We start from the raw sequence: 227816 nt of genomic DNA, 5'->3' as shown, positions 1-227816 counted from the left end.
CTTTTCGAGCGAAAACGAAACGCCCTTGACGGCTTGCACGACCTTGGACGGCTTGAGAAAGCCGCCGGGGACATGATAGTCGCGCTTAATATCGCGGATTTCCAGCATCGGGTTGGTCGCGTTGATGTCAGCGCTCATGCAGCACCTCCCATGTCGGCGGCTTTGAGAAAATCGGAGACCGTCGTCAGGCGATCACCAGTGGCGTTTTCCGGCAGGGCCGACAGCAGTGCCTTGGTGTAGGGGTTCTGAGGGTTTTCAAATAGCGAAAGCACGTCGGCCTCCTCCATCTTGCGACCCTTGTACTGGACGATGACGCGGTCCGCGGTCTCTGCCACCACAGCCATGTCGTGCGTGATCATGATCAATCCCATGCCCGTCTCGAGCTGAAGCTTCATCAAGAGATCGAGGATCTGCTTCTGGATCGTCACGTCGAGGGCCGTCGTCGGTTCGTCCGCGATCAGAAGCTTCGGATTGCAGGCGATCGCGATCGCGATCATGACGCGCTGGCACTGGCCGCCCGACATCTGGTGCGGGAAGTGGTTGAGGCGATCCTCTGGGTTGGGCAGGCCGACAAGCTTGAACAGTTCGATGGCGCGGGCACGCCGTTCCGCTTTGCCGAGCCCCATATGCAGCTGCAAGACTTCCTCGATCTGGAAGCCGACTGTGAAACAGGGATTGAGGCTGGCGACAGGCTCCTGGAAGATCATCGCCACGTCTTTGCCGATCAGCTTGCGCCGTTCCGCAGGCGACAGTTTCTGGATATCGAGACCCTCAAATTCCATCTTGTCGGCGGTGATGCGGGCAGTCCAAGGTAGGAGACCCATAACGGCCAGCATGGCGACGGACTTGCCGGAGCCACTTTCGCCAACAATGGCCAGAACCTCGCCCTTGTTGACGGCCATGGATACCCCGTCAACGGCCTTGAACCAGCCGTTGGATGTCTGGAATTCGACGGTCAGGTTCTGAATGTCGAGCAGTGCCATGTCAGGACCTCTTCAGCTTGGGATCGAGCGCGTCGCGCAGGCCGTCGCCCATCAGGTTGATGGCCAGCACCGTGATCAGGATGGCGAGACCCGGGAAAGTCACGACCCACCAGGCGCGCAGGATGAATTCACGGGCCTCCGCAAGCATCGTGCCCCATTCGGGTGCCGGCGGCTGTGCGCCCATGCCAAGAAAGCCAAGGGCGGCTGCGTCGAGAATTGCATTCGAGAAAGACAGTGTGGCCTGGACGATCAGCGGTGCCATGCAGTTCGGCAGGATGGTGCGGAACATCAGGCGGAGGGGCCCTGCCCCCGCAAGGCGAGCGGCGGTGACGTAGTCGCGCGTTTTTTCCGTCATGACGGCGGCACGCGTCAGGCGCACGAAGTGCGGCTGCAGCACGAGCGCAATGGCAATCATACCATTTGTCAGGCCCGGTCCGAGGATGGCCACCAGCACAAGAGCCAAGAGCAGCGACGGGAAGGCCAGGATGATGTCCATCAGACGCATAATGGCAGTATCAAGCCAACCGCCATAATAACCGGCGATGACGCCGATCGCGATGCCGGTGGTCAGCGACAGCGTGGTGACGAAGACGCCGATGAACAGCGAATACTGCGAGCCGTAGATCAAGCGCGAGAGGATGTCGCGGCCGACGGGATCGGTGCCGAGTGGATAGCTCCAGTTTCCGCCTTCCATCCATGCCGGCGGAAGCAGCACCACGTCGCGATACTGTTCGAACGGCGAATGCGGGGCGATGACGCCAGCGAAAACGGCAGTCAGGACGAGGGCGAGGAAGACGACGAGGCCGATGACAGCGCCGCGGTTTTCCGAGAAGTAGAACCAGAATTCAGCCAGCATCTGGCGACGCATCTGCGCGCTGCTGACGACTTGGTTTGGGGAAATCTCTGCCATGGGAATTTATCCTTCTAGTGGCGGATGCGCGGGTTGATCAGGCCGTACAGCAGATCAACGATCAGGTTGACGACCATGATGATGCCAGCGATCAGCAGCAATCCGCCTTGGATGACTGGGTAGTCACGGCGGAAGACACTATCGACCATCCACTTGCCGATGCCAGGCCATGAGAAGATTGTTTCTGTCAGGATGGCGCCAGCGAGAAGGACGCCGATCTGCAGGCCGATCGTGGTAATGACCGGGATCATGGCGTTACGGAGAGCATGGAGGCTGACGACGCGGAAGGGAGACAGGCCTTTTGCACGGGCTGTGCGAATATAGTCTTCCGACAAGACTTCAAGCATGGCCGAGCGGGTTTGTCTGGCGATGACAGCAAGCGGGATGGTCGCGAGCACGATGGTCGGCAGGATCAGGTGGCTGACGGCCGATGCGAAGGCACCCTTCTGGCCCGATAGCAGGCTATCGATCAGCATGAACCCAGTGACCGGGGGGAAGAAGAACATCAACGAAATGCGACCGGATACCGGCGTCCACTGCAGGATACCGGAAAACAGAATGACGAGCAGCAGCCCCCACCAGAAAATCGGCATTGAGTAGCCGACAAGAGCTATGCCCATCATGGTCTGGTCAAAGAAGGAGCCGCGCTTGATAGCCGCGATGATACCTGCGGGAACGCCGATCGCGACCGCAAGAAGGATCGCACAGATCGACAATTCGACGGTTGCTGGGAAAAGAGCAAAGAATTGGTCGATGATCGCACTCTTGGAGACGATCGAGGTGCCGAAGTCCCCGGTAAGGACACCGCCGAGATAGTCAAAATACTGGAATACGACAGGACGATCCAGACCCAACTGTGCGCTGATCAGCGCATGGCGCTCGGGTGACATCACGCGCTCGCCGGATAGCAGCGCGACTGGGTCGCCTGGCAGCAGGCGGATGAATGCGAAGGCGATTACCGAGACACCGAGGAAGGTCGGGATCAGGACGGCGAGCCGTCGCAACAGAAAGCCGAACATGTGTGTGACCTGTTGTTGTTATCTTGAAGGAGACCGGCATCGCGCCTTGATCATCCTTGGTTTCCACGAAGCGTCTGACGCTTCCGGTCGATGCCCGCCATTGGCAGACAGCATCAACAAAATTCGCCGCGGGCGCAATGGCCCGCGGCGAGATGCATGTTTGACCGATTACTCGGCGATGTCGACGTTCTCGAAGGTGAAGTCACCAAGCGGGCTCTGGACGAAGCCAGTAACTTCCTTGCGCATCGGCACGACGGACAGCGAGTGGTCGATGGTCGCCCAGGGTGCTTCCTTCTTGAAGACGGCCTGCGCCTGTTCGTAGAGCTTGGTACGTTCGGCCTGGTCGGAGGTGACCTTGGCCTTCTTTACGAGCGTGTCGAACTCTTCGTTGCACCACTGCGCACGGTTGTTTCCGCCAACGCCTTCGCAACCCAGGAGGGTGTCGAGGAAGTTGTCCGGGTCGCCATTATCACCGGTCCAGCCGAGCATGACGGCGCCGTCGCGATCCTTGGCCTTCGAACGGTCGAGGTACTCAGCCCATTCGTAAGAAACGATCTCAACCTTCACGCCGACCTTGGCGAAGTCGTCCTGCATGATTTCAGCGGCGCGACGTGCGTTCAGCATGTACGGACGCGAAACAGGCATGGCCCAGATCTTCATCGACAGATCCTTGACACCGGCTGCTTCGAGTTCCTTCTTGGCAGCGTCGAGGTCGTAGGCGTCGTCAACAGTGGCTTCACTGTAAGACCACATTGTCGGCGGGATCGGGTTCTTGGCAGGTGTTGCCATGCCCTGGAAGACGGCGTCAACGATCGCCTCCTTGTTGATCGCCTTGTTCAGCGCCTTGCGGACTTCAGGCTTGTCGAACGGAGCCTGCGTCGTGTTGTAAGCGAGATATGCAACGTTCAGACCTTCCTGTTCCATGACGGTCAGGGACGGGTCGCTCTTCATCGCTTCGACGTCGGCTGCGTTCGGGAAGGGCATCAGGTGGCATTCGCCAGCCTTGAGCTTCTGATAGCGAACAGCGGCGTCCGTGGTGATTGCGAAGACGAGGTCGTCGATCTTCGGCGCGCCACCCCAGTAGTCGGCGTTCTTCTTGTAGCGGATGGCTGCGTCCTGCTGATAGGCGACGAAGGAGAACGGACCCGTGCCAATTGGCATCTGGTTCAGCTGTTCCTTCTTGCCTTCGGCTTCGAGCTTGTCAGCGTATTCCTTCGATACGATCGAAGCGAACGGCATGGCGAGGTTCGCGATGAACGGTGCTTCCGGACGGTTGAGCGTGATCTTGACGGTCAGGTCATCAACCTTTTCCATCGACTTGATCAGTTCCGGGAAGCCCATGGAGGCTGCATATTCCCAGGAGCTGCCGGCGACATACTGGTTCCAGGGATGGTCAGCCTTGATCTGGCGCTCAAGCGAGAAGATCACGTCGTCGGCGTTGAGTTCGCGGCTCGGCGTGAAGAATTCGGTGGTGTGGAACTTGACGCCCGGGCGCAGCTTGAAAGTGTACTCGGTGCCATCAGCGTTGACTTCGTAGCTTTCGGCAAGGCCGGCTTCGGCTTCGGTCGTGCCGGGCTTGAATTCCATCAGGCGGCTATAGACGGGATGTGCGGAGGCATCGAAGGTCGTACCGGCGGTGTACATGCCCGGGTCGAAGCCCTCAGGCGAACCTTCCGAGCAATAAACGAAGGTCTTGGCGCTGGCGGCGCCGGAGAGGAACGTGGCCGCGAGCAGAGCTGCAGCGGCGAAGGCGAACTTGGTTTTCATCAGTAGTCTCCCAATGGCGACGGGTATGCCCCTCGCCGGTTCTTCTGGTCCCGCGGCGCGTGAACCGCGCCCGTGTTTTATGAACGTCGGCTTTGATCGACATCCTGGCAAACAGTCAGAACGAGATGGGTTGGTCGCAAATAAGCTACCATTCCAAGCCCGGTCGTCAGGTCGCTGATGCAGTGTCTTATCGGCTCTGAATGCGATGTAAAGAGAGAATCTGCCGTATTCTGCCTACAATTCGGTCCGGTTTTCGCCCCGATCAAGGATTTGTAGAGCATAATACTAGAGCCTGCGCCTTGTCACGTGAGTTTAACGTGATTTAGCGGAATGTGAGAATCGCCGGAAATGCCGGATTTTGGCGATGGCCTGGAGGCGGTTTGGACGGCGCTATTTGGCAAGTGCGAAACCAATCTGACGTAAACGAAAATTTTATCAGTCGGTCAAGAAATTTCGTATCAGAAGATGAGGAGGAGCCCGGCAGGGCTCCTCCTCCCCCTTCAGTCGGCGCGCTGGGTTTGGGGAGAGCGGCCGAAGAAGAGCGAGTAGGCGGCAGGCAGGACGAGGATGGTCAGGACCGTCGCGACCAGAATGCCACCCATCATGGCGTAGGCAAGCGGTCCCCAGAAGATACCGCGTGAGATCGGAATGAGTGCCAGGACGGCGGTCAGAGCCGTCAGTGTGATGGGTCTGAAACGACGCACCGCAGAGCCGATGATCGCCTCGCCGCGATCCATGCCAGCCGCGATATCCTGGTCGATCTGATCAATCAGGATAATTGAGTTGCGGATGATGATCCCAAGGAGTGCGATGACGCCGAGGATGGCGACGAAGCCAAAAGGTGCGCCTGAGATCAGCAAGGCAGCAGAGGCACCGATGATGCCCAGCGGACCGGTTGCCAGAACCAGCATTGCTTTGCCGAAGTGCTGCAGCTGGATCATCAGCAGGACGACGATGACAAGAAGCATGATCGGTGCCTTTGCGGCGATCGATTGTTGACTTTCAGCGCTGTCCTCTGCTCCGCCCTGGATTTCAACGGCGTAGCCAGGTGGTAGGTTGTCACGCAGCGGCTGAAGCTGGTCGAAGATCCGCATGGTGACATCATTCGATTGAACGCCATCCGGAAGCGTGGCTCGAACGGTAATTGTTGGCAATCTGTCGCGGCGCCATTCGATACCTTGTTCGAGGGCCGGGACGACCTTGGCGATCTGCGATAGGGGGATGAATGCGCCGAGATCGGTCGGGACATAAATCGAGTTGACAGCTGTCAACAGGCGCCGATTCTCTTCCGGCTCCCGCGCCACGATGGAGATTGTCTCTTCGCCTGCGCGGACATCGGCCAGTGGCGCCCCGCTCATTGTCGCCTGCAGCATCTGCCGAAGTCTTTGCGAGCTGACGCCCAGAGCGCGAGCTCGGTCCTGATCCACAACGAGCGTCATTGCTGCGACTGGTTCGAGCCAGTCATCATGCACGGCCTGAAGAACAGGGTCTGCATGGAAAGCGGCTTTAACTTCGTTCGCAATCTTTCTGACTTGATTTCGGTCCGGACCCGTAACGCGCATTTGGACGGCCCATCCGGTCGGCGGGCCTAGGAAAAGGCGATCCACCTTGCCTCGAACGGTCGGGAAATCGGAGGCCAGAATACCCCGCAACTTCACAATGAGGCGTTCGCGGGCAGCCTCGTCTTTGGCCATGACCAAGAGCTGGGCATAGTTTGGATTGCGCAGTTGCTGGTCCAGCGGCAGGAAGAAGCGGGGCGCCCCCTCCCCGATATAGGTTGCGACAAAGCGTTGGTCCTCGTCCTTCAGGATCGTGGCTTCGAGACGCTTCGCTTCAGCCTCGACTTCCTTGATTGACGTGCCCTCGGGCAGCCAGAGGTCGACCAACACTTCCGGCCGAGATGATTGCGGGAAAAAGTTCTGCGGAATGAACTGAAAGGACCAGAGGCTTGCCGCGAAAATGCCGAGTGTCGCCAGCACAACCAGGATCCGATGCTTGACGGCAAATCCAACGGTCGCCCGCAAGCGGCGATAAAACGGGGTGTCGAAAACGTCTTTGTGTTCGCCCACATGCGGGCGATGCTTGAGCAGCATGTAGCCGAGCCAGGGGGTGAAATAGACGGCCACGAACCATGACACGACCAGCGAAATGCCAACGACATAGAACAGTGAGCGGACGTATTCGCCAGCTGTGGATTCAGCGAAGCCGACCGGAATGAATCCCGCGGTGGTGATCAGCGTGCCGGTCAGCATCGGGAAGGCAGTCGAGGTGTAGGCGAAACTGGCCGCGTCGATCTTGCTTAGCCCCTCCTCCAATTTACGTTCCATGAGCTCAACCACGATCATTGCGTCGTCGACCAGAAGGCCTAGCGCAATGATCAAGGCGCCGAGCGAGATGCGCTGCAGATCCAGTCCAAGCTCGTACATAATGGCAAAGGTCGCAGCCAACACGAGGGGGATGGCAATTGCGATAACGAGACCAGAGCGCCAGCCGATCGAGAGAAACGACACCACCAGGACGATCAGAAGCGCTTCCCCAAGGGCCTTGGAGAACTCTCCCACCGCCTCGCGGACGACCTCTGGCTGATTGGAGATCTGAGACACCTCGACGCCGAGCGGCAATCCGGCTTCAAAGCGGCCCAGTGTTTCTTCCACGGCCTTACCGACATCCGTGACCTTGAAACCCTTCGCCATGACCACGCCTACCTGGACGGAGTCTTGACCGTTGAAGCGGAACTTCCGCTGATAGGGATCTTCCAACCCTTCGGTCACGGTAGCGATATCGCCAAGTCGCGTTACCTGTCCGCCGGCGCTCAAACGCAGCTCGCGGATGTCTTCAGCGGCACTCAGTCCGCCGTCAACGGCGATCCGGACGGAGCGGGACCCTGTGTCGATCGATCCCGTGGCGTCGATCGCATTCTGGCCGGCCAGTGCCTCTTGAAGATCGGCAAATGTCAGGCCGCGTTCCGCGAGGGTCTGTGATGAGACGTCGATGAAGATCTTCTGTGGTTGGTCGCCGAGAATGACGGCCTTCTCAACGCCCTCGGTCGCAAGTAGGACGTCGCGTGCCTGAATGGCGTATCCTTTGAGCTCCGGATAGGAGAACCCCTCTCCGGTCAGAGCGTAAAGGGTGATAAAAGTGTCGCCGAATTCATCGTTGAAGTACGGACCGAGTAAGCCTTCCGGCAGCTCGTTTTCAATGTCGCCGACCTTCTTGCGCACCTGGTAGAAAGCATCTGCCACGTCTTGAGCCGTGGTGTCGCCATTGACCTGGAGCGTGATGATGGCCGAGCCGGGACGGGTATAGGATTTCACCCAATCGAGATGAGGAGTTTCCTGCAGTTTCCGTTCGATCTTGTTGACGACCTGATCCTGCATATCGGTGAGTGAGGCACCAGGCCAGAAGGCCTGAACGACCATGACACGGAAGGTGAAGTCTGGATCTTCCTTCTGACCCATGCGCATCAGGCCGAACAAGCCCGTGAGGAGGATCAGGGCGAATAGAAACCGCGCTATGGAGGGATGCTGGATGGCCCAGCGGGACAGATTGAACGAACCCGGGGCTGCAGGTGAGGTGCTCATGGTGAAATATCCGAGGGGAGGGGCTGACCGTATCAGCGAAAAGATGAGGGCAGAGCGGGGGAGGTCAGCGCGTCGACGCCGTGAGTTCTCCGCTTGCCAGTTGGGACAGGGTATCGCCCTCAAGCGCGACCTTGAGATCCTCCCGCATGAATTGGGTACCAGCCACGATGACGATGTCCCCTGCGCTCACGCCTTGTGAGATCTGCACGCCCGCTTCCGAAAATGTTTCGAGAGTTACGCGACGGGAGTGAACCGTCTGGCCATCGCGCTCTACGGCCCAGACAATCGGGGCGTTCTCGGCATCGCGCGCAAGGGCAGAAAGGGGGAGTTCGAAAAGCTCTTTTTCGGCGCTCGCCTGAGCTACCACCCGCGCCGTCATTCCAAGCAGGATGTCAGGATTGTCAGAGACTGAAATACGGACAGAGAAGGTTCGGGATGCCGGATCGGCGCTGCCGGCGACCTCTCGAACCGTACCCTCAAGCTTCAGACCTTCCTTCGACCAAAGCCCGACATCGACCTTCTTGCCGACCGAAAAGGCGAGGATCTCGTTTTCAGGAACTGCGATGAGTACTTCTTTTTCGCCGTCGGCTGCCAGAGTTACGACCGGATTGCCCGCTGGGACCACCTGCCCTGCATCGGCATTGATTGCTGTGACGATGCCGGGACGGTCTGCCTTTAGCTCCCCGTATCCGACCTGGTTCTGTGCCTGCTCAAGGCTGGAACGGGCGCTGTCGCGATTGGCGACGGCCTGGTTGAAGGAAAGCTCTGCCTGCTCGAGCTGTGCCTTGGTGCTGACTTGCTGGCGGAAGAGTGCTTCTGCACGGGCCTTTGCGAAGGCTGCCGTTTCGACCTGCCGTTCGGCCGATGCAAGATTGGCTTCAGCGCTTTTGAGTTGAAGCACGTAGTCGGCCACATCAAGACGTGCCAGAACCTCACCTGCGACGACCCGGTCACCGATGTCGACCAGCCGTTCGGTAATCTTGCCGGCGACGCGGAAGCCAGTGGCAGCCTCGCTGCGAGCTTTGACGATGCCAGAGTAGCGGAGTTCGCGGGCCTTGGCGGCAGGTGCTACTTCAACCACCTTCACCGGCCGTGAAGGAGTTTCCGTGGGAGCCTCTGCTTGCTCCTCAGTGCATGCAGAGAGCGTGAGGACTGCCAGGAGAGGCAAAACAAGACGGGTAGATGAGAAGGAAAGGGACATCGGACAATACCTTGGGTGCGGAAAGGGGGGAGGTCAGACCTTGAGGGCCTTGATTGCAAAATCGGTCAGTTCTTCCGGCGTGACGCGGTTGGGTTTGCCGACGCATTGGGCGACCAGTTGCGGATGGTGCAGCGCGATCGTAGCGGCTCCAAAAGCACGTGCCGCTGCATCGGCATCCCCTTTGCGGAACTCGCCTTTCTCCATGCCATCGGCGATGATTGTCGCCACCACGTCCTGGATCTTGTCGATAAACTCATCGATGACATTCCATTCGCGTTCAATCGCAACCAGCACCATCTCGTGCACCCGCTGCTCGACCAGCATCATGTCGACGGTGAACTTGAAATGCGCGAGGGAGTAGTGACGCAGCCTCTCTTCGGCACTGGCTGGCATTTTGGCTGCATCCTCGGCAATCGTCAGGCTCTGTTGCAGCATTCGCGCGCAAAGCGCCTGATGGATTTCGGCCTTTGATGCGAAGAAACGATAGATGTTCGCAGGTGACATGCCGAGATCTTTGGCAATGTCTGCGACGGTGGTCTTGGCATAGCCATAGTGACGAAAAAGTGCCTCTGCCGCATCCAAGATGCGGTGATTGCTTTCCTGGCGCCCCGGTTCCAGCGCGTTATCTGCAATTGCTGACATGATAAATCCTGAATGCTGACGAAAATCGAATTTCGTCAGTCGTAAAACGAAAGGTGATATGAGTCAATCCTGATGTTCCGGGAACAAAATCCAAGCAAGAGCATCTTGCACCCGTGATGCCGTCCACAGCGGCGCGGTGCTGAAACCGGCAGTCCGGAAAAGGTGTATTATTGTGAAGCCGCAAATGACCGAGTTGAACCTCCAGACGACCCTCAACGACGTTGTCACTGCGGTGCGCAAGGCGAGCCCTGAGATCCTCGAAAAGGCGACTGTCGAGGCAGACGCAGCCGGAAAGCCCGCGCCGCGCAGGACGGATTTTGAAAAGTTTGGAATTGCCGTCTTCATGAAGGACGGCCAGATGGCCGCGGCTGGAAATGCGGGCGTCAGCTTTCCAATTCAATCAATTTCCAAGGTCTTTGCCGTGGAAGTAGCCCTTGAGGCTACCGGCGAGGCATTGTGGAAGAGGGTAGGGCGAGACCCGTCTGGCGACCCTTTCAATTCGATCATCGATCTGGAGCGCGCGAAAGGCATCCCCCGCAACCCTTTCATCAATGCCGGCGCGCTTGTGGTCTGCGATGTTTTGGCATCCCTCAAAGGCCAAAACAGTCCAAATCGGCATGTCATTGCGCTCTTTGAACGTATGCTCGACGGTCAACCGATTGAACTTGATGACGATGTCATGGCCAGCGACCGTACAGGGGGAGATCTCAATCGATCACTGATGTTCATGGCCCGACACTTCGACAACCTCACCAATCCAGTCGAGGATGTAATGGATACCTATGTTCACCAGTGTGCGATCAAACTAGATTGCCGTGGCCTCGCGAAAGCAGGTCGCTTTCTGATCCTTGATGATCCCAAGGATGATGACGAGGTGAAACTCAGTGCGGCCCGTAGGGCGCGGCGCATCCTGTCAATCATGATGCTCTGCGGGCAGTATGATGGATCAGGCGATTTCGCCTATCGTGTTGGACTTCCTGCAAAATCCGGAGTCGGTGGTGGTATTCTTGCCATCGCGCCGCTTCATGCATCTATTGCCGTCTGGTCCCCCGCGCTCGATCCGATGGGGAACAGTTGGCTTGGAGCTCTCGGTCTGGAAATTCTGACCTCGAAAACAGATTGGTCTGTCTTCGGTGCTAGCCGCTTGTGATCGACTGGATGGCTCTAAAGCCCCGATGCCTTGGTCAGGTTGATCCGGAAGCGGTCCCGACGCCGCTGATAGCGGCGGGTCATCTCGGCTGATGCATGCCCGAGGTGCTTTTGGACATAACGCTCTTCCACGTCTGCTGACGATGCGAGCCCGGCACGCAATGAGTGCCCTGAGAACTTAAGGGCGCGGTCTGTCTCGCTCAGGTCGCCGCCGATGCCTGCCGCCATGGCGGCACGCTTGACCAGCCGCGCGACTTCCTTGTCATTCAAGCGATCGGGGCCGACGGATTTTCCTTGCCCAGTGATGCGGCGAAACAGGGGCCCATGCGCAAGTTTAGCGAACTTGATCCATGTTTCGATGGCTGCAACCGGGCAACTTGCGTCGGCTGAACCCCGCCCAATCTCCACTTCCCGCCAGCCGGTCTTGCCGCGCAGGGTTACAACCAAGCCTTGGTCGAGGATTTCGATCCAGCCTCGACCCTCCTCGGTTTGATCGGGTTTCAGATCAAGCCCGACGATTTCCGATCGCCGAAGGGCGCCGGCATAACCTACAAGCAGCATGGCACGGTCGCGCATTCCCCGAAGCGTTCCTCGTTCGAGCGTATCGATCATCGCGAGAATGTCTGCGCCCATCACCGCTTCCTTCTGCGCAGGCGGGCGAGCATGGAGGTTACGGATACCCGCCATCACCGCGGTGATGTGGCGGTCCTTGCGATCAAGGACGAGGCCACGCTGCGCGTAATTCCAGGATAGTGAGGAAAGGCGGCGCTCGATTGTCGCGACCGAATTCGGCCTTGTGCCATGGTCGCCAGGGCCGGCGGCGGTGCCTGAGGCGCAGGCGGTGATATAAAGGCCGACGGTCTGCGGATTTGCAGGAACGACATCGATATTCGATCTCCGACACCAGGCAGCGAAATGTTTCCAGTCGGATGCATAGGCCTTGCGGGTGTTGGCGGAACTTGCTGCCTCGACATAGGCGCGCGCCCGTACGGTCAGGTGGGCCAGATGTGCAGGGTCCGCGGCACTTTCAACGGGGGAGGTGGGCGATGTCTGAGCCGGATCACTGGGAGCCACAATACCCGGCGGTGACGAGCTCACCTTGACGCAATCTTCACTGCTTTGATCGATGATTTGGGTCATTCAACCTATGAAGACCATAATGTCCGATAATGCAAGATTATCGGACATTATTGATCAACGACAGGGTGTGCAGTTATCGGGCCAAATGGGCGGCAAACTGCACGTTCCGTTTTTGAACTCAAATGACCGGAACGTGGTGCTCGCCCGTCGGCGGTACCGATGACCTCCTGGCCGACAGCCGGGGGAACATGAATCAACACGCAGGGATTTAGGAGTGACGGCCGCAATCTCTGTTTCCAGGCGGATGCTGGACTTACAGATAGGCGCCTTCCAAACCATGGCAGAGGTTATGCCTTGGCTGTTCGCGACGCTCGTTTTCCTCTCGGCCACTTGAATCTAAGCCAGAAGGATCGCTTTGGATGGTTTTAGCTCTTTCCGAGGGGAAGTTGCTGAAGATCACAACTCTTCCTTCAAAAGCAGTGATCTGGCGATTTCAGAGGCCTCTTCTATATGCGATCTGCAGGCGCGCTCTGCTGCTTCCGGGTCATTGTCTGTAATGGCATTAAAAATTTCTCTCATCCGGGCAGGCCCAGAAACTGTGCGATTTCGTGTCGAAAGCGTCATTACCCTCAGGCGGGAAATACGTCCGTTGAGACGGTTCACGATTTCCCAGGCGATGACGTGCCCACCGGCCTCAAACATGACTTTATAGAACTCAAGTGTCGCATCCAGAATTGCGGGCGGAGACTGGTTCTTTGACGTTTGATCGAGTTCATCGAGGGCTGTTGCCAGTTTGGCCTTGATTGCCGCATCGGCTCGCCTTGCACAATCTGCCGCCGCAGTGGCTTCGAGGGCCAATCGGATCTCATAGATTTGTCTGGCATCCTCCCAGCTAATCCGTGCGACCGTGGGCCCCTGCTTAGCAACGTTTTCGACCAGCCCCTCTGATTCCAGATGGCGGATGACTTCCCGGATCACGGAGCGCGAGACACCCATCTGCTCGCAGAGGTTACGCTCCACCAATCTTTGTCCCGGTTCAAAAAGGCCCGAGATAATGGCGCGCCGCAACCGGTCGAGGGCAATCTCCCTCAAGGTCACGGGCGGGGTTTCGATCCGCAGATCGGCAAGGTCATGGTCTTGTTTCAGCATCATTCTTCCATAGCTGCATTTTTTGTCACCAGCAAGGTCTTGACACGTTGTCTGATGGTATACCAACATGTGGCATACACATCAGAAGGAGGCGGCCTTGGTTCCGGTCATTCGCAAAACCCTGCTCCACGTTGAAACCACGCTCATCGAAGGTGGTAAGGCAGCACCGAAGCCGCTGAAGCTCATCGCAGCCATTGCCGTTGTGAAAAACCCTTGGGCTGGACGTGGTTTCGTCGAGGACCTTAAGCCAGAGATCCATGCCGCCGCCCCGGTGCTCGGTACGCTTCTCACCAAGATGATCCTTGACGTGGCGGGATCGGGCGAAGCTGTCGAAGGTTATGGCAAGGCTGCTGTCGTCGGTCTCGACGGTGAGATCGAGCATGCCTCGGCGCTCATTCATACGCTGCGCTTCGGCAACCATTATCGCCAAGCCGTCGGGGCCAAATCTTATCTCGCCTTTTGCAACACACGGGGCGGAGCGAACGCGCCGATCATGATCCCGCTGATGGACAAGAACGATGAGGGCCGACGCTCCCACTACCTGACGATCCAGTGTGCAATCCCGGATGCGCCTGCTGCAGACGAAATTGTCGTGGCTCTCGGTGCTTCAATCGGCGGCCGTCCGCATCATCGCATCGGCGATCGCTATCAGGACCTGAAGGAGCTGGGCAACGATGTCCATAATCCCGCAGCGGTCTGAGATGCCGTCGGGCACGACCTATGTCGCGGTCGGACGCGGCGAGCCGCTCGTCTTGATCCATGGTGTCGGCATGAAGCTGGAGGCGTGGTCGCCGCAGATCGAAGCTCTATCCGAAGGCTTCGAGGTGATCGCGGCTGACCTTCCGGGGCACGGGGAAAGTGCACCACTTACAGGCGGAACTGACCTAAGGGACTTTGTCAGTCGTTTCCTGCGTTTCCTCACCGAACTCGGTCGAGGCCCGGTCAGTGTGGCCGGACACTCCATGGGCGCACTTATTGCCGCTGGGCTCGCCGTCGAGGCACCGGAGCTCGTTCGACGTGTTGCGCTTCTCAACGGTGTCCATCGTCGGGATCCGGCTGCACGGGATGCGGTGCGGCAGCGCGCTGCAGAAATCGAGACCGGTCGCTTTGATCGAGAGGCACCGCTGCGGCGCTGGTTCGGTGAAGGGCATGAGCATGAGGGAGCGTATGCCTTGTCGCGCAGGCTGCTCGCCGAAGTCGACCAGCAGGGCTATGCGACCGCCTATGCGGCGTTTGCAAATGGAGACGCGGTCTATGCTGACAGGTGGTCGGAGGTCATCTGCCCGGCGCTCTTTCTGACAGGGGAGGGCGATCTCAATTCGACGCCGGACATGGCCCGCGCCATGGCAGCATCCACCCGGTTGGGACAAGCGGTGATCATCTCCGGTCATCGTCACATGGTCAATTTGACCGCGCCTGAAGAGGTCAACGCTGCGTTGGCCGACTGGATGAACCGGACAGGAGAGGAGGCCTGCCATGACGCATGACCCGCGCGCCTTGCGAAATGCCTTCGGTGCCTTTTTGACCGGTGTCACCGTGGTGACCACTCGCAATACTGCAGGCGAGCCGATCGGCTTTACTGCCAATTCCTTCACCAGCGTCTCGCTCGATCCGCCGCTTCTTCTCGTCTGCCTCGCCAAAACCTCGCGCAACTTTGATGCCATGACCGGTTCGGCCGGATTTGCCGTCAACATCCTGTCGGAGGCGCAGAAGGATGTTTCGAACACCTTCGCCCGACCCGTCGAGGATCGTTTCGCTGCGGTCTCTTGGCGTGACGGGCCACAGGGCTCACCGATCTTTGCCGACGTGTCCGCTTGGTTCGACTGTTCTACCCACCAGGTGGTCGAAGCAGGTGACCATGTCATCCTGATCGGACGGGTTGAAGCTTTCGAGGATACAGGCTTGGCCGGGCTCGGTTATGCACGGGGCGGCTATTTCTCGCCGGCGCTATCGGACAAGGCGTTGCTCGCCGGGCAGGACATGCCGCAGACACTGGGCGCGGTCGCCGAACGCAACGGCGAGGTGCTGTTGCAGGAAGCGCCGGACGGCACTCTTCGTCTTCCATCGATCGACATGGAGAATGGTGGAGAAGGCGTCGATGCCCTGTTCGGTCATCTGCGCGAGCTTTGCCGCCTCCCGGTCGCGCCGGGCCTGGTCTACTCCATCTACGAAGACACCCAGTCCCGTCGCCAGTACGTTATCTATCGGGCAACGCTCGGCGAAGGCCATGTCGAGGGCGCTAAGCTATACCCCGTCGGCGCCCTGCCGCTGGAACGCGTCGCCGACCGCGCCACGCGCGACGTGCTGACGCGCTATGTTCAGGAATCGAGCCTCGGCAATTTCGGGGTCTATGTCGGAAATCAGGAAAAGGGCCGGGTGCACGCCCAGGTCACCAGGGGATAGGCATGAAGTTCTCGCTCTTCGTCCATATGGAAAGGCTGGATGCCAGCCAGTCGCATGGCCAGCTCTATGAAGAATTCATCCAGCTTTGCGAGATCGCCGATCGCGGTGGCATGCACGCGATCTGGACCGGTGAGCACCACGCGATGGATTTCACCATCGCCCCGAACCCCTTTATCAACCTTGCGGACCTCGCCCGCCGTACGAAGAATGTGCGCCTCGGCACGGGAACGGTGATCGCGCCCTTCTGGCATCCGATCAAGCTGGCCGGCGAAGCGGCGATGACCGACATCATTTCCGACGGCCGTCTTGATATTGGGATTGCGCGCGGCGCCTATGGTTTCGAATATGAGCGCCTGCTCCCTGGCCTCGATGCCTGGGGTGCAGGCCAGCGCATGCGCGAACTGATCCCTGCGGTGAAGGGTCTCTGGGCCGGAGACTATGCCCATCAGGGCGAGTTCTGGCAGTTCCCGTCCACGACATCAGCGCCAAAGCCGGTGCAGCAGCCGCATCCGCCGATCTGGGTTGCGGCGCGCGATCCGAACAGCCACGAATTCGCCGTTGCCAGTGGCTGCAACGTTCAGGTGACGCCGCTCTGGAACGGCGATCCGGAAATCGAGGCGTTGATGGGGCGCTTCAACACGGCTTGCGAAAAGGCGCCCGATCAGCCGCGGCCGAAGATCATGCTGCTCTTGCACACCTATGTCGGCACGGATGCCACCGACGTCGATCAGGCGACCCGCGAGGTCAGCGTTTACTACAACTACTTCTCCGCCTGGTTCAAGAACGAGAAGCCGATCAGCCAGGGACTGATCGAACGCCTGACCGAAGAGGAAATGGCCGCCAATGCGATGCTGTCGCCGGAGGTCATGCGGAAGAACCTGCCGATCGGCACAGCCGACGAGGTAATTGCCCGGCTGAAAGCCTACGAGGCATTGGGCTACGACGAATACTCGATGTGGATCGACACCGGCATGTCGTTCGAGCGCAAGAAGGCCTCGCTCGAACGCTTCATCGCCGACGTCATGCCGGCTTTTGGCTGAGGGGGTCCGATGCAGCGCTTCCAGCAATATATCAACGGTGTCTTTGATGACGGCAGTGGCCGTTTCGAAAGCATCGATCCGGCGACGGCCAAGCCGTGGGCCGACATGCCTGAAGCCCGCGAAGCGGATGTCGACCGGGCTGTCGACGCTGCCGAGACTGCTTTGCTGGACGGCCCCTGGGCTACGATGACGGCGACGCAGCGCGGCAAGCTGCTTTACAAACTGGCTGATCTGGTGGCCGCCAACGCTCCGAAGCTCGCCGAACTTGAAACGCGCGACACTGGCAAGATCATTCGCGAGACTTCGGCCCAGATCGCCTATGTCGCAGATTACTACCGCTATTATGCCGGCCTCGCCGACAAGATAGAGGGCGCCTATCTTTCGATCGACAAGCCGGACATGGATGTCTGGCTCCGGCGCGAACCGGTCGGTGTCGTCGCCGCCATCGTGCCGTGGAACAGCCAGCTGTTTCTCTCGGCCGTCAAGCTCGGTCCGGCCCTTGCTACCGGCTGTACGCTGGTGGTCAAGGCCTCCGAAGATGGTCCCGCACCGCTTCTCGAATTTGCCCGTCTCGTGCATGAGGCCGGGTTCCCTGCTGGCGTCGTCAATATCCTGACGGGCTTCGGTCCCTCCTGCGGCTCTGCGCTGACCCGTCATCCGAAGGTTGCCCATATCGCCTTTACCGGCGGGCCCGGGACCGCAGCTGCGGTCGTGCGCAATTCGGCCGAAAACCTCGCCAGTACCTCGCTCGAACTTGGCGGCAAGTCGCCCTTTGTCGTCTTTGCCGATGCCGATCTTGAGAGTGCTGCCAACGCCCAGGTGGCCGGTATCTTCGCCGCGACCGGACAGTCCTGCGTCGCCGGCTCCCGTCTGATCGTCGAGGCCTCGGTCAAGGATCGTTTTCTCGAGATCCTGAAGGCAAAGGCCGAGGCCATTCGCATCGGTTCACCGCTCGACATGGGTACGGAAGTAGGACCGCTCTGCACCGAGCGCCAGCGGGTGCTGATCGAAAAGACGGTGCAGGCCTCGCTTGACGCCGGGGCGAGATTGGTGACCGGCGGACGCAGGCCAATGGAGGAGGGCTTCTTCTTTGCCCCGACCATTCTCGATTGCGACGGTGTGGTGTCCCCTTCGGTCGAAACGGAACTTTTCGGCCCCGTGCTCTCGGTTCTCTCTTTCGAGACCGAGGCAGATGCCGTCCGCCTTGCGAATGATACGCGCTATGGCCTTGCCGCCGGTGTCTTCACCCAAAACCTGACCCGTGCGCACCGGATGATCAAACGCATTCGCGCCGGCGTCGTCTGGGTCAATACCTACAGGGCCGTCTCCCCGATCGCACCCTTTGGCGGCTTCGGCCAGTCCGGCCACGGACGGGAAGGCGGACTTCAAGCCGCGCTCGACTATACGCGGACGAAGACGGTTTGGGTGCGGACCTCCGACGATCCGATCCCCGATCCTTTCGTGATGCGGTGAGCCCATGTATTACGAGATCCGGACCTACCGACTGAAGAACGGCGCGATCCCCGAATACCTGAAGGTCGTCGAGGAAGAGGGGATTGCGATCCAGAAGAGCCATCTTGGCCACCTCGTCGGTTACTTTTTTTCCGAAATCGGCCCGATCAACGAGATCGTTCATATCTGGGCCTTCGCCAGCCTGGACGAACGGCAGGAGCGGCGGGCCGCGCTGATGGCAGACCCGGCCTGGCGTGCCTTCCTGCCCAAGATCCGCGACCTGATCGAGGTTGCAGACAACAAGATCATGAAGCCGGCGGCCTTCTCGCCGCTCGGTACCAGCCTGCCTGCATGACACATAAAAAGTGAACAATAACGGAGAACGGGAACATGAAAAAACAACTGGCAGCCACAGTCTTTACCGCCCTGATCGGTCTTTCTGGTTCGGCACTCGCCGACGAGATGGTCTTCACCAGCTGGGGCGGAACCACCCAGGACGCCCAGAAGGCGAATTGGGCCGACAGCTTCACGACCAACACAAGCATTGCGGTCGTCCAGGACGGCCCGACGGACTATGGCAAGATCAAAGCCATGGTCGAAGCGGGCAGCGTGACCTGGGATGTGGTTGACGTCGAGGGTGACTATGCCGTTCAGGCCGGCAAGGCCGGCCTGCTCGAGCCACTCGATTTCTCCGTCATCGACAAGTCCAAGCTCGATCCGCGTTTCGTCACCGACTATTCCGTCGGCAGCTTCTACTATTCCTTCGTCATCGGCTGCAACAAGGACGCGGCCGGCACTTGCCCGAAGACCTGGGCCGATCTCTTCGACACGGCCAAGTTCCCCGGCAAGCGCGCCTTCTACAAGTGGTCGGCGCCCGGCGTGATCGAAGCCGCGCTGCTCGCTGACGGCGTTGCCGCCGACAAGCTTTATCCGCTTGATCTGGACCGTGCTTTCAAGAAGCTCGACAGCATCAAGGCTGACATCGTCTGGTGGGATGGTGGTGCAGCCTCCCAGCAGCTTCTGGCCTCCGGCGAAGCCCCCTTCGGCTCCTTCTGGAATGGTCGCCTGACGGCACTCGCCGCCACCGGCGTCACGGTCGAAACCTCCTGGGACCAGAACATCACCGCAGCGGATTCCCTGGTCGTGCCGAAGGGTACGAAGAACAAGGATGCAGCGATGAAGTTCATCGCCCATGCGACGGCCGACATGCAGCAATCGCTGTTCTCAATGGCGACCGGTTATGCCCCGACCAATGTCGACGCCAATCTCCTGATGGACGAAGCCGTTCGCAAGACGCTGCCCGACATGCAGGCCGAAAGCCAGGTTAATGCCGACATGACCTACTGGGCCGACAATCGCGACGAGATCGGCAAGCGCTGGTACGACTGGCAGGCCAAGTAAGCGAGAAAGCCGGCCGGTTTCGATCGGCCGGCCCAACAGAACCGAGGCAACAGCATGGCCATTCTCGCAACGACTGAAAGAGCGAACGGCAGCAGCCGGGGATCGGTGAGAAAGCGCGACAGCGGCTTTTCCAGTTCCGTTCCAGCTTTACTGTTGATCATCCTCTTCTTCGTCACACCCGTGCTTGGCCTTTTGCTGCGCAGCGTGACGGAGCCGGAACTCGGCCTGCAAAACTACGCCGAACTGATTGGCAGTGGCACCTATCTGCGCATCTTTGCCAATACCTTCCTGGTGGCAGGTACTGTGACCGCCTTGTCCGTGGTCATCGGCTATCCAGTGGCCTGGGCGCTGGCTGTCCTCCCGCGCCATTGGTCACAACTGGTCTTTGCCATCATCATCCTGTCGATGTGGACCAACCTGCTTGCCCGTACCTATGCCTGGATGGTGCTCCTGCAGCGCACCGGCGTAATCAACAAGACACTGATGGGGCTCGGCCTGATCGACACGCCGCTGGCGCTGGTTAACAATCTCGTCGGGGTCACGATCGGCATGACCTATATCATGCTGCCCTTTGTCATTCTGCCGCTGGTCGGGGTTCTCAGATCGATCGATCCGGCCATCCTGCGGGCTGGCGCCCTCTGCGGGGCTAACCGCCTGCAATGCTTTACCCATATCCTCCTCCCCCTGTCCCTCCCGGGCGTCGCAGCGGGTGCACTGATGGTTTTCGTCATGGCACTTGGCTATTACGTCACCCCTGCGCTGCTCGGCGGGACGGCGAACATGATGCTCGCCGAAATGATCGCGCAATTCGTCCAGTCGCTGGTCAACTGGGGCATGGGAGGCGCTGCCGCCTTCGTTCTCTTGGTCGTGACCCTCCTGCTTTACGCCGTGCAATTGCGCTTCTTCGGCGCAAATCGGATCGGTTGAGGAGGTCTCGCCATGTTGCTCGACTATGACAAGCTCGGCGCCTGGAAATGGTTGCTCATTGGGACGACAGTCCTCGTTTGCCTCTTCCTGCTCATGCCCATCGTCTTCATTGCAGCTCTGTCCTTCGGCTCCTCGCAGTGGCTGATCTTCCCGCCGCCATCCTGGACGACCCGCTGGTATGCGGAATTGTTTTCCGATCCGCGCTGGCTGACATCGGCGTTGACCAGCCTACAGATCGCCTCCGTCGTCACGGTGCTGTCCGTGGTGATCGGCTTTCTGGCAGCACTCAGCCTCAACCGTGGAAACTTCGTCGGCAAGGAATTGCTGCGTGCGCTGTTCCTGACGCCGATGATCCTGCCGGTGGTCGTGCTTGCCGTGGCACTCTACGCCTTCTTCCTTGAAATCGGTCTGGCCGGCACCACGATCGGCTTCATCATTGCGCATCTTCTGATCGCGCTGCCCTTCTCGGTCATCTCGATCGGCAGCGCGCTCGACGGCTTCGACAAGTCCATCGAGGATGCTGCCATCCTGTGTGGCGCAAGCCCATGGGAAGCCCGGCTCAGGGTAACCGTGCCGGCGATCAGCCACGGCCTGTTTGGGGCCGCTGTCTTCTCCTTCCTCGCCTCCTGGGACGAGGTGGTGCTGGCGATCTTCATGGCGAGCCCGACGCTGCAGACCCTGCCGGTCAAGATCTGGTCGACGCTGCGACAGGACTTGACCCCCGTTATTGCCGCCGCTTCAACCCTTCTCATTCTCTTCACCATCGTCTTGATGGTCATCGCGGCCCTGGTCCGCAAGGGACGAAAAACATGACGTCTTCCTTCATTGAGATCCGCGATATTCGCAAGGATTACGGCCCGATTACCGCAGTCAAGGACGTGACCCTCGATATCCGCAAGGGCGAGTTCATGACCTTTCTCGGGCCTTCGGGCTCGGGTAAATCGACCACGCTCTACATGTTGGCAGGTTTCGAAAATCCAACCTCCGGTGATATTCTGGTGGATGGCAAGAGTGTGCTCGATACGCCATCGCACAAGCGCAATATTGGCATGGTGTTCCAGCGCTACACGCTGTTTCCGCATTTGACCGTTGGCGAGAATGTCGCCTTTCCCTTGCGCATTCGTCGCCTGCCCAAAGCTGAAATCGAGACGAAGGTGAAGGAAGCCCTGCGCCTGGTGCGGCTCGAAGGCTTCGAGGATCGGAAGCCCGCCCTGATGTCGGGCGGCCAGCAGCAACGCGTCGCGCTTGCCCGCGCACTTGTCTACGATCCGCCCATTCTCTTGATGGACGAACCGCTCTCGGCCCTCGACAAGAAACTGCGCGAAGAAATCCAGCTCGAAATCCGCAGAATTCACCGCGAGACGGGTGTTACCATCCTCTATGTCACGCATGACCAGGAGGAAGCGCTACGCCTGTCCGATCGCATCGCGGTCTTCAGCCACGGCCGCATCGACCAGATCGGCTCGGGCAACATGCTCTATGCCGAGCCTTCGACCCGCTTCGTTGCAGGGTTTATCGGCGATTCCAACTTCATCGATGTCGATATCCTTGAAACACAGGGGACGTCGGCTCGGATCAAGACCAAGGGGGGCGTCGAGATTTCAGGTGTTCCGCTTCATGGGCAGGGTAATGGGGGCAAGGGGGCGCTTCTCCTGCGCCCCGAACGGCTGGAATTGCGCAAGACCGGAAGCGATGCGGGATTGCTGCGAGGCACTGTCCTGGACATGCACTTTCTGGGCAACACAACTGATGTGGTTGTGGATCTCGGAGAGGGCGAAACACTTTCGGTCAAGCTGCCATTCGGCCATCCGGCCCTGTCGGAAATCGGACCTGCTGTGATGGTGGATGTGACCTTCGATGCCGGGAGCACGCACCTCTTTCGCATGTAGTGTCTCTTTCGGACGAGTGATCGCAAAGACCGAAAAGGAGATCTGGCCGCGCAAAAGCTGCGCGGTTATCGGTTTGCGTGAATTTCAGTGAAAAGCCCATTGTCCTCTCTGTGGAGCGGGCATGTCGACGCAGAATGCCGGCGGGTCAGCGATCTCGTTCGCAGCAGAGAACTCTTAGTCGAAGCTCAACGATTAGCTTGTGCCTGGCCTCAGGGATGGCGGCACAAGAGGGCGATCTCCCCAACGAGACTTTCGGCGAGGCTGCGCATGACGATCAGTTCGAAAACCTCCGGCCCCGTCTGGGTAATATGAACGCCGATATGGCCAATCAGTGTAGTTGCAGGTCGCTCGAGAGCTACAGGGGCGGCATGAAGGTCGAGCCCGGTGGCCTGCGCCAGAACAGTCTGGACAGTTCGTCCTTCGAGCTCCAGCCGAACCCGGCCGTGGCTCTGGTCGACGATATCCACTCGCTCCCGGAGCGTTTCCGCAATCTCAGCGTGGTCCAGTCGGCCATCTGATACAAGCAACCACTGGCCGGGACTGAAGGGTCTCAGGTCTGCCGACATCCCCGCACCGAGCTGTTGCCTGATCCAGGCCTCATCAATGGAGCCGGGACGCGAGAGCAGCAGCAACAGCAACAGCGCGCCTTCTGTCTGCACGGCCAGTCGTGTGCCGTCTCCCAGCACGCGGATAGGTTCCGCCAGTGGCGAACGGCGTTCGATGTCCATGGACGTCAGATGATCCGGGGAAGTGTGCGTTTCAGACATGAAGCTTCTCGTTTTGCGGATCGACAAAAACAGGGCTCACCAGCCGCCCCATGGCAAACTCGTTGCGCAGACCGTTCCAGATCTGAACTTCCTCGCCGTAGCGGGAGGCGCCGCCCTTCACCAGCGCAAGACCGATGGTCGAGCCAACATGCGGTGAGTAGCAGCTCGACGAGACATAACCTTCATCATTCTCGAGTGTCGCATCGGCTTCTTTCTTGAGAATATGGGCCCCCGTTCGGAAACTGTCGGACGGCTCGATCGGCAATACGCCAACAAGCTGGAGGCGATCGGTATCGACCAATCCCTCGCGCTGAACCATGTGTTTGCCGATGAAATCCGGCTTGCCCATGGCGACCATTTTCGCCATGCCGAGATCCGCTGGGACGACCGTACCGTTGATCTCGTTGTGCGTGACGTAGCCTTTCTCTATCCGCAAGACCGACAGGGCCTCGACGCCGTAGGCGCAAATGCCATGAGGTTCGCCGGCCCGCATGATCGCATCGGCAACGCTCTCGCCGAAATCGGCGGGAACGGCGAGTTCATAGGCGAGTTCGCCTGAAAACGAGATGCGAAACAGCCGTCCCTTGAGACGTCCGCCGAAGAGCCGGACCTCTCTTGCTGCAAGGTAAGGGAAAGCGTCATTGGAAATGTCCTGATCAACGATCTGCTCCAGCACGGCACGCGCCTTCGGTCCGGCTATGGCCATCTGTGCCCATTGGTCGGTGACGGATGCCAGCCTGACGTCGAGTTCGGGCCAGAGTGCTTGAGAGCAGAATTCGAGATGGTTCATCACACCAGCTGCATAGGCAGTCGTCGTGGTCATGAAGTAGCGGTTCTCGCCCAGCCGGCTGGTGGTGCCGTCATCATAGATGAAGCCGTCTTCTCGGAGCATGAGGCCGTAGCGGGCCTTGCCGATCGGCAGCTTGAGAAAGCCGTTGCAATAGACCCGGTTGAGGAATTCGGCTGCATCCGCCCCGCAGATCTCGATCTTCCCCAAGGTCGAGACGTCGCAGAGGCCGACATTTTGTCTGATATTCAAGACTTCGCGATCGACGCTGTCCCGCCAGTGGGTTTCACCCGCCCTCGGGAACCAGCTCGATCGATACCAGAGCCCCGTTTCGACAAATGTTGCGCCCAGCCGTGCGGCCCAGTCATGCAGGGGCGACTTGCGGACGGGCTGGAAGTGTTTGCCGGTCGATGCCCCGGCTAGCGCCCCGAATGAGACAGGCGTGTAGAATGGCCGGAATGTCGTGGTGCCGACGTCGGTAGGCGATATGCGTCGCGCTTCGGCCAGCAGGCCGATTGCGTTGACGTTCGATAGCTTGCCCTGATCCGTCGCCATGCCATTGGTCGTGTAGCGCTTGGCGAGCTCCACATGTCCATAGCCCTCCCGAACAGCCAGCCCGAGATCCTTGACATGCACATCGTTCTGGAAGTCGACAAAGGCCTTCGCTTTGATACCAGGAATGGACCAGAGCGGTGGGGCTGGTGCGAGCACACTGTCTCCCTCGATCACTGGGATGTCACAGGCTTTCGCGGAAACGCCAAGCTCGGCAAGAGCCTGAACGGCTGTCTTGCTGGCCGATTCCATGGATGACCTGATGCCCGATACACCGGCGGCGGCACCCGCGATCTGCAGATCCGTCAATCCATCCGGCGCCAAGAAGGCGGCATGGTCATCCGACCAGCGCGGCTTGCCGCCCCGATGACAGGCCAGGTGGATCACAGGCGAGAAGCCGCCTGACATGGCGAGACTGTCTACCCCAATCCGTTCGGTTTGCCCTTCATGCCAGATCTCGATCGCTCTAACACGCTTGCGACCCAATACATTGGCGACGAAACCGCCCCTTACGAGCCGCGCGCTACCCTTGAAGTCAATCGCCGCGTCGCGGCGGCTGTCGACGACAACGGCAACCTCGACACCAGCTTTTTCCAAGTCGGCAGCAAGCGCATAGCCACTGTCGTTCGTTGTAAAGATTGCGGTCTTGCGACCGGGCGCCACAGCATGGCGGTTCAGATAGGTGCGCATGGCACCTGCCATCATCACGCCGGGAACGTCATTGCCGCCGAAGACCAGCGGGCGTTCTTCCGATCCGGTCGCCAGAATTGCCTTCCTGGCCGCAATCCGCCATAGACGCTCGACCGGGCGGTTGGCGTCCGGCGATGCAACATGTTTTTGCACGCGCTCCACGGCACCGAAGACCTGGCCGTCGTACCAGCCGAATGCCGTGGTCCGCGGCATCAGCCTGACATTATCCAGCGAGGCAAGTTCATCCAGGGCACTGGCAACGAAGATCGCTGCCGTCTTGCCTCCGATGCTTGCCGTCTCGCTCAAGAGGAACCCGCCGATTGCGGCATTCTCATCGATCAGGATGACGCGTGCTCCGGCACGCCCGGCCGTCAAGGCGGCCGCAATCCCGGCAGCACCACCGCCGACAATCAGCAGGTCACAATGCGCCCAGCATTTTTCATAGGCGTCGGGATCGGCTTCATAGGTCGCGCGGCCGAGCCCCGCCGCCTTGCGAATGACGGGTTCGTAAACCTTCTCCCAGAACTTGGCAGGCCACATAAAGGTCTTGTAATAGAAGCCCGCCGACAGAAAGGGCGAAAGAAGCCCGTTTACGGCACCCATATCGTAGTCGAGAGAAGGCCAGCGATTCTGACTGCTGGCCTCGAGCCCCTCGTAAAGCTCCTGCATCGTGGCGCGACTGTTGGGTTCGGTACGACCACCGCTGCCAATGGTCATCAGCGCATTGGGCTCGGCCGATCCTGCTGTCAGAATGCCGCGTGGGCGGTGGTATTTGAAACTGCGTCCCACGAGTTGGCGACCATTCGCCAGAAGTGCGGAGGCGAGCGTGTCGCCGGCAAAGCCGCTCATCGGGCGGCCGTCGAGGGTGAAGTTCAGCGGCGCGGTCCGATCGATCAGGCCGCCATTGCCAAGACGGTGGGACGTCATGCCATCACCGCCTTTGTCTCGGACGCATCCCTGCAGGACGCAACCTCGTGAGTGACCGTGTCGCGTGCCAAGACAAGCCAGCGTCGGCAGCCGGCGGTGTGATGCCAGTATTCCTCATAGGCGCCCCGCGGATTGTCGCGCAAATATACATAGTCGTGCCAGGCATCTGCTCCAGCCTCGGCATCAGGGCGCTGTAGAGCGGCCCCCTTCACAGTGAATTCTTCCTTGGGGCGAAGCCCGCAATGGGGGCAGGGGATTCGGCTGGCCATCGTCGTTGTGCTTTCGGAAAACTCAGTGAAGGTTCGGCTGGGCGCCCTGGCCCTTTTCGTCGATCAGATAACCGCGGCGGAAACGATCCAGGCGGAAAGCCCGTGCGGTCTCATGAGGCTCGCCCTTTGCAATGAGATGGGCAAAGCAATAGCCGGAAGCCGGCGTCGCCTTGAAGCCGCCATAGCACCACCCGGCATTCAGATAGAGATTGTCGAGATGGACGCGGTCTATGATGGGCGATCCATCCATCGACATGTCCATGATCCCGCCCCAGGATCGGAGCACGCGGATGCGGGAGAGGGCAGGGATCATGGCTTTGCCCGCTTCGGCGACGTGCTCGACGGTCGCCAAATTGCCGCGCTGTGCATAGGAGTTGTAGCCGTCGATGTCCCCGCCGAAGACAAGGCCGCCCTTGTCGGATTGGGAGACGTAGAAGTGGCCGGCCCCGAAGGTGACGACGCCGTCGATGAAGGGTTTGAGCCCCTCGGAGACGAAAGCCTGGAGAACGTGGCTCTCGATTGGCAGTTTGAGGCCCATCATTTCGGCGACCCGCGAGGAGTTGCCAGCGGCGGCGACTGCAAGCTTGCCGCAACCGATGAAGCCGCGTGTTGTTTCAACACCGATAGCCTTTCCGCCCTCGCGTCGAATACCGGTAACCTCGCAGTTCTGCAGTATATCGACGCCATGGCTATCGGCTCCGCGGGCGTACCCCCAGGCGACGGCATCATGGCGAACCGTTCCGCCGCGCCTTTGCAGGATGCCCCCCTGGATGGGGAAGCGGGCATTGTCATAGTCGAAGAAGGGCAGCATCGCGCGCACAGCCTCACGATCAAGAAGCTCCGCATCCACCCCATGGAGCCGCATAGCATTGCCGCGCCGCGTATAAGCGTCGCGCTGCGCGTCCGAATGGAACAGGTTAAGGACACCGCGTTGCGAGACCATGGCGTTGAAATTGAAGTCCTGCTCGAGGCCCTCCCAGAGCTTCATCGAGAACTCGTAGAAGGGGTTGTTGCCGGGCAAGAGATAGTTGGAGCGGATGATCGTGGTGTTCCTGCCCACATTGCCCGAACCGATATAGCCCTTCTCGACTACCGCGATGTTGCGGATTCCGAACGTCTTCGACAGGTAGTAAGCGGTTGCCAATCCATGACCGCCACCGCCGACAATGATCACGTCGTAATGCGGCTTGGGTTCCGGCTGGCGCCAGTGGGCGGCCCAATTGCGGTTGCCGAAAAGCCCATTGAGAAAAATCGAGAGTGCCGAATATCGCATCCACTGCTGCCCGGTTCGAAGAATGGTGCTCAGCCTAGGGGCGCTTCGGAAACTTAAATTGCAGGATAGAGCCATTTTGGAATAGTTTAGAGACATGACAGTCTCTCTCGCTTCTTCCCAGCGCTATGGCTTCGTCCTGGTTCCGAATTTTGCGTTGATGTCCTATGCCTCGGCGATGGAGCCGCTCAGGGCTGCAAACCTGATCGCCCAGACTGCGCTCTACGAAACCAAATCCCTGTCGATCGGCGGGCGACCGGTGCCATCTTCGTCGGGATTTGAGATCCCTTGCGATGACCTCGCCGGTGCAGGCGCACTTTGCCATACCGTCTTCGTGGTGGCTGGAGGCAATCCGGAGGACTGGAGTGAAACGGCGGCCCTCCAGCCGGTATTGCGGCGACTTGCCCGTCAGGGCGTGCGCATCGGCGGCATTTCGAGCGGATCCTTCATTCTGGCCGCTGCCGGCCTGCTCGATGGTCGCGATTTTACCATTCATTGGGAGCACGCTCCGGCCTTGCGCGAAGCCTTTCCTCATCTGTCTCCGCGCCAGGCCCGCTACGTAATTGATGGTGACCGGGTGACATGCGGTGGCGGCGTCGCACCGCTCGACCTGATGCATGCCGTGATCGGAAGTCGGATGGGCGCCGCCTTTGCCCGCCGTGTCAGCGACTGGTATCTGCATACGGCCGTTGCCGAACCGACGGCGCCACAGCGGGGGTCGTCGAGCGAACGCTACGGGACGCATCACCCCGCTCTGATCACGGTCCTTGAGAAGATGGAGACGACGATCGAGCATCCGCTTGATCGTCAAACAATGGCCCGGCTCGCGGCCGTGAGCCCCAGACATCTTGATCGCTTGTTTTCTGAGCATCTCGGGATCAGTTTTCACGCCAGCTATCGCAGGATCAGGCTCGACCATGCCAGGCGCCTGCTGGAGCAGAGTCCGCTCTCACTCTCTGAACTGGCCTTTGCCACAGGCTTTTCGAGCGCCTCGCATTTTTCCCGCGCCTTCAAAGAGCATTTTGGACTGACGCCAAAATCCGCTAGAGCAAACAAACGGACGTCTTGAGGGCGTGCCGAGGTCCAGAGGAAGAGATACGATGGCAAAGAGCGGGAAAGAACTGGCGAACCCTGCCAAGGCGGCACTTGCCCAGGATCCCCATGCCGTTCGTGAGCCGCGTGCCAACAATCTCGAAATGGCAATCGGCCATGAGGTGCGCACCTATCGCAAAAAGCTCGGCATCACGGTCGCCGACATGGCAGCCGCCACCGGCATGTCCGTCGGCATGCTGTCGAAGATCGAAAACGGCAACATTTCGCCTTCGCTGACAACCCTTCAGGCCTTGTCCAAGGCGCTTGGCGTGCCGATCACCGCCTTCTTCCGAGGCTTCGAGGAGCCGCGTAGCGCAAGTTTCGTCAAGGCCGGGGAAGGGGTGCATCTGGAGCGCCGGGGAACTCGTGCCGGTCACCACTACAGTCTGCTCGGTCATATCGAAAACAACACGTCAGGCGTCATCGTTGAACCCTATCTGATCACGCTGAACGCCTCGTCCGATGTCTTTCCGACGTTCCAGCACGAGGGCATGGAGTTCCTCTACATGCTGGAGGGTGAGGTGGTTTATCGCCACGGCGACAGCCTGTACCGCATGGAAGCCGGCGACAGCCTTTTCTTCGATGCCGATGCCCCGCACGGGCCGGAAGAGCTGGTCAAGCTACCGGCGCGTTACCTGTCCATCATCTCCTATCCACAGCAGCAATAGTTGCCTTAAAAGAAAAAAATATTCCTAAGGATTGATTTCGCTAACGGCCACTGCTAGGTCTGTCTCCAACGAAAAACTGGAGATCACGGCCATGTGCGGCATTGTGGGTTTGTTCCTGAAAGACAAGACGCTGGAGCCCCGGTTGGGGGATCTGCTGTCGGACATGTTGATCACCATGACCGATCGTGGACCGGATTCGGCTGGCATCGCGATCTATGGCGGTACAGCTGAAGGCAAGGCCAAGGTGACGATCCAGTCAGGTGATCCGGCCAGTGATTTCGCCGGTCTTGACGCTGATCTGGCAAAGGCTGGCCTTGACGCGACTGTCACAATCAAGAGCACGCATGCCGTGATCGAGATCGCAGCGTCCCGCCTGGGTGACATCAGGGCGATCCTCGCTGAAATCCGCCCTGACGTCCGCATCATGGGTTCGGGCGAAAGCGTCGAGATCTTCAAGGAAATTGGCCTGCCGAAGGATGTCGTCTCTCGCTTCGACGTGCGCTCGATGGGTGGCACGCATGGCATCGGCCACACGCGCATGGCAACCGAAAGTGCGGTTACCACGCTCGGTGCCCACCCCTTCTCAACAGGCGCGGACCAGTGCCTGGTTCACAATGGCTCGCTGTCCAACCACAACAATTTGCGCCGCGAACTCATCCGTGAAGGCATGAGCTTCGAAACCCAGAACGACTCGGAAGTCGCCGCCGCCTATCTCACGGCCGAGATGGCCAAGGGCAAGGATCTGGGTCAGGCGCTGACGGGTGCGCTCGACGATCTCGATGGTTTCTTCACCTTCGTCGTCGGCACCAAGTCGGGCTTCGGCGTTGTTCGCGATCCCATCGCCTGCAAGCCGGCGGTCATGGCCGAGACCGATCAGTATGTCGCCTTCGGCTCGGAATACCGTGCGCTGGTCAATCTGCCGGGCATCGAGACCGCCCGAGTCTGGGAGCCGGAACCGGCGACCGTTTACTTCTGGGATCACGACAAGGCCGCTTGAAGCCTCGCCTCACACGACACGAAAGTTTGCTCCATGCCTGTTTTCGATCTTTCTCAGACGCCGCTGCGTGACCTGAACAGCGCCCTTCACGCGCTCAGCGCCGGCGCCAACGATACTGCCTTCGAAGTCGTCAACCCGCGCGGCCATCACGCTGTGGCCGTGGGAATTGATGCCCCTGTTACCGTCGAGGTGAAAGGTTCCGTCGGCTATTACTGTGCTGGCATGAACGATGGCGGGACCGTTACGGTCCATGGTTCCGCCGGACCGGGCGTGGCCGAAAACATGATGTCCGGCACCGTGATCATCGAAGGCGACGCTTCGCAATATGCCGGCGCCACTGGTCGTGGCGGTCTCCTCGTCATCAAGGGTAACGCCGCCTCGCGTTGCGGCATCTCGATGAAGGGCATCGATATCGTCGTCAAAGGCTCGATTGGCCATATGTCGGCCTTCATGGGCCAGTCCGGTCACCTCGTTGTCTGTGGCGACGCCGGCGAAGCGCTCGGTGACAGTCTCTATGAGGCAAAGATCTTCGTGCGCGGCACGGTGAAGAGCCTCGGCGCCGACTGCATCGAGAAGGAGCTGCGACCCGAACACCTCGAAAAGCTCGCCGAGCTTTTGGCAAAGGCCGGCATCACGGACGTGAAGCCGGAAGAGTTCAAGCGCTACGGTTCGGCCCGCAAGCTATACAATTTCAATATCGACAACGCTGACGCGTACTGAGGCGAGGAACAGCCATGAGCTACCACAACCCTTTCACCCCGCCGCGCAAGTCCGCAACCTTCGACGATTACACGCTGGCCGAAATCCGCCGTGCGGCCGCCACCGGCATCTACGATATCAGAGGCGCCGGCACCAAGCGCAAGGTCCCGCATTTCGACGACCTGCTGTTCCTCGGCGCGTCGATCTCGCGTTATCCGCTCGAAGGCTATCGGGAAAAATGCGACACCTCGGTGGTGCTCGGCACGCGCTTTGCCAAGAAGCCGATTTACCTGAAGACCCCGATCACCATCGCCGGCATGTCCTTCGGCGCACTCTCGGGCAATGCCAAGGAAGCGCTCGGCCGTGGTGCCACGCTCGCCGGCACGTCGACCACGACAGGCGACGGCGGCATGACCGACGAGGAGCGTGGCCACAGCCAGACACTGGTCTATCAGTATCTGCCCTCCCGCTATGGCATGAACCCGAAAGACCTGCGCCGCGCCGACGCCATCGAAGTGGTTGTCGGCCAGGGCGCCAAGCCCGGCGGCGGCGGTATGCTGCTCGGCCAGAAGATCTCCGATCGCGTCGCCAACATGCGCAACCTGCCCAAGGGCATCGACCAGCGTTCCGCCTGCCGCCACCCCGACTGGACCGGCCCGGACGATCTGGAAATCAAGATCCTCGAACTGCGCGAGATCACCGACTGGGAAAAGCCGATCTATGTGAAGGTTGGCGGTGCCCGTCCCTACTACGATACAGCGCTTGCGGTGAAGGCTGGTGCAGACGTGGTGGTGCTCGACGGCATGCAGGGCGGGACGGCCGCCACCCAGGACGTCTTCATCGAGAATGTCGGCATGCCAACGCTCGCCTGCATCCGCCCCGCCGTCCAGGCGCTGCAGGATCTCGGCATGCATCGCAAGGTGCAACTGATCATCTCTGGCGGCATCCGCTCCGGTGCCGATGTGGCGAAGGCCCTGGCCCTTGGCGCCGATGCAGTGGCAATCGGCACGGCAGCACTCGTTGCCATCGGCGACAACGACCCGAAGTGGGAAGAGGAATACCAGAAGCTCGGCACCACGGCCGGTGCTTACGATGACTGGCACGAAGGCAAGGACCCGGCCGGCATCACCACACAGGATCCGGAGCTCGCCGCCCGTCTCGATCCGGTCGCCGCCGGTCGCCGGCTTGCCAACTATCTGAAGGTCATGACGCTGGAGGCCCAGACGATCGCGCGTGCCTGCGGCAAGAACAAGCTCACCAATCTCGAACCGGAAGATCTCTGCGCCTTGACGATGGAAGCCGCAGCCATGGCGCAAGTGCCGCTCGCCGGCACCAGCTGGTATCCCGGCAAGGGCGCTTTCTAAAACCTGAATGGCCGTATCCGACCTCCCACGGATGCGGCCATTTCCTTTCAACCATTGTGTCTCAATCCATAAAAAGCAGGGGAACGAGTTGACACAGGATCTTGCAAGCTTCGCCGCTGAGCGCGGCATTAAATATTTCATGATCAGCTATACCGACCTCTTTGGTGCCCAGCGCGCCAAGCTGGTTCCGGCAGAAGCGATTGCCGACATGCAGAAGGATGGCGCGGGATTTGCCGGTTTCGCCACCTGGCTCGACCTGACGCCGGCCCATCCCGACCTCTTTGCCGTGCCGGATGCCTCCTCGGTCATTCAGCTTCCCTGGAAGAAGGACGTTGCCTGGGTCGCAGCCGACTGCGTGATGGAAGACAATCCGGTCGAACAGGCGCCGCGCGTGGTGCTCAAGCGACTTGTAGCGGAAGCGGCCGAGCTAGGCCTGCGGGTGAAAACCGGCGTCGAACCGGAATTCTTCCTGATTTCCGCCGATGGCGAAAAGATCTCCGATGAATTCGATACGGCGGAAAAACCCTGCTACGACCAGCAGGCGCTGATGCGCCGCTACGACGTGATCGCCGAAATTTGCGACTACATGCTGGAACTCGGGTGGAAGCCCTACCAGAATGACCACGAGGACGCGAACGGCCAGTTCGAGATGAACTGGGAGTATGACGATGCCTTGAAGACGGCCGACAAGCACTCCTTCTTCAAGTTCATGGTCAAGTCCGTCGCCGAAAAGCACGGGCTGCGCGCCACCTTCATGCCGAAGCCCTTCAAGGGCCTGACCGGCAATGGCTGCCACGCGCATATTTCGGTCTGGGATACGGACGGCAAGGTCAATGCCTTTGCCGACAAGGCCATGCCCTTCGGTCTCTCGGCCAAGGGCAAGACCTTCCTCGGCGGCATCATGAAACATGCCTCGGCGCTCGCTGCTATCACCAATCCGACGGTCAATTCCTACAAGCGCATCAACGCGCCGCGCACGATTTCAGGCGCCACCTGGGCACCCAACACCGTCACCTGGACGGGCAACAACCGCACCCACATGGTCCGCGTGCCCGGTCCCGGCCGCTTCGAACTGCGCCTGCCGGACGGCGCGGTGAACCCGTACCTGTTGCAGGCGATCATCATTGCAGCCGGCTTGAGCGGCTTGAAGTGTGATGCCGATCCGGGTCCGCACCACGATATCGACATGTACCGCGACGGGCATCTGATCAAGGATGCGCCGAAGCTGCCGCTCAACCTGCTCGATGCGCTGCGCGCCTACGAGGAAGACAAGGGCCTGCAGGCAGCCCTCGGCACGGAATTTTCCGCTGCCTATCTCAAGCTGAAGCACGGCGAGTGGAATACCTATTGCTCGCAGTTTACCGCCTGGGAGCACCAGACGACGCTCGACGTCTGACATCGTTGAAAGATCCGCAGATGTCTCGGTTCCGATCCGAGGCATCTGCACCCTCTCGCCATCATTCCCGTTGCAGATCCGCGCCACACCGGCGAGGATGGCGGCGCAACACCGACCTATGCCCATACCGGAGCCTGAACCGATGAAACACGTCCTGACCGTATCCTGCAAGTCGACCCGCGGCATCGTCGCCGCGATCACGGGCCTGCTTGCAGAGAAGGGCTGTTACATCGTCGACTCCTCACAGTTCGACGATCTCGACACCGGCCTGTTTTTCATGCGGCTTAGCTTCATCATCCAGGATGGCGCGACGATCGATGAGATCGTGGCCGGGCTTGAGCCGGTGAAAAAGAGATTCGGCATGACCGCCGAATTCCATGACGGCGATGCCAAGATGAAGGTGCTGTTGATGGTCTCGCGCTTCGGCCATTGCCTGAACGACCTTCTCTACCGCTGGAAGATCGGCGCGCTTCCGATCGACATTGTCGGCGTTGTCTCCAACCACTTCGATTACCAGAAGGTCGTCGTCAACCACGACATCCCCTTCCACCACATCAAGGTGACCAAGGACAACAAGCCTCAGGCCGAGGCGCAACTCCTCGATCTGGTCGAACAGACCGGCACCGAGCTCATCGTTCTCGCCCGCTACATGCAGGTGCTCTCAGACAGTCTGTGCCGGAAAATGTCGGGCAAGATCATCAACATCCACCACTCGTTTCTGCCGAGCTTCAAGGGCGCGAACCCCTACAAGCAGGCCTATGAGCGCGGCGTGAAGCTGATCGGGGCGACGGCCCATTACGTCACCGCCGATCTCGACGAAGGCCCGATCATTGAGCAGGACACCGTGCGCGTGACCCATGCCCAGTCGCCGGAGGATTACGTCTCGATGGGGCGCGACGTGGAAGCCCAGGTTCTGGCCCGCGCCATCCACGCCCATATCCACCACCGCACCTTCATCAACGGCAACCGCACCATCGTCTTCCCGCCGAGCCCGGGCTCTTACGCCTCCGAGCGCATGGGGTGAGCACAAAGCGGGTTCGGTTTGCGTGACCAGTTTCGGGCGTTTCGCTCACTGGATTTTCGTCTGCGTTCCCATCGCCACTATTCCAATTCTCAGATTTCATCTGGCTGTCACGAGCCGGTGGCAAGGCGATCTCGAACGAACGAGAGTTGTGCCGTGCCCCGTCTGACCCTGAATACAATCACCAAACGCTTCGCCAACTTCCAGGCGCTGCACGATGTGAGCCTGTCTGTCCCGGATGGTGCATTCCTGGCGCTGCTTGGACCTTCAGGCTGTGGAAAGACAACACTGCTTCGAATGATTGCCGGGCTCGATGTGCCGGATCGCGGCGAGATCCGCTTCGATGATACTGTTGTTGCAGGGCCGTCCGCATTCATTCCGCCGGAACAGCGCGAGATCGGGATGGTGTTCCAGTCCTATGCGCTCTGGCCGACCATGACAGTCAGGGGAAATATCGAATTTGGTCTCAAGGTCGCTGGTCTCTCATCGCGTGAGCGTAACGCCAGGATCGAGGAGGTTCTCGAGGTTGTCGGTCTGAGGGGGTTCGGAAGTCGCCGACCGCATGAACTCTCGGGCGGCCAGCGTCAGCGGGTGGCGCTGGCGCGATCTCTTGCAATGCGGCCAAAGCTCATTCTGCTCGATGAACCGCTCGCCAATCTCGACGCACATCTCCGCGAGACCATGCTCGCCGAGTTTCGCCGCATCCACAGCCTGACGGGGGCGACCTTCGTCTTCGTCACCCACGACCAGGATGAGGCTATGGCTGTTGCGACCCATGTCGCGGTGATGGATCGTGGCAAGCTGGAACAGATGGGGACGCCTGAAGACCTCTATTTGAGACCTGCCACGCCGATGGTGGCACGGTTCATAGGCCGCGGCCGCACATTGCCGGTCAACGTCCTACGCTCGCAGGGCGATCGAGTGGTTGTGCAACTTGGCGGGCATGTGCTTGAACTGCCGGGACAGGCGCGGGTTGGTCACGGATGGCTCTGCATCCATGCGTCCGATCTTTCGCGCGTGGCTGAGGGCGGCCACCTGAAGACGGAGCTCGCAGGGCAAGTTTTCCAGAACGGCGCCTGGCTTAGTCACTGTGTACCGACCGAAATCGATGGCGATATAGTCAGTCTCCCGCTGAAGGATAGGATAGCGCCGGGCACGCCAATTGACCTTGTCGTCAACAGCGGATGGGTGATCGGACATGCTGATAAGGAATCTGCCTTGATGCCGGCAGGGGAGAATGTTGAGAGCGTTTGATCCCCGGATCATGCTGTCCCGTAGCGACGGGCATGTCTACACAAGACGGATGTAACGCCTCCTCACCAAAGAGCCGGTGAATGTCACGGGACGATCATCAAACTGTAGTCGAGCCGTCATCGGTGCGCGTTAGGCGGAAGGGGCTGGGCCGCCGTAATCCGGCGTCGCATTTGTTTTCTTTCGTCTGGTCTCGGCCGCCCTACAGCGTTCCTAGACTTTTCCAACGAGGTTTCCATGTCGTTCATCCGAAGGCTTGTCGCCACCACCGTTCTTGCCGGTCTTGCTTTTCATGCTCAGGCAGAGGACACGATCACTGTCTACACGTCGCAGCCGCAGGACCAGATGACGGATGTCATCAAGGCCTTTAACGTTGATCATCCGGAGATCAAGGTCGAGCTTTTCCGTTCCGGCACGACGGAAGTCATGGCCAAGCTGCAGGCTGAATATGCTGCCGGCAATAGCCCTGCCGATGTGATCCTGATCGCCGACACGGTCGCGATGACGCAGCTCAAGAATGATGACCGACTGCTCGCCTATACCGACGCGCCGGTCGAAGGCATCGATCCGAGCTTCTTCGATGCCGACAAGACTTTCTTCGGGACGAAGGTCATAACCACAGGCATAGTCTATAACACTGACCTGGTGAAGACCGCACCGACGAGCTGGAACGACCTCCTGGCTGCCGATACGGCGAAGAGCCTGATCATGCCGAGCCCGCTCTATTCGGGTGCCGCCGTTATCCACGTGGGCACGATGGCGCAGCAGCCTGAGTTCGGCTGGGCCTATTACGAGAAGCTGGCGGATGCCGGAGCCGTCGCCGGCCAGGGCAATGGGACAGTCATCGAGGCCGTTGCCCGCGGCGAAAAAGCCTACGGCATCATCATCGAATACATGGCGCTGAACGCCAAGAAGAAGGGCTCGCCTGTTGACTTCGTCTTTCCGGCCGAAGGCGTCAGCTCGATCACCCAGCCGGTTGCCGTGCTCAAGGGGTCGGACGCAGCCGAAGCGGCCAAGACTTTCGTGGCCTGGCAGCTTTCCAAGCCCGCCCAGGCACAGGCAGCAGCGCAAGGCTACTTCCCGATCCTGCCGAATGTTGCGCAGCCAGAAGGCTATCCGGCACTCGCCACACTGAAAATTCTCCCCGCCGACAGCGCAGCCATGCTGAAGGATGACACCGAAAACAAGGAAAAATTCGCCGAACTCTTCGGTGGCTGAACTCCATGCGCGTGCCAGCATTTTCGGGAGGCGAGCGGCTGCTCGTCTCCCTTCTCTTTCTTTATGTCGCCACGACCACGCTTTGGCCGCTTGCCCGGCTTTTCGCCAGTGCTTTGCAGTCCGGAGAGGATGGGGCCGCTCTCGGGTTAATGCTTTCGACACTCACCAGTCGATCGACGCTTCGGGCGCTGACCGGCACATTGCAGACGGCGGGACTGTCTGTGATTGTTTCGCTTGTGCTCGGTGTTGCCCTGGCATTCGCCATCAGCCTGTTGAGGCTTAAAAGCCGAACGGCACTTACGTTTCTGATCCTGATGCCGTTGATCGTGCCGTCGCAGACCATGGCGTTAGCATGGATCGAACTCTTCGGCGCCAACTCGCCCATCCTGAAACCGCTGGGCTTCGCTCCTCAGCCGGGCACGACCAATCCGCTCTATTCGATCGGTGGCATTGCGCTCGTCATGGGTATTGAACACATGCCGCTTGTCTTTATTGCAGTCCGGTCTGCCTTGCGGGCACTCCCTGCCGATCTGGTTGAAGCTGCTCGCATCCTCGGAGTTTCACCGCGTCGGATTGGAACAGGAATCGTCCTGCCGATCGTCATGCCTTCCGTTCTTGCGGGCGGCTTGATCGCGTTTACCGCGGCGATCGGAAACTTCGGCGTGCCGGCGCTTCTCGGCATACCAGGTCGCATCTCGGTGCTGACGACATTAATCTATCAGCGCCTGAACGGTTTCGGACCGGCTGCGGCTGGGCAGGTGGCGACACTTGCCCTTACCCTTGCGCTCATGGCTGCGCTTGCCATCTTTCTGCGCAATATCGTGATGACGCGCATCGCAGTGCCACTTCCCGCTGGTGCGCCGTTCATGTCTCAACGACAGGCCCCGCTTGTCGAGGTGCTGCTTTGGTGTATGGTGCTTTTCTTGTCGCTTCTTCCGCTCGCAGCTCTCATGATGACCGCGTTGCTGCCGGCAATTGGCGTTCCCATTCGTATTGACACAATCGGTCTCGAGCAGTTCCGCGCGGTACTCGAGAATGCAGCCGTCCGGCGCGCCTTTGGCAATTCGCTGATGTTGGCGGGTGTTACGGCTTTCACAAGCGTCGCGGTTGCTATCCCCTTTGCTTATCTTGCGGTCGGACGATCAAACACTCTTCTCAAGGTCCTGGACGTCGCCATTGAGGCGCCTTGGGTGATCCCCGGCACCGTCGTGTCGCTTGGCATGATCCTCGCTTTCCTGCAGCCGCTTCCGCTGGTCGGGGTGTCGATCTATGGCACGATGGCCATCCTTGTTGTCGCCTATCTTGCCCGTTTTTTGCCGCTGGTCTTGCGGCCTGTTGCTGCGGCTGCGCAATCTGCTGATCCCTCGTTGGACGAAGCCGGTCGGGTGGTCGGCGCCGGCCTTGCCCGACGTATCCTGTCGATTTTCCTGCCGGGTATCTTGCCAGCGGCGATGGCCGGCGTAATCCTTGTCTTGATGACCGCGCTGAATGAACTGACGCTTTCGGCCCTGCTCTGGTCCTCAGGCAATGAAACGATCGGCGTCATGGTATTCGCGCTGCAATATGAGGGCAACTCGACGGCGGCGGCGGCGCTTGCCGTCTTGTCGACTTTTCTTGTCTTCGTGTTGGCGGCGGCTGCAACGATCCTTGCCCGAGTCCTGCCCAGGGGCGCGCTTCCCTGGATGGACTGAGGCGTAGGCGATATTGCAGACGGCTTGAGGGGGCGCTTGCGAAAAATGCGTCCATGAACCGGCCCAGAGCGTCCACTGAGGTAAAGCCGAGCCGGTTCTTGACCCCTTGTAATGCCGGGAACGCGGCGCACAATCTCAATTCGGCCGTGATGGGGTCAGGCCTTTAGATGTAGCTGTGCAGATACTCCGTCAGGCAGAACATCGCCATGGCCTGTCCGTAGGGCATGGAGGTCCGCGGAATGGTCCGATAGTAGTCGAGATCGTCCGAGACGCCGGTGCCGAACGACACCTGCTGCAACTCACCCTTTGCGTCGATATTGGCCACGACCGCTTGGACGGCGCGTTCAGCCACGACCGCAAACTCCTCTGGCAGATAGCGTTTTCGTACAGCCTTCATCAGGCCATAAGCAAATCCCGCGGTCGCGGAAGCCTCCAGGTAGCTCTCGGGATCGTCGATCAGCGTGTGCCAGAGACCGCTGGCATCCTGGTATTTCCTCAGCGCTTCGGCCTGCGCGCGCAACACGGCAAGCAGATGACGCCGGATTGGATCCCCTTCCGGTAGATTGAGCATCTCGATGAATTCCGGGATCGCGATCGTCACCCAGCTATTGCCACGCGCCCAGAGTGCCCGGCCGAAGTTGTTCCGGCCGTTAAAGGTCCAGCCGTGGTACCAGAGACCAGACGAGGTGTCGGCCAGGAACCGGGTATGTGCCAGAAACTGGTACTTGGCCTCCTCGACGTAATCGGGACGATCGAGAAGCAGGCCGATCTTGGCAAGCGGCAGCACGCTCATCATCAGCGTATCGTCCCAAAGCTGCTGGTCGTTCACCAGATGATAGACGATGTGCTGCAATCCACCGTCCTCGGTCTTCGGCATCCCATGCATGACCCATTCGGCCCATGTATCGAGATAGGGGACCCAGGATTGGTCCGGCCGGCACTCGTGCAGACATGCAAGTGTGAGGAATGGTGCGACGGTATTGACGTTTTTCGTTGGCGTACCTTCTTCGAACCGGGCGGCGAACCATCGTGTTATGATGTCCAGTGCCTTGGGATCGTTGGACATCTGCCAGTACTTGAACAGGCCATAGAGGCCGATGCCATGGGTCCATTCCCACCCATTCCAGCCTTTTGTATCGATCTCGCGGCCATCGTCCAGACGCAGCAGGAAGGCGCCGGTCTCATCCTTGATGTTGATGAGGTTCTCGGTGAGGCGGCCAATCAGAGAGATGATCTCCGGTCGGGATGCGATATGGGTCTTCTGGCGAAGCAGGGGATGCATGGAATGTCCTCTTTGGGCGATCAGATGTTGGCGGGTCAGGCTGCGATATCTGCGAGCCCGGCCGGGAGTTGCTTTGCTGTAGCGGCGATCATCGCCCGGAACAGTTCGCTGGCTCGGTCCGAACCGATCGGAGCGACGAGGGGGTCCGCCAGGAAGAGGCCTTCAAGTGCGGCGGCGTCTTCCGAAATCACCGCGGCGAGAAGGGCGTTTTGACGGTCTGCATGGGGGCGTACCAAGGCCTCAACCGCTGCCGGTAGTCGTCCCGCCCGGATGGGGCGAAGGCCAAGGCCCGAGAAGAGAACATTGGTCTCGACGATTGTGCCCGGCGCCAGACCTTCCATCTGGCCTGCATTCGGCATGTTGGCATTGACCACCAGGACGTCTCCGCGGGTGAGGGCCCGGATCTGGGCTACGAGCGCTTCTTCGGATGGCGGGCGGGGTGTCGGCGCAGTATTGGCTGTCTGAACCCTTTCAGCGGCAGCTTGCCGCTCGATGCGGTCCCGGCGACGCCAGTCGACGGGGGTGAGCGCGAAACCCCAATCCGTGCAGCGATCAAGGTACCAGCTCTGCGGCACGAACTCCGCCAGGTGCCGGTCGCCGGCCGCAGCAGCAATGCCGTAGCGCGCCGCGAGGTCGAACTTTACCTGGTTATGGTCCTCATAGAGCCGGGCGAACTCGTTCGTCTGGTCAATCGGCTCGGGGCGCCAGCCCTTTGACCGGTGTTCGGCCGCGAACGCCAGATAGTCCGGCATCCAGTCCCGTCCACCAACAAAGGCGCGGTCAACAAATGTGAAGTGATTGATGCCAAGCACATTGGTCTGAACGTCGTGGAAGCCGAAGCGGTCGGTGCCTTCCGCGCGGTTGGCGAGCCAGGCGATAATTTTGCGCAGCTTCGTTACCTCATGGCATTCGCCCCAGGCCTTGATTGCGGGAAATGCCGCGTAAAGCGCACCGGTCAGGACTGACATGGGGTTTGTCAGGTTGCACACATAGGCCTTTGGGCAAAATTCACCGATGGCGCGACCGATTGCGAGCATGGCTGGAATGGCACGCATGGCCCGGAGATACCCGCCGGGGCCGACGGTATCTCCTACTGATTGGAGAATGCCCATGGAGGCCGGCAGATCGATGTCATGAGCCATGTCATCGAAGCTTCCAGGCAGGATGGACACCACGACGAAGTCGGCGCCGGTGAGGGCGTCGTCGATATTGGTCGGTGCCGAGTAACGGATCGAAAGGCCTGCTGCCTCTGACATGCGGTTGCCGATCGTGGCATTGCGCTGGGCGGCTTGGTTGTCGATGTCGAACAGCCGAACTTCACCGGCGATCGTGCGGTCATGGATGAGATCTGACATCAGGACCTGTGCCCAATTCAATGAGCCCCCGCCGATATAGGCAAGAACGATTTCGGTATCGGAACGGGATCGGTTAAGCATGGCGGTTCCTCCTGGACACAGGTGTTCGTTCGGCCAAGGTCGATGCGACTGACCGCAGAGTTAAATTGTTGTCGACTTCAGTTTCGACGCAGGGAGAGACCCGCCGCATCGAAAAGATGGCATTGGTTGGGGTCGAAACGCAGTTCGACATCCGCGCCGTGCCGGATCGCCAACTGGCCCGGCACCGATACGGTCAGGCTGGTTCCTGCCGTTGTTGTGACATAGAGAACCGTCGCGCCACCGAGTTGCTCGACAAGTTCGACTTTCGCAGCCGTGAGTGAGATTCCCTGGTCGCCGCCAACGGTGATGTGCTCGGGCCGAACGCCGAAGGTGACATGGGCGCCCGCGGTGAGCCCGGACCAGCCGGGATTAAGTTTCAGGCTCTGACCGCCGATCTCGATTGTGTCCTGTCCAATGACAGTGCCATCGACAAGGTTCATTTTCGGCGAGCCGATGAAGCCAGCAACAAACCGGTTGGCCGGATGATTGTACAGATCGAGCGGCGAGCCTGTCTGCATGATCTCGCCGGCCCTCAGCACGACGATCTTGTCAGCCATGGTCATGGCTTCCGTCTGGTCGTGGGTCACGTAGATCATCGTATTGCCGAGGCGCTCGTGCAGTTTGGTGATTTCGACGCGCATCTGGACGCGAAGTTCGGCATCGAGGTTCGAGAGTGGTTCGTCGAAGAGAAAGATCTTCGGATCGCGGACAATCGAGCGCCCGATTGCCACACGCTGGCGTTGGCCGCCGGACAGGGCCTTCGGCCGACGCTGCAGGAGGTGCGTGATCTGCAGAATTTCGGCCGCCTGCATGACGCGGCGCTCGATTTCCTCGCGCTTGTAACGGGCGGTTTCGAGGCCAAAGGCCAGGTTCTTGTAGACGGTCATGTGCGGATAAAGCGCATAGCTTTGGAAGACCATGGCGATGCCACGCTTGGAGGCTGCAACATCATTCATCCGCTGGCCGTCTATCAGCAGATCCCCATCCGATATGGTCTCTAGACCTGCGATCATCCGCAGCAGGGTCGACTTTCCGCAGCCGGACGGGCCGACGAAGACGGTGAATTCACCGGGCGCGATATCCAGATCGATCCCCCGAATGATCTCCAGCGCCCCGAAGCGTTTGACGACCTTCCGCAACTGAATAGGTGTAGTCATGGTTTTCCATCCGAATGTCTGTTGTCGGTCCAACTTTCAGGAGCCGTATATTCTCGTCTTCAGCGCTTCATGCCGGTGGTCGCGATCCCCTCGATGAGGAGGCGCTGGCAGCACAGGAAGATGAGGAAGATTGGTACCAGCGAGAGCAGGGACATCGCAAAGAGTTCGCTCCAGCTCGACGATCCGCTTGAGTCCACGAAGGAGCGCAGCGCGAGCTGGACCGTGTATTTGCTCATGTCGCTGATGTAGATGAGGGGGCCGAAGAAATCCTCCCACGTCCAGATGAAGGAGAATATCGAAGCGGTTGCGAGCACAGGCAGCGATAGAGGCAGAATGACCTTCCAGTAGATGCGCCAGGGGCTGCATCCGTCCATCATTGCCGCCTCGTCGAGCTCGCGCGGGATGCCGCGGAAGAACTGGACCATAAGGAAGATAAAGAAGGCATCCACGGCGAAATATTTGGGCACGATCAACGGCAGCCAGCTGTTGATCCATCCCAGTTCGCGAAAGAGCACATATTGCGGGATAAGCGTCACGTGATACGGCAGCATCAATGTTCCGAGCATCAACGCGAACCAGATGCGTTTTGCCGGGAACTCCAGTCGGGCGAAGGCATAGGCGGCCAGCGAGCAGGCGACGACATTGCCGACCGTGGCCAGAACCGACACGATCAGGGAATTGAGGAAGAACTGTCCAAAGCTGACGCTGAGGCCGAACCAGCCGTTCGAATAGGCTTGTAGCGTCACTTGCGATGGGATCAGCCCGCTGTCGGCGGCGAAAAGCTCTTCAGCTGGCCGGATGGAGCCCGACGCCATCCAAAGGATGGGGTAGAGCATCACGAAAGAGGCGACGATCAGGATCAGGTGGCTGAGGCCACCACGAAGCCGCGGAAACCTCGGCTCAGTGCCGGGCAGGGCGGGCGTCATATCACTCATCGTAGTGAACCCAGTATCTTGTTGAGGCGAAGGAGAGGGCCGTAACGCCCGCGATGATGACCACCAGTACCCAGGCGAGGGCCGAGGCATAGCCCATGCGGAAGTAGCCGAAGGCCTCCTGGTAGAGATAGAGTGTGTAGAAGAGCGTCGAATTGATCGGTCCGCCGGTGCCGCCCGAAATGATGAAGGCAGGCGTGAAGGCCTTGAAGGCATCGATCGTCTGGATCACGACATTGAAGAAGATGACGGGGGACAGGAGCGGCAGGGTAATCTTGACGAATTGCCGCCGCGCCGAAGCGCCGTCCAGGCTCGCAGCCTCATACATGTCCGTCGGAATCTGGCGCAGGCCCGCAAGGAAGATGATCATGGGCGATCCGAACTGCCAGACCGATAGGATGACAAGAGTGTAAAGCGAATAGTTCGGGTTCGATATCCAGCTCGGGCCTTCGATGCCAAAGGTGGAGAGGGCGCTGTTGACCAAGCCGTTTGCGGCGAACAACTGGCGCCACAGGACGGCGATCGCGACAGACGCGCCAAGAAGCGATGGCAGATAGAAGATCGCGCGGTAGAGGCTGAGGCCGCGGAGGCCACGGTTCAACAACATCGCCACGCCGAGCGCAAACGTGAGTTTGAGGGGAACTGACAAGGCGACGTAGAGAAAGGTCACCTTCATCGCTGCGGTGAACTTCGGGTCTGCGGTCGCCATTCGCACGTAGTTTTCGGTACCTACCCATTCCGGACTGCTGAGCAGGTCGAAGTTGGTGAAGGACAGGTAGAGCGACATTAACGCCGGACCTAAAGTGAGGCCGAAGAAGCCGACCAGCCAGGGCAGAAGAAACAGATATCCCGTTCCGCCGCCGTGGAACCACGACCGTCCGGTGGGTATGGATGAGCGCATAGCGCCCGGATCACGGGTGCTCTCTGACTGGCTGGTCGGCATGGGATCAGCCTCGCTTCAGATTTGCCGAGGTTTCGGAGACGAGTGTTTCGCCGGCTTGCTCGGGCGTCGATTGCTCGAAGGCAACTTCCTGGCTGATCCGGGTCAGAACATTGTAGTTCTCGCCCGAACCCTTCGGCGGCGGCGGCGGTAGCGGCCCGGAATAGGCTTCTATGTGGCTGATGAACGCAAGTGCTTTGCGACCCACGTCGTCAACCTTGCTGGCCAGCGCGTCGCGGATTTCCGGTGCCGCCGGCACGCCGCGTTCGATGCCGAGGATGAGGGCACCTTCGGGCTCGCGGGCGAGGAAATTCGCCAGGGCGACAGCGATGTTCGGGTTTTTGGCGCCCGCCGTGACCGACAGCATCTGGGATGGCTTCAGGTAGTGGCCCGGCTTGCCCCCATCCAAAGTGGGGCAGGCAATCAGATCGAGCGTGGATTTTGCCAGCTTTTGATATCCAGCGAACTGGTTTGAGAAGGCAAAATCGGTTGCCGCAGTGCCAGTTGTTAGTGGCGCAGTCTCGATCGTGTTCTTGTAGAGCGCCTGGACGTCAGGCGGGACGCACCCGCCCGATGCGCGAATTTCGGACCAAAGCTTGAACCAGTCCGTAGCATCGGTCACGTCATAACCCAGGTTCCCATCGGCTGTATACAGCGACTTGCCGCGCTGCAGCAGCCAAGCCTCGAACGTGTTTTCCTGGCCGCTGCTGTCAGCCGTGGCGTAGAAATTCTTGCGTTTGCCGGCCTTGGCAAATGCCGCGCATTTTTCGGCGAACTGTTGCCAGGTCGTGCCGGAGGTTGGCGCCTCTACGCCCGCCTCTGCCCATGCGGCCTTGTCGATCAGTGTCGCAAAGGAGTTTACGCCAAGATTGACGCCGAACAGCTTCCCGCCGACGGAGCACGAAGCAAGGTTGGCGGCGCCGAAGTCGGCGATCTTGAGTTCTTTGCCCATGAAGTCGTCGAGCGGCACGATAGCCCCCCGGCCTGCATACTCGAACAAATAGCGGTAATCCATCTGGATCAGGTCCGGCGCATTTCCGCCAGCCACTTGGGTTGCCAGACGGGTCCAGTAGTCGTCCCAGCCCATGAATTCGGTTTCAACGCTTGAGCCACCATTCTTCTGCTCGAAGAGGTCTACCGCTTCATTGGTTCTGCGCGCGCGCTCTTCCGAGCCCCACCAGACCATCCTGATGCCGCCGTCCTGGGCGAAAGCGGAAATTTTGCCAAGCAGGGGCGTGAGTGAAACGCCAAGGCCGGCGACAAGAAGGTGCCGTCGTTTCAAATGCATGTTGTTCATGAAATCCTCCTCCCAATAAGATGGTGCTGGCACCCGCCTCGCACCTAAAGTTGCATGGTTTCCCCGGGATGCCCCTGCAATCTCTGACTGAAACTCCTCACGATAGCATGCCTCCCAGCTCGCTTCGTCCCGCCTGGTCCTCTCCAGACTGACCACAGGCTAGCGCAGGGTTCCAATCAGCACCAATACAAAATTTCCCTTGTCATATAAGTGCAGCTTATTATGCTGTCCTCATGGACAAATTCCTGCTGCAGTTCATGGCGATTGTCGAGGCTGGCTCGTTTGTCCGGGCGGCGGAGACTTTACTGATCTCGCAACCTGCCCTCACATACAACATGAAGAAGCTTGAGGAGGGTCTTGGTGTCCGGCTTCTCGAGCGCTCCTCACGCGGAATCCGACTGACGGAGTATGGCGAGACGCTGTATCAAAGCGGCGAAATGATGCGCCGGACCTATTCCAATGCACTCGACCGGATCGATCGGCAACGCGCAGAACTCGATCATGGTATCAGCATTGGAACTGGCTACTCGGTGTGGATCCTGTTTCTTCGAGACATGATGTTCGAATATGCTGCGCGGCATCCGAAGGCCCCGATCAATGTCAATATAGGCAACGCTCTCCGCGGTATGGATCAGCTTCTGGCAGGCGATATTTCCATTCTCGTCTCGCACCGGATCGAAAACCTGTCACGCGAGGAGGAACTCGTCTTTCGACCGCTGGGACTGACCCAGGACGAGTATTTCGCTCGCGAAGGGCATGTGCTGCATGAATGCCCGCGAAGCCGTGCCGAAATTCTGTCGTGGCCGACCACAATTGCATTTCCGCCCGAAGCGCGTCCGCGCCGGTTGCTCCGCAGTGGCGCCAGCACCGCCGCCGATCTCCCGCCCGGCAGTGCCGGTCACCAGTTCACGTCGAGCTCACTTGGCGCATGCATCGATTTCGCCCGTGCCACGAATGCGGTTTTGATCCACAATAACATCCTGAAGGGTCATCTGCGCGAACAGGGCCTGCTGCCGATCAAGACCTTGCCGGGCGACGAACTCAGGCCATGGCCCATGGGAATCTATACGCTGCGCGAGTTGCGCCAGGATGCGACGATCGATCTTTTGCTGGAAGACATCGCTCGGCGATGGAGCGGTATTGGCGCTCAGCAATAAGGATCAGCCGCGTCGTTCTGTTGCCCGGCCATCGATGATCTATAGCCGTGGCATGTTTCGACAAAGGAGCTTTTTCTTCGATCCGGTCAGGACCGGTGTTCAGGTGTCTGTCAGCTTTCAACGTCAGTGCAGGATCAAACGATCCATGACGGAAGGATATGGTCTTGCTGAAGACACTGCTGGCTTTCAGGCCCCGCCTGCGGAGCGAATGGTTGAGCGTGGCTGTTGCGGCCTATCTTCTAATACTGCTCAACGGCACCTTCTGGCATAAGTCGCTTGCCTACCTCAACGGCGAGACATTTGCGCTTTTGACGCTGATGATTGGCTTGTTTGCCGGCTTTGTCGCGATCAGCGTGACCTTCTCGGCAAAGTTTGTCATCAAGCCCGTCTTGATCCTGTTCGTGATCTCCAGTGTCGCATCTGCCTGGTTCATGGATCACTTCGGGGTCGTCATCGACGGCGAAATGATTCGCAATGCCGTTGAAACGAACACCGCCGAGGCAGGGCATCTGATCACCGGTGCGTTCATCATCCATATTCTGCTTTATGGTGTTCTGCCGTCGGTATTCATCCTGTGGGTCAAGGTCGTCCACCGTCCGATCCTTGCCAAGGTTGGGGTCAATCTCCTCGTCATCTTGCCTTGCGTTCTGGTGTTGGCTGGCTCGGCCTATCTCAACAGCGGTACATATATCTTCAACATTCGCGAACATCGCGACTGGTTCCGCACGCTTAATCCCTTCTTTCCCATGGCGAGTGCGGCGGGTTTCGTAATCGGTCAGACGAAGGAACGAAACATCGTCGTGGAGTCCCTCGGTACGGATGCGAAAGTGGCGGATGAGCGGAAAGCCAGCGGCCGTAAGCCGCGTGTGACGATCTTGGTTGTCGGCGAAACCGCGCGTGCGCAGAACTTCCAGCTTGGTGGGTACAGGCGAGAGACCAATCCGCAGCTTGCGAAGCAAGACATTGTTTATTTCCAAGACACATCGAGCTGTGGCACGGCAACGGCGGTTTCGCTTCCTTGCATGTTTTCGGTCTATGGCCGCTCGGGCTATTCCCACGCCAAGGGGCTGGCCACCGAGAACCTGATGGATGTGCTCAAACATGCGGGCGTCAAGACGGAATGGTGGGACAACAACACGGGCGATAAGCACGTGGCTGACCGCACGCAGAAGACGGAATTCTTCAAGTCAGATGACGCGCGCTTCTGTTCCGGCGGGGAATGCCTTGATGACATTCTGCTCGATGGTCTCGGCGCCAGGTTGGACAAGGTCGACGGTGACACCGTCCTTGTGCTGCATCAGTTGGGCAACCACGGCCCCGCCTACTATCTGCGCTATCCCGAAGCCTACCGAAAATTCGTTCCCGACTGTCAAACCGTTGAGTTTGAGGCGTGTTCGCCGGAGACGATCACGAATGCCTATGACAATGCGATCCTGTATACTGACCACATCCTGTCTGAAGTGATAGAGACGCTGAAGGCACGTCAGGACCGTTTCGACGGTGCCATGATCTATATGTCGGACCACGGCGAATCCCTTGGAGAAAATGGTCTCTACCTGCACGGCGCTCCATACATGTTCGCGCCTGTGCAACAGACGAAAATCCCCTTCGTGGTTTGGACTGCACCTGGGCTCGATCGCTCTGTCGGCATCGACAAGGCTTGCCTTGGTGGGAATGTGAAAACACCACACTCGCATGACAACCTCTTCCATAGCGTCCTTGGACTGATGCAGGTGAGAACCCAAGTCTATGACCCCCGGCTGGACATCTTCGCCGGTTGCAAGACTGGAGCCACGTCATGAGCACGGACACGCGCGTCCGGTACCGTAAGCTAGATGGCTTTGCCCATCTTCGTGCGGCTGCCGGTTATTCGGCCGGCGGTCTGTCGCGCCTCTGGAAGGAGGCCGCTTTCCGCCACGAAATCCTCGCCGGGATCAGCCTTGCCGCGATCTATGGCTGGCTGCATGTGAAGCCCTCCATTGCGCTAGCCGCTGTTGTACTCTTCCTTCTTCTGATCGCTGCAGAGGCCCTGAACACGGCAATCGAGGAGATCATTGACCGGATCTCGCCGGAGATCTCCGAGACGGGGCGCCATGCCAAGGATCTCGGTTCGCTTGCCGTCTTTTGCATGATTGCGGCCAACGCTGTGCTACTCGGCTATGCCGTGGCGACCTTCCTTCTTGGGTAGGGCTTTATCCTGCGGTTTGCCGCGAACCGTCTTTCATGGCTAAACGTTCAAGAAATGAAAATGACGGGTGCACCGCATCTCTGGTGGTGGGGGGCAAGTAGATCCCTCGAACGTCGCGAAGCGCATGGAGAGACTGCCGGGAGATTGCGAGTAAGTCGAGGTCTGATCAAGATTCTTGCTGATGCGCATACCATTTGGTACAAGCTTTGACGTCGTCCGCCACAATCTGGGACGAACCGACGCTGCCAGCCAGGGCCCAGCGAGAAACGCTTAGGTTTGGTCTATCCCTGACTGCAGGTGGTTCGCTCAGTCGCTACTTTGCATGACGATGAACTGGAAGGTCTGCGGGTCGAAAAAGGCTTCGACCTTGTGACCTTCGGCATTGATAGCATCGGCTTCGTAGCAGCCGTCTTCGGCCTTGATTGACAGAACATCCCAACCTGCGGCTTCGAGCTTGGTCTCCAGCGCTTCGCGTGGTTGCCAGTCAGCCATCGGCACGGAACATTTTTCAGAAGCGAATGCGGTGCCGCCAAGACCGGCAAAGACGAAAAAGGATATGGTGATAGGGCGCATCTTGGCGTGTACCTTTCCATTTTGGATACGCCATAAAGGTGCCGCCAGAAGCTGACAGCCACCTGAAGCCAGACTGCACACCTTGCGGGTGGTTCAGCAGCCTGTCAGTTTCCAAGGCGACAGGTGTTGGTGGGTAGCTTCTCTAAGGTTTGGAAGATGCGCGTTTTATTGGTCGAGGATGACGATCTCCTGGGGGATGCCGTAAGAACACATGTTCACCGCCAGGGCCATGCAATCGACTGGTCTCTGTCTTGCGACGAGGCTGAGGCTAGCCTTGCTGCGGCAAATTATGATCTCGTCCTGCTCGACCTGCGGCTGCCTGATGGCAATGGCCTGGACATTCTAAAGGGCTTACGCGCACGCCGGGACGCCACACCTGTAATCATCATGACGGCGCATGACCAGGTTTCCGACAGGATTGCGGGGTTGAACGCTGGAGCCGACGACTATCTGGTCAAGCCGGTCGACCTCGGAGAATTGCAGGCTCGCATTCACGCTGTTGCGCGCCGCTATGGAACGCACAAATTACCCGCCTTCGTCGTGAGAGGCATATCCATATATCCGTCAGACCGTCGAATTACGGATCAGAATGGTGAGGACATTGCAATCTCTTCCCGGGAATGGGCCGTTCTCGACCGTCTGATTGCAAGAAAAAAGGCGATTGTCTCAAAGGCGCAGATCGAGGAGGCGCTTTACGAGTTTGGTGCCGAAGTGGAGAGCAACACGGTCGAGGTCTATGTGAGCCGGCTGCGTCGGAAACTGGGTAAGGAGACAATCGAGACGGTGCGCGGCGTCGGCTACAGGATGTCCGCCGATGCGTCGTAATCAATACAGCCTTTCCGGACATCTTGTCCTGTCGATCTCTGTCATGCTCGCTATCCTGTGGGCTGTCGGTGTCGGACTGGCAATCCATGTCATGCGCGGGGAATTTGACGAGGTTTTCGACAGTGGCCTGCAGGAAACGACCGAGCGGCTTGCCCCGCTTGTCGTTGACGATTTCTTCCGTCGAGACACAGTTGATGAACCCTATCGGATTGCTCAGTTGCGCAGCGATAGCACCGATGAGTACCTGACTTATCAGGTGAGGGATGCGAGCGGCCGGGTTCTGATGCATTCGCATAATGTCGATGCTGTCCCTTATCCGGCGCCGCTTGTGCCTGGCTTCTGGAGTGAGGGTGATCGCCGCTTTTTTACAGTCGCGACGATCAAGGACACCTTGTTTATCCAGGTTGCGGATTCGCTCGAGCACCGGCAGGAAGCAACGCTCGAAAGCGCGATTGCCCTGCTGTCCCCAATCCTGTTTCTCCTGCCGATCGCCATGCTCGCGACCGGCTGGATCGTCGTGCGTGCGACGAAGCCTATTGATAACCTTCGCGTGGCGATCAGTGCGCGAGACGGTGCAAATCTGGAGCCGATCGACATTGCCGGATTGCCGGCCGAAATTGCAACCATTCCGCTTTCGGTCAATACCCTGCTTGGGCGCTTGAAATTGGCGATGCAGGCCGAGCGCGATCTGGCTGCAAACAGTGCGCACGAGCTGAGAACACCTTTGGCAGGCGCACTTGCACAGACCGAACTTCTCGCCGGACAACTGGAGCGACCGTCCGACAAGGCGCGTGCCGATCGCGTGCTCGAAGCATTGCGCCGCCTGTCTCAGATGCTGGAAAAATTGTTGCAGCTATCGCGCGCTGAGGCTGGTATTGGGCTGGCCGACAGTGTCCTCGATCTCTCGGCCTTGTTCGATTTGCTCGTCGAGGAGTTTCGCCGGACAAACCCTTCAAGCCAAGTGGAGATCGTGCGAAAGGGAAGTCAGGCGCCGATCGTCAAGCGGCTCGATCCAGATGCTTTCGCCATCGCCTTCAACAATATTCTCGAAAATGCGCAGCGTTACGGCATGCCCGGGCACCCAATCACCATCATTCATGATCCCGCAGGCCGGATCACCGTCAGTAATGTTGTCGTCGATCCGCTCGAACCGGACGTAAACATTTATCGCCGCCGCTTCCGACGTGGCAATTCCCGCGCACCCGGTTCCGGTCTGGGGCTTGCAATCGTCGATACACTGATGAGCCAGATGGGCGGCGCTCTGGTGCTGGGGTCGCGAAACGCGGCCAATGGCGATGTGGTGTTTGAATGCACACTCGATTTGGACGCGTCCAATGCTGCCACTATGCAGGCAAGGTAGCCGTATCCAAAGAATGCTGGCTTTGTTGCGACACCATGTTGATTGTCCAAATACCTCAATTTTACGGGTTCACTTCAGAGATATCTTAACAAAGCTGTGCTGAATTGGCTCTCAAAGGAGAGTTTCTTCATGCGCTTTTTGTTCAGTCTGGTCTTCGGACTTATCATTGCAATGACCCAGCACAGTGGTGCCTTGGCTCAGCAGCAATGGGTGGCAGCCAACGCGACGAAGCAGGTGAACTATACGCTCGACAATGTCAGTTGGGTGCCCCTTACCAAGGGAATGTCTGTTCCGGACAAGGCCTGGATTTCAACAGGTCCGCGTGGTCGCGTGCAGCTGGTCCGCGGTACAGAGAGCATTTCCTTCCAACCCAATACAGTGGCAGCGATCGTCGACCGCAGCGGTCTCTTCACGCGCAAGACCGAAGTCGTCCAGCAGGTCGGCGAGATTACGCTGCAAATCGAGAAGCGGCAGAAGCCGCACACCACTGTTCAGACCCCTTTCCTCGCGGCCGTGGTCAAAGGAACAGGATTTACCGTCTCTGTTACCAAAACGAGTGCGAATGTCGCCGTCGATCATGGGCTTGTCCAAGTGACGAGTTTTGAAAGCGGTCAGCGTAGCGATGTCGGCGCTGGACAGGGTGCCCGGGTCGATGCTGGCGGAATGACGGTCGTTGGCGTCAAGAGTAAGCCGAGTATCACACGCGTAGCCAAATCGTCTGCCGTTGTCCCTGCGATCGGTGCACCGCCCAAGGCCAGTGCCTCACCCGCCAAAACGAATTCCAAATCATCTTCCGACAAGTCGAACAGTGGGAATGGTTCGTCGAACTCCAACTCGGGCGGCAATGGAAACAGCGGTGGCAATGGAAATGGCAATTCTGGTGGGAACGGGAATGGCAATTCCGGGGGTAACGGCAATGCTGGAGGAAACGGTAACTCCGGTGGAAACGGGAACGGGAACGCTGGGGGCAACGGGAATGGGAATGGGAACGGCAATGGTAACGGCAATGGCAACGACGGTGAAGATGAAGACGATGATGATTGATGCGCTCATCGCCCCGGCCGTAGTCCATAGTCCTAACTCGAAGGGCCAATAGGCCGAAGCTGAGCATGCAAAAATTCAGCCACGTTTTCCCTGGAGTGGGAAGATCCTCGGCTCACCGGATCGCCGTGATTGCTCTGATTATGGCGCTTCCTCTGGTCGTGCCGGGGCTCTCCCTCACCCGGCATGTTGACAACCAGTTGTCAGAGTTCCGTTTCGCGGCGGCGCCACGGTTGGCCACGGGCGGGTTCGTTTACGCGGCCATTGATCAGAAGAGCCTGCAAGCGGTCGGAACCTGGCCTTGGCCACGCGACGTGCATGCACAGCTTGTCGATCGTCTGATTGCGGCAGGTGCCCGCGACGTTTTTCTCGACATAGATTTTAGCACGCCCTCTTCTCCGTCAGGCGACGCTCGTCTCGCCCGCGCGCTCGAAGAGGCAGGCGGCGGCATCATCTTGCCGCTGTTTCGTCAAAACCTCGGTGCTGCTGCCTCCGACCCATTGATCGTGACGGCGCCAATACCCCAGCTTGCCGAACATGCCTGGCCGGCTTTGGTTGATGTCACGGTCGATGACGATGGACTCGTCCGATCCTTCCCAGTGACAGAGGCGGTCGCAGGCGTTCCGACGCAGTCTGCTGCGGCGGTTCTATCAGGCTTTTCCGATCCTGATGTTTCTCGCCTTGCCATCGACTATTCCATACGGCCTGAGACGGTTCCGGCCTATTCTGTGTCGGACATCCTCTCCGGGAAAGTTGCCGAGGCGGAGCTGAAGGATCGGGCAGTCGTCGTCGGTGCGCATGCCACCGAATTGAAGGATCTCTTCACTGTTCCAGTTTACGGCATTCTAAGCGGCCCGATGCTGCACGTACTGGCGGCAGAAACGCTGGCACAGGGACGAATTCTCAAAACTCTGCGTATTGAACCCATCGCGTTCCTTTTTGCGGCACTGGTGGTCACCTACTCTCTATTTCTACGCCATCGTTCACTGATGCTGCCCCTGGCATCCGCTTTCGCCCTCATTTCCACCACGGAAATGGTTGCCTTCCTGCTGTTCAAACAAATGGCATTGGTCATTCCGACAGCGACCTTGTGGGCCATTTTGGTTGCTGGCCTGATTATGCTGCTGACCGAACGCATGGGCCTGAGCAGCTGGATTGCCGAACTTGTAACAGCCGAAAACCGGGATATTCGGCGCATCTTGAAGCGCGTCATCAGCGATAGCGTCGATCCCGTGATTATCCTGGACGAGAACCTTAAACTTCTCGATGCCAGCGAAACCATGGTGACGATGCTCGCGCTTCCGGGGGGTGTCTCTCGTGGCACCTCGCTTGAGGCCTTCGCTCCGTCGGGCATGGTTGCGGCTGTCCGCGATCTGCAGGCGCGTCACAAGCAAGACGTGTCGCGCGTGCGCAGTGATTGCGTTGAGTTCAGCCAGCAGACAATGGAGGGATCGCGGCAACTCGAATTGGCCATAACCATCTCGTCTCTCGAAACCAGGCTTGGCGGCGAGACCTCTCCTGCCGGCTCTCATGTCGTGTGTCTCACCTTGCGTGATGTGACAGCGCGGCGGATCTACGAAATGCGCCTTAAGGAGATGGCGCGTGTCGATGAATTGACTGGTGCGCTTACGCGCCGAGGTCTCGTGGAAACGATCGAGGAGAGCCCTGGCGACTGGTACTATCTCGCGGTCGACTTGCATCGCTTCAGCCAACTCAACGCGACCCTCGGCCGAGAAAAGGGCGATATGGTGCTTAAGGCGGTGGCCGCCCGCATCCGCGAGCATGCGGTGCCAAACGGGGTGGTCGCTCGCATCGATGGTGATGTGCTTTGCTGCGCCCTTCCCGCAACCGCGGGTCCTGCCGGTCTGACGGAGCAGGCGGAACGATTGATGGCGCTTTTCAACTGGCCTTTCGAGGCTGGTGGGATCAAGGTCGAGCTTGATGCCAGGGCCGGCATATGCCTGGGCTCCTCCAGCCTTGGACCTGCATCGCGCTGGATCGAGGCGGCTGAAATGGCGCTGGACGATGCCAAGCGGGTGGTCGGTCGCGGCTGGCGTTCATATGATCCGGCGACGGCTCTCCGGCATGCCCGGTCACGAATGATCGAGGCCGAAATGAAGACTGCGCTCGAACAGGGCCAGTTCTTCCTCCTTTATCAGCCGCAGGTCGACCTCTCCTCTGGTCAGCTGACAGGAGTTGAGGCGCTGATGCGCTGGCAACATCCGGGCCTCGGCATGATCTCGCCGCTGGAATTCGTGAATATCGCCGAAGCCAATGGTTTCATCTGCGATCTGGGACGTTTTCTATTTGAGGAGGCATGCAAGGCGGCCATGGCCTGGCCATCGCATGTCAGTGTTGCCGTCAATGTATCGCCTGTCCAGTTCGCCAGAGGCACGGTTCTAGATGACGTCGTCCGGGCCTTGGAGACGAGTGGTCTTTCTCCGGAGCGGCTGCATCTCGAAATCACCGAGTCCACCATGCTGGATCGCTCCGAAGCGCTGCTTGCGACGCTTCATGCCTTGCGCAGCCTTGGCGTCAGTCTTGCGCTGGATGATTTTGGTACCGGCTATTCTTCGCTGAGTTATGTCTCTGGCCTGCCATTGGACAAGCTCAAGATCGATCAGGCCTTCGTGCGTAATCTTGTCAACGATCCTGCCATGCAGTCGATCGTCATTGCGGTGACGTCGCTTGCCCATGGGCTGGGTCTTAAGGTAGTGTGTGAGGGAATTGAGACCGTCGAGCAAAGCCGGATGCTTCTCGATTTCGGATGCGAGCAGGGGCAGGGTTATTTTTTCGGTCGCCCGGCAACCGCCCAACGCATTCTTGAAATGGCGACGGCCTCTGTCGCACGATCCTTTGGCAATCGGGTAAACGGCTGAAGCGCGGTCTTTGCCGGCAACCATTAGGGCGCCTTGAGATAGGCCAGTACCGACTCTGAAATCATCGCCTTGTGCCGTGCATAGACCATAGGCTCCGTCAGGTCCCTCTGGAAGATGGTGCCGAATGTGTAGCGGTTGGACACGCGAAAGAAACAGAAGGCACTGATCAGCATGTGCAGGTCGATGGCATCGGCCCGCCGCCGGAAGATGCCTGCGTCAATTCCTCTGTCGATGATGTTTTGAATGGTTCGGATGACGGATATGTTGAGGTCCGCAATCTCGCTGGACCGCTTCATGTGCATGGCGTGATGAATGTTCTCGATACTAACGAGGCGAACGAAGTCCGGGTTCTGTTCGTCGTGGTCAAAGGTCGTACTGATCAGTTGCCGAAGCGCTTCCTCCGGGGGCAGTTCGGCCAATTGAAGATCGGCTTCCAGCGAGCGGATTTTTCGATACGCCTTTTCCAGAACGGCGAGATAAAGGCCTTCCTTGCTGCCGTAGTAGTAATAGATCATCCGCTTCGACGTGCGGGTTTTCTCGGCGATCGAATCCACGCGGGCGCCGGATAGGCCGAACTCGGCAAATTCCCGCGTGGCGACCTCGAGGATGTCATCCTTCGTTCGCTCGGGATCATTCTTTCGCATGTCCCTTGTCGTCTTCGCCATGTCTTCCCCCATTCCCGCCAGCGCCAACTGGCTCGTGTCGTGCCTGTTCCAAGGCATGCAACAGCTCGTTCATAGTGTCCGCAAACGAAGGGATCAATCTACAACGCATTGACACTAACTAGTTAGTACATTATTCAAGCGGTCATGGAGAACCCGTCTGGGTGCAAAAATCTACGCACCCACCCATCAAGAAGCAAATACAGTGATGGTCGGAAGCAGAGATATGAAGCGAGCGGGGCTCATCGGTTTCGGGATACAGCGGTCTTTGACGCCAGCCATGCATATGCGTGAGGGTGCGGCTCAAGGGGTCGACTATCAATACGAGCTGATTGATCTGGCTGAGCGCAATCTATCGACCGATGCGCTGGAAGACCTTCTTGCAGAAGCCGAGGCGCGTGGCTTTTGTGGTCTGAATATCACCTATCCCTGCAAGCAGAAGGTTTTACCGCTGCTCCACGACATGTCCGTGGATGCGCAAAAACTCGGGGCGGTCAACACTGTCGTACTGCGGGATGGCAGGCGGGTCGGCCATAATACCGACTGGTGGGGTTTCGCCGAAGGTCTCCGGCGGCAGTTGCCCGAAGCTGACCTGTCCTCAGTGGTTCAGATCGGGGCTGGAGGTGCAGGTGCTGCAACTGCATTTGCCATCTTGCAGATGGGTGCAGTGGCCCTGACAATTTTCGACCTGGATGGCGCGCGCGCTCGCGAATTGGCAGGCATCATGGGGGGGCTTTTCCCGAATGCTGAAGTGAGAGGCGGCATGGATCTTGACGCGGCCATGGCCAAGGCAACGGGATTGGTCCACGCGACGCCGATGGGTATGGACAAACATCCCGGCCTGCCGCTGCCCGCTGAACTGCTCAATCCGCCGCTATGGGTGGCGGAGATCGTCTATTTTCCCCTTGATACGGCGCTTGTGAAGGCGGCCCGTGATCGGGGGTGTCGGGTGGCGAATGGCGGTGGCATGGCCGTGTTTCAGGCGGTTGGTGCATTCTCGCTATTTACCGGGCTTGAGCCCGATGTGGATCGCATGCTCAATCATTTTCAGCAGTTGACGGGGGGCAGCGATACCGCGCTTGCACGCATGGCCTGACCACCATCAGCATTGTGTGTCGCGCTTGAAAGATTTTTGGTCGATCGGCCATCCGGCCGATCAGGGAGAAGCAGGTTCCGAGCCCGAGGAGGGGCAGGGACAAGAGGAGGATGACATGAATTTTGCAATTTCACGCCGCAAGTTTCTCGCAGGCTCGGTCGCCATCGGCGCACTGGCAGGGACGTCCATGGCCGCTACTGCTCAGGAGGCGGTAACCCTGAAACTGTCCGCAGTGTTCTCCGAGCAGGACATCCGTGCGGGCATGGTCAAGATGTTCGCCGAAGAACTCAAGGATGGCTTCAAGGTGGAAGCGTTCTTTGGTGGCACTTTGTTCAAGCAGGGTACGGAACTCGTCGCGCTGCAGCGCGGCAACTTGCAGATGGGCAACATCGCGCCACAGGATATTGCAAAACAGATACCGGAATGGTCTGTTCTGACTTCGGCCTATCTGTTCCGCGATGCAGCCCATGTCCGCGCTTTCTTCGCCAGCGATATTGGCGCCGAGTTCAAGGCAATGGCGGAGGAAAAGGCCGGTGTCCACATTCTCGGGCCGACCTATTTCGGTGCTCGCCAGGTGGGCCTGAAGTCTGACAAGAAGATCACGACTCCGGCCGACCTTTCCGGCGTCAAGTTGCGCATGCCGGGTGGCGACGCTTGGCAGTTCCTTGGCGAAGCTCTGGGGGCAAACCCCGTGCCCATGGCCTATGCTGAAGTCTATACCGGCTTGCAGACCGGCGCGATCGACGGTCAGGACAATCCGCTCCCCAACGTCAAGAACATGAAGTTTTATGAAGTCATGTCGCAGATTGTCATGACGTCGCATCTGATCGGCTACGATCTGCTTACTATCTCTGCAGAGGTGTGGAAGGGGCTTTCTCCTGAACAGCAGGCGAAGGTTCAGGCAGCCGCCGACAAGGCAATGCAGTGGAGCGAAGAACAGCACCTGGCGCACGAGAAGACCCTGCTTGAGGAGTTCAAGGCGGCTGGCTTGCAGATTTATGAGCCTGATGTTGCAGCCTTCCGCAAATTTGCCCAGGAGAAGTATCTGGCGTCCGATCTTGCCAAGTCCTGGCCAGAAGGGATCCTGGACAAGGTCGCCGCCCTCTGAGGCTCATCCCGTTGTTGCATGCGAGCCGGCATCAGTCGGCTCGCATCACAATCTGAAAGTCGTCGTCAATGGACACTCGATTTGCCAATTGGGGTGGGTGGCTGAGGCACCGTGCGGAAAATCTGCTCGCGGCCATGCTTCTCGCCATGTTCGTGATCTTCCTGTTGCAGATCGCGTCACGATACGTCTTCAACCTGTCCATCGGCTGGACCCACGAGGTGAGTGTCGCGCTCTGGATCTGGATGGTGCTGTTCGGCTCCGCCTTTGTCGTCCGTGAAGTAGATGAGATCCGCTTTGATCTGTTCTGGGGAAGCGCAAGCGCTAACGGCCTGCGGGTCATGCAGATCATCGGCTCGCTCTCGCTAGCTGCACTGTTTCTTTGGTCGCTGCCCGCAGTCATCGACTATGTGACGTTCATGAAGGTCGAGAGCACGGCCTATTTGAAGATCCGGTTCGACGTCCTCTATTGCATCTATGTCGTCTTCGCGATTGCCATGATTATCCGGCATATCTGGCTCTGTGTGCTCGCATTTCGCGGTAAGGCACCTGAAGGCTTCGACCCGACGAAAGCGAGTTCAGGCGTATGAACCTTGCAAGCCCCTTCTCCATCTCGATCGTGGTCATCACGATCCTCGCCTTCCTCGGCCTGCCGATCGGCTTGTCGATGATCTGCGGTTCAATTCTCTATCTCGGTCTGTCCGGCGCCGATATGGGGATTGTTGCCGAACAGTTCCTAAACGGCATGTATTCCAACTACGTCATTCTGGCGGTGCCTCTGTTCATTCTGGCTGCCGAGTTAATGAACATTGGCTCGATGACCGAACGTCTTCTTTCCTTCTGCAACGTCCTTGTTGGCCGCTTTCGTGGCGGGCTCGCCCAGGTCAACGTGGTGCAGAGCATCATCTTTGCTGGCATGTCCGGCTCGGCCATTGCCGATGCCGCCGGAACGGGCAGCATGATGCAGAAGCTGATGACACAGGGTGGCCGCTACACGCCGAGCTTCGCCGCCGCTTTGACGGCCGTGACCGCAGTCATCGGTCCTATTATTCCTCCGTCGATTCCGATGGTAATCTATTCGCTCGTCTCTGATGCATCGATCGGCTACCTCTTTCTCGCTGGCATGGTGCCGGGCCTGATGATGGCTGCCGTGCAGATGGTGCAAGTAGCGATTACCGCCCGCCGGCAGAACTTCCCGGTCGAAGCGGCCGTACCCATGAAAGAGATCCCAGGTATTACCTGGCGGGCTGCGCCGGCACTGTTCATGCCGATCCTCCTGCTGGGATGCATATATTCCGGCATCACGACACCGACAGAAGCGGCCGCGCTGGCCGCGGCCTATGCGCTGTTCATCTCTGCCGTGATCTACCGGAGCATCAGCGTCGACGCGCTCTACCGGGCACTCCTGGTCAGTTCAAAGACCACCGCATCGATCGGCATGCTGATCGCCGGCGCGCTCGTCTTCAACTATGTTGTCACCATCGAGAATATCCCGGAAAGCATCAAGGTCCTGCTGACCAGCTGGGAAATGTCGCCAACGGTCTTCCTGATCTTCGTCAATGTGCTCCTGCTCCTCCTCGGATGCTTCCTTGAGGGCACGACCATTCTCCTGATCGTCGTACCGGTGCTGATCCCGACGGCCCAGGCGCTTGGCATTGATCTGGTCCATTTCGGGGTTGTTGTCGTGGTCAACATCATGCTCGGTCTGGTCACGCCGCCCTATGGATTGCTGCTGTTCATCGTTGCGAAGATTTCGGGCGCCCCGCTGCGCGATATCGTCCGCGATGCGGCGCCCTTCATCTTCTGGATGGTACTGTGCCTTGGCATCATCACCTTTATTCCGGCGACAGCGCTCTGGCTTCCCCGTCTGATGGGCTATCAGGGTTGAGGTGTGGATATGGCAGAGAACAAGCCGCTCTATATCCTCAATGGGCCCAATCTCAATCGGCTGGGTCGCCGCGAGCCTGAAATCTATGGGTACTACACGCTGTCGGATGTTGAAGGCTGGTGCCGGGAGGCGGCAGGCGATTGGCCGGTCGTCTTCCGGCAGACGAACAGCGAAGAGCGATTGATCGAAGATGTCCATGAGGCGATCGACGAGGCCGCGGGGATCCTGATCAATCCTGCCGCCTTCACCTTCACATCTCTGGCCCTTCTCGATGCGTTGAAGATGTTCACAGGGCCGATCATCGAATTCCACATCAGCAACGTCCATAGACGCGAGCCCCTCTATCACAAGTCACTGGTCTCGACCACGGCGACCGCCGTGATGGCGGGTCTCGGGGCGACGGGATACCCGCATGCCGTCAGAGCCTTGACGCTTTTGGTGGCGGAGGGCCGGCGCTGAAGCGATCCGGCTTTGGCGATTACGAAGGAGATCGACGATGAAAACCTCGATTGCGACCGTTTCGATCAGTGGTGAATTCGAGGAGAAGCTCTCGGCGATTGCCCGGGCCGGTTTCGATGCCATCGAGATTTTCGAGAATGATTTCTTGGCCTTCGACCGCTCACCGGCCGATGTCGGCAAGATGGTCCGCGATCATGGGCTGACCGTGTCACTCTTTCAGCCCTTCCGCGATTTTGAAGGCATGCCAGAGCCGTTCCGAAGCCGGAATTTTGATCGGGCCGAGCGCAAGTTTGACCTGATGGCTGAGCTTGGAACGGATCTGATGCTGATCTGCTCCAACACCTCCCCAGTCTCTTTAGGCGGCATTGACCGCGCTGCTGCCGATTTTGCTGAACTCGGCGAACGCGCGGCCAAGCGTGGTCTGCGCGTCGGGTATGAAGCTTTGGCTTGGGGGCGTCATATCCACGATCACAGGGATGCCTGGGAGATCGTGCGGCGAGCCGATCACAAGAATATCGGCTTGATCCTCGATAGCTTCCACACGCTGGCGCGCAAGATAGAGGTGAATTCGATCCGCTCCATTCCGGGGGACCGCATCTTCATCGTTCAGCTCGCCGATGCACCGCTGATCGAGATGGATCTGCTCTACTGGTCGCGACATTTCCGCAATATGCCGGGCGAGGGGGATCTGCCGGTCGCTGCCTTCATGCAGGCGGTGGCGGCGACAGGCTATGACGGCTTTCTCTCGCTTGAGATCTTTAACGACCAGTTCCGTGGTGGGTCCCCGGAGGCGATTTCCAAAGATGGTCGGCGCTCCCTTGTCTATCTGATGGATCAGGTGAAGAGGGCGGAGCCCGACATCCGTATGCCGGTTCCCGTCATGCCAGCACGGGCTGAAGTCTCCGGGATCGCCTTTATCGAGTTTGCCGTCGGCGAAAATGACGGACAGGACCTTGAAGCTCTATTTTCGATCCTCGGCTTCAGACCAGTCGGTCAGCATCGGTCAAAGGCTGTTACGTTGTTTCGTCAAGGGGATATCCAGCTGATCGTCAACAGGGAGGAGAAGGGTTTCGCCAATGCCTCCTATCTTGTCCACGGTGCCAATGCCTATGCTTTCGGCTTGACGGTCGATGACGCAAAGGCTGCTCATGAGCGTGCTTTGCAACTGGGAGCCGAGGATTTTTGCCAAGCTGTAGGTCCCGGAGAGATGCAGGTGCCAGCCATTCGTGGGGTGGGCGGCGGCATAGTCTACTTCCTCGACACAAAGAGCGAACTTGCGAAGATCTGGGATGCCGAATTTGTACCAATCGCGAACGAAAATTCGGTTTCTGATATTGGGCTGATCCGGATCGATCATCTGGCCCAGACCACACGCTACGAAGAAATGCTGACCTGGCTTCTCTTCTACACCTCCCAGCTAGCCACCCGCAAAACACCCATGGTCGATATCATCGATCCGGCCGGTGTCGTGCGAAGCCAGGTGGTGGAAACACCAGATGGCAGCCTGCGGATCACGTTGAATGGTGCGGAGAACCGCAACACACTTGCCGGCCGTTTCATCGCCGAGACCTTTGGCTCGGGTATCCAGCACATCGCCTTTGAAACGGGCGATATATTGAAAACCGCACAAGCCCTTGCAACCAAGGGCTTCAGGTCGCTGGTAATCTCCCCGAATTACTATGAAGACATCGAAGCACGATTTGGCCTTGAGCCCAGTCTGATCGAACGGATGAAGTCTCTGAACATCCTCTACGACAAGGATGAGACCGGTGAATATTTCCAGCTCTATTCGCCAACCTATGGGGAAGGCTTCTTCTTCGAGATTGTGCAGCGAAAGGGCTATTCCGGCTATGGCGCACCCAACGCAATTTTCCGCATTGCGGCCCTGCGGCGCTATCTGCGGCCCCAGGGGATGCCGAAATAGGCTGATTTAGTGCTCCATGAAAAGATCTTGAAACATATCTTTTCTAGACCAAGACACCGTGTCGGATCAGTGCCCTTGGCCGCATCATCTGAATGATGCGTATACGGGTCACAGATGGCCCTGATGTTCCCTAGGGGCATCTTTATGGGGTCGGAATCGGAAATTCTGGCTGCGGTTGGGCGCCGATTGAAGGCCGTGCGCGTGGCAGCGGTGCGCGCGACCACACTGCTGAAAGTCGCCTGTGTACTCGGTCTGCAGATGATGCTCATACCGCAGGCAGGTCCCCGCAGTCGACGCGCTTCTGCATCGGGATGCAGAAGATGAGCGCCCTGCCTTCAGTTCCAAGGGCGAGGAAGCCTAGAATGCCCCCAGTCCGTGCAGCGTCCCAAATTGATCCTGTCGCTCAATTTGCAGCGCAATAATATGCGGCTCGGCACGATCGTCAGGACGCCTTGCGATTTCAACGCGTTCAGCTTCGATGATGCCGATGTACGACAGGCGGGCTACCTGTTCTCAGCCTGTCATTTTAGGCTGCCATGGCCGGGTTGCGCAAGGATCCGGTACCGCTTGGCTGCGCACTGCCGGCTTCAGTGACGATCAGCGCAAGAAAGGTCGATTTCGGTTCTTGGCAGTGCCGAGCAATATAGGGCTGGCGAAACGAGCAAGAACAGAGAGACTTTCTGAATCGTCCAAGCGCACGGCCTTGACGGTTGCCCCACGCCAATTGCCAACGCGCCACAGTGTGATTAGAGGTCAGAATTATAAGTCTGTTTTCGATGCCGTGCGGATTTTTCTGTTCTCATATCGCCGAGGTTTTTCAAGATGACGAGTTATATAGCGGGCCTACCGGCCTTTCTTAGCTACTTTTCCATCGGCCTCTTTTGCTACGCAGCTTTTGCCGCGATCTACACGCGTTTGACGCCCCAGAGGGAAGCGCAGTTGATCCGTGAGGGCAATCTTGCCGCTATCGTGGCGTTTCTCGGTGCGCTGCTTGGCTTCAGTCTGCCGCTTGCTTCAGCGGCAGCGCATTCTGTGAGCCTGATCGACTTTGTTATCTGGGCTTTGATCGGTATCGCGATCCAGGTTCTTGCATTCTACATTGCCAACTTCACCATGCGAGACCTGCACAGAAAAATCACCGATGGGAACGTTGCAGCCGGCCTCTGGGGTGGCGGCATTGCTGTGGTGGTCGGCATCCTCAATGCCGCCTGTATGACATATTGAGAGTTTTCCCATGCGCAGACGTCTGATCGGGGATCACCCGTATCTTGCCTTGGGTACAATTGCCGCGACGGCATTTGTGCTGTCGACTTGCTCGGGTGATGAGGCGGTCGTCTTTTCCTCGGCTGACCAATGCCTGACCTCTGACATGGACCCCGAAGTGTGCCGCGCTGCGGCTGCGGATGCCATGCAAGCCCACCTTGCAGCAGGCCCGCGCTACCGGAACATGCCGGCCTGTGAAATGGACTATGGCCCTCGCAAATGCGCCGAGCATGCGGGAAGCACGGTTCCCAACAATCCCGACGGGAAAAGTGTGTTCATTCCGAAGTTGGCTGGGTTCGTCTTGTCCTCGGGGATCGATGATATCGAAGACTACCGCAGGTTCCGCAGCCGTCAGGAGGAAGAGGGCTCCTCCCACGGCGCGACAGCGATCTATGTCAATCGATGGGGTGAGATGGTCACGCCTGTTGTCGACAAGCGCGGCGGAGGACGATCGCTAACGGTGCCCGGTCCTTTGAGCGTCCAATCCTTCAACCCTCGAACGCATGCAACAGGCCGCGGCGGCTTTGGTGGTCGCCTTTTCTCCGGAGGATAGAATGCGGCGCATCTCCATCCCTCCGCGTCTGGACTGGCGCGAGAAAGCTGACGCTGTCGGATTTCATTTTCATGACATGTATGGTGAACCGTACTGGGTTGATGATGCCGCTTATTGTTTCGAACTTGAAGAAATAGAAAGGCAGATCGAGGATCCGAGTCAGGAATTGCATCAGATGTGCATGGACCTCGTCGGGGATATTGTCCGAAGCGAGGAAGCGCTCGATCGGCTCGCCATTCCCGCACCTTACCATGATGTCGTACGCGGTTCTTGGGAGCGGGGAGACCGGCACCTCTACGGACGCTTCGATCTCGCCTATGATGGAGCCGGGCCGGCAAAGCTGCTCGAATACAATGCCGACACCCCAACCTCAGTGTTTGAGACGGCCTATTTTCAGTTCAACTGGTTGACCGACCAGATCGCCCTCGGCCATCTCGCGGAGGATGCGGACCAGTACAATTCTCTACAGGAGCATCTGGTCGAGGCTTTCGGCCAGTTCTCGCGTGACAGGATTTTTCATTTTGCGGCGGTAACAGACAGTCCGGAGGACCAAGGCACCAGCGTCTATCTCATGGACTGCGCGATCCAGGCGGGCCACCGCGCACAGTTTCTCGACATTCGCGAAATTGGTATCGACCAGCAGGGGCGGTTCGTCGATCTCCAGAACCGCGTCATTGAGCGCTGCTTCAAGCTCTATCCTTGGGAATTCATGCTGCGCGAGACCTATGCGCCTTATCTCGGCGGCCAGGGGGCGGTCTTCGTCGAACCTGCCTGGAAGGCGGTCTTGTCCAACAAGGGCTTGTTGCCGATGCTGTGGCAGCGCCATCCGAACCATCCCAACCTGCTGCCGAGCTTTTTTGTTGATGATCCGCAAGCGCATGAGCTGAATGACTATGTCATCAAGCCACTTCTCTCTCGCGAAGGGGAAAATGTGCGCCTCTTTCGCGCCGGGCGTGAAGTGGCTTCGGCGTCGGGGAACTACGGTGCCGAGGGTCACGTTATCCAGGCGTATGCGCCGCTGTTCGAGAGCGATGCCGGTCACGCCGTGCTTGGCAGCTGGATCGTTGGGGATAAGGCCTGTGCGCTAGGCGTAAGGGAGGATCGATCGCGGATCACAGCCAACCTTTCTCGTTACGTTCCGCATGTCATCCTAGGGTGAAGACGCCTGCCGATGGCATTCCCCGTTGGACAAACCGTTACAAACACACTTACTTTGCCGACCAAACAGATTGGGACAACACATGGCCACCGGACTAATTGCACTTCTCGACGACGTTGCCGCCATTGCCAAGCTTGCTGCGACCTCCCTTGACGACGTGGCCGCGCAGACTGCGAAGGCGGGGACCAAGGCGGCTGGCGTGGTGATCGATGATGCGGCTGTAACGCCACGCTATGTGGTTGGGCTTTCTCCGGCACGCGAGCTGCCGATCATCGGAAAGATTGCGCTCGGCTCTCTGAAAAACAAGTTGATCTTCCTGCTGCCCGCCGGGCTTTTCCTCGGCTACTTCGCACCGTGGTCGATTACGCCGCTCCTGATGCTCGGCGGCCTCTATCTTTGCTATGAGGGTGCGGAAAAGATCTACGAAATCGTGATGCCGCATGACGCGCATGAGCATGAGGCGGCGGTTTCCGGTACGGTCGATCCCGTGGCTCTCGAAAACCAGAAGGTCTCCGGCGCGATCCGCACAGACTTCATTCTTTCGGCTGAGATCATGGCGCTGACGTTGGCCAATGTCTCCCAGTCCAACATCTATACCCAGGCGGCTGTGCTGGCGGCTGTCGGCATCCTGATCACTGTTGCCGTTTATGGCGTCGTTTCTCTGATCGTGAAGGCGGATGACGTGGGTCTCGCTCTTGCACGGACGTCACTTGGTGTACTGCGCCTGGTCGGGCGGGGACTGGTGGCCGGCGTCCCGATCTTCCTCAAGGTTCTCGCCATGGTTGGCACTGCAGCGATGTTGTGGGTTGGGGGAAGCATTCTCGTCCATGGCTTGGCCGAACTCGGCTTCCACGGCCCCGAGCACCTGATTGAAGATTTTGCGACCACTGTCAGTTCGCTACTCGGGTATCTTCCCGAAGTCCTGCATTGGTTCGCGACATCTGCCGCTCAGGCCTTGCTCGGGATTGTCATTGGTGGGTTCGTGATCGTGCTGCTGCAATTTGCAGCGCCGATTATCCGCCGTTTTAAGCCGGGGCATTGAGCCCTGGCTTGCTCTTCCGTGTGAGGCAAAAAAAATGGGCCAGCGGAAGACCGCGGCCCATGAAGTGTGAAGGTCAAAAACCTCCAGAGGGGAACAGTTGGTGCGGCGGAACTGGGAGGAAAGCCGCCGTGTGCATCAACTGGAGGCGTTATGCCTGATTTTTGACCAAACGGAAAACATTTATTGTGCAATGCAGCTATGCACGAGATGCGTTGCTGGATGCGCATAAGTCCTTCGCGTGCAAGTCTGGTTCACAAAGCAGGGAGATTAAAAGCGATGAAAACCCGAATGGCATCGCCATTGTTTGATCTTTCTGGCCGTCGTGCGCTTATCACGGGATCGTCGCAGGGCATCGGCTTTGCTATGGCAGAAGGTCTTGCGTCGCATGGCGCTGAAGTCGTTCTCAATGGGCGTGACCTTGGAAAGTTGCAAGCAGCGGTGGAGACAGTGCGAGCGCAGGGTGCTGTTGCCTCGGCATGCAATTTCGACGTAACGGACAGCGATGCCGTGACGTCTGGTATCGCCGCGATCGAAAAGGATCTCGGTCCGATAGATATTCTCATCAACAACGCCGGCATGCAGTTCCGCGCGCCGCTCGAGGATTTCCCTGTCGACCGTTGGGAGCAGTTATTGAAGACGAACATCTCGAGTGTCTTCTATGTCGGTCAGGCGGTGGCCCGATATATGATCGAACGCGGTCGTGGCAAAATCATCAACATAGCTTCGGTACAAAGTGAACTCGCACGCCCCGGCATCGCGCCCTACACGGCAACGAAAGGTGCGGTGAAGAATTTAACGCGCGGCATGTCTACCGATTGGGCGAAGTACGGGCTTCAGGTCAATGCGATAGCACCGGGTTACTTCCGTACACCGCTCAATCAGGCGCTGGTTGATAATCCGGAATTCTCCGCCTGGCTGGAAAAACGCACGCCGGCTGGCCGCTGGGGGGATGTCGAGGAACTGATCGGGGCCGCCGTCTTCCTGGCGTCGAACGCTTCCTCCTTCGTGAACGGGCACACGCTTCATGTCGATGGCGGGATCTCGATTAGTCTTTGAGGTGGCCGCCTTCGATGCTTTACGGGTCTGGTTCGATCATCATAGCTGTTGGCAAAAGCGATATCGCGTCTACGTGAGCCAAAGAAGCGCTGTATACTGTAAAGGTGCCCCCGATCAGCTAGCCTTCGTTTTTGTGAAGGCAACAAACACGGGCGACAAGGCGGCTCCCAATAATGAAGTCCGCCGAGCCGGTTTGAAGGTAGCCCCAATAAAGCAAGGAGGCGTAGAGTGGATTTTCAAGACATCTTGTCGATGAATTTGCTGAATGCAGCGAGCTGATTGCTGATAAAGTCTCGCGTTGCCTCGTCAGTCAGCTTTCCGTCTGCCGAGATTTTGGATTGTACTGATCCGACCATGACTTCGGGCTTGTTCATCGGATATGCATCTAGAAATACAAGAATTTGACGAAGATGATATTGCGCGCGTACGCCGCCCAAGATGCCTGCGGACGCAGTTTGGATCACCACTGGTTTCTCTGCAAATGGCGCTGGGGACACGCGTGAAAGCCAGTCAATCGCGTTCTTGAGGACGCCGGGAATTGAATAATTGTATTCCGGAGTGACGAAGGCTACGCCCTGTGCGTTCTTAATGGCATCAGCAATTTCAAGCACTTTGGCCGGAAAGCCACTCGCCTGAATGTCAGCATCATAGTGTGGGATGCTCTCGAGCCCATCAAGAACAGTGAACGTCATGTCTTCTGGTGCGAGCTCGGCCAATGAACGAGCGATTGCGCCATTGAAAGAGTGCTCCCGCAAACTGCCACAAAACACGACGATGGATTTCTTTATAGGCATATTTCCAAAACTCCGAATTCATGTGTGAGCGTGCTGGTGAAAACCCGAAGACTGGGCACCTGCTTTCGCTAAAGGTAATCGGAGTTGATCTGCCGATAAAGGCGGCGAAGGCGATATTTGGTAGACTACAGGGCTACAATTTCAGCGGCGAAATATCATCTCCCCTCAGTGCGGCGATTACCTCGCTCATCTCATCCTCTGTTCCGATGGTTAATCTAAAGGCGGGTTTTCCCTTGAATTCCGACATATATCTTACGTGAATTCCTCGACGTGCGAGGGCGGCGTGGGCTCCCAACACACGTTCGGTGGCGTCTGACGTCAAAAGTAGGAAATTGCCGTGTGAAGTAGGGATGTCCCAGCCGCTGGCTCTTAAGGCGATTGCTGTGGCATCTCTAATCGCGCGAACTTTGCCAACAACCATCGCAAGATGATGATGATCTGCCAGGGCCGCAATCGCACCCACAAGTGACGGACGTGTAATCGGAAAAGTAGGAAGGACACGCTTCAGGGGGCCAATCAGCGCAGGATGTCCTGCAGCCCAGCCGACACGCAGACCGGCGAGGCCATAGGCCTTCGACAGCGTTCGCAGGACCATAACATTGGTTGCTTCCTTGACTAGGGCGATTCCGATTTCAGATGGACATGCAAATTCGATGTAGGCCTCGTCCATTAACAACATGATATTTTTTGGCAAAGCCCGATGAAGCCGGTGTATTTCCTGCAGCAATAAGAGTTGACCAGTCGGGTTTCCCGGATTGTCGAACATGACGACTCTTGTTTTATCCGTGATTGCTCCCAGCATGTTCGAGACGGCGTCGCCGTCGCGACTTACCGGAACTGGTCGTGCTCCGGCCATTTGAATGTAGCTTCTGAATTTCATGAATCCGTCGCCGAAGTAAGCGACCTCCTCACCCGCTCGGACAAAAGGCGACAGCGCCAATGGGAGCAATGTCTCGCCACCCGCGCCGGAAGCAACCCATTCGGAATCTAGTCCATGCAGGTCTGCGAGCCTTGCGTTTAAGGGGGTAGCTTCGATGGGCGGATAAGTCCCCAAATCGTGCGCTAGAATATCTGCCACTATCGCTGCCTTAACACACGGAGATGCCCCAAATCGATTTTCATTGGCATCAAGTCTTATGCCGGCATCGCGCGTTTCATAGGCGTGTAGGGGAAGACGCTCGATGGCGGCAATTTCTTCTCGAACATGAAGTGAGGTTTTGTCTATCGGCATTGGGGTCCTCACGTTGCTTCCGGGCACGTGACGGTGCAGGATGTGTTGTGAGGTGATACCTCTACTTGCATCCCATTAGCATTAAAATTAGAAAAATCAATATGATAGACGCTCTTCCTTTTGCTGCTCTTCGTACATTCGAGGCGGTGGTTCGCTTGAAAGGCTTTGTGCGTGCGGCAGAAGAATTGGGCGTGACGCAAGGAGCTGTCAGCCAGCAGGTCAAGGTACTTGAAGAATGGCTTGGGCGGCGTTTGCTCGACAGAGGGCCGTCCGGTGTGCGACCACTGCCGGATGGCGCCCGGCTCGCCCAGGCTGTTGCCGATTCCTTCAATGGCATAGCCGGCATATGTGACGATATACGCCAGGCTGAAGGCCCTAATCTTACCATCGGCCTCTCCTGTCCGCCGGGATTTGCCTATCTGTGGCTCATTCCGCGATTGATCAATTTTGACCAGAAGTTTCCTGACTATCAAGTGTCTGTCCTGACTTCCTCTACCCCGGAGGACTTGCTCGGCAGTGATGCGGATATTGCCATTCGATACGGCAGTGCCGGTGTCCCCGGGTACGAGACGGAGTTGCTTCTTAATGAGTGCGTATTTCCAGTCTGTTCTCCGGATTTGTTGTTGCAAAAACCGATCCGGGATGTTGCCGATCTCGGGAACCATACGCTTTTGCTTGATAGTCTCTCGAAGGAGCGGAATTCTGTTGCGCCAACATGGGAGTTTTGGGCGGGTGAGTTGGGCGAAGTGCTGCCGCCGCCTCTCCGTACCCGACGTTTCGGATTGTCCAATATGGTGGTGCAGGCTGCAATTCAGGGGCTTGGCGTGGCACTGGGTCGGGAGCCTCTTGTCATAGATGCGCTTATCCAAGGACAGTTGGTCAGACCCTTTCCACAGCTGGTTCCTTCCCAGCATTCGTACTGGATCGTAAGTCGACGTGGTGCCTCCATGCGCTCGGCTCGCGTAAGGGCGATGAGAGACTGGCTGCTCGAAGAAGCCGCCGCTCAACTCCATCTGACGCAAATAGGTCCGTGCATCGGGGAGTGACCTAACCATTAAGCTGAACTGCCAGCTCCGGAACAGAGTGGAACATTGCCGTAAATTCGCGTTTTTGCCGTGTGACGCGGAGCTGCGGAAAGCGCTGCGCCAATTGCGCGACGGCCTCTTCGGTCTCAATGACGGCAACGAACTGTCCGATACAGGAAAACACGCCGCCACCAAAATTCATGTGCTGCTGCGGTCCATTCCTGTCGAGCCTGAAAGAATGCGGATCGTCGAAGATGTCGGCCTGTCGCTGCGCGGCACCAAAGCATGCGAAAACATTGGTGCCCTGTGGAATTGCAAAACCATCGATCTCCGTATCGATAAGTGCCTTGCGCGTGGTCGATATGGAACGAGGCCAAAGACGCATGGTTTCCCGGACGGCCGCGGGGACGAGCTCGGGCTGGTCCCCAAGGCGTTTCCAAAGCCCGGGTATTGTCGTCAAACGGTCTACGGCGATCGCGACCTGGTGGGCCGTATTGTCACTGCTTCCCTCAATCAGCATCACGAGGATGATTTCCAGTTCGTCCTCGCTTATTGCACCGTTCAGCTGTGCACGAATAAACCCGGAGAGAAGATCCTCGCCTAGAAAGGTTCGACGCATCGCGATTTTTTCGCGCACATAAGCAAATATCGTATCAAACCCGTCCACCACCTTTCTCGAGGTTTCCGGATCTCGACTGAAGAGGCTCAGCGTTGACTCTGACATCTCCATGATCAGCCGGTCGTCGGTCATGGGGACATCGAGCCAGCTGCAGAAAACGCGGCCTGGGAGTAGATCCGCAAAGTCTGCCCTGAGATCGACCACCCCATCTGTTGGGAGATCTTTTATCAGATCCCTGACAACACGAGAAATGGAGGCCCGGAGCACGTCAGCCTGTGATGGACCCATCAGCTGAAGCATTGTCTGGCGAAGCCGTGTCCGTGTTTCGCCCCGGTTTAATCCGTCGAGAGCGCTCCTTTTGAAACGCATGGCTTGGCTGTGCTCCGGAATGCCAATGAGCTCGACAAGATCGAGATGCCCGTTTCCTAGATCCCGGTTCATGAAAAGCTGCCGGCAAAGATTGTAGTCTAGGAGGTCCACGCCCCGGAAGCTGCGGGCCATTTTACTTTGGTTTGCCTTTTCCGAAAGCCATTCAAATGGATGCTGCGCGTATTCTGTGTCGTCATAATCAATGAAGGGGAGGGTGCTGAGTGGGGCTGCCATGCCATGCTCCGGATATGGGTTCACGTCTCCCAACGGGCAAACGCGCGTGAAAGAAGAAAACAGATGACGAAATAGAAGGCGGCACAGGTGATCCAGCCTTCAAAGACAAGTCGTGAGGAAGCGACAAGCTCAAGCGTCTTGAAAGTCAGCTCCTGGATGGAGATCAGCGAGACGATCGAGCTATCCTTGATTAAGGATATAAACTGGTTGGCCAGTGGCGGCACGACTTTGCGAAGGGCTTGAGGCAAGACGATATAGCGCATTTCCTGAATGCGGGACATGCCGATGGAACGGGCTGCTTCGCGTTGGCCGACCTCAATTGACTCAATGCCAGAGCGAATGATTTCGCCAATGAAGGCGCTCTCAAACAGGGCCAAAACGAGAACCCCGGAAACCAGTTGCGGGAAGAGCCGCATATCCCCGAGCAGTAGCGTCAAAATCTGATAGTCACCCGAGCGCGCAATCAAGCGTCCCCAACGCTCGAGTCCGAGAAATTCAATCAATGGAGCTGACAGGAAGAAATAGAAAATGAAAACGATCACGACTGGAGGAATATTGCGCAATAGTTCCAGATAGGTCCTCGCGAGAAGGCTAATGACGAGATTTCGGGAGGTTCTGGCAAGGCCTAGGACAAGTCCGAAAACAAAGGCCAGAAGTGTCGCGAAAATGACGATCCGGATCGTCATCGCGAGCCCCTGAAGCAGCAAGTTTAGAAACCATTCCTTCCTGCCGTCGTGCCAACCAACAATGTAGTGAGGAACGAGGCTCCAGCGCCAGCGGTAGTTCAAGACGTCGCTAATCTGGAGCCAGATATAGCTGATCAGAACAAGAACTAGGGCCAGTAACAGCCAGTCTCCCCATTTAAGGGTTTTGAGTCGGGTCATCAGCATACTCTGAGGTGCAATCGGGAGGCCTAGGCCTCCCGTAGTGGTCTTATTCCTGGACTTGATCTGCCCAGTCTTCAGACTTGAACCAATAATCGTTCCGCTGCTTGAGCCAGCCGCTCGTCGTGTTTACTGCGACCCAGTTGTTCAGAAAATTCAGGGCATCCGGATCCCCTTTTCGCAGAGCAATGCCCGCCCCCATAGGCATGAAGAGCTTGTCGGGGAACGGCAGATAAAGTGTTTCCGGATACCGGCGCACTTCACTGGATGGCAACGGCTCAGATGCGATTACCGCATCGGCATTGCCATTGAGCAGCTCCTGCGGAGGTACGCTCGAATCGTCAAACAAAACTTGCTTCGCATTTGGGAAGAGCTCTTTGACGGCCGTTTCAGCAACGCTCCCGCGGACGGTCGCAAAGGTGACTGTTGGCTTGTTAAAATCTTCTTCTGTGAAGCCCTTCGTCCTTTGAATATTTGCAAAAAGTGTCAGGCCGGAGAAGGAATAAGGATCACTGAAATTGATGGTGAGGTTACGTTGGGGCGTGACCGTCATTCCGGAAATGATAAAGTCAAAATTCCCGGCAATTAGACCAGGAATGATCCCGTCCCAAGCGGTCGGCACAAATTCGACCTCAACGCTCATGTCTTTTGCCAGTTTCCGTGCAACGTCAATTTCGAAGCCGATAAGCTCTCCGTTTTTATCAAGCATGGTCCAAGGCTTGAACATCGAAATTCCGACCTTCATCACCCCTTCTTGCTTGATGGTTTCGATCACGCTCTCTTTCGAAAGCGACTGGGTTGCCGTCTGCGCGATTGCAGCGCCCGACGCGAAAACGCTAATGGCACCCGCCGCGATGAGACTGATAAAGTTTCCTATGACGTTTCGCATGTTTCCCTCTTTTCTAAAAAATAATCTGACACGGCGCTGACGGCGTTCCTGCCGTGGCGGCTCGTGCCGTCAACTGTTGCGTTTTAACCTGCGCTCGAGACTGTTTACCGACATCGACAGGGTGAACGTGATTGAGAAGTAGATTGCTGCTACCGCGAGCCAAATCTCGAAACTCATATAGGTTTCTGAAATGATGTTCCGGCCAAGTGTGGTCAGCTCCGCTACTCCGATGACACTGGCGATTGCCGAAGATTTGACCAGTTGAATCGCCTCACCGGTAAGCGGTGGGAGCATAAACCTGAATGCCTGGGGGACGATTATGTAGCGATAGGCTTGGAGTTGGCTCATGCCGATCGATTTCGCCGCTTCCCATTGTCCCAAAGGAACGGAGTTGATCCCAGCTCTGATGATTTCCGAAACAAGCGCTCCGTGAAAGATGCCGAGACACAATACTGCAGCGGAAAAACGCTCCCAGCCGAAGACGGGTCCGAGTACGAAATAGAAAAGATAAAGCAATACGAGAAGCGGAATGTTACGTATGAATTCCAGTGTACAGAGAGCAATGGCCCGTCCGACGATCAAGTCTGACAGTCTCAACATCGCGATCATTGTTCCAGTGGCTAGAGCCAACAGGAACGCGTAGAAACAGATGACGGCGGTAGCTCCAATTCCCCAAATGAGGCTACCCACCTTAATTCCGTCCGCGGTGACCACGAAGAAATATTTTGGAACATTGTACCACTGCCAATTGTACCCCATTCTGGTGGAGCCCACATAAGCCGCGTAGCAGCAGATCGCTAAGATCGCCAAATATACCCCGACCTGCAGCCATTTTGTTTTGGACAGCAGCCGCATGAAGAAAAATTTGCTGAACTTTGCGGGCGTCAGGGTCCGGCTGCTTTCCTTCGTCATTAGTGATGAAGGATCTTTGTCAGGAAATCGCGGCAGCGTTCGCTCTTCGGATTTGCGAAGAACTCCTCCGGCGGCGCCATCTCGATGATTTCGCCCGCATCCATGAATGCGACCCGATCCGCGACTCTTCTGGCAAATCCCATTTCATGGGTTACGCAGACCATGGTCATGCCTGTCTCGGCAAGCTCTACCATGACGTCGAGAACCTCGTTGATCATCTCAGGGTCAAGTGCGGATGTTGGTTCGTCAAATAAAATGATCTGGCTCTTCATGCAAAGCGACCGTGCGATCGCTACCCGTTGCTGTTGCCCACCTGAGAGCTGCCGGGGCATTTTATGCGCCTGATCTGGCATCCGCACGCGCTGAAGGTATGAGTGGGCGATCTCCTCCGCCTCGGCGCGAGACATCCCGCGAACCTTGATCGGTCCTATCGTGAGATTTTCTAGAACCGTAAGGTGAGGAAACAAGTTGAACTGTTGAAAAACCATCCCGACCTCTTGGCGAAGCCTGTTGACTTCCTTGGCGCCCTCATAAACAGCAATCCCGTTTACAGTAAGGTCGCCTGACTGATGAAATTCCAAGGCATTGAAGCATCGGATCAGCGTTGATTTCCCGGATCCTGATGGTCCGCATACTACCAGGCGTTCACCGGGGCTGACTTGGAGTGAAACATTCCTGAGGGCATGGAAATCCCCGTAGTACTTGTTTACTTCGCGAGCAATTATGACGGGGGTTGCGACCATGAGGTGGCCTCTCCTGATTATGGCATCCACGCCATGAGATCAAATAATGTCACTGCTAATATCGCTTGGCAAGCGTCAATCGGTGCAAAATTGTGCTTGCCTAAAAGACGGGCACCATGCTCGATGCCGATCTATGACGACCATTTTTGCACTTGAAGCTGGGTCGTTATAATGTGGGCGCACGCGGCACGATGGCGCGCTTGATATACTCCGGGACATTCATGACCATTACCGAACCTTCTCATCCGGGGCCTCCGCAGCAAACGCTTGACGCTCTCGTTGGTAAAGCCGTTAAGCGGGCTAGGCTGCAGGCCTCCGTAACGCTCTCGGAGTTGTCAGCACTATCTGGTGTATCCACCGCCATGATCTCCAAGATAGAACGCGGTCAAGTGTCTGCATCTCTTTCAACCTTGGATTCGCTGGCGCGCGCTGTCGGGGTGCCCATCATTAATTTTTTTGCTGAAACCGTTGAGCTGGAAGATGTCTCTGTCGTGCGCGCCGGCGAAGGCATGACCGTCAACAGAATGGGAACAACATTCGGCCACGTGTACCGACTGCTAGGGCGGGTGGAAACGGCCGAGCAGGTTATGGAGACCTATCTGATTACGCTTGAGGCGCCCGTCTCTGGTACGCCCCTCTTCCAGCATCCGGGGACGGAACTGTTATATCTCGTCGAGGGCTCCTTGACCTATCGAGTTGGGCAGCAAGCCTTCGACCTTGAGGCGGGCGATGCGCTTAGCTTCCATGCAACTGTTCCGCATGGGCCGGTTCACATGGGAACTGCGCAATGCAAGCTGCTGACCGTCATCTCAAGAGGCGATTAAGTTTCGCGGAGAGATAATTTTATCTCTTGAAGAAAATTCGGCTTGCAATAGCGCTTTCTGCAGGGATAGTCTGTATCCGCGATGGGAAGCCTTCCACACATCAAAAACCGCACATAGCCCTACTAAAATTCAAAGAGGAATTTCTATGTCTGCTTGGATCGGCATGATCTCAGATCATGCAGCCGATGACGCATTGCGCGCTGCACTTGATTTCGCACGGACACCCCACGGGACGGTGGACAATGTGATGCGCGTGCATTCGCTTCGCCCAAGCACTATGCGGGGCCATGTTTATTTGTATCGTGCCGCTCTGCATGACGACAACAATACCCTTCCTCCATGGCTGCAAGAAACCATCAGCAGCTATGTGTCTATGTTGAATAAATGTCACTATTCGCTTGCAAACCACTGGAAGAATGCACGGCATCTGATTGCGGATGAAGAGCGCGCTCTCGCTATCGAAGCTGCGTTGCTGAAGTGTATGCCGGAAGCCGTCTTCAATGGTGCTGAATTGGCACTCATGCAATACGCCGAAAAACTCACGCTACACCCTGGCGCTATGGTTGAGGCAGATGTCGAAGCGCTTCGGAACGCAGGGCTTGATGACGGCGAGATCCTCGAGGCCAACCAGATCATAGGATACTTCAATTATGTGAACCGCTGCCTCAACGGTTTGGGTGTCAGCACGGACGGTGACGTTGTTGGATATTACTCTGAGGATAAAGCGTGATGCGTGCGCCCGATCTGAAGAATTCGCCGCTCTGGACCGATCTCGATTTTATCACCTACGGAAAGCGTAGTGGGACATTTGAACTTTTGTGGTCGGATAACGCAAACCCTCTTGGTGTGTACCCGATCCCGGTTATGACCTTAGTCGGAGACGCGGGCCCAACGGTTTTGCTGACGGCGGGTGTTCACGGAGACGAATACGAAGGCGCCGTGGCTCTCAGGCGCCTTTATCAGTGTCTTGACGTTGCCCGGCTGAGAGGGCGGATCATCATTTTTCCACAGTTGAACGCGCCGGCCTTCAATGCCGCAAGCCGCTGCTCGCCACTCGATGGCGGCAACTTGAACCGGAGTTTCGCAAAGGAGAATTCGGATAGGCCGACGGCGCAAATCGCCACAATGGTCACCGAATGCGTTCTGCCGGTTGTGGATGCGATCGTCGACCTCCATTCCGGAGGAAAAGCCTCTTGGTTTTCGCCCTGTTCACTGGCCGCGCGCAATTCTCTCGGGGACTTGGACGCTGCAAATATGGCTATGGCCCGTGCGTTTGGTGCCGAGACGATCTGGGTTTTGCCTGGTGGAGTTGGAAACGGTTCGCTGAACAGTGCAGCGACGGCCAAGCATACTCCCTGCATTGCGGCCGAACTCGGGGGCGGAGGTCACGTCGGTCACGAGGCCCTTCAGGTGGCCGAACGCGGCTTGGCTGGGGTGTTGGCGCATCTCGGTATGGTGAATGCTGAAGTCACTCCGGGCAAGGAACCACGAGTGGTCGAATTAACCGGGCCGGCCTCGCGCATAACGTCGCCTCGGCGCGGGCTGTACCAGCCGGTGGTGACGGCAGGCGGATCTATCGAAGCTGGCGAAACGCTCGGATGGATTATCGATACCGATGACGCAGAACTACCTCCGTTTGAAGTTCGTGCGCGTGTGAGTGGATTTGTTCTGGCGGAAACCCGCCGCGGTCTACTCGCTGTGGGAGATTTTATCGCATTCATTGCAACAAACATTGTCGACGCTTAACGCTTTTGTGGAGACGCCTGATGGCCCATTCAGTTGCACGTTCAACTTCAGTCGAGGATATTCCAGTTATTGACATCACCCCACTCCGTGATGGCACAGATCCGAAGGGGGTCGCAAAAGCACTTCATGCTGCGAGCAAGGGGCTCGGTTTCATATATGTATCTGGCCATGGAATTCCTGAGACGGTCATCGAGGAGGCCCGCAGGCAGGCTTATCTCTTCTTCCACGCTGATGAAGCGACTAAGGCGGATGTGAGCGTTTCCAGGGCGCATCGCGGCTGGATCCGACAGGGCGGCGCAAAGATGCGTGACGACGTCAAAGCCGATCTGAAAGAAAGCTTTGTCTGGGGATATGAATCGGTGGACGGTAGCCTGCCGGACGAACATCCGCTGCGGGGGCAGAACAAGTGGCCAGCAGCGCAACCAGAGCTGAAAACGATCGCACTGGACTATTTTCGGCATGCTCACGAAGTCGCGCATCATCTCATGCGCGGCTTTGCCTTGGGATTGGATCTGCCGGACGATTTTTTTCTGAGAACTGCAAACCATCCCCTAAGCCGCTGCTCATTCGTTTGGTACCCTGCACAAGATCCTGGATCGGATGCGACACAGTTCGGCGTTGGACCTCACACGGACTTCGGCGTACTGACGGTGCTGTGCCAAGATAACGTTGGCGGCCTCGAAGTGGAGGACAAGAACGGGGAATGGATTGTGGCGCCCCCAATTCCCGGTACACTTCTGGTCAACGTGGCAGATCTTTTGGCCCGCTGGACGGATGGTGAATACAAGTCGACGCCCCACCGGGTTGTCAATAGATCCGGCCGCGAACGACTGTCGCTTGTCCTCGCCTTCGATCCCAATCCTGAAACACTCATCGATTCTCGCCAGATTTTTGGCCCCAGTCACATGCCCCAGCAGGATGCGACGACCTGTGGCGACTATCTGATTTGGCGATTTGGAAAGGCGTTTGCCTATCGGGCTGCGTGATGCTGTCGCCCTCTGAACAGTGGGGACTTGCAGTCGCAACGCGGAACATGTTGGTTGATTGCGGAGGTTTGGCGCCGGAATCGGATATTCTCGTATGTCAAGAACCTGCGGTGTTTGGATGGTATGAGGAGGGTCTCGCCCGGGCCGTTGTAGACGAGGCAGAGCGGCAGGGTTTCAAATGCCGCCTGCTGCAAGTAGGGGCGCCGGAGCTCAATCAGACAGATGCGGTCGCCGCCGAATTGCTAGCTGCTGAAAACATTGTCTATTTCGCCAGGATCGGCGATCACAATCGCTTCGGAACCGTCGGAAACCGAAAATGCGGCATTGTGGTTTATGCGCGTACCATTTCTGATTTTACGTCCCTGTTTGGTCGCACCAACCATGAGGAGATGGTCGGCCTCAAGCGGTGGGTAGACAGACAGCTCACTCAAGCGGAGCTTATCGAAATCACTTGTCCGTCCGGAACGGAAATGCGGGGGCGGGTCCCGCTCTCCAAACGGCTTGAGATGCCGCCCGATACATCAATACGACGGTTCCCGCTCGGTGTTCCCGCACCGGTACCGGCAGACGAATTTTATGGACGTGTTGCTCTCTGCGGTGCTCTCACCCCCACTGGCAACAGCAGCTATAAACCCGCCGTTCTCCCTTTGGCGGACAAGATTATTGCCATCGTCGAGGCTGGCCGCATCGTCGATTTTCAAGGATGCGCCGTAGCGATAGAAAATATCAGGCGCCACTATATCGAAGTCGCGCGCAAATTCGATATTGAGCCATTCGTAGTTCACTCTTGGCATGCGGGCATCCACCCGGCCGGGCCGTTTTTTGAATGGTCCGGGATGGATGCAGACTATTGGTCGAATACCGTGTTCTGCAATCCTAGGCTTCTTCACTTTCATACCTGTGGGAAATTTGCCCCCGGCGAAATCAGCTGGAACGTCGTCGACGCCACGGTCACCGTCGATGGAAGGTCGCTATGGGAAGCAGGGCGGCTTAGAGCCATATCGGCCGACAAGGCTGATGATATAACAAAGGTTTAATAGATGACAGATAGTTCCATTTCATTAGCGGATCGAGCGGCAGGCGCCGTGCTCGGAGGCCTCATCGGTGAGGCGCTGGGCGTCGGCGTCCACTGGTATTACGATCTGGAGCAATTGCATCGTGATCACGGTCCTTGGATCGATGACTATAAGAACCCGATGCCGGGCAGATATCACGAGGGCCTCAAGGCGGGCGAGATGTCGCAAATCGGCTACATCGCCGAAATGCTCCTGGACAGCGTCCTTGAACAGAAAACTTACAGCGAACGAGATTTTACCGCCAAGCTCGACGGTCAGCTCTTCCCGCTGCTTGACGGAAGCGCGATGAGTGGGCCCGGTGGATACACGAACCAATCCATCCGTGAAACATGGCGCAATCGGGTTCAGCATCGTCGAGAGTGGGGCCAGGTCGCCAGCCTCGCAGATACCACCGAAGGTGCGGAAAGAATATTTATCCTGGCGGCGCTTTATGCCGCCGATCCAGCGCGTGCGGCGACGGCTTGTCGTGACAATACTCTGCTCACCCAAAATGACACGACAGTTGTTGCCTTGACGACCGCCTTTTCAGCAGTGCTCTCGGCTGTCGTACGTGGCGTGCCGCTGAACGGTGAGATCAGCGCCTACCTGATGGATCTCGTTCGAGATGGTCAAATTCCATTTCATCACGTCACCTCAAAAGGGCTACAGCCTCCCGGTGTGGATGTCGCGGAAGCGCCCGTCGGCTCCAATTTTCCGTCTCCCGATGCCATTTTGGGTGTCTCGACGGTCGTTAAAACCGCTCAAGACAGCCTTATTCGCCTCGAGCCAGCTTCGAAGGTGGCCCAAGTCTATGGGATGCCTTGCGCCATTTATTATCAATTGCCAGCTGCGTATTATCTTGCCGCACGTTTTCCTGATGATTTTGAGACTGCAGTCTTGAGTGCCATCAATGGTGGCGGACAAAACCAGGCTAGGGCGGTGCTAACGGGTGCGTTGGCGGGCGCACAAGTCGGCCTGACCGGCATTCCCGTGCGTTTCATTCGCGGTCTCCAGCGGGGCGATGCGCTGCGGAAGAAGGCAGAAGAAATCGGCAAGCTTGCCGAAGCATTTCAGTTGGATGTCAGCGCTCGAAAATGCTGAACCAACTCAATTGGCTGCGGCAGTTCCTGGCATTGTCGGGCGGCTGTCAATCCCAAGTGACCTGGAACTGTTTGAACTGGTGGTTCATGCGCGTCGTGCCCGGCAGGGCGCGGCGCGCATTTTTTAATCCGAAGCCATTGTGAAAAGCCTGGATGATGTCCGGCGCTATTGTCTTTCCGGGTCGGGGGGGGCGTTCGGCTGCCGCCAGCGCGCCACTCTTGCAGCTCCCTGGATGGTGAAGGAGACTTGCTTCCACTGATGCCCGCTCTGAATGAACGTAGCTAGATTTATGTTGCGCCCTGTGCAATATATTTCACTCTGCGAAACGGTACGGGAGGCCCGCAGCAATGCAAGTTGAAGCAAAATCCAACATTATGGCGCCAGAAGAAAGCGAACAGCTGCAGCAGTTATACGCGGATTTCGACAATGAGCATCTGAAGCCGCTTTGGACGCAGATTGATGACCTTATGCCTGTCGTTCCCCACCCGAAGGCTCAGCCGCACGTTTGGAAATGGGCGATCTTGTATCCACTTGCGCGACGCTCGGGTGAGCTGGTGCCCGTTGGTCGAGGCGGAGAGCGGCGTGCGATCGGACTAGCTAATCCCGGCCTTGGCGGCCGCGCCTATGTTTCGCCCACCCTCTGGGCGGCTATTCAATACCTGGGGCCGCGTGAAACTGCACCGGAGCATCGCCATGCGCAGAATGCGTTCAGGTTCGTGGTGGAAGGCGAAGGTGTCTGGACGGTCGTCAACGGTGACCCCGTGCGCATGAGCCGCGGCGATTTCTTGCTGACTCCCGGTTGGCATTTTCACGGCCACCACAATAATACCGACCAGCCTATGGCTTGGATCGACGGTCTTGATATTCCATTTTCCTATCAGAATGACGTCGGTTTTTTCGAATTCGGCTCTGATCGTGTGACTGATTATGCGACGCCGCGCTATTCGCGGGGCGAGCGCCTCTGGTGTCATCCGGGACTAAGGCCGTTATCCGGTCTTGCTGACACCGTATCTTCGCCGATTGCTGCCTATCGATGGGAATATACCGATCGCGCTCTGACTGAGCAGTTGCTTCTGGAAGAGGAAGGGCAACCGGCAACGATGGAGCAGGGGCACGCAGCAGTTCGATACGTAAACCCGACGACCGGGGGGGACGTGATGCCAACAATCCGTGCGGAATTTCATCGCCTTCGTGCGGGAACGCAGACACCGGCTCGGCGCGAGGTGGGATCGAGTGTTTTCCAAGTCTTCGAAGGCCAGGGCGGCGTGGTCATGGGTGGTGTCGAGCATAAGCTGGACAAGGGAGATATCTTCGTTGTGCCGTCCTGGGTTCAGTGGTCCCTGCAGGCGGAGACTTCCTTCGACCTCTTCCGCTTCTCGGATGCCCCAATTATGGAACGTCTTGGTTTTGCGCGCACTTTTGTCGAGGGATTGCCGGAGAGGAGGGGCGGCGATGTGCCAGTCGCTTGACGAGGCGCGGCGTGACTTGCGAGATCGGCAAGGGCTCGGAGCGCGCTATGATTCCAGCGATGCACCCGCGCTCGACCTGTCACTTGCTCGCCTAGGTGCCGCCTATTTCTCCCGGAAGCTGAATGAATTGTCAGATCAGCAACTCGATCTACCCTCGCGTTTACCAGGGTGGTCGCGACGTCATCTTGTTGTCGAAAGCTGTTACCACGCACGCCATCTCGCACGACTGGTTGAGGCAGCGCGCACCGGGCGAAGTGAGGAAAAGCTCGATGATCCCGAGGCGCAGATCGAAGACGTTGATCTTGGCGCCAGCTTGCCACCCAACGCGCTACGTTATCTTTTTCATCATTCCCAAATACATCTCAATGTCGAGTGGAGGGATCTTGATGCCTTGGGCTGGCAGGCGAGCATTCGCAGTTTGCGTGGGGCGGTTATTCCTGTGCAAGATACGCCGTGGATGCGCGCAAAAGCAATCTGGTCCGCCGCCGTCAATCTCAATAGTGGCGGTTCGCGACGCGACTTTCCGGCAGAACTCGTCGCTCGATTGGATCAGATATAGGTCTGGATCGAAGTGGTCAGCAGCTACGCCTCACTTAGGATGACGGGGGCTTATTCCACCGCTTTTCGCTTGAGAGTTTGCCCACAAAAGCCAGGAGCGATTGCACCGCAGGATCCTGTGCAGAAAGGACTCGGTCCGAGGTGCTGATCACCGTGACGGCCGCTTCAGCCTCTCCCTGCCAGTTGGTGATTGGTGCAGCGACGGCACGGAGGCCGGGCACGAATCGTCCGTCTATCGTGGCGAATCCGTCACGCTTGACGGTTTCGATTACGCGTTCGATGCTTCCTGCACTGAGGTCTAGATCGGGCCAGCTCAACCCGCTCTCCAACGCTCTCTCCACCTCAAGGCGCAGGCGGGCCGCCGTTACTTGTCTCGGGAGGAATGCAAGCAGAGTTCGTCCGCTGGCCGAGGTCAGCAGCGGAAGGGTACTGCCGAGGCCGAAGGACGTCACCATCGGACTTGGTGCGCGACACCAACGTATCACGGTTGCGCCATTATTGCCCCAGACGCTGAGAAGTACGGTCATGCCGGTCTGTTCGGCAAGCTCGGGCAACTCGTCCGCTGCCAGGCTAACGACGTCGTTGCGCGCCAACGCGGCGAGGCCGAGCGTTGCCGCCGACGGCCCCAATTCGTATCGACCGGACTTGGTTGCCTGTTTAACGAGCCCTGCATGTATAAAACTTGCAAGGTAGCGGTGAACCTTGCTGGAGGGCATCGAAACTGCTCGTGCGAGATCGATCAGAGCGACAGGCCCATCAAAGTCTGACAAGGCGCGAAGCACAACCAGTGCTGCATCTAGCGCCTGGATGCCGCCTCTTGCGTTCCCGTTGTTCGGGCCTTCCGCGTCGTCGTCGTCATTCATGTCATCCGCCTCTTGAATTCAGCTGCAATGGGAGCGCCGCGAAGCCCGTTTGGAGTTAGTGTTGCCCATGCGCGCAATTCATAGCCTTCTGCCACCAGCTTATCACCGGATATTATGCGATAGTCGACGCGAAATCGCCTCTCCTCCCACACCATGATTTTTGCCTCCACACGAATGGTCTCGTCATAGCGAACCGGAGCCCGAAATTGCATTCCGGCGTCAGCTAACGGTGTTACCGCGCCGAATTCGGTCTGAACCTGCCGCTGGCCCAGTCCGCGCGACTTCAAAAGACGCTGAAAAGTGCAGTCCAACCAGTAGAAGTAATTTGGGTAAAAAACGATTCCAGCCTCATCGCAATCTCCCCATTCCACCTCAAAGTCAGAAAAGAAGACGCTCATATAATTTCACCTCGTAAAATAGATTGCGCTGTACGCAATATGCGGTATCTTTCTTAAAACGCAATTGTGGAAGGAGGATCCGCATGGCTCGCGTCGCAGTTCTCGGGGGAGGGCCGGGAGGCCTTTATTTCGCCTATCTGTGGAAGACCCGGCATCCGGAAGATTTTGTTCAAGTCATCGAGCAGAATCCGGAAGGCGCCACCTTCGGCTTCGGTGTGGTTTTTTCGTCCCGTGCTATGGATTTTCTGCGTGCAGATGATCCTGAGACGGCGGATGTCATTGCCGCCCGGATGCAGACTTGGTCAGACATGGTCCTGGTCCATCGAGGTGAAACGGTCACGATCGACGGGGTGGGGTTTTCGGCCATAGGGCGTCTTGAGCTGATCCTGTTGATGACGGAACGCGCCCGGGCTGCTGGTGTTGTCCTGTCGTTTGGAACCACCCTGCAGTCGCTCGATGCCGTATCTGATTTCGATCTGATCGTAGCTGCCGACGGCGTGAACTCATTGGTGCGCCGCAGTTTTGAAGGGGACTTCCAGACGTCCGTCTCCTACCTTGACGAGAAATTTGCCTGGTTCGGAACCACCAAACGCTTCGAGGCGCTTACACAGACGTTCGTCGAGACTGAGCTCGGCACCTTCAATGCTCATCACTATCGGTACTCGCCGAGCATGAGCACATTCATTGTCGAGTGTGATCGTGCAAGTTGGCTTAAAGCCGGTTTCGACCATCTCGCCCCGGACGACGTTAAGTCCCGATGCGAAGAGATATTTGCAGACGCCTTGGATGGGCATGCGCTGGTCGCCAACAAATCTAACTGGCGCAATTTCCCATGGATCTGGAGCGCCCGGTGGTCCCATCGCAACATGGTGCTGCTGGGTGACGCCCTGCATACCGCCCACTACTCCATAGGTTCAGGCACACGTTTGGCGCTCGAAGATGTTCTGGCGCTTGTAAAGTCCCTGGAGGCTCATCCCGGCCAAATTCGTGAAGCTCTCGAACATTATCAGGCGGTGCGCCAGCCGGTGGTCGAGAAACTGGTGCGCGCGGCACGCGACAGTGCTGCCTGGTATGCGGATTTTCCGCGCCACATGAGGCTGTCGCCAATCGAGTTTGCCTACAGCTACATCACCCGGTCCGGACGCATCGACGATGAGCGGTTGCGAGCCATGTCGCCCGGCTTCATGCAGCGTTACGACGCTTTTCGATCGCGTACGGCCGCATGAATGGAGGACGGAGGGATGATCATGCAAGCCAAGTTTCATACGGCGGTCAGTGATGTTATCCGCGACAGTGTTCCACGCGACGCCGCTGGCGCCCGGGAGATCGGGTTCGACCTGCCGGAGGTCTACAATGCCAGTGCTATACTGTTCGACAATCTGGGGCGCGGGCGCGCCAATCATATCGCGGTGACGGGGCCGGCAGGGACGCGCACCTATGCCGAACTCTGTGCCGATGCCTGTCGATTTGGCAATGCCTTGCTGGCGACCGGGCTTGAACAAGGCGATCGCATTCTTCTATTTCTCGATGACACGCCGGTCTATCCCGCGGCGCTGTTCGGCGCTCTTCGCGCAGGGCTTGTGCCGTTGCTGATCAATACGCTGACGCCGCCCGATCTCCTGAATTTCTATCTTCGGGACGCCTCAGCACGTCTAGCTATCGTAGAGTCGGAGTTTGCTTCGCGATTTGACAGCGTTGCGTGCCAGGATACCGTACTCCAGACTCTCGTGGTGGTGAATGGGTCGCTGCCACAGGATTGCCCAGTCCCGGTCATGGATGCGCAGGCGTTTCTTCGTGACGCTGCAACCACGCTTGATGTCGCACAGACCCGGCGCGATGACATGGCGTTCTGGCAGTATTCATCCGGGTCGACCGGCAAGCCGAAGGGCATCGTGCACCTGCAACACGATCTCGCCTACACTGCTCAATCGTTTGGACGTCATGTTCTGGAGATGTCGTCGGAGGCTATTTGCTTCTCCGTGCCGAAGATCTTCTTTGCGTATGGTCTCGGTAATTCGCTCACCTTCCCATTCTCGGTGGGCGCTACGAGCATCCTCGTTCCTGGGCAGCCCAAGCCTCATCTGGTTTTCGATGCCATCAGACAGTTTAGGCCGACGCATTTCTTCGGTCTGCCAACGTTGTATACCGCGCTTACAGCTTCGCCAGAAGCGGCCGGAGCTGATCTTTCCAGCCTGAAGCTGTGCCTCTCGGCCGCCGAGGTACTTTCTCACGAGGTGGCAGAGGCGTGGCGTGCGCTCTCCGGTCTGGACATCGTCGAGGGCCTCGGTTCCACGGAAGTGCTGCATATTTATCTGTCCAATACCCAGGATGCCCGCCGACCGGGATCTGCAGGGCGCCGGGTTCCGGGGTACGAGGTATCGCTCCGCGATCTCGACGGCCGCGAGGTCGGCCACGGAGAAAGTGGAGTTCTGTGGGTGCGTGGGGACTCCAATTCCCCGTTTTACTGGAACCGGCCTGACAAAACAGCCGAGACGATGCGGGAGGATGGGTGGATCTACACGTCGGATCGCATGAAGCGCGATAGTGATGGATTCTATTACTTTCTCGGCAGATCTGATGAGTTTGTGAAGGTGTCCGGCCAGTGGGTTTATCCGCTGGAGGTCGAGCTTTGTCTCGCTGATCATCCTTTGGTGCGGGAATGTGCGGTTCTGGCAGTAGAGCTGGCTGACCGGCGAATGACGCTCCAGGCATTCGTGGTGCTTGAGAGGGATGCGCCGGCTGAGGCTGCTGCGGCGGACACGTTGAAGCAATATGTGAAAGCGACCCTTCTTCCATACAAGTATCCACGCAGTGTGGTCTTCCTGGACGAACTTCCAAAGACCGGAACCGGGAAGATTGACCGGCAGGGATTGAAGGCTCTCGATCTTGCCCATTGTCGGGTCCACTGACGCCCGCAGCGCGAAAAATGAAACGACCCGTCTTCAAGCATGTGAGGGGTCCCGCTTGGATTGATATCAGCGGCACGCCATCCATGACACAAAGAGAGGAAGCTCCATGACCATGTTCGAATTCGATCCGCCTTTACCTGCTTCTGTTGCCATTCATGATAGCGAAAGCCGATTTCCGGTGCGGCGCATTTTCTGCGTCGGGCGCAATTATGCGGCTCATGCGCGGGAGATGGGAAAGGATCCAGACCGCGAGCCACCCTTCTTCTTTACAAAGCCGGCCGATGCCGTAGTCGATAGTGGCAGCAGTATTCCCTATCCGCCTGAAACCGAAGATTTCCACTATGAGATCGAGCTCGTAGTGGCGATCGGTCAGGACTGTTTCGATGTTGCACTGGACCGCGCGCTGGACGTTGTCTGGGGCTACGGTGTCGGTATCGATCTGACCCGTCGCGATTTGCAACTGGCGGCGCGGGACAAGGGGCGCCCCTGGGACTGGGGCAAATCCTTCGATCAGTCCGCGCCAATCGCCCCGCTGCATCGGGCAACTGTCCTCGGGCATCCAGCCACTGGCCGCATCTGGCTGGCGGTTAATGGCGACGTGCGTCAGGATGCCAATATTGCCGATTTAATCTGGGGTGTTCCGGAAATCGTCTCCATCCTATCCCGATCCATGGCCTTGAAGCGCGGCGATATCATCATGACAGGTACGCCTGCCGGCGTTGGTGCGATCGTGCCGGGTGATAAGGTGACGGGCGGCATTGAAGGTCTTGGCCAAATCGCCATCGACATCACGCCGGCTGTGGCCAGCAGAAGGGCTGGGGAGGCCGCATGAACCGCCCTGTCCTGCATAATTACTTTCGCAGTTCGACATCCTACCGCGTGCGCATAGCGCTGACAATGAAGGGGATCGACTACGACTATGATGCGTTTCATCTGCGCCGCGGCGAGCAGCGTTCGGAGCGCTTCCTTTCGCTCAACCCCCAAGGCCTGGTCCCGGCGCTCACCTGGTCGGATGGACACGTCTATACGCAATCGCTGTCAATTATCGAGTTTCTCGATGAGCTCGTGCCCGAGCCACCGCTCTTGCCAAAAGATCCCGTCGAGCGTCAGCGCGTTCGCAGTCTGTCGCAGATTGTCGCTGTGGATATTCACCCGATCAACAATCTGCGTGTGCTGGCTTATCTCAAAGACCATTTCAGTGCCGACGAGACGGCGCAGGCAGAATGGTTCCGTCACTGGGTGGCAGAAGCGTTCAATGCGCTTGAGCAGCGTTTGTCCGGGGAGGCAGAGACGGGGCGCTACTGCCACGGTGACACCGTGACGATGGCAGATCTTTGTCTGGCTGCGCAACTGACCAACAACAAGCGTTTTGGCGTGGATATGCAGCCATATCCGACCATCCGCCGGATCGGCGCTGCGCTGGATGAAGTCGAGGCTTTTCGACGCGCTGCGCCGATCAATCAGCCGGATAATGAATAGCATGCAACCACCAATTCTGTGGAGGCAACGCAGGCAGTGAGTCCCGCACTGGCTTGCGAGTGGGGAGCGACTTTGCTGAACTTGTTTTGTTTATATTTTTAGCGTTTCCGTATGTGTAGAAATTATGTCATTTGTGAAAGTAAAAAATCCCATTAATGCATATTTATTCCGGTTATTTTCATGTTTATAATTTTTAAATATTATCTAATCGAGCAGTGCGCTGAATTTTATTGATTTTCCCGTCGCCTTAAATATTGCGTGCGTGATAATTAAGAACCAAGGAGGAACAAGTGGATACCTATCTTTACATTGACAATGAAGAACAGGCGGCCGGGACAGGGGCGACTTTCGAGCGGCGCAGTCCCGTTTCAGACCAAGTCGTTTCCAGGGGTGCGGCTGCTGATGTGGGCGATGCCCTGCGTGCAGTTGAAAGTGCGCAGGCCGCCTTTCACACATGGAAGAACTCTGGCCCATCAACGCGACGCACTATGCTGCTTAAAGCTGCAGACGAGATCGAGGCGAGGGCTAACGACTTCGTGATGGCGATGGCTTCCGAGGTCGGCGCGAATGAATTGTGGTCGCGATTCAATGTGATGCTGGCGGCGAATTTGTTCCGAGAAGCGGCTGGCCTTGCGACACAGCTGCAAGGTGAGACGATTCCGACCGATAAGCCGGGTGCCTTGTCCATGACAATTCGCCAACCGGTGGGGGTCATCCTCAGCATCGTGCCATGGAATGGCCCCGTTGTTCTCGCAGCCCGAGCGATCGCTTATCCATTGGTCTGCGGCAATACTGTAGTGTTCAGGGCATCCGAGACAAGCCCGAGAACGCACCAGCTCATCGTTCAGGCGGTCCATGCTGCAGGTTTTCCGGCAGGCGTGCTGAATTTTCTGACGAATGACCCGAAAGATGCAGCAGATGTCGTGGATGCTCTAATTGCACATCCGGCGGTCCGGCGGGTCAACTTTACCGGGTCCACCCATGTCGGTCGGATCATTGCGGAAAAGGCAGGTCGCCAGCTGAAGAGATGCCTTCTTGAACTCGGAGACAAGTCGCCGTTGGTCGTTCTCGACGACGCAGATCTGGATGGGGCCGTATCTGCAGGGATCTTCGGAGCATTTCTGTATCAGGGGCAAATCTGCATGTCGACGGAGAGGATCATCGTCGCCGACAGCATTGCCGATCAGTTCGTCGTCAAATTTGCAGAGCGTGCGAAGGCACTGCCCGCTGGTGATCCTTCGAAGGGAGGTTGCGTGCTTGGGCCGGTTATCAACCAGAACGCCGCTTTGCGCCTCAAGGCTTTCATCGATGATGCTGTTGGCAAAGGGGCAAGGCTCGTTGCTGGCGGTGCGCCGGATGGGGCGATTTTGCAGGCGACGGTGCTTGATCACGTAACGCCGGACATGCGGATCTATTCGGAAGAGACCTTCGGTCCGGTGGTATCAATCATCCGTGCGAAAAACACGGAAGATGCAGTTCGCATTGCAAACGACACGGAATATGGCCTCTCAGCTGCGGTTTTCGGAGCGGATGTCAATCGAGCCATCGACGTTGCCCTGCGGATTGACACTGGGTCTATTCACATCAATGGCGCGACAGTCGCAAACGAGGCGCAGGCTCCGTATGGCGGCACGAAGGCAAGTGGTTTTGGTCGTTTCGATGGCCGGGCGGTGATCGATGAATTCACCGAACTGAAATGGCTCACCATCGAGAGCAGTCGGCAGATGTACCCATTCTAAAACTGTGAACACGGGCCGGTCATTCGCCGGCCCGCGAACAGGCTGTCAACTAGCGTCGGTGCGAATGAGGAAATTCGTCGGCATTCGTTTTGGAGGAGAACGAAGGCCCTGGTTGACTGCCTGCCATATGGATCGAGGTGTCTTTTAATCTTGGGAGGAATAAATGACAGACTATCGTTACATGCAGCTTGAGAAGCTTGAACGTTCTCTGGTCGCCGGGCGTATCAGCCGAAGAGGTTTCATACAGGCTGCCTTGGCAACCGGCATTGTTGCGGCCGCGGGGGTCGAGGCTCTTGCGGATGAGTTAGACGCCATTCGCGCCAATCAGGACAAGCGACGAGCATCCCTGGCTCGGTCCTATGATTACATTGTGGTGGGTGCCGGCAGTGCTGGCTGTGCGCTGGTCGGTGCGCTTGCTCAGAATGCAGCGGCACGGATCCTGGTGCTGGAGGCAGGAGACTGGGATACTGCCCCTTCGATCCAGGATCCACGCGTCTGGTTTACCAATCTGGGAACGGAGAGAGATTGGGGTGATGTCTCCATTGCCTCTCCCAGTGTGAACAACCGTGCGATCCCGGAGCATACCGGTCGTGTCGTCGGCGGTGGCAGCAGCATCAATGCGACAATCTGGGCTCGGCCGTTTAAGGCGGATCTCGACCACTGGGCGTCCGAGGCGGGCGATCCGATGTGGGGGTATTCGCATGGCCTGGACATCTTCAAGAGCGTCGAGAATTGGCAAGGAGCGCCCAATCCCAAGTATCGCGGTACGGGTGGTGCCGTATGGGTGCAGCCGGCACATGATCCGCTGCCATTGGCGTTGCAAGCGCTGGAGGGCTGCCGCGAAACCGGTCTGCCTGTCGTCGATGACTTGAATGGTGAGCGGGAGGAAACGGGCAACGGGTTTGGCCTGATGAACCAAATCATCAAGGATGGAAAGCGCCAGAACATGGCGAAGGCTTTTCTCTATCCGGTGCTTGACCAGGACAATGTCACCCTGCTTGTCGGTGCGCATGTCCAGCGCATTATCCTGGAGGGTGACCGGGCTGTCGGGGTGGAGTATATAAAGGACGGTACGCCGGTCACGATTATGGCAGAGCGTGAGATCATCTTGTCGTCGGGGGGCTTCAACACGCCGCAGATCCTGATGTTGAGTGGCATTGGTGATGAGGCCGATCTGAAGGCGGTGGGTATCAAGACGCTGGTGAGTTCGCCCGAAGTCGGCAAGAACGTTCAGGATCACATCCTGCACGGAGGATGCCTGTTCGAGGCGCCGAGCGCTTTCGAGTATCGCAACAGCGCGGCGAATGTATCGGGGTACTACAAAACCGATTCAGCGCTCGAGCTGCCGGATGTCAGTGTCGTTCAGATCGAGATTCCGTATGCAAGCGATGTGATCGGCAAGGAATATGCGCCGCCGCCGACAAGCTGGGCCCTGTGTGCAGGTTTGGTGGCGCCCAAAAGTCGAGGGACGGTAAAGCTAAAGTCCGCCAACGCCTCGGATCGACCCATCGTCGACATGCAATTCCTCAGTCATCCGGATGACGTCAAATCACTTGCATCGAGTATCGAAATCGCTCGTTCCATAGCCAATTCGAAGGCCATGAAGGACTTTGTCGTGCGAGAAGTGGCGCCTGGAAGGAAACTCGAAGGTCAGGAGCTTGAAACTTTCATCAGGAACGGAGCAACGACCTATTTTCACTCCTCCGGTGCCTGCCGAATGGGGAAAGACAATCAGGCTGTGGTGGACGCCAAGCTGAGGGTCAATGGTGTGCGCAATCTGCGCATAGCCGATAGTACCATCATGCCACGGATCGTATCCGTCCCCACCATGCCTGCCTGTGTCTTCATCGGCCGTCGCATGGCTGAAATTCTCGAAGCCTAAGTGATTGAATGGCAAGCCGCTGACCAATGGTCGGCGGCGTTGCATTTCTGACCCGCTTCCTTCGAAAATCTGCAGCCGCCAGATGCGTCTGCAAATGAGCTGTTCAGTCCGGTCCTGTCGATCAGAGCCGGGCTGTAGCCTCTCTGAGCAGGGACAGATCGATGAAGCGTTCCGGATTTGCGGCGGGGCGGTTCGTCAGTTTGGCAAGTTCGAGCATTCGAGTGATTTGGTCTTCCTCGATGACAAGCCTGCCGGAGCCGCCCGGGGCGAACGTCAGCTTGCTTGTCAGGTCTGATTTTCTTCTTTCGACCTCGTATTCCAGGCCGTAATCCTGCCCATAGGTGTCGACGATGTGCTGGATGGAAGTGTCGGGAGCAGCATCATGCTTCTGCCAGCCGCGCAAAAGCGCCTCGAAGTAGTCGACGAGCAGGCTGCGGTTCTCGGTCAAGAAGCGACGGCTGACGACCGTGAGCGTTTCCGGGATGTTGTAGCCAAGGTCCATGAACGATGCCAGGATGAAATCCTTGTCGCGCTGTAGGCCTCTTGCTTCAAGTTCAAGCGGCTGGTTCACTACGAAACATAGATACCCGTCACCGTCGCCGGCAAAGAGCGGGTCTGCAGAAAAGCCTGTAGGAATTACCTTGTAGTCCGGCTTGACGCCGGCAAAGGCCAGCATCCCGTCAAAGATCACGCTGAGCGCCGGATCCTGTATCATCATGGTCTTGCCATTGATGTCGGCTGCCGTGCGGATCGGCTTCGTCGGAAGTGAGAGGATGCCACCCGGGCTCTGGGGGAATTCCGCGGCAATGATGACGAGGTCGTTGTCCTTGTTGATTGCATCGAGCGTAGAGAGCCAAGTGCCAGCGGCTATATCGGCTTTTCCTGCTGCGAGGAGAACGAGAGGGGCGGGTGCATTCGGTCCGCCCGGTGTGAAGTCAACCTTCAGCTTCTTTTCTTCGAAAAGGCCGGTCTGAATTGCGGAGAAAAGGCCGGCATATTGGACGCTTGGTATCCAGTCCAATGCGAGGTTCAGAGTTCTTGTATCCGCAGCATTTGCCGATTTAGGGACTTGAGACGAGAGAAGTGCGGCTGAGCTCAGAGCCAGGAACTGGCGGCGTGTAGGAATGAAATTGCGCATGAACTGGCTCCGTTGCTTAAAAATTATGCTACTGGCTTTTCGCCCACAAGATAAGCATTGCATGCGCCAATTTATTGTCAAGACGCAAATTAACTCTGCTGATTATTTCAAGAAAAGCCTGAAATATCAGATTGATAGATGAAAAGGTATCAAAATTGATAAGGTGCTTGACTAATTTTGTTTTCTCGACGAGGGTGGGCGAAACCGCGAATGAGGTGCGCTGTGGCCATCGAAATTATCGTGTTCAGTGGGGCGACCCACAGGCCTTCAAAGACGACGACGCTCCTGCAGGCGCTCGCTTCCGAATGCAAAAAAATTCCGGAGGGAGGATTCAATATATCCACCTTCGATTTGCTTGATGTGGGCCTTGAATTCGGCGCCGCGATTAATCGCGATGAACTTTCTTCGAAGGCTCGAGCTATTATCGATGCGGTGGAGATCGCTGACGGATTGATCGTGGGCAGCCCTGTCTACAAGGGCGCATATTCCGGTTTGTTCAAGCATTTCTTCGATTTTGTCGATCCGCTTGCGCTCTTGCGAAAACCTGTCTGTTTGGCTGCGTGCGGAGGTGGGCATCGCCATGCCCTTGTGGTGGAACAGTTCCTACGCCCACTCTTCGGTTTCTTTGGTGCACTTACCGTTCCCACATCGGTTTATGCAGCAGACAGCGATTTTCATCAGTATCGGCTTTGCGAGAGCGGAGTGACAGAGCGAGTGGCGCAAGCCGCCTTCGAATTCACCCATCTCGTGCGATCACAATTTTAAAACTCAACAAATCAGAGGGGAATGATGCGCAATTCTGCCAAGATGAAGCTTGCTGTCCTATGCAATACTGGTCCGCATGGATGGTTGGAGGGCCGAGCCGGTAGCGAGGGTGAGCTTGATATCCGCCTCTACAAACATTTGGCGCGGACTGCCGAAAAAGGCATTCTCGACATCCTTTTTCTCGCGGATGGGGTTGGCGTCAAGACGCTTGGCCTCAATCCGCGGGAGCAGGAAATGATGGGGAATGCGGTGCATTTCGAGCCAACAACCTTACTTGGGGCACTCTCCCAGGTGACCGAGCATGTTGGACTGGTCGGCACGATTTCAACCACTTATGCACATCCCTACCACATTGCACGACAGATCGGCAGTCTTGACTTCCTTTCTGAGGGGCGCGCGGGATGGAATGTCGTCACTTCAGGCTCACTGGAGGAAGCGCTCAACTTCGGGTATAACGAGCAGGTTCCTTCCGAGGTCCGTTACCGCCGTGCCAATGAAGCGGTAGATACGGTGTTTGCACTTTGGGACAGCTTCGAAGACCAGGCATTTACAAGAGACAGGGCCTCCCGGCGTTATTTCCATCACTCGAAAATGCACAGCCTGGACCATTCAGGCGAATTCTTCGCCATCAAGGGGCCTTTGAATATGCCCCGTCCGCCGCAGGGCCGGCCGATCATTTCGCAGGCGGGAACGTCAAGGGCGGGACATGAAATGGCAGCCCGTACGGCCGATGTAATGTATGCCAAATTCGGCACACTCGAGGGTGGGCGCTCCTTCCGCAAATCGATGACTGATGCTCTGGCACGGCACGGACGTCGCCCGGGCGATCTGGCCGTTCTGCCTGGATTCTTCCCTGTAATCGGCGGTACCGAGGCCGAGGCTCAACGGAAGTTCATGGAGATAGGCCAATATCTCGATGATGTCGCTGGCCTCAACCTGATCAAGGGGTTCTGGAACGTCGATCTCAGTGGCTATCCCCTGGACGAGCCCTTGCCTGACCTACCCTCGATCGATGCCTTCGCGCATGGTGAAGACATCAACCTGAGCCCGCAAGGACGACGCCTGACTATTCGTGAGACATTCCACTGGCTGGCCAGCGCGTATGGCCACATTTCTGTAATCGGGACGCCGGAAATGGTGGCGGATTCCATGGAAACGTGGTTCCGGGAAGGTGGAGCCGATGGTTTCAATCTCTTTCTGCATGCAATGCCGGGCAGTCTTGATGATTTCGTCGAGCAGGTGGTCCCTATCCTGCAAAAGCGAGGTCTGATGAACACGGAATATGCCGAGGGCAACTTGCGTCAACGATTGGGATTGGCCGATGTCGAAAATCGATACGCAAGATCTTGAAATCTGGCCACGAGAGGATCGAGCCTTGCGTTTCTGTAAAAAGCGATCTCCCGCCCAGAGTGGATTTCTGATATGAGTGAGGCACCTAGGAAGCAAGTCCGTGGCAGATCAGTGTCAATCGAGATCGATCACGTCTCCATGGAGTTCCCTCTGGATGGCGGCAAGGCGATCAGGGCCATCGATTCAGTCAACCTGACTGTCCAGCAGGGTGAGTTTGTTGCTCTCATCGGTCCATCGGGTTGTGGGAAAAGTACAATTCTCAGGCTGGTGGCTGCGCTGGAGCGGCCAACCTTTGGCCGCGTTGCAGTCGAAGCAGCCGAGCCGACAGAGGTGTCCCGCTCACACAGGCTCGGCGTCGCCTTCCAGGATCATGCCCTATTACCCTGGCTGACCGTCAGAAAGAATATGGCGATCCCCTTTCATGCGGCGCGTCGGCCGGTTGACTGGAAAAGGATCGACGAACTTCTCGCTCTAGTCGGCCTCGAACAATTCGCAAATGCGCGTCCGGCACAGCTTTCGGGCGGCATGCGTCAGCGCGTCTCAATCGCCCGAGCCCTGGTGCTTCGCCCGACAGTCTTGCTGCTGGATGAACCATTCGGGGCCCTCGATGCCGTCACGCGGCGCTCCATGAATATGGAACTCCAGCGAATATGGAGCGAAGACAGGATTACGACGCTACTCGTCACCCATGGTGTCGATGAAGCCCTGCTTTTAGCGGACCGGATCATTGTCATGGGGGGGCGGCCAGGTCGTGTTATCAAAACCATCGAAGTCCCGTTCGCACGGCCGCGGCTTCCGGAGATCCAGCGTAGCGCGGCTTTCCACCAACTGGCCGACGAACTGACGCTGGCGCTGGAACCAGAGGATAATTGATGAGGCCGTCAACACGCGCGCAGGACTGTCTGTTGGGTTTCCTCGGCATCGCACTATTCGCGGGATTGTGGGAAGTCGCGGGGCAGAAGGGCTGGTTCGGTATGGCCTGGCCCCCTCTATCGTCCGTCGTCATGTTCATGGCCAGTCCTCAAAAGCAGGCGCTTCTGGCAAAGGCCGCCCTCGCCACGACGACCATGGTGGCGATCGGTTATGCTGTTGGGGCAAGTCTGGGGATGCTGGCTGCCGTTCTCGTGCATTTCGTCACGGCACTCCGGCCTGGAATGGATCGCTTCGCCAGCCTGCTCCACAGCATTCCGACAATCGCGTTGGCACCGATCTTCATCGTGCTGACCAGTCGAGACTATACCGGCACTGCGATAGCCGGTATTAGCGTCTTCTTTGTCAGTTATGTCGCGATGACATCTGGTTTGTCTGCTGCGCCCCAAGCCGGGCGCGACCTGTTCGCGGTGCTCGGAGCCGGCAAGGGAACGCGTTTCCTGCATTACGATCTCCCCACCGCATTGCCCACGCTTCTAGACGGGTTGAGTTACGCCGTGCCAATGGCGTTTATCGGTGTGATCCTCGGTGAATGGTTTGGTGCTTCCCGCGGGATCGGCCTGTTGATGGTCAGTGCCATGCAGAACTTTCAGATTCCCATGCTGTGGTCTGCGGTGCTCGTGACGTCGTTGCTATCTCTTGCTGCCTACGCAGCAATGAGTCAGATCCAAAGATGGGTGCAGAGACTTTTTCGATGATGGCACATATTTCGATACAGAAACGCGTTTACCAATTCCTATCGGTGAATTGGGCAATCATGGCGCTCGTTGCCATCTGGCAGCTCGGGATCAGTTTGTTCAACGTCAATGCCATCGTGGTGCCTGCACCACTCGACGTTTTAAGAGACATCGTCGGGAACTCTGGCATCTATGTACTCAATGGCATGCAAACCCTGTTGCTGGCTTTTTCGGGTATGCTTGTTGGTATGTTGGCCGGCACCGTGATTGCCATCCTTATAAGCCAGTCTCGAATTCTGAATGGCCTGTTGCTCCCTGTCAGTCTGATACTCGCGTCTGTCCCTGTTGTGACCATCATCCCGCTTCTGGCGCGGCTGTTTGGCTACGACATGCGAACCGTACTCGTCATTGTCGCTGTCATCTCGTTCTTTCCGGCCTTTGTTTTCACGATTTCGGGAATGCGCGCCTTCAGCCGCACCAGTGCTGACCTGTTTTCAGTGCTCGGCGCCCCGTATCTGGTGCGGTTACGTCACCTCTATCTGCCTGCCGCCGTGCCAAATTGGATGATTGCATTGAGATTGACCGCGCCATCAGCTTTTCTGTCCGCAATGGTGGCGGAATATCTGATCGGCAAGAGCGGCTTCGGATACCTGTTTCGCCAAGCAGCATCCGCCTTCGAAACAGACCGTGCTTTCGGCACGAGCGCGATTGCAACGGTTATCTCCATCATGGTCTTTGGGCTGGTCACCCGGCTTGAGCGGAGAATCCTGCGTTTGTGGCAGTGAAACAGGCGTGAGGCAGCGGTCGACCACGTTGACGTGATGGCGGCTCGTGCTTTAACTCGCGGTGCAACAAAGTGGGAAGATCGATTGGCCAGACGGCAGCAAACAGCCCTGCGCTTTCGTGAGGAGCTGAAAGCCCTTGTCGATGCGCATGACGTAACGGGATATATCGACCGAGCCATGCAAGAGGCGCATCGCCGTCTGCCGGAGCTCGATGACCAATCTAACCGTCTTTCCCTGATGATATTCCGGATTGGTGGCCTAATCAGTCACAGTCATGAAACCAAGGTGCAGCGTCCCATGGGCCTGACCCATGCAGGATTTCACCTGATGTGGGTGATCTGGCTAACGGGGCCGATCGAGGGTTCGCAAGTGGCTTATTTGATGGGTATCAGCCGCGCAAATGTTTCCGGAGTGTCGGCTACGCTTGAGAAGGAAGGTCTTCTGGCGAAAATTCCTTCGAGCCGCGACGGTCGTTCCTCACTTTTGACGTTGACGCCTGAGGGTATCCGTCGGTTCGAGGAGGCGTGGCTGAGGATCGGCGACCTTGGAAAAGGCATGCTGCAAAGCTTTTCCAGCGATGAATTTGAAACGCTCATGCGTCTGCTCGGCAAACTTGCCATGACGATACAGGGGAAGGATTGAATGAACCGTCTGTGCGTCCGTGGGTGAAGGTTGGCGCACTTCGCAAACATCAATCCTAAGAGCATTGAAAACGTTCGCTGCCCTGGTGTGGCTGAAATGATCAAGTGACTGGGTGAACGCGTTGTCAGGATTTCGCGCGTTTGGGTGCCCGTCGACGGTAACCTCGCGGTCCTTGCTTCAAGTATAATCTGATCCATCGCATCGAAGCCGTGACACCATTGCTGCTGCAGGTCATTGGACAAAGGGCCCGACTTTTTGGGGCGAGCCCTTTGTCCTGCGGTGCTCCTTGGGAGGGAGTTTGGGGCGTGACCTTTCAGGCCTCAGGCGGCAAAATGTAAGCGTGGGACAGTGTAATTTGTGTCACCGACCTGATGTCGGAGGCATTCGCTGCCAACAGGATTTCGTATGTCCCGGGCTCGGCATGGAAGGCGCTCAGGTCTACATCGTAGTAGCAGAGGTCACGTGGCTTGATTGCAAGCGTCGTCGTGCCGGTCTGCCCGGCGGGGATGAACATTTTGGCAAAGGCCCTGAGTTCCTTGTCCGGTCGTTCGACTTTACCTTTCGGAGATCGAATGTAGAGCTGCACCACCTCAGAACCGGAGCGACTGCCTACGTTCTGAATATCAACAGTGACACTTATACCTTCCGAGCCGAATTCTCGCGATGAGACGGTTGGTTGGCTCCAATTGAATTCGGTGTAGCCGAGCCCGTAGCCGAAGGGGAACAGTGGTTCGACACCGCGAGCATCGTGGTGTCGATAGCCGACGAAAACTCCCTCCTCATACCGCACGTGTCCGTCTTTTCCGGGATAGGTTTCCGGATGGCCTGCCATAGCCGAGTTGTCCCAAAGCGACCTCGGAAAGGTCTGCGGCAGTCTGCCTCGTGGCTCGACATCGCCAAAAAGGACGTCTGCGACCGCGTTGCCGAGTTCCTGTCCAGGATACCAGAACTGCACGACTGCGGCCACGTCGTCGAGCCAAGGCATTTCAATGGGGCCGCCCGTCTGTAGTACGACCACGGTTTTGGAGTTGACGGCAGCGATCCGGCGGATCAATTCGTCCTGTTTTCCTGGCAGACGAAGATCGGGAAGATCGAGGCCTTCTGTATCCCATTCGCCATCGCGACCAACGAAAACGAGCGCGACGTCGCTGTTTCTCGCGAGCTCGACGGCTTCGTCGATCGCATCGATGCCCAGCGGCCTTTCGACGCCAAAGCGGACCGCTGTGATGTATATGCCTTCGCCGTTCGCCTCCGGCGTATCGTAGTCGACGCGGATATTGTAGCGCCGGCCGGCTTCGAGTGTGACGGATGCTCTGATTTCATCATTCGCTGTGCCGAAGTAGTTTTCGCCCTTGGTCCAGCCGTCGTTGCCATCAATGAGAAGTGTGTCGTCGATGTAGAGCCGCGCGAGACCCGCGTTGGTCATTCCGAAGACATGCTCTCCAGTTTCGTCGGGAGTAAACGTTGTAGAGAGGCGGACCGAGAAATTCGTCGGGTCTAGCCGCTTCTCGGGCAAATCGAACCAAAAGAATTCGCCTTTGACGGCTTTCTCGATATGGAGTGGGGTGCCTTCGCGGCCGTGTCCGGCGAAGAACTCGACATGAATGTCGGCTTGAAGCAATTCTACCAGTCTGTTGTGTCGGCACCCCACGGCGTGCTGCATGCTGTTGGGATTCTGCAATGCCGCCTGGATGCCTTGCAAGGGGCTGATAGCGTAGCTCGTCGCAATCTGAGCGCTGCCTCCTCCCATGATGCGCGCAGTCGCCGCATTGGGGCCAAGGACCGCAATCCTTGCCAGTGAGGTCATTTCCAGTGGCAGAACACCGTTATTCTTCAATAGGACCGCACCCTCCGATCCGAGCTGGCGGATCAGTGTTCGATCTTCCTCCCGGTCCAGGAAGCGTTCGTTCAGGTCTGGAGGTGTTTCGAATGCACCGACACGCTCGAGCAGCACAAGCATCCGCCTGGCGGCCTCGCGGATGTTTTCAGGCTTGACCTTTCCATCCCGGACAGCTGCAACGAGTTTATCGCCGCGGTCACGTGTCGGGCCGGGCATTTCCAAATCCAGGCCTGCGTTAATCGTCTCGGCAGTCGTGCGCGATCCGAACCAGTCCGACATCACGACGCCGTCGAAGCCCCACTCCTCGCGCAGAACCTGCGTCAGCAGCCAGTCGTTTTCGCTGGAGTAGACGCCATTGAGCTTGTTGTAAGCGGACATGAAGGCCATTGCCTTGCCGCGTCTAACTGTTTGCTCGAAAGGGGCGAGGTATATTTCCCGCAACGTGCGCTCATCAATGTCTGACGACATTGTCTGACGCTCGACCTCTGATTCATTGCCTGCAAAATGCTTGACGGTGGCAGCTATGCCCTCGCTCTGGACACCCTGCACATAGGCAACAGCGAGTTCGCCGGTCAGGTGAGGGTCTTCCGAATAGCATTCGAAGTTGCGTCCGTTCAGTCCGGAGCGATGAATGTTGATGGTCGGAGCAAGAAGAATAGAGGCTCCCTTGCTTTTCGCCTGTCCCGCCAGGGATGCGCCCATTCGACGAACCAATTCGGGGTTCCAGGTTGCGCCAAGCGCAATCCCCACCGGATAGCAAGCTGCTTCGACGCCGCCGACAAGGGAACCGGCCCCACGCGCTCCGTTGGGACCGTCCGTAACCTTGACCTTTGGCACGCCAAGCCTGTCGATGGCCACGGTGGTCCAGAAATCGGCGCCCGAGAGCAGAGAAACCTGCTCTTCAAGTGTCATCCTATCGAGAATGGATTCTATCATTGCGGGCTCCTCCTTCTTTTCGCATTGCGACATGGCAACTGGACCTGCTGTTCAGCGCGCGCCGCGAACTGGCACAATCGCAATTGCTCCGAGAAAGGCGCTGGCGGCTGCGACCGCATAAAGTAGGCTATAGTTCTGCCCGGTTGCTGATCCGATCGCCAGCAGCGACGGTGCAATTGCCGGTGCTATCGATTGCGGCACGACACTGGCGATGTTGAATACACCGAGATTCTTGGCTGCATGAGTTTCCCGATCAGGCAGGATGTCGACAACAAGCGCTTGGTCGACCGCAAGATAGACGCCAAATCCGATGGATGAGACCGCAATGCCAGCGTAGAAGACCATAAGCCCGTTGGCAAAAATGATGATCGCGATACCAAGCGCGTATGCAACGGCGGCCATCATGACGAACGGCTTGCGGCGACCGGCGCGGTCCGAGAGAAGTCCTGAAAGCAATGAGGCGAGAACCACGGCAGCCGTCGTGATGAGAGCTGACACGAACATGGTCCGACCGATCTCCGTTTCGGCTATGTCGAGATGATCGGTGAGGTAGTACACCTGATAGGACGTCAGCACAGCAAAGCCCAGAAAAACCAGAAAGCGGCTGAGCCAGGCATAGCCGAAATCTGGGTGCCGGAGCGGGTTCACCCAGAAACTCGACGCGAGTTCAACAAAGCCGCCTCCAGCCGAGGCCGCGTCCTCATGTGTCGGCCGATCCTTGAAGAGGAACCCAAACGCCAGGACGGCCAGGAGGCAGACCGCAGCCGGGACCAAAAACATTGCATTCGAGGCTGTTCCGGTGAGCGAGATGACGGCACTGCCGATCAGGAGTGCAATGTACACGGACATCCCTGAGAGTGCTGACACAACCCCGCGCTGATGTTCTGGAACCTGGTCCGGAACGACCGCAAAAAGTGCTGCGAGCAGGGCATTGTAGGCGACTTGAGCGACACACCAAGCAATACCGATGATCCACAGATCCGAGGCATATGCGATTACGACCTGGCAAACCGAACCAATTACGACACCGCCGACCAGCCATGGTTTGCGCCGGCCGAAGCGTGAACGTGTCCGGTCTGAAAGATGTCCAAAAATCGGGTTGGCAAAAAGTGCGAACAGCGCGCCTACGCCGAGGATTGCGCCAAGGCTTGCCTCTTTGCCTGCAGGATCCAGCGCGCCGATGCGGATTGCCAGCGTCATTGCTATCGGAGTCATCACGGCAACGTAAAAGCCGAGATTGGCAAGTGCAAAGCCTGTGAGGAAGGGGAAGCCGACGTCTTTCAACGGAGGGGAAGTGGGCGTTGTAAGGGGCTTGCTTGGTGTATCGATATCAAGATTCTTCACGGTGATCCTCCCCAGCCGTAGAGTGGCGGCGTTTAACCTACCGACTACTCGGTAATTTTTAAGAGTCAAGATAGCAGGTCGAAATGCGACGATTAACTCGGGCACCACCCTGAGCCACGTGAGATGGTTTCGAAAAATAGGGTTCTCAGACCTCCCGATATCGGAGTAAAGCTCGACCGAGAGGGTGGGGCACAGATGACGAGAGAACCGCAAGGCAAGCAGCGAAGGCATTCCCCTAAGGGAACGAGCCGCCGTGAAGAAATTCTTGTTGCAGCCATGCGACGGTTCGCGACCGATGGATACCAGAACGCAGCGATCGGCGACGTTGCCCGCGACGTTGGGCTTTCGCTGCCCGGGTTGCTCCATCACTACCCAACCAAAGTGGATCTCCTCCTGGCCGTACTGGAGAAGCGAGATCATGATGGCGTCCTCGCTGTCGGCCACCTGCCAGACGACGTCGGGAGCTTTCTGTCAGGCCTTGTGCAAGTCTGCCGCACCAATGTCGAGATCGCCGAAGTCGTTCGTGCTTTTGCCGTTCTCAATGGTGAGAGTCTGACGAAAGATCACCCCGCGACGAATTGGTTCATAGAACGATCCAGACAGCTCCAGAAGGAGATTGGGGGGATCTTCGAGCAGGCCGTGCTGGAGGGGTGCATCCGCGCGGATGTAAACGGCCCAGCGCTTGCGACAGAACTCATAGCCGTCATGGATGGGTTGCAGACGCTCTGGCTGCGCGATCCGGATCGGTTCGATATGGTTAACGCGCTGCAGCTTTATGTCGACCGACTTGCACGGGATATAGAGGTGACATCGAAAAAGTCATGAATCCGTCGCTGGTTCGGGTCGGTGCCCTAGCACTTTCTAACACGCGTTGGATCGTGCGTTTCCAGTGCGGCGATGGTCGATGAGGCGGGGGGCTTATTGCGCAGGCGGCGCCGAGCATAGTCTGCTGCCGATGGATTGAGCACGGCGGATCAAAGGTAAAAGGGTCTGAATGCTGCAGACCGCCTGGCCACCGACGTTTCACCGTTCCGGTGAACCCCATGAGACAAAGGGCGCCCCTCCATGGGCGTCTGGCGACAAACGCATATGGCTCGAGGCTTGTGCTTGTCGGTCATCTCCGAGGTCGGCTTGACGGGAGCCATCGGCTGGACCCTAGCGATGAATGCTGAGCTGCTGTTGTTCCGAGCCCAGGTAGTCCAAGAATGCACGCGTTCTCTGCGAAAGCCGACGCTGGCCGAGATAGACTGCGTGAATGTCCAGTTCGGGTCCGCAAACGGTCGGGAGGACGTGCTCAAGCGCACCCGTTGCTAGATCGTCATGCACGACATAGTCAGGGCAAAGAGAAATGCCCTCGCCATTGCGGGCCAGATCGCAGGCAATTCGCGGGCTGTTGACCATGAACGATCCGCGAACGTTAAGCAGGCGGAGTACGCCGCCCTCCTGCAATGGCCAGCTACCATTGCCGCGTAAGTTCGTGTCGCGAATGCAGTTGTGCGTCTCCAGCGCGTCTAGGTTCATCGGTCGACCCATCCGGTCGAGATAGGACGGTGCTGCAACGAGCTGCAGCGTCGTTCGGCCAAGCCTGCGCGCAACCAGCGCCGAGTCGTTCAGCCGCCCGATGCGTATGGCAAGGTCAATTCCCTCCGCCGCCAGATCGACATATCGATCCGAAAGGCGGAGATCGATGGTTAGATCAGGATGTGCTGAGCGGAAATTGCTTAGGACCTGCATGAGCCGAAGCTCGCCATAAGCTATCGAGGCAGATATCCGGAGCGTGCCGGATAGGCCCCTTTTTGTCTCGCGCAATCCCGAGGTCATGACATCCAGATCAGCGAGCCAGTCGGGAGCGCGCTGTATAAGCGTTTCTCCTGCCGCCGTCATTCCCAGCCGCCTCGTGGTGCGTTGCAGAAGTCTTGTTCCAAGCCGCTGTTCCAGTTCGGCCATGTATTTCGAAGCCAGTTTTGGCGACATGCCCAGTCGCGCTGCTGCACCTGAGAAAGAACCAGTCTCTACTGTGGCAACAAACACCCTGATGCCATCCACAAAGTCCATCAACGACTCCATTAGGAACATTATGTGGAAAGAGATACGTCATCTTCGCCATTTTATCCAGAGTTCATTTTCTGCATATTCCTTTCATCAGCCAACCGCAGCGGCAAACGCCCGCGCTGATACAAAGGAACAGAAAATGCTCAACACACTAAAATCCCTCAGCTTGGCCGCCCTTGTTGTTGCAGGCTTTGCCACTACCGTGTTCGCCGACGATGCGACTGACCTGAAGAACTATCGTGCTGCCGAGGCCCTTGGTGCCCAGCATCTTGCGACTTTCGATACCTTGGACTTTGACGTGTTCACGAACCAGAAGTGGGAACGCCTGAAGGAAAGCCACAGCGCGAACGTCAAGGTACATTGGCCGGATGGTCGGGTCACTGAAGGCATCGACACACATATCTCGGACCTGAAGTATCTTTTCTCTTTTGCTCCCGACACTCGCATTCTGGAGCATCCTATCAAGCTGCAAGACGGCGACTGGACCAGCGTCGTTGGCTTCATGGAAGGCACCTTCACGAAGCCGATGAAACTTGCTGATGGCACAGAAATCGCGCCGACTGGCAAGGCCTATCGCATTCGGATGGCCACCGTCAGCCAGTGGGGTCCCGATGGTACGATGTCCGAGGAGTATCTGTTCTGGGACAATAAGGACTTCTACCGGCAGCTCGGCGTCGGCAACTAAGACTTTAGGCATGTGGCTCCTGTCGGCGTGACCGGCAGGACCCATTCCCCGGAACTAGGAGAAAAATCATGAACATTGCAATCATTGGCACGGGCAATATCGGCTCTGGTCTCGCTACTGTGCTCGCCAAGACCAATAACAGCGTAGTTGTCGCAGACCGCAAGGGCGGTGAGGAGTTGGCCGCTAGGTTGAAGGAGCAGGGCCTTTTGGTGCAGGCGACTGATATCAAGAATGCTGTCGCCGGGGCCGAAATTGTCATACTTGCTGTACCATATGGCGCCGTGGCAGGCCTTGCGGATGCCGCTGATTTCACCGGCAAAATCGTCGTGGACGTTACCAATCCCGTGACCGACGACTTTTCTGGCTTGCAGCTCGGGCATGAGACGTCAGCCGCAGAGGAGATCGAAAAGGCGTTGAAGGGCGCGCGTGTGGTGAAGGCATTCAACACCGTCTTCGCCCAGATCTACGCCGAAGGTTTGACCTTGGGTGGCAAGCCGATCCAGACCTTTGTCGCAGCGGATGATGCCTCGGCTAAGGCAGCGGTGCTGGCGCTGGCAAACGAAGTCGGCTTTGACGCCCGCGATGCCGGTGCGCTTAAGAACGCTCGCTATATTGAGCCTCTCGCCTACCTCAACATCCAGTTCGGCTACATGCTGGGCCGGGGAACTCTGATTGCGCCTGTCTGGTTGGGCTAATCAGAGGTGGGGCATCGTGCGGGGCGGGTTGGCTGCAGAAGATGACAGCCATTTAGATCTGGCCCCACACTATACCCTCTGAGTGTCAACGACCTGCCGCGCCCGGTTCCGGGCGCGGTGCTTTCGGATCAGCACTGAAAACAATCTGGTGAACGGCACGGGGCGGAAGGCTGGATATCCGTCCAAGCCAAAGGATCTGGCGGTCGAGTAGCGCTTGCTCGAAGATCGCTGGCGGTCCACTGAAGCTGGGCGTCATCCACGCCTTACAAAGCGGAACGGGCGGTTCCACGAATTCCCACTATCTATCCGATTCCGGGTGAAAGCCGCAGTACTGGCGCTACCGCCAGACAGTATCTGGTCGCTCGGGACCAAGCTCGTTCTGGCTATGGTGGAGCGGCTGTTGAATGTGGCTTGCATCGAAATTTGCTGAACCGAATTTCCCTGAACCAAGTTCTGGCAAGTTGCAGGCTCTCACCTGTGGCTTCACGTTCAGGCGTACAGATTTTTTCAGAGCGCTGGAGAGTGGTTGGTCACGCGCGACCTTGGCAACTGGGGTCAAGCTGAGTTCGCGTTACGTGGATCCGGAAGATTTACGCGTAGCCCGCTTAGAGTAACACATCCATCCGGAGCGAACGTCGCACCGTTGATCGTGTCCTCAACTGCGGTGGAGCCGAACAAGGCTTCGCTGTGGAATGGCCGATGATGCTGCGGGACTGTTTCAAGTGGGGTATTGTAGAAATTAGGCCTACACAACGTAGATTTTTCGCTGTTTATCGGCGTTTTTATTTACATTACCACCCATTTATCAGCAGCGGTCATCCGTGAGTCCCAGCTGAGTGCCGATTATGAGGACGGTGTAAGATGGCTCGAATTTCTGTGTTTTCCCGGAGTTATCCACCCGCTCATTGCTTGAGCCCCGCAGCGGCATTCACGGCGCCTGTCATTGAGGTTCTCGCTCAACACTGTGTCATTCCGAGCAAGATTGAATTCCTTGCGGCAAAAGTGTCCGAGGTCAGGGTGCTTCAGATCAACGGTTTATAGGCTGAGTGCCGCTCCAGTTTTCGCTACATCCAAGCTGTTTAAATGGCGATGAAGAAATAAAGTATAGGCGGTCGATTCGGGTTTCCCGATGTCGAAAAGTAATAATGTATACGCTCGTTAGCAAATGTATATGCGAATATTGATTATGAATATCGTGATTTTCGCAAATAAATTATTGATTCTACGATCTGAGATGTTGCCATGAAGGCATATATATTTTCCTTGGGTGCCGGCGTATTGGTCGGAATGATCTATAGCTTGCTCAATGTTCGTTCACCTGCTCCGCCGGTCATCGCTCTGATTGGGCTGCTTGGAATATTGATCGGTGAGCAGCTCATTCCCTTTGCAAAGACGCTTGTGGCTCAAGAGGCCGCCGTTGATTCCCGGTTCAACCAGGGGAAGTCGCACATTTTTGGACAGCTGCCGGAAGGCGAGGGCGAAGCTGCTCGTCACGGTGATGAAGGGAGAAAAAGCTGATGCCTACCCGTCGTGAATTCATAGCTACCGCCTCGGCGCTTGCCTTGGCCAAGGTTGCCTCGGCTACGGAAAGAGTTGAAACCACTGGAAAGTTTGCAGATATCGTACTGCACAACGGATTGATCACCACGCTCGATCGCGCAAACCCGCTTGCCAGTGCAGTCGCCATCAAGGACGGGCTGTTTCTTGAGGTTGGCAGTGACGCTGACGTGATGGCGCTTGCGGGACCAGATACGAAGATCATCGATCTCAAGGGCAAGCGTGCGCTGCCTGGCCTGATCGACAATCACACCCATGTCGTCCGTGGTGGCCTCAATTTCAACATGGAACTGCGTTGGGACGGCATCCGTTCGCTTGCCGATGCCATGGATATGCTCAAGCGGCAGGTGGCGGTCACGCCGGCTCCGCAGTGGGTTCGTGTCGTGGGAGGCTTTACCGAGCAACAATTCGCCGAAAAACGTCTGCCGACGATTGAAGAAATTAACGCCATTGCGCCCGATACGCCGGTATTTCTTCTGCATCTCTACGATCGTGCGCTATTGAATGGCGCAGCGGTGCGCGCCATCGGATATACGCGCGACACGCCCAACCCGCCCGGTGGCGAAATCGTCCGCGATGCCAACGGAAACCCAACGGGTCTGCTGCTGGCCAAGCCAAACGCAACCATTCTCTATTCGGCGCTCGCCAAGGGGCCCAAGCTACCCTTCGAATATCAGGTGAATTCGACACGACATTTCATGCGCGAGCTTAACCGTCTCGGCGTGACCGGCGTTATTGATGCGGGCGGCGGCTTCCAGAACTATCCCGACGACTACCGGGTCATTCAGAAGCTCTCTGACGACAATCAGATGACAGTGCGGCTCGCCTACAATCTGTTCACCCAGAAGCCGAAAGAGGAAAAAGAGGATTTTCTCAACTGGACGTCCTCGGTGAAGTACAAGCAGGGGAATGACTATTTCCGTCATAACGGCGCGGGCGAAATGCTTGTCTTCTCTGCTGCCGACTACGAAGACTTTCGTCAGCCGCGGCCCGAATTGGGGCCTGAGATGGAAGGTGAACTCGAGGAAGTGGTCCGGGTGCTGGCCGAGAACCGGTGGCCATGGCGCATGCATGCCACCTATGACGAGACCATTTCGCGGTCCCTCGATGTTTTTGAAAAGGTCAACAAGGATATCCCCCTCGAAGGTCTAAACTGGTTCTTTGATCATGCCGAAACGATTTCGGAACGTTCGATCGACCGGATCGCCGCACTTGGTGGGGGCATCGCAACCCAGCATCGCATGGCCTATCAGGGTGAGTATTTCGTAGAACGCTATGGCCACGGGGTTGCCGAGGCTACCCCACCAATCAAGCGCATGCTGGAAAAGGGTGTCAATGTTTCGGCTGGTACTGATGCTACTCGCGTTGCATCATACAATCCCTGGGTCTCGCTCGCATGGATGATTACCGGCAAGACCGTCGGTGGCATGCAGCTCTATCCGCGGGCCAATTGCCTGGATCGCGAAACGGCGCTGCGGATGTGGACGGAAAAGGTCACCTGGTTTTCCAATGAGGAAGGCAAGAAGGGTCGCATCCAGAAGGGGCAGTTCGCCGATCTCATTGTCCCGGACAAGGACTTCTTCTCGTGTGCAGAAGATGAAATTTCCTTCCTGACGTCTGATTTCACCATGGTCGGTGGCAAGATTGTTTATGGTGGGGGAGCATTCAAGGCGCTCGACGAGAACCAGTTGCCGCCCGCCATGCCGGATTGGTCACCAGTGCGGAAGTTCGGCGGTTACGCGGCCTGGGGTGAACCACAAGGCGCGGGACAACGCTCCCTTCGTCGCACTGCGATATCGACGTGCGGCTGCGCAAGTGACTGCACCGTACATGGCCACGACCACGCCAGCGCATGGACGTCAAAGCTGCCGATCGCTGATCTCAAGGGCTTCTTCGGAGCCTTGGGATGCTCCTGCTGGGCGGTGTGACGTCACAGCAGATACCCGACTGGTGAGAGAGTGGGCAGCATGGTTCAGCTGCCCGCTTTCCAATGAACGTGCAGGTGATCATGCCGGTTGTCGTGACGGGTTCCTGATCGTCAAACGATTTGGGGCCGCCGGTCTACCGGCCGATGTGCCGTGCTTTCGAAATAAACGCCGTCCAGTTCGACCACTTGACGGCTCAGGGGTTACCATGACCAATCATCTTTCTTCCTTGGGCAATCTACGTCCTTTCGCTGCAAAAATTCTCGGCGCTCCGGCCATTCGCTTTACCGCCCTGCTGGCCCTTTGCGCGGCCTATATACAGGGTCCGATCACCAAGCTCCTCGACTTCAAGGGGGCAATCGCCGAGATGGAGCACTTCGGCCTCTATCCGGCGGCGCTTTTCGCGGTCTGCGTTATCATCTTCGAGCTTGCAACCTGCGCAATGGTGCTCTCAGGCTTTCTCCGCTGGATTGGGGCACTCGCTCTGGCAGTCTTCACATTGCTCGCAACATACGTCGCCCTCCGCTTCTGGGAGATGCCCGCTGGTATGGACCGGGTGATGGCGACAAATGCATTCTTCGAACACCTGGGCCTTGCCGGCGCTTTTGTCCTGGTTGCGATCTCCGACCTCATGAAAAGTGAGCAGTGAGCAGTGAGCATTGGAAGGTCCGTGGTCGGCAGATTCGACATCCCCCAGAGCAATTCAGCCACCGGTCGGATCGCTCCACAGGGCCAACCATCACTTGCCTTGCAGCGCCGATATCGGACTCGTAGACCTCAGTTTCAGGCAAATTCAGAAAGATTAGTGATGACGCAAAGATTGCCTACGCTCCTCAGCTTCAATGCCGGATATGTTGATACCGCAGGATTTCTGGCAATGCATGGCCTGTTCACGGCACACGTGACCGGGAACTTCGTGACATTCGGTGCGGCACTCGCCGAAGGGACATCGGGCGCTCTGGTGAAGCTCGCAGCGCTGCCGGTATTCTGTTGCGTCGTCATCCTCGCCCGTTGCCTGGGGCTCTGGTTGGTCGAACGGGGCAAAGGCGCATTCGTCATCATGCTCGGTCTGAAGTGCGCATTGCTTCTGGGCGGGGCGGTTCTAGCAGTTTTATGGGGTCCGTTTCCCATCGGGGATTCCTGGGAGTTGTTCGTTACGGGAATGCTGTTCGTTTCGGCCATGGCCATTCAAAACGGCGCCCATCGTGTGCATCTCAGCAGCGCGCCGCCCACGACGCTTATGACGGGAACAACCACGCAGATCATGCTGGATATCGGTCAGTTGCTATACGGAACATCCGCCGAGAGCAGACCAGCAGTGCTCGCGCGAATAGCCAAATTCGTTCCTGCTGTGCTTGCGTTTGGGGGCGGTTGCCTGGCCGCTGCTGGCTTGTTCACCCTGTTCGGCATGTGGTGCTTCATGCTGGCCCCGCTTGTAGGTCTTGGGGCAATCTGGTTGCAGGCCGCATCGAATGGCCAATCGTTGAGCGCGCCGTAATGCGCCTGCCCAATCGGCCCCGAGATCTTGGATGCCGCAAGAGTTTTGACAATTTGGGCGTTGCGCAATCGCATTGATTTCGCCCTCTAATTCTTGTGAAACGGCCGGTTGCGTTTGTGTCAACAGGTTAATGATTTACGATACATGGACAGACGTTGGTTGTGTCGATTTCACTACTGGAATTCCGCCAGTATTCGATAAAACATAGCTGAATGCTTTGCTCACGTACTATTGTGCCGTGCGAGACCGGCATGATGGCCTTGACCAAGGAGATGATCTGAGCTGCGAAGAGACGTTTAAATAGCGTTTTCCACGCAACTCGCCGCCCGTTAAGCGACGCAGATCACGATCGACAAAGCGCGTTGAAACATTGGCGTTGTCGGCTACGGCGCGACACAAAGGCGGCCGAATTGCCGCCAGCTCTGACTATCGTCCACCCCTCTGAGGATCTTATCGGAGAGCATGTAGCACGGATGATCGTTGGACGGTGTCGTGGAGACGTCGAGGATAGCAAGGCCGTGGATGATGGCTATGACAGCTTCATCGTTCGCGGGAGGGCGGGTTGACGGGTACTGGCCTCACTATCGTTGCCAGCAACCCTCCCGTATGGCTCGGCTGTTCACCCGGACCAATGGATCTGCCTATGCTGCGATCCCATCGTGGAGGTCTACGCCCGTGCGTTGCGCCATTTCCTGGCGATACGCCTCGACCTTCGGTGGGTAGACAATCCCGCGTACGATCGACATGGCCCTTAGTGCTGCAAAGAGGTGTATGTCGTCCTCCGAAAGGGTGCCATTAACGGCGCCCGGGGAGGCCATCATCGCTTCCAGTGCCCGCAGGTGTTCGTTGATCGTTGCGATATAGGTGCTGCTGTCCGCAATGCGATCGGCGAATTTGCCGATGATTGCCTCCTTGTTCCGTGTGAAGGATGCGCGTGCGGATGCGGTCGAAAACTCCTCCATCGGGGATGCGGCCCAGCGGGGCATGGCCAGCCGGTAGAGCGCGTCGGTCGCGTCGCTTAACCATTCCGCGATCAGCGGATTACGTGGTCCAACGATGATTGGGGTCTCGTTCAGATTGTCCACATAGGCAACGATATCCATGCTTTCCGGGATGAAGCGGCCCTCATGTTCTAGAATGGGAGCCATCTTTTTCCCGATCATCCGCGTTGGTAGCGCTTCGTCGTCGCTCATCATGACAATGAGTTCCATAGGAATATTCTTCAGTCCGAAAATGCTCCGGGCTTTCACGCAGAACGGACAGTGGTCATAGACGTAAAGCTTCATGGGATTATCTTCCAGATGATCAAATGCAGTGAGGCGAGATAAGCTCGCGGGCTCTCCGGATGGAAACGGCAGGTATATCTTGAGAACAGGTTCGATCCAGAATGCTGTTCATCGCAATTTATCGATCTTGAATGTTCATTAAAGAGGCCCGTGGGCTACACTCAGGTGAGTTGAGTTCTACTTAGGACCGGTCGCTCTCAGAAACGCTCGCCGCAAACATCCATGGCGCAACTATGCCAGCAACAATTTGCGTCATGTCCTTGATTTGATGGTTCAAGTGCTCTTGAGGTCCGGCGGCTCCAGATCACCATTCCCATCCGAGCGCGTTCGGTGCTCGCCGAACGCTTCCTGCGCTAGTTGGCGGACAAGGTCGATGTATCGGGAATTATCACCAGCACGGTGATTGAGGATGACGGGCGACGTAGCACCTTTACCATCTAGAAGCCGATAGTGCACATCCGACCGCATCTGCCGTGCCGAGGCGGGCACGATGCAGATCCCGGCCTCGGCAGCCACAAGGCCAAGCGCAGTCTGGATTTCCCGGACTTCTTGCACTTCAGCGGGACGTGCATCGTGTTCCTGGAGCATTGCAAGAATGTGATCGGCATAACCCGGCCTGGGCTCTTTTGGGTAGACGATGATTTTTTGACCAGTAAGATCCGCCACCGGGATTGGGTCAAGCTCCCGCGCCAAGGGCGTATCCCTCGGAATGGCCGCGACGAGTTTTTCCTCCCGCAGAACAACACCGGTCACATTTGGATCCGTGTAGCGCATCCGCCCGAAACCAATGTCGATGCGCCCCTCCTTGAGGGCCGGGATCTGCTGAACGGAGACCAGCTCAATCAGTTGTATATCCATTTCTGGCGCGCTCTGGCGCAGTTTCCTGACCAGTGGCGGCAAGCCTGCATAAAGGGTCGAGGCAACGAACCCGATCGACAGGAGGCTGTTCTGGTTCAGGCCCACTCTCTTGGTCGCCGCCTGCATCTGCTCGACCCTGCCGAGGATTTGCATCGACTGTTCGTAAAACAGCCGCCCCGCCTCCGTTAGGCGAACCGGCCTGCTTTTGCGGATGATGAGTGCGACGCCCAGTTCCTCCTCGATCAACTGAATCTGGCGGCTCAGCGGTGGCTGCGCCATGTTGAGCGCTTGTGCCGCGCGGGTGAAATTCCGTTCGCGTGCGACCGCAACGAAATAGCGCATCTGACGAAGGTCCACTGACGTTCCCACTCCCTAGTTTAGAAATCTCTATAGGTTCTGATATTTTGCGGCATGGATTGCGCCGATGCAAAAGGATTTCTGCGATATGATACCCATTGGGTATGGTAGTAGACGCAAATGATGTTGGACGCGGTGAGCAAGGCATCGCAGAATTCAGCCATGCACACGATCCTGCCATCAGCCAGACAGACCAAATCGAGCACCCCTGTCGTCGAACGGGTAGAAACCCTGCTCGTCGATCTGCCAACCATCCGGCCACACAAGTTGTCCGTCGCAACGATGCACGGTCAGACCTTGATGCTGGTTAAGGTTCATTGCAGCGACGGCATTGTTGGGATTGGTGAAGGCACGACGATCGGCGGACTGGCTTACGGAGCCGAAAGTCCGGAAAGCATGAAGATTGCGGTCGATACCTACTTCCGACCCGTTATGGTCGGGCAGGATGCCACATCTGTACGGTCACTGATGGCGCGCGTCGGTAAGGTTGTGAAGGAGAACCGGTTCGCGAAATGTGCGGTCGAAACGGCCCTTCTCGACGCCCATGGTAAACGGCTTGGGTTACCGATCAGCGAACTTCTGGGCGGGCGACTTCGCAGCCGGCTTGCCGTCGCGTGGACACTGGCGTCGGGGGATACGGCACGCGACATTGCCGAAGCGGAACAGATGCTGGACTTGCGTCGGCATCGAATCTTCAAATTGAAGATTGGTGCGAAGAGCCTGCAAGACGACATAGCGCATGTAGCCGCCATCAAGCGAGCGCTCGGCGACCGTGGCGCGGTTCGCGTTGACGTGAACATGGCGTGGAGCGAGTTGGACGCCGCCTATGGGATGGCGGCCCTTGCCGATATTGGCTGCGAGCTTGTCGAGCAACCGGTCGCGACCTCGGCCGCCCTGGCACGGCTGGTCCGCCGCTTCCCCGTTGCTCTCATGGCAGATGAATCGCTGTGCGGACCAGAAAGTGCCTTCGATCTGGCCAAGGTGCATGGCGCTGACGTCTTCGCTGTCAAGATCGAGCAAAGCGGTGGCCTTTACAATTCGCAGCATGTCGCGGCGATCGCCGACGCTGCGGGTATTGGTCTCTATGGGGGGACAATGCTCGAAGGTGGCATCGGTACTGTTGCGTCAGCGCAGGTGTTTTCGACCTTCCCTAACCTTCAATGGGGCACCGAGCTGTTCGGTCCACTCTTGCTGACGGAAGAAATTCTCGGCACGCCGCTGGACTACAGCGATTTCGAGTTGACCATACCAACGGGGCCAGGCCTCGGCATCGAACTGGACGAGGAGCGCGTCGCCTTCTTCACTCGAGACGGATTGCACAAGACGATCGTTGCTTTGGGCGAGGGAGATTGACCATGCTGTTTCATGTGCGAATGGACGTCAAAATCCCTCATGGCCTTGCGCAGTCAGAAGTTGCTGAAATTCTGTCGCGGGAAAAGGCGTATTCACAGAAATTGCAGAAGTCCGGCCAGTGGCGCCACATCTGGCGCCTTGCGGGTCAGTACGCGAACTTCAGCATCTTTGATGTGAAGGACAACGCAGAGCTGCATGAGATTCTCTCGGGGCTCCCGCTTTTCCAGTTCATGGAAATCGAAGTGACACCGATATTGCGGCATCCCTCGGCGATCCGAGAGGACGACACCTGACGTCCGAACGGAGGGTTGGTGGAGGACCGCACCCAGCCAATTTTTGAAATCCAAGAGGAGGATTGATCATGGACGTAAAGATATTCGATAGGCCCGACATTCAAGATTTTCTGAAGGTCCTTAGCGGCCTGGACAAGGACGGGGGCAACCCGCGAGTAAAACAGATCGTCCATCGGATCATGTCCGACCTCTTCAAGGCCATCGACGATCTCGACATTACACCGGATGAGTACTGGACAGGTATAGCCTGGCTGAACGAAATTGGTGCTGCAGGCCAGGCGGGCCTTATTTCTCCGGGGCTTGGTCTCGATCATTTTCTGGATGAACGTCTCGACGCGATCGACGAGGCACTTGGTATCGAAAATCCTACGCCGCGAACAATTGAGGGGCCGCTCTATGTGGCCGGCGCGCCGGTTTCAACGGGCTTCGCCCGTCTGGACGACGGTACGGATGAGAATGGTCATACTCTTATCATGCACGGTATAGTGCGTGGTGCAGACGGCAATCCGCTGCCCGGTGCTACTGTGGAGGTGTGGCACTGTGATACGCGGGGCTTCTACTCGCATTTCGATCCGACTGGTAAGCAGGCTCCCTTCAACATGCGCCGAACCATCATTACGGATGACAAGGGTGGCTACAAATTCCGCAGTATCGTGCCCCATGGTTATGGCGTGCCGCCGGGTAGCCCGACCGAGAAGCTCCTCTCATCTCTTGGTCGTCATGGCCAGCGGCCTGCGCATATCCACTTCTTTGTAAGCGCAGCTGGTCACCGCAAACTGACCACGCAGATCAACATCGAAGGTGATCCGCTAGTGAATGACGACTTCGCCTATGCCACGCGCGAGGGCTTGATCCCCTCGGTTATCGAGCGTGAGGATGAGGCGAGCATGCATGCAAATGGCCTCAACACTCCATTTGCCGAGATCGTTTTCGACATTCGACTGACCGCCTTGCTTGATGGCCGGGATAACCAGGTTAACGAACTGCGGAAACGCGCTACGGCCTGATGCAGGCTTCGCTGATCGGCGGCCTCGGAAGGTCGTCGGTCACGATCACCGCCGCACGGGGCCCTTTTTCCTTGCGAAGGATATCCGGAGCTGACCCGAGATCATGCCCTACCTTATGCTCGCAGAGCACCAGCTTTTCTACCAGGTTGATGGTGTTGACACGGAGGAAGCGTCCTCGAAACCATGGTTGGTGTTCTGCAACTCTCTGGGCACCGATCTTACTATGTGGGATCGCCAAGTAGGGTATTTGTCCAGGAACTATCGGATTCTCCGCTACGACCGCCGCGGCCACGGCCGGTCCACTGCGCCGCCTTCGCCTTTTGCCCTGTCAGATCTGGGAACGGACGTCCTGTTCCTTTTGGACGCGCTGGGAATCGATAAACCACACTTCTGTGGCTTGTCGATTGGTGGTCTGACCGGCCTGTGGCTCTGCGTGAATGCACCCGATCGACTGGATCGGGTGATCTTGTCGGCAACCTCTGCCAGGATCGGTAGCGCTGAAAACTGGAACGCCAGGACGAGTGCCGTGCGTGCCCACGGTCTGGGTGGGTTGATCTCGGCAACCCGCGATCGCTGGTTCAGTGCAGCTTTTGCGGCACGGGAGGCCCAAGCCGTTCAACACATTCTTGATGTCTTCAAAGCAACGAGCATCAATGGCTATGTAGGGTGTTGTGCCGCCCTGGCGGACGGTGATCTCCGTGAGGCGATTGACAGGATCAGCAATCCACTTCTCGCCATATCTGGAGACGACGATCCGGTATGCCCTCCATCGGACCTGGTGGCAATCGCCGACGCTGTTCAAGATGGGCGGCACGTTTCGCTGCCAGGCCGCCATCTTGTGAATATTGAAGCGCATGAAGCGTTTAATGCCGTTCTCACTGACTTTCTGACGCGTTCAGCCCGTGCGGAGGACGTGGCGGTCCTTGAGGAATCCCCAAAAGACGGTTGGACGGGAAACAGCCGCGCCTAGCCCAGAGAGACGTTGTGTGCCTAGGATGACGGTTGCTGCAGGTATGGCTTCGATGTTCGCCGGCCCGGGGTGGTCAGGCGAAAGGTAAGATTGATCCTTTCTCCCACGACGCCCGTCGTTCGAGCAATGCCGTGCTGCCAGTATTGTTGCGTCCCGCCTCCCATGATCAGAAGGCTTCCGTGCTGCAAGACAATACGTGCGGTTTTCGCATGGTTATCCTTACGGCGCAAATCGAAACGCCGTTCCGCACCAAAGCTGAGAGATGCAATGACTGGATCGATACCGAGTTCGGGCTCCTTGTCGGAGTGCCAGCCGATCGAGTCCGAACCGTCGCGATAAAGATTGGCCAACATGGAATTGAAGCGCGCATTGCAGATCGCTTCGATCCTGTTCTTCAGTTTCTCGAGGAGCGGTGTGAAGGGATAGGGCTTCAGGGCATGTGCCAAGGTAGAATAGGTGTGAACCACCTCTCCATACCAGCTGCTCAGTCTCGGCTGGGGAATTGTCTTGCCTTCAATGCGCACAAAGTGCTGCTCCCAGACGAGTTCGTCTTTCAGTTGAGCGTGGAGTTCGTCGGCAGATATGCCAAGATCCGGTGCGGGATGATAGACCACATCCGCATCCACCAGAGGCAGCCGCCAAGGGTCGTTGAACAAGTCGGGTGTCATGGGCTCCTCCGCCGAACTTCGTTTCGCCCCAGCGCCGAGGCTGCAGGATAGTCGATCGGCTGCCCTATTTTGCAGTCGATCGACGTCCAGGAATCCTGCGATCCAGGCAGCATCTCTGATCAGAACTCGATGACGGAGCGGATAGACTTGCCCTCGTGCATGAGGTCGAAGGCCGTGTTGATTTCCTCAAGTGGCATCTTGTGGGTGATCAGGTCATCGATGTTGATCTTGCCATCCATGTACCAATCGACGATCTTCGGCACGTCTGTACGGCCGCGTGCGCCACCGAAGGCAGAACCTTTCCAGACGCGGCCCGTTACCAGCTGGAACGGACGCGTGGAGATTTCCTTGCCGGCTTCAGCGACGCCGATAATGATCGATTCACCCCAGCCCCGATGCGCTGCTTCCAGTGCCTGCCGCATGACATTGACGTTGCCGGTCGCATCGAACGTGTAGTCAGCGCCGCCGTCAGTCAGGTCCTGGATTGCCTGCACGACCTTGTCGCTGCCGACTTCGGTCGGGTTGATGAAATCGGTCATGCCGAACTTTTTGGCCATCGGAACCTTTGCAGGGTTGAGATCAACGCCAATAATCTTGTCAGCGCCAACCATGCGGGCACCTTGGATGACGTTGAGGCCGATGCCGCCGAGACCGAAGACCACGACGGTCGAGCCAGGTCGAACCTTGGCCGTGTAGATGACGGCGCCGATGCCGGTCGTGACACCGCAGCCGATGTAGCAGATCTTGTCGAAAGGTGCGTCTTCCCGGATCTTCGCAAGCGCGATTTCTGGCAGCACGGTGAAGTTCGAGAAGGTCGAGCAACCCATGTAGTGGAAGATTTCGCCGCCGTCGCACGAGAAGCGCGACGTGTTATCCGGCATCAAGCCCTGTCCCTGGGTCGAGCGGATCGAGGTGCAGAGGTTCGATCGCTGCGAAAGGCAGGTTTTGCACTGACGGCATTCGGGCGTGTAAAGCGGAATGACGTGGTCGCCGACCTTCAGCGACGTGACACCTGCGCCGACCTCGCGCACAATGCCGGCACCTTCGTGCCCGAGAATTGCGGGAAACTTTCCCTCGGAATCAAGCCCAGAGAGCGTGTAGGCATCGGTATGGCATACGCCGGTTGCCATGACCTCGACCAGGACCTCTCCCGCTTTCGGTCCGCCGATCTCGATCGTTTCGATGGTGAGGGGCTTGTTGGCCTCCCATGCTACCGCTGCTCTGCTTTTCATACTGCAATTCCTCGCTAGGCTGCGGGCCTATTTCAGATAGGCGCGCAGAATCTTCACAATGTCTTCCATCTGGTCTTCGCCAACGGATGACGTCATTTCTCCAGCGGATGCCACCGTCTCCCGAAGATGGATCTCGAGAACCTCTGCCATCAGGCCTCCTGCAGCACCACGCATCGCGGCGATCTGCTGCAGGAGAAGCTTGCAGTCGGTTCCGGCTTCAATCGCTCGCTCCAGCGCTTCGGCCTGCCCCTTGATCCGACGGAGACGGGTCGTTGCACGCTTTTTGTCCTCAATGGAGTATGGCATCTGCTGTCCTTCCTCCGACCTCACATACTGGGTGGAGTATGTCAATATACTGGGCGCAGTATAAGAGTTCCGATGGGTTTGTCATAGTTCTTGAGATGGTTTTAGCGGAAACCGCAAATTTGAGTAGCTTCAGTATCTTGCGCTCTGATCCTGACACCAGTTGCCGCCGGATTGTAGCGAAAACGGCTACTCTGTGTCGCCAGCGGCTAAATTTATCCGCCTGCACGGAGGGACTAGCTAAAAATGAAGCCGCCGGCTTTTGGCATCTTCGTGCCCCGCAAGCGTTTTCGCGAACAATACGGGCTTCGACATTTACCTCCGAAGCGGCCAAGTGCCCGCTGGACGCTGATCCATCCGCATGCGGCACTTTTTGCTCAGGAAAAAGTCTCGTTATGACACCGATAACACGCATCATTCATCGCCGTGCCAATCCCGCTCAGGCAGCCCAGTACGAGCGTCTCGTCCGGCAAATGCTCGCCACTTGCTCACAGTCTCCGGGTTATCTGTTTTCGACCGTGATCCCACCCAGAGTAGATGGCGAGGAATTTCATATCGTACAGTGCTTCACAACTCAGGCTGCACTCGACGTTTGGCGCAACTCAAAGGAGGCTGCGGTCTGGCATGAACGCTTGCGGCAGGTCTCGGATCATGATCCCGAATACCGCGTATTCAACACGACGGACTTATGGTTTTCTGCCACAGGTTTGGAAGGTCAGAAACAACCTGCACGGTGGCGGATGGCGATTATCACCTGGATGGGGATATTTCCGCTTGCATCCTTGGCTGTGGCCTTCTTGTTTCCCCTGCTGACGGCACTGCCATTTATTCTCAGAATGATGCTGCTGACCGCATTGATCGTCCTTGCGATGCACTGGATTGTGATGCCGCGCCTGTTGCGTTGGCTTGCCAACTGGCTGAAGCCGTAAACGCGGCTCGCAGATCTGCCAGTCTATTCGCCAAGGTTTCCACGGCGGCCCTCATCAACGAGAATTTCGACCACATGCCTGACGCGAGGGAGAAGCTGCTTCGTCGATGGCCAGATGGCAGAGATCTCGATCTTGGCGCCTGTGAACGCATCCAGCACGGATATGAGTCGTCCTTCGTCGATGTGTTTTGTAACCAGTGAACTCGGCATCTGGGCGAGCCCAAGGCCGGCCACGGCAGCATCGACGATGGCGGCACCATCGCCGATCTCATGGGTCGGTGGTGGTGTCACACGAACCACAAGACCATCATTCGCCTTGACCCGCCACGAATTGGGGATATCCCGCCGAAATCCGACAATGCAGTCATGCTCCTGCAAGTCCTCGATTGTCAGGGGCGTGCCGCGCGCTTTCAAATAGCTCGGTGAGCCCACGATCAAGGCTCGCTGTTCGGTCAGCTTGCGGGTAATCAGTCCTGTGGTGCTCTTCGTCTCCCCAAATCGGATAGCAAGGTCCACACCTTCCTCGACCGGATCGATGATCCTGTCGGTGAGAGATAGGGAGAGAGTGAGACCTGGATGCTGTTTGGTGATTTTCGCAAGCACTGGCAGCAGGATCTTCCGGCCCCAGGCTGCCGGCGCATCAATACGCAACCGTCCAGCAAGTTGCTGGCTCTTTGCGGCCAACGCCTCTTCAGCGGAACCGATTTCCTCAAGAGCGTGGCGGCAACTAGCCAGATAAGCCTCGCCATCTGGCGTCAAGGTTAGCTTGCGCGTGCTTCGATGCAAAAGCTTCACGCCGAGTCTTTCTTCCAGTCGCGCAACACTTTTGCCCACGGCGGACTTGGTTACACCCAGCTTGTCTGCCGCTGCTGTGAAGCTCAACAAGGTGCCTGCTTCAACAAAACTGATGATACCGTTCAATTGCTCCAATTGAGCCATTGTAGCGAATTCCTCTACGCAGCGTGTAATTTCAGCCATTTATTATCGTTCCGTTTTACATTAGCAAAGTCCCGTCGGCAAGGTTTGCAGATGACCGCAAACTCAACGTTCAACTCTAAGGGTCTTTGAGATGCTACGTAAATCACTGCCCATGATGATCGCCCTTTCCGGCCTCATCTTGTCCTCGACGATGACATTTGCGGCGCCGGCCATCGAGGTTCTTGGTCAGGACTATGTCTTTCCGAACAAGATTGAGGGCCTTCCGGCAAAGCTCTCCGACTTCAAGGGGTTGGAGATCAACAGCTTCATGACAACGGACGGGGTCAAGCTGTCCTATTGGGAGGCTGGCCAAGGGCGACCGCTGATTTTCATCCCTGGCTGGTCGGCCAACGGGGCCGAATACATCAATGTCATGTATCTGCTCAGCCAGAAGTATCATGTCTACGTCATCGATCCGCGCAATCAGGGTCTCTCCCAGAACGTCGAATACGGCACCCGAATTGCCCGTTTCGGGGCAGACCTCAACGAGTTCATCGAGCATCTCGGTGTCGAGAAAGTTGACCTTTGTGGCTGGTCGATGGGGGCCTCCGTCGTGTGGAGCTATATCGACCTGTTCGGCACGGATACGATCCGTAAGGCAGTGTTCATCGACGAACCGATCTCGATCTATACGCATGCCGACTGGTCGGAGCAGGAGCGGCAGCAGGCCGGGGGGATGACGACCTCGGCCGAGCGCATGATCGCGGCTTTCGGCGGTGCGCCGACGAATGACCAGATCGTCGATATGAACGCCATGCGCCGCTACATGGAACAAGGATCACCCGCCTTCCAGAATTCGGAAGCCTTCGCGCAGACGTTCATCAAGAGCGACCCGAAGTTCATGAGCCTTGTGTTGTTCGATCACGCCATGAACGACTGGCGTGACGTCGTTCGCCACAAGATCGATGTGCCAACGGCGATCTTTACGGGCGAGAACAGCAACAATGTTCCGAGCCAAAAGTGGATGCAATCCGTCATTCCCGGCGCGGAACTCCATGTCTACAGCGCCCAGGATCAGGGCGATCATTTTCTCGCTTTCAAGAACCCAACGAAATTTACGGCTGATCTCGCATCATTCCTTGAGCGCTGATCGGTCTCGAGAGCCAAGCCACACCAGAAGGCGGTCTGTGACCGCTGCATTCAAAGGAGACTATCATGCCTGTCGTACGCGTAAGCTGGTTCAGCGGTAAGGATGCCAAGGCGAAGAAGGCGGTTGCCGCGGAAATCACCGAAAGCATCGTCAAGAACACAGGAACGGATCCGAACTACATCTACGTCATTTTCGAAGATGTTGCGCCGTCAGACTGGGCAGGCGCCGGAAAGATCTTCGGAGAAGAGACCGACAAGACCTGAATCCGTGCCGCGTCATCGGGGCGAATGCGGCGGGCTTTAGCCAGCCGCATTCCTCGCTGACACGTTGCTCCCCTCAAAACCAGAGAATGTCCCATGACCTATATCACCAACGTTTTCCATATGACGGTCGAGCCACAGGCTCTGGAAGAGTTTAAGACGCTGATTGCGCAGATCATCGCGCTCTCTAACAAGGAACCTGGCACGCTGATCTATGAATACTCCCTCGGTGAAGACGGGCGGAGCGTTCATATCGTCGAGCGTTATCTGACCGAAGGCGTGCTGCCGCATATCGAAGGAACCTTTGGCCCCTTTGCGGAGCAGTTCCTGAAACTCGCGACGATCAATGCGCTTTACGTATACGGCGAACCGCCGGCTGATTTGCGTGAGAAGCTTGCTTCTTTTGGCGCCGTTTTCATGGCGCCGCTGGCTGGCTTTGCGCGTCCGACAGTTGCTGCCTGATTGGCGTTTGTGGCCACCGTCGTCGTGGAATCACTAATCATGATACCCGGAAGGCTCCCGCCCTCCGGGTATTTGCATTGCCGAAATCGGTTCGCTCGTTTGTCAGGGGCTATCTCGTCCTGGTTGTCGGGAAAGCGCGTTCCGGACACGACCTGCTTGAATTGACAGAATGGGAGTGCCTGCTCCATCCGTCCTCAGCTGCTCTCGCCAGATTCCGAAGCCTCGCTGTCCCTGACAAGGAAGGGACAATCAGCATGAGAAACAAGCTGTCGTCGGCTTATTCATTCAGATAGCCGCTGGACCTGCAGATTTGCCCTGGCGATGCTCATGCTTGTTTCGACCGCCCCCACGATTGCGGCAGAGGAGCATCCCGAGCAGCCGTTTGCCACTGTCGATCTAACCGTAATCGAACAGTTTCCCGGAGCGATTGAGGCCTTCGTGAAAGCGGGTGATCCGAACGGCGAAAACATCCCCCATTGGCCGCCAATGATGGTCGACGGAAAGCAGCTCATGGAGTCTTGGAAAGTCTGCGGCATTGTTCTGGTCCCTGCCAGAGGGTGCTGAAACGGTCATGCTGGTCGGGCTGCCACCTGCGCGTCTTTCGATGGAGTAACCTTGCACGGTGCGTATGACTTTTCCTAAAACCCGCAGGCCGTCTCATCTGAGCTGCGGGTTCTATTGTTCGGGAATTGCTGTCGTACGGTTACGGCGCTCGTTAGCCTGAGGCCGTTGCCCGACGCACGACCGGCAGCACTTCGGTAGCCAACAATTCGATCGCGTCGGCAACCTTTCCGAAGGGCAAGCCGCCGATATCGATCTGCGCCATGAACCGATCATGTCGAAACATCTCGTGTTCGTAGAGGATCTTGTCGATGATCTGCTGGGGGCTGCCAACGAAGAGCGCGCCGTGCGGACTGGCGAGACGCTCATAGTCTGCACGCGACACTTTCCAACCATTGTCGCCATTCGGTAGATTGTGGCCGATGTAACGGGCGTAGTGAGGGTAGAACTCGTCCATGGCCACCTGGCTGTTCTTTTGCACATGCAGATGGCCAGAAATGCCCACCTTCAATCCGCTCGGGTCATGCTCCGCATCCAGGAAGCTTTTCCGGTAGAGATCGATGAATGGCCGGAAGCGTGCCGGTTCGCCGCCGATATTGGCAAGGTTCAGCGGCACGCCCGCCCTGCCTGCGCGGATTGCGCTTTCCGGAGTGCCGCCGGCGCCGATCCAGATTGGAGGCTTTGCCACATAGGGGCGTGGGGCGATTTCGACATTGTTCAGGGCCGGGCGGAAGCGGCCATTCCAGGTGATGGCTTCACTGGCGGAGATTTTCAGGAGGAGGTCGAGCTTTTCTTCGTAAAGGGCATCGTAGTCCTTCAGATCGTAGCCGAAAAGCGGGAAGGACTCGATGAATGCACCACGCCCAACCGTCACCTCCGCGCGCCCGGAAGACAGAAGGTCGATCGTTGCCAGTTCCTCGAAAATCCGAACCGGGTCAGAGGAAGACAGGATGGTGACGGCTGTGGTGATCCGGATGTTTTTGGTGACAGCCGCGATGGCACCCATGATGGCTACCGGGACAGAGATCGTGTAGTCCGGGCGATGGTGCTCGCCGATCCCGAAAACGCTCAAACCAGCCTGGTCGGCAAGTTTTGCCGCCTCCACGATCTCCAGTAGACGCTGTCTGGAGGGTTCCGGCCCACGGGTGCCGACTGGCAAGTCACCAAATGTGTAAAGACCGATTTCCATGTCGGCTGCCTTCCTATTCCGCAAATGTTTCCGCGAGGAAATCGCCGGCTTTTGCCGCCCCTTCGGCGGAAATTGTGTGCGGCACACCCGGCAGCAAGAGTGTCTCGACCTGAAGTCCCAAACCCTGAAGGGTGGCGGCAGCCTTCGTCGTCTCAGCCGCTGGGATCACGGGATCAGCGCTGCCATGGACCAAAAGAACGGGCGTTTCGCGTGCGGGCTGCAAAGGCAGTGGCGAAGCCAGGCGGCCCGAGAAACCTACCACGGCACCAACCGGCCAACGGCCTGATGCAGCGGCATCAAGCGCCATGATCGTGCCTTGTGAAAAACCGACAAACGCGACGCGGTCAAGCTTCCCGGCAAAGCCGTTTGCTTCGATGATCGACGTGATCACCTGATCAAAGGACGGCCGTGCGTCCGCAATCCGCGTGCTTCGATTCTCTTCAGTCACACCAGCGACGCTGAACCACTGGTAGCCCGAGCCAAAGCTGGAGGGGGCAGGGGCGTTGGGAGACACAAAGACGGCCCCCGGTATTCTGTCCTTCCAGGCATTGGCGAGCGGTGCAAGATCGTTGCCGCTGGAGCCGACGCCATGGAGCATGATGACCAGGATATTGGCAGCTATTGTTGACATCAGTATTGGTCCTTTATGAATGCTCGAAAGGCAACTGGGGGCCGACGGGCACGATGCCGTTCGGATTGAGTGCCTTGATGGAGTAGTAGCCGCGCTTGATATGGTCGATGTTCACCGTCCCACGAATGCCGGGTATGGCGAGAATGGCGGCGACGTAGCGACTGAGGCCCGGATAGTCTGCAAGCCGGCGTAGGTTGCATTTGAACAGGCCGTGATAGGCTGCATCAAAGCGCACGAGAGTAACGAACAAGCGTATGTCGGCTTCCGTCAATCGATCGCCAAACAGATATGGACCCTGATTGTCGAGGCGGGCTTCCAGCTCGTCAAGCGTCGAAAAGACATCGGCAAACGCTTCTTCATAAGCGATTTGCGTAACTGCGAATCCGGCCCGATAAACTCCATTGTTGAGCTTTGGGTAGATCCGTTCATTCAGCTCATCGATGTCGGCGCGAAGCGCATCCGGATAGAGATCGACGCTTTCGTCGGCAAGTTTTCCGAAACCGGAATTCAACATGCGCAGGATGTCGGCCGACTCGTTGTTGACGATCGTGCCGCGGAGCTTGTCCCATAAGACGGGAACCGTCGCTCTTCCTGTATAGGCGGGGTCGGCACGCGTGTAGAGCTCATGCAGATAACTGGCGCCGTTCAGCGTATCCAAATGGGAGCCGGGGTAGTCGCCGAAGCGCCATCCCTGCTCGGACAGGGCAGGCTCGACGACGGATACCGAAATCGCGCTTTCGAGTTTTTTCAATGCGCGACCCATCAGCGTCCGCGATGCCCAAGGGCAGATCAGCGCCACATAGAGGTGGTAGCGGCCAGCCTCTGCCTTGAAGCCTTCCTCGCCCGTTGGTCCAGCACTGCCGTCGGGGGTGATCCAGTTTCGAAAGCCTGAAATCTGCCGAACAAAGGCTCCCTTCTCGTCGCTTGCCTGGACGGGATGCCAGTCGGCTGTCCATTTACCTTCTACGAGCATTGTTTACCCCTTTAGGTTGTTGGCTGCCGACGAGACGATACTGATCTGTGTCCCCCAAGGGTCGCTGATGGTGAGCCCCTGTGGCCGCTCGGCGGCTGGAGTTCCTGTCTCATCTGCCCTTGATCTTGCGGAAGCTGCAAAGTTGTCGCCTGCGAGGATTTCGATATCGGCAAGACCGGTGCTCGGGTACGTGCGTTGGGCCGCACCGCGGCTGTTCCAGATATTGGTCGCAAAATGATGGTGATAGCCGTCTGCGGCATAGAATGTACCTCCGGGATAGCGTGACGTAACGGCAAAGCCGAGAACGTCGGCATAGAACGCCTCCGCTGCCGGGATCGCCCCCACCTGGAGGTGGACATGACCGACTATTGATCCCTCCGGGAAACCCCGCCACTCGTCGCTGCCGCGCGCAGCAACCAAAGCATCGATATCCAGTGGATCACTCGGCATGTGCACCAGTCCGTTCTTCCATTGCCAAGATAGGACTGGTCGGTCAGCGTATATCTCTACGCCATTGCCTTCCGGGTCGGCGAGGTACAACGCCTCGCTGACAGCATGATCGGATGCGCCTACGACGGGTGGCCGGGTCTTCATCGCATGCTGGACCCATCGAGCCAGGTCTGCGCGCGATGGAAGCAGAAATGCGGTGTGAAACAAACCTGCCTCGCGATGCGAGCGCCGGCGGGCTGTGGGGTCACGTCGCAACTCGAGTAGCGTCTTTCCCTCGACGCCGAGTTCTACGGCGCTCGCATCGCCCCGAAGGAGATGGAGGCCGACGGCCTCCTGATAGAAGCCACTGACCCGGTCGAGGTCGTTGACAGTCAAGGTGACTTTGCCGATGCCGGTTTTCTGGCTCGAAGTCGAGTTCATGGCTCTTACCTTTCTCAAACGTCGCAGTGATTACTTGCGGAACGGAGTCGGACGCAGGGCCTTGGCACCATCGCCGGTCAGCGCCAAAACGATGAGGCCGATGATCCAGAATGCCGGAAATTCCCAGCCCCCGTTGGCATTGTTGAAGAAGAAGCCAGCGGCGCCGTGAACAGTGACGATCGCTCCGAGCAGAACGGGGATCATCGCAACTGCGGCAACGCGCGGCCAGATGCCAAGGATGAGAGCCACGCCGCCGGCAACTTCCCAAAGAATCGTGACATAGGCGAGCCAGCCAGGGAGGCCGAGAGAGCCGAAAAAGCCAGCAGTGCCAGCCGGAGTGAAGACAAAGATTTTCAGGCCGGCATGGCTCAGGAAAAGCAGACCAAGTGTGACGCGCAGGACGAGTGCGGCGTAAGGAGCTGTGCGGGTGTCGATCATGGTAATTCTCTTCTCGTTGGATGAATTCGTGAGGAGAATATGCCCCAATTCCAGATCGATGATTATCCCGTCCATCAGAGGTAAATTGCTTCCAAAATGGAAGTAATTAAATCCAGCCCTTGTCCCATTTGGGCTGGCCGCGAAAAGCGTCGGCGAGAAAGTCGACCAGCACACGCACTTTCAACGCGAGATGACGTCCGGGCGGATAGACGGCATAGAGGCCACGCGGGACGTCTTCATATTGGGTAAGTACGGAACGGACTGTGCCTGCCTTCAGGCTCGCTCCAGCAATGAAACTTGGTACACGTGCAATACCCAATCCAGCTTCGGCTGCTGCAAGGCAGGCTTCCGCATTGGAGAAATTCAGGCGACCTCGCACGTCGGTCTCGATCATTCCCTGGCGATCAATGCTGTTGAACCGCCATGTTTGCGGATCGCTGAAGTTCGTATCGACAATGCAGCTGTGAAGGGGAAGGTCAGCCGGACTTTCCGGTGTTTGCTGTGCCGCGAAATAGGAAGGGGATGCGACAAGCACAATTCTGACAGGACAAAGCTTCTTGGCAATTAGACTGCTATCCGCTGGCTGCCCAATGCGGATTGCTGCATCGAAACCTTCATCGACAAGGTTGACCAGGCGATCGGCAAAGCTGACATCCAATTGGATATCGGGAAATGCCGCGGCAAACGAAATGAGGACGGGGGTCAACTGGGTCGTACCAAAGGTAACGGGCGCGGTAATCCGAAGCCTGCCCGAAGGAGTGCCCGCCGCATTGCGTACGGATGCATCGAGTGCATCCAAATCCTCAATGATGCCTTTGATCCGATCATAGTAGGCACGGCCGACTTCGGAGAGTGCCAAGGCGCGCGTTGTTCGTTTGATCAGCTGGACGCCGAGTTCTTTTTCAAGTCGCGAAACAAGTTTCGAGGCTTGCCCGGTACTTGTTCCAAGGCGCGAGGCGGCAGCAGCAAAGCTGCCTGTATCTATGACTGCCGCAAACATGCGGTCGCATTCCAGTCTGTCCAAGGCCTTTATCCTCTAAAAAATGGTCCGCGCTTGCATTTTCAAACGTCGCCCAAATGGGCACCGAAGTTTGCGACAGCGAAATCCAGGAAGCTTCTCAGCTTCGGTGTCAATCGTCGATCCGGCGCATAGAGGATGTGCAAGGGCCGGGTTGGGACCCTGTAGTTCGGAAGCAGTTCGACGAGTTGGCCATCGGCAAGATAGTCACGCACGAGTTCCAAGGGCTGCAACATGATCCCCAGTCCTTCCAAAGCCGCGCAAAGCAAAGGCTCGCCATGATCGGCAACCAGCCGGCTTGCAATGGGAATGACTTGCCGTCCGTCCGGGCCATCGAAAGTCCAATGGGTGCGGAGTGCTGTATGGGAAAATCCCAGGCATTCGTGCGCTGGGAGGTCCTGCGGCGAGGTTAGGGGTGGTGCTTTCGCCAGATATCTGGGCGATGCGCAAAGAGCGAGCCGGTAAGGTGAAAGCCGCCTTGCGATCAGGCCACTGTCGGACAGTTCTCCGACTCGAAATACGGCATCATAACCTTCTTCGATTAGGTCTACCGCACGATTGGCCAAGGTCAGTTCCACCGATACTTCCGGGAACTGCTTCATGAAACCAGGCAAAAGTGGAGAAAGGGTGCGCATGCCGAAGCTCACGGGAGCGTTGATGCGCAGGCGTCCTGCCGGAACAGCGCGTGTTTCTGCTGCCATGCTCTCGGCCGTTTCGACCTCAGCCAGGATGATTTTCGCGCGCTCATAAAAGATGCGGCCGAAGTCCGTCAGGCTTTGCCGTCGCGTTGAACGATGAAGAAGCTGAACCCCGAGATGCTGCTCAAGCTTCTGGACGTGTTTTCCGACAAGTTGAGGGGACATCTGCATAGCATCGGCCGCCGCGCTGAATGAACCGCAATCGACGGCTCTGACAAACACTTCCATGGCGGTTAGGCGATCCATTCGAAACGTTCCGTTTCAAGTGATGCGATATTTATAGGATTTATCCGAATTTGTTTCAGAGGCAAAGTGTCCTCCACCAAAAACAGAGGATACGGACATGAAAGTTGCAGTCATTGGAACAGGGAATATGGGCTCCGGATTCGCCCGGGCATTTGCTGCTTGCGGCGTTGATGTCGTGATCGGACATCGCGATCCGGCCAAGGCGGCATCGCTTGCCGCAGACATCGGCTCGAATGTGGAAGGCGGGGGTGTTGCCGCTGCAGTCAAGCTTGCTGATATCGTCCTATTGGCGCTGCCGTATCAGGCCGTTGGCCAGGTACTCGCGGATGCCGGCGATCTTACGGGCAAGATCCTGATCGACATCACCAATCCGATTACGGCGGATTACAAGGAATTGGTTCTGGGTCACACGACGTCTGCGGCCGAGGAGATCCAGAAGCTTGCCGGTGGTGCGCATGTCGTCAAGGCGTTCAACACGATCTTTGCAGGCTTGATCTCGCCGGAAGCGCGGGCCGCCAAGACGCTGCAGGTATTTGTGGCAGGCGATGATGAGGGAGCAACCGCGAAGGTTCGCGAATTGGCCGAGAAGCTCTCGTTCGAGGCCGTCAACGCCGGCCCGTTGAGCAATAGCCGCTTCCTTGAGCCGATCGGAGAAATGAACATCCATTTCGGTTTCTTCCTTGGTATGGGGCCGACTGTCGCTCCGTCCTGGGTACGCGTCTGACACGAATGCACGCGATGGACGGCGGCATCGCTGTCCATCTGCGAGTGCGCTGATGGGACTTTGGCAAAGGGGAAGGCGGCGTGGTCCATGTGGTCATGAGACTGCCAATGGGGGTACCGATGCACTTGAATGATTCAATCACATGGTTCGATGGCAGGCTCTTTGCCCCGGACAGCCCGTCCACGGGTAGTCATGGCCCTTCAATTGAAGACTTTCGCCTGTCTGGTGTTGCGCTCTTGGAAACTACCTACCAGGGCGTTCAGGCTTTCCAGATGACGATGCCGACGGAGGCCATACAGGATCCTCAAAGGGAAACCCTGACGGATCGTGATTTTATGGCATGGCTGCCAGTGGATTTCTCTGACGGGGTGATAGATGTCGAGGTCGCTAGTGAGCTTGTGCCAAACGCTCCCGGCTATGCGCGTGGATTTATCGGTCTGACTTTCCGTATCAATGAAAATGGGCGGTTCGAGAGTATCTACCTTCGCCCGACCAATAGCACCGCCGATGATCAGGTCCGCCGCAATCACAGTATCCAGTATGTCGCATATCCTGACTATCGTTTTGACAGGCTGAGGCGCGAAGAACCGGAGAAATACGAAAGCTATGCGGAGCTCGATCTCGGTCGATGGATTCACATGCGGATCGTGGTTGCGGGTGCCAGAGCAGAACTTTATCTCGATGGGAAAGCTCGCCCCGCCCTGATCGTCAATGACCTGAAATTCGGCGTGAATCAGCGCGGCGGCGTCGGGGTATGGCTGGAATCTGGAACGATTGCCTATTTCCGAAATCTGCGCATATCGTCCGCTCGATAGCGATCAGACAGGAATTGCCAGCCGGTAATGCCGCCGCAATCCGACGAGGGCACTGTCACCTGACTTTTCAAGCAGGTGACGTTTCGATGGGTCGTTCTAAAGCCATTCTCCGTGTACTGTTCTTCTATCTCCACCCGATCATCGTTCTTGCCATACTCGTTGGCGGCCCCCTGAGCATTCTTTTGCTCCGCTGACCGCGAGAGGTCTTAGGCCTGATCGGCTGACGCCATGGTCGGCTGAAGTCCGGATGGCGTGTTGCGGCGCAGTTTACGCCCGCGATGGCGCGTCTTGATCATCATAATCATCAGGTGCCTTCGGCAGAAATCGCTGCAGGCGTTGGGTTACGCTGTCTATGTAGGACAGGATCACCGGCACGATGATCAGGGTCAGGATTGTCGAGCTGACCAGCCCGCCGATGACGGCATGGGCCATTGAAGCACGCTGCGCGCCGCCGCCGGCCACCGCCATGCCGAGCGGTATCATCCCGAAGATCATCGCCAGCGTCGTCATGACAATCGGCCGGAAACGGATGGCTCCTGCGCTGATCAGCGCCTCATTCAGGGGGAGGCCACGCTGCCGTTCCTGGTTGGCAAAGTCCACCAGGAGGATACCGTTCTTGCTGACGAGGCCCATCAGCATGATGAAGCCGATCAACGAGAACATGTTGATCGTGCTGCCTGCGACCATGAGGCCGAGAAGGACGCCGGCGAGCGATAGAGGCAGCGCGGCCATGATGGCAAGCGGCTGCAAGAAGCTCCCGAATTGCGAGGCCAGTACAAGGTAGATGAAGATCACCGCCATTGCGAGGGCGGCTGCCATATCCCCAAACGTCTCCTGCATATTTTCGGATTGGCCCCCAAAAAGAATATGATAGCCATTGGGCAAGTCGCGACCGTCAATCAGGGTTTGCAACTCGCGGGTCAGCTCACCCAAGGTGCGACCCGACACGTCGGCGGAGACCAGCACTTCACGGTGATTGTCGAGACGGCGGATCTCGGAGGCAGCGGGGACAGTCTTCAAATCTGCGACCTGATCGACCTGTACGAGTATTGGCCTGTCATTCGCATCCACCCGGCCCGTTGTCAGCATGAGCTCGCCAATCGTCGCCGTGTCCGTGCGCTGCTCCCTCGGCAGCCGCGCGACGATATCGTAGGTTTCACCGGTTGCATCGGTCCAGCTCGAGAGCGCTTCGCCACCGATCAGGGGAGATAGCGAGGCGGCAAGATCGGCCCGGGTCATGCCGAGATCACTTGCCGCCTCGCTCTTCAGGCGCACCGAGAGGATGGAGGTCACGTCCCTGGCGCTTGAATTCACATCCACCATGCCCGGGATCTGACGCATATCATTGGTAAGATCCTTGGCGATTTTCTCTATGATTGCTCGGTCGTCCCCAAGCACGCTGAGCTTAATTGGGCTGTCACCGCCGCCCAAACCTTCCTGAACGATGGCGGTATCAATGCCTGGGATGGCGGCCAGTCGCTCGCGGATCGGATTTGCCAGCGTGACCGGTGTTCGTGTGCGATGTGGCAGAGACACGAGGCGCACCAGCACGGCAGCACGGTTCTTTCCAACCGTCCCGCCCGTGTTGATGGTCGAATAGAGCGTCTCGATCTCAGGAAACTCCCTGAGCGCATTTTCAACCTGCCGAAGCTTCGTGGCCGTGTAGTCGAGGGAGGAGCCAGCTGGTGCGGTCACATTGATCTGGAAGCGGCCCTCGTCGCTCGCAGGCACAAACTCCGTGCCGACCAACGGCATCAGGAAAAGGCTGCCGATGAAGATGCCGACAGTTGTCAACAGCGTGACCAGGCGATGTCGCAGCGTCCAGCCGATCACATGGCGATACTGGTTGGCCAACCATTCGAAACCGTGATCAAAACCCGCGATCAGTTGCCCGATTGGCCCACGTTTAGAATCCGGATGGGAATCTGGATCGAACCAGACGCTGGACAGCATCGGATCGAGCGTGAAGGCGACGAAGAGCGAGATAAGGACGGCTGCCGAAACAGTGACGCCGAATTCGTAAAAGAAGCGGCCCACGATCCCCTCCATGAAGGCGACCGGCAGGAAAACCGCGACGATGGTCAATGTCGTGGCGACCACGGCAAGGCCAATTTCATTGGTGCCGTCGAGCGCCGCGCGAAGGTGCGACTTGCCCATGTGGAGGTGGCGCGTGATGTTCTCTCGCACGACAATAGCATCGTCCACCAGGATGCCGATAGACAACGTCAGCGCCAGCAAACTGAGCGTGTTCAGCGTAAAGCCAAGAAGGCCGATTACCGCTAGCGTACCCAGCATCGCGATTGGAAGCGTCAGGCCGGTGATGACGGTGCTGCGCCAGGAATTGAGGAACAGAAAGACAATCGCAACGGCCAGTGCAGCCCCTTCAACCAGGGTCGCCTGAACTTGGGACACAGAGTCCTGGATGGCAGTTGAGGCATCGGTAACAATGCGAAGCTGGACATTCTGCTTGGCAAGCTCTGCATTGAGCTCATCGAGACGTGCGCGCACATCCGCCACGACCTGAACAGTGTTGGCGTCCTGCGCTTTCACGACATCGATGGCGAGCGCTGCCTGTCCATTATACAGGGCGCGGCTTTCGGCATCGGCGGCGCCTTCGGCAACGGTGGCAACGTCGCGGAGATAGACCGGCCCGCCCCCACGACGGGCGACAATTGCGTCGAGCAGATTTTCAGGCAGCTCAATGTGGTCCTGCACCTGGATCGTGCGTTCTGAAAATTTATCGATGATACTGCCGGCCGGGCTATTCTGGTTTGCCGATTTGAGAGCAGTGATGACATCATCGATACCAACGCCAAAGGCTCGCATTCGCGTATCAAGAATGGAGACGTCAATCTGGCGCTTTTGGCCGCCGATCAAAGTGACCTGGCCGACACCTGGAATAGTGGTCAGGTCTCGCACAACCCGCTGATCTGCGATCGTTGTCAGGGCCGGGACATCCAGCGACACCGAACTCACGGCAATGGAGAGGACCGGCTGATCCGATGGATCGAACCGGGAGACGATTGGCTTGTCCACATCGTTCGGGAACGCGGCTTCAATCGTTGCAAGCTTCTCGCGTACGTCCTGTGCTGCATCCGCGCCCTGCACATCAAGGTTAAACTTGGCGGTTACCACCGAGCGACCTTCGTAAGAGGTTGAAGCGATCTCATCGAGCCCGCTGATGGCGTTCAATGCATCCTCTATTGGGCGAGTAACGTCTGTCTCGACGGTTTCCGGGGTGGCGCCCGGATATGTCGTCATGACCACAACGATTGGAACGTCGACGTTGGGATATTGATCAAGCCCCAGCCGCTGAAGGGAGAAAATGCCCATGACCAGCAAGGACAACATCATCATGGTGGTGAATACGGGATGTGTGACTGAAATGCGGGTCAGGAACATCTCAACCGGCCTCGTTGAGGATCACAGCAACATCGGGCTTCAACTCGGGTAGGGGAGCGGTTAAAACTGTATCGCCGTCCGCAATGCCGTCGGCGATCTCCACCATTCGATCCCCATCCCACCCCTGTCCTATGGTCACAGGCTGGCGCCTTAGATAACCGTGTTTCAGCTTGAGCACATAATCGCCCGCATCGTCCTTGCGCAGCGATAGTGCCGGAACGACGAGTGCACCGTCTTTTTCGTTGACGATGATCGACCCCGTGGCGAACATGCCGCCCCAGAGCTTTCCGTCGTGATTGGGCAATCTCAGATAGACGGGCACGAAACGTGTCCCACTTTCCGCAACAGGATTTATCCGAGCGACTGTCCCCTCAATCACCTGTTCTTCCAGTCCATCTATCGTCAATTTTGCAGTCTGGCCTTCGGCAACGCGTGCAATGTCTCGGGTGGAAACTAGGACCTTTGCTTCCATGACGTCTGGATGGACAATAGTCAGCAATTCGGCATCTGCGCCGACGCTGGTGCCTGCGTCGACGGTGCGGCTTGCAACGACACCATCGAACGGGGCCGTGATGTCAGCATCGCGCAGCGCAGTGCGGGCGATGTCAACCTGCGCAGAGAGGCTCCGAACCCTGGATGTCTTTCCGGCGAGGTCGCCTCTGGCCTGTTCAAGGTCTTCTTTTGACGCAATGTTTTTCGCAGCAAGTTGCTCCGTCCGGCTCAGTGTCTTTATCCCAAGCGCGAGCTCTGCCTCGGCCGCATCGCGATCGCTTTCGCGTTGCAAAAGTGTGGATCGAAGATCACCCGTTTCGAAGCGGACAAGCACATCGCCCGCCCTGACCCGCTCACCTTCAAGAGCGCCGACGTCGCGGATCTTGCCGCCGGCTTTTGCCCTCAAAACCACGCGGTTGACAGGCTGAACTTCACCGCTGACGCGAAGCCGCTCGACCATCGAGGCGGGCTCTACGCGTGTCACCTCCGCAAGTGTCAGTTCGAACGGTTTTCTGATTGCAGTTGAGGACGCCACGATCTCCTTGAGCCGCTCGTTCGCGTCGACGGCACCACGGCTGGGGTCGAGATACATGAATGCAAGGGTGCATCCGCCGAGCAGCGCGCCTATCTTGGCAAATCTTGCAGTCCATTTGAGGGTCATGGCTTGCCTCTTCCTGATCGAGTTCGACACGGCTGACTGGATGCAGCGTCGTTGCGCGCAGCAGCGGCCGGTAGATCTCAGGGTTAGGCATCGACAATTGCAGCAGCATTACCGGATGCAGTCGTGCGGACCGCAATGCTGCCGCAACCTTGTCGCTTCAGAAGAAAGGAATGAAAGGGGCGCTGATTATGAGACTTCTGCTGATCGAAGATGAAAAGGAACTGGCCGATGCCTTGATGGCTGCACTGGGCAAGCAGGGCATCGTCATTGACCATACGATGTGGCTCGCCGATGCTTGCGAGTTAACCCGCCAAAACATCTATGACGTCATTCTCCTTGATCGGCGACTTCCGGATGGGGACGGTCTGACCTTTATCCCGAAGCTCAGGAGGGCCGGGGTGGATACGCCGGTCATGGTGCTGACAGCGCGAAACGAACCCAAGGAGCGGATCGAGGGCCTCGATGGCGGTGCGGACGACTACCTTGGCAAACCGTTTCTGGTTGACGAGCTGATGGCTCGCTTGCGCGCGTTGCTCAGGCGGCCGGCCAGTCTGATTGAGGCTCAGATCACCGTTGGACGTGTTGCCATCGATCCCCTTCACCTCAATGTGACCGTCAATGCGCTGCCCTTCGATCTCCCCCGGCGCGAGCTTTTGGTGCTCTTGGCCCTTGCCAAGCGCAGGGACAAGACCGTCTTGCGGTCAACGCTTGAAGCTGCTGTCTATAATTACGAGGAAGAAATCCAGTCCAATGCGCTCGATGCGCATATTTCCCGATTGCGAAAGCGCCTGTCCGATGCTTCGGCGGGTGTGGCGGTCCATAATATCCGGGGCGTCGGATATCTGCTGAGGGAAGAATAGCCATGGCCCGAGGCAATGCGAACCCGTCTCTCTGGTGGAAGCTCAGCTGGCAGCTCAGTCTCGTTCTCGTCATCGTCGTCGCGACGGTGATCGTTGGGCTTTGCGTTTATGGCGCTTTGATCCTGTCGCCGAATGTTGGCTTGAAGGACAGGCTGACCCACGCGCTCGAAGATTCACTGATACGCGATCCACAGGGCAGGCTCGTTGTTGTCGAAAGCGAAAACCTGAAAGCCTTTAAGGCCGACAACGACCGTTTGTGGTTTATCGCAGCGGCGCAAGACAGCCAGTCGGTGCGCTATGGTGCGGTGCCAGAAGTTTACGCGGAAATGGCGCCTTATGTGCGCTTCATGAGGGATGCCGACATTCGCGGGGCCAGCGGCGTCAACGAGACGGCTTCGATCGATGCCATCGCGACACCCTTGGGTGAGATGCGTGTGATGTATGGCGGCAATACCAGTACGGCCAATAATTTTCTGACGATGGTGACCAGTCTTGCCCCGATTTATGTTCCGCTTTTGGCGATCGCGGTGCCCGCGCTGTTTCTCACCATTCCTCGTATTGTCAGCCGTGGACTGGCAGGGCTGAAAGGAGTCGTTCGCATGGCGGCGGAGATTGACCCTCGCCATGGTGGGGCGCGACTTCCCCTGGAGGATGTACCGCAAGAAGTCACGCCATTGATCATCGCCTTCAACTCTGTACTCGACCGTCTCGAAGAGCAATTTCGGGCAAGGCGACGCTTCCTCATTGATGCAGCGCACGAACTCAGAACGCCCATAGCGATTATGCAGACCCGTATTGATGGGATGCCGGAAGGTGCCGCGCGCCTCAGGCTCATGAAGGATGTGGCACGACTGGGTGAAACGGCCGAGCAGCTTCTCGACTTTGAACGCAATGATCAGGCGACTGATCTCCATGAGATGGTCGACCTGGTGGACATTGCTCGCACAGTGGTCGCAGACCTTGCGCCGCTGGCCATTTCTGCCGGTTACGAGATTTCATTTGATAGCGAAGTGGAGCGATTTGAACGGCTCGGGAGTCTCTCTGCTCTGCCTCGGGCGGTAAGCAATCTGGTCCGCAATGCCATCGACCACGGAGGCAATGCCGGCCTGATTTCGGTGATCGTCTCGAGGAGTGGGAGTATCTCAGTCTCGGACGAAGGGCCTGGGATACCGGCCGCTCAGCGGGACCAGGTTTTTGACCCGTTTTACCGTGTGAAGCCGCGCAGCAATGGCGCGGGTCTCGGTTTGAGTCTGGTGAAGCAGATTGTCTCCGATCATGGCGGCCGCGTGATGGTCGACAGCAGCACAGGCGGAACCACGTTCACAATCCAGCTGTAGGTTTTTAGAAACCTTGGCGCCGCGGGTTTCACAAGGCCAGCAAAGGCCGGGTGAACTTTTCGATGCCGAATGGCACCATGTAATGTTGCCGCAACGCTTCCTGCTCACTGTCGTCAGCATGACGATTGACGACGGAGGCGAGCACATGTGCAGCAATAAGCGATCCTGTTCCCCCATGCCGCGTTTGTGGTGACGATGATGCGTGGACTTGTCTTGGCAGGAATAGGTCTGCCCCTCGCTCTTTTCCTCTCTGGCTGTACAGCTGTTCCATTGACCGAAGCCGGAACGCTGACCTCCTACAGCCAGCTCAGTCCGGCGAAAGGCAAGTTTACGAAGTCCAGAAGCTTCGTGGATGGCCAAAGGCTCGCGACAGTTCGGACTGTTGCGGTTATGCCTGCCACGTTCTCGTTCTATGCGGTATCGCGCATTAAGGCTGAGCAGGATCGGCGTCTGGTCGCAAATGCGCTGGATCGTGCTGTGTGCGTGGCGCTCAGCGACAAGTATGAATTGGTGGCGCCGGGGCAGCGTGCCGACTTGACCGTGCGGGCCGTCGTTACGGACATCGTCCCCACGAATAAGACGATCGCGGGCGTATCGACGGCAGTGTCGCTGGGGAGCAGCCTTGCGCTGCCCGTCGGTATTCCGCGTCTCCCGGCCGGTTTGGGTGGGCTCGCGGTTGAAGCCGAAGCGATCGATCGCAGCGGTAGCCAGTTGGCCGCAGTTGTCTGGTCCAAGGGAGCCAATTCCATCACAAACAATGCGCGTGTTTCCGAGGTGGGCGACGCCTACAGTCTCGCCGCGAGTTTCGGGAAATATTTCTCCCGCATCCTCATAGTCGGCAAGGAGCCAAAGGGGCCGGATGTTTCTCTACCGTCGGGACAGCGCGTCAAGTCGGCGCTCGGTGGAAAGCCGAAATACGCGGCCTGTGATGCCTTTGGCAGATCACCGGGGCTTGCCGGTGTGATCGCCGACAAGGTTGGGGCGCCGCCGCAATGGACCGATAGGCAACGTTGACCCTTGGTCCGCTGGCTGAACGTTCCATCGAATTTCGCCAAAGCCATATCGCATTTCCAGCCATAGGAATCGCCCGACGCCCCATCGGGCGTAGGCACGGGCGGAGTAGCCCCAGTCCCCGCAATACAGCTCCTCCGCCCGTGCACCCGACTGTTTCATCCCCGTAATGTTGCTGCAATTCAGGCTCGCCAAGGTGAGTGTGCACGAAGGAGGCAAACCATTCGGGGTCGCCAGGCGGTGCGATTTCCACGTCTTATCCAGCTCCACGTCTGGCCTGGAAATCAATGTCCCGACCCACTCTCTCATCCTCGGTGTCGCCTTCAATCCGTAATGCTTTGCCATATGCTATGACAGGAGTTCCAAGTGACCCAATGCCAATCCCGCTCTCTGAGAGCAAAGCCAACCATTTCAGGCCGCAGTGCCATTCCGGCAATAGTCCTGGTTGGTGTAGTCGTCGCGCTGCCTCTCTCCACGTTTGCGGCGGACCTTGAACGTGTTGACGCTGCTGCAGTCCCTCCCCAGGAGTTTGATGCGGGGCGTTATGGCGATTTCCGCGATACGCTCCACGATTGGAAAGTTACAGTCGGTGCCGGTGCCCTTTACATGCCTGAATACGAGGGGTCTGATGAGTTTGAGATCAACCCACTCCCGATCTTTTCGGCGGAATTTGGCGACCGTGTAAGCGTCGACATAACGGGCGTGACGGTCGACCTCTATGAGGCGAATGGCTTCAGAGCCAGCATGAAGGGCGGTTACGACCTGGGCCGTAAGGAAGATGATTCCGATTATCTGCGCGGTCTCGGTGATATCGACGCAGGCGGGGTGATTGGCGGTATTCTGAGTTATGAAGTGGGTCCCTTCGAAGCCTATGCAGAGCTCGACAAGACGATCGGCGGCAGTGATGGCCTGACAGGTATCGTCGGCGCCAAGGCGTCGTATAAGTATGAAAGCTTCATTTTCTCGGCGGATGTTTCCGGGACTTGGGCAGATGACAAGCACATGCAATCGTATTTCGGCGTCACAAGCGCCCAGTCAGCAAGCTCCGGCTTGACGCAGTATGATGCACAGGCCGGCGTCAAGCGGGTCGATGTAAAGGGTTCCATCACCTACATGTTCACTGAAAACTGGTCGGTGACAGGTGCTGCAGGAGCAGGTTTCCTCATGGGAGATGCCAAGGACAGCCCGATTGTGAAGGATGATGTCCAGCCGTTTGCGATGCTGGGCGTCTCGTATCGATTTTAGTCTCCTCGACTGCAATCGCAATGCGCGACTGAGTGAGCGGGGTTTGGCGACCCTGGATACGGTTGCAGGATAATTCAAAGACCGAACCGGTGTTTCCTCCACCGGTTCGTTTCAAGTGAGTGTTCGAACTTATGTCGTCAGTCTCCGGCCAGTGCCTTCAACCGCTCGTGGCTCTCTGCCGACAGAGGAATACCATTCTGCTCAGCCTTCGCGCGGGTCAGATGGCGGCGGTCACCGGGCAGTCGGTCCTGGCCGGCTTCCAGAACGAGATCGCAGATCTGTCCGACGCGTGCGGCAAATGAATCATTGCCCCCGCGTTCAGGGTCGATGACCACAAAGAATTGACCGGTAAATGGCGTTTGGGCGCCTTTGTGCCCACTCCAGTCGAATTCGCCGGAGAAGTAGCCCCCTGTCAGTGCGGCACTCAGGATTTCGACCATCAGCGCGATGGAGTTGCCCTTGTGGCCGCCGAAGGGCAGCAGCGCTCCGCCATCGAGGATCGCCTTCGGATCGGTTGTCGGTTGCCCGTCCCGGTCAACGCCCATTCCGGGCTTGAGTTCATGGCCGGCACGCGCTGCAATCTGGACGTCGCCATGAGCGATCGCTGACGAAGCCTGGTCGAAGACGAAGGGTGGCTTGCCGGCCCGCGGCGAGGCAAAGGCGATCGGGTTCGTGCCGAAGACAGCCTTGTTCCCCCCATATGGGACAACACAGGCCATGCTGTTCACAACGCTAAGTGCGACAAGACCCTTTTCGGCGAAGGGCTCCACGTCAGGCCAAAGCGCGCTGAAATGATGTGAGCGTCGGATGGCAAGCACGGCGACGCCGTTTTCCCGAACTTTGTCCAGCAGAAGTGGCAATCCGGCAGAAAATGCCGGCTGGGTGAAGCCGCCCTTGGCATCGACGCGAACAAAGGCCGGGCCGACATCCTCGACGACGGGCACGGCCATGCCGTCTACCCAACCGCTATCGAGCGAAGAGACGTAACCTGCCATGCGGAAAATGCCGTGGCTCAGCGATCCGTCCCGCTCACAGCCGGCGCAATTCTCGGCCAGTATCCGGGCATTGGATGTCGATACGCCATGCTTGACGAAGATCCGCTCCAGCAGGGCAACGAGATCAGCAAAGGCGATATGGATTGTTGCCGGTTCGCTCATTTTATTCTCCAGCCGTGTCATTGAGGCGTTGATCGACGAGTGTCAGCCAGTAGCGCACGCCGTGCACGATTGCATCATCATTGAAGTCATAGGCCGGATTGTGCAGGTCGGCGCTATCGCCATTGCCAAGCCAGATGAAAGCGCCCGGCCGTTTTTCAAGCATGTAGGAAAAGTCCTCAGAGCCCATGGTCTGCGGATAGTTGTCGTCGACATTCTCAGCGCCGGCGACGGCTCGAGCCGCCCTGACGACGAGCTGCGTCTTGGCGGGATCATTGACGGTGACCGGATAACCCGGGCGCCAGTCGATTTCGGCTTCCGTGTTGAACAGTCGAGCAGTTGTGGTCACGACTTCGCGAAAACGCGCCTCCACCGCAGCGCGCGTCTTTGGCTGCATCGTGCGGATCGTGCCGCCGATACGGACCAAGGCGGGGATGACGTTCAATGCCCGGTCATTGCCACCTTCGACAAAGGTCAGCGACACGACGACGGAATCGAGAGGATCAACAGATCGGGATGCGATCGTCTGCAAGGCCGAGATCATGTGTCCCATGGCCACAACTGGGTCGTGGCTGAGATGCGGTGCCGCCGCATGGCCACCCTTGCCAATGATCGTTACGACGAAGCGATCGCCACCTGCCATGATCGGTCCGGGGCGTGTGGCAAATGCGCCGACCGGCAGACCTGGCTCATTGTGCATACCGTAGACTTCCTCGATGCCGAAGCGCTCGAGCACGCCTTCCTCGATCATCACCCGGCCGCCGCCGCCACCCTCTTCTGCCGGCTGGAAGATCAGAACAACCTTGCCGGCGAAGTCGCGCGTCTCTGCAAGCCGCTTCGCAGCGGCCAAAAGCATGGCGGTATGTCCGTCATGCCCGCAGGCATGCATCATGTTCTCGACCTTCGAGGCATAGGGCAGGTTGGTCTGTTCCGACATCGGCAACGCGTCCATATCGGATCGGAGCGCAATTGTTCGGCCGGGCCCCTTCGTTCCATTGATGACGGCCACCACGCCGGATGTCGCAATGCCGCCGACCACCTCATCGCAGCCAAAGTCTTTCAGCTTCTCGGTAACAAGCGCAGCCGTCTTCGGCAGGTCAAAGAGGAGCTCTGGGTGTGCGTGGATTGTTCGGCGCCACGTTTTTGCTTCATCGGCAAGTGCGGTCAGGGAAGGGGCGTCGAAGGTCATGCGGACTCCAGGTTTAAGGCGTATGCGGCTTTTCGGAAGGGATACCGGACTAGATCGGCTCCAACAGGGGATCAGGGCATGCGCGCATCATCGCTTTGCGGCGGATGGAAGATATCTGCAACCGAGCCGCTTTCAACCAGCTTTCGACCGTAGATCACAGCAACCGCTTTGCGCGCGGAGTGATCGCATACTCGGTGCCGCGGCATTCATGGGCCAGCTTTAGAAGCAATTGGCCAAAGTTGCGCGGACTCGGCAGGCTTGTTCATTTTTTCTGTCCGCTGCGGAAATCAATTTGCGACAAGGCGCAATTTTCGAAATCTCATTTCTCTATAAAATTTATAGACAATATAGGCTGCATCCATTCGGTCAACGGATTGAGAGAGGAACGACCATGACACGCAAGATCAGACTTGGAGCATTTCTGCCCGGTGGCGGCCAGCACGTTGCATCCTGGCGCCATCCCGACCAACCGGTCGACGGGGCTGTCAGCCTCGAATTTCATAAGCAACTGGCCCAGACGGCAGAGCGCGGGTTGTTCGATGCCTATTTTCTGGCAGATGGACTGGCAGTCGGTTTCGGCGGCGCTCGGGAAGGGGGCAAAGCCCGCGTGGCAGGCTTCGAGCCTGTCACACTCTTTTCCGCGCTGGCTCCCTTCACCACCCATCTCGGATTCATCGCAACGGCGTCGACGACCTATGAAGAGCCTTATAACACTGCCCGCAAATTCGCCTCGCTCGATCTGATTTCCAATGGTCGAGCCGGTTGGAATGTTGTCACGACAACCGGCGATCCGACTGCGCAGAACTTCAATCGCGAGGCTCAGCCGCCACATGCCGAGCGCTATCGCCGTGCGGCCGAACATGTCGATGTGGTGAAAAAACTCTGGGATAGTTTTGAGGACGACGCCTTCATCCGGGATAAGGAGACAGGTGTTTTCTTCGACCCTGCGAAACTTCACGATACGAACCACAAGGGTGAGCACTTCCAGGTCAAGGGGCCGCTCAACGTCTCACGCTCGCGCCAGGGGCATCCGGTCATCGTCCAGGCTGGCCAGTCGGACGATGGCCGTGGCCTTGCCGCCGCTACGGCCGAGGTGATCTTCACTGCCCATCAGCACATCGAGACGGCGCAGGAATTTTATCGCGACATCAAGAACCGCGCGCGCGGCCTCGGCCGTAACCCGGATCATGTTCTGATCATGCCTGGTGTCTCGCCTTTCGTCGGTCGCACGGAAGCCGAAGCGCGAGAGAAGTACGATCGTTTGACGTCGCTCATTCTGGAAGAGGATGGTGTCGGCCTGCTCAATGGTCTGACGGGCGGCACGCTCGACCTGCGCGGCTATGACCTCGACGGCCCCCTGCCGCCAGCGCCGCCGACCGAGGGCATGAAGAGCCGCCAGGCCCTGATCCGTCAGATCGCCGACGAAAACAACTTTTCGATCCGCCAGCTCTACCAGTGGGTCGCCTCGGCCCGCGGGCACTTCACCATCGTTGGAACCGCAGAGCGGATCGCCGACACATTGCAGGAGTGGTTCGAGAACGAAGCCGCGGACGGCTTCAATATTCTGCCACCATGGCTGCCAACCGGGCTCGACGATTTCGTCGACCTGGTTATCCCGGAGTTGCAGCGCCGTGGCCTGTTCCGGACGGCGTATGAAGGCCAGACTCTGCGCGAAAATCTCGGTCTGCCGTTCCCCATCAACCGATGGGCCGCCGAGCAATCGATCATCCAGGCTGCAGAGTGAGGGTTCGACATGTCCATTGACGATATCCAAAATGGAACTGCCTACGGAATTGGTCTTTCGCCTCGTGCAAGCCAAGTGCCCGGCTGGTTCGGGCAGGCGGTGACCGCTTTCACTCCAATCCTCGCCCGTTATGGCCTGGTCATTGGCTTCCTCGTGTTCTGGCAAGTGTCAACCAAATTGGGCTGGGTGAATGCATCCGTGTTCCCGCCTCTTGATGAGATCGTCAGCGCATTGTGGAAGGGCATTTCCTCGGGCGCGCTGCTGGATGACGTTGCTATCAGCCTGCAGCGATCGGGGATCGCATTCCTTGCCGCCGTCGGGCTTGGCATCCCGCTCGGCCTCTTCATGGGGCAGGTGCGCGCCATCGAACAGGCGCTCGATCCGCTGCTTCAGTTCTTCCGTCAGACATCGGCGCTCGCGCTCTATCCGGTGTTCATCCTTTTGCTTGGCCTCGGCGAGGCATCGAAAGTCTTCGTCATCTTCTGGGCGACGCTTTTCCCGATCCTTCTCTCAACGATTGGCGGCGTGAAGGAGGTTGATTGGAAACTGATCGAGATGGCGCGGACCTATGGTGCAAGCTCTCTCGCCATCTTCCGGCGTGTCGTTCTTCCCGCTGCGGTCCCCGCGATTTTTGTAGGGCTGCGGCTCTCGGCGACCACGGCGCTTTTGCTGCTGATCGCTGCCGAGATGATCGGAGCGAATAAGGGCATCGGCTTTCAGGTGATGAATGCCCAGTACAATTTCCAGATACCGCTGATGTTCGCAGCCATCCTCTTGCTCGCCTTGCTAGGGCTCGCGGCAAACGCTGCTCTCGTTCTCCTGCAGCGAAAGCTCTGCCGCTGGGCGTGAGCGCTGCTTGAACTCCCTTCCCCGATTGACGCAATTCCTTGAAAGGACACCGTCCATGACCCTGCATTCTACCCGGCTCCTCCTCTCCGCCGCCATCGCCATCGGTCTGTCTGGCGCGGCTCTCGCCGCTGACGAGGTCAAGTTTCGTTACCTCGCAAGTCAGGGCGGATTGTCAGCCCACGAACTCGCAGCCGAGCTCGGCTACTTTGATGGTACTGGCATCACCATCGAAAACATCGGCTATGCAACCGGTGGACCGGCCTCGTTGATCGCGCTTGCCTCTGGCGATGTCGAGATCGGCAGCGCTGCAACCTCTGCCGTGTTGAACTCGATCATTGGCGGAAACGACTTCGTCGCCGCCTATCCGTCGAATGGGATCAACAACGAAGTCCAATCGATCTTCTATGTGCTCGAAGATAGCCCCATCAAGGGGATCGAGGACATCGCCGGTAAGAGCATAGCGGTGAATACTCTGGGTGCGCATCTGGACTACACGATCCGTGAGGCACTTCATTCCGTTGGTTTGCCGGCAGATGCGGCCAATCAGATCGTGGTCCCGGGGCCGCAGCTCGAGCAAGTTTTGCGTTCAGGTCAGGTCGATGTCTCGGCTTTCGGCTATTGGCAGACGACATTTGAAGGTGCAGCCAAGCAGAAGGGCGGCCTTCGCGCAATCTTCGACGATACCGACGTCCTCGGCGAAATCGCAGGTGGCTTTGTCGTTCTGCGTCGCGACTTCATTGCGGAGCATCCGGAAGCGGCGAAGATCTTTGTCGAGCAATCGCAGCGGGCTCTGGACTATGCCCGGGAGCATCCCGAGGAGACGAAGGCGGTCTTCGCCAAGGCACTGGAGGAGCGTGGGGAAAATCCCGAAATTGCCAAGTTCTTCCGGGGCTATGGTGTGCGTGCCGGTGGTCAGGCGGTCGAACGTGACCTGCAGTTCTGGATCGATGTCCTGGTGCGCGAAGGCAAGCTTAAGCAAGGCCAGCTGGCAGCTAAGGACATTCTCTACACTGCCGACGCGGCCAGCAACTGAGGCATGACGATGATACTCCCAAGCAGCCTGCGCGGAGAGGTGACGGTTCGTCACCTCTCCAAGACTTTCACGCTGAACGGCGAGCCGCTGCCGGTTCTGAAGGATCTCAATCTCACCATCCGATCAGGCGAGAGCTTGGCAATCGTTGGCGCGAGCGGATCGGGCAAGACGACGCTTCTTCGGATCCTGGCTGGTCTCGAAAAGGCCGATGGCGGTGATGTCTTCATCGATGGTCGCCGCGTCCGTGGCGTCGGTACCGACCGGGCGGTCATCTTCCAGGAACCGCGTCTCCTTCCGTGGTTGACCGTGATAGACAATATCGGTTTCGGTCTTGAAACCAGAGGGTTGTCGCGGGAGGACGCGCGATATGTGGCGCAACGCTATGTCGACCTCGTTGGCCTGAAGGGCTTCGAGGCAGCCTATCCTCGTCAGTTGTCAGGCGGTATGGCGCAGCGTGTCGGCATCGCACGCGCACTCGCGGTGCAGCCGGAAATCCTGCTGCTCGACGAACCCCTAGGTGCGCTCGACGCGATGACAAAGATCGCCATGCAGCAGGAGTTGGCGCGGATATGGAAGGATGAGGACGTTACGACGGTTCTGGTCACGCATGATCTGGAGGAGGCAATTTTCCTCGCGGACCGTATCCTGATACTGCCGCGGGAAAAGGGTGGAGAGCCCAGACTCATCGATATCGACCTGCCGCGTCCCCGTGACCGCAGCGCTGCCGCTTTCGTCAAGCAGCGGGAAGAACTGCTGGGGCTCTTTGGCTTGCATTGACGGACCAGATCGAATGCTGGATCGGATCCATGTACTCGAGCATTGATCATCCATGCGCCTTACGCATGGCGGACCTGAGGACTTGTGTCTTATCAGAGGTGCGGAGAGGGGATATGTTGCCCTCATCGAAACGACGTTGGAACCGGACAAGGTGGCTGACGTCAAGAGACCTCGCGAAAGGGGATCATCATGAACGTAGCACGCTCTTTCAACGCATGGCGCAAGTATCGTCAGACCGTCCTGGAACTGGACCGCATGAGCACCCGCGAACTGCAGGACCTCGGCATTAATCGCGCCGACATCCGCAGTGTTGCCCGCCAGTCCGTCGGCCGCTGAATCTCTGCTTCCGCGCAGTACTGAATGATCAAACGCCCGCTGACGCGGGCGTTCGTGTGTCTGAACACGAGTGAGCCTGATTGCGTTCTGCCGAGCTCGTCCGCACGAACTTGTGCAATGCGTTTTCTGCATAGCTGCAGTGCAGCATTGCCTCTTTATTCTGCGGGGATATCGGTTATCTTCAATTCATCGAAGTGATGCACCTCCTCCCGCAAAGCTTCGAATTCAGGCGGCCTTTATCCTCCTCCCAAAGGACGCCTGTCGGAACAGCGGCACTCCTCCTCCCAGCCGTTGTTCGCCTATTCGAAAAGCCTGCCGCACCTCCTCCCGCGGCAGGCTTTTTCGTTTTCGGGCTTATCTCACGATGGTCAAGGCATGGCGGCTTCGTGACGCTCTCAATGTCACAAAGCCGCATGAGTGGTCCTGCACAAGTGCGCCCGCAGACTTTATGATCCTTCTAGCGAACTTCCAGACGCGAAATCGGCCGCAGGCTTATGCGCGACAATGGCGTAGCGGTGCTGGAGTCCGCGGGCGACAGCCTTGAAGAAGCCGAAATGCGCGGCCTGGGTCTTGTGGATCTGCCGCATGTCGGTATCGGTGGTCACGTTATCAAAGCCCGCCTTTTCAATCAGGCGGCTAACCTCCTCGGCTCGCGCACCGCGGGCGAAATGAACGCGCGACAGGATGCTTTCATGGGTTCCGGCCATCGACTGGGGGGCGTGAGGCGCCTGCGGTTGCACAAGCCCCCCTCGCTCCAGGAGGGCCGCAAGTCGCTTGACGAACCGCTCGGCCAGTCCTGTGTTGACGAAGTCCCCGTCAATCACGAGCAGCTTGCCGCCCGGTTTGAGGACGCGCAGCCATTCTCGGAAACAGGCATCCGGATCGACCAGCGTCCAGACGAGGTGCCGCGTGACGATCACGTCGTAACTGTTATCGGCTTCATGCGTATTTTCTGCATCGCCGAGGTGAAAGCGGATGATCCGGCCGCGTGTTGCTGCTTTCGCCCGGGCTCGCTCCAGCATGGCTTCCGACCAGTCGATCCCTGTTACCTGGTAGCCAAGATCGTCCATCAGGTGGGAGATCACGCCGGTACCGCTGGCAAGGTCCAGCGCCTTGCGGCCCTGGCCCTTTCCGAGATGCCTCTCAAAGAGTGCGTGCCAGGCGGCGCGTTCTTCCTCGGAAAAGATTTCGTGTCCGGGTGACAGGTCGAAGGTTGCAGCGCGTGCTGACCAATAGGCCTTAATTTCATCCCGCAACGTAAAATTCGCGCCCTCGGTCATCGGATCCCTTTGCCTGTTCGGTCTTCGTCTCAACTTCGAATTCTTCTAAAAGATAAATCTTGACTATTAAAGTCATCAAATAATATGTGCCGGGCAGTTTCCACCGGAGAAAAATCCCATGCGTTTTTCTGGCAAGTCGGCGCTCTCAGCCCTTGGCCTTCTCGTCTCTACCGTTCTGCCTGCAATGGCCGATCCTGTCGTCATTAAGGACGTCACAGGGCGTGACGTTGAGGTCAATGTGCCGGTCGAGCACGTAATCCTGGGCGAAGGTCGTCAGATCTACTTCCTCGCCGCGCTCGACAAGGCTAATCCGTTCCAGCACGTCGTCGGCTGGCGCGACGATCTGCCGAAAGCCGATCCAGAATCCTACGCCGCCTATCTCGAGAAGTATCCGGAGATTGCCAAGCTGCCGACCTTCGGCGGCATGAAGGACGGCACCTTCGACATCGAGCAGGCCGTGGCTCTGAAGCCCGACGTCATCCTGATGAATGTCGACGCCAAGACTGCGACGGAAGAAGCCGGTTACATCGAGAAGCTCGCCAAGGTCGGAATCCCGCTTGTTTATGTCGACTTCCGCGAAAAGCCGATGGAAAACACCGAGCCGAGCATGCGCATCATGGGCACGCTGATGGGCAAGGAGAAGGTCGCCGAGGACTTTATCGCGTTCCGCGCCGATGCAATCCGCAAGGTAACCGACGTGCTCGAGAAGACCAACCCGTCAAAACCTGTCGTGTTCATGGAGCGGGCAGGTGGCTATTCCGATGATTGCTGCATGTCCTTCGGCAACGAGAACTTCGGCAAAATGGTCGAGCTGGCCGGTGGCGTGAACATGGCAAGGGACATCATTCCCGGCACTTTTGGTACTGTCAATCCGGAGCAGATCATCGCCTCCAATCCTGATCAGGTCATCATCACCGGTGGCATGTGGGAAAAATATGTGCCCGCTGGCAACTGGGTCGGCGTCGGCTATGGCGCGGACACCAAGGAAGCGCATCGCAAGTTGGAGAACCTCACGAAGCGACCTGCCTTCACCGGCATCAAGGCCGTCGCGGATGGTAACGTCCACGCCATCTGGCATCAGTTCTACAACAATCCCTATCAGTTCGTTGCGATCCAGCAGATTGCCAAGTGGCTGCATCCCGATCTGTTCAAGGATCTCGATCCGGACGCTACGTTCAAGGAGTTGCATGCGCGCTTCCTGCCCCTCGACTACAAGCCGGGATATTTCGTCTCGCTGAAGGGCGAATAGTCGATGAGTGTCGCGGTGAGCGAAGCACAGGTAACGGGGCGCGATCAGTATCGCGCCCTTGCCTTCCGGCGCATCCTGATCCTGACGGCGCTTGCCATGGCACTGGCCGCCAGCATCGCCATCGATATGGCGTTGGGGCCTGCAAACTACAGCTTGTCCGATGTGCTGTCGGCCCTTTTTCAGCCTGAGGCCGTGGGCAACCAGCTTCGTGTGGTCATCTGGGATATCCGTATGCCGATTGCCCTGATGGCCGTCACCGTCGGTGCCTCGCTCTCTGTTGCCGGCGCGCAGATGCAGACAATCCTGTCGAACCCGCTTGCCAGTCCTTTTACGCTCGGCATCTCCGCCGCCGCCAGCTTTGGCGCGGCGCTCGGTCTGGTCTCTGGGGTCGCAATCTTTCCAAGTGCCGTCCAATATATGGTGCCGATCAACGCCTTCATCATGGCGATGGTGGCAGCACTTTTCATTCACTTCGCCTCGACCTTGCGTGGCGTGACGGTTGAAACGATTGTCCTGCTCGGTATTGCGCTGGTTTTCACCTTCAACGCCGCCTTGTCGCTCCTCGAATATTTGGCCTCCGAGCAGGCGCTTGCGGCCGTCGTCTTCTGGACCATGGGCAGCCTGACCAAGGCGACCTGGGACAAGGTCTATGTCACAGCTGCTATCCTCGTTGTTACCTTGCCGCTATTCGTCCGCAACGCCTGGGCGCTCACGGCCCTGCGGCTGGGAGACGACAAGGCCGCCAGCATGGGCGTGAACGTGCGGCGCCTGCGCTTGCACACGATGTTGATCGTCAGCCTGCTGGCCGCCATCCCCGTTTCCTTTGTCGGTACGATCGGCTTCGTCGGCCTCGTTGGTCCGCATATTGCCCGAATGGTTGTCGGTGAGGATCAACGCTTCTTCCTGCCTGGTGCCGTGATTTGCGGCGCCTTGCTGCTCTCGGCGACATCTGTGGTCAGCAAGATCCTGATCCCAGGCGCTATCCTGCCGATCGGCGTGATTACCGCGCTTGTCGGCGTTCCCTTCTTCTTCATTCTGATTTTCTCGAACCGGAGGCGCGCATGGTAAGCTTGGTGCTGAAGGACCTGGGCGCCAGTTATGGGCGTACGACGGTTCTCTCCAAGGTCGCGGTGGACCTTCTGACCCCGGGCTCGACGACAGCGGTAATCGGTCCGAATGCAGCGGGGAAATCCACCCTGTTCAAGAGGATTGCTGGCATCATATCAGGCCCCGGCGTCGTTCAGCTCTCGGATGCCACGCGCGGTGATCGGTCGATCTGTTACATGCCCCAGGACACGGGTTCGAATGCCGTGCTCTCGGTCTACGAGTCGATGCTTCTCTCTGCCAAGCAAGGTGGAGGTTGGCGGGTCCACGATGACGAACTCTTCGAGATCGATGCAATCCTCAAGGCTCTGCGGATCGAGGATATTGCGTTTCGCGGTCTTGACGCACTGTCCGGCGGTCAGCGGCAGCTGGTCTCCCTTGGTCAGGCGCTGGTCCGCAAGCCCGAGGTTCTTTTGATGGATGAGCCGACCTCGGCGCTCGATCTGCACCGCCAGATCGACGTGCTCGAATTCGTCGCTGATCTTGCCGCCCGCACCGGCATGATCGTGTTGATGGCCTTGCATGACCTGAACCATGCCCTTCGTTATTGCACAAACACGATCGTCATTGCGAATGGCGAGATGGCATCGAGCGGCTCGACGGGGGATGTCATCACGCCCTCCATGTTGCGTGACATCTACCGCGTCGACGCCCGTATCGAGACTTGCTCACGCGGCCGACCGATGGTGATTGTCGATGGCGCCCTTTGATTGCCGCCGCCTCCCCCGAAGGCCATCGTCAATCTAAACCCGAAGCGCCCTATTCAACTTTAGTTTAATGCCATGCGGCCCTGAACAGGTGAATGGTAAACTGAAAATTTAGTGGTTCCTGATAATCGTCGTGATGAATGATCGGATCTGATCGCGAAGCGTCCTCTTGACCGCTTGTTTCCGCAGATTTGGAAGAGGGCAGTCATTTTTGACCCTCGGCAACGGGGCGAGGGCCGATGTGGTTCGAGGTTGGTTGGATCGGGTGTTCGGGCGCTGCAAGTCACGGAAGCTTGTTGAAGCATTGGCCTGATATTCCGTTGGGTTCAGGGGCGAATGAGTAGTGTTTGGCAAGTCCTGGTCGGCAATCTCGCTGCTGTTGCGTTGATCGTTTCGATGTGGACGCATGCTTCCTATCGCCTGTACAGGCTTTCAGCCTTTAAGCAGAGTGCGGGCCTCGGCTTGGCGCTGGGTTTTGCTGCCATGTCCTCGATGTTGCTCGCCGTGGAGTTCGATCAGGGCATCATCTTTGACCTGCGCCTCGCAATCATCGAGTCGGCTGCCGTATTTGGCGGGCCTCTTGCCGCCCTTGTTGCTGCAGTCATGGCCGCATCGTTCCGCATCTATCTGGGCGGGGCGGGTGTCGTGCCGGGCTTGGTATCAATTGGCATCGTGATGATCTTGGGGCTTGGCCTTTGGTTCATCGCGGGAAAACGACCGGTCGAGCACGCGGTAACCATTTTTTCGGCCGCGGCGCTTGCGGGATGCCTGTCCGTCGCTGTCTTGTCCCTCCTGTCTCAGGAGGCCTTTGATCGGGCGCTCAAAGAGGTTGGCCTTCCCATCGCCATCCTGAATTTTGCAGCAACTGCATCAATCGGATTCTATCTTGCTTATTTTCGCCGTTTCACTCTGGAACGTGACATTCTCTACGCCGCTCTGACGCAGGCACCCGACTACCACTATGTTAAGGATCTGCAGCACAGATTTGTCGCGACCAACCTTCGAGTGGCGCGCCACAATGGCAGAACGCGCTCCTCCGAGATGATCGGGCTGACGGATTATGATCTGACTTCGAAAGAACGTGCCGATGAGTTGACCGCGATTGAGGAGGAAATTCTCGCCACCGGCAAGCCGCTTGAACGGTTCGAGGAATTCCTGGTTGAGGAAGGCAAAGAGCCTCGCTGGTACTCGACGTCCAAGGTTCCCCTGCGCAACCGCCAAGGAAATCTCGTCGGCCTGTCCGGTGTGACCGTAGATATCACCGAGAAGAAGAACCTTGAGCAGGAGCTCCGCGCGAGCCGGAACGTGATGGCGCAAGCCATGGCCGAAATGTCGGATGGCCTTGCCATGTTCGATCCGGACGGGCGGATCGTTTTCTGCAATGAACAGTACCAGGCTCTATTCCCGCGCTCCGCATATGCCCGCTGCAAGGGTGCCCATATAACGGACATTATCAGAGCCTCCGTGCGAAACGGCGAGCGCAAGGATCTTCCGATCGACCTGGCAGAGGATGCCATCCAGGAAGCGGGTCGTCAGCTGTTCGTCAACAAGGATGAGATCCTTGCTCTCGCGGACGGGCGCTGGCTATCATTGCGTACGCGTGTCACCGAAGACCAGCGCGTTCTGGCTCTGGTGTCGGATATCACGGCGTTGAAGGAATCCGAGCAGTCACTGCGAGAACTCGCCGAACAAATGAAGGGTCTTGCCGAGACGGATAGTCTCACCGGACTCGCCAACCGTCGGTCGTTTGACAACGCCTTGTCGCGAGAATTCAATCACGCCCTCAGCAGCGGCAGGCCCTTGTCTCTTTTGTTGGTCGATGTCGACAGGTTCAAGCGCTTCAACGATACCTATGGCCATATGGCTGGGGATGAATGTTTGCGTAAAGTGGCCGGATGCATCAGTAAAGCGGCCCGCCGTTCATCGGATCTCGCCGCGCGATTTGGTGGCGAAGAATTCGCGATCCTGCTTCCAGACACCAGGGCTGACAAGGCTATTGCCATCGCTGACAGGCTTCGACAGTCCATCCGTGACCTTGCTATCCAACACGAAGGTAGCGAATTCGGTAGCGTGACGGTGAGTATCGGTGCAACGGTCCTGTCATCGCAGTCTCTGATTTCCAACGCGGCGGAACTTGTCGCGCGCGCCGACCTTGCGCTTTATCAGGCAAAAGGCGCCGGGCGTGACTGCGTTGGCTTCCAGCGTCTGGAGGACGACCGCGAAAGGAAGTCGGCCTCCCGCTCCTGAGGATTTTAAAGAGCTGTAAGTGACCCTCTGTGCCCCAATTTCAGGTTCGGATCGCACCCAAGTCCGAATGGTTCAATTCACATTCTTCGCCAGCAGCCGAGCGAGCGTCTCGACTTCCTGCTCCAGCCGTTCCGGAGCAATCCCGACAAAGCGGTTTTCCAGGCTAATAGAAATCACCCCGTGAATGGCGGCAAATATGGTCCTGGCCCGGATGGCTATGTCTGGCGCGGACGCGTTGGGCATGTTCCGAGCAAGCGGAGCGGCGATGAAGCCGATCAGAAAGGCATGTTCGGCAATATGCCAATCCGGTACCGCCACGCCTTCGGGCATGCGGTGCTCGAAAAGAGCGAACCACAGATTTCGGTTGGAAACGGCAAAACGCAAATAGGCAAGCGATAGGCTGGCATAGATCTGGTCGATGGCCTCTGCTTCGGCAATGGCTTCTGAGAGAGCGGTTTCCATCCGCTTCAGCGTCCCCGAATTCACGGTGAGTACAAGAGCGTCCAGATCTTCGAACACCGTGTAGAGGCTTCCAAGGGCTGAACCGGCGCGTTCGGCAATGTCTCGTGCCCTCAGCCCCTTGAGACCCTGTTCTTGGATCAGTTCCGTGGCGGCTGCGATCAGCCGTGTTTTCAGGTCCTCCTTTTTGTGCCCCAGTTTGTTCGCCATTGATCCGATCCTCCCTTTGTGAACGTTGTTCATTTTGTGTATTGAACGTTGTTCATTTTTGTGCGACAACATTATTGAACGTTGTTCATATAGGGGAAAACGCAGATGTTCAAACAGTTACTGACATTGATGCGCGGCCGAACGTATGAGGCACAAGAAGCCTTCAGCTATCACCATGCGCTTCCTATCCTTGCCCAGCAGGTCCGGGATGCTGCCCGCGGTGTTGAAGCCGCAAGGCGCGCTGTGGCCGTTGCCATGGCGCAGAACCGAATCGAGGCGGAAAATGCCGAACGCCTCTCCAAGCGTATCGCCGACCTTGAGACCCGAGCCATTGCTGCGCTTGAAAAGGACCGCAACGACCTGGCCGCTGAAGCGGCATCCTCCATCGCCCGCCTTGAGACCGAATTGCAGAACGCCCGTCAGGTACAGTCGGAATTCGCGACCGGTATAGAGCGCTTGCGGCAGGCTGTTCGACAAAGCGAGATGCGGCTTGCAGCGCTCCGGCGCGGAGAGCGGCTCGCCGTGGCCCGCGAGCGCACCCGCAAGCTCACCGCCGATGTCCCAGGTGAAGACCTTTCAACACTGGCCGATGCGGAAGCAACATTGGCACGCCTCGAGCAGCGCCAGCGCCAGTCAGAATTGACGGCCGAAGCTTTGGCGTCGTTGGAGGCCGATTCCGACCCGTCCGCGCTCGTTGAACGACTGGCCGCCGCAGGTTGCGGACGCCCGCTCGTCACCAGTGCTGACGAGGTGCTCGAGCGACTGCGCAGTCGCATGAACACGTCCCATTGAACCGAACTAGCTCAACCGAACAAATCAGGGGAACCACGACCATGAATGACAGTCTGATGAAACATTCGTCTGCCTGGACAAGCTTTTCCTACGCCAGCTTCGGCCTCGCCGCCTTCATGCTGGGCTTGGGGCTCTACATGATGCCACTCGATCTCTGGGGCAAAGGCTACCTCACCATGGGCATCCTCATGCTGGTCCAGACGACGGTCAACGTTACCAAGACGCTGCGCGACAACCAGGAAGCCGACAAGCTTTTGCGCCGCATCGATGACGCCAAGACCGAAAAACTGCTTCTCGGCATGAAGAGTGATGACGTTTAACCACAGATTGACCTTGCCGGGAATTTCTTCAACTCATGAAAGAAACGGCAAGGCTTTCTCTCTATCAGTCCCACAAAAAGGGAGATGTGCAGTGCAACAGAATCTCATGACCTCCAGGCGTTTTGCGCCACTCTTCTGGACCCAGTTCCTTTCGGCTTTCAACGATAATTTCTTGAAGAACACCCTGGTCTTCCTGATCCTTGCCACTGTGGCCGCGGATCAGGCCGCCTCGCTGGTCACGCTTGCCGGTGCGGTCTTCATGGCGCCTTTCCTCCTCTTCTCGGCCCTGGGCGGTGAGCTTGCCGACAAGTTCGACAAGGCTGTCATGGCAGAGCGTCTGAAGCGGGTGGAACTTGTGGCCGCAGCCGTTGCGGTGCTTGGGCTTGCCTTCCATTCGATCACGGTCCTGATGATCGCACTCTTCCTTTTCGGTGTCATTTCCGCGCTGTTCGGTCCGGTCAAATACGGCATCCTTCCCGACCATCTGGAGCGCAAGGACCTGCCGCGCGCCAATGCCTGGATTGAGGGCGCAACCTTCATAGCGATCCTGGCCGGCACGCTTGTCGCAGGTCTTGCGGCCACCGATGGCGTTGATCCCTGGCTTTTCGGACCGATGATGCTCGGTCTTGCGGTTGCCTGCTGGCTGTCCAGTCGCTTTATTCCCCGCGTCGGCGCCAAGGCGCCGGATCTTGCCATCGAGCGCAATGTGTTCCGCTCGACAGGCCGCCTTGTCAATGCGCTGCGTGGCGACAAGCGCCTGTGGCGTTCGGCATTGATGGCCTCCTGGTTCTGGCTCGTTGGGGCCATCGTGCTCTCGCTGCTCCCGCCGATGGTAAAGGGCAATCTCGGCGGCAGCGAAACCGCGATCACCGCCTATCTCGCCGTCTTCGCGCTTGCCGTGGGCGCAGGTTCTGCCATCGCGGCCTGGATGTCGGCTGGCCGCATCGTGCTTCTGCCGGCCCCTGTCGGCACCCTGATCATGGGCCTCTTCGGCCTTGATCTCGCTTGGAGTGTCGCCCAGGTGGATGTCACAACCCCTGCCGCATCTCTCTCGGCCTTCTTTGCGGGCCCTTACACAATCCGCATTGCGATTGATCTGGCCGGTATGGCGATTGCCGGCGCCTTCCTCGTCGTTCCCACATTTGCGGCACTGCAAGCCTGGGCGGAAGAGGAGCATCGCTCGCGCGTCATTGGTGCCGCCAATGTGCTGTCGGCCGGTTTCATGACGGTGGGGGGCGGTGTGGTTGCCGCCCTGCAGGCCGCCGGTGCTGCAACCCCAATGCTTCTGGCCGGACTTGCGGTCACCAACATCGTTGCATCCTGGGTCATGCTGCGCACGCTGCCGACCAACGCTTTCCGTGATTTCATCTCTATTCTCTTCCGCGCATTCCTGCGGCTTGAGGTCGATGGCCTCGACAATCTGAAAAAGGCCGGGAAGGCGCCGATCATCGCGCTCAACCATGTCTCATTCCTCGACGGCGCCCTGGCGCTGGCGCTCACCGAAGACGAGCCGACCTTTGCCGTCGACTACACCATTGCTCAGGCCTGGTGGGTGAAACCTTTCCTCAAGATGTGCAACTTCCTGCCGCTCGATCCCTCTAAGCCGATGGCGACGCGCACGCTAATCAAGACGGTCAACAATGGCGAGCCGCTGGTCATCTTCCCTGAAGGTCGCATCACGGTGACAGGCGCGCTGATGAAGGTCTATGACGGTGCGGCCATGGTGGCCGACAAGACCGGCGCGATGGTCGTTCCGGTCCGCATCGACGGGCTGGAAAAGAGCTATTTCTCGCGCCTCTCCGCGCAGCATGTACGCAGGCGGCTTTTCCCAAAGGTAAAGGTGACGATCCTGCCGCCGGTCCGCCTGACGGTTCCTGCTGAGTTGAAGGGGCGCAAGCGCCGCATGGCGGCGGGCGCAGAACTCTATCAGGTGATGTCCATGCTGATGTTCACCACGACCAATACCAGCACCACCGTGCTCGAAAAGATCATCGAAACGGCGACCGATCGTGGCATGGGCCGTCTGGCGATCCAGGACCCGGTGACCGGTTCCCTGACCTATGCCAAGCTGCTGACCGGTGCCGCAGTCCTCGGCGCCAAGTTCCGCAACCTCTATCCCGATGACGAAACGCTCGGCGTTCTGCTTCCCAATGCCAATGGATCCGTCGCCACGCTTCTCGGTGTCATGTCCGCTGGCAAAGTTCCGGCCATGCTCAACTTCACGGCCGGTTCCAGCAATATCCTGTCGGCCTGCAAGGCAGCTGGCGTGCGCCGCGTGCTGACGTCTCGTGCCTTCGTTACGCAGGCCAAGCTCGGTCCAGTGCTGGATGACATGGCGAAGGCGGTCGAGATCGTCTGGCTCGACGACCTGCGCCAGACCATTGGCTTTGCAGACAAGGCGCTGGGCTTCCTGCGCAAGGGGCGGCCGCTGGCGAAGCGCAAGGCAGATGATGCCGCGGTGATCCTGTTCACCTCAGGCTCGGAAGGTACGCCAAAGGGTGTCGTGCTCACCCACCGCAACATCCTGTCGAATGCCGCGCAGGCCGCGTCCCGCATCGATTTCCACGCTGGCGACAAGGTGTTCAACATCCTGCCGGTGTTCCACTCCTTCGGCCTGACCGCTGGCACCATCCTACCGCTGGTCTCCGGCGTGCCGGTCTATTTCTATCCGTCGCCACTGCACTACCGGATCATCCCGGAGCTGATCTATTCCTCCAATGCCACTATCATCTTTGGTACGGATACCTTCCTCAACGGCTATGCCCGGACGGCGCATCCCTATGATTTCCGCTCCATCCGCTATTGCTTCGCCGGAGCCGAACCGGTGCGTGCCACGACCCGCGCGCTCTACATGGAAAAGTTCGGCGTGCGCATTCTCGAAGGCTATGGTGTGACGGAAGCCGCACCGGTCATCGCGCTTAACACGCCAATGTTCAACAAGGCCGGCAGCGTCGGAAAGATCATGCCAGGCATGGAATACCGACTGGACGCCGTGCCGGGTGTCGATGACGGCGGGCGCCTGTTTGTGCGCGGCGCCAATGTCATGGCGGGTTATCTTCGGGCCGAAAACCCCGGCGTGCTGGAGCCGACCCCGGATGGCTGGCATGACACGGGCGACATCGTCACGGTCGATGACGAAGGTTTCATCACCATCCGGGGCCGCGCCAAGCGTTTCGCCAAGATTGGCGGGGAAATGGTCTCGCTGGCGGCCGTCGAGGCCCTGGCTGGCGAACTTTGGTCCGGAAAACTCTCCGTTGTCGTCTCGCTTCCCGATGCCCGCAAAGGAGAACGTCTGGTTCTGCTGACGGATCAGCCCGACGCGACGCGCGCCGCATTCCTGCGCTTTGCGAAGGAAAAGGGGGCTATGGACATGATGGTGCCAGCCGAGGTCCAGGTCGGCACGGTGCCTGTACTCGGCTCCGGCAAGGTGGACTTTGTCAGTGCGCAGAAGATGCTGTCAGAGCGAGCGAAATCCGAAGAGGCGGCTTGACGCTTGATGAGGGGTCGGCGAAGGCCGGCCCCTTCAGTCCATGAGCACGAGCTCTGGCGCTGGCAGGCGATATTTCGCCATGCCGGCAGGTGTGGGACCGACGCGCAGCACATTGATCAGGCGATGACCGGATGGCACGGCAAACCGTTGGCCCATCGCCTCTGCGGCCTCAGGCATGTCAGCCAGTGATGCCATCGGCCAGCCCGCAAGACGAAGCCGGGAAAAGCCCAGCCAGAACCGGTAGAAGGCCCGGCCCGTCGTGACCGGGCTTTCGTCAAATGGGCGGTGAAACAAAAGACATGCCGTCGCACTGAGGGTCTTTGCCGCTTCGGAGACCATCGCTTTGCCAAGCCTCAAACGATCCGCAATGTCGAACAGCGGAGACGCCAGCACCTTGCCGGCGAGTGCGCCTTCCAGCCGGTCCATATGCAGGGCCTCAAGGTTGGGCCCATCCGTCGCGTAGTTCGGGTGTCCCGGCGAAAGCCGCATCCAGCTGACGAGTTCGTCGCGGAAGGCGCGGTCCCTCATGATGCCAAGGCTCGTCTCGTCATTGAGGGTTGCGACAAAGGACAGCGCCTCCGGGCCGGAAGCGGAGATCACGTCATCCTGCTGCGCTACCCACCCATCGAGCGCCATCCGGATCTCGGCGGTAGTGGGGGAAAATGCCCCGCGCCAGGTGAAGCGCTTTTCCGCATAGGCGGAGAGGTCTGAGGCCTTCGCCTCACCGCCAAGCGTGAGGCGTGCCGCCAGTCGGTAGCCGGCACGGACTTCGAGATCCTGAGCCCAGCAGTCCTCGACGCTCGCGCCGAGACCACGATTAGCCAGTGCCATTACCATGCCTTCAAGCGCCGTACCGCAGGACAGACCCATGTCGCGTCCGGTTGGATCTCCAACGGCGAGATGGCGAGAGAGGTCTGCCAGTACGAGAAGCCGACCAGTCTCGTCCATGGCAAAGCGAGCCGGCTGGGTATTGTGGACGGACGGCGCGCGATTGGCCTCGGCGGCAAGTGTCTGGAACGTGGAGAGATCGAGCTGGGTCATAGGGTCTTGCCAAAGAGATGAAGTCTATGAAGTGGTCGAGCACCGGCCTTCTCAGCCTGACGAAGGCTTGCGGCATTGGAGTCGGCAATCCAGGTGCCGCCGACAGTCTGATATCCAGCGGATTTCATCTGGCCAAGCACATGGGCGAGCATCAGGGGATTAAGCCCTCGACCCTGAAAAGCAGGTTTGACACCCTGAAAGATGACGACCGCCCGGCGTCGTTTCAGCCGATGTTTGATCAGATGCCACGGCGCGGAAAGTCCGATGCGCGATCCCATGGCCTTCAGCATCGGGTTCACATCAGGGATGGCAATAACCGCGCCTGCCGGAGCCCCGTCCTTTTCGGCGACGGCGGAGATGCGGGGATCCATGATCCATTTCATCTCCTTGGCCTGAAACTCATATTCTGCCCGGCTGACCGGCACGAACATCGGGTTGTCGATGAAGCTCTCGTTGAGGATCAGCCGCGAGTCTTCCAGGCGACGATCGAGTGTGGAGCGCTGGATCGGCGAAAAGGCAAAGCCGTCAGCGAGCAGCGCCTGCATCGCGGAACTCTTCAGAATGCCGTCGAGAGGGGCTGTGCGCAGATCGATCTCGAAAGTGGTCATAGGAAAGGATGGGCTGTAGCCGCGGCTTTCCAGAAGCTTCGGCAAATGGGGTGGTCCCCAGATCTGGTCCGTGTAGGGAGCATGCTCGAAACCGCCGGTCGTGATGCCGATCTGCTGCATGGCCGTCAGATTGAAATTGCCGATGATCTCGGAAAAACCGCGGCTTCGGCCCCAGTCTTCCACGCGCTCAAGCAGGCTTGCGGCTACTCGTTCATCATCGACACAATCAAAGTAACCGAAATAGCAGCGGCTGAGGCCGAACCGCTGGTTCGAGGCGCGATGGACATGGGCGGTAATACGACCGCGGACCGCCCCGTTTTCATGCGCGGTGAAGATGGCGAAATCGTCGGCAGTCTCGAAGAGCGGGTTGGTCTTGGCCGAGAGGAAGCGCCGAAGATCGCTCAACATCGGAGAGATATAGGGCGAAGCTTTGCCATATGCGGCAAAGGGCGCAGCGAAAAAGGCGTTGATGTCACCCTCACGGATGTCGATCATGGGTCCGCTCCGAGATTAACAAGGCCATGCGCTGGACGACTTTCAATTCCGTTTCTGCGCCGGGCGTGGCGGAGACTGAGGGCATGTTGAGTGCAACCAGCCTGAACGGTTTCTTGGAGACGAGCATGACATGTGTCGCCTCGTATTTTTCGAAGAGCCAGGCCAACTGCTCGATTTCCGCTTCGGATAGTGCCGAAGTTTCCGAGGCGCGCAGCAGCGGCCGGCCGGAGAGAAGCGTCTTGAGGCTGGCCAGATCGAGGTCGGCGAGATCCGTCTCTTCCAGCAGCAGGGCGCCCTCCACCATGGGATGGATCTGCAATTCCTTGAGAAAGCCCATGGTGTCGTCGATGCGGTCTTCGGCAAGGTGGCGAATGAGGCTCTGGCGCCGCTGTTCCATGCGCAGGCTGAGACTGTCCTTCCAGATTACAGCGACCAGGGCGGCAGAAGTGACAATGCTTGCCGTGCGCATCAGCGCGGCCGTGTCGAATGCCGTCTCCAGCACAATGGCGAGTGCCGCAATGAGCGAAACTGACGTCAGAATGACAAACGAGACCACGGTGTCGCGGTGGCTGACCGTGCGTTGGCCAAGGCTGATCAGCAGCCAGCAGAGAAAGAGGATCGCCACGCCGCCAAGCCGCACGGGAAAGTCCACATGGGTGGAGCGAAAGTCGGTAATCAAGAGCGGCAGAATAAGGAGCAAAGACAGGGCTATCCGGTCGACAGCCTGGTTTTCGGCTCGCGACAGGCTCTTGCGATCCCGCGTAACGGCCATGTGGCCTGCAAGGGCGAGAGTCAGCAACTGGTAGAGGAAGAGCCCGATCAACAGCCATGGACCGAAGAGCGCGTCGGGGAGGAAGGCAAGCACGGCGAAACTCGCTGCCCCGCCACCGGCGATCCACTTGGTCAGGGGTGGTGCATGGCGGCGCATCAGGGCTTCGGCAACGAGAACGGCTGCCAATGGAACCAGGCCGGCGGCAATGATCGTTGCCGCTTCAAAGACGAAAAAGCCCGTCCACCAGGCCAGGACGCGGCTGACCATCAAGACGGCAAGAACCCGAAGGCCGAACAGGAAGCGGCGTGTCTGTGGGCTGCCGGCGTCGAAGGAGCGTATCGCGCGGATCAGCACGATCAGGCCGAGAAAGGCCGCAAGCGAAATGAAGGTATCGGCGATTGTCGGCGGGAGGTTCATGATGCCGCAAGCCGCGTCAGGAAGCGCCGGACCAGAGGGCGCAGCATGGCCGCAATCAATGCATTGCGGGGACGCTCGACCCGGCCGGCATGCGGATTGAAGAACCAGCCACGGAAATCCGCCCCGTGGGGCTTTCCGAGCACCGCGTTAATTGCTTCATAGGCCATCAGCATGCCGGTCGAGATGACCATGGGGGCAAAGGACATGCGGCTGCGTTTGCCGGCGACCACTTCGCCCGCAAGGGCGAGATCGACATGATGGCGCGAAGACGAATGGACCATCACGTGCTCGGCCTCTGAGAGGAAAGCCTGGGCGCGCTGGTCCGGGCTGAGGGCATTCCAGGCAGTGCCGATCGTCGGATATCCGAGCCGCTCTTCGGGCATGGGGTCGGTCGGGCGGGTGACATAGACCGAGGGTAGGGGCGAGGCATAGGCGTCGATCACCGTTTTGCCGTGGCTGCGGGCGGTACGATAGAGAAGCAGGCTGGCGCCCAGATCATCCGTGCCGTTGATTACCACGTCAGCCTCGGAGACGAGGGCATCCACATGCGCCGTCCATTCGGGTCCAAAGATTGTCACCTTGAGTTCGGGATTGATCGTCAGGCAGACGTCACGCGTCGCCTCCGCTTTCGGCTGGTCGATCGTGTGAGCGAAACAGAAAACCTGACGATTGAGGTTCGACACCTCAAACTGGTCGATATCCGCCAGGATCAATTGGCCAATGCCAGCGCGCACCAGCGCCTGTATGGCCGCACCGCCCATGCCGCCGGTGCCGCAGACGAAAATGGTGGCATCGTGAAGCCGCTCTTGCTCGGCCTCGCTGATGAAGCCGATATTGCGGTTGGTGAAGGTACGGTAAGAGAAATCACTCATCGTTTGGAAGGCCTCAAGATGCCCCATTGGCGATCGCTGTCCATCCAGTGGATGACAGGCAGAACAAGGCGTTGCACGGTGACGATCAGGGCGGCGACGGAAAGGCGGCCGAGTGCATTGCGCGGCACGCTTTCGAGCAGATAGCGCTGGGCGGCCTCGAGATCGATCTGGCCGATCTGCAGAAGATCGTCGCCGCGCTCATAGTCGAGTTCCGCTGCGCAGAAGTCGTTATATTCTGGCTTGCGGTGTTTCGGCGCGGCGTCGAACGTCTTCTTTAGATTGTCGGAACCGCCCGTATAGGCATTCGTGATGACGAAGCGGTCCGGGTCGAAGCCGGCATCCGGACCGACGCCGAAGACATGCCGGTGCGAGCCCATGATCTCGGTTGCGATCAATTGCTTGCGAAGCGCCCGCCGCGCCCCTTGGGTCGGCGAGGGAAAGACATCGGAAAATGTCTCTGCCACCATGCCTGCGACGGCCGGGACCTGCGTGACATTGGAAATCCACAAGGGCCGCAGCTGATTGCGCAGGAAGAGCAGAAAGCAGGTGAGGCCGTATAGCACCCAGGACAGGCCCTGGCTGCGCACGGCGGGATCGATCATCACGAGACCGAGATGCAGCACGTCGGTCGGCTTTCCATAGAGGGAAAGGGAAATGACCGGAAGCGCGTTGAAGGCGACCGGCATGCCATCGGAGACGCGGTAGACGAGGGTTATGATGGTGCGGTTCAGCGCGTCTTCATGCTCGGAGAAAACGCCATAGTCCAGATCGCCGCCTGGAACGGCACGGGACGCCACGGATTTCAGATCCTGCCTTAGCGCCGCAAGCCCCGCGGCCTTCATCCAGAGGCCGGGGAACTCGACGATCCGCGCACGAAACTCTGACGAGGTGTTGAGCGCCAGGTCGAGGCGCTTCTTGAAGACGATGGAAAGCGGGTTGAGCACGGTTCGGATCCAGGGTGCCGCCGGGAGAGCAAGCTCGGTTTGTCGGAGGCGCTATAGTTGCGGCCGAACCCTTTCATTTGCTTTAAGCGGTGGATCCGTGCTGCCTCATACCTGTGCGCTCGATTTCAGTGCGGATTTCAGCGCATAGCCTTGATCTGCGAGATTTTCCGGCGCGATGACGGCGTTTCTCTCGATCAGTTTTTCAGCCAGGCGGATGTCTTTGGCAACGAGGTTGCCTTTGGCAAGGCCGTGCGCTGCCTGAAGTATACCGTCTTGATCCAGTTCGAACAGCAAGACCCCGCCATCAGTAAGGTCGCGCCGGATCGTTGTGCGCTCCGGCTTGTGGAGGCCGACACCCTGGAGCCCGAGGTTATATTGGTCGGACCAGAACCAGGGCAGTGCTGTGAAGGCTTCGGTGCTTCCCAACATGGCCGCCGCGGCAAAGCTGCCTTGATCAACGGCATTGCGCCACGTCTCGAACCGCATGGTGCCATAGCGTGGATGGTTGATGGCGGCACAGTCGCCGGCCGCATAGATACCGTCCTCCGATGTCTTCAGCTGCTGGTCGGTGAGAATGCCGTTCTGGCAGGAAATACCGGCGCCCGATGCCAGTTCGACATTCGGCTCGACGCCAATTGCCACGATGGTGAGGTCGGACGGCAGGACGGTGCCATCGCCGAGCGTCACGGTCTTGGGTCCAATTGCCTGAACCGATTGGTTGAATAGAAACCGCACCCCAGCCTCCCCATGCCGTTCGACAATCATCCCGGCGAGCAAGGCGGGAACAGCACGTCCCAAGGCGCGTGGGCCAGCCTCAACGACGGTAACTGTCAGGCCCCGAGAGATGAGTTCGGCGGCCATCTCAAGGCCGATGAGGCCGGCTCCGATGATCACCGCGTTTCCGCCAAGCTCGGCCTTGGCGTAAATGGCCTTGGCATCCGAAGCGGTGCGGAGCGTCAATGCCTGTGTCATGTCCGGCATCGCCTGCTTGCGGGCGCGGGCGCCGGTTGCCAGAAGCAGCCTGTCATAGAAGATGTCGGCCCCGTCGTCGCATCGGATCGAGCGCGCCGCAGGATTGATGTCGACGACAAGGGTGCCGATCCGCGCATCGATACCGGAGACATCGACGTCGATCGGTCGATGATATCCGTGATCATTGGTCGGTTTCGAGAGGGCAGGTCGCTCGTAAGGGGCGAGCGTTTCTCCGTTCAGCAGGAGGATGTGCTGCTCTCCGGCACCGCGCAAGGCGATGGCCGCGCGCAGGCCCGCTTCGCCTGCGCCAATGATGACATGCTTCATGATCGTGACCTCGGAGGAGGGGCGAGCGGGTTTGCCGCCCGCCAGTGCGTTGTGTCAGGCGAGGACGCTTTCGAGTGTAACCGGATGGCCATTCGCCAGCAACTGCGCAGCCGCTTCGGCCATGGCGAGCGCTGCCACGCCATCCTGGAGTGTGACAGGCAAGGCTGCGCCATCAGTGACGGCGGCGACGAAGGCCGCCCATTCGGCCGCATAGGCGGGCATGTAGCGCTCAAGAAAGAAGTAGGTCGGTTTCGCACCTGTTACACCTGAAGTCGTCGACTTCACGACAGTGTTCTCAAGCATGTTCTGTGCCTGAAGCAGCCCCTCCGAACCCAGAAGTTCAAGCCGCTGGTCGTAGCCATAGACGGCACGCCGGCTGTTCTTGATCACGGCAATCCGACCATCCGGATAAGAGAGAGTAACGACAGCCGTGTCCACATCGCCGGCTGCACCGATTTCAGGATCGACGATCGAACTGCCGACGGCCGATACGGAATGGGGAGTGGCGCCCATGATGAAATTGGCCATGTCGAAGTCGTGGATCATCATGTCGCGGAAGAGGCCGCCGGACACCTTGATATAGGCAACCGGTGGCGGGGCCGGATCGAAGGACGTGATCGACAGAAGTTCGGTCTTGCCGATCTCACCCCTGTCGGCTGCAGCCTTCACGGCGGCGAAATTCGGATCGAACCTGCGATTGAAGCCGATCATGACGGGGCGGCCGGTCTGGGCCGCCGCCTTCTCACAGGCGCGAGCCCGTGCGAGGCTGAGATCCACCGGCTTTTCGCAGAGAACGGCTTTGCCGGCGGCGGTTGCCCGTTCGATCAGATCCGAATGCGTGTCGGTCGATGTGGCGATCAGGACGGCGTCAATGGCGGGATCGCTAAGCACGGCATCCGTGGAGCGTGCTTCGGCGCCATATTGCGCAGCGAGTTTTTCAGCGGCAGCCTGATTGATATCGGAAATGGCAACCAGGCGGCTGCCGGGATTGGTGGAGATGGCTGTGGCGTGGACGCCGGCAATCCGGCCGGCACCGAGGAGGCCTACATTCAGCATTTTGATATCCTTGGTTTGAGAGTTATTGGTTGAAGCCAGCCTTGAAAGCTTCGAATTCGGCGTCGGAGATGGAGACGTTGTGCTGCGCTTCCGGATAGGCGCCGGAATTGACGTCGGCCACAAACTCCTTGAACGCGGCAATCCGCTCCTGCTGGAGGCGTTCGAACTCGGCAGAAAAGTTCCGATAGGTCTTCGCATGGCGTGGCTTGTGGCCATCGGTATGGCCGAGCACATCTTCTGCGAACAGATATTGCGCATCTGCACCGGGGCCGGCACCCATGCCGAGCATGATCATCGAGGTGTTCTGCGAAATCAGTGCGCCGATCCGGTCAGGCACCACTTCGAGTTCCGCGCCGAAGCAGCCGAGAGATTCGAGATGCTTCACATGCTTCCAGACATTCAGTGCCTCGGTCGCCGTCTTGCCGACCGCGCGAAAGCCGGTCCAGGTGATGTAGGAGGGAATGAGACCGACATGGGCGACGATCGGCACGTGGTTGTCGCAAAGCACCTTCTGGATGTCATAGGCTGCAGCACAGTAGAAGCAGTCGCCGCCCATGGCGGTAAAGTGGTATGCAGCACGCAGATAGTCCTCGGCGGTGGCGAGGTGTCGCCCCTCGAAAGTTCCCCAGCCGCCATAGGGGAGGCCAACCTGCACGAAGCATCGGCCAGCGGCCTCGCGCATCTCGGGGCTGAAGAAGCGCCCTTCGATGGAAAGCATGTGGATGCCCGCAGCGTCGGCCGCTGCCGCCTGTTCCAGGGTCGTGACGTAAAGCATGGAAATCTTTTCGCCACGCGCCTTCATGCCACGAATATCGGATACGGTCGGACGGCTGTTCCGGTGAACCATGGTCGGCTCCTCAGTGCTGGGTCAAACAGTGAAGGCGTTGCGGAAGGCTTCGAGTGCCTCGTCCGCATCGCCTGACGCAAATGCCTCCATGCCAACCGGCCCTTGATAGCCCATCGCTTTCAGTGCCTTGGCGATGCCGTGCCAGTTCAATTCGCCTGTGCCGGGCTCACAGCGTCCGGGTACGTCTGCAACCTGGATCTCGCCGATGAAGGGCAGGCACTTCCGGCAAAGTTCGATCAGATTTCCTTCGCCGATCTGTGCGTGATAAAGGTCGAGGTTGAGCCGCAGCCTTGGGTGATTGATGCCCGAGACAAGCGCCAAAGTGTCTTCGGCCCGACCAAAGGGCACGCCCGGATGATCAACAGGCAGATTGAGGTTCTCCAGCGTGAAGACGACACCCTCTTCCTCCGCCATCTCCACGATCCGGTGTAGCGTATCGCGTGCCTTAAGCCACATGGCGCCCGTGACAACCTCGATGGGCTGAACCGGCAGGCCGCCGTCGCCAAGGCCTGTGCCATGCAGGTTGAGACGCTGTACGCCGAGCCGCTTGCCGATTTGCGCCGTCTCACGGGCAGTCCGCAGGAGTTCGTTTGCTCCTTCGTCGTCCGTCAGGCGACCTGTGAGGTAGCCATTCATGATGGTAAAGGTCGCGCCGGTCTTTTCGAGCTTTGCAAGATCATGATCCGGCCAGTTCCACAGGCCAACGCCGAAGCCCTGCTCCTTGAGGCGGCTGGCACGCCATTCGATGGGTCTGTCGCGCCAGATCATTTCGGCGCAGGCTGCGAGTGAAAACTGGGTCATGAGGTCAAATCTCGATGAATACGTCGTTGTCCTGGACCTTCACCGGCCAGGTTTTCAGGTTGATGCAGGCCGGCGCACGTTTGGCCTCGCCGGTGCGATAGTCGAAGGTGGCATTGTGCTTGGGGCATTCGACGGTGTGGTCCATGACCAGTCCGTCACCCAGATGCACGTGTTCATGCGTGCAGATTCCATCGGTGCAGTAGAATGCGTCCTCCGGGCTGCGGACGACAATGAAGGTGCGTCCTTGATGATCGAACCGGATCAGATCCTCCTGCTCGATCTCGTCTGTTGCGCAAACGCGGGTCCAGGTCCCCATTTTCGTTCCCTTGTCTCTGTTCGTATGGTCGGGTTGACTGAGGCGTTCTTGGCTGAGGTTGCAGCGCCACACGGTCGGGCACCCGATATGCGGTTGATTTACGCTGCGGCCTGTGGCGTCGCGCTCTCGGCTTCATTCCGGCTGCCGTCGATGGCCGCTTCCAGATCGGCCATGGTTTCTCCCCCGGCCATCAGATCGGTGATCTCCTCACGGGTCTTTTCGCCGCGTTTGAAATCGGCCGCGATCGCGCCCCGGATGAGCACCGCAAAATGGTCCCCGACGGCCATGGCATGGGTGACCTGATGGGTAATGAAAACGACTGCAAGACCCCGGCGTTTGGCCTCGTGGACGATCCGAAGCACATGTGTCGCCTGCTTTACGCCGAGCGCTGCGGTCGGTTCGTCGAGGATCAGCACGCGGGCGCCGAAGTGGACGGCACGCGCAATCGCAAGCGACTGCCGCTCCCCGCCTGAAAGCCCGCCGACAAGCCGGTCTCCGTCATCGATCCGCGTGATGCCGAAATCGCGGACCGCCTTTACGGCGATTTCGTTCGCCTTCTTGCGATCGAAGATCTTGAATGGGCCCCATCCTTTGGTCGGCTCAACGCCCACAAAGAACGAACGCCCGATCGACATCAGTGGGAACGTGCCGCCGAACTGGTGTACGGTCGCGATCCCACGCTCGCTGGCTTCACGCGGATTGCGAAACGCGACAGGCAGACCGTCCATTTCCATGGTGCCGGAGTTCGGCGTGTAGACGCCCGATAGGGTCTTGATCAGCGTCGACTTTCCGGCGCCATTGTCTCCGAGAAGACAGAGAACTTCTCCGGCGCGGATTTCCAGCGAGATATCGTTGAGCACGTCAATCGGACCGAAGGACTTGCAGATGTTGGTCAGCTTCATGATGGCTGCGGTCATGGCACGGGACCTCACTTCTTCTTGCTACTGTAGGAGAGCGCCATCTGGCGGAAGGTATTGTTCATCAAAACGGCCGCGAGCAGCATGATGCCGATGATCAGGCTCGAAAGGTTCCGGTCGAAGGTTGTGAAGTAGATGCCCTGGTTGACGACGGCGAAGGTGATCGTGCCGAGGAAAATGCCGATGATCGAGCCAAAGCCACCTGTCAGGAGTACACCACCAACGACCACGGAAATGATCGAGTTGAAGATGAAGGCGCTGCCGGCCGAAACCTGGGCTGAGTTGAACAGCATGGCCTGGCACATGCCGACAAAGGCGGCACTCACGGATGAGACGATGAAAAGCGCAATGGTGAGCTTGTCAGTTGGGATGCCGGCATTGCGGGCGCTGATCCGGTCGCCGCCCATCGCGAAGATCCAATTGCCCCAAGGGGAGAAGTGGACGACAAAGATGTAGGCGGCGGTCAGTGCCAGCCACCACAGGATCATCACCTGGAACGTGTTGTTGATGAACGAGCCGAAGATCAGCTTGGCCACGCCATCAGTTGCAAGCGCCACGCTGGTTGAGCCGGTGAACATCACCGAAAGGCCAAGAGTAAGACCTGCAACTGCAAACAGCGTACCCAGTGTCACAATCAGCGAAGGTACGGCGGTTCTGACGACCAGCAGACCGTTGATCAGGCCCACCACGACGCCGAGACCCAGCGCGCCGCCGATTCCGACCCAGATCGGCAGGTCGAAATGGCCTGAGATGATCGCGACCGTCATCGAGCCTGCCGGGATCATGGAGCCGATGGACACGTCCAGTTCGCCCGCGATCATCAGCAGGCCGATCGGGATGGCAATAACACCCAGATTGGCCGCAACGTTAAGCCAGCTTGATGCGCCGGCCGGTGCGAGAAATTGGGACGATCCGAAGATCGTGAAGAAGACGAGAACGAAGACGAGGCCTAGAAATGCACCAGCTTCGGGTCGGCGCAAAAGGCCGGAAAAATGAATGTGTCGCACGGTTTTCCCTTTCAACGGCAGGTGCTTTGGCAAGCCCAAGGGGCCCTGCCATGCGCGTAATGTGCCAGCCGCTCCAAGCGAAACGGCTGGCACCGGGGCTCAATTAACGAGCGCCCTTCTGTACGCCTGCGAGTGTGGCGTCGATGTTCGACGCATCGACAATGCCTGGTCCTGTCAGGACCGGGCGGGTCGGAAGGTCGGTGCCGAAATCGATGTGGGCCGCGAGCAAGGTGACCGAGAGCAAGGATTGCAGATACGGTTGCTGGTCGATGGCGAAAGCTTGTTCCTTGTTTTTAATACGCGCGAGCGTGGATTCGCTGAAATCGAAAGATCCCAGGTGAACCTTGCCAATCCGGTCGGCTTGCTGAATGCCGATTGCTGCACTATCGGCGTCACCAGCGCTGATAGTTGCCAGACCGTCGATCGTCGGGTCTTGAAGCAGCGTCGCCTTGATGGCTTCTGCCACTGCGTTCGGATCGCCGAAGCTTGAGGAAGGAAGCGGGAGTGAGGTGGATTTGCCGCCCGACTTTGCGATGCCATCGGCAATGCCCTTGCAGCGGGACTCGATGTTTGCGGTTCCCGGCAGGGTGTTCACACAGACGACATTCTTCTGACCGTGCTGTCCGAAATATTCGCCGCCGGCAACGCCGGCAATGTATTCGTCGGAACCGACATAGTTGATGGCACCGAGTTCTTTCGCCTTTTCGGCGCTACCGGCATTCATCAGGATGACCTTGATCCCAGCTTCAACGGCCTGCTTGATGACGGGGTCTTCGGATTCTGGAACCCAGTTCGGGATGACCAGGCCATCGACCTTCATCGAGATTGCGGTCTGGATGAGCTGGACCACGTCAGGCGCGAAGTTGTCGTAGGTCTGTAGTCGCAAATAGTTCACGGAGCCGCCATTGGCCGCTACCACCAACTGGGCATCGTCGACGCCCTTCTTGATCTTGTTCCAGAAGGCGTCGTCGTTCTTGCCGCCGACAACTGCGATGTTGGCGGCGGAAGCCGCCGTAACGCCGATGGCGAGCATGGCAGCCGCGGTTGCGAGCTTGGCGATGGATTTCAGCATGGTCATTGGGTGTCCTCCTCCTCGTCCGCCCCCTCGGCGGACTTTAAAAAAACGATTGGTGATTGCCCTCCGGGCCGGTCTGCTGGTGCGCCGTGTCCTCCTCGACGAGGCGCACCAAATGTCTGTCAGCTTGTTTGCGAGTTCTTGGCGTTCATGCGTGCCTTCTTCTTCTCGAAGCGCGCCTCCATCCTGGCATCGCCCTCTCTGGTGCCGTCGTGCCAGGTGCCGAACAGCTTATCGAGTGGGATCAGGCCATCTCCGCCATAGTTCACCTCGAAATACTTATGGTGCAGGTAGTGCGCATAGGCATGACTATTGAGCGGCGTATTCTCGGTAATCTCCAGCTTGTCGAAGCCGATATGTCCGTTCACGGCGCCGAAGCCTGCCGAGTGTAGCTGAAAGAGAGCGACAATCGGGTTCGACGGGATGATCAGGTGCCAGAACGCGACGGCGTGATACAAAAATCCTTCGATCGGATGCATCGACAGAGAGGACCACGGAGACGGGTTGACCGAATTGTGATGGACCGAATGGACCCACTTGTAGATCGGCTCCTGATGCATCAGCCAGTGAATGCAGAAGAAATGGACCTCATGGATGGCAGGGCAGAGCAGCACCAGAACGCAAAGATAGACGGGATGATCGGCCCAGTTCAGCCACGGAACCCAGCCATTGGCAAAGACCCAGAGAAAGAGCACTTCGACGACCGTCCAGAGTGGGATCGATATGAAGAAGGATCTGAGAAAATTGTCGATGTTCTGGCTCTTGAACCAGAAGACATCCGACGGCTGTTCACTAGGAAACTTGGCATTGTACTTGAACCGAGTGCCCTGCTTGCGCTTCACGTAGTAAATGAGCTCAATCGCGCCGTAGAACACAAAGATGGCGGATGCATTGACGGCATAAAGCCACAAGGCCCATCCCCAGCTCAAGGTTGCCAAGACCTCGCGATCAGGGATGACTAAGTACCAATAGGCGAGCGTGGTTGCCATGTGGAAGGCGTTCCACGGAAACAGGTATTCCGGGATCCACTTGAGCACTGACAGGAATTTCGGCGGCCAGGCCCAGAAGGGCGCAGTCTCGATCGGTGCATTTGGCGCCCAGTCGCCGCGCTTGTTTCGTTTGCCGTATTGCAGATCGTCCACTTGATCTCTCCTTGGACGGAAGGACCGTCCCGCACGTTCATTCGTTGAAGAGAGGGATGACAGCGGGGATCAAATAGAGACGCGATGACGCCTCGCCGTAACCGGCGTGGCACCGCGCTTTGCTCGCCTGATCCTCCCGAACTGCCGGCCAATCCGTGGCTTTGCGGCAGTCCCTCTTCCTTGACAGACAACATGCCGAATTGAGCGACATCAAATCAAGCCTTGACTCAATGCTCCTCAAATGTTGTCTCTTTTATATCAGCAATCACTCTCTAATGATATTTTTTGTCTCAGGTGACCGATGATGATGCGACCAACGATCCGCGATCTGGCCGAGAAGGCGGGGGTGTCCGTCGCGACGGTAAACCGGGTGCTTGCCGGGCAGGATGGCGTTCGGCCGGCCATGCGGGAGAAGGTGGAGCGCGCTGCCGGTGAGATCGGCTTTTACGGCTTGGGTGCGATCCAGAATCGCAATCTGGCAAGCAGGCCAAAATACCGGTTCGGCGTACTGCTGCTGCAGCCGCATCGTCCCTTTTACCAGATGACCGCGGCCGCGCTGCGCGATGCCGCGAGAGCTGTGACCGATGCCGATGTCGAACTCCGTATCGAATTTCTGGAGGATCTTTCGCCGCAAAATACGGCCAGCCGTGCCCTGGAACTGTCTCGGGACTGCCAGGCCATTTGCGTCACAGCGGCAGTTCATCCGGTCGTGACCGAGGCGCTGGATCGGATCACGGATGACGGCGTGCCCGTTTTTGCCTTTATCACCCAGCTTTCGGCGACCGGTCAATTTCCTTATGTCGGCCTCGACAACTGGAAAGTTGGAAGGCAGGCGGCCTGGGCGATCGCGAATGTTTGCAAGGCGCCAGGCAAGATTGGCATTCTGCTCGGAAATCCGCGCTACCGAAATCAGGAGATGAACGAAACCGGCTTCCGGAGCTATTTCAGGGAGTATGCCACCGAATTCACCTTGCTAGAGCCATTGTCCACGTTTGAATCCTCCGCCGTATCGCAAGAAATGACGGAAAAGCTGCTGCGCGAGCACTCCGACCTTGCCGGCCTCTATGTCGCGGGCGGCGGTATCAGCGGCGCATTATCGGCACTGCGCGCGCAGGGCAGAAGCGGCACTCTGGTCGTTGTCGGCTACGAACTCATGGACGTCACGCGCGCAGCCCTGCTGGATGGCACTATGACGGTCGCGATTGCTCATCCCCTTCGTCAGATGGCGGATTGCGCGATCGGTGGGATGATAGAGGCTGCATCGAACCCTCAGGATGTCGGTAGCCTGACGAAGATCACGCCCTTCGAGATCTATACGCGGGAAAATATCTGAGTTGGATATCCTCGGATGACCTAAGGCGTTTTCACCCAATCATAACTCCTTGGATCTTAAAGGTCCCGCGCCTTGCATGGGCATCCGGGTTTTGCTGTTCGGCGGTTCAATGCTTCGGCATGGGTCCGTTGTTGGGACTGCTGTGTGGCTGGCGCCTGTTTGCGACAATCCGCCAAGCCAGCCTCTTCAGGAGCGAGTGGTATGGTGAGGCACTGTGGGTCTCGAATCCGCACCATGGCTTCCAGATAAAATGAAGGAAGAAGGCTTCCTGTCCGTAACCGTGCTGTTCTATGATCGATATGGCTTCGTAATAGACGAGTGGTCAGGAGAACAAACGCATGAAATCCACGATGATGGCCACGGTCAGCGGGCGGTTGAACATCGGATTCGTGCTTGCCCGGTCGTTCACGCTCTCCGCCTTTTCCCTGTTCGTTGATACGCTCAGGCTTGCAAGCGATGACACGGATAAGTCGGGACGGCGCTTTGCTGATTGGCATGTGCTGAGCAGCAAGGGCAATCTCATTGGTTCAAGCTGCGGTATCCAGGTCGCGCCGACGTCGGGCCTCGTCGATCCGACCCAGTTTGACTACATCGTCGTCGTGGGCGGGCTGCTCAATTGCGAAAACCCCGTTGATGAGGAAACGCTTGCCTATCTCCGCCGCGCGGCGGCCAAGAAGGTTCGGTTGATCGGGGTCTGTACGGGCACTTTCATCCTCGCTGAGGCAGGTCTGATGGCTAAGCACGAGACCTGTGTGAGCTGGCTGCATTATGATGCGTTTCGCGAACGCTTTCCTGATCTCGCTGTCCGAGCAGACAGGATCTTCCAGCTTGACCGGTCACGCGGCTCCTGCGCTGGCGGAAGCAGTGCCGCAGACATGGCGGCGCATATTGTCCGTCGGCATATCGGCCCGTCTGCGGAGCGCAATGCGCTTGAAGTCCTGCAGATCGACAAGGCGCGCACCCATCTGGATATCCAGCCGCGCCGGCCGCTGTCGACGGATTATGACGACACGCGCCTGCGGGCGGTCATTCTGATGATGGAGCAGAATATCGAAGAGATGCTGCCGATTTCGAAAATGGCGTCCGCTGTCGGTCTGTCGCGGCGTCAGTTGGAACGGCTTTTCGTCGAGAAGGCCAAGAGCACGCCATCGGCTGTGTATCGGCGGATACGCCTCGAGCGGGCACGCCATTTGCTCGCGCGGACCAAGGCGCCCCTGATCGAAATCGCGGTTGCCGTGGGCTTCGTCAACGCGTCGCATTTTTCCCGCGTGTTCCGGAGTGTGTATGGGCAATCCGCAGCCGAATGGAGAAGCACCATCGGCACCAGCGCAGCGGCCTGAAGTCAGGCCTTTGATTGTCCAGGGCCTGGCTGCACCTGTCGGCCGCTCATGCTGCGCAAGTCGCTATCTGGCTTGCATCTCCACCAAAACAGATAGTATCATTCTCCTGTTCTCAGGGCGGGGTGTAATTCCCCACCGGCGGTATCCGGCTTTGCCGGGAGCCCGCGAGCGCTTTCATTTCGGTGAAAGGCAGCAGATCCGGTGCGATGCCGGAGCCGACGGTTAAAGTCCGGATGGAAGAGGACATAGTCTGCGACGCCCTCCGCAAGGAGATGGCGTGGGCTTTGTTCGCCCAAGGGATGAATGGCGACCGCAGGGTCGTGGTTTGCCGCGAAAGCGGAGCACCCTTGAAAGGCATGAAATGACTGTTTCGAAAATTGAAGAGGCGATCTCTGCGCTTGCGCGCGGTGGAATGATCGTTGTCGTGGACGACGAGGACAGGGAAAACGAGGGCGATGTGATCATCGCATCCGAGGCAATCACCCCCGAGGCCATCGCCTTCATGATGAACCATGCGCGCGGACTGATCTGCGTTGCGATGGAGGGGGATCGGCTGGATGCGCTCGATATTCCCTTGATGGTGCCGCGCAACACCGAATTTTTGAAGACCGCGTTTACCGTCTCAGTCGACTATATCCATGGCACGACGACTGGAATATCTGCTGCAGACAGGGCCGCGACCGTGCGTGCGCTGCTGGATGAAAAGACGGTCGGAGAGGATTTTGCCCGGCCTGGTCATATCTTTCCTCTGCGCGCCCATCCGGAGGGTGTCCGTGGCCGTTCGGGCCATACCGAAGCTGCCGTCGATCTCGCGCGGCTTGCGGGTCTGAAGGCATCGGGTGTCATCTGCGAAGTGGCCAATGACGACGGCACCATGGCCCGTCTGCCGCAACTGGAGGTCTTTTGTGAAAAGCACAAGCTGCCGCTGATCACGATCGCGGATCTGACGCTCTATATTCAAGCGAAACGGGAAGAGAAGGCGGCTGCCGCCTGATTTCGAGGGCGACGGGGAGATGCCGGTTGCTGACCGCATCTCCCCCTATCCATCATATGCTACTAATCTGCGACTGAGGCTTTCACTCGTGCGATGGCCTGCTGCCACCGGTGAAGCACATCCCGGCGCTTCTGATCCTCCATCGAGCCCGGCGCAAAGTTCTGCGCATGGCTGGTTTCGTCAAGCATCACGCCGAGGGTGCGAAGCGCCATGGAGGCGGCACCGAGGGCACCCACTTCCGCCTGATCGCCACGCATGACGGGGCGATCGAGGATATCGGCCTGAAGCTGCATCAGGAAATCATTCATCGAGGCGCCGCCGTCAGCCAGAAGACCGGCCAGAGGCTGGCCCGTATCCTGCTCCATTGCCCGGAAAACATCGGCAATCTGCAGCACGACTGCTTCCATCGTGGCGCGGGCCACATGCGCCGGCGTCGAGGCCAGCGTCATGCCGGCAATCGTACCCGTCGCCTCGTCGTTCCAGTGCGGTGCGCCGAGGCCTGCCAGAGCGGGAACGAAGGTGACATTGCCGCTGTCCGGAACGGTCTCGGCAAGATCGGACAAGGCTTGCGGCCCCGATAGTCCGAGCATGGTCGCGGCAAAGGCGATGGCCTGGGCCGATACCGTGATGTTGCCCTCCAGGGCATAGGCAGTGCCGCTATCGTCCGACCATGCAATCGTGCTGGAAAGCCCGTGGCCGGACAGGACGCGCTCACCGGAGAGCGTCATTAGCGACGATCCCGTGCCATAGGTCGCCTTGACGAGGCCGGGAGCGCGGACGCCATGCCCGTACAGCGCGGCATGGCTGTCACCCATCATTGCCAGGATCGGAACGCCGCCGGGAAGGGCGGTTGTGCCTTCCTGCGTCTGACCGAAAACACTGTTAGACGGCAGGGGCTGCGGAAGTGCCGCGACCGGGACACAGAACAGCCGGCAGAGATCCTCGCTCCAGGCCAGCTTGGCCGTGTCGAACAATTGCGTGCGCGACGCGTTGGAGTGATCCGTCGCAAAGACGGCTCCACCGGTCAGCCTGAACAGCAGCCAGCTGTCGACGGTGCCCGCCCGCAAGCGCCCCTGTTCCGCAAGCTTGCCTGCCGCTTCGACATATTCCATAACCCATCCCAGCTTGGAGGCTGGAAAGAGGGCGTTGATCGAAAGCCCGGTCGTGCTCTCCACGCGCGCGTTTTGTCCAGCTTCGATCAGTGCCTGGCAGGCGGATGCCGTGCGGCGGCATTGCCACAGAATGGCGGGTGTTATGGCCTTGCCAGTTTGGGCATCCCAGACAACCAGTGTTTCGCGCTGGTTGCTGATGGCGATGCCGGAAATCTCGACCGGGCTCTGAGCTGCGACATCCGCGATGACAGCCTGGACGCTGGTCCAGATATCGTCTGCCGCCTGCTCGGCCCAGCCGGGCTTCGGATAGGTCGACCGGAGCGGTATGGAGGCCTTGGCAACGACGTGGCCCTGCCCGTCAACAAGCACGGCCTTGGTATTGGTCGTGCCCTGGTCAATGGCGATGACGAGCGGCTGCTTCATGGTCTTTTGCGTGCAATGGCGCGGCGCGCAGCGGACGCGATGCCGGTTTCGCTAATGCCGTAGTGTTCGAACAGCCAGTCAACCGAGCCGGTCACAACGAAGCCCGGGAAACCGACCCGCTCGACCGGAACGGGCAGGTGACCCGCGGTGAATTCGGCGACAGCACCGCCAAGGCCGCCACGAATATTGGCTTCCTCGACCGTCACGATGGCGCCCGTCTCGCTTGCTGCGGCGGACAGCGCCGCCTCGTCCAGCGGGTTGAGCGTCGCCATGTTGAGGACGCGAGCGGAGACACCTTCGGCTTGCAGGGCATTGGCGGCACGGGCGGCCAGATGCACGGTGGTGCCGCTGGCGATCAGGGTCACGTCCTGGCCCTCCCGCACGACTTCCGCCTTGCCCGGCCGGAAGACGCGGTTCGCGATGTCCAGATCGGGAACCGGCATGCGGCTCAGGCGGAGATAGACCGGACCGTCATGGGCCGCGGCCCATTTGACGGCCTCGGCCGTCTCCCAGGCATCGGCCGGCGCAATCACGGTGATTGCGTCGAGCGGTCGCAGCCAGGCAAAGTCCTCGATCGAGTGATGCGTCGGACCAAGTTCACCATAGGCGACGCCCGAGGACTGGCCGACGAGCTTTACGTTGAAGCGAGCATAGGCAATGTCGGCCTTGACCTGTTCCAGCGCGCGGCCGGTGAGGAAACAGGACGCTGCCGAAACGAACGGAATCTTGCCGCCATTGGCAAGGCCGGCACCGACGCCGACCATGGTCTGTTCTGCAATACCGACATTGACCAGCCGGTCGGGGAACTTCTTCTGGAAGCCACCAAGTTTCGACGAGCCGACGGAATCGTTGACCACGGCCACGATATCAGGATTGTCGGCGGCAAGCTCTTCCAGCGTGCGCGCCCATGCGTCGCGGCAATCATGGAAGCCATCTTGTTTTGCGGCGGGAGCAGCCATCAGACCAGTTCCTCCATAGCAATTGCAAACTGTTCGGCATTCGGCACGCCATGGTGCCAGGATGCCTTGTTTTCCATGAAGGACACACCCTTGCCCTTGACAGTGTTGGCGATGACGCAAAGCGGCTTCGACTTGCCCGTGCGCGGTTCCGACAGGATATCGAGCAGCCCGCCGACATCATGGCCGTCGACCATAACGGCTTCCCAGCCGAAGGCGCGGAACTTGTCGTCCAGCGGATCGAGACCGTTGGTCTCTTCGGTTCCCATGCCCTGCTGCAAGCGGTTGCGGTCAACGATCAGCGTCAGGTTTTCGAGCTTGCGATGCCCGGCCGTCATCGCAGCTTCCCAGTTCGATCCTTCCTGCAACTCGCCGTCGCCGGTCAGAACGAAGGTGCGGTGATCGCTGCCGGAAATCTGGCCGGCGATGGCGATCCCCAGCGCGACCGGCATGCCGTGCCCGAGCGGTCCGGTATTCGTCTCGACACCCGGAAGATAGTTGCGGTTCGGATGGCCGTTCAGCTTCGAGTTCGGCTGCATGTAGGTCGAAAGCCAATCCTCGGGATAGTAGCCTGCGGCACAGAGCGCCGTATAAAGCGCTCCCGTTGCATGCCCCTTCGACATGATGAACCGGTCCCGCCCTTCGAGGTCGGGCTTTGCCGGATCGAAACGCATCACGCCGAAATAGAGGGTCGCGATGATGTCGATGGCGGAGAAATCGCCGCCCGGATGCCCGAGCTGGGCCTCATGGACCATCCTGAAGGCCCGTCGGCGCATCCACAGCGCCTTGTCCCGTATGGTTTGAACCGTATCGTTCTTCAGCATTCAATAAGCCTTTCAGTCAGGGCCGAACCCTTCCGCAACCGGCGCTCACATGGCGCCGAACAGTGCCTTCTGAGCAATCCGCAATGCGGCGATGGCATCATGCCGGCTCTGGGCCTCCTTGAGCGCATCGATATCGAGCGCATCCAGCCCCTTCGATGCGGCCTTGAGGAAGTCGATTGCGTGGTTCGCCGTTGCGATGCTGTCCTCGCGGAACGGGAACTGGTCGAGCTGCCAGACGCCATCCCAGCCATTCTTGCGCAGCACATAGAAGAATTCGAAGATCTCGATCGGATGCAGGCTGCCGGCAACCAGATCGTCGTCCCAGCTGCGGTAGTTGTCGTTCACGTCCATGCCGAAGAGACGACCGTAGTCGATGGCGAGCTGCGCGCTGTCGGCGGCGGATTCGCCACCCATGATCGCATGGCCGAAATCGAGAAGGATGCCGATATTGGGCAGGCCGATCTTTTCTATGCCGAGCAGCGTGCGGGCCACAGAGCCGAAGCTCATGCGCACGCGCGGTTCGCGCGGCTTGTATTCGATGACGAATTTGAGGTCCGGGTTTTCGGCTGCAAGCTGTCCCACGCCGTCGAGTGAATGCTTCCACAGGGTGCCGTGGTCAACCTGGAAGGGGTAGTCCCAACCGTCCTGGCCGGGCCAGAGCTTGACGTAGTCGGCGCCGAAATAGCGGACCTGGTCGCAGGCTTCCGTCACCAGTTCATGGGTGCGGCGGCGAACGCCCGCGTCGGGGTTGGTGAAGGAGCCCTTCGAGAATTCGCGGGTATAGATTTCCGGCGTGATGCCGATGACGCCGAGCTTGTTACGGTCGAGCGCTTCCTTGATCTGGGCATTGGAGAAGTCGCCGCCGAAGAAGGGGTAGTTGATGTCGACGACGGAGAGGTCCTTGACCTGTCCGGCAAGATCGATCGCGTCGATGACGCTGCGCGGTGCGCCATAGCCGTCGGTCGCATACCGATCCACATAGGTTGCAAAATGCCAGATGCCGGCGCCAAAACGCTGTGTCGTCATAGATCACTCCTCCGTTGTCGACTGCAAAAGACCACGCGAACCCCCATCAGAGGGCTTCGGCCGCAAATGGCGGCTTTTAGCCCTGGGCTGCAATAGTTGTCTTTCGAATGCTTTTGTTTGATTTCGATATCTTCCATATCTTATAAATCTCGGCAAGGGTTTTTTCAATTTTGCGGGCTGAATTGCTGCATTGCGATATGAATCATCTGATTTTGCGCGCGTTTGCAGCATGGGGCGAAAGAAATCGACAGTTTGCATCATAAAACAAAAACAGATTGACAGAATTCGAAATCATTCGATAGGAATTGGACAGGTCACGACTTGTGGCTTGCGAGAAAGGGAGGTTCTCATGAAAATTTCAAGACGTTTGCTGGTATCCGTTTGCGCCCTAAGCCTGTCCGGCTTTGTGCCTGGCTTCGCTATGGCTGCGGATACGATCGCCATCATCACGCCGAGCCACGACAATCCGTTCTTCAAGGCGGAGGCGGACGGTGCCGCGGCCAAGGCAAAGGAACTGGGCTACGAGACAATGATCCTCGTGCATGATGACGATGCCAACAAGCAGAACGAGCTGTTCGACAGCGCCATCGCTGCGGGCGTCAAGGCGATCATCCTCGACAACGCCGGTGCGGATGCTTCCGTCGCCGCTGTGCAGAAGGCCAAGGACAAGGGCATTCCGTCCTTCCTGATCGACCGCGAAATCACGGCGACCGGCGTTGCCGTGTCGCAGATCGTTTCGAACAACTACCAGGGCGCACAGCTCGGCGCCGAGGAATTCGTCAAGCTGATGGGTGAGGAAGGCAATTATGCCGAACTCGTCGGCAAGGAATCCGACACCAATGCCGGCATCCGCTCGCAGGGTTATCACGATGTGATCGACCAGTATTCCGGCATGAAGTCCGTGGCCCGCCAAACGGCGAACTGGTCGCAGACGGAAGCCTATACCGTGATGGAATCGATGCTGCAGGCGCATCCGGACATCAAGGGCGTCATTTCCGGCAATGACACGATGGCCATGGGCGCCTATGCGGCGCTTGAAGCAGCCGGCCGCAAGGACGTCATCGTCGTCGGCTTCGACGGCTCCAACGATGTCCGCGATTCCATCGCAAAGGGCGGCATCAAGGCAACCGTCCTGCAGCCGGCCTACCAGCAGGCGCAGCTTGCCGTCGAGCAGGCCGACAAGTTCATCAAGACCGGCTCGACCGGCGTCGATGAAAAGCAGCTGATGGATTGCATCCTGATCAACGGGGAAAATGCGTCCAAGCTCGAGACCTTCGCGCTGAAGCCCTGAGAACGCCAAGTCGCCACCTGGAGTGCTCGCGCTCCGGGTGGTTCGTTCTGTTGAAAGAAATGGTCCTTCGATGAAGAAATCCGTCTTGCTCACCGCGAGCATGCTCGCCTTGTTGTGCCTTTCGGGCTGCAAGCTGGTGAAGATCGAGAGCGCCGATGGGGTGGCAGAGGATCCGCTGGTCAAGCTTGTTGACGAAAGCTTCGCGCCGAAGCTCGTGCCCGCACTCTCGGAAAAAGCCGTCGATCTTGCCGTGCTCCGGGAGGCGCTGAAGGCAGGTATCGATACCGCAGGCCAGTCGCATGGCGTGCGCGTCGGCGGTGCCGGTGGCGGCTGGAATTTTGCCCTTAAGGGACAAGGGGTCGTTGTTGCGGAGAACCGCGCCACGAAGGCAGCGATTGCCGAGATCGATATTGATGGCGACGGCGCAGCCGATGCCACGCTGCAGCTTGGTCCCGTGGTCAAGGGAACCGCGCTGCGCGATGCGACCCCCCTTTATGATTTTTCGACCTTCCGCGACCAGATCGAATACGCGAAGCTTGGCCGTGCGCTGAACGATCGTGCTATCGCGGCGTTGCCGCCTGCCGATGTCGCGCTGAAGGGCAAGGTCGTTCGCTTCCTCGGCGCCGTCGTCCTGCGTTCGGCCAAGGAAAAGCCGCTGGTGACGCCGGTCTCCATCGAGGTCGTGCCATGAGCGAAGAACATCCCGTCGGCCTGACGATCCGCAATGGCTCCAAGGTTTATCCCGGTACGCAGGCGCTGAAAAACGTCGATTTCGATCTGCGCCTCGGTGCCGTCAACGTCCTCGTCGGGGAAAACGGTGCCGGCAAATCCACCTTGATGAAGGTGATTGCCGGTGTCGAGCAGCTGAACGGCGGCACGATCACGCTTGACGGCAAGCCGGTGACTTTTGCCGACCGTGCCGATGCGGCGCGCCACGGGGTTGGCATCGTCTTCCAGGAACTCAATCTTTTCCCGAACCTGACGGTCGCCGAAAACATCTTCGTCGGTCACGAGAAAACGATCGGCGGCGTTCATATCGACCGGGCAGGGCAGTCGGCTGCCGCCCGTGCGCTGATGAAGCGGCTGGAGCAGGATATCGATCCGGACACTCCGCTCGGCAATCTCAGGATCGGGCAGCAGCAGATCATAGAGATCGCCAAGGCGCTGGCGGAAAACGCCCGGATCCTGATCCTCGACGAACCAACTTCCGCCCTGTCCGCAACAGAAGTCGAAGTGCTTTTCCGGGTGATCGGCGATCTCAAGCGGCAGGGCGTCGGCATCGTCTACATCTCGCACCGGCTTGAGGAGCTGATCCGGATCGGCGACTACATCACCGTTCTGCGTGACGGCGTGATCACCGGCGCGCGCTCCATGCAGGGCGTCGATATCCCGTGGATCGTGGCCAACATGATCGGCAGCGCATCGAAGGAATTTCCGAAAACCGAGCAGCATGATCTCGGCCCCGAAGTCTTCCGTGTCGACAATGTCTGCCTGCCGCGTCCCGCCGGTGGCTATCTCGTAGACCACATGTCGCTATCCGTGCGGGCGGGCGAAATCGTTGGCCTCTATGGATTGATGGGGGCAGGGCGTTCGGAATTGCTCGAATGCATCATGGCCCAGCATCCCGCATCCTCGGGACAGCTTTACATTCAGGGCGACCTGGTTCGGGAAAAGAGCGTGTCGGGCCGGATCCGGCGCGGTCTGGCTCTGATCCCTGAGGACCGCAAGCGCGACGGTCTCGTCCAGATCATGTCGATCCGCGAGAACCTCACGCTGTCGTCGCTCGGCGATTTCACCAAGGGCTTTCATCTCAGCCTCAAGGCGGAAGCGGCAAAGGCCGTGGAATTCGTCAAGCGCATGGCGATCAAGATTGCCAGCCTTGAACATCCAGTCTCCAGCCTGTCCGGCGGCAACCAGCAGAAGGTGGTCATCGGCAAGGCGCTGATGACGAAGCCGCGCATCCTGTTGATGGACGAGCCGTCTCGCGGCATCGATATCGGTGCCAAGGCCGAAATTTTCCGGACCATGCGCAAGCTCGCTTCCGATGGTCTGGGCATTCTCTTCGTAACCTCGGATCTGGAGGAGGTGCTTGCCCTCTCCGACCGTATTCTCGTGATGGCGAATGGCAGGCTGACCGGAGACTTTCCGGCCGGAGCCGCCGCTTCGGACGTGATTTCCGCAGCAACGCCCAATTTGAACAGGGTCGAACACCAATGAGCAGCTCCGCCACCATGTCCACGCCCAAGTCGGCCGGCACCTCCTCCCAAGCTTCCGCGCTTCTGCTGCTGCTGCGTATGCGCACCTTCGTCGCGCTGATCCTGGTCTTCGCCTTCTTCGCCATTGCTGCACCGAACTTCCTCAGCGGCGCCAACATGCTGATCATTTCCAAGCATGTGGCCCTCAATGCACTGCTCGCCATTGGCATGACATTCGTCATCGTTTCAGGCGGCATCGACCTCTCTGTGGGTTCGATTGTCGGCCTCTGCGCGATGGTGGCGGGTTACCTCGTGCTTTACGGGATCGACTTGCAGATCGGCTACAGCCTGCAGTTCAACACGCTGGAGATCTGCCTGATTGTTGCGATCGTCGGTGTCATCATCGGCCTCGTCAACGGCTTGCTGATTACCAAACTCAACGTGGCGCCGTTCATCGCAACACTCGGAACGCTCTATGTTGCGCGCGGTGCGGCCCTTCTCTTCTCCGATGGCCGGACCTTCCCGAACCTCGCAGGCAATGCAGACTACGGCTCCGATACCTTCAGGCTGATCGGTTCCGGAACCCTGCTCGGTTTCCCGTTGTCCGTCTGGATCATGGTTGTCGTCGCTTTGCTCGCAGCCTATTTCGCAACCCGGACGCCACTTGGCCGGCATATCTATGCCGTGGGCGGCAATGAACGCGGTGCAGCTCTCTCCGGTGTTAACGTCGATCGCATCAAGCTTTTCGTCTATATGTTTTCCGGCTTCTGTGCGGCTTTGGTCGGCCTGATCATCGCCTCCCAGCTGCAGGCCAGCCATCCCGCGACCGGTGAGACCTTCGAGCTTAATGCCATCGCGGCAGCCGTGTTGGGCGGAACCTCGATGTCGGGTGGACGTGGTCGCATCGGCGGCACGATCGTCGGCGCCTTCGTCATCGGCATTCTTGCCGACGGCCTGATCATGATGGGCGTCTCGTCCTTCTGGCAGACTGTCATCAAGGGGCTTGTCATCATCGCCGCCGTAGTCGTCGACCAAGTGCAGCAGAAGCTGCAGGCGCGTGTGGTGTTGCAGCAGCAGGCGGCTTGAGGATTTCAACCGGCAGGCACTTGTTGTAAGCGAAGGGTCAGCTTAAATCGATCAGTATCGTTTGCTTGCGAAATTCGAGGTTTGGACCGTCAGATGGAAGCGAAGACAGAGACTGAATCTTCCGACTCCATGATCGGGCTCCTGTCCGAACCACGGCGGCGCAGAATTCTGGAATGGTTGCAGGAAGAGGGCTCGGCCCGCGTCCGGGAACTGGCTTCGGCTTTCCATGTGTCGGAAGCGACGATCCGTCAGGATCTCGAGCGGCTGGAAAACGAGGGCTTCATCACCCGCGAACATGGCGGTGCCTACCTGAATTCGGTGGCACCGCAGACCGGCACCATGACGCTCCATCATCAGGAGAACATGGACAAGAAGCGCAAGATCGGCGCGCTTGCAGCTGGTCTGGTCAAGGATGGCGAAACGCTGATCCTCGATGCCGGCACCACGACGACCGAAATCGCCATGCGGCTGACCAATCGCCGCAATCTGACCCTGATCACGAACGCACTGAACATCGCGATCATTCTGGGGGCAGTGCCGACGTTTGCCGTGCACATGCCCGGCGGTCAGTTCAAATCGCCGACACTGTCGCTCTCCGGTGACAAATCGGTCGAATATTTCAGCAATATCTTTGCCGGAAAGCTGTTTCTTGCGACGGCGGGCGTGGATCTGGAGGCCGGACTTACCTATCCGAGCTTTGCGGATCTGCAGTTGAAGGAAGCCATGATCAAGGCCGCCGCCCATGTCTATCTCGTGGCGGATTCCTCCAAGATCGGACGTTCGTCCTTCACCCGTCTCGGATCTCTCGATGTCATCCAATCGCTGATCACGGATGACGGCATTCCCGACAGGGTCGCCCGCGAATTCGAGCGCCGCGGCGTGGAAGTACTGATCGCGGTCTGAAGCCTCGATCCTGGTTTCAGATGACCGGGAAATGCGCTGCTCGTCGCACGCTACCCACAAGAAGCCCGCGCCGGGATTTCGTGCGCGGGTCGTCTCGACTTTGGCCTGTGGGTTGCCGATCCCATGGCCACGGACAGCAGCGGCGACGGGGCATCGGAGGCATGAAAGATGGTGTCTTCTGGGTGCCTTCAACGCACTGGCGGCCGGTAGCCACGGGCATGTTTGCGCCGGATGAGATCGCGGAAGAGGTCCACGGCCTCGGCTTCCTGCTCGAAGAGATGCATCTTCGTCTGTCCGCGCCGGCCAATCCGCCCCCAGATCCGCGTGAGGCAGATGCCGCCAAACAGTGACGTCGAAATCTCCATGGCATAGAAGCGGGCCATGTTCTTGGCCGGGTCGATGCGTTCGATATAAATCTGGTGGTCGGGCTCTGCATTCATGGGACGAGACTCGAATATTCGGGTCTTTTCGTCCAACGAGAGTTTTGAATCTAACCGGGGCGACCGATTCACAGGGCTGATGATTGGGCGGCGCGGTAATCACCGCTGAACAAGCCCCCGTTTTACTTTGGAGGGGCAACCAGCCCCGAGCGGCCACGTGCCTGGTAGAGGCCGACTGGGTCACCACCGACCAGTTCTTGCCCGTGGACGACGGTCTTTCCACGCACCATGAGATGGACGGGCCAGCCTTTGATATCCAGTCCCTCATAGGGCGTGTAGTCAGCCCCATGCTGCAGCATGTCGTTGGTGAGCGTCACCTGCTTCTTCGGGTCCCAGAGCGCGATATCGGCATCTGCCCCGATCGCGATCGTGCCCTTTTGCGGATACATGCCGTAAAGCTTGGCGTGATTGGTCGATGTCAGCGCGACAAAGCGGTTGATATCAATCCGGCCTTTCATCACCCCTTCGGAAAAGAGGATCGGCAGGCGGGTTGCTACACCAGGAATGCCGTTCGGGATCCAGCGGAAATGCCGCTTTCCCTTCTCGTTGAGCTTGCCTTCCGGATCGTCGAACCGAAAGGGGCAATGGTCAGAGGAAAAGAGATCGAAAACGCCCTGTTCGAGCCCCTCCCAGCAGGCATCCTGGCTCGGTTTGTCGCGGGGCGGAGGGGAGCAGACGAATTTCGCCCCGTCCATGCCGTCGAGATCGAGGTCGTCGGCGGTCAGCATCAGATATTGCGGACAGGTTTCGCCGGCGATCTTCTGGCCACGCTGACGGGCTCTTCGGATTTCCTCCATCGCCTCGCGGTTGGAGACGTGGACGATGACGATGGGCACATCGACGATTTCGGCAAGCGACAATGCGCGGTGTGTTGCCTCGCGTTCTGCGGCAACCGGCCGGGTCGTGGCATGGTATTTCGGCGCGAGTTTGCCCTCTTCCTCGTGCCGTCCGATCAGGTAGCGGATCGCATCCTCGTTTTCGCAGTGGACCATGACCAGCGCACCGGTGCGGCGTGCCGTGTCGAGCGTCGCGAGGATCTCGTCGTCGCGCAGGCGCAGGCCCTCATAGGTCATGAAGACCTTGAGCGATGTGTAGCCATCCTCAACGAGGGCCGGCAGTTCCTGGCCGAGAACTTCTGCCGTTGGATCCGTGATGACGAGGTGGAAAGACACGTCGACATGACACTTCCCCTCCGCCTTGGCGTGATAGACCTTCAAGGCGTCGCGCAGCGACTGGCCCTTCTCCTGCATGCAAAAGGCGAGAACCGTGCTGTTGCCGCCGATCGCGGCTGAGCGCGTGCCGCTGTCGAAGTCATCGGCCATGACGATGCCGTCGCCGGAGGGTTGGTCGAGATGCACATGGCTGTCGATACCGCCCGGCAGCACGAAAAGGCCGGTCGCATCGATCACCTCGTCCGCATCCGTGAGTTCTGCGGCGAGTGCTGCGATCCGGCCATCCTTGATGCCGACGTCGCTGACGAAGGTGTCGCTTGCCGTCACCACCGTCCCATGTCGGATTACCGTATCGAAGCGCATGCCAGTCTCCTTGCTTTACAGGTCGTCGTCTTCAGCTGGCTTTGGCAAGCCCAGCCTCGCCGGAGAGGATCCGGTCCAGTGCTGCGGTAAAGCGGTCCACTTCCTCAATGGTATTGTAATGCACCATCGAAACGCGCAGCATGCCGCCATGGTCGGTCAGCCCGAGATATTCGGCAAGTCGGCGCGAGTGAAAATCGCCGAAACGCATGGCAATCTTCTCGGCATCCATCGCCTTGCACAATTCGCCGGCTTCGCGTCCGTCGAAGCGGAAGGCGATGGTCGGCACCCGATGGCTTTCTCGGTTTACGGATTGCCCGACGATCGTGCAGTCATTGCGCGAGCGCAGATAGGCAAGAAGCCGTTCGGTCAGGGCATCTTCCTGCGTCGTGATCGCGCCATAGGCCGCTTCGATTTTCTGCCGGGTCGTCCCGGTTTCGCCGGCCTGCTCGCCGAGCGTCACCAGATAGTCGACAATGCCACAGGTCGAATAGGCAAGCTCATAGTTGGGATTGCCCGGCTCCAGCTTACCCGGCACTTTGTCGCGACCATAGAAATAGTGGTAGAGCGTGTCGAGTTCGAGCAAGAGGTCGTATTTGCCGTACATCAGCGCATAATGCGGACCATAGGTCTTGTAGAGGCTGAAGACGTAGTAATCGACGTCGAAGGCCTGCACATCGACCGCGCGGTGCGGCGCATAGGCAACCGCATCGACGCAGATCTTCGCGCCGCGGGCATGAACGAAATCTGCAATCGTGCGGATCGGGTTGATCGAACCGAGAATGTTCGAGCAATGGGTAACGCAGACCAGCTTGGTGCGGTCACTCATCAGCGGGGCGAGATCGGCAAGGTCGAGGGTCAGGCTATCCTTGTTGAGCGGCCAGATCTTCAGAACAATCCCGCGTTCCTGCAACCGGTCCCAGGGGCCGATATTGGACTCATGATCCGAGACGGTGATGATGATCTCATCGCCTTCGGATAGCTGGCTATGCATGGCGCGGGCAAGGTTCTGCAGCAGTGCCGTGGTCGAGTTGCCGAACACGATTTCTTCGGGGCGCCCGGCATTCACCAGATGCATCGCGGCGGTGCGGGCCTCATAGAGTGCGGCTGCTGCTGCCTGTGATACTTCGTAGGAGCCGCCGATCTGGACATTCTTCTCGTAGAGGAAGGTATTGATCCGCTCCACGGCACCTTTCAGGATCTGCGATCCGCCGGCATTGTCGAAAAAGGTCCAGCCGCGATCGAGGCCGGGAAACTGGCTGCGGACGAATTCGAGATTGAGCGGCGAGGTTGTGGCCATCCTTGTGGTCCTCCGATTGTATTTTTCTTATTCAGTGATTGAGGACAGCGCGGAGAAACCCGCGCGTCCGCTCATGCTTGGGTGTGTCGAAGATCTCCTCAGGCTTGCCGCTTTCGACCAGCCGTCCGCCGTCCATGAAGATCACCCGGTCTGCGACCTGCCGGGCAAAGCCCATTTCGTGAGTGACGACGATCATGGTGACGCCGGTGCCTGCAAGCTTGCGCATCACGTCGAGCACTTCGCCGACCATTTCCGGGTCGAGCGCCGAGGTCGGTTCGTCGAAGAGCAGGACACGCGGCTCCATGGCAAGCGCCCGGGCGATCGCCACGCGCTGCTGCTGGCCACCGGAAAGCTGACCGGGAAACTTTTCCGCCTGTTCCGAGATGCCGACACGGGCGAGCAGTTCGCGCGCCTTGCGTTCGGCGTCTGCCTCTGGGGTGCCGCGCACCCGCATCGGTGCGAGCATGACGTTCTTCAGGACTGTCATATGCGGGAAGAGGTTGAAGGACTGGAAGACCATGCCGACTTCGGCCCTGACCTTGGCAAGCGCCGGACCGGGCTCGACGCGAATGCCGTCCACGGTGATCCGGCTTTCCGGCGCGAAGGCTTCGAGGTGATTGATGCAGCGGATCAGCGTCGATTTGCCGGAGCCCGACGGGCCGATCACGCAGACCACTTCGCCTTCGGCAATGTCGAGATCGATGCCATGCAGCACGGTGAAGGTACCATAGGCCTTGGTCAGCCCGCGAATGGATATGAGAGGGGTGGTCATCAGCGTTTCCCCCGGCTGAAGTGTTTCTCAAGACGCGAGACGACGGCGACCATCGGCCAGAGCAAGGCGATATAGATCAGCGCTGCCCCGATCAGCGGCGTCGGGTTGGCCGCAAGCGCCTGCGCCTGCGTCGCCTGCTTGAGGAGATCCGGCATGGCAACGACGGAGGCGAGCGCCGTATCCTTCATCACGTTGATGCAGTTGTTGGTGAGCGGCGGAATGACGATGCGGATCGCCTGGGGCAGGATCACGTCGATCATCGTATGCCGGTTGGACAGTCCAAGTGCTGCCGAGGCCTCGAACTGGCCATGCGGGATCGCCTCGATGCCGGCCCGGAAGATTTCAGCCGTATAGGCCGCCGAGACCAGCGACAGTGCCGTCACCGCAGACAGGAAAGGCGAGAGGCGGATGCCGACGAAGGGCAGCGCGTAATAAACGACGATCAAGAGCACGAGCAGCGGGATCGAGCGGAAGATGTCGATGTAAACGCGGATCAGCAGCTTGAAGAAGCCGGGCGCATAGAGCCTGGAAACCGCCAGAAACAGCCCGCCGGCGAGACCCACGACAATGCTGGTCACGCCGATCTGCAGCGTCACGACCAGACCCCACAGAAGCGCGGGCAGGCTGTCGGCAAGAACCTGCAGATTGAAGAAGGTATTGAGAAGTGTCATGCCGCATCGGCTCCCTTGGTGAACCGGCGGAACATGGGCGTCCCGCCGGATGCATCACAGGTTACTTGCCCTTGGGCATATCGAGGACGGTAACGGTCGAGGTCGTGTCTTCCGCCTTGGCGCCGAACCAGGTTTCGTGCAGCTTGGCGATGAAGCCTTCCTGCTTCAGCGTGGTGATCACGGCGTTCACTTCGGTTGCGAGCGGGTCGTTCTTGTTGAACATGATCGAGTATTTCTCGCCGGTCGGAATGCGCTCGACCACCTTCAGTTCCGGCTTGTCCTTGACGTAGTAGAGAAGCGCCGGGATGTCGGAGATGTAGCCGTCGACGCGGCCGGCGACGAGATCGAGCATGGCCGGCTGCAGGCCTTCGAAGCGACGGATTTCGCCAAGCTTGTATTCGCCCTTGTTGGCTTCGGCCCACATGTCGCCGGTCGAGCCGGTGTCGACGCCGACGACCTTTTCGCCCATGTCCTTGAGGCCCGTGATTCCGGAGGCGGCGGTAACGGTGAGCGACTGATCGCTGTCATAATAGGGCTGGGCGAAGGTCACCGATTCCAGGCGCTTCTCGGTGATGGTGATCGACGAGATCGCCATATTGATGCGGCCGGACTGCACCGCCGGGAAAAGGCCGTTGAATGGCGTGTTGACGAATTCCACCGTCTTGCCGAGGCGCTTGGCGATCTCGTTGACGAGATCGACTTCGAAGCCGGTGACCTTGCCGCTAGCATCTTCGAATTCCCACGGCACATTGCCGATATTCGCGCCGACAGTGAAGTCGGCGGCCTGGGCGCCCGCCGAACCGAGAGCGGTCATCAGGCCGGCAAGAAGCGTCGCTTTGAGTGTGAATGCGCGTGTCATGAGAGTTCCCCTTGTTTTTTGAACATGACTCAATCTACATTGGTCTAACTGGTCAGACCAGTTAGACCAAACAAGCATGCTGCTTTCCGCTTGGCAAGATGGTGTTGGAAAAAATAGATTGGACCTCTGGCAAGAGGCGAGAAAAGGGATCGCATGTTCAACAAGACGCTTCTACCGCAGTCTGTGGCGCGCGAGATCCAGGGCATGATCCAGTCCGGCCAGTTGAAGCCCGGCGAAAAAATCCCCTCCCAGCGGGAGTTCTCCCTGAAGTTCGGCATCAGCCGCGCCTCGCTGCGCGAAGCGCTGCTGACGCTTGAAACGCTGGGTCTCCTGAAGACGGAGGCCGGTCGGGGGACCTTCGTTGCCGAGCCGTCACGCGCCGCGCCCGGCACTTCAGGCCATATGGCGCCTTGGCGCTACTCTGACAGCTATTCGGTCTTTGACGTCTTCCAGACCCGTATCATGCTCGAAGGCGAGATCGCCGGGCTTGCCGCCGGTCGACTGACGAAGCTGGAGCTCGACAAGATGGAGCAAGCCACGAAAACCATGGAAGAGTGCTGGGCGAGCCAGGACCTGCTGGCCAATGTCGATGCTGATCTTGAATTTCATGGGCTCATCGTCTCTGCCTGCTCCAACGCCATGCTGAAAGCGCTTTATCAAACAGTGCGCGACCAGGTGACGGAAACGCAGCGCCAACCAATCCCGATCACGGACCCGGAGCGCATGCGCCAGTCGATTGCCGAGCATCGCCGTATCATCGCGGCACTCCGAGCAAATGATGGCCCGCTCGCCCGCCGCGAAATGGAAGCCCATATCCGCAACACCGCCCGGTGTGCGGGGCTTGAGCCCTAACCGTTCCTCTCACTTTCGCTGCCTGCCAGTTCGATGTTGCTTTCTGACGGTCGCCGGTCGGGAAGACTTGACCTCCTGCGCCTATCATACAATAAAGGCTAACTCGTATTACAAGTTGATGAGGAGGAGTCAGATGCTATCCGTTGAGACCAGGCAAGCCGTTCACCCGGAACACGCAAAAACGCTGGATACCGCGGGCTTGCGCCGGCATTTTCTGGCCGAGAACATGTTCAAGAGTGGCGAGATCCGGCTGATCTATACGCATTATGATCGCTTCGTCATGGGCGGCGCGGTGCCGGCTGGTGCCCAGTTGACGCTCGACAAGGTGGAAGAGACGAAGACGCCGTCTTTCCTCGACCGTCGCGAAATGGGCGTGGTCAATATCGGTGACACAGGAACCGTCTCGGCGGGCGGCGAGACCTACACGCTGAACCGTGGCGACGTGCTTTATCTCGGCGCCGGGTCCGGACCTGTCACCTTTGGCGGAAACGGCCGCTTCTACATCACCTCTTGCCCTGCACATCGCAGCCTTCCTGCGCGCCTCGTGACGCTTGCCGACAGCAAGGAAGTAAAGCTCGGCGCAGTCGAGACCTCCAACAAGCGCACGATCAACCAGTTCATCCATCCGCTCGTCATGGAAAGCTGCCAGCTGGTGCTCGGTTACACGACCCTTGAGGACGGCTCGGTCTGGAACACCATGCCGGCCCATGTGCATGACCGGCGTATGGAAGCCTATCTCTATTTTGGCATGGAAGAGACGTCGCGGGTGCTGCACCTGATGGGCGAGCCGCAGGAAACCCGTCATCTCTTCATCGCCAATGAGGAAGGCGCCATCTCGCCGCCGTGGTCGGTCCATTCGGGCGCGGGCATCGGCACTTACACCTTCATCTGGGCGATGGCCGGTGACAATGTCGACTATACGGACATGGAATTTGTCCAGCCGGCGGCACTGAGATGAGCGCCGTCTTTTCCCTTCACGGTCGCAAGGCGCTGGTGACCGGCGCCAATACCGGCCTTGGCCAGGCGATTGCCGTCGGTCTGGCGGCAGCCGGTGCGGAAGTCATCTGTGCCGCCCGTCGGGCGCCGGACGAAACGCTTGCCATGATTGCGGAGGCGGGCGGCAAGGCGCAGGCGCTGGCCATCGACTTCAGCGATCCCATGGCCGCAGCTAACATCTTCGACGGTGAGAATATCGACATCCTGGTCAACAATGCCGGTATCATTCGCCGCGCGGACGCCACGGATTTCACCGAGGCCGATTGGGATGACGTCATGGACGTCAATCTCAAGGCGGTGTTCTTTACCAGTCAGGCTTTTGCCCGTGCGCTCTTTGCCGTCGGAAAACCGGGCAAGATCATCAATATTGCCTCGCTTCTCTCCTTCCAGGGCGGCATTCGCGTTCCCTCTTACACGGCCTCGAAGCATGGCGTTGCCGGGCTGACCAAGCTGCTTGCCAATGAATGGGCAGCACGCGGCATCAACGTCAATGCGATTGCGCCGGGCTATATCGAGACGAACAATACCGAAGCGTTGCGCGCCGATGCGGACCGGAACAAGTCGATCCTCGACCGAATTCCGGCGGGTCGCTGGGGGCGGGCCGAGGATATTGCAGGTGCTGCCGTCTTCCTTGCTGCGCCTGCGTCCGACTATGTGCATGGCGCCGTCCTCAACGTCGATGGCGGTTGGCTGGCGCGCTAATCCCGCTGCATTTCCCGTCCGGGCCCGATCACGGGGCCCGGGCGGTGGCGGCTGCGAGATGCATCTGCTGTTCCGCTTCGTCGAGTTTCATCAGGCCGCCATGCCGGCTTTCTCGCACCTTGGCGATATGTTCACGTGGGCTGATGCCGATGGTGCGCTTGAACATCCGCGAAAAGTAATAGGGGTCGGCATAGCCCACTTCCGCAGCAGCCGACGCAACAGGCAGACCTGCCTCGAGAAAGTGCATCGCCCTTTCCATACGCTTGAACTCCTGGAACTTCCGCGGCGTGCGCCCGATCCGCTTCTGGAATTCGCGCAGGAAATAATCCTGGTTATAAGGCGAGTTCTCGACCGCCTTCGTTGCAATCTCCGGGTCGAGGGGATGCGCCGAAATCATGGATGCAGCCTTCATGACCGCAAGGTTGATCGCGTCAGACCCTTCCGGCTGGAAGGTGGCCTGATCCCGCCACCCCAGGAACGCGTCTTCCACATAGGCAATCAACAGCACCATGAAAAGGTGATGCTGGGCGAGCGTCACCGAGGAGGGCGGCGCGCTCTGGCGATAGTGACGCACCAGGGGCTCAAGCAGCGACCAGCGGCTCAAATGCACCTTCGGGTTCAGATCCATCTGCGCCAGAAGGTTGTGACGCCCATATATGTCGAGACTGAAATGCTGGGCCACACCCAGATAGATTTCCGTCTGCTCGTTCCATCCAAGGAAGCGCTCGTTACGCCGGATGAGCATTGCGTCACCCGGTTCCATCATGCGTGGCTGCCCGGCGACATGATAATGCCCACGTCCTTCGAGACAGATGACGAGGTCTTCAACCGGGTTGGTCTTGTCGATCTGCCAGGTGTGCGAATGCTCCATCCGGATTGCCGCACGGGTCAGCGTCAGCGACAGGGCGGCAGGCGGAATGGCGGAAAGAATTCCACCTTCGATTTTGTCCATCTTTTTCCTCCCGTTCGTCAATGTATTCTGGCGAGGAATTGGAGGAATGTCACGGCGCAAACCAAATTTGCCAGCCGATTTTCAGGGAGGAGATCGGATCGCAGGAAGGTCAGCCTGAATGGGTTGGAACGACTGCGTCGATATGGGAGTCGAACTTGTACGAAAGTGTATCTGAAGAAATTGTCTCGACAGGCATGCTTGGGGTGCTGGCATGAAGAGTAACCGGCTTATGGGTTACGCCTATCTGGCGCCTTATATCATCGGCTTGATGGTGTTCACGGCGATCCCGTTCGTGGTTTCCTTTTATCTGAGCTTCACCAGCTACGACCTGATGAACGAGGCGCGCTGGACGGGTCTCGCGAATTACGAGCGCCTGCTGACCCGCGACCGGACATTCCTGAAGTCGCTGAATGTCACGTTGATCTATGTCTTCCTGACCGTGCCGCTGAAACTCGCCTTCGCGCTCTTCATTGCGGCGATCCTCAACTATCGGCTGAGCTTCATCGGTTTCTTCCGCACGGCTTTCTACGTGCCATCGATCCTCGGCGGATCGATCGCGATCGCCGTCCTGTGGCGCTATATCTTTGCGACAGAAGGCCTGGCCAATATGGCGCTCGTGACCGTCGGACTTGATCCTGTGGACTGGTTCGGCGATCCGACCAATGCGCTTTTCACCATCACGCTTCTGCGCTGCTGGCAGTTCGGCTCGGCCATGGTGATCTTCCTGGCGGCTCTGCAATCGATCGACAAGTCGCTTTATGAGGCGGCAGCCATCGATGGCGCCGGCAAGATCCGCACCTTCTTCTTCATCACCCTGCCGCTCCTGACGCCGGTGATCTTCTTCAACCTGATCATGCAGATGGTCCAGGCCTTCCAGGAGTTCAACGGTCCCTACATCATCACCCAGGGCGGGCCGCTCAAATCCACCTATCTCCTGCCTCTCTACATCTATGACGAGGCCTTCAAGAAGTTCAACATGGGCTATGCCTCGGCCATTGCCTGGGTGCTCTTCGTCATCATCACCGTATTGACCCTCGTCGCGTTCTGGTCGTCGAAGAAGTGGGTCTATTACGCCGGCGACAAGCGGAACTGAGCCATGACAGACCTTGCAACCCTCAATGATCTGCAGGCCGCGCGCCGCCGCCGTCTCGCCCTTGCATCGACCACCCTGCGCTACACGCTGCTGCTGGTCGTCGGCTTCGTCATGCTCTATCCGCTGATCTGGCTGGTTGGCGCGAGCTTCAAGACCAATTCAGAGATCTTCTCCGGTGCAGGTTTCTGGCCACAGCAGCCGACGGTGGATGGCTATGTAAAGGGCTGGGAGACCTCGACACCCTATACGTTCGGCCGGTTCTTCTGGAATTCCTTCCTGATCATCATGCCGAAGGTCATCGGCACGGCGATCTCCTGCACGCTTGCGGCCTATGCCTTTGCCCGCTTCGATTTCCCGTTGAAGAAGCTGTTCTTCGGCTCTGTCATCGCGATCCTGCTCCTGCCGAATGTCGTTACCCGCATTCCGCAATACATGTTGTTCCGCGATCTCGGCTGGCTCGACACCTTCCTGCCGCTCTGGGTGCCCTCAGCCTTTGCCGGTGACGCCTTCTTCGTCTTCATGCTGGTGCAGTTCCTGCGTTCGCTGCCACCGGACATGGAGGAGGCGGCGCGCGTGGACGGAGCCAATTCGCTGCAGACGCTCCTCTACATCGTGGTGCCGATGCTGGCGCCGGCTCTCATCTCCGTATGCCTGTTCCAGTTCATGTGGACGATGAACGACTTCCTCGGACCGCTGATCTACCTGTCATCGGTCGACAAATACCCAGTGAGCCTGGCCCTGAAACTGTCGATCGATACGACAGAGGCCTTCGAGTGGAACCGCATCCTGGCAATGTCGGTCCTCACCATTACCCCCGCGCTCGTCGTCTTTTTCGCGGCGCAACGATACTTCATTGAAGGGATCTCGTCCGGCGGGATCAAGGGCTGAGCATGGCAAGAGTACAGTTGAAAAATCTCGAAAAGACCTATGGCAACGCCTTCAAGGCCGTGCATGGGATCAACCTCGACATCGAGGACGGCGAGTTCATGGTGCTGGTCGGCCCCTCCGGCTGCGCCAAGTCGACAACGCTGCGCATGGTGGCGGGGCTGGAGGAAATCTCCGGCGGCGAAATCCTGATCGGCGACCGACGCGTCAACGACCTGCCGCCGGGCAAGCGTTCGATCGCCATGGTCTTCCAGAACTATGCGCTCTATCCGCACATGAAGGTCCGCAACAATCTGGCCTTCGGCCTGAAGATCGCCGGCAAGTCCAAGCCGGAGATCGCCGAGGCGATCGACCGCGTTGCCAAGATGCTGGAAATCGAGCCGCTGCTCGACCGCTTGCCAAAGCAGCTATCGGGTGGTCAGGCCCAGCGCGTGGCGCTCGGCCGGGCGCTGATCAAGCAGCCCGGCGTCTTTCTCTTCGACGAGCCGCTCTCCAATCTCGACGCCAAGCTCAGAGCCTCGATGCGGGTGCGCATCACCGACCTGCATCGCCAGTTGAAGGCCGGTGGCCTGTCGTCAACGGTCATCTACGTCACCCACGACCAGACCGAGGCGATGACCATGGGGGACCGGATCTGCGTCATGCAGTCCGGGCACATCATGCAGGTGGCGACCCCGAAGGAGCTTTACAATCATCCGGCCAATCTCTTCGTTGCAGGCTTCATCGGCAGCCCGGAGATGAACCTGGTTGACGCGACCATCGATGGCGACAGGTTTGCCATCGGCAACCAGAGCTTGCCGCTTGGCGGTGGGCTGTCTGCACGGCTCTCCGCGCGCCCGAAGGACGCGGTCGTCGGTATCCGGCCGCAACATCTCTCGCTGGTCTCTGACGGGGAGGGGTTTGATGCGCGGCTGACCAATGCCGAGTTCATGGGCCATGAAGTCTATCTCCATGCGGAGCTGGACGGCCGAAAGCTGGTCGCTGTTGTCGGCGCTGCGGACTACGAGGCGCTTGGCGGCGCCGGGACTGTGCGGCTCCGCCCTGATTTCGATCACATCCACATCTTCGACAAAACCGACGGCCGCAACGTCTCGCTGTGAGGAGGCAGCGTGCGGCCCTAACCCAAGGAGGAACGACAATGACATTGAAGAAGACCCTGACAGCCCTGGCCGGTGTGGCCTATGGCGCGCTAATCGTGGCAACGCCTGCCCAGTCGGCAGAACTGCGCATGTCGTGGTGGGGCGGCGAAAGCCGTCACGTTGCCACCCAAAAGGCCATCGAGGCCTGCGGTGCCAAACACGGTCACACCGTGAAGGGCGAGTTCACCGGCTTCGACGGGTATCTGGAAAAGCTCACCACCCAGATGGCAGGTCGCACCGAAGCGGATATCATGCAGGTCAACTGGCCCTGGCTGCCGCTGTTCTCGCGCAATGGGGAAGGCTTCGCCGATCTCACCAAGCTGACCGCGCTGGACCTCTCCAACTGGACCGAGACGGATCTCAAGGCGGGCTCGATGAACGGTGTCCTTCAAGGCGTGTCCGTCTCCACCACCGGTCGCGTCTTTTTCTTCAACCAGACGACCTTCGAAAAGGCCGGTGTCGCTATCCCGAAGACCTGGGAAGAGTTCTTCGAGGCGACGGCCACGATCAAGCAGAAACTTGGCGAGGACTACTACACCTTCAACGCCGTCAAGGAGACGGCGCAACTGGTTGTGACGCTGGCCATTGTACAAAAGACCGGCAAGGATCTCGTCGATCCCGCCACCAACCGCGTGGCCTGGACCCCGGAAGAGCTGGCGGCCGGCATTTCTTTCCTCGGCAAACTGGTCGAGGCCAAGGCCATTCGCTCGCAGAAGGAAGAGGCAGCAGACGGCAACGTCAACCTGTTCGAGAAGCCGGCCTGGTCTGAAGGCAAGATTGCCGGATCCTATGAGTGGGATTCGACCTATTCGAAATATGCCGACCCACTGAAAGAGGGCCAGGTTCTTGCGCCGTCTCCCATGCTGAAATTCGCCGATTCCGTCACGGATGGGGTCTATCGCAAGCCGTCCATGGTCTTCTCGATCTCGCGCAATTCGAAGAACCCGGAAGCCGCCGCCCAGATCCTCAACTGCCTGCTGAACGAGCCGGAGGGTGTCGATGCGCTTGGCACCTCGCGCGGTCTTCCCGCGTCCAAGGCTGCAGCCGCCCGTCTTGGTGAGAGCGGTGAGCCGGAAGTCCGTGCTGCCAATGCCATCGTCATGGCAGCCTCCGGCCCGCTCGTTTCGCCCTTCAATGAGCATCCGGAAATTCGGGCCGCCTTCATCGATACGCTGGAGGAATATGCCTATGGCCAGATCAGCGCCGAAGATGGTGCCCAGCAGATCATCGACACAGTGAACGACGTCCTGGCGAAGTTCGACTGACACTGACACCGCCCGCCGCGGAATGCGCGGCGGGCACTTCATTCCATGCGGGCGTGAGCCCGGAGACGAGATCATGACCCGACCTTCCATCCTCGCGCTATCCGCGCGAACGGCAGCGCTATGCCTGCCGGTCCCCGATGCGCGTTACCACCTGCCGGAGCCGCTGGCGTATCGCCTGAGGTCCCTCGACGGCGGCGGTGCTGCGCGCACAAGGGAGGACCGGGTCGAAACGGCCGTTCTGCTGCTGCATGATCTGATCCCTGAGACGACCTACCAATTTGAAGTGGAGGGTTTTGAGGCTCTGGCCTTTTCGACACGCCCCTGCGCTGGCCTCGTTAACGCCGTTGACTTTGGCCTTCTCCCTGATGTCGAACTGGACGATGCCGACACGGCCTGGGGTAATGCCGAGGCCCTTGGCCGCGCCATCGAAGCGGTGCCCACAGGCGGCACGCTTCTCGTGCCTCCGGGTGTCTGGACGGCTTATCCCACCGTCTTGAAAAGCGACATGACCCTGAATCTCGCCGAGGGCGCGATCTTGCGCGCGCCGTCCACGCGCATCGGCTGGCCGATCCTGCCGGCGCGTGACGAGGCCGGCCGCATGCTTGGCAGTTGGGAAGGTCTGCCCGCGGCCTGTTTTGCAGCGCCTGTTCATGCCATCAATGTCGATCGTCTGACAATCGAAGGCAGGGGGCTGCTCGACGGTTCGGGGGCAGAAGGCGATTGGTGGGCCTGGCCCAAAGAGACGCGGGAAGGCGCTCGTCGTCCGCGCGGGCTGCATCTCATCTCCAGCCGTGATGTGACGCTTCTCGGCTTCACCATCCGCAATGCCCCGTCCTGGACCATCCATCCCCAGGGCTGCGAGCGCCTGACGGCTGCGGGTCTGCATATCCTCGCCCCGCATGACAGCCCGAATACCGACGGTTTCAATCCGGAATCCTGCCTTGACGTCCTCATTGCCGGAACCCGCTTTTCGGTGGGTGACGACTGTATCGCCGTCAAGGCGGGCAAGCGCGGCGACAGCGGTGAGGGCGATCATGTTGCGGAAACCCGCGGCATCCACGTCCGCCACTGCCTGATGGAGCGGGGCCATGGCGGCCTCGTCATCGGTTCGGAAATGTCGGGTGGTGTGCATGACGTCACCGTCGAGGATTGCGAGATGCGCGGCACTGACCGCGGTTTGCGGCTGAAAACCCGGCGTGGCCGGGGTGGGATCATCGCCAACATCACCATGCGCCGCGTGCTGCTCGACGGGGTCGAAACGGCGCTTTCTGCCAATGCCCATTATCATTGCGATGTCGATGGTCATGCGGGTTGGGTGCAGAGCCGCGCGCCCCAGCCGTTCGGCCCGGGCACGCCGCTGATCGACGGCATCACTGTGGACCATGTGGAGATCCGCGGTCTTGCCCATGCAGCCGGCGTCTTCCTCGGCCTGCCCGAGGCGCCGATCCGCAATGTCCATATCTCGAATCTGGCCATCCTGTCGCATGACCCAGATGCCCGCCCGATACCGCCGATCATGGCGGATTACGTCCGGCCGATGCGCCACGAGGCCATTCTCGCCGAATGCGCCGAAATCACCTGCGACGATCCAAGCCTGATCAGCGATGCCACCATTTCCCTTGATCCCCCGCGTGAGACCTCACAATGACCCTTCCCGACTATTTCGACCGCTTCGCCGAAGGCTATCAGCCCTACAAGGGAGCAAGCTGGTGCTATGAGGACGGCTGTATCTATCGCGGATTGGAGCTTCTCTCGGCAACGACAGGCGAGCCCCGTTGGATGGCACATCTGCATCGTCTGGCCGACCGCCAGATCGGCCAGGACGGCGCACTGCTCGGCTACGACCCGCTCGAATACAATATCGACCACATTCTCTCCGGCCGCGCGCTTTTTGCGCTTCACCGCGATACGGGGGAGGAGCGCTATCTGCGCGCCGCCGACCGGCTCTATTCTCAATTGCAGACCCATCCGCGAATCCCCGCCGGCAATTACTGGCACAAGCAGCGCTATCCGCATCAAGTCTGGCTGGATGGGCTCTATATGGGACTACCGTTCCAGATCGAATATGGACAGGTCAGAGGCAAGCCCGGCTTGGTGACCGATGCCTTGCAGCAGTTCGCGACCGCACTCGCGCTGACGTCGGCCCCCGGTGGTCTGTATGTGCATGGGTATGATGATGCGCGTGCGCAGCGCTGGGCCGATCCCCTCACCGGCAAGTCGCCCGCTGTCTGGGCGCGCGCCGTGGGTTGGCTCGCCATGGCGATGGTCGATGCGCTGGCGCTTTTGCCGATGGACGAGGGGACAGCCACGCTCCGTCTGCGTCTTGCCTCCCTGCTCGACGCGATCGTCGCGCGCCAGACGGACAACGGCCTGTGGATGCAGGTTCTTGATGCGCCGGATCTTGACGGGAACTATGAAGAAACCTCGGCGTCTGCAATGTTTGCCTTTGCCCTGATGCGCGCAGCCCGGTTGGGTCTTGCGCCTGGTTCGGATGCTCGGTGTCTTGCTGCGGCCGGGCGCAGGGCACTGCATGCGATCCGTGACCTCAAGCTGGAACAGGAGCCAGGCGGCGCTGTCCGCCTTGGCGGCATCGTTCATGTCGCCGGCTTGGGTGGTTTCGAAGGTCGCTATCGTGACGGCTCGCCCGGATATTACCTCACGGAGCCCGTTGTATTCGATGATGCCAAGGGTGTTGGCCCGCTAATGATGGCGCATGCGGAGGCGGTGCTGGCGGGAACCGGGGCGCGGGCCACCGAAGCTTTGCTGAACATCTGACTCTGGCCCGCATATCTGTCTGCCACCCGGCTCCGTTCGAGGGCCGACAGGTGCCAAGACGCCCGAACGGCATGGCAGAGGCGCGACCGCAATGCGGATGTCACATGGTGGTCACGCTGTCTTGCTCTAAGGCGGACAGTTTGCACCAGGATGTGTAGGCCGCATGATACGGGCCGCTTTGCGAGGGCATGTGAATATCCGAAGCCCTGGTCCAACAACTGGGAGCAGTTCTGTGACGACACTGAAGACGGACGTCATGCCGTCATTCCAGTCGCGCCTGACAATGGCGAGCCCGGCATGTCGACACTAGAAGAAATTGCCTCGCGCGCCGGCTGCTCCATGGCAACTGTCAGTCGCGTGCTGAACCGCAGCGGACCGGTCAGCGAAGGCATGGTGCGGCGTGTGCGCAAGGCAGCGTCGGATCTGTGCTATCACAAGCTTGACCGGAACCTGCCTGCCGGACGCCGCCGTCCGGCCATCGGCGTGCTCATCCCGAGCATCACCAATCCCGTCTTCGCCGCCTCCCTGGCAGGCATCCAGAACCGCATGCGCGTCTCCGGCTATGGTGTGCTGATCGCCCAGTCGGACTATGATCCGTCGCGTGAGGCCGATGCCGTCGACTACCTGCTGGCCGAAAAGCCAAGTGGGTTGATCCTGACAGTTTGCGACCCGATGAAGAGCCAATCCACTCTGCCGGCGACGCTGCCGCCGACGGTTCTTCTCAACAATCTCCCCAATGCCCGCTTTCCAGCCGCCGTCACCATCGACAACCGCTTGGCCGGACGCGATGTCACCCTGCATATGGTCGAACACGGCCATTCTCGCATCCTGTTCGTCTCCGGCAGCTTTGCCAGTTCCGACCGGGCACGGCTGCGCTATGCCGGATATCGGGACGCGATGGAGGCGGCGGGGCTGCCGATGCTCGACGCCTTGCAGGTGTCGTTTACCACCGGATATGACGACCTCGATCTGACCCAGGCCATGTCTCTACATCGTCCGACAGCGATCATCGCCTCGAACGATCTTCTGGCGCTCGGCGTCATCGCCGCCCTCCGGCGTGAGGGGCTTTCGGTCCCGGAGCATGTGTCTGTCGCAGGCTTTGATGGCATTGCCATCGGCCGTCTCGTCCATCCGCCCTTGACGACCATCGAGACGACGGATGCCAGCATGGGGGCGACAGCGGCTTCCCTGCTGCTCGACATTGCGGAAAACGCTGCGGCACCCCGGCACCTTACGCTCGGCTACAAGCTGAATGTCGGTGGTACGGTCCGGCGGATCGACCAAGCCGGTTGATTGCGCGGCCCCCCAAACGGCATGACGCGCCGCTTCTGAAAGCGACGCGTCAGCCTCTTCAGTCCTGATCAAGCATCAGGTTTAGCTGCGCGGCAGCAGGCCTTCGACTTCGGCGGCTGCGTCATCCAGCGCTTCCTTCGGCTCGGCCGACTGCTCGACCACGCGCGACAGGTTCTCGACGATGGTCTGGGTGACCTTGACGCCGTTCGAACCGGGGAAGGCATACCAAGGCTGCATCAGCGGCATCTGCTCAAGGCCGGCGCGGAACAGCGGGTTCTCCTTGTAGAAATTGCCGAGATAGTCCGGCGACTGGGCGGCAAGTTCATTGTTCGGAACATAGCCCGTGCCGGGAACGACGACCGAGGCACCGAAGGGGCCCGAGGCGAACTTGATGAACTTCCAGGCGGCGTCCTGCTTCTCGGCATCGCGGGTCAGCATGACGGCCGCATTGCCGCCGGTCGGCAGCTTGCCGTTTTCCGGATCGATCAGCGGAATATGGGCGGTGCGCAGCTCGAACTTGTCGCCGACATTCTTGATGGTGTTGCGCAATGCGCCGGTGGTCTGGAAGGCAAAGCCAACCTTGCCGGCAACAAAGGCCTGTTCGCCGGCCTGCTTGGTGAAGACTGGAAGGCCGCCTTCCTTGACCATGCGGTCAACCAGTTCAAAGGCCTTTTGACCTTCGGGACCGTTAAAGGCAACCGTCGCTTCGTCGTCGCTCAGCATCTGGCCACCGGCACCGAAGAGGAGAGCGGAGAACATCCAGTCATCGCCCTGCCAGCGGAAGTCGATGCCTTCATTGCCGTCGCCAAGGGCCTTGATCTTCGCCGAAAGCGCGATCACCTCGTCCCAGGTCTTCGGCGGCTGGTCCGGGTCGCCGCCGGCTTTGCGCACGAGATCGGCATTGTAATACATGATCGGGTTGGAGGTGGCGAAGGCCAGGCCAACCTGCTTGCCCTTGACCTGGGCGAGTTTCAGGATGTTTTCCGAAAAGCCCTGCTCGGCCATATTGCCGTCCTTGGCCATGAAGGGGCCGAGATCGACGGGGATGTCGCGCTCATTGACCATGCGCAGACGGTTGAGGCCGATAAAGGTGATGTCAGGCATTTCGGCCGTGCCGGCCTGACGCATGATGGTCTGGATGCCTTCTTCATAGGTCGCCGAAGGATTGGCGAAGGTGATCTTGATGTCCGGGTTCTCTTCCATGAACTTCTTCGAGATCGTGTCCATCACGTCCTTGAAGAAGCCGGGCATGGGATAGTGGACGTTGAGCGTCGTCTCGGCATGGGCAGGCAGGCTTACCGCCAGCGTCACCGCTGCGGCGGCCAGAGCCGTCTTCAGATAAGTCATCGCAGTTCTCCTGGGTTGCGACCGGGTCAGCCTTTGAGACCGGTCATGGTAATGCCCTCAACGAAGCGTTTCTGCGCCAGCAGGAAGGCCATGACGAGGGGAAGGGTGATGATGAGGGTGGCCGCCATCAGCGCGCCGTAGTCGTCTCCGGCTTCGGCCGCACGGAAGGACAGAAGGCCGAGCGGCGGCGTGGCATAAGTCTGGTTGGTGACGACGATCAGCGGCCAGAACAGATCGTTCCAATGGGCAACCACCGAGAAGATCGAAAAGGCGGTGATCGCCGGCCAGGCATTCGGCACCACAACGCGGGCAACGATGCCGGCCTCGGACATGCCGTCGAGGCGTGCCGCATGGATCAGGTCGTCCGGAATGCCCCGGAAAAACTGCAGAAACAGGAAGATGCCGAAGACCGAGATCGAGAACGGCGCGACCAGGGCAAAATAGCTATTGAGCACCGACAGCCGGTCAAAGGCGACGTAAAGCGGCAGCGCCGTCGCATGGATCGGCACGAGCAGGCCGAGCATGACCAGCGCCATCATCAGCCGTGCGGCGCGGAAGGACAGCTTGGCCATGGCATAGGCGCAAGGAATGGCCACCAGCACCTGCACGACGAGGATCAGGCCGCAGACGATCACCCCGTTGAAGAGCAGGCCGCCCACCGGCACCCGGCCAAGGGCCTTGGCGAAGTTTTCCGCATAGGACCAGGTCTCAGGGATGAGGTTGAGCGAGGAGGAGAAGATCTCGCTCTGTGCCTTGCCGGCTGTCGAGATCATGAAAATATAGGGCGCGAGGAAAAGGATCGCCCCAAACGTCAGGAGAGCAAGGCGCAGGATGCGGCCGGGCGTGAAACGGGCGGTCATCATCATGCGTAGTGCACCTTCCGGTCCATGACGCGGTATTGGAGGAACATCAGCGACACCAGGATCGCGAGGAAGATCACCGTCATGGCCGAGGCGTAGCCAACCTTCAGGAAGACAAAACCCTCCTGATAGATGGTGAAGAGCAGGACTTCGGACGCCTTGTTGGGGCCGCCCTCGGTCAGGGTCTTGACGGTCTCGAACACTTTCACCGCATTGATGATGCTGATCGTTGTGACGAACAGTGTCGTCGGGCCAAGCATCGGCCAAGTGACGAGGCGGAAGCGCGAGAGCGCCGAGCGTGCGCCGTCAACTTCGGCTGCCTGATAGAGTTCACGCGGAATGGCGGAGAGACCGGCGAGGAACAGCACCATGTTGAAGCCGGTTGCCTGCCAGATGCCGATGATCGACAGGCTGGTGAGGACGGTGCTCGAGGCGCCGAGCCAGTTGGGGCCGTCAATGCCGATCATGGCAAGCGCTGCATTGATCGGGCCGATGGTCGGGTGGAAGAGATATTGCCACACCGTTGCCATGGCGACGAGAAGCGAGGCCACCGGCAGGAAGTAGGCGGTGCGAAACAGGCTTTTGCCCCAGCCTTCGGATTCGATCAGCAGCGCGATTGCCAGTCCAAGCGCCATCGAGACCGGCGCCACGATCGCCGCATAGACCGTGGTGTTCCATAGCGATTTCCTGAACGTCCGGTCGTTGATGAGGTCGGCATAGTTCTCGAACCCGACGAACCGGAAGCTTGAATAGCCAAGCTCGAAATCGGTGAAGCCGAGAAAGATCACGGCGATGGTCGGCAGGATGATGAAGAGGAGGAGAAGCAGCAGGGCAGGGGCGGAAAGCAGCATGGCGATGCGGGCTTCCCGGCGTCTGCCCGCCTGCGCTGCCGTGTTGGCAACGTTCGTGTGATGGGGCTCAAGGGCGAGACTAGCCATTCACCACCTCCGGCTCTCTGGCTGCGACCATGGCAATGCTGGCGGCAAGCCGGTCGCCGTCTGCGTCAAACAGCAGAATGGCAGCCGGATCGAGCCGCAGATCGATGCGGCCGCCAATGGCAAGGCCAATCGCGTCGGCGGGCGTGATCTTGGCCACGACGATGCCGTCCATCGCCGCAAGCCGGGTGAAGACCACGACTTCCGAGCCGAGGAATTCGAGCCGTTCGATCCGGGCCGGCAGACCGCCTTCGCCGGACGGTGCAAGGCGCACGAATTCCGGACGGAAGGCGACCGAGACCGGCGTCCCGGATGTGAGCTCAAGGCGGGTCGAAAGGCGGATATCGCCAGCCTGCACAAGACCCTGGTCGTCGACCACGGTCGACAGGATATTGATGCGCGGCTGGCCGAGAAACTTTGCGACTTCGAGATGAACAGGATCGTCATAGATCGTGCGCGGGCTGTCGAGCTGCAGCAGGCGTCCGCCGATCATCACGGCAACGCGGTCGGCCATCGACAGCGCTTCCGACTGGTCATGGGTGACATAGAGCGTCGGCACGCCGGCCTTGCGGTGCAGATCGACGATCTCGCCACGGGCATGGACGCGCAGATTGGCGTCGAGGTTCGACAGCGGCTCATCCATCAGGAAGACGCGCGGCTGGCGCACCATGGCGCGGGCAAGGGCCACCCGCTGGCGCTGGCCACCCGACATCTGTCCCGGCTTGCGGTCGAGAAGATGACCGATCTTCAAAGAGGCCGCCATCTCCCGCACCTGGCGCTGGATATCGGCGCGGATCTGCCGCTGACCGGAGAGCATGCTGCCGACAAGCGGCAGGCGCCCGGCCGTTGACAGGCGGCGCATGGCGAGCGGAACGGCAATGTTCTGCCCGGCGGTCAGATGCGGATAAAGCGCGTAGGACTGGAACACCATGGCGATGTTGCGATCACTGGCCGCCAGGGCCGAGACGTCCTCGCCACCAATGATGATCTCGCCGCCGTCAGCATGGTCAAGGCCGGCGACAATGCGCAAAAGCGTGCTCTTGCCGCAGCCGGACGGGCCGACCAGGGCGATGAACTCGCCCGGCTCGGCCGCGAGGCTGACACCCTTCAGGATGCTGTTGCCAGCGAAGGACTTGCTGATGTCGCGAAGGCTGAAGGCGCTCATTCGGCAGCCTCCACCGGGGCCGTGGACCCATGGCGCGGATAGACCTGGTCGACCACGTCGTCAAACACATGCGCGATCATGCCGGGAACCGCGACGATCTCGCTGGTGACTGTATCGGTCAGGTGATGGAGTGCGGCACCAACCACGCGTTCGCCGGGCATTTCGCGCTCAAGCTTGTCGATGATGAAGGAGGTCGGCGGTGCCCAGACCAGCTTGGTGGCACCCACTGCACCCTGCCAGGCCCAATGCAGGTGGCCGCTTCCATAAAGCGCCACGTCATGGGCCGCCATCAGATCGAGAAGCTCCTGACGTTCTGCGGGCTGTGCGCCCCAGTAGCCGGTATCGCCTTCGGCCGGGTCATCGACGAAGAGCGGCTTATGGGCAAACATGGCGACGCGGCGACCGGCGCGGCCTTCCAGCGTCTCGATCAGCCAGTCGAGCTGCCTCCTTTCCTCGGCATGGCCGGAGCCGACCAGCAGGCTGTTCAGGCCGATGATGCGCCAGTCGCCCATGTCCTTGGCAAAACGATCAGAACCGGCAAGGCGGCGCCAGCGGTCCAGACGGACATCGTTGACCGGCTGGTGCGAGCCAGGCATATGGCCGACATCGTGATTGCCGGGAACCAAAAGCACGGGCACGTCGAGTTCAGTCATCATCGCCATCGAGAAGGCGATGTCCTCTTCCTTGTCCGCGCCGTCGATGGTCAGGTCGCCGGTATGGACGACGAGGTCAGGTTCGACCTCTCGGATCCAGCGGCAGATCGGCTCCCAGTTCCCATTAAAATGCGGTTTGGTCGGGCTGAAATGCGTGTCGGTGATCTGAACGATTTTCATGAAATGGAACCTTGTCGACGCGTGGGCGCAGCCGGATCGGAAAGAAAAGCCGGTGCTGTCGACGATCGGTTTAGGTGCTGACCATGTCAGCCAAGTGAGAGACCTTTCAGCGCGCTTCCAGTTTTGTCACCAATTCGTCAAATGAGGTTCGGACGAACATGACGTCAAAGGGTTACGAAGCCTGCCGAAGTGCGGCGATCTCGAATATAAAGCAATAAATTCATGTGGATGGGAATAAAGCGCTGGCTGAGGAGAGGGTCCTTGCCTGCCACCTCCGACCTGCGCGGACCAGCAAGAATACCCTGCAAATTCAGAGGTCACGTACCTTATGTCGGCCAAAAACGTTTCTCGGCGGAGCCCATTGTTCCTGCCGGGTCCTGTAATGCCAATTCCAGGCGCAATTACAGGTCGAAGCCCAGCTGCGGCTCTATCTCGGCACCCTCGCTGATAAGCGACGAGAGTGTGACGCCCAGCAGCCTCACTGGTCGTTTGAACGGATGAACGCTTTCTAGAAGTTCTTCTGCTGTATCGACAATGTCAGCAAGGCCTGAAAAGGGCTGCGTGCTCGTTCGGCTACGTGTCGCCTGGGTGAAGTCCGAATACTTGACCTTGATCGTGACCGTCTTTCCCCGGATGCCATGCGCTTCGCAGTATCGCCAGACCTTTTCAGCCAGGGGCTTCAGTTCGCGTCGTCCAAGGTCGAGACTGTCGATGTCCACTGCGAATGTGTCTTCGGCGCCCACGGATTTCCGTATCCGGTCAGGGCGCACCTGCCGGTGGTCGATGCCCCGGGCAATGCCGTAGAAATAGGGACCCGATTTGCCGAAATGCTCGGTGAGAAACTGGAGCGATTTCGCCTTCAGGTCGGCGCCCGTCTCAATGCCATGCCGCTTCATGCGCTCTGCTGTGGCAGGCCCCACACCATGGAATTTCTTGACGGGCAGCGCTTCAACAAAAGCGGGACCGTTTTTCGGTGTGATCACCGCCTGACCATTGGGTTTGTTGAGATCGCTCGCCATCTTCGCCAGGAACTTGTTGTAAGAAATGCCGGCAGAGGCGTTCAGCCCGGTGACCACCTTGATCTTGGCCCGGATTTCGAGCGCAATCTCGGTGGCGATCTCCATGCCTTTGTGGTTTTCCGTGACGTCGAGATAGGCCTCGTCGAGGGATAGCGGTTCGATCAGCGCTGTATATTCGGCAAAAATCTCCCGGATCTGCTGCGAGACAGCCTTGTAGACGTCAAACCGTGGCGGCACGAAAATCAGCTCGGGACATTTGCGCGCGGCCGTCACGGATGGCATTGCCGAGTGCACACCGAAGCGACGCGCTTCATAGCTCGCAGCCGCCACCACGCCGCGCGCCGCAGAGCCTCCAACAGCCAGTGGCTTGCCGCGAAGCTCCGGATTGTCACGCTGTTCGACCGATGCATAAAATGCATCCATGTCGACGTGGATGATTTTGCGAAGCGGCGTCTGGATCGCGATGTTCATGGCATTCGGCCGACCGTGGCGATGAAAACAAAAAGGGAACATATCAGTGTCTGCTGTGCAATCCAAGATCTGCACGGACGAAAAAAAAAGCCCGGCTGGATGGCCGGGCTCGTGCTGAACACTCAGTCGGATCCTTAATGGCGATGCTCGGGCATGTCCTTGAGCTGATCCTTGGTCCAGGATGTCACGGCATGGACGTCTCCGTCCTCATCGCGCATGAACTCAAGATCGGTCAGTGCAACAGCCACCGGCTTTGCACCAATTCCGAGAAAGCCGCCGACATCAATGATGGCCTGGCTGCCAGCACCTGCTCCATGGACATGGTCGACCTTGCCAACCTTGTGGTCGTCGGCGCCGTAGACGGTCGCACCCTCAAGAATGGCAGGCGTGAGTTCCGTGGCGTTGAGCCGGACATGATTGCTGTGGTCCATTGTGGTTCCTCCTTTGGTTGCTGAGAAAAGGAAACCCCGTCGGCGCGGAAGGGTTCCACAATTTGGCGAGGCGGCGGCAGAGTGCTGTCGAGATGGGTCCCTTGCGATGGATCTGGGACTTCCTATCTCTGGATGACGTGGTCATCGGAGGATCATCATGGATCAACGTCTTCCCGACATGTCTGAAAGCTTGCCCGATCGCTGCATCGAGATCCTGCCGCCCGAGCCGCACCATGGAAAGCGTGATGATGTGATCACCTGTCCCTGCTGCCAGAAGTCCTGCGCCCCATCTTCTATGGATGATGATGGTTGCGGCATATGCGACGAGTGTTTGGCCCCGTGAATGGCGTGGGCCTTGCCGTCGCGCGGGCGTTTTGATGGGCAAGGAAATGCTCCCGCCGGTGATCCCGACGACGAAGGCTATGCTGGCGAGTGCGGATAGGCATGCCGGGCTCACCGGCGCGGCATGCAATGACGGTTCAAACGGATGCTGACGCCTCAGGCAGCTGTCTGCGTCCAACTGGCAAAGGGATCCGGCAGGTTGCGCCAGGCGTCAGGCGTGAAGTCCTGGGCATCGAGCAGGCAGGCGTCGAGTTCCGCCCGAATTGCCGTCTCGTCCATTGGATCGGCGCCAATGAAGACGATCTCTTGCCGGCGGTCACCCCAGACCGGATGCAGATAGGGCTGCATCATCTCGTGGAAGCTCTGCTCCTGCGGCCAGCGCTCCCGCGGCACCGAGGCCCACCAGAGACCCATCCGGCCGGTTCGCACCAATGCGCCGGCCTGGCTGATCTCGCCGACATGATGCGGTCGCGTGGCGAGCCAGAAGAACCCCTTTGCCCTGACGACGCCCGGCCAGGATCGATCGATGAAGGCCTGGAACCGGCTTGGATCGAAGGGCCGATTTTCCCGATAGACGAAAGAGCGGATGCCATATTCTTCGGTTTCCGGCACATGGTCCTTGAAGCCGTACAGTTCTTTGTACCAGAGCGGATGGGTCTCGGCCTTGGCGAAGTCGAAGCGTCCGGTATCGAGCACTGCCTTCAACTCGACTTTGCCGAAATCCGTCTCGATCAGCCGCGCATCGGGATTGAGCGCAGCGACAATGGTGCGTGCGGCGGAAAGCTCCTCGGGCGAGGCGCTGCCCACCTTGTTCAGGATCACCACATCAGCAAACTCGATTTGCTCGACGAGGAGGTCGACAAGCGTGCGATTGTCGCCATCGCCCGCCGCTTCGCCGCGATCTGCCAGAAAATCGGCCGAACCATAGTCTTTGAGCAGATTGGCGGCGTCAACCACAGTCACCATCGTGTCGAGCCGCGCGACATCTGAAAGGCTCCGGCCGTCTTCATCGCGAAAATCGAAGGTGGCTGCTACGGGAAGGGGCTCGGCAATGCCGGTGGATTCGATCAGCAGATAGTCAAAGCGACCGTCCGCAGCGAGCGTCCGCACCTCCTGCAAAAGATCGTCCCGCAGCGTGCAGCAGATACAGCCATTGGTCATTTCGACCAGCTGTTCCTCTGTCCGCGACAGATTGGCCCCGCCATCGCGCACCAGCGCAGCATCGATGTTCACTTCGCTCATGTCGTTGACGATCACGGCAACGCGCATGCCCTCGCGATTGGCCAGCACGTGGTTGAGCAGCGTCGTCTTGCCAGCGCCCAGGAAGCCCGAAAGGACGGTGACGGGCAGTTTTCTCTTCATGGTGGGATCTCCGATGAGGGTGAAGGCCGACAAGGCGCTTCGGGACGGTTTATGTAATAACATTACATAAACCGTCCCTGTCAACTCTTGGCTTGATGTGCAAAGGGCGATGGTGCCATCGCAAGGGTGGGAGGCGGCGCGCTCCATCTTCTCCCAAGCGGGTAGAAGATGGTCCGCAGGACTTAAGGTGCAACTTGTTGCACTGGGGATGAGGGGGGACGCGAAGTGCCAAGGCGAGACGGCAGGGCGATTGTTCCTTGTGTCTGCTCTGTGCGCGGCTATGCCGTCCCCTCATCCGGCGCTACCGCGCCATCTCCTCCCCGCTGGGGAGAAGAGGGAGGCCGCGAAAAGCCCCTCAATTCCCGGAGTGGCCCGGGGATGAGTTTCGGAAAACCTCCAACAAAATCAGAGCCGCACCCTGTTTTTCATCCCCGCCCATTTTCCCCGCATTACACTCACCCCCGTCCCGCCCTCGGATACACCTGACGATGCGATGTCAGGCGAGGCGGGATCGGCGCCGGGGCGATGTGCTGTCGCAGGCATAAAACCCCGGCCCGCTTGCAACGGTCTCCCCCCGGACGAGGAGCTGGACGAGGGTGATGGGGTCGGATGCCTCAGAACCCGGATACTCTGATCGGAAGGGCGTGCCTCAGAGGCACACAAACAAGGCGCCAACGCTGTCGCGAACAAGACCTGACGGCGGGGCGAAACAAACGGCGGGGATGCGAGGGGATCGCCAATGATCCAAATGCATCCCCCGGGCGAGGGTCCCGGTCGGAATGGTGCACCATCCGGCGGGAACCTCCCGGGCCACCGGCCAGGCGGACGTGTCATCTCCAAGGTGATGCGGATGCCGGACCCGCGCCCGGTCCATCTTTGGGGATCACCCCGAAGACCGTCGCCGCCTTGCCAGAGAGACGCATGCGAGCAGGACAAGACGCCGAACGGGGCGCCGGAAGGAGCCACATACTTATACTTAGACAGGCTGCTTCTGGCGCCTCGTCCGATCCTCGGGTTTCACCCGAGACAAGCAATGCCATCCCCGGAGGGAGCGATCCCGACCGGCGGCGAAGCTTGGGTTTTTTGACAGATTGAACACCACCGCTTCCTCCTCATGCTGAGGTGGGAGCGAATGCGACATCAGAAGCACGAGGCCACCGCTGCACCAAGCCACCCGCATACCAAGCCAGAGGGATGCTTCGAGGCCCGCGCCATCCGCGTGAGCCTCAGCATGAGGGCGTTGCGACACGCGGCTTCCCTGGCATCAACGCGCCTGCCACCGGGTCCTCCCCACGCCCCGGCAGCCTGCCTCAAACCTCATCCAGCCTTGGCAGCCGCACCAGGACGATCAAACCGGCCTTCAGGAGTGCGTGGCTGTCCCGGCCCGGCAACTTTCGAATTATCGATCTAATCGAATGAACGAATGCCACAGTTCTGCGTTTAGACGGCGAAGTACCACCGAACCGGAGTTTCCATGGACGTCCTTCGCATTCTTCTTGCCATCCTTCTGCCACCCGTCGGCGTCTTCCTGCAGGTCGGCATTGGCCTGCATTTTTGGCTGAATATCCTGCTGACCCTGTTCGGCTATCTGCCCGGCATCATCCATGCCATCTGGGTCATTCTGCGTAAGTAAACCTCTTATCGCAGCCTCTCCCGCCGCCAGGCGGATGGGGAGAGGCCTGTGACTTTGCGAAACGATCGGGAGAAGTGGGCGGGATCGGCAAAACCGGTTTCGGCTGCAACGGCTGTCAGCGACAGGTCTTTGCGTGCGAGAAGCACTTTCACCCGCTCGATCCGGGCGCGAAGCTGGAACTGGTGCGGCGCGGTGCCGGTGCTCGCCTTGAAGGCATGACTGAAATGCGATTGTGACAGGCCGGTCATATCGGACAATTCGTCCAGCCGGATTGCCCGGTGGCAATTGTCCGCAATGAAGTCGGTCACCTTGCGCAGCTGCCAGGAGGCTAGCCGCGACCTTTCGCGCGCATGGGTGGGGGCGATCTTCAGCATGTCGGTCAGAAGCGCCAGCGTCAGACCCTCGCCATACAGTTGGTGTAGCGGATCGGGTGAGGCGCATTCGCGTGCAATCAGATCCGCAAGCAGAAGCAGCCTCTCCTCTTTCAGGGTAAATCGCGGCGCATCGAGCCGGCCTTGAGGCAGGGCATCTCCGAATCGACGCGTCAGGCTGTCAATGTCGAAATGCAGGTCGAGATGGCGCAGAAAGCTGACACCCGAAAGCTCGGTGCGCAGTTCGAGTCCGGCTGGGATGAAACTGACTGCGCGCTCTTCACAGGCGGTGATTGGCCGCCGTCCATGTTCCACCATGGAAAAACTTGCCGCTGTCGCGTGACGCGTTTCCAGAACGGCAAACAGTCGCGGATGATTGCTGGCATAGGTGCCGCCGGCCTCGGAGGCGCAATCGACATCCCACAGGTCGACGACCATGCCGTCCCAATAGTGCCGGTGGAAGTTGCGTTGGATCGAAAAGCCATCGATCCGGCTGGACATCTGCGGAAGGAAATTCATGGCCTTGGGGGAGGATGGACCGGTTCAAGCGGAATATTGTTGAATGGTTCTATCATATTTAGTAGGCGAAGCTCAACGGGTGTCTCGGAGATGGGTGCGCAATGAGTGTTGGTGGTGCTTCGGTCGGGGCAGAGGCTCCGGTTCTGAGGGCGGAGCACATAGACTTTATCGTCGATGGGCGTCGCATCCTTGACGACGTCTCGCTCGATTTTGGCGCTGGTGCCATCACCAGCCTGATCGGTCACAACGGGTCCGGCAAGTCGACGCTTCTCAAGATCCTCGCCCGCCAGATCGAGAAGAGCCGCGGTGAGGTCAGACTTCGCGGCGAGCCGATCGGTGCCATTGCGGCGCGGGATTTTTCCCGCAAGGTTGGGTATCTGCCGCAGGATTTTGGCGCGGGTGCGGGCATGCTTGTGCGCGAACTCGTCGCCTGCGGGCGTTATCCCTGGCACGGCGCCCTTGGTCGTTTTTCCGATCTCGACCGGCGTAAGGTCGATGAGGCAATCGCCATGACCCATATCGAGGCCCTGGCCGATCGGACGGTCGATACGCTGTCCGGTGGCGAGCGCCAGCGTGCCTGGATTGCCATGCTGATGGCCCAGGACACAGATTGCCTGCTGCTGGATGAGCCGACTTCAGCACTCGACATTGCCCACCAGATAGAACTCCTGTCGTTGATCCGAAGGTTGTCCCGCGAACGGGGCTTGAGTGTTGTGATCGTCCTGCACGACATCAACATGGCGGCCCGCTTTTCGGACCACATCCACGCGCTGAGCCAGGGCCGGGTCGTCGCCAGTGGCGTGCCGGCCGAGATCCTCGATCCCGAGCGCTTACGGATGATCTATGGCATCGACATGGATGTGACGCCGAATCCGCATGGAAACGTGCCGATTGCCTATGTCCGCTGACATGCCAAACGTGTCGCGTGTGATCCCGAACCTCAATCGCCGGCAGGCCCTTCTGGGCCTTGCTGCCTGCCTTGCGGCGCCCGGTTTCTCGTGGGCGGGCACGTCTTCACCACGGATTGTCTGCCTCGACTATGGGCTTGCCTCCACAGCAATCGGTCTTGGCGTCACCCCGGTCGGGATCGCCTCCATGGCCGACTGGGACAAATGGGTGGTCGAGCCAGCGCTTGCGCCTGATATTGCGGATATTGGCTCGTCCTGGGAGGTCAATTTCGAGATCGTCTCTGCTCTAAAGCCAGACCTGATTCTCAATACCCCCTTTGGCGGCATGCTCACAGCGAGGCTGGAGCAGATTGCACCCGTCCTGACGCTCGGGGCCTACGCGGCGGATGGTGGAGACGTCCTGCCCAAGGCCGTCGCGGTGACAAGACAGCTCGGCAAGGCTCTGGGCAGGGTCCAGGAAGCGGAAGCCTTGGTCGATGGTGCCGAGGCCCTGTTTGCCGGTTGCCGTGCGCGGCTTGCTGCGCTCGATGTCCCGCCACTGGTTCTTGCGACCTTCATGGATCAGCGCCATGTGCAGGTTTATTCCGCCCCAGGCCTGTTCACCAATGTGCTTGATCGCATCGGGATCAAAAACGCCTGGCCCCGGACCAGCAGCTTCTGGGGTTTCGAAACCGTGCCGCTCGAGCGGTTGGCCCGCGTAACAGACCCGCGCGCAAAACTGATTGCACTCGAACCCTTCGCCGAAGATATCGGGCAAAGCCTCGATCGCAGTGGCTTGTGGCACGCCTTGCCCTTCGCTCGACCCGGGCAGTTTGCGGTGCTCCCCGGTTCACTGATGTTCGGCATGCTGAATGACGCCATGCGCTTCGCGCGCATTCTCTCGGCCCACCTGGAGGAGACACTGTCGTGACCCGTGTCGACCCTGGCCCACTTCTGGTGACCCTTGCCCTCTTCGGTCTCGGTCTGCTCCTTGGCTGGATGCAGATCGCCCCGGTCCTCAACCTCTCCGCCGACGCACCGGATCGGGTGATTGCCTTCGTCGTGCTCGAACAGTCGACGCTTCCCCGTATGGCAACGGCGCTTCTTTGCGGCGCGGCCCTGGCGCTCGCCGGCAGTCTGTTCCAGCAGGTCCTGCGCAATCCGCTGGCCTCGCCAACCACACTTGGCATTTCCGCCGGTGCCAATCTGGCGCTGGTTGTGGCGACACTCTGGTTTCCGGCGCTAATCGGTTTCGGTCGCGATCTGGTCGCGCTCTCCGGCTCGGCTCTCGCCGCCATTCTCGTTTTCCTCCTCGGTGCCCGCCGCGGTTTTTCACCCTTGACGCTGGTGATTTCCGGTCTGGTCATCAGCCTGTGGTGCGGCGGTCTCTCCGCCGTACTGATGCTTCTGAATGAGCGCTATCTGACGAGCCTCTCGATCTGGGGCGCGGGGTCCCTTTCGCAGCAGAGCTGGGATACCCCCATCGCACTTGGCTGGAAGCTCGCCGCAATCGGCGGTTTGAGCGCGCTTCTCGTGCGACCGCTGACGCTGCTGGATCTTGGAGAGGAAGGCGCGCGCGCCGTTGGTCTGAAGCCTGAGCGCTTGCGCCTGGTCGCAATTGCGCTGGCCGTTCTGCTCGCAGCGCTCGTCACAAGTGCCGTCGGCGTCATCGGCTTCATCGGTCTCGTTGCACCCGTCATCGCCCGGCTGTCCGGCGCGAGACGACCGGGCGCACTCCTCCTGTGGTCGACGCTGATCGGGGCGGCGCTGCTGTTCTTTGCCGACAATTTGCTGATGCAGCTGACAGGATTATGGCCGCAAATGCTGCCGACCGGCGCTTTTACCGCGATCTTCGGGTCGCCGCTGCTTCTGTTGCTTCTGCCCAGGTTGAAGACACGGCACAGGATTGCCGAGCAAAAAGCGGCGCCGCTGGCGCCGTTATTGTCGGCGCGGTATGGCCTGCTGCTTGCCATGGCTTTGGGCATGACAATCCTGTTTTTCGCCGTGCTGGTCGGACGCAATCCGCTCGGCGGCTGGTCGCTGCTGCAAACCGATCTGTGGTCTCAGATCCTTCCGCTGCGCTTCCCCCGTATCCTTGCCGCCTGCATTGCAGGTGCCTTGCTGGCAACTGCGGGCATCATTTTGCAGCGTTTGACCGGAAACGAGATGGCAAGCCCGGAAGTGCTCGGCGTCAGCGCAGGCGCGACGCTCGGCGTTACGCTTGCCATCTTCTTCACCACGGAACCGGGCATCGGCTTCCAGCTCGTCTACTCGACCCTGGGGGCTGCTGCCGTACTGGCCGTCGTTTTCCTCTTTGCGCTGAAATCGGGGCTGGCACCCGAACGCGTCCTGCTAGCCGGCATTGCCCTCTCGGCCATGGCCGATGCGATTGGCGGGGCAATCGGTGCGACGGGCGATCCGCGCACGATTTTCCTGCTGCGCTGGATGAGCGGTTCCACCTATGCCGTCGGCATGGAGACTGCGAGTGTCGTCACCGTAATCGGCGTTGTACTGGTGAGCGTTGCACTCCTCGTCCACCGATGGCTCGACATCCTGCCGCTTGGTCCCAGTGCAGCAAAGGCACTCGGTATCGACATCAAAGCTGCGCGCCTGACGCTGCTCCTGCTGTCCGGCTGTCTCACGGCGGCGGCGACACTCTGCGTTGGCCCGCTGACCTTCATCGGTCTGATGGCCCCGCATCTGGCCCGTGAGCTTGGATTGCGGCAGGCGCGGACCCAGCTTCTCGGTGGCCTCGTCATCGGCGGCGGACTGATGATGCTGGCCGACTGGATCGGTCGCGTATCGGTCTTCCCTTACGAAATCCCCGCAGGTCTCGTTTCTGCTCTGATCGGTGCACCGTTCTTGATCCTGATGATGCGCCGCCGGGCCTGACAACGCCAGCCCGGTTTATCGGATACGACGTCCCTCGTGATCGAAGAGGAAGCTCGAGGCGCCGGAAATGCCGACAGCGATTTTTCCACCCAACCTTTCGCCATGCCGGCGCTCTTCCTGCTCGATGATGATCTGCTCGCCGGGCACGGTGTGGCTATAGACATAACTGGTATTGCCGAGGTGTTCGACCACGTCGACATGTGCGATCAGCTGCGCATCTCCATGGCCCTCCGGCAGGAAATGCTCCGGGCGTATACCGAGCGTGACCGCCTCGCCGACCTTCGGCACAGCCTGAGAGGATAGGGTGAGCTCTGTATCCGGCCGCGCTGTCAAGGCTACTGTCAATTGGCCGGGTCCTGGGTGCGCGATCACTTTTGCCGGCAGGAAATTCATTCTCGGAGAACCGATGAAACCAGCGACGAACATGTTGTCCGGGTCGTCATAGAGGTCGAGCGGTGCGCCGATCTGTTCTACGCGACCGCCTCGCAGCACGACGATCTTGTCGGCCAGCGTCATCGCCTCCACCTGGTCATGCGTGACGTAGACGATGGTGGCGTTGAGCTCCTTATGCAGCCGGGCGATCTCGACGCGCATATGCACGCGCAGCTCCGCATCGAGGTTCGACAGCGGCTCGTCGAACAGGAAGACATCCGGCTGGCGAACGATGGCCCGGCCGATCGCCACGCGCTGCCGCTGACCGCCGGAAAGCGCCTTGGGCTTTCGATCCATCAACGCGTCGAGTTCGAGGATTTTCGCCGCCGCATTGACGCGGGTCTCGATCTCATCCTTCGCCATGCCGGCAAAGCGCAGGGCAAAGCCCATGTTCTCGCGTACGGTCATATGCGGATAAAGCGCATAGGTCTGGAAGACCATGGCGATCCCGCGTTTGGACGGATCGACATCGTTCATCACATTGCCGCCGATATCGAGCGTGCCTGACGAAATGTCCTCAAGCCCCGCAATCATGCGCAGCAACGTCGACTTGCCGCAGCCGGATGGACCGACGAAGACGACGAATTCGCCGGAGCGCACCTCAAGGTTTACCCCCTTGATGACCTCAAGCGAGCCGTAGGACTTGCGGATATCGGTAAGCCGAACCTCTGCCATCTTGTCCTCGCTCAGGTGACGTTAAAGGTGAGGCGCTGCGTCCCGAAAGGACGGCAGGTCGCAGATAGCGTCAAGCTGCCCGCATCATTGCCTGCCTCGATGTAAAGGCCAACGGCCCCGCCCTTGAAGGAGAGAAGCGAAGGACCGACGATACGGCCAGGGCCTTCGAGCGTAACCTCGACCGGATCATCAAAGAAGCCCATGACATTCCCGCCCTGATCGAGCGCACGCAGGATGACGCGAACCGTGTCCTTTTCGCCCGCCCTGAGTTCTGTGTCGTCAGCCGCGATTTCGAGTGTCGTTGGCAGCGGATCGGCCGGCAGATGGCGGCGAACCACTTCCTCGCCATTGATAAAACCGACGAGTTCACCATCCCGCCAGGTCATGCCCCATTCGCCGAATTCCTCCGGCGTCACCATGCTGTGATCGAGAATGCAGGGCGGATGCGGCAGATGGGGATAGGTGTTGGTATCGGGCTCGATCCGCTTGACGATATGGCCCATGCGGATTTCGACATAATCGCAATTGGTGAGCACGATCAGCGGCAGCACGCCACCGATATTGCGCTCGCCACGCGCCCAGAAACTGACCGGCTGCAAAACGATGCCATCCTTCGGATCGCCCTGCGAGGCATAGGCATAACCGGCGAATTTCGGCTCGCGATACATGTCGGTCACGCCGTGATAGCAGATGCGGTCGCCGGAGCCGAAATCCTTGTGCGTGTTGTAGTCGAACATGCACCAGCCGGTGGAGCCTGAGATCGAAGGATCGCCAGCGGCCGCATTCAGGATCGCCAGATGCCGACTGACATGCTCCGCCTGCCGCTGCTCCTGATCGAAGCGCTTGGTCGGATACATGTGCCCGCCATATTCGGTGATCATGTAGGGCACCTTGCGGTCGAGCCCGGTCACCTCGCGCTGATCGCGCAGCACCAGGCGCTCGCGATTGTGGCCCGGCAGTTCCTCCATGCCGAGAATGAAGTCATTCATCGTGTAAACGTCTTCGAGCAGCTCGCTCTCGGTGATGTAGCGAACACCGCCGGTCTGGCGCGTCGTATCGAGCGAACGTGCCATGGCGTTCGTCTCGACATAGAAGTCATGGGTGTCCTGGCTCTCGTTGATACGCACGCCCCAGATGATAACAGAGGGATGGTTCCAGTCGCGCTCGATCATGCGGCGCACGTTCTGAACGCTCTCCGCCTTCCAGGCATCGCCGCCGATATGCTGCCAGCCAGGGATCTCTTCGAAGACAAGGAGACCGATCTCGTCGCAACGGTCGAGGAAGTATTTCGATTGCGGATAATGCGAGGTGCGGGCAATGTTGCAGGCGAGATCGAATTTCAGGATGTCGGCATCCTTTTCCTGGCCGCGCCGGCCCATGGCATAACCCAGATGCGGCCAGGCCTGGTGGCGGTTGAGGCCCCGCAGCTTGACGGGTTTGCCATTCAGTTTGAAACCATCGATGGTGTATTCGGCCGAGCGGAAGCCGAAGCGGCTGGTCAGTTCATCCTTGCCCGCAGGCGTCTCCAGCCAGACCGTGAGGCGGTAGAGTGCCGGATTGTCGACGTCCCAGAGGGTAATGCCCTGAAGCCCGGAAAAGCCGAGTAATACCTCTGCGCCAGACACAACGGCCTCGGTCCGAGCGATTTCCTGACCCGCGCCATCTTTCAGAACAGCCGTCACCTTGCCGGAGAGTGCCTGATCGGTCGGATTGGAAATCCAGACCTTCGCCGCGACCTGCTTGGTTTCAGCCAGCACATCCGGCGTCTCGATCTTGACGTTCTTGATCGAAACTGGCGCGGTGAGTTTGAGCCAGACGTCGCGATAGATCCCGGCATAGGTGAGATAGTCGATCACGCCACCGAAAGGCGGGATCTCGGGATTTTCCGAACCGTCGATTTTCACCGTCAGCAGGTTATCGCCGGCCTTCAGATGCGGCGTCAGCCGTGCCTCGAACGGCGTGTAGCCATCCTTGTGCGCGGTGATCTCGATGCCGTTGAGATAGACCACGCTGTCCGCCATGGCGGCATCGAATACCAGCGAAACGTCTTTGCCCTCGAAGCGCGGCTCCCAGGCGATCACCTTCTGATAGGTAAAGGCCTTCTGATAGCTTTTCTCGTCAAAATAGTTATAGGGCAGCTCGACCGCCGTATGGGGCAGCTGGACGGTCTCGCCCGGCTGAGAAGCCGAGGTGAAATCCGGCTCAAACCCGGTACGGAAGGTCCAGTCTTTGTTGAAAGTCTCGATAATGCGCATTTCAAAGTCCTATTTCACGGAGCCGAGCATGCCCTGCACGAACTGGCGTTGCATGGCGAAGAAGACGAGAAGTGTGGGAAGTGTGGCAAGGATGGTGCCGATCATCACGGTGCCGTATTCAGGCGCATAGGCCGAGGCGAGCGAGGAGACGACGAGCGTGATCGTCTTCATGTCATTCGACTGCAGCACGATCAGCGGCCAGAGGTAGTTGTTCCAATTGAGCATGAAGACGATGACGAAGGCCGCCGCATAGGTGGAGCGCATCACCGGTACATAGATATAGAAGAAGATTTGCCACTCCTTCAGCCCGTCGACTTTGGCGGCGTCGCGAAGCTCGGTCGGAAACGCCTTAGAGGCCTGCCGGAAGTAGAAGATGATGAAGGCCGAGGCGAGCATCGGCAGCATGATCGCGACATGGGTGTTGATCAGCCCTGCCTTGCCCATCATCATGAAGAGCGGGATCATCAGGGCTGCAAAAGGCACCATCAGGGTCAGAAGGATGACGGTGTAGACGCGGTCCCGCAGTTTCGAGCGGAACATCTCGAACCCGTAGCCAGCAAGCGAGGACACAAGCAGCGTAAGCGCTGTGCCGACGAGCGCGATCTTCAGCGAATTCCAGAACACCAGCGGCACATCCACCTGCGCGAAGAAAGAGGCAATGTTGTCGAAGAGCGCGGTGCCGATGGTCACCTTGCCTCTCACGATCTGGCTTGTCGTGTTGGTCGCCCCGATCACCATCCAGATGAAGGGGAAGACAGATAGAAATGCTGCGAGCGACAGGACGACATATTGCACGATGTCAGGCAGATGGCGGCGAAGCGTGATCATCATGCGCGCTCCCTCGCGGCATAGAATTGCAGGAAGGAGAGAACCGCCACCATCAGCACAATCACATAGGAGACGGTTGCCGCATAACCGAAGCTCGGCATGTAGCGGAAGGTCAGGTTGTAGATATAAAGCGACAGCGTCAGCGTTGCGTCCGCCGGCCCGCCCTTGCCTTCGGTCAGGTTGTAGACCTCGTCGAAGAGTTGCAGGGTGCCGATCGTCGAAGTGATCGTGGTGAACAGGATCACCGGTTTCAGCATCGGAATGGTCAGGAAGGCGAAGCGCCCCCAGGACGGCACGCCGTCGATTTTCGCCGCCTCATAGATCGAGCGGTCAATATTCTGGAGTGCTGCCAGATAGAAGATCATGTTGTAGCCGGTCCAGCGCCAGGTGATGGCGATGATGATCAGGACCTTGGCCCAGAAGGGGTCTGTCAGCCAGCCGATCGGTTCCCCGATGATGCCGACCGCCAAAAGTACGTTGTTCACGACGCCGTCGAGCGAAAACATGCTCTTGAACAGGATGGAATAGGCCACCAGCGAGGAAACGCAGGGCAGGAAGATCATCGTGCGGAACAGGCCGGAATAGCGCAGCTTCGGATTGTTCAGCATGGCGGCCAGGATCAGCGCCATGGTGATCATGATAGGCACCTGCACGATGAAGAAGATCACCGTATTCTGGAGCGCCGTCCAGAAGACAGGGTCGTTCCACAGGCGCGTGAGATTGCCCGAGCCGGAAAACTTGAGCATCATCCCGCGCCCGGAATAGAAGGATAAGACCAGCGAGCGGATGATCGGGTAAAGCATGAAGGTCGCGATCAAGGTGACGGCGGGCGCGACAAATAGCCAGCCGTTCACGTCGTAGTAGCGGCTCAGGCTCGATCTGGATCTGGGTCTGGGTCTGGTAGTTATGTTCATGCGCGTCTTCAGCCCAATCCTGGTCTGGGAAATCTCTGTTCCAGCGGGAAGACGCGCGGCGCTTTCGCCGCACGCCTCCGGGAGGACAGGGGCCCTCAGCCTTTAAGCCCTGGCCCCTGTGGATCGGGTTACTGGATCTGGCCGGCGGCCTGGTCCTCGATTGCCTTCAGCACGTCGTCGATCGGGGCGCCCTTGACCAGCGCCGGGAAGTTCGCAGTGACGGCAGTGTCGAGTTCGTTGGTGAAGATGCCATAGTTGACCGGCGGCACCTGGACGAGCCAGTCGGCGAAATTCTGCCAGACCGTCTGCCCACCGAAGAAGTCGTCGGGCTTCTTGTAGGCCTCGCCCGTGCGGGCCGCGAGCAGCGAACCGACGGCGCCGCGTTCGGTCAGGATCTTCTGGTAGAAGTCGAGATCCTTGGCGTAGATTTCATTGAGGAAGTCGATGGCTTCGTCCTTTTCGGCGGACGCTTCCAGCACATACCAGCTCGAACCGCCGAGGTTCGACGCAGCCGTCGCACCCTCAATGTTGAGCTTCGGAATGGCCGTCAGCGCCCACTTGCCGGCTTGATCGGCCTGGGATTTCACAGTGCCGGTGATCCACACACCCATCAGGACGGAGGCGATATCGCCCGAGGTCAGTGCATTGATGCCATCGTTCCAGCCGCTGGTCGGCTTGGCCACGCCTTCGTTGACGATGCGGGCCTGGGTCTCGAGTGCGGCCTTCAATGCCGCGTTACCGGTGATGTTCAGGCTGCCGTCTTCATTGAAGTACCACTGGCCACCGGATTGCATCATGATGCGGACAAGGCCGCCGTCATTGGCGTCGAGGGCCATCATTTCGTGACCGGTCTTGGCCTTCACATCCTTGCCGATCTCGATGAAGCGGTCCCAGGTCAGGTTCTCCATGTCGGAGGCCTTGTAGCCAGCCTGCTCAAGATAGTCCTTGCGATAATAGAGGCCGGTGACGCCGGAATCGAAGGGCACGCCGTAGGTCTCGCCCTCAAGCGTCATCACGTCGACCTTGTATTTGGCAAAGCCGGAATAATCGATCTTGTCGGTCAGAGCGGCAAACGAACCCGGGAAGGACTGCAGATATTTCTGCGCGCCGTAATCCTCGATCAGCACGATATCCGGCAGCGAATCTGTCATGCCGGACGCAAGGCCGGTCTGCAGCTTCTGCTCGACGTCAGTCTTGGCGAAGTCGACGATGTTGAACGTCGTTTCCGGGTGTTTGGCTGTGTAAAGAGCCGCGGCATCCTTCATGATCGCGACGTTGAAATTCGGGTCCCAGCACCAGATGGTGACTTCGCCGGCGAAGGCGGCAGTGCTGGTCAAAAAGGCTGCACCGGCCAGCGCCGATGTCACCGAGCGCCTGAGCAGCTGAGTGTAATCCATGGTCTTCTCCTCCCTTGTGATGTCGTATGCGGCAGCCTCATCCCCTGCCTTGACGTCACTATTTCCGAAAACCGGGAGGGTGCCAAGAAAATTTTTACTAAATATTTTGTGCGCTGCGGTAGGTGGCGGAATTTACACGCAAAAGTGGCGTCCGGGACGCAAAGGTCAGTCCGGTTTGCGGGCGCTGCCCCGCCAGATCATCTCTGTGGCAAGCGTCACATGTTTTGAATAATCGCGGCCATTGAGGCGCTCGACCATGAGGTCGACGGCGACTTCCCCGATCAGTTCGCCGGGAATGCGCATGGTCGACAGCGGCGGGGTCAGAAATTGTGCCACCGGAATGTCGTTGAAGGCGACAACCGCGATGTCTTCCGGAATGGAGAGCCCCGCCTCCCGGATCGCCCTGTAGGTGCCGATCGCCATGTTGTCGTTGGCGGCGAGGATCGCATCCGGCCGCTCCGAAAGGGCCAGCAGCGACTTGGCCTGCTGGTAGCCGGTTTCCAGGCGAAGGTTCTGCCCGAAGCGTTCGCTTTGTCCGAGCGCAAGCAGCTCGGCATTGTAGCGACCACGCGCCTCGTGCCACTCGATAAAGGCCTTGCAGCGCTGTTCACCCTGCATCAGCGCGTCATTGTCCATCAGTTCGTAACCGCCGACAAAGCCAAGGCGTCCATATCCGGCCCGTTCAAGCGCATCGAGAATGGTGACCGTCGCCTCGCCGAGATCGGCACGCACGCAATCGAATTGCGGCATGCGCGGATTGTAGTCAGCGATGACAAGGTGCGGACAAACCCTCGCCATGGCATCTATCTCGGCCTTGGATCGATGGCCAACCACAATGGCGGCCGAAACGCCGGCCAAAAGTGCCAGGTCAACCGGCACTTCGGGATTGAAGACGCGGGTGATCTCAAGCTTGTATTCACGGCAACGCGCCTCGATGCCAAGCCGCACGCCGACATAATAGGGGTCCACCAGTTCTTCGCCAGGAGCGAGGAAATGAATGAGGGCGACATTCGCCACCACATCCGCGTGGCTCGGCATGGAAATCGAAAGCGGCGGCTGCACCGCATTTCGCCGAGCCCGCGGTGTCGCATAGTTCAGTGCCTCCGCCGTCTCGATAATGGCTTGACGTTTTGCCTCCGAGACGGAGAGCGTCTGGTCGTAATTCAGCACGCGCGAGACCGTGCCGGATGAGACCCCGACGGCTTTGGCTATTTCCTTGATGGTGACCATGCGGCCCATTCCCCTGTCGCGCGGTCCCGATCGAGGGATGCGCCAGTAAACCTTGGAAAATATTTACTAGATGATCCTTTGGGGCGGCACAACATGGCTAGTGCTGCTGAATTAGTAATTCCTGTGCCAGCGTCTGCGCCGCATCAAGAGAAGGTCAACTTCCAAATGAGAGACTTGTCTGGTTGACTGG

At 58.7% G+C, this 227816-nt stretch carries 209 protein-coding genes, 2 pseudogenes and 1 riboswitch (1 of these 212 only partly in view); of the genes and pseudogenes, 117 read left to right on the top strand and 94 right to left on the bottom strand.

From position 1 onward, the window contains the following. The 8 genes from ACSV9I_RS16605 to ACSV9I_RS16570 form a co-directional block, all read right to left on the bottom strand. Positions 1 to 138, bottom strand: the start of a protein-coding gene (locus ACSV9I_RS16605; RefSeq protein ID WP_438329965.1) for a dipeptide ABC transporter ATP-binding protein. 723 nt of this gene lie to the left of the window's left edge; the window shows 138 of its 861 coding nt (coding positions 1–138); it begins with the start codon at positions 136 to 138; its stop codon lies off the left edge, out of view. Further along, positions 135 to 983: an ABC transporter ATP-binding protein gene (locus ACSV9I_RS16600; RefSeq protein ID WP_082352438.1), complete on the bottom strand. Its 849-nt coding sequence runs from the start codon at positions 981 to 983 to the stop codon at positions 135 to 137. Before ACSV9I_RS16600 ends, ACSV9I_RS16605 begins: the two co-directional genes overlap by 4 nt. Position 984: 1 nt before the next feature. Beyond that, a complete protein-coding gene (locus ACSV9I_RS16595; RefSeq protein ID WP_054157448.1) occupies positions 985 to 1893 on the bottom strand; it encodes an ABC transporter permease subunit in 909 nt (302 codons plus the stop codon). Between the two features lie 14 nt (positions 1894 to 1907). After that, the gene (locus tag ACSV9I_RS16590) at positions 1908 to 2912 is read right to left on the bottom strand and encodes an ABC transporter permease subunit (RefSeq protein WP_054157449.1); all 1005 of its coding nucleotides are present in this window, start codon (positions 2910 to 2912) and stop codon (positions 1908 to 1910) included. 168 nt (positions 2913 to 3080) lie between these two features. Then, positions 3081 to 4679, bottom strand: coding sequence for an ABC transporter substrate-binding protein (locus ACSV9I_RS16585; protein ID WP_438329964.1), 1599 nt, complete (start codon positions 4677 to 4679; stop codon positions 3081 to 3083). A gap of 500 nt (positions 4680 to 5179) precedes the next feature. Continuing rightward, complete coding sequence (locus ACSV9I_RS16580; RefSeq protein ID WP_438329963.1) at positions 5180 to 8260, bottom strand: efflux RND transporter permease subunit; 3081 nt, start codon at positions 8258 to 8260, stop codon at positions 5180 to 5182. 64 nt (positions 8261 to 8324) lie between these two features. Next, positions 8325 to 9461, bottom strand: coding sequence for an efflux RND transporter periplasmic adaptor subunit (locus ACSV9I_RS16575; RefSeq protein WP_054157452.1), 1137 nt, complete (start codon positions 9459 to 9461; stop codon positions 8325 to 8327). Positions 9462 to 9494: 33 nt separating this feature from the next. Further along, entirely contained in the window at positions 9495 to 10103 is a 609-nt protein-coding gene (locus tag ACSV9I_RS16570) for a TetR/AcrR family transcriptional regulator (RefSeq protein WP_054157530.1), read from the bottom strand. Between the two features lie 184 nt (positions 10104 to 10287). On the opposite strand from ACSV9I_RS16570, the gene glsA reads away from it, so the two are divergent. Continuing rightward, positions 10288 to 11253 (top strand): glutaminase A, encoded by a 966-nt coding sequence (glsA, locus tag ACSV9I_RS16565; RefSeq protein ID WP_438329962.1) that lies wholly within the window; start codon positions 10288 to 10290, stop codon positions 11251 to 11253. Between the two features lie 14 nt (positions 11254 to 11267). Here glsA and ACSV9I_RS16560 read toward each other — a convergent pair whose 3' ends face one another. Further along, positions 11268 to 12392, bottom strand: a complete 1125-nt coding sequence (locus tag ACSV9I_RS16560; protein WP_438329961.1) for a tyrosine-type recombinase/integrase — start codon at positions 12390 to 12392, stop codon at positions 11268 to 11270. Between the two features lie 396 nt (positions 12393 to 12788). Beyond that, positions 12789 to 13484, bottom strand: coding sequence for a GntR family transcriptional regulator (locus ACSV9I_RS16555; RefSeq protein WP_438329960.1), 696 nt, complete (start codon positions 13482 to 13484; stop codon positions 12789 to 12791). Positions 13485 to 13578: 94 nt separating this feature from the next. On the opposite strand from ACSV9I_RS16555, the gene ACSV9I_RS16550 reads away from it, so the two are divergent. Genes ACSV9I_RS16550 through ACSV9I_RS16505 form a run of 10 tightly spaced genes read left to right on the top strand, consistent with a single transcriptional unit; the run spans position 13579 to position 22593 of the window. Next, on the top strand, positions 13579 to 14181 hold the full coding sequence (locus tag ACSV9I_RS16550) for an amino acid synthesis family protein (RefSeq protein ID WP_438329959.1): 603 nt from the start codon (positions 13579 to 13581) through the stop codon (positions 14179 to 14181). Then, positions 14156 to 14968 carry an alpha/beta fold hydrolase gene (locus ACSV9I_RS16545; protein WP_438329958.1) on the top strand — a complete coding sequence of 271 codons (813 nt, stop codon included), beginning with the start codon at positions 14156 to 14158 and terminating at the stop codon, positions 14966 to 14968. The genes ACSV9I_RS16550 and ACSV9I_RS16545 overlap by 26 nt, the downstream gene beginning before the upstream one ends. After that, complete coding sequence (locus ACSV9I_RS16540; RefSeq protein ID WP_438329957.1) at positions 14958 to 15884, top strand: flavin reductase family protein; 927 nt, start codon at positions 14958 to 14960, stop codon at positions 15882 to 15884. The genes ACSV9I_RS16545 and ACSV9I_RS16540 overlap by 11 nt, the downstream gene beginning before the upstream one ends. Positions 15885 to 15886: 2 nt before the next feature. Further along, a complete protein-coding gene (locus ACSV9I_RS16535; protein ID WP_438329956.1) occupies positions 15887 to 16924 on the top strand; it encodes an LLM class flavin-dependent oxidoreductase in 1038 nt (345 codons plus the stop codon). 9 nt (positions 16925 to 16933) lie between these two features. Continuing rightward, complete coding sequence (locus ACSV9I_RS16530; protein WP_438329955.1) at positions 16934 to 18397, top strand: aldehyde dehydrogenase; 1464 nt, start codon at positions 16934 to 16936, stop codon at positions 18395 to 18397. A gap of 4 nt (positions 18398 to 18401) precedes the next feature. Next, the gene (locus ACSV9I_RS16525; protein WP_438329954.1) at positions 18402 to 18731 is read left to right on the top strand and encodes an NIPSNAP family protein; all 330 of its coding nucleotides are present in this window, start codon (positions 18402 to 18404) and stop codon (positions 18729 to 18731) included. Positions 18732 to 18766: 35 nt separating this feature from the next. Beyond that, a complete protein-coding gene (locus ACSV9I_RS16520; RefSeq protein ID WP_438329953.1) occupies positions 18767 to 19777 on the top strand; it encodes an ABC transporter substrate-binding protein in 1011 nt (336 codons plus the stop codon). 54 nt (positions 19778 to 19831) lie between these two features. After that, on the top strand, positions 19832 to 20704 hold the full coding sequence (locus ACSV9I_RS16515; protein WP_438329952.1) for an ABC transporter permease: 873 nt from the start codon (positions 19832 to 19834) through the stop codon (positions 20702 to 20704). A 12-nt stretch (positions 20705 to 20716) separates the two neighbouring features. Then, positions 20717 to 21517, top strand: a complete 801-nt coding sequence (locus ACSV9I_RS16510) for an ABC transporter permease (RefSeq protein WP_438329951.1) — start codon at positions 20717 to 20719, stop codon at positions 21515 to 21517. Next, positions 21514 to 22593, top strand: a complete 1080-nt coding sequence (locus tag ACSV9I_RS16505; RefSeq protein ID WP_438329950.1) for an ABC transporter ATP-binding protein — start codon at positions 21514 to 21516, stop codon at positions 22591 to 22593. The genes ACSV9I_RS16510 and ACSV9I_RS16505 overlap by 4 nt, the downstream gene beginning before the upstream one ends. A gap of 209 nt (positions 22594 to 22802) precedes the next feature. Here the strand turns inward: ACSV9I_RS16505 and ACSV9I_RS16500 are convergent, their stop codons facing one another. From ACSV9I_RS16500 to ACSV9I_RS16485, 4 genes are read right to left on the bottom strand one after another with little or no spacing between them, the layout of a single operon-like run. After that, positions 22803 to 23360 carry a sarcosine oxidase subunit gamma family protein gene (locus ACSV9I_RS16500; protein WP_438329949.1) on the bottom strand — a complete coding sequence of 186 codons (558 nt, stop codon included), beginning with the start codon at positions 23358 to 23360 and terminating at the stop codon, positions 22803 to 22805. Beyond that, positions 23353 to 26316, bottom strand: coding sequence for a sarcosine oxidase subunit alpha family protein (locus ACSV9I_RS16495; RefSeq protein ID WP_438329948.1), 2964 nt, complete (start codon positions 26314 to 26316; stop codon positions 23353 to 23355). Before ACSV9I_RS16495 ends, ACSV9I_RS16500 begins: the two co-directional genes overlap by 8 nt. Beyond that, the gene (locus ACSV9I_RS16490) at positions 26313 to 26585 is read right to left on the bottom strand and encodes a sarcosine oxidase subunit delta (RefSeq protein ID WP_438329947.1); all 273 of its coding nucleotides are present in this window, start codon (positions 26583 to 26585) and stop codon (positions 26313 to 26315) included. Before ACSV9I_RS16490 ends, ACSV9I_RS16495 begins: the two co-directional genes overlap by 4 nt. A gap of 22 nt (positions 26586 to 26607) precedes the next feature. Next, a complete protein-coding gene (locus ACSV9I_RS16485; protein WP_438329946.1) occupies positions 26608 to 27858 on the bottom strand; it encodes a sarcosine oxidase subunit beta family protein in 1251 nt (416 codons plus the stop codon). Between the two features lie 94 nt (positions 27859 to 27952). On the opposite strand from ACSV9I_RS16485, the gene ACSV9I_RS16480 reads away from it, so the two are divergent. The 10 genes from ACSV9I_RS16480 (at position 27953) to ACSV9I_RS16435 (ending at position 39252) form a co-directional block, all read left to right on the top strand. Beyond that, positions 27953 to 28924 (top strand): GlxA family transcriptional regulator, encoded by a 972-nt coding sequence (locus tag ACSV9I_RS16480; protein ID WP_438329945.1) that lies wholly within the window; start codon positions 27953 to 27955, stop codon positions 28922 to 28924. Between the two features lie 31 nt (positions 28925 to 28955). Next, positions 28956 to 29615, top strand: coding sequence for a helix-turn-helix domain-containing protein (locus ACSV9I_RS16475; protein WP_438329944.1), 660 nt, complete (start codon positions 28956 to 28958; stop codon positions 29613 to 29615). 91 nt (positions 29616 to 29706) lie between these two features. Further along, positions 29707 to 30612, top strand: a complete 906-nt coding sequence (locus ACSV9I_RS16470; protein WP_438329943.1) for a class II glutamine amidotransferase — start codon at positions 29707 to 29709, stop codon at positions 30610 to 30612. Positions 30613 to 30645: 33 nt separating this feature from the next. After that, positions 30646 to 31332, top strand: a complete 687-nt coding sequence (locus tag ACSV9I_RS16465; protein WP_438329942.1) for a protein GlxC — start codon at positions 30646 to 30648, stop codon at positions 31330 to 31332. Positions 31333 to 31346: 14 nt separating this feature from the next. Beyond that, positions 31347 to 32675: an FMN-binding glutamate synthase family protein gene (locus ACSV9I_RS16460; RefSeq protein WP_438329941.1), complete on the top strand. Its 1329-nt coding sequence runs from the start codon at positions 31347 to 31349 to the stop codon at positions 32673 to 32675. 88 nt (positions 32676 to 32763) lie between these two features. After that, on the top strand, positions 32764 to 34071 hold the full coding sequence (glnT, locus tag ACSV9I_RS16455; protein ID WP_438329940.1) for a type III glutamate--ammonia ligase: 1308 nt from the start codon (positions 32764 to 32766) through the stop codon (positions 34069 to 34071). A gap of 142 nt (positions 34072 to 34213) precedes the next feature. Then, positions 34214 to 35095, top strand: coding sequence for a formyltetrahydrofolate deformylase (gene purU / locus ACSV9I_RS16450; protein WP_054157474.1), 882 nt, complete (start codon positions 34214 to 34216; stop codon positions 35093 to 35095). A 153-nt stretch (positions 35096 to 35248) separates the two neighbouring features. Continuing rightward, positions 35249 to 36346, top strand: coding sequence for an ABC transporter ATP-binding protein (locus ACSV9I_RS16445; RefSeq protein WP_438329939.1), 1098 nt, complete (start codon positions 35249 to 35251; stop codon positions 36344 to 36346). Between the two features lie 234 nt (positions 36347 to 36580). Next, complete coding sequence (locus ACSV9I_RS16440; protein WP_438329938.1) at positions 36581 to 37561, top strand: ABC transporter substrate-binding protein; 981 nt, start codon at positions 36581 to 36583, stop codon at positions 37559 to 37561. A 5-nt stretch (positions 37562 to 37566) separates the two neighbouring features. Further along, entirely contained in the window at positions 37567 to 39252 is a 1686-nt protein-coding gene (locus ACSV9I_RS16435) for an ABC transporter permease (protein WP_438329937.1), read from the top strand. Positions 39253 to 39415: 163 nt separating this feature from the next. Here ACSV9I_RS16435 and ACSV9I_RS16430 read toward each other — a convergent pair whose 3' ends face one another. The 6 genes from ACSV9I_RS16430 to ACSV9I_RS16405 all read right to left on the bottom strand — a co-directional run bounded on the left by ACSV9I_RS16430 (position 39416) and on the right by ACSV9I_RS16405 (position 46296). Continuing rightward, positions 39416 to 40534: a glycoside hydrolase family 88/105 protein gene (locus tag ACSV9I_RS16430; protein ID WP_438329936.1), complete on the bottom strand. Its 1119-nt coding sequence runs from the start codon at positions 40532 to 40534 to the stop codon at positions 39416 to 39418. Between the two features lie 35 nt (positions 40535 to 40569). Next, a complete protein-coding gene (locus ACSV9I_RS16425; protein ID WP_438329935.1) occupies positions 40570 to 41970 on the bottom strand; it encodes an alpha-galactosidase in 1401 nt (466 codons plus the stop codon). Positions 41971 to 42047: 77 nt separating this feature from the next. Next, a complete protein-coding gene (locus tag ACSV9I_RS16420) occupies positions 42048 to 43127 on the bottom strand; it encodes an ABC transporter ATP-binding protein (RefSeq protein ID WP_438329934.1) in 1080 nt (359 codons plus the stop codon). A gap of 59 nt (positions 43128 to 43186) precedes the next feature. Then, positions 43187 to 44053, bottom strand: coding sequence for a carbohydrate ABC transporter permease (locus ACSV9I_RS16415; protein WP_438330022.1), 867 nt, complete (start codon positions 44051 to 44053; stop codon positions 43187 to 43189). 1 nt (position 44054) lies between these two features. Beyond that, positions 44055 to 44960: a carbohydrate ABC transporter permease gene (locus tag ACSV9I_RS16410; RefSeq protein WP_438330021.1), complete on the bottom strand. Its 906-nt coding sequence runs from the start codon at positions 44958 to 44960 to the stop codon at positions 44055 to 44057. A gap of 46 nt (positions 44961 to 45006) precedes the next feature. After that, positions 45007 to 46296 carry an ABC transporter substrate-binding protein gene (locus ACSV9I_RS16405; protein WP_438329933.1) on the bottom strand — a complete coding sequence of 430 codons (1290 nt, stop codon included), beginning with the start codon at positions 46294 to 46296 and terminating at the stop codon, positions 45007 to 45009. Positions 46297 to 46529: 233 nt separating this feature from the next. On the opposite strand from ACSV9I_RS16405, the gene ACSV9I_RS16400 reads away from it, so the two are divergent. The 3 genes from ACSV9I_RS16400 to ACSV9I_RS16390 all read left to right on the top strand — a co-directional run bounded on the left by ACSV9I_RS16400 (position 46530) and on the right by ACSV9I_RS16390 (position 49641). After that, on the top strand, positions 46530 to 47453 hold the full coding sequence (locus ACSV9I_RS16400) for a LysR family transcriptional regulator (RefSeq protein ID WP_438329932.1): 924 nt from the start codon (positions 46530 to 46532) through the stop codon (positions 47451 to 47453). A 158-nt stretch (positions 47454 to 47611) separates the two neighbouring features. Beyond that, on the top strand, positions 47612 to 49255 hold the full coding sequence (locus ACSV9I_RS16395) for a phosphoethanolamine transferase (RefSeq protein WP_438329931.1): 1644 nt from the start codon (positions 47612 to 47614) through the stop codon (positions 49253 to 49255). Next, positions 49252 to 49641 (top strand): diacylglycerol kinase, encoded by a 390-nt coding sequence (locus ACSV9I_RS16390; protein WP_438329930.1) that lies wholly within the window; start codon positions 49252 to 49254, stop codon positions 49639 to 49641. Before ACSV9I_RS16395 ends, ACSV9I_RS16390 begins: the two co-directional genes overlap by 4 nt. Before the next feature lie 306 nt (positions 49642 to 49947). On the opposite strand, the gene ACSV9I_RS16385 is transcribed toward ACSV9I_RS16390, so the two are convergent. Continuing rightward, positions 49948 to 50214, bottom strand: coding sequence for a PepSY domain-containing protein (locus ACSV9I_RS16385; protein WP_438329929.1), 267 nt, complete (start codon positions 50212 to 50214; stop codon positions 49948 to 49950). 156 nt (positions 50215 to 50370) lie between these two features. Between ACSV9I_RS16385 and ACSV9I_RS16380 the strand changes: the two genes are divergently transcribed. The 4 genes from ACSV9I_RS16380 (at position 50371) to ACSV9I_RS16365 (ending at position 56319) form a co-directional block, all read left to right on the top strand. After that, entirely contained in the window at positions 50371 to 51039 is a 669-nt protein-coding gene (locus tag ACSV9I_RS16380) for a response regulator transcription factor (protein WP_054157486.1), read from the top strand. Further along, the gene (locus ACSV9I_RS16375; protein ID WP_438329928.1) at positions 51029 to 52399 is read left to right on the top strand and encodes a histidine kinase dimerization/phospho-acceptor domain-containing protein; all 1371 of its coding nucleotides are present in this window, start codon (positions 51029 to 51031) and stop codon (positions 52397 to 52399) included. Before ACSV9I_RS16380 ends, ACSV9I_RS16375 begins: the two co-directional genes overlap by 11 nt. Before the next feature lie 129 nt (positions 52400 to 52528). Continuing rightward, positions 52529 to 53443, top strand: coding sequence for a FecR domain-containing protein (locus ACSV9I_RS16370; RefSeq protein ID WP_438329927.1), 915 nt, complete (start codon positions 52529 to 52531; stop codon positions 53441 to 53443). Between the two features lie 125 nt (positions 53444 to 53568). Continuing rightward, positions 53569 to 56319 (top strand): EAL domain-containing protein, encoded by a 2751-nt coding sequence (locus ACSV9I_RS16365; protein ID WP_438329926.1) that lies wholly within the window; start codon positions 53569 to 53571, stop codon positions 56317 to 56319. A gap of 23 nt (positions 56320 to 56342) precedes the next feature. On the opposite strand, the gene ACSV9I_RS16360 is transcribed toward ACSV9I_RS16365, so the two are convergent. After that, a complete protein-coding gene (locus tag ACSV9I_RS16360) occupies positions 56343 to 56984 on the bottom strand; it encodes a TetR family transcriptional regulator (protein ID WP_054157490.1) in 642 nt (213 codons plus the stop codon). A gap of 205 nt (positions 56985 to 57189) precedes the next feature. Here ACSV9I_RS16360 and ACSV9I_RS16355 point away from each other — a divergent pair, with 205 nt between their 5' ends. The 11 genes from ACSV9I_RS16355 (at position 57190) to ACSV9I_RS16305 (ending at position 68526) form a co-directional block, all read left to right on the top strand. Further along, a complete protein-coding gene (locus tag ACSV9I_RS16355) occupies positions 57190 to 58077 on the top strand; it encodes a shikimate dehydrogenase (RefSeq protein WP_438329925.1) in 888 nt (295 codons plus the stop codon). Positions 58078 to 58192: 115 nt separating this feature from the next. Further along, positions 58193 to 59185 (top strand): TRAP transporter substrate-binding protein DctP, encoded by a 993-nt coding sequence (gene dctP / locus ACSV9I_RS16350; protein WP_438329924.1) that lies wholly within the window; start codon positions 58193 to 58195, stop codon positions 59183 to 59185. A 68-nt stretch (positions 59186 to 59253) separates the two neighbouring features. Then, entirely contained in the window at positions 59254 to 59772 is a 519-nt protein-coding gene (locus ACSV9I_RS16345; protein WP_438329923.1) for a TRAP transporter small permease, read from the top strand. After that, positions 59769 to 61070 (top strand): TRAP transporter large permease, encoded by a 1302-nt coding sequence (locus ACSV9I_RS16340; protein ID WP_438329922.1) that lies wholly within the window; start codon positions 59769 to 59771, stop codon positions 61068 to 61070. The genes ACSV9I_RS16345 and ACSV9I_RS16340 overlap by 4 nt, the downstream gene beginning before the upstream one ends. Before the next feature lie 9 nt (positions 61071 to 61079). Continuing rightward, positions 61080 to 61529 (top strand): type II 3-dehydroquinate dehydratase, encoded by a 450-nt coding sequence (locus ACSV9I_RS16335; RefSeq protein WP_438329921.1) that lies wholly within the window; start codon positions 61080 to 61082, stop codon positions 61527 to 61529. Positions 61530 to 61566: 37 nt separating this feature from the next. Beyond that, on the top strand, positions 61567 to 63453 hold the full coding sequence (locus ACSV9I_RS16330) for a bifunctional sugar phosphate isomerase/epimerase/4-hydroxyphenylpyruvate dioxygenase family protein (RefSeq protein WP_438329920.1): 1887 nt from the start codon (positions 61567 to 61569) through the stop codon (positions 63451 to 63453). 822 nt (positions 63454 to 64275) lie between these two features. After that, a complete protein-coding gene (locus tag ACSV9I_RS16325) occupies positions 64276 to 64677 on the top strand; it encodes a DUF350 domain-containing protein (RefSeq protein WP_438329919.1) in 402 nt (133 codons plus the stop codon). 10 nt (positions 64678 to 64687) lie between these two features. Beyond that, positions 64688 to 65269, top strand: coding sequence for a DUF1190 domain-containing protein (locus tag ACSV9I_RS16320; protein WP_438329918.1), 582 nt, complete (start codon positions 64688 to 64690; stop codon positions 65267 to 65269). A gap of 1 nt (position 65270) precedes the next feature. Further along, a complete protein-coding gene (locus ACSV9I_RS16315; RefSeq protein ID WP_438329917.1) occupies positions 65271 to 66428 on the top strand; it encodes a glutathionylspermidine synthase family protein in 1158 nt (385 codons plus the stop codon). An 82-nt stretch (positions 66429 to 66510) separates the two neighbouring features. Continuing rightward, positions 66511 to 67470: a DUF808 domain-containing protein gene (locus tag ACSV9I_RS16310; RefSeq protein WP_438329916.1), complete on the top strand. Its 960-nt coding sequence runs from the start codon at positions 66511 to 66513 to the stop codon at positions 67468 to 67470. Positions 67471 to 67758: 288 nt separating this feature from the next. Then, positions 67759 to 68526, top strand: a complete 768-nt coding sequence (locus ACSV9I_RS16305; protein WP_438330020.1) for an SDR family oxidoreductase — start codon at positions 67759 to 67761, stop codon at positions 68524 to 68526. 236 nt (positions 68527 to 68762) lie between these two features. On the opposite strand, the gene ACSV9I_RS16300 is transcribed toward ACSV9I_RS16305, so the two are convergent. Next, entirely contained in the window at positions 68763 to 69320 is a 558-nt protein-coding gene (locus ACSV9I_RS16300; protein ID WP_438329915.1) for an NADPH-dependent FMN reductase, read from the bottom strand. A 133-nt stretch (positions 69321 to 69453) separates the two neighbouring features. Next, on the bottom strand, positions 69454 to 70551 hold the full coding sequence (locus ACSV9I_RS16295) for a pyridoxal phosphate-dependent aminotransferase (protein WP_438329914.1): 1098 nt from the start codon (positions 70549 to 70551) through the stop codon (positions 69454 to 69456). Positions 70552 to 70652: 101 nt separating this feature from the next. Here ACSV9I_RS16295 and ACSV9I_RS16290 point away from each other — a divergent pair, with 101 nt between their 5' ends. Further along, on the top strand, positions 70653 to 71597 hold the full coding sequence (locus ACSV9I_RS16290; RefSeq protein WP_438329913.1) for a LysR substrate-binding domain-containing protein: 945 nt from the start codon (positions 70653 to 70655) through the stop codon (positions 71595 to 71597). A 1-nt stretch (position 71598) separates the two neighbouring features. Here ACSV9I_RS16290 and ACSV9I_RS16285 read toward each other — a convergent pair whose 3' ends face one another. The 5 genes from ACSV9I_RS16285 to ACSV9I_RS16265 all read right to left on the bottom strand — a co-directional run bounded on the left by ACSV9I_RS16285 (position 71599) and on the right by ACSV9I_RS16265 (position 76226). Next, entirely contained in the window at positions 71599 to 72798 is a 1200-nt protein-coding gene (locus ACSV9I_RS16285) for a cytochrome P450 (protein WP_438329912.1), read from the bottom strand. Between the two features lie 20 nt (positions 72799 to 72818). After that, positions 72819 to 73682, bottom strand: a complete 864-nt coding sequence (locus tag ACSV9I_RS16280) for an amino acid ABC transporter permease (protein ID WP_438329911.1) — start codon at positions 73680 to 73682, stop codon at positions 72819 to 72821. A gap of 49 nt (positions 73683 to 73731) precedes the next feature. Next, positions 73732 to 74571: a transporter substrate-binding domain-containing protein gene (locus tag ACSV9I_RS16275; protein ID WP_438329910.1), complete on the bottom strand. Its 840-nt coding sequence runs from the start codon at positions 74569 to 74571 to the stop codon at positions 73732 to 73734. 69 nt (positions 74572 to 74640) lie between these two features. Beyond that, a complete protein-coding gene (locus ACSV9I_RS16270) occupies positions 74641 to 75483 on the bottom strand; it encodes an amino acid ABC transporter permease (protein ID WP_438329909.1) in 843 nt (280 codons plus the stop codon). Further along, the gene (locus ACSV9I_RS16265) at positions 75483 to 76226 is read right to left on the bottom strand and encodes an amino acid ABC transporter ATP-binding protein (RefSeq protein ID WP_438329908.1); all 744 of its coding nucleotides are present in this window, start codon (positions 76224 to 76226) and stop codon (positions 75483 to 75485) included. Before ACSV9I_RS16265 ends, ACSV9I_RS16270 begins: the two co-directional genes overlap by 1 nt. Before the next feature lie 221 nt (positions 76227 to 76447). On the opposite strand from ACSV9I_RS16265, the gene ACSV9I_RS16260 reads away from it, so the two are divergent. From ACSV9I_RS16260 to ACSV9I_RS16225, 8 genes are all read left to right on the top strand, one after another. Continuing rightward, complete coding sequence (locus ACSV9I_RS16260; protein ID WP_438329907.1) at positions 76448 to 77050, top strand: helix-turn-helix domain-containing protein; 603 nt, start codon at positions 76448 to 76450, stop codon at positions 77048 to 77050. Between the two features lie 145 nt (positions 77051 to 77195). After that, complete coding sequence (locus tag ACSV9I_RS16255) at positions 77196 to 77780, top strand: carboxymuconolactone decarboxylase family protein (RefSeq protein ID WP_438329905.1); 585 nt, start codon at positions 77196 to 77198, stop codon at positions 77778 to 77780. After that, positions 77780 to 78796 (top strand): hypothetical protein, encoded by a 1017-nt coding sequence (locus ACSV9I_RS16250; protein ID WP_438329904.1) that lies wholly within the window; start codon positions 77780 to 77782, stop codon positions 78794 to 78796. The genes ACSV9I_RS16255 and ACSV9I_RS16250 overlap by 1 nt, the downstream gene beginning before the upstream one ends. Positions 78797 to 78816: 20 nt before the next feature. After that, positions 78817 to 79782, top strand: a complete 966-nt coding sequence (locus tag ACSV9I_RS16245) for an isopenicillin N synthase family dioxygenase (protein WP_438329903.1) — start codon at positions 78817 to 78819, stop codon at positions 79780 to 79782. Continuing rightward, positions 79782 to 80819: a hypothetical protein gene (locus ACSV9I_RS16240; protein WP_438329902.1), complete on the top strand. Its 1038-nt coding sequence runs from the start codon at positions 79782 to 79784 to the stop codon at positions 80817 to 80819. Before ACSV9I_RS16245 ends, ACSV9I_RS16240 begins: the two co-directional genes overlap by 1 nt. Before the next feature lie 3 nt (positions 80820 to 80822). Continuing rightward, complete coding sequence (locus ACSV9I_RS16235; RefSeq protein WP_438329901.1) at positions 80823 to 81938, top strand: ADP-ribosylglycohydrolase family protein; 1116 nt, start codon at positions 80823 to 80825, stop codon at positions 81936 to 81938. A 347-nt stretch (positions 81939 to 82285) separates the two neighbouring features. Next, on the top strand, positions 82286 to 83407 hold the full coding sequence (locus ACSV9I_RS16230; protein ID WP_438329900.1) for a cupin domain-containing protein: 1122 nt from the start codon (positions 82286 to 82288) through the stop codon (positions 83405 to 83407). Beyond that, on the top strand, positions 83391 to 83966 hold the full coding sequence (locus tag ACSV9I_RS16225) for a maleylpyruvate isomerase N-terminal domain-containing protein (protein ID WP_438329899.1): 576 nt from the start codon (positions 83391 to 83393) through the stop codon (positions 83964 to 83966). Before ACSV9I_RS16230 ends, ACSV9I_RS16225 begins: the two co-directional genes overlap by 17 nt. Positions 83967 to 84000: 34 nt before the next feature. Here the strand turns inward: ACSV9I_RS16225 and ACSV9I_RS16220 are convergent, their stop codons facing one another. Together ACSV9I_RS16220 and ACSV9I_RS16215 are read right to left on the bottom strand one after the other, a co-directional pair. Next, positions 84001 to 84828: an IclR family transcriptional regulator gene (locus ACSV9I_RS16220; protein WP_438329898.1), complete on the bottom strand. Its 828-nt coding sequence runs from the start codon at positions 84826 to 84828 to the stop codon at positions 84001 to 84003. Beyond that, entirely contained in the window at positions 84825 to 85226 is a 402-nt protein-coding gene (locus tag ACSV9I_RS16215; RefSeq protein ID WP_438329897.1) for an acyl-CoA thioesterase, read from the bottom strand. The genes ACSV9I_RS16220 and ACSV9I_RS16215 overlap by 4 nt, the downstream gene beginning before the upstream one ends. 83 nt (positions 85227 to 85309) lie before the next feature. Here ACSV9I_RS16215 and ACSV9I_RS16210 point away from each other — a divergent pair, with 83 nt between their 5' ends. From ACSV9I_RS16210 to ACSV9I_RS16185, 6 genes are all read left to right on the top strand, one after another. Next, positions 85310 to 86452 carry an FAD-dependent monooxygenase gene (locus ACSV9I_RS16210; protein ID WP_438329896.1) on the top strand — a complete coding sequence of 381 codons (1143 nt, stop codon included), beginning with the start codon at positions 85310 to 85312 and terminating at the stop codon, positions 86450 to 86452. Positions 86453 to 86467: 15 nt separating this feature from the next. Then, a complete protein-coding gene (locus ACSV9I_RS16205) occupies positions 86468 to 88135 on the top strand; it encodes a benzoate-CoA ligase family protein (RefSeq protein WP_438329895.1) in 1668 nt (555 codons plus the stop codon). Between the two features lie 106 nt (positions 88136 to 88241). Then, positions 88242 to 88967 carry a fumarylacetoacetate hydrolase family protein gene (locus ACSV9I_RS16200; RefSeq protein WP_438329894.1) on the top strand — a complete coding sequence of 242 codons (726 nt, stop codon included), beginning with the start codon at positions 88242 to 88244 and terminating at the stop codon, positions 88965 to 88967. Further along, a complete protein-coding gene (gene maiA / locus ACSV9I_RS16195) occupies positions 88964 to 89614 on the top strand; it encodes a maleylacetoacetate isomerase (RefSeq protein WP_438329893.1) in 651 nt (216 codons plus the stop codon). Before ACSV9I_RS16200 ends, maiA begins: the two co-directional genes overlap by 4 nt. A gap of 290 nt (positions 89615 to 89904) precedes the next feature. Then, complete coding sequence (locus ACSV9I_RS16190; protein ID WP_438329892.1) at positions 89905 to 91353, top strand: aldehyde dehydrogenase; 1449 nt, start codon at positions 89905 to 89907, stop codon at positions 91351 to 91353. A gap of 163 nt (positions 91354 to 91516) precedes the next feature. Beyond that, positions 91517 to 93235, top strand: coding sequence for a GMC family oxidoreductase (locus tag ACSV9I_RS16185; protein WP_438329891.1), 1719 nt, complete (start codon positions 91517 to 91519; stop codon positions 93233 to 93235). 121 nt (positions 93236 to 93356) lie between these two features. On the opposite strand, the gene ACSV9I_RS16180 is transcribed toward ACSV9I_RS16185, so the two are convergent. Continuing rightward, positions 93357 to 94454, bottom strand: coding sequence for an ABC transporter substrate-binding protein (locus tag ACSV9I_RS16180; RefSeq protein ID WP_438329890.1), 1098 nt, complete (start codon positions 94452 to 94454; stop codon positions 93357 to 93359). Positions 94455 to 94595: 141 nt separating this feature from the next. Here ACSV9I_RS16180 and ACSV9I_RS16175 point away from each other — a divergent pair, with 141 nt between their 5' ends. From ACSV9I_RS16175 to ACSV9I_RS16150, 6 genes are all read left to right on the top strand, one after another. Continuing rightward, positions 94596 to 95138, top strand: a complete 543-nt coding sequence (locus tag ACSV9I_RS16175) for an NAD(P)H-dependent oxidoreductase (protein ID WP_438329889.1) — start codon at positions 94596 to 94598, stop codon at positions 95136 to 95138. A gap of 21 nt (positions 95139 to 95159) precedes the next feature. Then, positions 95160 to 96488, top strand: coding sequence for an NtaA/DmoA family FMN-dependent monooxygenase (locus tag ACSV9I_RS16170; protein WP_438329888.1), 1329 nt, complete (start codon positions 95160 to 95162; stop codon positions 96486 to 96488). 111 nt (positions 96489 to 96599) lie between these two features. Next, positions 96600 to 97361, top strand: a complete 762-nt coding sequence (locus ACSV9I_RS16165; protein WP_438329887.1) for an ABC transporter ATP-binding protein — start codon at positions 96600 to 96602, stop codon at positions 97359 to 97361. Between the two features lie 32 nt (positions 97362 to 97393). Further along, entirely contained in the window at positions 97394 to 98116 is a 723-nt protein-coding gene (locus tag ACSV9I_RS16160; RefSeq protein WP_438329886.1) for an ABC transporter permease, read from the top strand. Further along, complete coding sequence (locus ACSV9I_RS16155) at positions 98113 to 98880, top strand: ABC transporter permease (protein WP_438329885.1); 768 nt, start codon at positions 98113 to 98115, stop codon at positions 98878 to 98880. The genes ACSV9I_RS16160 and ACSV9I_RS16155 overlap by 4 nt, the downstream gene beginning before the upstream one ends. A 36-nt stretch (positions 98881 to 98916) precedes the next feature. Next, positions 98917 to 99522, top strand: coding sequence for a MarR family winged helix-turn-helix transcriptional regulator (locus ACSV9I_RS16150; protein WP_438329884.1), 606 nt, complete (start codon positions 98917 to 98919; stop codon positions 99520 to 99522). 313 nt (positions 99523 to 99835) lie between these two features. Here the strand turns inward: ACSV9I_RS16150 and ACSV9I_RS16145 are convergent, their stop codons facing one another. Both ACSV9I_RS16145 and ACSV9I_RS16140 read right to left on the bottom strand, forming a co-directional pair. Next, on the bottom strand, positions 99836 to 102298 hold the full coding sequence (locus ACSV9I_RS16145; protein WP_438329883.1) for a glycoside hydrolase family 3 C-terminal domain-containing protein: 2463 nt from the start codon (positions 102296 to 102298) through the stop codon (positions 99836 to 99838). Positions 102299 to 102349: 51 nt separating this feature from the next. Then, positions 102350 to 103498: an MFS transporter gene (locus tag ACSV9I_RS16140; protein ID WP_438330019.1), complete on the bottom strand. Its 1149-nt coding sequence runs from the start codon at positions 103496 to 103498 to the stop codon at positions 102350 to 102352. 339 nt (positions 103499 to 103837) lie between these two features. On the opposite strand from ACSV9I_RS16140, the gene ACSV9I_RS16135 reads away from it, so the two are divergent. Next, a complete protein-coding gene (locus tag ACSV9I_RS16135; protein ID WP_438329882.1) occupies positions 103838 to 104467 on the top strand; it encodes a TetR/AcrR family transcriptional regulator in 630 nt (209 codons plus the stop codon). Positions 104468 to 104797: 330 nt separating this feature from the next. Here ACSV9I_RS16135 and ACSV9I_RS16130 read toward each other — a convergent pair whose 3' ends face one another. Next, positions 104798 to 105697, bottom strand: coding sequence for a LysR family transcriptional regulator (locus tag ACSV9I_RS16130; protein WP_438329881.1), 900 nt, complete (start codon positions 105695 to 105697; stop codon positions 104798 to 104800). Positions 105698 to 105719: 22 nt separating this feature from the next. On the opposite strand from ACSV9I_RS16130, the gene ACSV9I_RS16125 reads away from it, so the two are divergent. The 6 genes and pseudogenes from ACSV9I_RS16125 (at position 105720) to ACSV9I_RS16100 (ending at position 112054) form a co-directional block, all read left to right on the top strand. Next, positions 105720 to 106379: an ester cyclase gene (locus tag ACSV9I_RS16125; protein ID WP_438329880.1), complete on the top strand. Its 660-nt coding sequence runs from the start codon at positions 105720 to 105722 to the stop codon at positions 106377 to 106379. A 44-nt stretch (positions 106380 to 106423) separates the two neighbouring features. After that, positions 106424 to 107074: pseudogene (locus ACSV9I_RS16120) on the top strand (NADPH-dependent F420 reductase); the annotation flags it as partial. 1242 nt (positions 107075 to 108316) lie between these two features. Further along, positions 108317 to 108592 carry a DUF1427 family protein gene (locus ACSV9I_RS16115; protein ID WP_438329879.1) on the top strand — a complete coding sequence of 92 codons (276 nt, stop codon included), beginning with the start codon at positions 108317 to 108319 and terminating at the stop codon, positions 108590 to 108592. Continuing rightward, the gene (locus ACSV9I_RS16110) at positions 108592 to 110559 is read left to right on the top strand and encodes an amidohydrolase (RefSeq protein WP_438329878.1); all 1968 of its coding nucleotides are present in this window, start codon (positions 108592 to 108594) and stop codon (positions 110557 to 110559) included. The genes ACSV9I_RS16115 and ACSV9I_RS16110 overlap by 1 nt, the downstream gene beginning before the upstream one ends. A 205-nt stretch (positions 110560 to 110764) precedes the next feature. Next, on the top strand, positions 110765 to 111205 hold the full coding sequence (locus ACSV9I_RS16105; RefSeq protein ID WP_438329877.1) for a DoxX family protein: 441 nt from the start codon (positions 110765 to 110767) through the stop codon (positions 111203 to 111205). A gap of 159 nt (positions 111206 to 111364) precedes the next feature. Further along, positions 111365 to 112054, top strand: a complete 690-nt coding sequence (locus tag ACSV9I_RS16100) for a YoaK family protein (RefSeq protein ID WP_438329876.1) — start codon at positions 111365 to 111367, stop codon at positions 112052 to 112054. 641 nt (positions 112055 to 112695) lie between these two features. Here ACSV9I_RS16100 and grxB read toward each other — a convergent pair. Next, entirely contained in the window at positions 112696 to 113340 is a 645-nt protein-coding gene (gene grxB, locus ACSV9I_RS16095; protein ID WP_438329875.1) for a glutaredoxin 2, read from the bottom strand. A gap of 273 nt (positions 113341 to 113613) precedes the next feature. Beyond that, positions 113614 to 114555 carry a LysR family transcriptional regulator gene (locus ACSV9I_RS16090; RefSeq protein WP_438329874.1) on the bottom strand — a complete coding sequence of 314 codons (942 nt, stop codon included), beginning with the start codon at positions 114553 to 114555 and terminating at the stop codon, positions 113614 to 113616. Positions 114556 to 114717: 162 nt separating this feature from the next. Here ACSV9I_RS16090 and ACSV9I_RS16085 point away from each other — a divergent pair, with 162 nt between their 5' ends. The 4 genes from ACSV9I_RS16085 (at position 114718) to pcaD (ending at position 118178) form a co-directional block, all read left to right on the top strand. After that, positions 114718 to 115908 carry a muconate/chloromuconate family cycloisomerase gene (locus ACSV9I_RS16085; protein ID WP_438329873.1) on the top strand — a complete coding sequence of 397 codons (1191 nt, stop codon included), beginning with the start codon at positions 114718 to 114720 and terminating at the stop codon, positions 115906 to 115908. 2 nt (positions 115909 to 115910) lie between these two features. After that, positions 115911 to 116201 carry a muconolactone Delta-isomerase gene (gene catC, locus ACSV9I_RS16080; protein ID WP_438329872.1) on the top strand — a complete coding sequence of 97 codons (291 nt, stop codon included), beginning with the start codon at positions 115911 to 115913 and terminating at the stop codon, positions 116199 to 116201. 68 nt (positions 116202 to 116269) lie between these two features. Then, positions 116270 to 117208, top strand: coding sequence for a catechol 1,2-dioxygenase (gene catA / locus ACSV9I_RS16075; protein ID WP_438329871.1), 939 nt, complete (start codon positions 116270 to 116272; stop codon positions 117206 to 117208). A 103-nt stretch (positions 117209 to 117311) separates the two neighbouring features. Then, positions 117312 to 118178 (top strand): 3-oxoadipate enol-lactonase, encoded by an 867-nt coding sequence (gene pcaD, locus ACSV9I_RS16070; protein WP_438329870.1) that lies wholly within the window; start codon positions 117312 to 117314, stop codon positions 118176 to 118178. Positions 118179 to 118198: 20 nt separating this feature from the next. On the opposite strand, the gene ACSV9I_RS16065 is transcribed toward pcaD, so the two are convergent. The 3 genes from ACSV9I_RS16065 to ACSV9I_RS16055 all read right to left on the bottom strand — a co-directional run bounded on the left by ACSV9I_RS16065 (position 118199) and on the right by ACSV9I_RS16055 (position 120384). After that, positions 118199 to 118846 carry an alpha-ketoglutarate-dependent dioxygenase AlkB family protein gene (locus tag ACSV9I_RS16065; RefSeq protein WP_438329869.1) on the bottom strand — a complete coding sequence of 216 codons (648 nt, stop codon included), beginning with the start codon at positions 118844 to 118846 and terminating at the stop codon, positions 118199 to 118201. Positions 118847 to 118965: 119 nt separating this feature from the next. Next, the gene (locus ACSV9I_RS16060; RefSeq protein WP_438329868.1) at positions 118966 to 120078 is read right to left on the bottom strand and encodes an S-(hydroxymethyl)glutathione dehydrogenase/class III alcohol dehydrogenase; all 1113 of its coding nucleotides are present in this window, start codon (positions 120076 to 120078) and stop codon (positions 118966 to 118968) included. 27 nt (positions 120079 to 120105) lie between these two features. Then, positions 120106 to 120384 (bottom strand): metal/formaldehyde-sensitive transcriptional repressor, encoded by a 279-nt coding sequence (locus tag ACSV9I_RS16055; protein WP_054157501.1) that lies wholly within the window; start codon positions 120382 to 120384, stop codon positions 120106 to 120108. 392 nt (positions 120385 to 120776) lie between these two features. On the opposite strand from ACSV9I_RS16055, the gene ACSV9I_RS16050 reads away from it, so the two are divergent. After that, complete coding sequence (locus ACSV9I_RS16050) at positions 120777 to 121310, top strand: antibiotic biosynthesis monooxygenase (protein ID WP_438329867.1); 534 nt, start codon at positions 120777 to 120779, stop codon at positions 121308 to 121310. Positions 121311 to 121333: 23 nt separating this feature from the next. On the opposite strand, the gene ACSV9I_RS16045 is transcribed toward ACSV9I_RS16050, so the two are convergent. Next, positions 121334 to 122287, bottom strand: coding sequence for a LysR family transcriptional regulator (locus ACSV9I_RS16045; RefSeq protein ID WP_438329865.1), 954 nt, complete (start codon positions 122285 to 122287; stop codon positions 121334 to 121336). 91 nt (positions 122288 to 122378) lie between these two features. On the opposite strand from ACSV9I_RS16045, the gene ACSV9I_RS16040 reads away from it, so the two are divergent. The 4 genes from ACSV9I_RS16040 (at position 122379) to ACSV9I_RS16025 (ending at position 124663) form a co-directional block, all read left to right on the top strand. After that, on the top strand, positions 122379 to 123377 hold the full coding sequence (locus ACSV9I_RS16040) for an alpha/beta fold hydrolase (protein ID WP_438329864.1): 999 nt from the start codon (positions 122379 to 122381) through the stop codon (positions 123375 to 123377). A gap of 65 nt (positions 123378 to 123442) precedes the next feature. Beyond that, positions 123443 to 123640, top strand: coding sequence for a tautomerase family protein (locus tag ACSV9I_RS16035; protein ID WP_438329863.1), 198 nt, complete (start codon positions 123443 to 123445; stop codon positions 123638 to 123640). Positions 123641 to 123733: 93 nt separating this feature from the next. Then, a complete protein-coding gene (locus tag ACSV9I_RS16030) occupies positions 123734 to 124099 on the top strand; it encodes a putative quinol monooxygenase (protein ID WP_054157505.1) in 366 nt (121 codons plus the stop codon). A gap of 327 nt (positions 124100 to 124426) precedes the next feature. Beyond that, complete coding sequence (locus ACSV9I_RS16025) at positions 124427 to 124663, top strand: hypothetical protein (RefSeq protein WP_438329862.1); 237 nt, start codon at positions 124427 to 124429, stop codon at positions 124661 to 124663. 151 nt (positions 124664 to 124814) lie between these two features. On the opposite strand, the gene ACSV9I_RS16020 is transcribed toward ACSV9I_RS16025, so the two are convergent. The 7 genes from ACSV9I_RS16020 to ACSV9I_RS15990 form a co-directional block, all read right to left on the bottom strand. Beyond that, positions 124815 to 125849 carry an LLM class flavin-dependent oxidoreductase gene (locus tag ACSV9I_RS16020; protein ID WP_438329861.1) on the bottom strand — a complete coding sequence of 345 codons (1035 nt, stop codon included), beginning with the start codon at positions 125847 to 125849 and terminating at the stop codon, positions 124815 to 124817. A gap of 13 nt (positions 125850 to 125862) precedes the next feature. Then, positions 125863 to 126480 carry an alpha/beta hydrolase gene (locus ACSV9I_RS16015; RefSeq protein ID WP_438329860.1) on the bottom strand — a complete coding sequence of 206 codons (618 nt, stop codon included), beginning with the start codon at positions 126478 to 126480 and terminating at the stop codon, positions 125863 to 125865. Positions 126481 to 126493: 13 nt separating this feature from the next. Beyond that, on the bottom strand, positions 126494 to 127453 hold the full coding sequence (locus tag ACSV9I_RS16010) for a glutathione S-transferase family protein (RefSeq protein WP_438329859.1): 960 nt from the start codon (positions 127451 to 127453) through the stop codon (positions 126494 to 126496). Positions 127454 to 127456: 3 nt separating this feature from the next. Further along, positions 127457 to 128323 carry a VOC family protein gene (locus ACSV9I_RS16005; RefSeq protein WP_438329858.1) on the bottom strand — a complete coding sequence of 289 codons (867 nt, stop codon included), beginning with the start codon at positions 128321 to 128323 and terminating at the stop codon, positions 127457 to 127459. 30 nt (positions 128324 to 128353) lie between these two features. Further along, complete coding sequence (locus ACSV9I_RS16000) at positions 128354 to 128761, bottom strand: DoxX family protein (protein ID WP_054157510.1); 408 nt, start codon at positions 128759 to 128761, stop codon at positions 128354 to 128356. Positions 128762 to 128867: 106 nt separating this feature from the next. Next, positions 128868 to 129761 (bottom strand): LysR family transcriptional regulator, encoded by an 894-nt coding sequence (locus ACSV9I_RS15995; protein WP_438329857.1) that lies wholly within the window; start codon positions 129759 to 129761, stop codon positions 128868 to 128870. A gap of 62 nt (positions 129762 to 129823) precedes the next feature. After that, positions 129824 to 130723 (bottom strand): LysR family transcriptional regulator, encoded by a 900-nt coding sequence (locus ACSV9I_RS15990; RefSeq protein ID WP_054157512.1) that lies wholly within the window; start codon positions 130721 to 130723, stop codon positions 129824 to 129826. A gap of 91 nt (positions 130724 to 130814) precedes the next feature. Between ACSV9I_RS15990 and ACSV9I_RS15985 the strand changes: the two are divergent. Continuing rightward, a pseudogene (locus ACSV9I_RS15985) lies at positions 130815 to 131447 on the top strand (NADPH-dependent F420 reductase); the annotation flags it as partial. Positions 131448 to 131566: 119 nt separating this feature from the next. Beyond that, positions 131567 to 132262, top strand: a complete 696-nt coding sequence (locus ACSV9I_RS15980) for a hypothetical protein (protein WP_438329856.1) — start codon at positions 131567 to 131569, stop codon at positions 132260 to 132262. 267 nt (positions 132263 to 132529) lie between these two features. Here ACSV9I_RS15980 and ACSV9I_RS15975 read toward each other — a convergent pair whose 3' ends face one another. Further along, a complete protein-coding gene (locus tag ACSV9I_RS15975; protein ID WP_438329855.1) occupies positions 132530 to 135664 on the bottom strand; it encodes an efflux RND transporter permease subunit in 3135 nt (1044 codons plus the stop codon). A 1-nt stretch (position 135665) separates the two neighbouring features. Further along, entirely contained in the window at positions 135666 to 136817 is a 1152-nt protein-coding gene (locus tag ACSV9I_RS15970) for an efflux RND transporter periplasmic adaptor subunit (protein ID WP_438329854.1), read from the bottom strand. Positions 136818 to 137005: 188 nt separating this feature from the next. On the opposite strand from ACSV9I_RS15970, the gene ACSV9I_RS15965 reads away from it, so the two are divergent. From ACSV9I_RS15965 to ACSV9I_RS15950, 4 genes are all read left to right on the top strand, one after another. After that, a complete protein-coding gene (locus ACSV9I_RS15965) occupies positions 137006 to 137677 on the top strand; it encodes a response regulator transcription factor (RefSeq protein WP_054157537.1) in 672 nt (223 codons plus the stop codon). A gap of 2 nt (positions 137678 to 137679) precedes the next feature. Next, on the top strand, positions 137680 to 139014 hold the full coding sequence (locus tag ACSV9I_RS15960) for a sensor histidine kinase (RefSeq protein ID WP_438329853.1): 1335 nt from the start codon (positions 137680 to 137682) through the stop codon (positions 139012 to 139014). 195 nt (positions 139015 to 139209) lie between these two features. Then, complete coding sequence (locus ACSV9I_RS15955) at positions 139210 to 140028, top strand: DUF3313 domain-containing protein (RefSeq protein ID WP_438330018.1); 819 nt, start codon at positions 139210 to 139212, stop codon at positions 140026 to 140028. 363 nt (positions 140029 to 140391) lie between these two features. Continuing rightward, complete coding sequence (locus tag ACSV9I_RS15950; RefSeq protein WP_438329852.1) at positions 140392 to 141270, top strand: MipA/OmpV family protein; 879 nt, start codon at positions 140392 to 140394, stop codon at positions 141268 to 141270. Positions 141271 to 141407: 137 nt separating this feature from the next. On the opposite strand, the gene ACSV9I_RS15945 is transcribed toward ACSV9I_RS15950, so the two are convergent. After that, positions 141408 to 142427 (bottom strand): Ldh family oxidoreductase, encoded by a 1020-nt coding sequence (locus tag ACSV9I_RS15945; RefSeq protein WP_438329851.1) that lies wholly within the window; start codon positions 142425 to 142427, stop codon positions 141408 to 141410. Between the two features lies 1 nt (position 142428). Next, positions 142429 to 143613 (bottom strand): M20 aminoacylase family protein, encoded by a 1185-nt coding sequence (locus ACSV9I_RS15940; RefSeq protein WP_438329850.1) that lies wholly within the window; start codon positions 143611 to 143613, stop codon positions 142429 to 142431. A 391-nt stretch (positions 143614 to 144004) separates the two neighbouring features. Here ACSV9I_RS15940 and ACSV9I_RS15935 point away from each other — a divergent pair, with 391 nt between their 5' ends. The 5 genes from ACSV9I_RS15935 to ACSV9I_RS15915 all read left to right on the top strand — a co-directional run bounded on the left by ACSV9I_RS15935 (position 144005) and on the right by ACSV9I_RS15915 (position 148352). Next, positions 144005 to 145357 carry an LLM class flavin-dependent oxidoreductase gene (locus ACSV9I_RS15935; protein WP_438329849.1) on the top strand — a complete coding sequence of 451 codons (1353 nt, stop codon included), beginning with the start codon at positions 144005 to 144007 and terminating at the stop codon, positions 145355 to 145357. Positions 145358 to 145366: 9 nt separating this feature from the next. Further along, the gene (locus tag ACSV9I_RS15930; protein WP_438329848.1) at positions 145367 to 146206 is read left to right on the top strand and encodes an ABC transporter permease; all 840 of its coding nucleotides are present in this window, start codon (positions 145367 to 145369) and stop codon (positions 146204 to 146206) included. Between the two features lie 55 nt (positions 146207 to 146261). After that, the gene (locus ACSV9I_RS15925) at positions 146262 to 147239 is read left to right on the top strand and encodes an ABC transporter substrate-binding protein (RefSeq protein ID WP_438329847.1); all 978 of its coding nucleotides are present in this window, start codon (positions 146262 to 146264) and stop codon (positions 147237 to 147239) included. A 9-nt stretch (positions 147240 to 147248) separates the two neighbouring features. After that, complete coding sequence (locus tag ACSV9I_RS15920; protein ID WP_438330017.1) at positions 147249 to 148016, top strand: ABC transporter ATP-binding protein; 768 nt, start codon at positions 147249 to 147251, stop codon at positions 148014 to 148016. A gap of 189 nt (positions 148017 to 148205) precedes the next feature. Then, positions 148206 to 148352 (top strand): DUF1127 domain-containing protein, encoded by a 147-nt coding sequence (locus tag ACSV9I_RS15915; protein WP_082352444.1) that lies wholly within the window; start codon positions 148206 to 148208, stop codon positions 148350 to 148352. Positions 148353 to 148798: 446 nt separating this feature from the next. Here ACSV9I_RS15915 and ACSV9I_RS15910 read toward each other — a convergent pair whose 3' ends face one another. After that, complete coding sequence (locus ACSV9I_RS15910; RefSeq protein ID WP_438329846.1) at positions 148799 to 149632, bottom strand: class I SAM-dependent methyltransferase; 834 nt, start codon at positions 149630 to 149632, stop codon at positions 148799 to 148801. Between the two features lie 118 nt (positions 149633 to 149750). Between ACSV9I_RS15910 and ACSV9I_RS15905 the strand changes: the two genes are divergently transcribed. The 4 genes from ACSV9I_RS15905 (at position 149751) to ACSV9I_RS15890 (ending at position 154939) form a co-directional block, all read left to right on the top strand. Further along, the gene (locus ACSV9I_RS15905; RefSeq protein WP_438329845.1) at positions 149751 to 150881 is read left to right on the top strand and encodes an ABC transporter substrate-binding protein; all 1131 of its coding nucleotides are present in this window, start codon (positions 149751 to 149753) and stop codon (positions 150879 to 150881) included. A 3-nt stretch (positions 150882 to 150884) separates the two neighbouring features. Further along, positions 150885 to 151949 carry a FecCD family ABC transporter permease gene (locus tag ACSV9I_RS15900; protein WP_438329844.1) on the top strand — a complete coding sequence of 355 codons (1065 nt, stop codon included), beginning with the start codon at positions 150885 to 150887 and terminating at the stop codon, positions 151947 to 151949. Further along, positions 151943 to 152695 (top strand): ABC transporter ATP-binding protein, encoded by a 753-nt coding sequence (locus ACSV9I_RS15895; protein WP_438329843.1) that lies wholly within the window; start codon positions 151943 to 151945, stop codon positions 152693 to 152695. Before ACSV9I_RS15900 ends, ACSV9I_RS15895 begins: the two co-directional genes overlap by 7 nt. Positions 152696 to 153028: 333 nt before the next feature. Continuing rightward, on the top strand, positions 153029 to 154939 hold the full coding sequence (locus ACSV9I_RS15890; RefSeq protein WP_438329842.1) for a diguanylate cyclase: 1911 nt from the start codon (positions 153029 to 153031) through the stop codon (positions 154937 to 154939). A gap of 72 nt (positions 154940 to 155011) precedes the next feature. Here the strand turns inward: ACSV9I_RS15890 and ACSV9I_RS15885 are convergent, their stop codons facing one another. After that, complete coding sequence (locus ACSV9I_RS15885) at positions 155012 to 155608, bottom strand: TetR/AcrR family transcriptional regulator (RefSeq protein WP_438330016.1); 597 nt, start codon at positions 155606 to 155608, stop codon at positions 155012 to 155014. Between the two features lie 105 nt (positions 155609 to 155713). Between ACSV9I_RS15885 and ACSV9I_RS15880 the strand changes: the two genes are divergently transcribed. From ACSV9I_RS15880 to ACSV9I_RS15870, 3 genes are all read left to right on the top strand, one after another. Then, positions 155714 to 156400 (top strand): PspA/IM30 family protein, encoded by a 687-nt coding sequence (locus tag ACSV9I_RS15880; protein WP_438329841.1) that lies wholly within the window; start codon positions 155714 to 155716, stop codon positions 156398 to 156400. 41 nt (positions 156401 to 156441) lie between these two features. Beyond that, complete coding sequence (locus tag ACSV9I_RS15875; protein WP_054160327.1) at positions 156442 to 156720, top strand: YiaA/YiaB family inner membrane protein; 279 nt, start codon at positions 156442 to 156444, stop codon at positions 156718 to 156720. A 91-nt stretch (positions 156721 to 156811) separates the two neighbouring features. Continuing rightward, complete coding sequence (locus tag ACSV9I_RS15870) at positions 156812 to 160210, top strand: acyl-[ACP]--phospholipid O-acyltransferase (RefSeq protein WP_438329840.1); 3399 nt, start codon at positions 156812 to 156814, stop codon at positions 160208 to 160210. Positions 160211 to 160243: 33 nt separating this feature from the next. Here ACSV9I_RS15870 and ACSV9I_RS15865 read toward each other — a convergent pair whose 3' ends face one another. The 14 genes from ACSV9I_RS15865 to ACSV9I_RS15800 form a co-directional block, all read right to left on the bottom strand. After that, positions 160244 to 161251 (bottom strand): hypothetical protein, encoded by a 1008-nt coding sequence (locus ACSV9I_RS15865; protein WP_438329839.1) that lies wholly within the window; start codon positions 161249 to 161251, stop codon positions 160244 to 160246. Continuing rightward, positions 161248 to 162354: an N-acetyltransferase family protein gene (locus ACSV9I_RS15860; protein ID WP_438329838.1), complete on the bottom strand. Its 1107-nt coding sequence runs from the start codon at positions 162352 to 162354 to the stop codon at positions 161248 to 161250. Before ACSV9I_RS15860 ends, ACSV9I_RS15865 begins: the two co-directional genes overlap by 4 nt. Beyond that, complete coding sequence (locus ACSV9I_RS15855) at positions 162338 to 163543, bottom strand: hypothetical protein (RefSeq protein WP_438329837.1); 1206 nt, start codon at positions 163541 to 163543, stop codon at positions 162338 to 162340. The genes ACSV9I_RS15860 and ACSV9I_RS15855 overlap by 17 nt, the downstream gene beginning before the upstream one ends. After that, positions 163540 to 164415: a HesA/MoeB/ThiF family protein gene (locus ACSV9I_RS15850; RefSeq protein ID WP_438329836.1), complete on the bottom strand. Its 876-nt coding sequence runs from the start codon at positions 164413 to 164415 to the stop codon at positions 163540 to 163542. The genes ACSV9I_RS15855 and ACSV9I_RS15850 overlap by 4 nt, the downstream gene beginning before the upstream one ends. Beyond that, positions 164412 to 165359 carry a hypothetical protein gene (locus tag ACSV9I_RS15845; RefSeq protein ID WP_438329835.1) on the bottom strand — a complete coding sequence of 316 codons (948 nt, stop codon included), beginning with the start codon at positions 165357 to 165359 and terminating at the stop codon, positions 164412 to 164414. The genes ACSV9I_RS15850 and ACSV9I_RS15845 overlap by 4 nt, the downstream gene beginning before the upstream one ends. A gap of 105 nt (positions 165360 to 165464) precedes the next feature. Beyond that, positions 165465 to 166658, bottom strand: coding sequence for an NAD(P)/FAD-dependent oxidoreductase (locus ACSV9I_RS15840; RefSeq protein ID WP_438329833.1), 1194 nt, complete (start codon positions 166656 to 166658; stop codon positions 165465 to 165467). A gap of 54 nt (positions 166659 to 166712) precedes the next feature. Continuing rightward, on the bottom strand, positions 166713 to 167714 hold the full coding sequence (gene iolG / locus ACSV9I_RS15835; RefSeq protein ID WP_438329832.1) for an inositol 2-dehydrogenase: 1002 nt from the start codon (positions 167712 to 167714) through the stop codon (positions 166713 to 166715). Between the two features lie 22 nt (positions 167715 to 167736). Next, on the bottom strand, positions 167737 to 168561 hold the full coding sequence (locus ACSV9I_RS15830) for a 3-methyl-2-oxobutanoate hydroxymethyltransferase (RefSeq protein ID WP_438329831.1): 825 nt from the start codon (positions 168559 to 168561) through the stop codon (positions 167737 to 167739). Positions 168562 to 168582: 21 nt separating this feature from the next. Then, positions 168583 to 169362: a TIM barrel protein gene (locus ACSV9I_RS15825; RefSeq protein WP_438329830.1), complete on the bottom strand. Its 780-nt coding sequence runs from the start codon at positions 169360 to 169362 to the stop codon at positions 168583 to 168585. Positions 169363 to 169366: 4 nt separating this feature from the next. Continuing rightward, on the bottom strand, positions 169367 to 169678 hold the full coding sequence (locus ACSV9I_RS15820) for a MocE family 2Fe-2S type ferredoxin (protein ID WP_438329829.1): 312 nt from the start codon (positions 169676 to 169678) through the stop codon (positions 169367 to 169369). Between the two features lie 98 nt (positions 169679 to 169776). After that, positions 169777 to 170595 (bottom strand): ATP-binding cassette domain-containing protein, encoded by an 819-nt coding sequence (locus ACSV9I_RS15815; RefSeq protein WP_438329828.1) that lies wholly within the window; start codon positions 170593 to 170595, stop codon positions 169777 to 169779. A gap of 11 nt (positions 170596 to 170606) precedes the next feature. Continuing rightward, positions 170607 to 171602 carry an ABC transporter permease gene (locus tag ACSV9I_RS15810; protein ID WP_438329827.1) on the bottom strand — a complete coding sequence of 332 codons (996 nt, stop codon included), beginning with the start codon at positions 171600 to 171602 and terminating at the stop codon, positions 170607 to 170609. A gap of 103 nt (positions 171603 to 171705) precedes the next feature. Then, a complete protein-coding gene (locus ACSV9I_RS15805) occupies positions 171706 to 172635 on the bottom strand; it encodes a substrate-binding domain-containing protein (protein WP_438330015.1) in 930 nt (309 codons plus the stop codon). 164 nt (positions 172636 to 172799) lie between these two features. After that, a complete protein-coding gene (locus tag ACSV9I_RS15800) occupies positions 172800 to 173819 on the bottom strand; it encodes a sterol desaturase family protein (RefSeq protein ID WP_438329826.1) in 1020 nt (339 codons plus the stop codon). Positions 173820 to 174120: 301 nt separating this feature from the next. Here ACSV9I_RS15800 and ACSV9I_RS15795 point away from each other — a divergent pair, with 301 nt between their 5' ends. The 3 genes from ACSV9I_RS15795 to ribB all read left to right on the top strand — a co-directional run bounded on the left by ACSV9I_RS15795 (position 174121) and on the right by ribB (position 177486). Beyond that, complete coding sequence (locus ACSV9I_RS15795) at positions 174121 to 175152, top strand: LacI family DNA-binding transcriptional regulator (RefSeq protein ID WP_438329825.1); 1032 nt, start codon at positions 174121 to 174123, stop codon at positions 175150 to 175152. A gap of 338 nt (positions 175153 to 175490) precedes the next feature. Further along, positions 175491 to 176492 (top strand): GlxA family transcriptional regulator, encoded by a 1002-nt coding sequence (locus ACSV9I_RS15790; RefSeq protein WP_438329824.1) that lies wholly within the window; start codon positions 175491 to 175493, stop codon positions 176490 to 176492. 104 nt (positions 176493 to 176596) lie between these two features. Beyond that, positions 176597 to 176741: riboswitch (FMN riboswitch) on the top strand. A 112-nt stretch (positions 176742 to 176853) separates the two neighbouring features. Beyond that, positions 176854 to 177486 carry a 3,4-dihydroxy-2-butanone-4-phosphate synthase gene (ribB, locus tag ACSV9I_RS15785; RefSeq protein ID WP_438329822.1) on the top strand — a complete coding sequence of 211 codons (633 nt, stop codon included), beginning with the start codon at positions 176854 to 176856 and terminating at the stop codon, positions 177484 to 177486. A gap of 62 nt (positions 177487 to 177548) precedes the next feature. On the opposite strand, the gene ACSV9I_RS15780 is transcribed toward ribB, so the two are convergent. The 4 genes from ACSV9I_RS15780 to ACSV9I_RS15765 are packed head-to-tail and all read right to left on the bottom strand — an operon-like array spanning position 177549 to position 181827. Further along, positions 177549 to 179021, bottom strand: coding sequence for an FGGY family carbohydrate kinase (locus tag ACSV9I_RS15780; protein WP_438329821.1), 1473 nt, complete (start codon positions 179019 to 179021; stop codon positions 177549 to 177551). Beyond that, entirely contained in the window at positions 179018 to 179980 is a 963-nt protein-coding gene (locus tag ACSV9I_RS15775) for a transketolase family protein (RefSeq protein WP_438329820.1), read from the bottom strand. The genes ACSV9I_RS15780 and ACSV9I_RS15775 overlap by 4 nt, the downstream gene beginning before the upstream one ends. Beyond that, on the bottom strand, positions 179980 to 180801 hold the full coding sequence (locus tag ACSV9I_RS15770) for a transketolase (RefSeq protein WP_438329819.1): 822 nt from the start codon (positions 180799 to 180801) through the stop codon (positions 179980 to 179982). Before ACSV9I_RS15770 ends, ACSV9I_RS15775 begins: the two co-directional genes overlap by 1 nt. A 45-nt stretch (positions 180802 to 180846) precedes the next feature. Then, on the bottom strand, positions 180847 to 181827 hold the full coding sequence (locus ACSV9I_RS15765) for a sugar phosphate isomerase/epimerase family protein (protein ID WP_054160347.1): 981 nt from the start codon (positions 181825 to 181827) through the stop codon (positions 180847 to 180849). A gap of 349 nt (positions 181828 to 182176) precedes the next feature. On the opposite strand from ACSV9I_RS15765, the gene ACSV9I_RS15760 reads away from it, so the two are divergent. The 5 genes from ACSV9I_RS15760 (at position 182177) to ACSV9I_RS15740 (ending at position 187302) form a co-directional block, all read left to right on the top strand. Next, on the top strand, positions 182177 to 183118 hold the full coding sequence (locus tag ACSV9I_RS15760; RefSeq protein ID WP_438329818.1) for a D-ribose ABC transporter substrate-binding protein: 942 nt from the start codon (positions 182177 to 182179) through the stop codon (positions 183116 to 183118). Between the two features lie 70 nt (positions 183119 to 183188). After that, the gene (locus tag ACSV9I_RS15755) at positions 183189 to 183809 is read left to right on the top strand and encodes a DUF2291 family protein (RefSeq protein ID WP_438329817.1); all 621 of its coding nucleotides are present in this window, start codon (positions 183189 to 183191) and stop codon (positions 183807 to 183809) included. Next, positions 183806 to 185335, top strand: coding sequence for a sugar ABC transporter ATP-binding protein (locus tag ACSV9I_RS15750; RefSeq protein WP_438329816.1), 1530 nt, complete (start codon positions 183806 to 183808; stop codon positions 185333 to 185335). Before ACSV9I_RS15755 ends, ACSV9I_RS15750 begins: the two co-directional genes overlap by 4 nt. Before the next feature lie 14 nt (positions 185336 to 185349). Further along, entirely contained in the window at positions 185350 to 186399 is a 1050-nt protein-coding gene (locus tag ACSV9I_RS15745) for an ABC transporter permease (protein ID WP_438330014.1), read from the top strand. Positions 186400 to 186492: 93 nt separating this feature from the next. Next, the gene (locus ACSV9I_RS15740; RefSeq protein WP_438329815.1) at positions 186493 to 187302 is read left to right on the top strand and encodes a DeoR/GlpR family DNA-binding transcription regulator; all 810 of its coding nucleotides are present in this window, start codon (positions 186493 to 186495) and stop codon (positions 187300 to 187302) included. Positions 187303 to 187490: 188 nt separating this feature from the next. On the opposite strand, the gene ACSV9I_RS15735 is transcribed toward ACSV9I_RS15740, so the two are convergent. The 6 genes from ACSV9I_RS15735 to ACSV9I_RS15710 form a co-directional block, all read right to left on the bottom strand. After that, a complete protein-coding gene (locus ACSV9I_RS15735; protein ID WP_438329814.1) occupies positions 187491 to 187742 on the bottom strand; it encodes a WGR domain-containing protein in 252 nt (83 codons plus the stop codon). A gap of 122 nt (positions 187743 to 187864) precedes the next feature. Further along, positions 187865 to 189277 (bottom strand): dihydropyrimidinase, encoded by a 1413-nt coding sequence (hydA, locus tag ACSV9I_RS15730; RefSeq protein WP_438329813.1) that lies wholly within the window; start codon positions 189275 to 189277, stop codon positions 187865 to 187867. Positions 189278 to 189308: 31 nt separating this feature from the next. Beyond that, a complete protein-coding gene (locus ACSV9I_RS15725; RefSeq protein ID WP_438329811.1) occupies positions 189309 to 190574 on the bottom strand; it encodes a cysteine desulfurase-like protein in 1266 nt (421 codons plus the stop codon). Between the two features lie 31 nt (positions 190575 to 190605). Beyond that, positions 190606 to 191346: an amino acid ABC transporter ATP-binding protein gene (locus ACSV9I_RS15720; RefSeq protein ID WP_054160363.1), complete on the bottom strand. Its 741-nt coding sequence runs from the start codon at positions 191344 to 191346 to the stop codon at positions 190606 to 190608. Then, the gene (locus ACSV9I_RS15715) at positions 191346 to 192017 is read right to left on the bottom strand and encodes an amino acid ABC transporter permease (RefSeq protein WP_438329810.1); all 672 of its coding nucleotides are present in this window, start codon (positions 192015 to 192017) and stop codon (positions 191346 to 191348) included. The genes ACSV9I_RS15720 and ACSV9I_RS15715 overlap by 1 nt, the downstream gene beginning before the upstream one ends. A gap of 61 nt (positions 192018 to 192078) precedes the next feature. Further along, positions 192079 to 192876 carry an ABC transporter substrate-binding protein gene (locus ACSV9I_RS15710; RefSeq protein ID WP_438329809.1) on the bottom strand — a complete coding sequence of 266 codons (798 nt, stop codon included), beginning with the start codon at positions 192874 to 192876 and terminating at the stop codon, positions 192079 to 192081. A 153-nt stretch (positions 192877 to 193029) separates the two neighbouring features. Between ACSV9I_RS15710 and ACSV9I_RS15705 the strand changes: the two genes are divergently transcribed. From ACSV9I_RS15705 to kduD, 3 genes are all read left to right on the top strand, one after another. Further along, on the top strand, positions 193030 to 193728 hold the full coding sequence (locus tag ACSV9I_RS15705) for a FadR/GntR family transcriptional regulator (protein ID WP_438329808.1): 699 nt from the start codon (positions 193030 to 193032) through the stop codon (positions 193726 to 193728). A gap of 133 nt (positions 193729 to 193861) precedes the next feature. Then, positions 193862 to 194686, top strand: a complete 825-nt coding sequence (gene kduI / locus ACSV9I_RS15700) for a 5-dehydro-4-deoxy-D-glucuronate isomerase (RefSeq protein WP_438329807.1) — start codon at positions 193862 to 193864, stop codon at positions 194684 to 194686. Further along, complete coding sequence (gene kduD, locus ACSV9I_RS15695) at positions 194683 to 195426, top strand: 2-dehydro-3-deoxy-D-gluconate 5-dehydrogenase KduD (protein ID WP_438329806.1); 744 nt, start codon at positions 194683 to 194685, stop codon at positions 195424 to 195426. Before kduI ends, kduD begins: the two co-directional genes overlap by 4 nt. A gap of 28 nt (positions 195427 to 195454) precedes the next feature. Here kduD and ACSV9I_RS15690 read toward each other — a convergent pair whose 3' ends face one another. Further along, positions 195455 to 196378 (bottom strand): helix-turn-helix domain-containing protein, encoded by a 924-nt coding sequence (locus tag ACSV9I_RS15690; RefSeq protein ID WP_438329805.1) that lies wholly within the window; start codon positions 196376 to 196378, stop codon positions 195455 to 195457. A gap of 211 nt (positions 196379 to 196589) precedes the next feature. Here ACSV9I_RS15690 and ACSV9I_RS15685 point away from each other — a divergent pair, with 211 nt between their 5' ends. The 7 genes from ACSV9I_RS15685 to ACSV9I_RS15655 all read left to right on the top strand — a co-directional run bounded on the left by ACSV9I_RS15685 (position 196590) and on the right by ACSV9I_RS15655 (position 204828). Continuing rightward, the gene (locus ACSV9I_RS15685) at positions 196590 to 197471 is read left to right on the top strand and encodes a carbohydrate ABC transporter permease (protein WP_438329804.1); all 882 of its coding nucleotides are present in this window, start codon (positions 196590 to 196592) and stop codon (positions 197469 to 197471) included. Positions 197472 to 197474: 3 nt separating this feature from the next. After that, positions 197475 to 198359: a carbohydrate ABC transporter permease gene (locus ACSV9I_RS15680; RefSeq protein WP_438329803.1), complete on the top strand. Its 885-nt coding sequence runs from the start codon at positions 197475 to 197477 to the stop codon at positions 198357 to 198359. Positions 198360 to 198361: 2 nt separating this feature from the next. Continuing rightward, positions 198362 to 199456 (top strand): ABC transporter ATP-binding protein, encoded by a 1095-nt coding sequence (locus ACSV9I_RS15675; RefSeq protein ID WP_438329802.1) that lies wholly within the window; start codon positions 198362 to 198364, stop codon positions 199454 to 199456. 38 nt (positions 199457 to 199494) lie between these two features. Further along, on the top strand, positions 199495 to 200760 hold the full coding sequence (locus tag ACSV9I_RS15670; protein WP_438329801.1) for an ABC transporter substrate-binding protein: 1266 nt from the start codon (positions 199495 to 199497) through the stop codon (positions 200758 to 200760). Between the two features lie 73 nt (positions 200761 to 200833). After that, positions 200834 to 202408 (top strand): polygalacturonase PglA, encoded by a 1575-nt coding sequence (gene pglA, locus ACSV9I_RS15665; RefSeq protein WP_438329800.1) that lies wholly within the window; start codon positions 200834 to 200836, stop codon positions 202406 to 202408. Then, positions 202405 to 203535, top strand: a complete 1131-nt coding sequence (locus tag ACSV9I_RS15660) for a glycoside hydrolase family 88/105 protein (RefSeq protein ID WP_438329799.1) — start codon at positions 202405 to 202407, stop codon at positions 203533 to 203535. The genes pglA and ACSV9I_RS15660 overlap by 4 nt, the downstream gene beginning before the upstream one ends. A 297-nt stretch (positions 203536 to 203832) precedes the next feature. Further along, positions 203833 to 204828, top strand: coding sequence for a substrate-binding domain-containing protein (locus ACSV9I_RS15655; protein ID WP_438329798.1), 996 nt, complete (start codon positions 203833 to 203835; stop codon positions 204826 to 204828). Between the two features lie 81 nt (positions 204829 to 204909). On the opposite strand, the gene ACSV9I_RS15650 is transcribed toward ACSV9I_RS15655, so the two are convergent. The 7 genes from ACSV9I_RS15650 to ACSV9I_RS15620 all read right to left on the bottom strand — a co-directional run bounded on the left by ACSV9I_RS15650 (position 204910) and on the right by ACSV9I_RS15620 (position 211889). Continuing rightward, positions 204910 to 206175 (bottom strand): ABC transporter substrate-binding protein, encoded by a 1266-nt coding sequence (locus tag ACSV9I_RS15650; protein WP_438329797.1) that lies wholly within the window; start codon positions 206173 to 206175, stop codon positions 204910 to 204912. Between the two features lie 26 nt (positions 206176 to 206201). Beyond that, entirely contained in the window at positions 206202 to 207038 is an 837-nt protein-coding gene (locus ACSV9I_RS15645) for a carbohydrate ABC transporter permease (protein WP_438330013.1), read from the bottom strand. Further along, positions 207038 to 207973 carry a carbohydrate ABC transporter permease gene (locus tag ACSV9I_RS15640; protein ID WP_438329796.1) on the bottom strand — a complete coding sequence of 312 codons (936 nt, stop codon included), beginning with the start codon at positions 207971 to 207973 and terminating at the stop codon, positions 207038 to 207040. The genes ACSV9I_RS15645 and ACSV9I_RS15640 overlap by 1 nt, the downstream gene beginning before the upstream one ends. Continuing rightward, on the bottom strand, positions 207966 to 209135 hold the full coding sequence (locus ACSV9I_RS15635) for an ABC transporter ATP-binding protein (protein ID WP_438329795.1): 1170 nt from the start codon (positions 209133 to 209135) through the stop codon (positions 207966 to 207968). Before ACSV9I_RS15635 ends, ACSV9I_RS15640 begins: the two co-directional genes overlap by 8 nt. Then, positions 209132 to 209968, bottom strand: coding sequence for a metallophosphoesterase family protein (locus tag ACSV9I_RS15630; RefSeq protein WP_438329794.1), 837 nt, complete (start codon positions 209966 to 209968; stop codon positions 209132 to 209134). Before ACSV9I_RS15630 ends, ACSV9I_RS15635 begins: the two co-directional genes overlap by 4 nt. A 401-nt stretch (positions 209969 to 210369) precedes the next feature. Then, positions 210370 to 211458: a DNA polymerase IV gene (dinB, locus tag ACSV9I_RS15625; RefSeq protein WP_438329793.1), complete on the bottom strand. Its 1089-nt coding sequence runs from the start codon at positions 211456 to 211458 to the stop codon at positions 210370 to 210372. 134 nt (positions 211459 to 211592) lie between these two features. Next, a complete protein-coding gene (locus tag ACSV9I_RS15620; protein ID WP_438329792.1) occupies positions 211593 to 211889 on the bottom strand; it encodes a PRC-barrel domain-containing protein in 297 nt (98 codons plus the stop codon). A 157-nt stretch (positions 211890 to 212046) separates the two neighbouring features. Here ACSV9I_RS15620 and ACSV9I_RS15615 point away from each other — a divergent pair, with 157 nt between their 5' ends. After that, on the top strand, positions 212047 to 212232 hold the full coding sequence (locus ACSV9I_RS15615; protein ID WP_438329791.1) for a hypothetical protein: 186 nt from the start codon (positions 212047 to 212049) through the stop codon (positions 212230 to 212232). Positions 212233 to 212387: 155 nt separating this feature from the next. Here ACSV9I_RS15615 and zigA read toward each other — a convergent pair whose 3' ends face one another. Continuing rightward, entirely contained in the window at positions 212388 to 213593 is a 1206-nt protein-coding gene (gene zigA / locus ACSV9I_RS15610; protein WP_438329790.1) for a zinc metallochaperone GTPase ZigA, read from the bottom strand. Between the two features lie 1474 nt (positions 213594 to 215067). Between zigA and ACSV9I_RS15605 the strand changes: the two genes are divergently transcribed. Then, positions 215068 to 215226 (top strand): YqaE/Pmp3 family membrane protein, encoded by a 159-nt coding sequence (locus ACSV9I_RS15605; protein WP_082352663.1) that lies wholly within the window; start codon positions 215068 to 215070, stop codon positions 215224 to 215226. A gap of 5 nt (positions 215227 to 215231) precedes the next feature. Here the strand turns inward: ACSV9I_RS15605 and ACSV9I_RS15600 are convergent, their stop codons facing one another. Then, on the bottom strand, positions 215232 to 216116 hold the full coding sequence (locus ACSV9I_RS15600; protein ID WP_438329788.1) for a helix-turn-helix domain-containing protein: 885 nt from the start codon (positions 216114 to 216116) through the stop codon (positions 215232 to 215234). A 101-nt stretch (positions 216117 to 216217) separates the two neighbouring features. On the opposite strand from ACSV9I_RS15600, the gene ACSV9I_RS15595 reads away from it, so the two are divergent. Genes ACSV9I_RS15595 through fhuB form a run of 3 tightly spaced genes read left to right on the top strand, consistent with a single transcriptional unit; the run spans position 216218 to position 219895 of the window. Then, positions 216218 to 217024 carry an ABC transporter ATP-binding protein gene (locus ACSV9I_RS15595; protein WP_438329787.1) on the top strand — a complete coding sequence of 269 codons (807 nt, stop codon included), beginning with the start codon at positions 216218 to 216220 and terminating at the stop codon, positions 217022 to 217024. Continuing rightward, positions 217014 to 217934, top strand: a complete 921-nt coding sequence (locus tag ACSV9I_RS15590; RefSeq protein WP_438330012.1) for an iron-siderophore ABC transporter substrate-binding protein — start codon at positions 217014 to 217016, stop codon at positions 217932 to 217934. Before ACSV9I_RS15595 ends, ACSV9I_RS15590 begins: the two co-directional genes overlap by 11 nt. After that, the gene (fhuB, locus tag ACSV9I_RS15585; protein WP_438329786.1) at positions 217931 to 219895 is read left to right on the top strand and encodes a Fe(3+)-hydroxamate ABC transporter permease FhuB; all 1965 of its coding nucleotides are present in this window, start codon (positions 217931 to 217933) and stop codon (positions 219893 to 219895) included. The genes ACSV9I_RS15590 and fhuB overlap by 4 nt, the downstream gene beginning before the upstream one ends. A gap of 15 nt (positions 219896 to 219910) precedes the next feature. On the opposite strand, the gene ACSV9I_RS15580 is transcribed toward fhuB, so the two are convergent. The 6 genes from ACSV9I_RS15580 to ACSV9I_RS15555 form a co-directional block, all read right to left on the bottom strand. Next, complete coding sequence (locus ACSV9I_RS15580) at positions 219911 to 221002, bottom strand: ABC transporter ATP-binding protein (RefSeq protein ID WP_438329785.1); 1092 nt, start codon at positions 221000 to 221002, stop codon at positions 219911 to 219913. An 11-nt stretch (positions 221003 to 221013) separates the two neighbouring features. Continuing rightward, positions 221014 to 223257 (bottom strand): glycoside hydrolase family 2 protein, encoded by a 2244-nt coding sequence (locus ACSV9I_RS15575; protein WP_438329784.1) that lies wholly within the window; start codon positions 223255 to 223257, stop codon positions 221014 to 221016. A gap of 9 nt (positions 223258 to 223266) precedes the next feature. Further along, a complete protein-coding gene (locus tag ACSV9I_RS15570) occupies positions 223267 to 224088 on the bottom strand; it encodes a carbohydrate ABC transporter permease (RefSeq protein WP_438329783.1) in 822 nt (273 codons plus the stop codon). Beyond that, complete coding sequence (locus tag ACSV9I_RS15565; RefSeq protein WP_438329782.1) at positions 224085 to 224999, bottom strand: carbohydrate ABC transporter permease; 915 nt, start codon at positions 224997 to 224999, stop codon at positions 224085 to 224087. Before ACSV9I_RS15565 ends, ACSV9I_RS15570 begins: the two co-directional genes overlap by 4 nt. A gap of 128 nt (positions 225000 to 225127) precedes the next feature. Next, positions 225128 to 226396 (bottom strand): ABC transporter substrate-binding protein, encoded by a 1269-nt coding sequence (locus ACSV9I_RS15560; protein ID WP_438329781.1) that lies wholly within the window; start codon positions 226394 to 226396, stop codon positions 225128 to 225130. A gap of 165 nt (positions 226397 to 226561) precedes the next feature. Then, positions 226562 to 227626, bottom strand: a complete 1065-nt coding sequence (locus ACSV9I_RS15555) for a LacI family DNA-binding transcriptional regulator (RefSeq protein WP_438329780.1) — start codon at positions 227624 to 227626, stop codon at positions 226562 to 226564. Positions 227627 to 227816: the final 190 nt, after the last annotated feature.

This window comes from Rhizobium sp. G187 (assembly GCF_051549525.1).
Taxonomy (GTDB): Bacteria; Pseudomonadota; Alphaproteobacteria; order Rhizobiales; family Rhizobiaceae; genus Allorhizobium.
Note: the sequence above shows the minus strand (reverse complement) of the source record. Positions and strands in the feature narration are given on the sequence as shown.

Excerpts from the sequence above, each read along its gene's own strand:
- ACSV9I_RS16600 (WP_082352438.1), bottom strand. The coding sequence starts at position 983 with ATGGCACTGCTCGACATTCAGAACCTGACCGTCGAATTCCAGACATCC.
- ACSV9I_RS16595 (WP_054157448.1), bottom strand. The coding sequence starts at position 1,893 with ATGGCAGAGATTTCCCCAAACCAAGTCGTCAGCAGCGCGCAGATGCGT.
- ACSV9I_RS16590 (WP_054157449.1), bottom strand. The coding sequence starts at position 2,912 with ATGTTCGGCTTTCTGTTGCGACGGCTCGCCGTCCTGATCCCGACCTTC.
- ACSV9I_RS16585 (WP_438329964.1), bottom strand. The coding sequence starts at position 4,679 with ATGAAAACCAAGTTCGCCTTCGCCGCTGCAGCTCTGCTCGCGGCCACG.
- ACSV9I_RS16580 (WP_438329963.1), bottom strand. The coding sequence starts at position 8,260 with ATGAGCACCTCACCTGCAGCCCCGGGTTCGTTCAATCTGTCCCGCTGG.
- ACSV9I_RS16575 (WP_054157452.1), bottom strand. The coding sequence starts at position 9,461 with ATGTCCCTTTCCTTCTCATCTACCCGTCTTGTTTTGCCTCTCCTGGCA.
- ACSV9I_RS16570 (WP_054157530.1), bottom strand. The coding sequence starts at position 10,103 with ATGTCAGCAATTGCAGATAACGCGCTGGAACCGGGGCGCCAGGAAAGC.
- glsA (WP_438329962.1), top strand. The coding sequence starts at position 10,288 with ATGACCGAGTTGAACCTCCAGACGACCCTCAACGACGTTGTCACTGCG.
- ACSV9I_RS16560 (WP_438329961.1), bottom strand. The coding sequence starts at position 12,392 with ATGACCCAAATCATCGATCAAAGCAGTGAAGATTGCGTCAAGGTGAGC.
- ACSV9I_RS16555 (WP_438329960.1), bottom strand. The coding sequence starts at position 13,484 with ATGATGCTGAAACAAGACCATGACCTTGCCGATCTGCGGATCGAAACC.
- ACSV9I_RS16545 (WP_438329958.1), top strand. The coding sequence starts at position 14,156 with ATGTCCATAATCCCGCAGCGGTCTGAGATGCCGTCGGGCACGACCTAT.
- ACSV9I_RS16540 (WP_438329957.1), top strand. The coding sequence starts at position 14,958 with ATGACGCATGACCCGCGCGCCTTGCGAAATGCCTTCGGTGCCTTTTTG.
- ACSV9I_RS16535 (WP_438329956.1), top strand. The coding sequence starts at position 15,887 with ATGAAGTTCTCGCTCTTCGTCCATATGGAAAGGCTGGATGCCAGCCAG.
- ACSV9I_RS16530 (WP_438329955.1), top strand. The coding sequence starts at position 16,934 with ATGCAGCGCTTCCAGCAATATATCAACGGTGTCTTTGATGACGGCAGT.
- ACSV9I_RS16525 (WP_438329954.1), top strand. The coding sequence starts at position 18,402 with ATGTATTACGAGATCCGGACCTACCGACTGAAGAACGGCGCGATCCCC.
- ACSV9I_RS16520 (WP_438329953.1), top strand. The coding sequence starts at position 18,767 with ATGAAAAAACAACTGGCAGCCACAGTCTTTACCGCCCTGATCGGTCTT.
- ACSV9I_RS16515 (WP_438329952.1), top strand. The coding sequence starts at position 19,832 with ATGGCCATTCTCGCAACGACTGAAAGAGCGAACGGCAGCAGCCGGGGA.
- ACSV9I_RS16510 (WP_438329951.1), top strand. The coding sequence starts at position 20,717 with ATGTTGCTCGACTATGACAAGCTCGGCGCCTGGAAATGGTTGCTCATT.
- ACSV9I_RS16505 (WP_438329950.1), top strand. The coding sequence starts at position 21,514 with ATGACGTCTTCCTTCATTGAGATCCGCGATATTCGCAAGGATTACGGC.
- ACSV9I_RS16500 (WP_438329949.1), bottom strand. The coding sequence starts at position 23,360 with ATGTCTGAAACGCACACTTCCCCGGATCATCTGACGTCCATGGACATC.
- ACSV9I_RS16495 (WP_438329948.1), bottom strand. The coding sequence starts at position 26,316 with ATGACGTCCCACCGTCTTGGCAATGGCGGCCTGATCGATCGGACCGCG.
- ACSV9I_RS16490 (WP_438329947.1), bottom strand. The coding sequence starts at position 26,585 with ATGGCCAGCCGAATCCCCTGCCCCCATTGCGGGCTTCGCCCCAAGGAA.
- ACSV9I_RS16485 (WP_438329946.1), bottom strand. The coding sequence starts at position 27,858 with ATGCGATATTCGGCACTCTCGATTTTTCTCAATGGGCTTTTCGGCAAC.
- ACSV9I_RS16480 (WP_438329945.1), top strand. The coding sequence starts at position 27,953 with ATGACAGTCTCTCTCGCTTCTTCCCAGCGCTATGGCTTCGTCCTGGTT.
- ACSV9I_RS16475 (WP_438329944.1), top strand. The coding sequence starts at position 28,956 with ATGGCAAAGAGCGGGAAAGAACTGGCGAACCCTGCCAAGGCGGCACTT.
- ACSV9I_RS16470 (WP_438329943.1), top strand. The coding sequence starts at position 29,707 with ATGTGCGGCATTGTGGGTTTGTTCCTGAAAGACAAGACGCTGGAGCCC.
- ACSV9I_RS16465 (WP_438329942.1), top strand. The coding sequence starts at position 30,646 with ATGCCTGTTTTCGATCTTTCTCAGACGCCGCTGCGTGACCTGAACAGC.
- ACSV9I_RS16460 (WP_438329941.1), top strand. The coding sequence starts at position 31,347 with ATGAGCTACCACAACCCTTTCACCCCGCCGCGCAAGTCCGCAACCTTC.
- purU (WP_054157474.1), top strand. The coding sequence starts at position 34,214 with ATGAAACACGTCCTGACCGTATCCTGCAAGTCGACCCGCGGCATCGTC.
- ACSV9I_RS16440 (WP_438329938.1), top strand. The coding sequence starts at position 36,581 with ATGTCGTTCATCCGAAGGCTTGTCGCCACCACCGTTCTTGCCGGTCTT.
- ACSV9I_RS16435 (WP_438329937.1), top strand. The coding sequence starts at position 37,567 with ATGCGCGTGCCAGCATTTTCGGGAGGCGAGCGGCTGCTCGTCTCCCTT.
- ACSV9I_RS16430 (WP_438329936.1), bottom strand. The coding sequence starts at position 40,534 with ATGCATCCCCTGCTTCGCCAGAAGACCCATATCGCATCCCGACCGGAG.
- ACSV9I_RS16425 (WP_438329935.1), bottom strand. The coding sequence starts at position 41,970 with ATGCTTAACCGATCCCGTTCCGATACCGAAATCGTTCTTGCCTATATC.
- ACSV9I_RS16420 (WP_438329934.1), bottom strand. The coding sequence starts at position 43,127 with ATGACTACACCTATTCAGTTGCGGAAGGTCGTCAAACGCTTCGGGGCG.
- ACSV9I_RS16415 (WP_438330022.1), bottom strand. The coding sequence starts at position 44,053 with ATGACGCCCGCCCTGCCCGGCACTGAGCCGAGGTTTCCGCGGCTTCGT.
- ACSV9I_RS16410 (WP_438330021.1), bottom strand. The coding sequence starts at position 44,960 with ATGCGCTCATCCATACCCACCGGACGGTCGTGGTTCCACGGCGGCGGA.
- ACSV9I_RS16405 (WP_438329933.1), bottom strand. The coding sequence starts at position 46,296 with ATGAACAACATGCATTTGAAACGACGGCACCTTCTTGTCGCCGGCCTT.
- ACSV9I_RS16400 (WP_438329932.1), top strand. The coding sequence starts at position 46,530 with ATGGACAAATTCCTGCTGCAGTTCATGGCGATTGTCGAGGCTGGCTCG.
- ACSV9I_RS16395 (WP_438329931.1), top strand. The coding sequence starts at position 47,612 with ATGGTCTTGCTGAAGACACTGCTGGCTTTCAGGCCCCGCCTGCGGAGC.
- ACSV9I_RS16390 (WP_438329930.1), top strand. The coding sequence starts at position 49,252 with ATGAGCACGGACACGCGCGTCCGGTACCGTAAGCTAGATGGCTTTGCC.
- ACSV9I_RS16385 (WP_438329929.1), bottom strand. The coding sequence starts at position 50,214 with ATGCGCCCTATCACCATATCCTTTTTCGTCTTTGCCGGTCTTGGCGGC.
- ACSV9I_RS16380 (WP_054157486.1), top strand. The coding sequence starts at position 50,371 with ATGCGCGTTTTATTGGTCGAGGATGACGATCTCCTGGGGGATGCCGTA.
- ACSV9I_RS16375 (WP_438329928.1), top strand. The coding sequence starts at position 51,029 with ATGCGTCGTAATCAATACAGCCTTTCCGGACATCTTGTCCTGTCGATC.
- ACSV9I_RS16370 (WP_438329927.1), top strand. The coding sequence starts at position 52,529 with ATGCGCTTTTTGTTCAGTCTGGTCTTCGGACTTATCATTGCAATGACC.
- ACSV9I_RS16360 (WP_054157490.1), bottom strand. The coding sequence starts at position 56,984 with ATGGCGAAGACGACAAGGGACATGCGAAAGAATGATCCCGAGCGAACG.
- ACSV9I_RS16355 (WP_438329925.1), top strand. The coding sequence starts at position 57,190 with ATGGTCGGAAGCAGAGATATGAAGCGAGCGGGGCTCATCGGTTTCGGG.
- dctP (WP_438329924.1), top strand. The coding sequence starts at position 58,193 with ATGAATTTTGCAATTTCACGCCGCAAGTTTCTCGCAGGCTCGGTCGCC.
- ACSV9I_RS16345 (WP_438329923.1), top strand. The coding sequence starts at position 59,254 with ATGGACACTCGATTTGCCAATTGGGGTGGGTGGCTGAGGCACCGTGCG.
- ACSV9I_RS16340 (WP_438329922.1), top strand. The coding sequence starts at position 59,769 with ATGAACCTTGCAAGCCCCTTCTCCATCTCGATCGTGGTCATCACGATC.
- ACSV9I_RS16335 (WP_438329921.1), top strand. The coding sequence starts at position 61,080 with ATGGCAGAGAACAAGCCGCTCTATATCCTCAATGGGCCCAATCTCAAT.
- ACSV9I_RS16330 (WP_438329920.1), top strand. The coding sequence starts at position 61,567 with ATGAAAACCTCGATTGCGACCGTTTCGATCAGTGGTGAATTCGAGGAG.
- ACSV9I_RS16325 (WP_438329919.1), top strand. The coding sequence starts at position 64,276 with ATGACGAGTTATATAGCGGGCCTACCGGCCTTTCTTAGCTACTTTTCC.
- ACSV9I_RS16320 (WP_438329918.1), top strand. The coding sequence starts at position 64,688 with ATGCGCAGACGTCTGATCGGGGATCACCCGTATCTTGCCTTGGGTACA.
- ACSV9I_RS16315 (WP_438329917.1), top strand. The coding sequence starts at position 65,271 with ATGCGGCGCATCTCCATCCCTCCGCGTCTGGACTGGCGCGAGAAAGCT.
- ACSV9I_RS16310 (WP_438329916.1), top strand. The coding sequence starts at position 66,511 with ATGGCCACCGGACTAATTGCACTTCTCGACGACGTTGCCGCCATTGCC.
- ACSV9I_RS16305 (WP_438330020.1), top strand. The coding sequence starts at position 67,759 with ATGGCATCGCCATTGTTTGATCTTTCTGGCCGTCGTGCGCTTATCACG.
- ACSV9I_RS16300 (WP_438329915.1), bottom strand. The coding sequence starts at position 69,320 with ATGCCTATAAAGAAATCCATCGTCGTGTTTTGTGGCAGTTTGCGGGAG.
- ACSV9I_RS16295 (WP_438329914.1), bottom strand. The coding sequence starts at position 70,551 with ATGCCGATAGACAAAACCTCACTTCATGTTCGAGAAGAAATTGCCGCC.
- ACSV9I_RS16290 (WP_438329913.1), top strand. The coding sequence starts at position 70,653 with ATGATAGACGCTCTTCCTTTTGCTGCTCTTCGTACATTCGAGGCGGTG.
- ACSV9I_RS16285 (WP_438329912.1), bottom strand. The coding sequence starts at position 72,798 with ATGGCAGCCCCACTCAGCACCCTCCCCTTCATTGATTATGACGACACA.
- ACSV9I_RS16280 (WP_438329911.1), bottom strand. The coding sequence starts at position 73,682 with ATGACCCGACTCAAAACCCTTAAATGGGGAGACTGGCTGTTACTGGCC.
- ACSV9I_RS16275 (WP_438329910.1), bottom strand. The coding sequence starts at position 74,571 with ATGCGAAACGTCATAGGAAACTTTATCAGTCTCATCGCGGCGGGTGCC.
- ACSV9I_RS16270 (WP_438329909.1), bottom strand. The coding sequence starts at position 75,483 with ATGACGAAGGAAAGCAGCCGGACCCTGACGCCCGCAAAGTTCAGCAAA.
- ACSV9I_RS16265 (WP_438329908.1), bottom strand. The coding sequence starts at position 76,226 with ATGGTCGCAACCCCCGTCATAATTGCTCGCGAAGTAAACAAGTACTAC.
- ACSV9I_RS16260 (WP_438329907.1), top strand. The coding sequence starts at position 76,448 with ATGACCATTACCGAACCTTCTCATCCGGGGCCTCCGCAGCAAACGCTT.
- ACSV9I_RS16255 (WP_438329905.1), top strand. The coding sequence starts at position 77,196 with ATGTCTGCTTGGATCGGCATGATCTCAGATCATGCAGCCGATGACGCA.
- ACSV9I_RS16250 (WP_438329904.1), top strand. The coding sequence starts at position 77,780 with ATGCGTGCGCCCGATCTGAAGAATTCGCCGCTCTGGACCGATCTCGAT.
- ACSV9I_RS16245 (WP_438329903.1), top strand. The coding sequence starts at position 78,817 with ATGGCCCATTCAGTTGCACGTTCAACTTCAGTCGAGGATATTCCAGTT.
- ACSV9I_RS16240 (WP_438329902.1), top strand. The coding sequence starts at position 79,782 with ATGCTGTCGCCCTCTGAACAGTGGGGACTTGCAGTCGCAACGCGGAAC.
- ACSV9I_RS16235 (WP_438329901.1), top strand. The coding sequence starts at position 80,823 with ATGACAGATAGTTCCATTTCATTAGCGGATCGAGCGGCAGGCGCCGTG.
- ACSV9I_RS16230 (WP_438329900.1), top strand. The coding sequence starts at position 82,286 with ATGCAAGTTGAAGCAAAATCCAACATTATGGCGCCAGAAGAAAGCGAA.
- ACSV9I_RS16225 (WP_438329899.1), top strand. The coding sequence starts at position 83,391 with ATGTGCCAGTCGCTTGACGAGGCGCGGCGTGACTTGCGAGATCGGCAA.
- ACSV9I_RS16220 (WP_438329898.1), bottom strand. The coding sequence starts at position 84,828 with ATGAATGACGACGACGACGCGGAAGGCCCGAACAACGGGAACGCAAGA.
- ACSV9I_RS16215 (WP_438329897.1), bottom strand. The coding sequence starts at position 85,226 with ATGAGCGTCTTCTTTTCTGACTTTGAGGTGGAATGGGGAGATTGCGAT.
- ACSV9I_RS16210 (WP_438329896.1), top strand. The coding sequence starts at position 85,310 with ATGGCTCGCGTCGCAGTTCTCGGGGGAGGGCCGGGAGGCCTTTATTTC.
- ACSV9I_RS16205 (WP_438329895.1), top strand. The coding sequence starts at position 86,468 with ATGATCATGCAAGCCAAGTTTCATACGGCGGTCAGTGATGTTATCCGC.
- ACSV9I_RS16200 (WP_438329894.1), top strand. The coding sequence starts at position 88,242 with ATGACCATGTTCGAATTCGATCCGCCTTTACCTGCTTCTGTTGCCATT.
- maiA (WP_438329893.1), top strand. The coding sequence starts at position 88,964 with ATGAACCGCCCTGTCCTGCATAATTACTTTCGCAGTTCGACATCCTAC.
- ACSV9I_RS16185 (WP_438329891.1), top strand. The coding sequence starts at position 91,517 with ATGACAGACTATCGTTACATGCAGCTTGAGAAGCTTGAACGTTCTCTG.
- ACSV9I_RS16170 (WP_438329888.1), top strand. The coding sequence starts at position 95,160 with ATGATGCGCAATTCTGCCAAGATGAAGCTTGCTGTCCTATGCAATACT.
- ACSV9I_RS16155 (WP_438329885.1), top strand. The coding sequence starts at position 98,113 with ATGATGGCACATATTTCGATACAGAAACGCGTTTACCAATTCCTATCG.
- ACSV9I_RS16150 (WP_438329884.1), top strand. The coding sequence starts at position 98,917 with ATGGCGGCTCGTGCTTTAACTCGCGGTGCAACAAAGTGGGAAGATCGA.
- ACSV9I_RS16145 (WP_438329883.1), bottom strand. The coding sequence starts at position 102,298 with ATGATAGAATCCATTCTCGATAGGATGACACTTGAAGAGCAGGTTTCT.
- ACSV9I_RS16140 (WP_438330019.1), bottom strand. The coding sequence starts at position 103,498 with ATGACGCTGGCAATCCGCATCGGCGCGCTGGATCCTGCAGGCAAAGAG.
- ACSV9I_RS16135 (WP_438329882.1), top strand. The coding sequence starts at position 103,838 with ATGACGAGAGAACCGCAAGGCAAGCAGCGAAGGCATTCCCCTAAGGGA.
- ACSV9I_RS16130 (WP_438329881.1), bottom strand. The coding sequence starts at position 105,697 with ATGGACTTTGTGGATGGCATCAGGGTGTTTGTTGCCACAGTAGAGACT.
- ACSV9I_RS16125 (WP_438329880.1), top strand. The coding sequence starts at position 105,720 with ATGTGGAAAGAGATACGTCATCTTCGCCATTTTATCCAGAGTTCATTT.
- ACSV9I_RS16115 (WP_438329879.1), top strand. The coding sequence starts at position 108,317 with ATGAAGGCATATATATTTTCCTTGGGTGCCGGCGTATTGGTCGGAATG.
- ACSV9I_RS16110 (WP_438329878.1), top strand. The coding sequence starts at position 108,592 with ATGCCTACCCGTCGTGAATTCATAGCTACCGCCTCGGCGCTTGCCTTG.
- ACSV9I_RS16105 (WP_438329877.1), top strand. The coding sequence starts at position 110,765 with ATGACCAATCATCTTTCTTCCTTGGGCAATCTACGTCCTTTCGCTGCA.
- ACSV9I_RS16100 (WP_438329876.1), top strand. The coding sequence starts at position 111,365 with ATGACGCAAAGATTGCCTACGCTCCTCAGCTTCAATGCCGGATATGTT.
- grxB (WP_438329875.1), bottom strand. The coding sequence starts at position 113,340 with ATGAAGCTTTACGTCTATGACCACTGTCCGTTCTGCGTGAAAGCCCGG.
- ACSV9I_RS16085 (WP_438329873.1), top strand. The coding sequence starts at position 114,718 with ATGCACACGATCCTGCCATCAGCCAGACAGACCAAATCGAGCACCCCT.
- catC (WP_438329872.1), top strand. The coding sequence starts at position 115,911 with ATGCTGTTTCATGTGCGAATGGACGTCAAAATCCCTCATGGCCTTGCG.
- catA (WP_438329871.1), top strand. The coding sequence starts at position 116,270 with ATGGACGTAAAGATATTCGATAGGCCCGACATTCAAGATTTTCTGAAG.
- pcaD (WP_438329870.1), top strand. The coding sequence starts at position 117,312 with ATGCCCTACCTTATGCTCGCAGAGCACCAGCTTTTCTACCAGGTTGAT.
- ACSV9I_RS16065 (WP_438329869.1), bottom strand. The coding sequence starts at position 118,846 with ATGACACCCGACTTGTTCAACGACCCTTGGCGGCTGCCTCTGGTGGAT.
- ACSV9I_RS16060 (WP_438329868.1), bottom strand. The coding sequence starts at position 120,078 with ATGAAAAGCAGAGCAGCGGTAGCATGGGAGGCCAACAAGCCCCTCACC.
- ACSV9I_RS16055 (WP_054157501.1), bottom strand. The coding sequence starts at position 120,384 with ATGCCATACTCCATTGAGGACAAAAAGCGTGCAACGACCCGTCTCCGT.
- ACSV9I_RS16050 (WP_438329867.1), top strand. The coding sequence starts at position 120,777 with ATGACACCGATAACACGCATCATTCATCGCCGTGCCAATCCCGCTCAG.
- ACSV9I_RS16045 (WP_438329865.1), bottom strand. The coding sequence starts at position 122,287 with ATGGCTGAAATTACACGCTGCGTAGAGGAATTCGCTACAATGGCTCAA.
- ACSV9I_RS16040 (WP_438329864.1), top strand. The coding sequence starts at position 122,379 with ATGCTACGTAAATCACTGCCCATGATGATCGCCCTTTCCGGCCTCATC.
- ACSV9I_RS16035 (WP_438329863.1), top strand. The coding sequence starts at position 123,443 with ATGCCTGTCGTACGCGTAAGCTGGTTCAGCGGTAAGGATGCCAAGGCG.
- ACSV9I_RS16030 (WP_054157505.1), top strand. The coding sequence starts at position 123,734 with ATGACCTATATCACCAACGTTTTCCATATGACGGTCGAGCCACAGGCT.
- ACSV9I_RS16025 (WP_438329862.1), top strand. The coding sequence starts at position 124,427 with ATGCTTGTTTCGACCGCCCCCACGATTGCGGCAGAGGAGCATCCCGAG.
- ACSV9I_RS16020 (WP_438329861.1), bottom strand. The coding sequence starts at position 125,849 with ATGGAAATCGGTCTTTACACATTTGGTGACTTGCCAGTCGGCACCCGT.
- ACSV9I_RS16015 (WP_438329860.1), bottom strand. The coding sequence starts at position 126,480 with ATGTCAACAATAGCTGCCAATATCCTGGTCATCATGCTCCATGGCGTC.
- ACSV9I_RS16010 (WP_438329859.1), bottom strand. The coding sequence starts at position 127,453 with ATGCTCGTAGAAGGTAAATGGACAGCCGACTGGCATCCCGTCCAGGCA.
- ACSV9I_RS16005 (WP_438329858.1), bottom strand. The coding sequence starts at position 128,323 with ATGAACTCGACTTCGAGCCAGAAAACCGGCATCGGCAAAGTCACCTTG.
- ACSV9I_RS16000 (WP_054157510.1), bottom strand. The coding sequence starts at position 128,761 with ATGATCGACACCCGCACAGCTCCTTACGCCGCACTCGTCCTGCGCGTC.
- ACSV9I_RS15995 (WP_438329857.1), bottom strand. The coding sequence starts at position 129,761 with ATGTTTGCGGCAGTCATAGATACAGGCAGCTTTGCTGCTGCCGCCTCG.
- ACSV9I_RS15990 (WP_054157512.1), bottom strand. The coding sequence starts at position 130,723 with ATGGATCGCCTAACCGCCATGGAAGTGTTTGTCAGAGCCGTCGATTGC.
- ACSV9I_RS15980 (WP_438329856.1), top strand. The coding sequence starts at position 131,567 with ATGCACTTGAATGATTCAATCACATGGTTCGATGGCAGGCTCTTTGCC.
- ACSV9I_RS15975 (WP_438329855.1), bottom strand. The coding sequence starts at position 135,664 with ATGTTCCTGACCCGCATTTCAGTCACACATCCCGTATTCACCACCATG.
- ACSV9I_RS15970 (WP_438329854.1), bottom strand. The coding sequence starts at position 136,817 with ATGACCCTCAAATGGACTGCAAGATTTGCCAAGATAGGCGCGCTGCTC.
- ACSV9I_RS15965 (WP_054157537.1), top strand. The coding sequence starts at position 137,006 with ATGAGACTTCTGCTGATCGAAGATGAAAAGGAACTGGCCGATGCCTTG.
- ACSV9I_RS15960 (WP_438329853.1), top strand. The coding sequence starts at position 137,680 with ATGGCCCGAGGCAATGCGAACCCGTCTCTCTGGTGGAAGCTCAGCTGG.
- ACSV9I_RS15955 (WP_438330018.1), top strand. The coding sequence starts at position 139,210 with ATGATGCGTGGACTTGTCTTGGCAGGAATAGGTCTGCCCCTCGCTCTT.
- ACSV9I_RS15945 (WP_438329851.1), bottom strand. The coding sequence starts at position 142,427 with ATGAGCGAACCGGCAACAATCCATATCGCCTTTGCTGATCTCGTTGCC.
- ACSV9I_RS15940 (WP_438329850.1), bottom strand. The coding sequence starts at position 143,613 with ATGACCTTCGACGCCCCTTCCCTGACCGCACTTGCCGATGAAGCAAAA.
- ACSV9I_RS15935 (WP_438329849.1), top strand. The coding sequence starts at position 144,005 with ATGACACGCAAGATCAGACTTGGAGCATTTCTGCCCGGTGGCGGCCAG.
- ACSV9I_RS15930 (WP_438329848.1), top strand. The coding sequence starts at position 145,367 with ATGTCCATTGACGATATCCAAAATGGAACTGCCTACGGAATTGGTCTT.
- ACSV9I_RS15925 (WP_438329847.1), top strand. The coding sequence starts at position 146,262 with ATGACCCTGCATTCTACCCGGCTCCTCCTCTCCGCCGCCATCGCCATC.
- ACSV9I_RS15920 (WP_438330017.1), top strand. The coding sequence starts at position 147,249 with ATGATACTCCCAAGCAGCCTGCGCGGAGAGGTGACGGTTCGTCACCTC.
- ACSV9I_RS15915 (WP_082352444.1), top strand. The coding sequence starts at position 148,206 with ATGAACGTAGCACGCTCTTTCAACGCATGGCGCAAGTATCGTCAGACC.
- ACSV9I_RS15910 (WP_438329846.1), bottom strand. The coding sequence starts at position 149,632 with ATGACCGAGGGCGCGAATTTTACGTTGCGGGATGAAATTAAGGCCTAT.
- ACSV9I_RS15905 (WP_438329845.1), top strand. The coding sequence starts at position 149,751 with ATGCGTTTTTCTGGCAAGTCGGCGCTCTCAGCCCTTGGCCTTCTCGTC.
- ACSV9I_RS15900 (WP_438329844.1), top strand. The coding sequence starts at position 150,885 with ATGAGTGTCGCGGTGAGCGAAGCACAGGTAACGGGGCGCGATCAGTAT.
- ACSV9I_RS15895 (WP_438329843.1), top strand. The coding sequence starts at position 151,943 with ATGGTAAGCTTGGTGCTGAAGGACCTGGGCGCCAGTTATGGGCGTACG.
- ACSV9I_RS15890 (WP_438329842.1), top strand. The coding sequence starts at position 153,029 with ATGAGTAGTGTTTGGCAAGTCCTGGTCGGCAATCTCGCTGCTGTTGCG.
- ACSV9I_RS15885 (WP_438330016.1), bottom strand. The coding sequence starts at position 155,608 with ATGGCGAACAAACTGGGGCACAAAAAGGAGGACCTGAAAACACGGCTG.
- ACSV9I_RS15880 (WP_438329841.1), top strand. The coding sequence starts at position 155,714 with ATGTTCAAACAGTTACTGACATTGATGCGCGGCCGAACGTATGAGGCA.
- ACSV9I_RS15875 (WP_054160327.1), top strand. The coding sequence starts at position 156,442 with ATGAATGACAGTCTGATGAAACATTCGTCTGCCTGGACAAGCTTTTCC.
- ACSV9I_RS15865 (WP_438329839.1), bottom strand. The coding sequence starts at position 161,251 with ATGACCCAGCTCGATCTCTCCACGTTCCAGACACTTGCCGCCGAGGCC.
- ACSV9I_RS15860 (WP_438329838.1), bottom strand. The coding sequence starts at position 162,354 with ATGATCGACATCCGTGAGGGTGACATCAACGCCTTTTTCGCTGCGCCC.
- ACSV9I_RS15855 (WP_438329837.1), bottom strand. The coding sequence starts at position 163,543 with ATGAACCTCCCGCCGACAATCGCCGATACCTTCATTTCGCTTGCGGCC.
- ACSV9I_RS15850 (WP_438329836.1), bottom strand. The coding sequence starts at position 164,415 with ATGAGTGATTTCTCTTACCGTACCTTCACCAACCGCAATATCGGCTTC.
- ACSV9I_RS15840 (WP_438329833.1), bottom strand. The coding sequence starts at position 166,658 with ATGAAGCATGTCATCATTGGCGCAGGCGAAGCGGGCCTGCGCGCGGCC.
- iolG (WP_438329832.1), bottom strand. The coding sequence starts at position 167,714 with ATGCTGAATGTAGGCCTCCTCGGTGCCGGCCGGATTGCCGGCGTCCAC.
- ACSV9I_RS15830 (WP_438329831.1), bottom strand. The coding sequence starts at position 168,561 with ATGGTTCACCGGAACAGCCGTCCGACCGTATCCGATATTCGTGGCATG.
- ACSV9I_RS15825 (WP_438329830.1), bottom strand. The coding sequence starts at position 169,362 with ATGACCCAGTTTTCACTCGCAGCCTGCGCCGAAATGATCTGGCGCGAC.
- ACSV9I_RS15820 (WP_438329829.1), bottom strand. The coding sequence starts at position 169,678 with ATGGGGACCTGGACCCGCGTTTGCGCAACAGACGAGATCGAGCAGGAG.
- ACSV9I_RS15815 (WP_438329828.1), bottom strand. The coding sequence starts at position 170,595 with ATGACCGCAGCCATCATGAAGCTGACCAACATCTGCAAGTCCTTCGGT.
- ACSV9I_RS15805 (WP_438330015.1), bottom strand. The coding sequence starts at position 172,635 with ATGCTCGCCATCGGCGTTACGGCGGCTTCCGCCGCCAACATCGCAGTT.
- ACSV9I_RS15795 (WP_438329825.1), top strand. The coding sequence starts at position 174,121 with ATGATGATGCGACCAACGATCCGCGATCTGGCCGAGAAGGCGGGGGTG.
- ACSV9I_RS15790 (WP_438329824.1), top strand. The coding sequence starts at position 175,491 with ATGAAATCCACGATGATGGCCACGGTCAGCGGGCGGTTGAACATCGGA.
- ribB (WP_438329822.1), top strand. The coding sequence starts at position 176,854 with ATGACTGTTTCGAAAATTGAAGAGGCGATCTCTGCGCTTGCGCGCGGT.
- ACSV9I_RS15780 (WP_438329821.1), bottom strand. The coding sequence starts at position 179,021 with ATGAAGCAGCCGCTCGTCATCGCCATTGACCAGGGCACGACCAATACC.
- ACSV9I_RS15775 (WP_438329820.1), bottom strand. The coding sequence starts at position 179,980 with ATGGCTGCTCCCGCCGCAAAACAAGATGGCTTCCATGATTGCCGCGAC.
- ACSV9I_RS15770 (WP_438329819.1), bottom strand. The coding sequence starts at position 180,801 with ATGCTGAAGAACGATACGGTTCAAACCATACGGGACAAGGCGCTGTGG.
- ACSV9I_RS15765 (WP_054160347.1), bottom strand. The coding sequence starts at position 181,827 with ATGACGACACAGCGTTTTGGCGCCGGCATCTGGCATTTTGCAACCTAT.
- ACSV9I_RS15760 (WP_438329818.1), top strand. The coding sequence starts at position 182,177 with ATGAAAATTTCAAGACGTTTGCTGGTATCCGTTTGCGCCCTAAGCCTG.
- ACSV9I_RS15755 (WP_438329817.1), top strand. The coding sequence starts at position 183,189 with ATGAAGAAATCCGTCTTGCTCACCGCGAGCATGCTCGCCTTGTTGTGC.
- ACSV9I_RS15750 (WP_438329816.1), top strand. The coding sequence starts at position 183,806 with ATGAGCGAAGAACATCCCGTCGGCCTGACGATCCGCAATGGCTCCAAG.
- ACSV9I_RS15745 (WP_438330014.1), top strand. The coding sequence starts at position 185,350 with ATGTCCACGCCCAAGTCGGCCGGCACCTCCTCCCAAGCTTCCGCGCTT.
- ACSV9I_RS15740 (WP_438329815.1), top strand. The coding sequence starts at position 186,493 with ATGGAAGCGAAGACAGAGACTGAATCTTCCGACTCCATGATCGGGCTC.
- ACSV9I_RS15735 (WP_438329814.1), bottom strand. The coding sequence starts at position 187,742 with ATGAATGCAGAGCCCGACCACCAGATTTATATCGAACGCATCGACCCG.
- hydA (WP_438329813.1), bottom strand. The coding sequence starts at position 189,277 with ATGCGCTTCGATACGGTAATCCGACATGGGACGGTGGTGACGGCAAGC.
- ACSV9I_RS15725 (WP_438329811.1), bottom strand. The coding sequence starts at position 190,574 with ATGGCCACAACCTCGCCGCTCAATCTCGAATTCGTCCGCAGCCAGTTT.
- ACSV9I_RS15720 (WP_054160363.1), bottom strand. The coding sequence starts at position 191,346 with ATGACCACCCCTCTCATATCCATTCGCGGGCTGACCAAGGCCTATGGT.
- ACSV9I_RS15715 (WP_438329810.1), bottom strand. The coding sequence starts at position 192,017 with ATGACACTTCTCAATACCTTCTTCAATCTGCAGGTTCTTGCCGACAGC.
- ACSV9I_RS15710 (WP_438329809.1), bottom strand. The coding sequence starts at position 192,876 with ATGACACGCGCATTCACACTCAAAGCGACGCTTCTTGCCGGCCTGATG.
- ACSV9I_RS15705 (WP_438329808.1), top strand. The coding sequence starts at position 193,030 with ATGTTCAACAAGACGCTTCTACCGCAGTCTGTGGCGCGCGAGATCCAG.
- kduI (WP_438329807.1), top strand. The coding sequence starts at position 193,862 with ATGCTATCCGTTGAGACCAGGCAAGCCGTTCACCCGGAACACGCAAAA.
- kduD (WP_438329806.1), top strand. The coding sequence starts at position 194,683 with ATGAGCGCCGTCTTTTCCCTTCACGGTCGCAAGGCGCTGGTGACCGGC.
- ACSV9I_RS15690 (WP_438329805.1), bottom strand. The coding sequence starts at position 196,378 with ATGGACAAAATCGAAGGTGGAATTCTTTCCGCCATTCCGCCTGCCGCC.
- ACSV9I_RS15685 (WP_438329804.1), top strand. The coding sequence starts at position 196,590 with ATGAAGAGTAACCGGCTTATGGGTTACGCCTATCTGGCGCCTTATATC.
- ACSV9I_RS15680 (WP_438329803.1), top strand. The coding sequence starts at position 197,475 with ATGACAGACCTTGCAACCCTCAATGATCTGCAGGCCGCGCGCCGCCGC.
- ACSV9I_RS15675 (WP_438329802.1), top strand. The coding sequence starts at position 198,362 with ATGGCAAGAGTACAGTTGAAAAATCTCGAAAAGACCTATGGCAACGCC.
- ACSV9I_RS15670 (WP_438329801.1), top strand. The coding sequence starts at position 199,495 with ATGACATTGAAGAAGACCCTGACAGCCCTGGCCGGTGTGGCCTATGGC.
- pglA (WP_438329800.1), top strand. The coding sequence starts at position 200,834 with ATGACCCGACCTTCCATCCTCGCGCTATCCGCGCGAACGGCAGCGCTA.
- ACSV9I_RS15660 (WP_438329799.1), top strand. The coding sequence starts at position 202,405 with ATGACCCTTCCCGACTATTTCGACCGCTTCGCCGAAGGCTATCAGCCC.
- ACSV9I_RS15655 (WP_438329798.1), top strand. The coding sequence starts at position 203,833 with ATGTCGACACTAGAAGAAATTGCCTCGCGCGCCGGCTGCTCCATGGCA.
- ACSV9I_RS15650 (WP_438329797.1), bottom strand. The coding sequence starts at position 206,175 with ATGACTTATCTGAAGACGGCTCTGGCCGCCGCAGCGGTGACGCTGGCG.
- ACSV9I_RS15645 (WP_438330013.1), bottom strand. The coding sequence starts at position 207,038 with ATGATGACCGCCCGTTTCACGCCCGGCCGCATCCTGCGCCTTGCTCTC.
- ACSV9I_RS15640 (WP_438329796.1), bottom strand. The coding sequence starts at position 207,973 with ATGGCTAGTCTCGCCCTTGAGCCCCATCACACGAACGTTGCCAACACG.
- ACSV9I_RS15635 (WP_438329795.1), bottom strand. The coding sequence starts at position 209,135 with ATGAGCGCCTTCAGCCTTCGCGACATCAGCAAGTCCTTCGCTGGCAAC.
- ACSV9I_RS15630 (WP_438329794.1), bottom strand. The coding sequence starts at position 209,968 with ATGAAAATCGTTCAGATCACCGACACGCATTTCAGCCCGACCAAACCG.
- dinB (WP_438329793.1), bottom strand. The coding sequence starts at position 211,458 with ATGAACATCGCGATCCAGACGCCGCTTCGCAAAATCATCCACGTCGAC.
- ACSV9I_RS15620 (WP_438329792.1), bottom strand. The coding sequence starts at position 211,889 with ATGGACCACAGCAATCATGTCCGGCTCAACGCCACGGAACTCACGCCT.
- ACSV9I_RS15615 (WP_438329791.1), top strand. The coding sequence starts at position 212,047 with ATGGATCAACGTCTTCCCGACATGTCTGAAAGCTTGCCCGATCGCTGC.
- zigA (WP_438329790.1), bottom strand. The coding sequence starts at position 213,593 with ATGAAGAGAAAACTGCCCGTCACCGTCCTTTCGGGCTTCCTGGGCGCT.
- ACSV9I_RS15605 (WP_082352663.1), top strand. The coding sequence starts at position 215,068 with ATGGACGTCCTTCGCATTCTTCTTGCCATCCTTCTGCCACCCGTCGGC.
- ACSV9I_RS15600 (WP_438329788.1), bottom strand. The coding sequence starts at position 216,116 with ATGAATTTCCTTCCGCAGATGTCCAGCCGGATCGATGGCTTTTCGATC.
- ACSV9I_RS15595 (WP_438329787.1), top strand. The coding sequence starts at position 216,218 with ATGAGTGTTGGTGGTGCTTCGGTCGGGGCAGAGGCTCCGGTTCTGAGG.
- ACSV9I_RS15590 (WP_438330012.1), top strand. The coding sequence starts at position 217,014 with ATGTCCGCTGACATGCCAAACGTGTCGCGTGTGATCCCGAACCTCAAT.
- ACSV9I_RS15580 (WP_438329785.1), bottom strand. The coding sequence starts at position 221,002 with ATGGCAGAGGTTCGGCTTACCGATATCCGCAAGTCCTACGGCTCGCTT.
- ACSV9I_RS15575 (WP_438329784.1), bottom strand. The coding sequence starts at position 223,257 with ATGCGCATTATCGAGACTTTCAACAAAGACTGGACCTTCCGTACCGGG.
- ACSV9I_RS15570 (WP_438329783.1), bottom strand. The coding sequence starts at position 224,088 with ATGATGATCACGCTTCGCCGCCATCTGCCTGACATCGTGCAATATGTC.
- ACSV9I_RS15565 (WP_438329782.1), bottom strand. The coding sequence starts at position 224,999 with ATGAACATAACTACCAGACCCAGACCCAGATCCAGATCGAGCCTGAGC.
- ACSV9I_RS15560 (WP_438329781.1), bottom strand. The coding sequence starts at position 226,396 with ATGGATTACACTCAGCTGCTCAGGCGCTCGGTGACATCGGCGCTGGCC.
- ACSV9I_RS15555 (WP_438329780.1), bottom strand. The coding sequence starts at position 227,626 with ATGGTCACCATCAAGGAAATAGCCAAAGCCGTCGGGGTCTCATCCGGC.